Annotated in this window: 190 protein-coding genes and 1 pseudogene (2 of these 191 only partly in view); 94 read left to right on the top strand and 97 right to left on the bottom strand. The window is 70.8% G+C overall.

From position 1 onward, the window contains the following. Positions 1 to 686 carry the 3' portion of a M14 family metallopeptidase gene (locus KGD87_RS31725; protein ID WP_284664688.1) on the top strand. It extends 1,090 nt beyond the left edge of the window, so only the last 686 of its 1,776 coding nucleotides appear in the window; its start codon lies beyond the left edge, outside the window; it ends in the stop codon at positions 684 to 686. A gap of 116 nt (positions 687 to 802) precedes the next feature. Here KGD87_RS31725 and cglD read toward each other — a convergent pair whose 3' ends face one another. Then, the gene (gene cglD / locus KGD87_RS31720) at positions 803 to 4,192 is read right to left on the bottom strand and encodes an adventurous gliding motility lipoprotein CglD (protein ID WP_284664687.1); all 3,390 of its coding nucleotides are present in this window, start codon (positions 4,190 to 4,192) and stop codon (positions 803 to 805) included. 217 nt (positions 4,193 to 4,409) lie between these two features. Between cglD and KGD87_RS31715 the strand changes: the two genes are divergently transcribed. Both KGD87_RS31715 and KGD87_RS31710 read left to right on the top strand, forming a co-directional pair. Continuing rightward, positions 4,410 to 5,237 carry a TIGR02266 family protein gene (locus KGD87_RS31715; RefSeq protein ID WP_284664686.1) on the top strand — a complete coding sequence of 276 codons (828 nt, stop codon included), beginning with the start codon at positions 4,410 to 4,412 and terminating at the stop codon, positions 5,235 to 5,237. Between the two features lie 2 nt (positions 5,238 to 5,239). After that, entirely contained in the window at positions 5,240 to 6,166 is a 927-nt protein-coding gene (locus tag KGD87_RS31710) for a serine/threonine-protein kinase (RefSeq protein WP_284664685.1), read from the top strand. A 15-nt stretch (positions 6,167 to 6,181) separates the two neighbouring features. Here the strand turns inward: KGD87_RS31710 and KGD87_RS31705 are convergent, their stop codons facing one another. Beyond that, positions 6,182 to 9,988, bottom strand: coding sequence for an AAA family ATPase (locus KGD87_RS31705; protein ID WP_284664684.1), 3,807 nt, complete (start codon positions 9,986 to 9,988; stop codon positions 6,182 to 6,184). Beyond that, on the bottom strand, positions 9,985 to 11,229 hold the full coding sequence (locus tag KGD87_RS31700; RefSeq protein WP_284664683.1) for an exonuclease SbcCD subunit D C-terminal domain-containing protein: 1,245 nt from the start codon (positions 11,227 to 11,229) through the stop codon (positions 9,985 to 9,987). Before KGD87_RS31700 ends, KGD87_RS31705 begins: the two co-directional genes overlap by 4 nt. Before the next feature lie 223 nt (positions 11,230 to 11,452). Between KGD87_RS31700 and KGD87_RS31695 the strand changes: the two genes are divergently transcribed. Both KGD87_RS31695 and KGD87_RS31690 read left to right on the top strand, forming a co-directional pair. Further along, the gene (locus KGD87_RS31695; protein WP_284664682.1) at positions 11,453 to 11,704 is read left to right on the top strand and encodes a hypothetical protein; all 252 of its coding nucleotides are present in this window, start codon (positions 11,453 to 11,455) and stop codon (positions 11,702 to 11,704) included. Beyond that, positions 11,701 to 12,327 carry a hypothetical protein gene (locus KGD87_RS31690; RefSeq protein WP_284664681.1) on the top strand — a complete coding sequence of 209 codons (627 nt, stop codon included), beginning with the start codon at positions 11,701 to 11,703 and terminating at the stop codon, positions 12,325 to 12,327. Before KGD87_RS31695 ends, KGD87_RS31690 begins: the two co-directional genes overlap by 4 nt. Before the next feature lie 7 nt (positions 12,328 to 12,334). Here the strand turns inward: KGD87_RS31690 and KGD87_RS31685 are convergent, their stop codons facing one another. Both KGD87_RS31685 and KGD87_RS31680 read right to left on the bottom strand, forming a co-directional pair. Beyond that, positions 12,335 to 15,055, bottom strand: a complete 2,721-nt coding sequence (locus KGD87_RS31685; protein ID WP_284664680.1) for a PQQ-dependent sugar dehydrogenase — start codon at positions 15,053 to 15,055, stop codon at positions 12,335 to 12,337. A 124-nt stretch (positions 15,056 to 15,179) separates the two neighbouring features. Next, positions 15,180 to 15,905: a lysophospholipid acyltransferase family protein gene (locus KGD87_RS31680; RefSeq protein ID WP_284664679.1), complete on the bottom strand. Its 726-nt coding sequence runs from the start codon at positions 15,903 to 15,905 to the stop codon at positions 15,180 to 15,182. A 186-nt stretch (positions 15,906 to 16,091) separates the two neighbouring features. Between KGD87_RS31680 and KGD87_RS31675 the strand changes: the two genes are divergently transcribed. The 4 genes from KGD87_RS31675 to gnd all read left to right on the top strand — a co-directional run bounded on the left by KGD87_RS31675 (position 16,092) and on the right by gnd (position 20,792). Beyond that, on the top strand, positions 16,092 to 16,991 hold the full coding sequence (locus tag KGD87_RS31675; RefSeq protein WP_284664678.1) for an FkbM family methyltransferase: 900 nt from the start codon (positions 16,092 to 16,094) through the stop codon (positions 16,989 to 16,991). Between the two features lie 123 nt (positions 16,992 to 17,114). Beyond that, on the top strand, positions 17,115 to 18,659 hold the full coding sequence (gene zwf / locus KGD87_RS31670; protein ID WP_284664677.1) for a glucose-6-phosphate dehydrogenase: 1,545 nt from the start codon (positions 17,115 to 17,117) through the stop codon (positions 18,657 to 18,659). Then, positions 18,656 to 19,330 (top strand): 6-phosphogluconolactonase, encoded by a 675-nt coding sequence (gene pgl / locus KGD87_RS31665; RefSeq protein ID WP_284664676.1) that lies wholly within the window; start codon positions 18,656 to 18,658, stop codon positions 19,328 to 19,330. The genes zwf and pgl overlap by 4 nt, the downstream gene beginning before the upstream one ends. 37 nt (positions 19,331 to 19,367) lie before the next feature. Next, entirely contained in the window at positions 19,368 to 20,792 is a 1,425-nt protein-coding gene (gene gnd, locus KGD87_RS31660) for an NADP-dependent phosphogluconate dehydrogenase (protein ID WP_163783442.1), read from the top strand. Positions 20,793 to 20,822: 30 nt separating this feature from the next. Here the strand turns inward: gnd and KGD87_RS31655 are convergent, their stop codons facing one another. Then, positions 20,823 to 21,980 carry a hypothetical protein gene (locus tag KGD87_RS31655; protein ID WP_284664675.1) on the bottom strand — a complete coding sequence of 386 codons (1,158 nt, stop codon included), beginning with the start codon at positions 21,978 to 21,980 and terminating at the stop codon, positions 20,823 to 20,825. Next, the gene (locus KGD87_RS31650) at positions 21,980 to 22,825 is read right to left on the bottom strand and encodes an Imm49 family immunity protein (protein ID WP_284664674.1); all 846 of its coding nucleotides are present in this window, start codon (positions 22,823 to 22,825) and stop codon (positions 21,980 to 21,982) included. Before KGD87_RS31650 ends, KGD87_RS31655 begins: the two co-directional genes overlap by 1 nt. A 111-nt stretch (positions 22,826 to 22,936) precedes the next feature. Here KGD87_RS31650 and KGD87_RS31645 point away from each other — a divergent pair, with 111 nt between their 5' ends. The 4 genes from KGD87_RS31645 (at position 22,937) to KGD87_RS31630 (ending at position 26,505) form a co-directional block, all read left to right on the top strand. Then, positions 22,937 to 23,857 (top strand): AHH domain-containing protein, encoded by a 921-nt coding sequence (locus KGD87_RS31645; RefSeq protein ID WP_284664673.1) that lies wholly within the window; start codon positions 22,937 to 22,939, stop codon positions 23,855 to 23,857. 29 nt (positions 23,858 to 23,886) lie between these two features. Continuing rightward, positions 23,887 to 24,486: an imm11 family protein gene (locus KGD87_RS31640; RefSeq protein ID WP_284664672.1), complete on the top strand. Its 600-nt coding sequence runs from the start codon at positions 23,887 to 23,889 to the stop codon at positions 24,484 to 24,486. A 46-nt stretch (positions 24,487 to 24,532) separates the two neighbouring features. After that, on the top strand, positions 24,533 to 25,141 hold the full coding sequence (locus KGD87_RS31635; RefSeq protein ID WP_284664671.1) for an imm11 family protein: 609 nt from the start codon (positions 24,533 to 24,535) through the stop codon (positions 25,139 to 25,141). A 194-nt stretch (positions 25,142 to 25,335) separates the two neighbouring features. Continuing rightward, entirely contained in the window at positions 25,336 to 26,505 is a 1,170-nt protein-coding gene (locus KGD87_RS31630; RefSeq protein ID WP_284664670.1) for an acyl-CoA dehydrogenase family protein, read from the top strand. A 9-nt stretch (positions 26,506 to 26,514) separates the two neighbouring features. On the opposite strand, the gene KGD87_RS31625 is transcribed toward KGD87_RS31630, so the two are convergent. From KGD87_RS31625 to KGD87_RS31615, 3 genes are all read right to left on the bottom strand, one after another. Then, on the bottom strand, positions 26,515 to 27,915 hold the full coding sequence (locus tag KGD87_RS31625; protein ID WP_284664669.1) for a zf-HC2 domain-containing protein: 1,401 nt from the start codon (positions 27,913 to 27,915) through the stop codon (positions 26,515 to 26,517). Further along, positions 27,912 to 28,472, bottom strand: a complete 561-nt coding sequence (locus KGD87_RS31620; RefSeq protein WP_163786196.1) for an RNA polymerase sigma factor — start codon at positions 28,470 to 28,472, stop codon at positions 27,912 to 27,914. The genes KGD87_RS31625 and KGD87_RS31620 overlap by 4 nt, the downstream gene beginning before the upstream one ends. Positions 28,473 to 28,605: 133 nt before the next feature. Then, the gene (locus KGD87_RS31615; protein ID WP_284664668.1) at positions 28,606 to 28,770 is read right to left on the bottom strand and encodes a hypothetical protein; all 165 of its coding nucleotides are present in this window, start codon (positions 28,768 to 28,770) and stop codon (positions 28,606 to 28,608) included. A 161-nt stretch (positions 28,771 to 28,931) separates the two neighbouring features. Between KGD87_RS31615 and KGD87_RS31610 the strand changes: the two genes are divergently transcribed. Further along, positions 28,932 to 29,939 (top strand): cupin-like domain-containing protein, encoded by a 1,008-nt coding sequence (locus KGD87_RS31610; protein ID WP_284664667.1) that lies wholly within the window; start codon positions 28,932 to 28,934, stop codon positions 29,937 to 29,939. A gap of 10 nt (positions 29,940 to 29,949) precedes the next feature. Here the strand turns inward: KGD87_RS31610 and KGD87_RS31605 are convergent, their stop codons facing one another. Continuing rightward, the gene (locus KGD87_RS31605) at positions 29,950 to 32,694 is read right to left on the bottom strand and encodes a CHAT domain-containing protein (RefSeq protein WP_284664666.1); all 2,745 of its coding nucleotides are present in this window, start codon (positions 32,692 to 32,694) and stop codon (positions 29,950 to 29,952) included. Between the two features lie 452 nt (positions 32,695 to 33,146). Here KGD87_RS31605 and KGD87_RS31600 point away from each other — a divergent pair, with 452 nt between their 5' ends. Continuing rightward, positions 33,147 to 34,199: a heparin lyase I family protein gene (locus tag KGD87_RS31600; protein WP_284664665.1), complete on the top strand. Its 1,053-nt coding sequence runs from the start codon at positions 33,147 to 33,149 to the stop codon at positions 34,197 to 34,199. A gap of 62 nt (positions 34,200 to 34,261) precedes the next feature. Here the strand turns inward: KGD87_RS31600 and KGD87_RS31595 are convergent, their stop codons facing one another. Next, positions 34,262 to 34,810 carry a MarR family winged helix-turn-helix transcriptional regulator gene (locus tag KGD87_RS31595; RefSeq protein ID WP_284664664.1) on the bottom strand — a complete coding sequence of 183 codons (549 nt, stop codon included), beginning with the start codon at positions 34,808 to 34,810 and terminating at the stop codon, positions 34,262 to 34,264. A gap of 102 nt (positions 34,811 to 34,912) precedes the next feature. On the opposite strand from KGD87_RS31595, the gene KGD87_RS31590 reads away from it, so the two are divergent. The 6 genes from KGD87_RS31590 (at position 34,913) to KGD87_RS31565 (ending at position 42,550) form a co-directional block, all read left to right on the top strand. Further along, on the top strand, positions 34,913 to 35,146 hold the full coding sequence (locus tag KGD87_RS31590) for a hypothetical protein (protein ID WP_163783952.1): 234 nt from the start codon (positions 34,913 to 34,915) through the stop codon (positions 35,144 to 35,146). 37 nt (positions 35,147 to 35,183) lie between these two features. Beyond that, positions 35,184 to 35,720 (top strand): metal-dependent hydrolase, encoded by a 537-nt coding sequence (locus KGD87_RS31585; protein WP_284664663.1) that lies wholly within the window; start codon positions 35,184 to 35,186, stop codon positions 35,718 to 35,720. Positions 35,721 to 35,756: 36 nt separating this feature from the next. Further along, positions 35,757 to 37,856 carry a mucoidy inhibitor MuiA family protein gene (locus KGD87_RS31580; protein WP_284664662.1) on the top strand — a complete coding sequence of 700 codons (2,100 nt, stop codon included), beginning with the start codon at positions 35,757 to 35,759 and terminating at the stop codon, positions 37,854 to 37,856. Between the two features lie 18 nt (positions 37,857 to 37,874). Next, positions 37,875 to 39,428 carry a mucoidy inhibitor MuiA family protein gene (locus KGD87_RS31575; protein ID WP_284664661.1) on the top strand — a complete coding sequence of 518 codons (1,554 nt, stop codon included), beginning with the start codon at positions 37,875 to 37,877 and terminating at the stop codon, positions 39,426 to 39,428. Positions 39,429 to 39,722: 294 nt separating this feature from the next. Continuing rightward, the gene (locus KGD87_RS31570; protein ID WP_163783950.1) at positions 39,723 to 41,201 is read left to right on the top strand and encodes a sensor histidine kinase; all 1,479 of its coding nucleotides are present in this window, start codon (positions 39,723 to 39,725) and stop codon (positions 41,199 to 41,201) included. Beyond that, positions 41,183 to 42,550, top strand: coding sequence for a sigma-54-dependent transcriptional regulator (locus KGD87_RS31565; protein ID WP_284664660.1), 1,368 nt, complete (start codon positions 41,183 to 41,185; stop codon positions 42,548 to 42,550). Before KGD87_RS31570 ends, KGD87_RS31565 begins: the two co-directional genes overlap by 19 nt. A 4-nt stretch (positions 42,551 to 42,554) precedes the next feature. Here the strand turns inward: KGD87_RS31565 and KGD87_RS31560 are convergent, their stop codons facing one another. Continuing rightward, positions 42,555 to 43,355: a glutaminyl-peptide cyclotransferase gene (locus tag KGD87_RS31560; protein ID WP_284664659.1), complete on the bottom strand. Its 801-nt coding sequence runs from the start codon at positions 43,353 to 43,355 to the stop codon at positions 42,555 to 42,557. A 160-nt stretch (positions 43,356 to 43,515) separates the two neighbouring features. Continuing rightward, the gene (locus KGD87_RS31555; RefSeq protein ID WP_284664658.1) at positions 43,516 to 43,986 is read right to left on the bottom strand and encodes a response regulator; all 471 of its coding nucleotides are present in this window, start codon (positions 43,984 to 43,986) and stop codon (positions 43,516 to 43,518) included. 414 nt (positions 43,987 to 44,400) lie between these two features. On the opposite strand from KGD87_RS31555, the gene KGD87_RS31550 reads away from it, so the two are divergent. After that, positions 44,401 to 45,903 (top strand): Do family serine endopeptidase, encoded by a 1,503-nt coding sequence (locus tag KGD87_RS31550; protein ID WP_284664657.1) that lies wholly within the window; start codon positions 44,401 to 44,403, stop codon positions 45,901 to 45,903. Between the two features lie 93 nt (positions 45,904 to 45,996). Next, positions 45,997 to 50,010: a serine/threonine-protein kinase gene (locus KGD87_RS31545; protein ID WP_284664656.1), complete on the top strand. Its 4,014-nt coding sequence runs from the start codon at positions 45,997 to 45,999 to the stop codon at positions 50,008 to 50,010. Here the strand turns inward: KGD87_RS31545 and KGD87_RS31540 are convergent. Together KGD87_RS31540 and KGD87_RS31535 are read right to left on the bottom strand one after the other, a co-directional pair. Continuing rightward, positions 50,003 to 51,784, bottom strand: a complete 1,782-nt coding sequence (locus KGD87_RS31540) for an OPT family oligopeptide transporter (protein ID WP_350100515.1) — start codon at positions 51,782 to 51,784, stop codon at positions 50,003 to 50,005. The genes KGD87_RS31545 and KGD87_RS31540 overlap by 8 nt on opposite strands. Continuing rightward, complete coding sequence (locus KGD87_RS31535) at positions 51,781 to 54,087, bottom strand: serine histidine kinase EspA (protein WP_284664654.1); 2,307 nt, start codon at positions 54,085 to 54,087, stop codon at positions 51,781 to 51,783. The genes KGD87_RS31540 and KGD87_RS31535 overlap by 4 nt, the downstream gene beginning before the upstream one ends. Before the next feature lie 239 nt (positions 54,088 to 54,326). Between KGD87_RS31535 and KGD87_RS31530 the strand changes: the two genes are divergently transcribed. From KGD87_RS31530 to KGD87_RS31520, 3 genes are all read left to right on the top strand, one after another. Beyond that, a complete protein-coding gene (locus KGD87_RS31530; protein ID WP_284664653.1) occupies positions 54,327 to 55,736 on the top strand; it encodes a serine/threonine-protein kinase in 1,410 nt (469 codons plus the stop codon). A gap of 246 nt (positions 55,737 to 55,982) precedes the next feature. Next, a complete protein-coding gene (locus KGD87_RS31525; RefSeq protein ID WP_502887974.1) occupies positions 55,983 to 57,011 on the top strand; it encodes a hypothetical protein in 1,029 nt (342 codons plus the stop codon). 165 nt (positions 57,012 to 57,176) lie between these two features. Next, positions 57,177 to 58,178: a sensor histidine kinase gene (locus KGD87_RS31520; protein WP_284664651.1), complete on the top strand. Its 1,002-nt coding sequence runs from the start codon at positions 57,177 to 57,179 to the stop codon at positions 58,176 to 58,178. Here KGD87_RS31520 and KGD87_RS31515 read toward each other — a convergent pair. After that, positions 58,108 to 58,695, bottom strand: coding sequence for a cysteine dioxygenase (locus KGD87_RS31515; protein ID WP_284664650.1), 588 nt, complete (start codon positions 58,693 to 58,695; stop codon positions 58,108 to 58,110). The two genes, KGD87_RS31520 and KGD87_RS31515, sit on opposite strands and share 71 nt — an antisense overlap. A gap of 28 nt (positions 58,696 to 58,723) precedes the next feature. Here KGD87_RS31515 and KGD87_RS31510 point away from each other — a divergent pair, with 28 nt between their 5' ends. Next, positions 58,724 to 60,355, top strand: coding sequence for an FAD/NAD(P)-binding protein (locus KGD87_RS31510; protein ID WP_284664649.1), 1,632 nt, complete (start codon positions 58,724 to 58,726; stop codon positions 60,353 to 60,355). 9 nt (positions 60,356 to 60,364) lie between these two features. On the opposite strand, the gene KGD87_RS31505 is transcribed toward KGD87_RS31510, so the two are convergent. After that, the gene (locus tag KGD87_RS31505) at positions 60,365 to 61,150 is read right to left on the bottom strand and encodes a 2-keto-4-pentenoate hydratase (protein WP_284664648.1); all 786 of its coding nucleotides are present in this window, start codon (positions 61,148 to 61,150) and stop codon (positions 60,365 to 60,367) included. A gap of 201 nt (positions 61,151 to 61,351) precedes the next feature. Between KGD87_RS31505 and KGD87_RS31500 the strand changes: the two genes are divergently transcribed. Further along, positions 61,352 to 61,960 carry an outer membrane beta-barrel protein gene (locus KGD87_RS31500; RefSeq protein WP_284664647.1) on the top strand — a complete coding sequence of 203 codons (609 nt, stop codon included), beginning with the start codon at positions 61,352 to 61,354 and terminating at the stop codon, positions 61,958 to 61,960. A gap of 24 nt (positions 61,961 to 61,984) precedes the next feature. Here KGD87_RS31500 and KGD87_RS31495 read toward each other — a convergent pair whose 3' ends face one another. Then, positions 61,985 to 62,767: an SDR family NAD(P)-dependent oxidoreductase gene (locus KGD87_RS31495; RefSeq protein WP_284664646.1), complete on the bottom strand. Its 783-nt coding sequence runs from the start codon at positions 62,765 to 62,767 to the stop codon at positions 61,985 to 61,987. Positions 62,768 to 62,927: 160 nt separating this feature from the next. On the opposite strand from KGD87_RS31495, the gene KGD87_RS31490 reads away from it, so the two are divergent. The 8 genes from KGD87_RS31490 to KGD87_RS31455 all read left to right on the top strand — a co-directional run bounded on the left by KGD87_RS31490 (position 62,928) and on the right by KGD87_RS31455 (position 70,338). Continuing rightward, positions 62,928 to 63,185 (top strand): hypothetical protein, encoded by a 258-nt coding sequence (locus tag KGD87_RS31490; protein WP_284664645.1) that lies wholly within the window; start codon positions 62,928 to 62,930, stop codon positions 63,183 to 63,185. A gap of 331 nt (positions 63,186 to 63,516) precedes the next feature. Continuing rightward, complete coding sequence (locus KGD87_RS31485) at positions 63,517 to 64,959, top strand: aldehyde dehydrogenase (protein ID WP_284664644.1); 1,443 nt, start codon at positions 63,517 to 63,519, stop codon at positions 64,957 to 64,959. Positions 64,960 to 64,989: 30 nt separating this feature from the next. After that, positions 64,990 to 65,421 (top strand): RidA family protein, encoded by a 432-nt coding sequence (locus tag KGD87_RS31480; protein ID WP_284664643.1) that lies wholly within the window; start codon positions 64,990 to 64,992, stop codon positions 65,419 to 65,421. Then, the gene (gene nbaC, locus KGD87_RS31475; RefSeq protein WP_284664642.1) at positions 65,422 to 65,946 is read left to right on the top strand and encodes a 3-hydroxyanthranilate 3,4-dioxygenase; all 525 of its coding nucleotides are present in this window, start codon (positions 65,422 to 65,424) and stop codon (positions 65,944 to 65,946) included. It abuts the gene before it with no gap. Then, complete coding sequence (locus tag KGD87_RS31470; protein ID WP_284664641.1) at positions 65,943 to 66,959, top strand: amidohydrolase family protein; 1,017 nt, start codon at positions 65,943 to 65,945, stop codon at positions 66,957 to 66,959. The genes nbaC and KGD87_RS31470 overlap by 4 nt, the downstream gene beginning before the upstream one ends. After that, the gene (gene kynU, locus KGD87_RS31465) at positions 66,956 to 68,236 is read left to right on the top strand and encodes a kynureninase (protein ID WP_284664640.1); all 1,281 of its coding nucleotides are present in this window, start codon (positions 66,956 to 66,958) and stop codon (positions 68,234 to 68,236) included. Before KGD87_RS31470 ends, kynU begins: the two co-directional genes overlap by 4 nt. Beyond that, positions 68,229 to 69,623, top strand: coding sequence for an FAD-dependent oxidoreductase (locus KGD87_RS31460; protein WP_284664639.1), 1,395 nt, complete (start codon positions 68,229 to 68,231; stop codon positions 69,621 to 69,623). Before kynU ends, KGD87_RS31460 begins: the two co-directional genes overlap by 8 nt. Further along, complete coding sequence (locus tag KGD87_RS31455; protein WP_163777764.1) at positions 69,601 to 70,338, top strand: SDR family oxidoreductase; 738 nt, start codon at positions 69,601 to 69,603, stop codon at positions 70,336 to 70,338. The genes KGD87_RS31460 and KGD87_RS31455 overlap by 23 nt, the downstream gene beginning before the upstream one ends. A 53-nt stretch (positions 70,339 to 70,391) precedes the next feature. Here KGD87_RS31455 and KGD87_RS31450 read toward each other — a convergent pair whose 3' ends face one another. Then, complete coding sequence (locus tag KGD87_RS31450) at positions 70,392 to 71,285, bottom strand: hypothetical protein (RefSeq protein ID WP_284664638.1); 894 nt, start codon at positions 71,283 to 71,285, stop codon at positions 70,392 to 70,394. Positions 71,286 to 71,402: 117 nt separating this feature from the next. Beyond that, positions 71,403 to 72,209 carry an alpha/beta hydrolase family protein gene (locus tag KGD87_RS31445; protein WP_284664637.1) on the bottom strand — a complete coding sequence of 269 codons (807 nt, stop codon included), beginning with the start codon at positions 72,207 to 72,209 and terminating at the stop codon, positions 71,403 to 71,405. A 74-nt stretch (positions 72,210 to 72,283) separates the two neighbouring features. Here KGD87_RS31445 and KGD87_RS31440 point away from each other — a divergent pair, with 74 nt between their 5' ends. Continuing rightward, positions 72,284 to 72,799, top strand: coding sequence for a GFA family protein (locus KGD87_RS31440; RefSeq protein ID WP_284664636.1), 516 nt, complete (start codon positions 72,284 to 72,286; stop codon positions 72,797 to 72,799). Between the two features lie 236 nt (positions 72,800 to 73,035). Then, a complete protein-coding gene (locus KGD87_RS31435) occupies positions 73,036 to 74,475 on the top strand; it encodes a glutamine synthetase family protein (RefSeq protein WP_284664635.1) in 1,440 nt (479 codons plus the stop codon). 56 nt (positions 74,476 to 74,531) lie between these two features. On the opposite strand, the gene KGD87_RS31430 is transcribed toward KGD87_RS31435, so the two are convergent. Continuing rightward, the gene (locus tag KGD87_RS31430; RefSeq protein WP_350102624.1) at positions 74,532 to 75,809 is read right to left on the bottom strand and encodes an APC family permease; all 1,278 of its coding nucleotides are present in this window, start codon (positions 75,807 to 75,809) and stop codon (positions 74,532 to 74,534) included. A 397-nt stretch (positions 75,810 to 76,206) separates the two neighbouring features. Between KGD87_RS31430 and KGD87_RS31425 the strand changes: the two genes are divergently transcribed. The 5 genes from KGD87_RS31425 to KGD87_RS31405 all read left to right on the top strand — a co-directional run bounded on the left by KGD87_RS31425 (position 76,207) and on the right by KGD87_RS31405 (position 84,901). Further along, on the top strand, positions 76,207 to 76,719 hold the full coding sequence (locus KGD87_RS31425; RefSeq protein ID WP_284664633.1) for a hypothetical protein: 513 nt from the start codon (positions 76,207 to 76,209) through the stop codon (positions 76,717 to 76,719). Between the two features lie 5 nt (positions 76,720 to 76,724). Continuing rightward, complete coding sequence (locus KGD87_RS31420; protein ID WP_284664632.1) at positions 76,725 to 77,405, top strand: hypothetical protein; 681 nt, start codon at positions 76,725 to 76,727, stop codon at positions 77,403 to 77,405. A 182-nt stretch (positions 77,406 to 77,587) separates the two neighbouring features. Continuing rightward, positions 77,588 to 79,336 (top strand): sigma 54-interacting transcriptional regulator, encoded by a 1,749-nt coding sequence (locus KGD87_RS31415; RefSeq protein WP_284668717.1) that lies wholly within the window; start codon positions 77,588 to 77,590, stop codon positions 79,334 to 79,336. Beyond that, on the top strand, positions 79,333 to 83,268 hold the full coding sequence (locus KGD87_RS31410; RefSeq protein WP_284664631.1) for an nSTAND1 domain-containing NTPase: 3,936 nt from the start codon (positions 79,333 to 79,335) through the stop codon (positions 83,266 to 83,268). The genes KGD87_RS31415 and KGD87_RS31410 overlap by 4 nt, the downstream gene beginning before the upstream one ends. A gap of 193 nt (positions 83,269 to 83,461) precedes the next feature. Next, positions 83,462 to 84,901 (top strand): ADYC domain-containing protein, encoded by a 1,440-nt coding sequence (locus KGD87_RS31405; protein ID WP_284664630.1) that lies wholly within the window; start codon positions 83,462 to 83,464, stop codon positions 84,899 to 84,901. Between the two features lies 1 nt (position 84,902). On the opposite strand, the gene KGD87_RS31400 is transcribed toward KGD87_RS31405, so the two are convergent. The 11 genes from KGD87_RS31400 to KGD87_RS31350 are packed head-to-tail and all read right to left on the bottom strand — an operon-like array spanning position 84,903 to position 95,297. Then, positions 84,903 to 85,802 carry a MerR family transcriptional regulator gene (locus KGD87_RS31400; protein WP_284664629.1) on the bottom strand — a complete coding sequence of 300 codons (900 nt, stop codon included), beginning with the start codon at positions 85,800 to 85,802 and terminating at the stop codon, positions 84,903 to 84,905. Positions 85,803 to 85,817: 15 nt separating this feature from the next. Then, positions 85,818 to 86,684 carry a MerR family transcriptional regulator gene (locus KGD87_RS31395; RefSeq protein ID WP_284664628.1) on the bottom strand — a complete coding sequence of 289 codons (867 nt, stop codon included), beginning with the start codon at positions 86,682 to 86,684 and terminating at the stop codon, positions 85,818 to 85,820. After that, entirely contained in the window at positions 86,681 to 87,358 is a 678-nt protein-coding gene (locus tag KGD87_RS31390; RefSeq protein ID WP_284664627.1) for a lysophospholipid acyltransferase family protein, read from the bottom strand. The genes KGD87_RS31395 and KGD87_RS31390 overlap by 4 nt, the downstream gene beginning before the upstream one ends. Beyond that, positions 87,355 to 87,705 (bottom strand): lycopene cyclase domain-containing protein, encoded by a 351-nt coding sequence (locus KGD87_RS31385; RefSeq protein ID WP_284664626.1) that lies wholly within the window; start codon positions 87,703 to 87,705, stop codon positions 87,355 to 87,357. Before KGD87_RS31385 ends, KGD87_RS31390 begins: the two co-directional genes overlap by 4 nt. Then, positions 87,702 to 88,088 (bottom strand): lycopene cyclase domain-containing protein, encoded by a 387-nt coding sequence (locus KGD87_RS31380; protein ID WP_284664625.1) that lies wholly within the window; start codon positions 88,086 to 88,088, stop codon positions 87,702 to 87,704. Before KGD87_RS31380 ends, KGD87_RS31385 begins: the two co-directional genes overlap by 4 nt. After that, positions 88,085 to 89,209 carry a glycosyltransferase gene (locus KGD87_RS31375; RefSeq protein WP_284664624.1) on the bottom strand — a complete coding sequence of 375 codons (1,125 nt, stop codon included), beginning with the start codon at positions 89,207 to 89,209 and terminating at the stop codon, positions 88,085 to 88,087. Before KGD87_RS31375 ends, KGD87_RS31380 begins: the two co-directional genes overlap by 4 nt. Then, positions 89,206 to 90,132, bottom strand: coding sequence for a carotenoid 1,2-hydratase family protein (locus KGD87_RS31370; protein WP_284664623.1), 927 nt, complete (start codon positions 90,130 to 90,132; stop codon positions 89,206 to 89,208). The genes KGD87_RS31375 and KGD87_RS31370 overlap by 4 nt, the downstream gene beginning before the upstream one ends. Continuing rightward, positions 90,129 to 91,586, bottom strand: a complete 1,458-nt coding sequence (locus KGD87_RS31365) for a phytoene desaturase family protein (RefSeq protein WP_284664622.1) — start codon at positions 91,584 to 91,586, stop codon at positions 90,129 to 90,131. Before KGD87_RS31365 ends, KGD87_RS31370 begins: the two co-directional genes overlap by 4 nt. 60 nt (positions 91,587 to 91,646) lie before the next feature. Further along, positions 91,647 to 92,657, bottom strand: coding sequence for a phytoene/squalene synthase family protein (locus tag KGD87_RS31360; protein ID WP_284664621.1), 1,011 nt, complete (start codon positions 92,655 to 92,657; stop codon positions 91,647 to 91,649). Continuing rightward, on the bottom strand, positions 92,654 to 94,204 hold the full coding sequence (locus KGD87_RS31355) for a phytoene desaturase family protein (RefSeq protein ID WP_284664620.1): 1,551 nt from the start codon (positions 94,202 to 94,204) through the stop codon (positions 92,654 to 92,656). The genes KGD87_RS31360 and KGD87_RS31355 overlap by 4 nt, the downstream gene beginning before the upstream one ends. A gap of 7 nt (positions 94,205 to 94,211) precedes the next feature. After that, positions 94,212 to 95,297 (bottom strand): polyprenyl synthetase family protein, encoded by a 1,086-nt coding sequence (locus tag KGD87_RS31350; RefSeq protein ID WP_284664619.1) that lies wholly within the window; start codon positions 95,295 to 95,297, stop codon positions 94,212 to 94,214. Positions 95,298 to 95,411: 114 nt separating this feature from the next. Between KGD87_RS31350 and KGD87_RS31345 the strand changes: the two genes are divergently transcribed. The 4 genes from KGD87_RS31345 (at position 95,412) to KGD87_RS31330 (ending at position 98,704) form a co-directional block, all read left to right on the top strand. Further along, entirely contained in the window at positions 95,412 to 95,975 is a 564-nt protein-coding gene (locus KGD87_RS31345) for a peroxiredoxin family protein (RefSeq protein WP_284664618.1), read from the top strand. Continuing rightward, positions 95,972 to 96,877 (top strand): TIGR01777 family oxidoreductase, encoded by a 906-nt coding sequence (locus KGD87_RS31340; protein WP_284664617.1) that lies wholly within the window; start codon positions 95,972 to 95,974, stop codon positions 96,875 to 96,877. The genes KGD87_RS31345 and KGD87_RS31340 overlap by 4 nt, the downstream gene beginning before the upstream one ends. 9 nt (positions 96,878 to 96,886) lie before the next feature. Beyond that, positions 96,887 to 97,972, top strand: a complete 1,086-nt coding sequence (locus tag KGD87_RS31335) for an alpha/beta hydrolase-fold protein (protein WP_284664616.1) — start codon at positions 96,887 to 96,889, stop codon at positions 97,970 to 97,972. Positions 97,973 to 98,113: 141 nt separating this feature from the next. Continuing rightward, positions 98,114 to 98,704 (top strand): hypothetical protein, encoded by a 591-nt coding sequence (locus KGD87_RS31330; RefSeq protein ID WP_284664615.1) that lies wholly within the window; start codon positions 98,114 to 98,116, stop codon positions 98,702 to 98,704. Positions 98,705 to 98,911: 207 nt separating this feature from the next. Here the strand turns inward: KGD87_RS31330 and KGD87_RS31325 are convergent, their stop codons facing one another. Beyond that, positions 98,912 to 103,285: an RCC1 domain-containing protein gene (locus KGD87_RS31325; protein ID WP_284664614.1), complete on the bottom strand. Its 4,374-nt coding sequence runs from the start codon at positions 103,283 to 103,285 to the stop codon at positions 98,912 to 98,914. A gap of 311 nt (positions 103,286 to 103,596) precedes the next feature. On the opposite strand from KGD87_RS31325, the gene KGD87_RS31320 reads away from it, so the two are divergent. Together KGD87_RS31320 and KGD87_RS31315 are read left to right on the top strand one after the other, a co-directional pair. After that, positions 103,597 to 104,997, top strand: coding sequence for a metallophosphoesterase (locus KGD87_RS31320; protein ID WP_284664613.1), 1,401 nt, complete (start codon positions 103,597 to 103,599; stop codon positions 104,995 to 104,997). An 18-nt stretch (positions 104,998 to 105,015) separates the two neighbouring features. Next, positions 105,016 to 105,657: a TetR family transcriptional regulator gene (locus tag KGD87_RS31315; RefSeq protein ID WP_284664612.1), complete on the top strand. Its 642-nt coding sequence runs from the start codon at positions 105,016 to 105,018 to the stop codon at positions 105,655 to 105,657. A 143-nt stretch (positions 105,658 to 105,800) separates the two neighbouring features. Here KGD87_RS31315 and KGD87_RS31310 read toward each other — a convergent pair whose 3' ends face one another. Then, on the bottom strand, positions 105,801 to 106,121 hold the full coding sequence (locus KGD87_RS31310) for a hypothetical protein (protein WP_284664611.1): 321 nt from the start codon (positions 106,119 to 106,121) through the stop codon (positions 105,801 to 105,803). A 254-nt stretch (positions 106,122 to 106,375) separates the two neighbouring features. After that, a complete protein-coding gene (locus KGD87_RS31305) occupies positions 106,376 to 110,872 on the bottom strand; it encodes a lamin tail domain-containing protein (protein ID WP_284664610.1) in 4,497 nt (1,498 codons plus the stop codon). Between the two features lie 294 nt (positions 110,873 to 111,166). Between KGD87_RS31305 and KGD87_RS31300 the strand changes: the two genes are divergently transcribed. After that, complete coding sequence (locus tag KGD87_RS31300; RefSeq protein ID WP_284664609.1) at positions 111,167 to 112,018, top strand: ATP-grasp domain-containing protein; 852 nt, start codon at positions 111,167 to 111,169, stop codon at positions 112,016 to 112,018. A 7-nt stretch (positions 112,019 to 112,025) separates the two neighbouring features. On the opposite strand, the gene KGD87_RS31295 is transcribed toward KGD87_RS31300, so the two are convergent. Then, on the bottom strand, positions 112,026 to 113,450 hold the full coding sequence (locus KGD87_RS31295) for an alpha/beta hydrolase (RefSeq protein WP_284664608.1): 1,425 nt from the start codon (positions 113,448 to 113,450) through the stop codon (positions 112,026 to 112,028). Positions 113,451 to 113,634: 184 nt separating this feature from the next. Here KGD87_RS31295 and KGD87_RS31290 point away from each other — a divergent pair, with 184 nt between their 5' ends. Further along, the gene (locus tag KGD87_RS31290; protein WP_284664607.1) at positions 113,635 to 114,171 is read left to right on the top strand and encodes an FHA domain-containing protein; all 537 of its coding nucleotides are present in this window, start codon (positions 113,635 to 113,637) and stop codon (positions 114,169 to 114,171) included. Positions 114,172 to 114,214: 43 nt separating this feature from the next. Here KGD87_RS31290 and KGD87_RS31285 read toward each other — a convergent pair whose 3' ends face one another. The 3 genes from KGD87_RS31285 to KGD87_RS31275 form a co-directional block, all read right to left on the bottom strand. Beyond that, positions 114,215 to 115,714 (bottom strand): serine/threonine-protein kinase, encoded by a 1,500-nt coding sequence (locus tag KGD87_RS31285; protein WP_284664606.1) that lies wholly within the window; start codon positions 115,712 to 115,714, stop codon positions 114,215 to 114,217. Between the two features lie 126 nt (positions 115,715 to 115,840). After that, positions 115,841 to 116,620, bottom strand: coding sequence for a MopE-related protein (locus KGD87_RS31280; RefSeq protein WP_284664605.1), 780 nt, complete (start codon positions 116,618 to 116,620; stop codon positions 115,841 to 115,843). 5 nt (positions 116,621 to 116,625) lie between these two features. Beyond that, a complete protein-coding gene (locus KGD87_RS31275; RefSeq protein WP_284664604.1) occupies positions 116,626 to 117,834 on the bottom strand; it encodes a hypothetical protein in 1,209 nt (402 codons plus the stop codon). 195 nt (positions 117,835 to 118,029) lie between these two features. Here KGD87_RS31275 and KGD87_RS31270 point away from each other — a divergent pair, with 195 nt between their 5' ends. The 4 genes from KGD87_RS31270 to KGD87_RS31255 all read left to right on the top strand — a co-directional run bounded on the left by KGD87_RS31270 (position 118,030) and on the right by KGD87_RS31255 (position 121,899). After that, positions 118,030 to 118,470 (top strand): host attachment protein, encoded by a 441-nt coding sequence (locus KGD87_RS31270; RefSeq protein WP_284664603.1) that lies wholly within the window; start codon positions 118,030 to 118,032, stop codon positions 118,468 to 118,470. A gap of 102 nt (positions 118,471 to 118,572) precedes the next feature. Continuing rightward, a complete protein-coding gene (locus KGD87_RS31265) occupies positions 118,573 to 120,468 on the top strand; it encodes a methyl-accepting chemotaxis protein (RefSeq protein WP_284664602.1) in 1,896 nt (631 codons plus the stop codon). A gap of 10 nt (positions 120,469 to 120,478) precedes the next feature. Next, positions 120,479 to 121,078 carry an HAD family hydrolase gene (locus KGD87_RS31260; protein ID WP_284664601.1) on the top strand — a complete coding sequence of 200 codons (600 nt, stop codon included), beginning with the start codon at positions 120,479 to 120,481 and terminating at the stop codon, positions 121,076 to 121,078. Further along, complete coding sequence (locus tag KGD87_RS31255; RefSeq protein ID WP_284664600.1) at positions 121,075 to 121,899, top strand: glycosyltransferase family 2 protein; 825 nt, start codon at positions 121,075 to 121,077, stop codon at positions 121,897 to 121,899. The genes KGD87_RS31260 and KGD87_RS31255 overlap by 4 nt, the downstream gene beginning before the upstream one ends. 91 nt (positions 121,900 to 121,990) lie before the next feature. Here the strand turns inward: KGD87_RS31255 and KGD87_RS31250 are convergent, their stop codons facing one another. The 4 genes from KGD87_RS31250 to KGD87_RS31235 form a co-directional block, all read right to left on the bottom strand. Beyond that, positions 121,991 to 122,638, bottom strand: coding sequence for a glutathione S-transferase family protein (locus tag KGD87_RS31250; protein ID WP_284664599.1), 648 nt, complete (start codon positions 122,636 to 122,638; stop codon positions 121,991 to 121,993). Positions 122,639 to 122,689: 51 nt separating this feature from the next. Then, positions 122,690 to 123,289: an adenylate/guanylate cyclase domain-containing protein gene (locus KGD87_RS31245; RefSeq protein ID WP_284664598.1), complete on the bottom strand. Its 600-nt coding sequence runs from the start codon at positions 123,287 to 123,289 to the stop codon at positions 122,690 to 122,692. A 456-nt stretch (positions 123,290 to 123,745) separates the two neighbouring features. Beyond that, on the bottom strand, positions 123,746 to 125,404 hold the full coding sequence (locus KGD87_RS31240; protein WP_284664597.1) for a serine/threonine-protein kinase: 1,659 nt from the start codon (positions 125,402 to 125,404) through the stop codon (positions 123,746 to 123,748). A gap of 102 nt (positions 125,405 to 125,506) precedes the next feature. Beyond that, positions 125,507 to 127,585 carry a S46 family peptidase gene (locus KGD87_RS31235; protein WP_284664596.1) on the bottom strand — a complete coding sequence of 693 codons (2,079 nt, stop codon included), beginning with the start codon at positions 127,583 to 127,585 and terminating at the stop codon, positions 125,507 to 125,509. A gap of 134 nt (positions 127,586 to 127,719) precedes the next feature. Between KGD87_RS31235 and KGD87_RS31230 the strand changes: the two genes are divergently transcribed. Continuing rightward, on the top strand, positions 127,720 to 128,877 hold the full coding sequence (locus tag KGD87_RS31230; RefSeq protein WP_284664595.1) for an esterase/lipase family protein: 1,158 nt from the start codon (positions 127,720 to 127,722) through the stop codon (positions 128,875 to 128,877). On the opposite strand, the gene KGD87_RS31225 is transcribed toward KGD87_RS31230, so the two are convergent. Together KGD87_RS31225 and KGD87_RS31220 are read right to left on the bottom strand one after the other, a co-directional pair. Then, complete coding sequence (locus KGD87_RS31225) at positions 128,871 to 129,932, bottom strand: ferrichrome ABC transporter substrate-binding protein (protein ID WP_284664594.1); 1,062 nt, start codon at positions 129,930 to 129,932, stop codon at positions 128,871 to 128,873. The two genes, KGD87_RS31230 and KGD87_RS31225, sit on opposite strands and share 7 nt — an antisense overlap. A gap of 227 nt (positions 129,933 to 130,159) precedes the next feature. Further along, the gene (locus KGD87_RS31220) at positions 130,160 to 131,050 is read right to left on the bottom strand and encodes a haloalkane dehalogenase (RefSeq protein ID WP_284664593.1); all 891 of its coding nucleotides are present in this window, start codon (positions 131,048 to 131,050) and stop codon (positions 130,160 to 130,162) included. 160 nt (positions 131,051 to 131,210) lie between these two features. Between KGD87_RS31220 and KGD87_RS31215 the strand changes: the two genes are divergently transcribed. Then, positions 131,211 to 132,140 carry a LysR family transcriptional regulator gene (locus tag KGD87_RS31215; protein ID WP_284664592.1) on the top strand — a complete coding sequence of 310 codons (930 nt, stop codon included), beginning with the start codon at positions 131,211 to 131,213 and terminating at the stop codon, positions 132,138 to 132,140. A 42-nt stretch (positions 132,141 to 132,182) separates the two neighbouring features. Here the strand turns inward: KGD87_RS31215 and KGD87_RS31210 are convergent, their stop codons facing one another. After that, the gene (locus KGD87_RS31210) at positions 132,183 to 132,674 is read right to left on the bottom strand and encodes a DUF4442 domain-containing protein (RefSeq protein WP_176416755.1); all 492 of its coding nucleotides are present in this window, start codon (positions 132,672 to 132,674) and stop codon (positions 132,183 to 132,185) included. A 98-nt stretch (positions 132,675 to 132,772) separates the two neighbouring features. On the opposite strand from KGD87_RS31210, the gene dps reads away from it, so the two are divergent. The 7 genes from dps to KGD87_RS31175 all read left to right on the top strand — a co-directional run bounded on the left by dps (position 132,773) and on the right by KGD87_RS31175 (position 138,991). Continuing rightward, the gene (gene dps, locus KGD87_RS31205; protein WP_284664591.1) at positions 132,773 to 133,327 is read left to right on the top strand and encodes a DNA starvation/stationary phase protection protein Dps; all 555 of its coding nucleotides are present in this window, start codon (positions 132,773 to 132,775) and stop codon (positions 133,325 to 133,327) included. A 122-nt stretch (positions 133,328 to 133,449) separates the two neighbouring features. Continuing rightward, a complete protein-coding gene (locus KGD87_RS31200) occupies positions 133,450 to 134,292 on the top strand; it encodes an SDR family oxidoreductase (protein ID WP_284668716.1) in 843 nt (280 codons plus the stop codon). Next, the gene (locus KGD87_RS31195) at positions 134,289 to 134,915 is read left to right on the top strand and encodes a glutathione S-transferase family protein (protein ID WP_163784795.1); all 627 of its coding nucleotides are present in this window, start codon (positions 134,289 to 134,291) and stop codon (positions 134,913 to 134,915) included. The genes KGD87_RS31200 and KGD87_RS31195 overlap by 4 nt, the downstream gene beginning before the upstream one ends. 68 nt (positions 134,916 to 134,983) lie before the next feature. Next, positions 134,984 to 136,429: a protein adenylyltransferase SelO gene (locus tag KGD87_RS31190; RefSeq protein ID WP_284664590.1), complete on the top strand. Its 1,446-nt coding sequence runs from the start codon at positions 134,984 to 134,986 to the stop codon at positions 136,427 to 136,429. A gap of 88 nt (positions 136,430 to 136,517) precedes the next feature. Next, positions 136,518 to 137,048 carry an inorganic diphosphatase gene (locus KGD87_RS31185; RefSeq protein WP_284664589.1) on the top strand — a complete coding sequence of 177 codons (531 nt, stop codon included), beginning with the start codon at positions 136,518 to 136,520 and terminating at the stop codon, positions 137,046 to 137,048. Next, positions 137,049 to 137,945, top strand: coding sequence for a CHAD domain-containing protein (locus KGD87_RS31180; protein WP_284664588.1), 897 nt, complete (start codon positions 137,049 to 137,051; stop codon positions 137,943 to 137,945). A 101-nt stretch (positions 137,946 to 138,046) separates the two neighbouring features. Next, positions 138,047 to 138,991, top strand: coding sequence for a hypothetical protein (locus KGD87_RS31175; RefSeq protein WP_284664587.1), 945 nt, complete (start codon positions 138,047 to 138,049; stop codon positions 138,989 to 138,991). A gap of 61 nt (positions 138,992 to 139,052) precedes the next feature. On the opposite strand, the gene KGD87_RS31170 is transcribed toward KGD87_RS31175, so the two are convergent. From KGD87_RS31170 to KGD87_RS31160, 3 genes are all read right to left on the bottom strand, one after another. After that, the gene (locus KGD87_RS31170) at positions 139,053 to 139,655 is read right to left on the bottom strand and encodes a hypothetical protein (protein ID WP_284664586.1); all 603 of its coding nucleotides are present in this window, start codon (positions 139,653 to 139,655) and stop codon (positions 139,053 to 139,055) included. Between the two features lie 165 nt (positions 139,656 to 139,820). Further along, positions 139,821 to 140,513, bottom strand: coding sequence for a DUF2490 domain-containing protein (locus KGD87_RS31165; RefSeq protein ID WP_284664585.1), 693 nt, complete (start codon positions 140,511 to 140,513; stop codon positions 139,821 to 139,823). Between the two features lie 122 nt (positions 140,514 to 140,635). Next, complete coding sequence (locus KGD87_RS31160) at positions 140,636 to 141,331, bottom strand: hypothetical protein (RefSeq protein ID WP_284664584.1); 696 nt, start codon at positions 141,329 to 141,331, stop codon at positions 140,636 to 140,638. 277 nt (positions 141,332 to 141,608) lie between these two features. Between KGD87_RS31160 and KGD87_RS31155 the strand changes: the two genes are divergently transcribed. Next, positions 141,609 to 142,865 carry an Hsp70 family protein gene (locus tag KGD87_RS31155; protein WP_284664583.1) on the top strand — a complete coding sequence of 419 codons (1,257 nt, stop codon included), beginning with the start codon at positions 141,609 to 141,611 and terminating at the stop codon, positions 142,863 to 142,865. A 21-nt stretch (positions 142,866 to 142,886) separates the two neighbouring features. On the opposite strand, the gene KGD87_RS31150 is transcribed toward KGD87_RS31155, so the two are convergent. The 6 genes from KGD87_RS31150 to KGD87_RS31125 all read right to left on the bottom strand — a co-directional run bounded on the left by KGD87_RS31150 (position 142,887) and on the right by KGD87_RS31125 (position 150,070). Continuing rightward, the gene (locus tag KGD87_RS31150) at positions 142,887 to 143,756 is read right to left on the bottom strand and encodes a hypothetical protein (protein WP_284664582.1); all 870 of its coding nucleotides are present in this window, start codon (positions 143,754 to 143,756) and stop codon (positions 142,887 to 142,889) included. Between the two features lie 2 nt (positions 143,757 to 143,758). Further along, on the bottom strand, positions 143,759 to 146,371 hold the full coding sequence (locus KGD87_RS31145) for a TonB-dependent receptor domain-containing protein (protein WP_284664581.1): 2,613 nt from the start codon (positions 146,369 to 146,371) through the stop codon (positions 143,759 to 143,761). Between the two features lie 39 nt (positions 146,372 to 146,410). Further along, complete coding sequence (locus tag KGD87_RS31140; RefSeq protein ID WP_284664580.1) at positions 146,411 to 147,217, bottom strand: OmpA/MotB family protein; 807 nt, start codon at positions 147,215 to 147,217, stop codon at positions 146,411 to 146,413. Positions 147,218 to 147,348: 131 nt separating this feature from the next. After that, positions 147,349 to 147,906 (bottom strand): chalcone isomerase family protein, encoded by a 558-nt coding sequence (locus tag KGD87_RS31135; protein ID WP_284664579.1) that lies wholly within the window; start codon positions 147,904 to 147,906, stop codon positions 147,349 to 147,351. Between the two features lie 149 nt (positions 147,907 to 148,055). Beyond that, positions 148,056 to 149,060: a 3-oxoacyl-ACP synthase III family protein gene (locus tag KGD87_RS31130; RefSeq protein ID WP_284664578.1), complete on the bottom strand. Its 1,005-nt coding sequence runs from the start codon at positions 149,058 to 149,060 to the stop codon at positions 148,056 to 148,058. A 98-nt stretch (positions 149,061 to 149,158) separates the two neighbouring features. After that, entirely contained in the window at positions 149,159 to 150,070 is a 912-nt protein-coding gene (locus KGD87_RS31125) for a hypothetical protein (protein ID WP_284664577.1), read from the bottom strand. Between the two features lie 161 nt (positions 150,071 to 150,231). On the opposite strand from KGD87_RS31125, the gene KGD87_RS31120 reads away from it, so the two are divergent. Beyond that, positions 150,232 to 152,445, top strand: coding sequence for a molybdopterin oxidoreductase family protein (locus KGD87_RS31120; RefSeq protein ID WP_284664576.1), 2,214 nt, complete (start codon positions 150,232 to 150,234; stop codon positions 152,443 to 152,445). Here KGD87_RS31120 and KGD87_RS31115 read toward each other — a convergent pair. Next, complete coding sequence (locus KGD87_RS31115) at positions 152,381 to 153,430, bottom strand: lysylphosphatidylglycerol synthase domain-containing protein (RefSeq protein WP_284664575.1); 1,050 nt, start codon at positions 153,428 to 153,430, stop codon at positions 152,381 to 152,383. The genes KGD87_RS31120 and KGD87_RS31115 overlap by 65 nt on opposite strands. 384 nt (positions 153,431 to 153,814) lie before the next feature. Between KGD87_RS31115 and KGD87_RS37110 the strand changes: the two are divergent. Beyond that, a pseudogene (locus tag KGD87_RS37110) lies at positions 153,815 to 153,958 on the top strand (AHH domain-containing protein); the annotation flags it as partial. Positions 153,959 to 154,217: 259 nt separating this feature from the next. On the opposite strand, the gene KGD87_RS31110 reads toward KGD87_RS37110, so the two are convergent. Next, positions 154,218 to 154,973 (bottom strand): DUF5953 family protein, encoded by a 756-nt coding sequence (locus tag KGD87_RS31110; protein WP_284664574.1) that lies wholly within the window; start codon positions 154,971 to 154,973, stop codon positions 154,218 to 154,220. Then, positions 154,970 to 155,887, bottom strand: coding sequence for a DUF6310 domain-containing protein (locus KGD87_RS31105; RefSeq protein ID WP_284664573.1), 918 nt, complete (start codon positions 155,885 to 155,887; stop codon positions 154,970 to 154,972). Before KGD87_RS31105 ends, KGD87_RS31110 begins: the two co-directional genes overlap by 4 nt. Before the next feature lie 233 nt (positions 155,888 to 156,120). Between KGD87_RS31105 and KGD87_RS31100 the strand changes: the two genes are divergently transcribed. Beyond that, positions 156,121 to 157,107 (top strand): zinc-dependent alcohol dehydrogenase family protein, encoded by a 987-nt coding sequence (locus tag KGD87_RS31100; protein WP_284664572.1) that lies wholly within the window; start codon positions 156,121 to 156,123, stop codon positions 157,105 to 157,107. A gap of 22 nt (positions 157,108 to 157,129) precedes the next feature. Here the strand turns inward: KGD87_RS31100 and KGD87_RS31095 are convergent, their stop codons facing one another. Next, positions 157,130 to 159,421: a hypothetical protein gene (locus KGD87_RS31095; RefSeq protein WP_284664571.1), complete on the bottom strand. Its 2,292-nt coding sequence runs from the start codon at positions 159,419 to 159,421 to the stop codon at positions 157,130 to 157,132. A 399-nt stretch (positions 159,422 to 159,820) separates the two neighbouring features. Here KGD87_RS31095 and KGD87_RS31090 point away from each other — a divergent pair, with 399 nt between their 5' ends. The 6 genes from KGD87_RS31090 (at position 159,821) to KGD87_RS31065 (ending at position 166,624) form a co-directional block, all read left to right on the top strand. Continuing rightward, positions 159,821 to 160,225, top strand: a complete 405-nt coding sequence (locus KGD87_RS31090; protein WP_284664570.1) for a hypothetical protein — start codon at positions 159,821 to 159,823, stop codon at positions 160,223 to 160,225. Between the two features lie 425 nt (positions 160,226 to 160,650). Then, positions 160,651 to 161,955 (top strand): aminotransferase class I/II-fold pyridoxal phosphate-dependent enzyme, encoded by a 1,305-nt coding sequence (locus KGD87_RS31085; protein ID WP_284664569.1) that lies wholly within the window; start codon positions 160,651 to 160,653, stop codon positions 161,953 to 161,955. 40 nt (positions 161,956 to 161,995) lie between these two features. Continuing rightward, on the top strand, positions 161,996 to 163,276 hold the full coding sequence (locus tag KGD87_RS31080; RefSeq protein WP_284664568.1) for a sterol desaturase family protein: 1,281 nt from the start codon (positions 161,996 to 161,998) through the stop codon (positions 163,274 to 163,276). Positions 163,277 to 163,320: 44 nt separating this feature from the next. Next, positions 163,321 to 164,589, top strand: coding sequence for a GNAT family N-acetyltransferase (locus tag KGD87_RS31075; RefSeq protein WP_284664567.1), 1,269 nt, complete (start codon positions 163,321 to 163,323; stop codon positions 164,587 to 164,589). Continuing rightward, positions 164,586 to 165,779 carry a GNAT family N-acetyltransferase gene (locus KGD87_RS31070; protein WP_284664566.1) on the top strand — a complete coding sequence of 398 codons (1,194 nt, stop codon included), beginning with the start codon at positions 164,586 to 164,588 and terminating at the stop codon, positions 165,777 to 165,779. The genes KGD87_RS31075 and KGD87_RS31070 overlap by 4 nt, the downstream gene beginning before the upstream one ends. 2 nt (positions 165,780 to 165,781) lie before the next feature. Next, entirely contained in the window at positions 165,782 to 166,624 is an 843-nt protein-coding gene (locus KGD87_RS31065) for a formyl transferase (RefSeq protein WP_284664565.1), read from the top strand. A gap of 65 nt (positions 166,625 to 166,689) precedes the next feature. Here the strand turns inward: KGD87_RS31065 and KGD87_RS31060 are convergent, their stop codons facing one another. Next, on the bottom strand, positions 166,690 to 167,508 hold the full coding sequence (locus tag KGD87_RS31060) for a hypothetical protein (RefSeq protein ID WP_284664564.1): 819 nt from the start codon (positions 167,506 to 167,508) through the stop codon (positions 166,690 to 166,692). 424 nt (positions 167,509 to 167,932) lie between these two features. Here KGD87_RS31060 and KGD87_RS31055 point away from each other — a divergent pair, with 424 nt between their 5' ends. Then, positions 167,933 to 168,277: a PilZ domain-containing protein gene (locus KGD87_RS31055; protein WP_284664563.1), complete on the top strand. Its 345-nt coding sequence runs from the start codon at positions 167,933 to 167,935 to the stop codon at positions 168,275 to 168,277. Here KGD87_RS31055 and KGD87_RS31050 read toward each other — a convergent pair. After that, a complete protein-coding gene (locus KGD87_RS31050) occupies positions 168,272 to 168,934 on the bottom strand; it encodes a TetR/AcrR family transcriptional regulator (RefSeq protein WP_284664562.1) in 663 nt (220 codons plus the stop codon). The two genes, KGD87_RS31055 and KGD87_RS31050, sit on opposite strands and share 6 nt — an antisense overlap. Beyond that, positions 168,934 to 170,025 carry a saccharopine dehydrogenase family protein gene (locus KGD87_RS31045; protein WP_284664561.1) on the bottom strand — a complete coding sequence of 364 codons (1,092 nt, stop codon included), beginning with the start codon at positions 170,023 to 170,025 and terminating at the stop codon, positions 168,934 to 168,936. Before KGD87_RS31045 ends, KGD87_RS31050 begins: the two co-directional genes overlap by 1 nt. 160 nt (positions 170,026 to 170,185) lie before the next feature. Between KGD87_RS31045 and KGD87_RS31040 the strand changes: the two genes are divergently transcribed. The 5 genes from KGD87_RS31040 to ureG are packed head-to-tail and all read left to right on the top strand — an operon-like array spanning position 170,186 to position 174,982. Next, the gene (locus KGD87_RS31040) at positions 170,186 to 171,028 is read left to right on the top strand and encodes an urease accessory protein UreD (RefSeq protein ID WP_284664560.1); all 843 of its coding nucleotides are present in this window, start codon (positions 170,186 to 170,188) and stop codon (positions 171,026 to 171,028) included. Positions 171,029 to 171,074: 46 nt separating this feature from the next. Then, positions 171,075 to 171,839, top strand: a complete 765-nt coding sequence (ureA, locus tag KGD87_RS31035; RefSeq protein WP_284664559.1) for an urease subunit gamma — start codon at positions 171,075 to 171,077, stop codon at positions 171,837 to 171,839. Further along, on the top strand, positions 171,839 to 173,554 hold the full coding sequence (ureC, locus tag KGD87_RS31030; RefSeq protein WP_284664558.1) for an urease subunit alpha: 1,716 nt from the start codon (positions 171,839 to 171,841) through the stop codon (positions 173,552 to 173,554). Before ureA ends, ureC begins: the two co-directional genes overlap by 1 nt. Before the next feature lie 14 nt (positions 173,555 to 173,568). After that, entirely contained in the window at positions 173,569 to 174,231 is a 663-nt protein-coding gene (locus KGD87_RS31025) for an urease accessory protein UreF (RefSeq protein WP_284664557.1), read from the top strand. A 16-nt stretch (positions 174,232 to 174,247) separates the two neighbouring features. Next, positions 174,248 to 174,982, top strand: coding sequence for an urease accessory protein UreG (gene ureG, locus KGD87_RS31020; protein WP_284664556.1), 735 nt, complete (start codon positions 174,248 to 174,250; stop codon positions 174,980 to 174,982). Positions 174,983 to 175,081: 99 nt separating this feature from the next. Here ureG and KGD87_RS31015 read toward each other — a convergent pair whose 3' ends face one another. The 4 genes from KGD87_RS31015 to KGD87_RS31000 all read right to left on the bottom strand — a co-directional run bounded on the left by KGD87_RS31015 (position 175,082) and on the right by KGD87_RS31000 (position 178,570). Next, positions 175,082 to 175,837 carry a DUF5953 family protein gene (locus KGD87_RS31015; RefSeq protein ID WP_284664555.1) on the bottom strand — a complete coding sequence of 252 codons (756 nt, stop codon included), beginning with the start codon at positions 175,835 to 175,837 and terminating at the stop codon, positions 175,082 to 175,084. Further along, positions 175,834 to 176,391, bottom strand: a complete 558-nt coding sequence (locus KGD87_RS36995; RefSeq protein ID WP_350100473.1) for a DUF6310 domain-containing protein — start codon at positions 176,389 to 176,391, stop codon at positions 175,834 to 175,836. Before KGD87_RS36995 ends, KGD87_RS31015 begins: the two co-directional genes overlap by 4 nt. Positions 176,392 to 177,054: 663 nt before the next feature. Continuing rightward, positions 177,055 to 177,894 (bottom strand): hypothetical protein, encoded by an 840-nt coding sequence (locus tag KGD87_RS31005; protein ID WP_284664553.1) that lies wholly within the window; start codon positions 177,892 to 177,894, stop codon positions 177,055 to 177,057. 94 nt (positions 177,895 to 177,988) lie between these two features. Continuing rightward, positions 177,989 to 178,570 (bottom strand): nuclear transport factor 2 family protein, encoded by a 582-nt coding sequence (locus tag KGD87_RS31000; RefSeq protein WP_502887973.1) that lies wholly within the window; start codon positions 178,568 to 178,570, stop codon positions 177,989 to 177,991. 95 nt (positions 178,571 to 178,665) lie between these two features. Between KGD87_RS31000 and KGD87_RS30995 the strand changes: the two genes are divergently transcribed. After that, positions 178,666 to 179,439, top strand: coding sequence for an alpha/beta fold hydrolase (locus KGD87_RS30995; RefSeq protein WP_284664551.1), 774 nt, complete (start codon positions 178,666 to 178,668; stop codon positions 179,437 to 179,439). A gap of 58 nt (positions 179,440 to 179,497) precedes the next feature. Here the strand turns inward: KGD87_RS30995 and KGD87_RS30990 are convergent, their stop codons facing one another. The 13 genes from KGD87_RS30990 to KGD87_RS30930 form a co-directional block, all read right to left on the bottom strand. Further along, positions 179,498 to 180,241 carry a DUF4198 domain-containing protein gene (locus KGD87_RS30990; RefSeq protein ID WP_284664550.1) on the bottom strand — a complete coding sequence of 248 codons (744 nt, stop codon included), beginning with the start codon at positions 180,239 to 180,241 and terminating at the stop codon, positions 179,498 to 179,500. A gap of 12 nt (positions 180,242 to 180,253) precedes the next feature. Then, on the bottom strand, positions 180,254 to 180,580 hold the full coding sequence (locus KGD87_RS30985) for a DUF3325 domain-containing protein (protein WP_284664549.1): 327 nt from the start codon (positions 180,578 to 180,580) through the stop codon (positions 180,254 to 180,256). Beyond that, the gene (locus KGD87_RS30980) at positions 180,577 to 182,229 is read right to left on the bottom strand and encodes a PepSY-associated TM helix domain-containing protein (protein ID WP_284664548.1); all 1,653 of its coding nucleotides are present in this window, start codon (positions 182,227 to 182,229) and stop codon (positions 180,577 to 180,579) included. Before KGD87_RS30980 ends, KGD87_RS30985 begins: the two co-directional genes overlap by 4 nt. Then, a complete protein-coding gene (locus KGD87_RS30975; RefSeq protein ID WP_284664547.1) occupies positions 182,226 to 182,516 on the bottom strand; it encodes a hypothetical protein in 291 nt (96 codons plus the stop codon). The genes KGD87_RS30980 and KGD87_RS30975 overlap by 4 nt, the downstream gene beginning before the upstream one ends. Beyond that, on the bottom strand, positions 182,513 to 185,164 hold the full coding sequence (locus KGD87_RS30970; RefSeq protein WP_284664546.1) for a TonB-dependent siderophore receptor: 2,652 nt from the start codon (positions 185,162 to 185,164) through the stop codon (positions 182,513 to 182,515). The genes KGD87_RS30975 and KGD87_RS30970 overlap by 4 nt, the downstream gene beginning before the upstream one ends. Before the next feature lie 128 nt (positions 185,165 to 185,292). After that, positions 185,293 to 186,237 carry a FecR family protein gene (locus KGD87_RS30965; RefSeq protein ID WP_284664545.1) on the bottom strand — a complete coding sequence of 315 codons (945 nt, stop codon included), beginning with the start codon at positions 186,235 to 186,237 and terminating at the stop codon, positions 185,293 to 185,295. 16 nt (positions 186,238 to 186,253) lie between these two features. After that, positions 186,254 to 186,754, bottom strand: a complete 501-nt coding sequence (locus KGD87_RS30960; RefSeq protein WP_284664544.1) for an RNA polymerase sigma factor — start codon at positions 186,752 to 186,754, stop codon at positions 186,254 to 186,256. Positions 186,755 to 186,844: 90 nt separating this feature from the next. Further along, a complete protein-coding gene (locus KGD87_RS30955) occupies positions 186,845 to 189,028 on the bottom strand; it encodes a caspase family protein (protein WP_284664543.1) in 2,184 nt (727 codons plus the stop codon). Between the two features lie 89 nt (positions 189,029 to 189,117). After that, positions 189,118 to 190,041, bottom strand: coding sequence for a hypothetical protein (locus tag KGD87_RS30950; RefSeq protein WP_284664542.1), 924 nt, complete (start codon positions 190,039 to 190,041; stop codon positions 189,118 to 189,120). 1 nt (position 190,042) lies between these two features. Further along, entirely contained in the window at positions 190,043 to 192,808 is a 2,766-nt protein-coding gene (locus KGD87_RS30945) for a TonB family protein (RefSeq protein ID WP_502887972.1), read from the bottom strand. 142 nt (positions 192,809 to 192,950) lie between these two features. After that, the gene (locus KGD87_RS30940; protein ID WP_284664540.1) at positions 192,951 to 193,754 is read right to left on the bottom strand and encodes an energy transducer TonB; all 804 of its coding nucleotides are present in this window, start codon (positions 193,752 to 193,754) and stop codon (positions 192,951 to 192,953) included. 16 nt (positions 193,755 to 193,770) lie between these two features. After that, complete coding sequence (locus tag KGD87_RS30935; protein WP_284664539.1) at positions 193,771 to 194,205, bottom strand: ExbD/TolR family protein; 435 nt, start codon at positions 194,203 to 194,205, stop codon at positions 193,771 to 193,773. A 3-nt stretch (positions 194,206 to 194,208) separates the two neighbouring features. Beyond that, positions 194,209 to 194,889, bottom strand: coding sequence for a MotA/TolQ/ExbB proton channel family protein (locus KGD87_RS30930; protein WP_176418295.1), 681 nt, complete (start codon positions 194,887 to 194,889; stop codon positions 194,209 to 194,211). A 113-nt stretch (positions 194,890 to 195,002) separates the two neighbouring features. On the opposite strand from KGD87_RS30930, the gene KGD87_RS30925 reads away from it, so the two are divergent. Continuing rightward, positions 195,003 to 195,812, top strand: coding sequence for an SDR family oxidoreductase (locus KGD87_RS30925; RefSeq protein WP_284664538.1), 810 nt, complete (start codon positions 195,003 to 195,005; stop codon positions 195,810 to 195,812). A 10-nt stretch (positions 195,813 to 195,822) separates the two neighbouring features. Here the strand turns inward: KGD87_RS30925 and KGD87_RS30920 are convergent, their stop codons facing one another. The 4 genes from KGD87_RS30920 to KGD87_RS30905 form a co-directional block, all read right to left on the bottom strand. Continuing rightward, positions 195,823 to 198,207 carry a hypothetical protein gene (locus KGD87_RS30920; RefSeq protein WP_284664537.1) on the bottom strand — a complete coding sequence of 795 codons (2,385 nt, stop codon included), beginning with the start codon at positions 198,205 to 198,207 and terminating at the stop codon, positions 195,823 to 195,825. A gap of 43 nt (positions 198,208 to 198,250) precedes the next feature. Then, positions 198,251 to 199,288 carry an effector-associated domain EAD1-containing protein gene (locus KGD87_RS30915; RefSeq protein ID WP_284664536.1) on the bottom strand — a complete coding sequence of 346 codons (1,038 nt, stop codon included), beginning with the start codon at positions 199,286 to 199,288 and terminating at the stop codon, positions 198,251 to 198,253. Positions 199,289 to 199,495: 207 nt separating this feature from the next. Beyond that, positions 199,496 to 201,919, bottom strand: a complete 2,424-nt coding sequence (locus KGD87_RS30910) for an alpha-2-macroglobulin family protein (protein ID WP_502887971.1) — start codon at positions 201,917 to 201,919, stop codon at positions 199,496 to 199,498. Beyond that, complete coding sequence (locus KGD87_RS30905) at positions 201,916 to 204,999, bottom strand: MG2 domain-containing protein (protein WP_284664534.1); 3,084 nt, start codon at positions 204,997 to 204,999, stop codon at positions 201,916 to 201,918. Before KGD87_RS30905 ends, KGD87_RS30910 begins: the two co-directional genes overlap by 4 nt. A 99-nt stretch (positions 205,000 to 205,098) precedes the next feature. On the opposite strand from KGD87_RS30905, the gene KGD87_RS30900 reads away from it, so the two are divergent. Beyond that, the gene (locus tag KGD87_RS30900; protein WP_284664533.1) at positions 205,099 to 206,292 is read left to right on the top strand and encodes a hypothetical protein; all 1,194 of its coding nucleotides are present in this window, start codon (positions 205,099 to 205,101) and stop codon (positions 206,290 to 206,292) included. Positions 206,293 to 206,301: 9 nt separating this feature from the next. Here KGD87_RS30900 and KGD87_RS30895 read toward each other — a convergent pair whose 3' ends face one another. Both KGD87_RS30895 and KGD87_RS30890 read right to left on the bottom strand, forming a co-directional pair. Further along, the gene (locus KGD87_RS30895) at positions 206,302 to 206,595 is read right to left on the bottom strand and encodes a hypothetical protein (RefSeq protein ID WP_284664532.1); all 294 of its coding nucleotides are present in this window, start codon (positions 206,593 to 206,595) and stop codon (positions 206,302 to 206,304) included. Between the two features lie 54 nt (positions 206,596 to 206,649). Further along, entirely contained in the window at positions 206,650 to 206,880 is a 231-nt protein-coding gene (locus KGD87_RS30890) for a hypothetical protein (RefSeq protein WP_284664531.1), read from the bottom strand. A gap of 198 nt (positions 206,881 to 207,078) precedes the next feature. Here KGD87_RS30890 and KGD87_RS30885 point away from each other — a divergent pair, with 198 nt between their 5' ends. After that, positions 207,079 to 207,288 (top strand): hypothetical protein, encoded by a 210-nt coding sequence (locus tag KGD87_RS30885; RefSeq protein ID WP_284664530.1) that lies wholly within the window; start codon positions 207,079 to 207,081, stop codon positions 207,286 to 207,288. Positions 207,289 to 207,300: 12 nt separating this feature from the next. On the opposite strand, the gene KGD87_RS30880 is transcribed toward KGD87_RS30885, so the two are convergent. The 5 genes from KGD87_RS30880 to traC all read right to left on the bottom strand — a co-directional run bounded on the left by KGD87_RS30880 (position 207,301) and on the right by traC (position 213,637). Next, the gene (locus KGD87_RS30880; protein ID WP_284664529.1) at positions 207,301 to 207,849 is read right to left on the bottom strand and encodes a hypothetical protein; all 549 of its coding nucleotides are present in this window, start codon (positions 207,847 to 207,849) and stop codon (positions 207,301 to 207,303) included. A gap of 178 nt (positions 207,850 to 208,027) precedes the next feature. Beyond that, complete coding sequence (locus KGD87_RS30875) at positions 208,028 to 208,882, bottom strand: nucleotidyltransferase family protein (protein WP_502887970.1); 855 nt, start codon at positions 208,880 to 208,882, stop codon at positions 208,028 to 208,030. Positions 208,883 to 208,959: 77 nt separating this feature from the next. Continuing rightward, complete coding sequence (locus KGD87_RS30870) at positions 208,960 to 209,865, bottom strand: AEC family transporter (RefSeq protein ID WP_284664528.1); 906 nt, start codon at positions 209,863 to 209,865, stop codon at positions 208,960 to 208,962. A 115-nt stretch (positions 209,866 to 209,980) separates the two neighbouring features. Beyond that, the gene (locus tag KGD87_RS30865; protein ID WP_350100460.1) at positions 209,981 to 211,459 is read right to left on the bottom strand and encodes a pre-peptidase C-terminal domain-containing protein; all 1,479 of its coding nucleotides are present in this window, start codon (positions 211,457 to 211,459) and stop codon (positions 209,981 to 209,983) included. A 297-nt stretch (positions 211,460 to 211,756) separates the two neighbouring features. After that, entirely contained in the window at positions 211,757 to 213,637 is a 1,881-nt protein-coding gene (gene traC, locus KGD87_RS30860) for an outer membrane exchange accessory lipoprotein TraC (RefSeq protein ID WP_284664526.1), read from the bottom strand. A gap of 289 nt (positions 213,638 to 213,926) precedes the next feature. Here traC and KGD87_RS30855 point away from each other — a divergent pair, with 289 nt between their 5' ends. The 3 genes from KGD87_RS30855 to KGD87_RS30845 all read left to right on the top strand — a co-directional run bounded on the left by KGD87_RS30855 (position 213,927) and on the right by KGD87_RS30845 (position 216,308). Next, a complete protein-coding gene (locus KGD87_RS30855) occupies positions 213,927 to 214,796 on the top strand; it encodes a hypothetical protein (RefSeq protein WP_284664525.1) in 870 nt (289 codons plus the stop codon). A gap of 244 nt (positions 214,797 to 215,040) precedes the next feature. Continuing rightward, positions 215,041 to 215,277, top strand: a complete 237-nt coding sequence (locus tag KGD87_RS30850; RefSeq protein ID WP_163783695.1) for a hypothetical protein — start codon at positions 215,041 to 215,043, stop codon at positions 215,275 to 215,277. Between the two features lie 164 nt (positions 215,278 to 215,441). Then, positions 215,442 to 216,308, top strand: coding sequence for a DUF4202 domain-containing protein (locus KGD87_RS30845; protein WP_284664524.1), 867 nt, complete (start codon positions 215,442 to 215,444; stop codon positions 216,306 to 216,308). A gap of 28 nt (positions 216,309 to 216,336) precedes the next feature. Here KGD87_RS30845 and KGD87_RS30840 read toward each other — a convergent pair whose 3' ends face one another. The 4 genes from KGD87_RS30840 to KGD87_RS30825 form a co-directional block, all read right to left on the bottom strand. Next, on the bottom strand, positions 216,337 to 216,543 hold the full coding sequence (locus KGD87_RS30840) for a hypothetical protein (RefSeq protein ID WP_284664523.1): 207 nt from the start codon (positions 216,541 to 216,543) through the stop codon (positions 216,337 to 216,339). Between the two features lie 155 nt (positions 216,544 to 216,698). Beyond that, positions 216,699 to 217,841: a hybrid sensor histidine kinase/response regulator gene (locus tag KGD87_RS30835; RefSeq protein WP_284664522.1), complete on the bottom strand. Its 1,143-nt coding sequence runs from the start codon at positions 217,839 to 217,841 to the stop codon at positions 216,699 to 216,701. Next, complete coding sequence (locus KGD87_RS30830; RefSeq protein ID WP_284664521.1) at positions 217,838 to 218,296, bottom strand: response regulator; 459 nt, start codon at positions 218,294 to 218,296, stop codon at positions 217,838 to 217,840. Before KGD87_RS30830 ends, KGD87_RS30835 begins: the two co-directional genes overlap by 4 nt. Positions 218,297 to 218,299: 3 nt before the next feature. Further along, entirely contained in the window at positions 218,300 to 220,882 is a 2,583-nt protein-coding gene (locus KGD87_RS30825; RefSeq protein ID WP_284664520.1) for a PAS domain-containing protein, read from the bottom strand. A gap of 298 nt (positions 220,883 to 221,180) precedes the next feature. On the opposite strand from KGD87_RS30825, the gene KGD87_RS30820 reads away from it, so the two are divergent. From KGD87_RS30820 to KGD87_RS30800, 5 genes are read left to right on the top strand one after another with little or no spacing between them, the layout of a single operon-like run. Continuing rightward, entirely contained in the window at positions 221,181 to 222,014 is an 834-nt protein-coding gene (locus KGD87_RS30820; protein WP_284664519.1) for a TadE family protein, read from the top strand. A gap of 23 nt (positions 222,015 to 222,037) precedes the next feature. Beyond that, entirely contained in the window at positions 222,038 to 223,663 is a 1,626-nt protein-coding gene (locus KGD87_RS30815; protein WP_284664518.1) for a pilus assembly protein, read from the top strand. A 10-nt stretch (positions 223,664 to 223,673) separates the two neighbouring features. Continuing rightward, positions 223,674 to 224,810, top strand: a complete 1,137-nt coding sequence (locus KGD87_RS30810; protein ID WP_284664517.1) for a TadE/TadG family type IV pilus assembly protein — start codon at positions 223,674 to 223,676, stop codon at positions 224,808 to 224,810. Further along, the gene (locus KGD87_RS30805; RefSeq protein WP_284664516.1) at positions 224,801 to 225,688 is read left to right on the top strand and encodes a hypothetical protein; all 888 of its coding nucleotides are present in this window, start codon (positions 224,801 to 224,803) and stop codon (positions 225,686 to 225,688) included. Before KGD87_RS30810 ends, KGD87_RS30805 begins: the two co-directional genes overlap by 10 nt. Next, a complete protein-coding gene (locus tag KGD87_RS30800; RefSeq protein WP_284664515.1) occupies positions 225,685 to 225,885 on the top strand; it encodes a hypothetical protein in 201 nt (66 codons plus the stop codon). Before KGD87_RS30805 ends, KGD87_RS30800 begins: the two co-directional genes overlap by 4 nt. Positions 225,886 to 225,899: 14 nt before the next feature. On the opposite strand, the gene KGD87_RS30795 is transcribed toward KGD87_RS30800, so the two are convergent. Beyond that, positions 225,900 to 226,643, bottom strand: coding sequence for a hypothetical protein (locus tag KGD87_RS30795; RefSeq protein ID WP_284664514.1), 744 nt, complete (start codon positions 226,641 to 226,643; stop codon positions 225,900 to 225,902). Positions 226,644 to 226,705: 62 nt separating this feature from the next. On the opposite strand from KGD87_RS30795, the gene KGD87_RS30790 reads away from it, so the two are divergent. Then, positions 226,706 to 227,320: a hypothetical protein gene (locus KGD87_RS30790; protein ID WP_284664513.1), complete on the top strand. Its 615-nt coding sequence runs from the start codon at positions 226,706 to 226,708 to the stop codon at positions 227,318 to 227,320. Between the two features lie 3 nt (positions 227,321 to 227,323). On the opposite strand, the gene KGD87_RS30785 is transcribed toward KGD87_RS30790, so the two are convergent. Beyond that, a complete protein-coding gene (locus tag KGD87_RS30785; protein WP_284664512.1) occupies positions 227,324 to 227,929 on the bottom strand; it encodes a hypothetical protein in 606 nt (201 codons plus the stop codon). A 361-nt stretch (positions 227,930 to 228,290) separates the two neighbouring features. Between KGD87_RS30785 and KGD87_RS30780 the strand changes: the two genes are divergently transcribed. Further along, positions 228,291 to 228,593 carry the 5' portion of a hypothetical protein gene (locus KGD87_RS30780; protein WP_284668714.1) on the top strand. Its footprint extends 3 nt past the window's final position, so 303 of the gene's 306 nt are visible here — the first part of the coding sequence; the start codon lies at positions 228,291 to 228,293; its stop codon lies off the right edge, out of view.

Here is a 228,593-nt window from a genome sequence, read left to right as displayed (position 1 = left end):
ACGTGTCCGGACAGACGTGGATTCGCTACGACGACACGAAGCCCCAAATCTGGAAGGTGCCCTACTTCGAGGAGCTTCAGCCCGCCCTCACCGCCTCGCTGCCCGCGGGCGGCTACCTGGTGCCGCCCGCGCACGCCGCGTGGGTGGAGGCGAAGCTGGCCGCACACGGCCTGCGCTCGAAGCGCCTCTCCAGGCCCGTGGCCAGCGCGGCGGTGGAGTGCTTCCGCGCCTCCGAGACGAAGTGGAGCACCCAGTCCGTGGAGAACCGGCAGACGCTCAACGTGAAGGGGGCGTGGGAGCCTCGGACGCAGGCCCTGCCCGCGGGCACGCTGTACGTGCCGGTGGCGCAAGAGGGCGTGGAGCTGGTGGCGCACCTGCTGGAGCCCACGGGGCCGGACTCGCTGCTGTCCTGGGGCTTCTTCAACGCCCACTTCGAGCAGAAGGAGTACGTGGAGGACTACGTGCTGGAGCCCTTCGCGCGGGAGTTGCTCGCGAAGGACGCCGCGGTGAAGGCGGAGTGGGAAGCGAAGCTGAAGGACCCGGCCTTCGCCAAGGACGCACGCGCCCGCCTTCGCTTCTTCTATGAGCGCCACCCGGCCCGCGACGTCCAGCTCCGCGTCTACCCGGTGCTGCGCATCCAGGCCGCGCCCCAGGGGCTGGCGGTGGCGCAGCCCGCGAAGCCGTAGGCGGCCTGGCCGTGAAATGAAGACGCCCCGGAGCCAGCAGGCCCCGGGGCGTTTTTCTTTCAGCCCTGCAGACTCCGGCCTCCTGCTTCAACGAAGGCCGGGGCGCTCGCGCATCATCAGCCGATGATGCCTTCGCAGGCGCAGTAGCTCTGGTTGCAGGTCGCGTTCGGGCCGCAGCCGCCGCAGTCCGACTTGCAGGCACAGGCGCACGTGTTGGGGTCCGCCTGGTACCGGTCACCGCAGTTCAGCGCCCCGGTGTCACACACGCAGCCGCACACGTTCGAGTCGAACATGAAGCCCGGCGCGCAGGTGGCCGACTGGGCGCACGTGCACGAGCAGGTGTCCGTGTTGCACGTCTCGTAGGTGCCGCACGTGCCGCCGCAGTCCGGCGCGCAGGTGAAGGCGCACACCGCGGGGTCCGTGTTGCACACCTGGCCCGGGTCACCGCCGCCGCCGCAGTCCGACGGGCACTCGCACTGGTCCGTGGTGCGGTTGCACGTCAGCTTGCCTTCGCAGAAGTCCGGGTCGTTCGGGTCGTGGTACGGGTCCGCCGCGCACGGGGCGGGGATGCCGTTCGGGTTGGACGTGCGGTCCGTCCAGTAGCGGTAGGACAGCGCCGCCTGGGTGGTGCCCGGCGTCTGCGGGCGGCACCCGCCGAAGAAGGACACCGCGCGGCTGATGCCGTCCACGTCGAAGCCGTGGGTGCGGCTGCGCGGCAGGTCTCCCGGCGTGGGGCACTGCGACGTGTTCGCCACCCCTTCCATGGCCACCTTCAGCGAGGCGCCAATGGGCGGCTTCTGCGTCCGGTAGCCCACCGAGGCGATGACGCTGTCGATGATGGCGTTGATGGTGGTGGTGATGGCGTTCGAGTCCCGGATGCTGCCGTACACGCCGCCGGTGGCCTGGATGATGTCCAGGTGCCGCGGGTTCCGAGGGTCTTCCTGGTTCTGGCACCAGGTGCTGGTGTCGCCGGTGGCGTTCTCGTGCGGGCAGAGGATGCCGTGCACGTCGATGGGCTGGTTCAGCGGGTTGCGGTTCGTCCCCGGGTCATTGCCCGTGCCCAGGAAGTATTGGGCGTACGTGTCGACGGTGCCGGAGGACTGGTCCCGCGTGTCCGTCAGGATGACGACCACGACCTTGGCGCCCGCGCGGAAGCGCGTCTCCGACGAGCCACCGGACGAGGCCAGCAGGTTGATGACGGCGCGCGCGGCCTCCAGCGGACGCTCGGTGCCGTTACCGCTCTGCCCCACCCAGCACTGCGTGTTGGACGAGCAGGTGGTGGGCTGGGTCCCACTGGGGATGGTGACGGTGGTGCACTGGCCGCTGCTGCAGGTGCTGTTCTGCGTCAGCCACGCCCGGAACTGGTTGATGTTCTGCGTGAAGCCACGCAGCACCCCCGAATTCGAACCGCTGTCATAGGTATAGGTGGTGCTCACCATCGCCAGTCGATAATCCAGCGTCGCGTTGGCCAGCTTGGCCGCCACGGCCGAGGCCGCGTTCGCCAGCGACTGCTGCGACGAGGCCATGGAGCCGCTGTCATCCACCACGAAGAGGAAGTCCACCACCGCCTGCCGCACGGTGAACTTCTCGCACTGCACCGCGTCCGCGTCGCCGAACTGCGCCAGCGCCGAGCCGCCCGCCGTGTCCGCCGTCGTGAAGAGGCTGCCCGCCTCGTTGTAGCGGGACGTCGGGGTGATGGCCATCACCACCACCACGCTGTCGTCGGAGCGGTGCACGTACTGCGCCTGCATGGTGAACGGCCCCGTGATTCCAGCCGTGCCCGTCAGCTCCCCCGTGCTCCCCGGCACCAGTGAGCGGGTCAGGGTGTTGGTGAACGCCTTCAGGTCCGCGCCACCCGACATGGCGTAACGCGCCGACAGCGCGGCGTAGCCGTCCCAGGTGTTGAAGGTCTGCTGGAAGTCGCGCGTGGCGGAGTTGAACGACCCGGAGCGGATGCCCGCCTCGTCGTTCGTGGGGTTGGACGACGAGCCCACGCGGCCGCGCTTGTACGCAATCAGCGTCACCTGCCTGGTGGCGTCCCAGCCGATGATGCCCACCGCGTTGTTGCCATCGCGGAGGGTGCGCAGGTTGGCGTCCGTGAAGGTGGAGGGCAGCGCCAGCCGCAGGTCCGCGCCGTTCTCCTCCTTGAAGGTGACGGTGCGCAGGTTGGACGTGCGGCAGGCCTGACCCGCGGGCGTGTTGGCCGCGCCGTCGGCGGGGTCGTTCGGGTTCAGCTCGCCCTCGTCCACGCGGCCGTTCTGGTTGGCGTCCTCCGCGCCGTCCTGGATGCCGTCACCGTCGCTGTCGGGGTTCGTCGGGGACGTGGTGGTGGTCGGGTCCGCGTCGCCCACGTAGCCGCAGTCCTGACGCGGCGCCTGCGCCGTCGTCACCCCCAGCTCCAGGCCGTCCAGCAGGCCGTCACCGTCCGTGTCCGGGTTGGTCGGGTCCGTTTCGCCCGGGTCCACGCGGCCGTTGCCGTTGGTGTCCTCGCCGCGGAAGCCATTGCGGCCCGGGCCGTCCTGCAGACCGTCGCAGTCGGTGTCCGTCAGGCGGGGGTCCGTCTCACCGGAGTCCACGCGCCCGTTGCGGTTCTTGTCCTCGACGCCGTCGGGCAGGCCGTCGCCATCCGTGTCCGCGTTGTTCGGGTCCGTGCCCGTCGCAATCTCCACCGAGTCCGGGATGCCGTCGAAGTCGGCGTCCGGAATCGACGCGGCGCAGTCCGCCACGCGCGGGTCCGTCTCGCTGCCGTCCACGATGCCGTTGCGGTTGACGTCCTCGTCACCGTCGCTGCAGGTGTCACCGTCCGAATCCGGGTTGAGCGGGTTGGTGCCGGTGCGCGACTCCAGGCCGTCATCCAGGCCGTCGCCGTCCGTGTCGCGCTTGCGCGGGTCCGTCTCTCCGGGGCTCACCACGCCGTTGCGGTTGGCGTCCTCTTCGCCGTCCGCCAGGCTGTCACCATCCGAGTCGATGGCGTTCGGGTCCGTCTCACCCGGGTCCCTGCGGCCGTTGCGGTTGAGGTCCTCCAGGCCGTCCGGGATGCCGTCGCCGTCCGTGTCCGCCAGCACCGGCGAGGTGCGCGTGGCCGTGTCCTGGTCACCGGGGAAGTTGCAGTTGGAGTCGGGGCTCGTCGTGCGGCCCACCTCCACGCCGTCGCGGATGCCGTCGCCGTCCGTGTCGCGCAGGCCGGGGTTCGTCTTCTGGCCACCCGGGTAGACGGTGGCGAACTCCTCCGCGTCCGTCAGGCCGTCGCAGTCGGAGTCCTTCGTCGCGTTGTCCGGGTCATCGATGTCCGTGGGCACCTCGCCCGGGTCGGGGTCCGGATCCGGAATCACGCCCGCGTCTTCTTCAAGCGGGCCACCATCCGTACCGCCGTCCCCGTTGCCGCCGGGGCCCGCATCGGTGTTCGGTTGTGGATTGGGGTCAGGGTCGTTCCCACCGCCGCAGCCAGTCAGCAACGACGCTGCCAGCAACGCGCAGGTGAAGAACTTCATCAGGGGAGTGCGCATCGTCTTTGACTCCAATGGCTCCGACTCCAGGTGGGGGGTGAGTCGAAGCAGACTTCCATTGTAGAGAACTACGGCGGAGTTTCCGAGTACCTGTTCCCCCTGGGGCAACTCTGAGTCGGGGTCTGGATGCTCCCAGTCCAGTGACGTGGCTGGATTGCGCTCAGGCTGTCGGCAAACAGGGTTCGCGGGTGGGAAGGGCTCGGCTATCGTCGCGCCCGTGCCCGTCTTCGGTCTTGCGGCATTGTGGAATGGCTCGGCTCCCCCGGAGCGCGTGGCGGCCTGGGTGGAAGGGATTGGCGAGGTGCTCACCTCCGCGCAGTCACTCCAGCTGGTGGTGGCCCTGCGCCCGGAGGAAGCGGGTATTGAATTGAAGGTGGAGGCTCCAGGCTATCCACGCTCCGCCGTGGAGCGGCTCGCGGAGGACGCGAAGCGCAGCGGCGGCACGTTCGTGGAGCTGTGGCGTCTGCCCAAGGCGGAGCGAGATGCCTTTCGCGCGGCGACCTTCGAGGGCGGCACCACCTACCGGGGAGATGAACGCTCCGCCGCGGCGCGGGTGCTTCAACAGCACCTGACCACGCTGCCCGTCAGCAACGCGCGTCCCTCGGGGCCCTCGGTGGGTGGCGCCGCGGCCGCCGTGCCACAGGCGAGCCCGAAGCCCGTGGCGGCGCCTGCTCCCTCTCCCAGCAGCCAGCCTCACCAGGTGCTCGTCGTCCCGCCGTCTGGGCCTCAGCGTCGCGGTCGCCGCTTCGCGGTGAAGCTGGAAATGGAGTTCCGAACCGAGTTGGACTTCGTGCGTGAGCACGCCCTCAACATCTCCAACGGCGGCCTCTTCGTGCGCACCGCGCACCGGCCCCTGCCCGACAGCGTCGTCACCGTGGACGTGAAGCTGCCCAACGGCGAGCGCCTGCAGGGTGACGCGGTGGTGGTCCACGTGGTGGACGACCCGTACACGGGCGGCGTGGGCCTGGCGTTCCTCAACGACGACGCCACCTTCTCCCAGACGCTGGACGACTACCTGGCGAGCCTCGCGGGTGGCGTGGGCTGAACATGATGGAGAACGTGCGGGAAATCTGGCCTCGTGACCATGGCCGCTTCCAGCTGATGTCCCGGCTGGGACGCGGCGGCATGGCGGAGGTGTTTCTCGCGCGGATGCAGCAGGGCCCGCATGCCGGAGCGCAGGTGGCCCTCAAGCGCGTGCGTCCCGAGCGCGTGCGGGACGCGGAGGCCCACGAGCAGCTCCTGCATGAAGCCGAGCTCGCCCGCTGCCTGCGCCACCCGTACATCGTCGGCTTCGTGGAGTACGGCGAGCTGCCGGACGGGGGCTACCTGGCGCTGGAGCTGGTGGAGGGCCCGGACCTGGGCCGCGTGCTGGCGCGGTGCCGCCGCCGCCGCATCGAGCTGCCCATCGACATCTGCGTGCTCATCGTCCGGCAGGTGCTGGAGGCGCTGTCACACGCGCACCATGCCGTCAGCACCACGGGCCGCCCCCTGGGCGTGGTGCACTGCGACGTGTCCCCGCACAACGTGCTGCTGTCCCGCACGGGCGAGGTGAAGCTGGCGGACTTCGGCGTGGCGCGCTCCCGCGCGGGCGCGGTGCAGGACATCCGGCGGCTGGGCAAGCAGCACTACCGCTCCCCGGAGCTGCTCGCGGGCGACGTGTCCGTGGCGGTGGACCTGTGGGCGACGGCGGTGCTGCTCTACGAGCTGCTGGCGCTGGAGTCGCCCTTCCCTTCCGGCCCGGAGGAGCAGGTGGAGTCCTCCATCCGCGGGGGCCGGGTGACGCCCGTGCGCATGCGGGTGCCCGGCGTCCCCGACGCGCTGGCGCTGGTGCTGGACCGCGCGCTGGCGCCCGTCCCCGCGCAGCGCTTCAGCTCCGCGGAGCAGTTCGCCCGGGCCCTGGCGCCGCTGAGTGATGACCGCGTGGCCACGCCCCTGGCCGTGGCCGCGGTGGTGCGCGGGCTGATGGAGACCTGAGCCCGCCAGCGCCCGCTACGCCACCTCCTGCTGTCCCACGGAAGGAGGCACCATGCCCGGGTCGCCCTCCACCACCAGCCGGCTGCGCCCACCGCCCTGCTTCACCACGCGCACCTGCACGCCGATGCGCTCCGCCATGCCGCTGACGTGCGAGATGATGCCCACCTGCCGGCCCGTGGCCTGGAGCGCGTCCAGCGTGGCCAGGGCCACCTCCAGCGTCTCCGGGTCCAGCGTGCCGAAGCCCTCGTCGATGAAGAGCGTCTCCACCTGCGTCGTCTCCGACGACAGGGACGCCAGCCCCAGCGCGAGCGCCAGCGACACCAGGAAGCTCTCACCGCCGGACAGGCTGGCCACGCTGCGGACCTCGTCACCCATGTCCCCGTCCACGATTTGGAGGTCCAGGTCGTGGCCGGGCACGCGCATCAGCCGGTAGCGCCGCGCGAGCTCCCGCAGGTGCGCGTTGGCGTGCAGCAGCAAGGCGTCCAGCGTGAGGCTCTGCGCGAAGACCTTGAAGCGCTTGCCGTCGTGCGAGCCGATGAGGTCGCCCAGCACCTTCCACACCTCCGCCGCGCGGCGGTCCTCCTCCAGGGCCGCGGCCTCGGCGCCGTGCCGTGCCCGCGCCGTGTCGTCGGCCTCCAGGCGCGCGTGCAGCGTGGCCTCGGCATGACGACGGGCCTCGGCCTCCGCGCGCAGCCGCTCACATTCGGCGCCCGCGTCCTGCTCGGAGAGCGCCGGAGGACCGGAGTCCTCGTGCCGCGCGCGACGCTCGCTCCGCTCCGCCAGCACGGCGGCGGCCTGGGCGAGCGCCTCGCGCAGGGCCGACAGCGCGCGGGCCTCCGCCTCGCGCCAGGCCGCGTCGAAGGCCAGCAGCGCCCGCACGGCCTCCAGCGTCGTCCCTCGCGTGGCGAGCAGCGCTGTCAGCGCGGCGCCTTCCGACTCGCGCAAGGCCAGCGCCTCCGTCCTGACGCGCACGGCATCCTCGGCACGGGCGGTGGCGACCCGCGCCGCCTGATGCGCTGCTTCGGCGCGCTCACGGGCCTGCTCGAAGGCCGACTCCGTGGCCTCCAGCCGTGACTGCAGCTCGGCGCGGACCTCCGCCGTGGGACGGCCGTGCAGCAGCGCGGCGCGTGCGCGGGTCAGCTCGCCGCGCTCCTGCTCCTTGCGCACGGCGAAGGCTTGATGCTCCTCGGCGTGGCGGGTGCTCACCTCCACCAGGCCCTGCGCCCGGGCGCGATGACGCTGCTCCTCGGCCTCGCGCTCCTCCGCCTTCAGGCGGGCCTCCTCCTTCCCCTTCCACATCACCACCCGCTCTCCACACTTGCGGCGGAAGGTGGCCGGGTCCTCCTCCAGCTTCCGCTCCCAGCCCGCGTCCGCGGTGAAGACGGGTGACACCTCCTTGAGCACCTGCCGCAGCGTCTGCTCGGCGGCCTCGAGCCGGGCATGGACGTCCTTGAGCACCGACTCCGCGCGCGACAGGGCCTCCTCCGCCCGGCGCAGCGACTCCGCCGCCACCTCGCGCCGGGTGCGCTGCGTCTCCAGCGCCGCGCGGGCCTCGCGCGCCGTGCGGGCCAGTGACTCGGCGGCCTGCTCGTCGGCCTTCAGCGCCGCCAGCCGCTCCGTGAGCTCGGCGCGCGCCGCGTCGAGCCACGCCCCCGCCTCGGGCGAGCCCCCCAGGGTTGGCGGCGACGACGTGCCGGGTTCCGCGCCCTCGTCCCGAAGGGACTCCCGCCACGAGGCACACCCCTCCCGCCAGGCTTCACCATGCGCCTCCGCGCGAGCCTCCGCGGACTGCCTGCGCGCCTCCGCCTGTCCAGCGCGCGCCTCCGCCGCCGCGCGCCGCGCGCTCGCCGCCACCTCCGCCTGGGTGGCCGAGGTCCGCTCCGCCTCCAGCGTCTCCACACGCGAAGCCGCTTCCGCGACCAGCCCATCCAGTGCGGACTCCTCGCGCGCGTAGGGATGCTCCTCCGCGCCACACAGCGGGCAGGCCTCACCGTCCCGCAGCAATGCGCGGTGAGACGCATAGCCCTGCGTCGCCTGCGCCAGCGACAGCGAGCGCTGGGCCTCCTTGAGCGCGGCCTCCCCCTGCGTCCGCCGAGTCTCCGCCGCGCGCGCCGCCGCCGCCGCCGCCTCGACCTCCGCCTTCGCCGCCCCCACCTCCGTGCCCGCCTCGCGAGCCTCGGACTCGTCCGCGACGAGCCCCTCGTGAGCGGCCTTCAGGCCCCGCACGGCCTCCTGCCGCGCCAACAGGCGCTCGCGCTGCGCTCGCCGCCGCGCGCCCGTCTCCGTCCCCACGGCCGCCTCGGCATGGGTCGCCGCGGCCAGGGCCATCTCCTCCGCGCGGACCGCGGCCTCCCGCTCACCCCGCCGAAGCCCCACCGTCTCGCGCAGTCCCTCCACCTCACCGAGCAGCCGTCCGGACTCCTCACGGGCCCTGCGCTGCTCGCCCTGCGCGACCTCGTAACGCTCCAGCTCGCGCTGCCAGCGCGGCCACTCGCTCGTGAGCGCGACCCAGTGCGCCTTCTCCGTCAGCCAGTGCCTCGCGGCCTCGCCCGCCGCCTGGGCCGTGGCCTCGCGCGCGAGCACGGCGTCCAGCTCCGCCTTCGCCTCCACCAGCGCCGCCTGGGACGTCTCCGCTCGCGACCGCGCCTCGCGCGCCTCATGGGAGACACCTTCCAGCCGCGCATCCAGGCGCGCCGCCTCCTCCAGCGCGGGGCGCGCCGCCACCTCCCGCTCCTGCGCCGTGGCGCGCGCGGTCTCCGCCTCCAGTTGACCCACCCGCCGCGCCGAGGCCTCCGCCAGCGCCGCCTCCACCTCGGACGCCCGCGCCACCTGCGCCGCCTCCGCCTCCGCCCACCGGCGCTCCGCGGCCTCCACCGCCGCCACGGGCCCTCGGAAGGCCTCCGCCTGGCGGACCTCCTCCAGCCGGGCCGCGCGCGGCGCCGCCTCCTCCAAGGCCGCCCTGGCCGCCTGCGCCTTCACCTCCGCCGCGTGCTCCGCCTCTCGCAGCCCCGCCCGCGCGACATGCCACGCCGCCGCGGCTTGCGCGGCCTCGAGCAGCGCCTCCACCGACTGACGCGCCCGGGACTCCTCACCGAGCGCCGCCGCCGCCGCCGCGCGCTCCACCTCCGGCATCAGGGCAATCGCCGCCAGGCCCTGCGCCCGCTTCGCCAGCGACTCCTGCTCCGCCTTGTTCTTCTCATGCGCGGCCATGGACAACCGGCTGTACACCTCCGTGCCCGTCATCCGCTCCAGCAGCTCCGCGCGCTCGCTGGCATCCGCCTTGAGGAAGGCCGCGAACTCGCCCTGCGCGAGCAGCGCCGAGCGGCGGAACTGGTCGAACGACAACCCCAGCCGCTCCTGGATGGCGGCCAGCACCTCGCCCTTGGTGCGGCCCGTGAGCTGCCCGGTGGCCACGTCCATCAACTGCATCTCCTGGGGCCGGAAGCGCCCCTCGGCGCGGTTGCGCGCGCGCCACACGGACCAGCGCGCCCGGTAGCGCCGCCCGTCCTTGCCCAGGAAGTCCACCTCCGCGTAGCCCTCGCCCGCGCCCCGGCGCAGCATGCCGCGCACGTCATAGGCGGACAGCCGCGCGTCCTCGTCCTCGTCCGCGCGCCCCACCGGCGCGCCGCCGCGCCCCCCCAGCCGGGGCGTGCGGTCGAACAGCGCCAGGCACAAGGCATCCAGCAACGTGCTCTTGCCCGCGCCCGTGGCGCCGGTAATCGCGAACAGGCCCAGCCGGTCCAACGGCGGCTGGTCCAGCTCCAGCGCGAAGTCACCGGCGAAGCTCGTCAGGTTGGAGCCGCGAATCGCGAGCACCTTCACGGCGACTCCTCCTGCACGTCGGTCAGCAACGTATGGAAGGCCTCCAGCAGCACCGGCGCGGGGGGCTCCTCGAAGTCGCGGGCGTAGCGCGCGCGGAAGACGTCCTCGGGCGTGCGCTCCTTCAGGGAGAGGCCCGGCTGCACCTCCGCCAGCGCGCCTCCTGTCCCGGTATAGGCGGGCGTCAGCTTCACCAGCCGCGCCGCCTTCCCCTCCAGCACCTTCTCCACCTTCTGCCGCAACGCGGGCTCCGGCCGGGGCAACGACACGCACACCTCCAGGTAGGGCCGCCGCCACTCCAGCGCGTCCGCGTCGTGCGCCGGCAAGCCCTCCAGTTGCGTCAGCACCGCGTCCAAGGGCGCCGCGTCCCGCGAAGGCACGCGCACCATGTCCGTGGTCCGGGGCACTGGAAGGGCTTGCACCTGGCCCAGCGCGTCGCCTTCCAGCTCCACCAGCAGCACCTGATGCCGGTAGCCCGCCTCCGACAGCGACAGGGGCAACGGCGAGCCGCTGTAGCGCACCCCTTCGCGCCCACCCACCCGCTGGGCCTTGTGCAGATGCCCCAGCGCCGCGTAGGCCACGTCCTCCGGGAACAGGTCCCCGGGCAGCGCGTGCTGGTTGCCACCCAGAATCTTCCGCTCGCTCAACGCGGACAGCTCCGTGCCCGTCATGTAGCAGTGCCCCATGGCCACCAGCGCCTGCCCCGCCTGACGCCTGCGCCGCGCCGCGGCCAGCGCCTCCGCGTACACCGCGCGCACGCCCTCCACCAGCCGGTCTCCCATGTCCCCGGGCACGGGCGGCAGGTCCGCGGGCCGCAGGTACGGCACCGCCGCAACCCACGCACCCACCCGCCCCTTCGCGTCGTGCAGCGGCACCAGCAGCCGCTCCTGGGCCATGGCGCCTCGGGTTCGCGGCAGTCCGCCCACCACGTGCACGCCCAGCGCCGCGAACAGCGGGTCCGGCGCGTCCAGCCGCGCCGCCGAGTCGTGGTTGCCGCCAATCACCACCACGTCCAGCCGAGGCATCCGCCGCCGCGCCTTCGCGACGAACTGGTACCAGGCCGCCTGCGCCTCCGCGCTGGGGTTCGCCGTGTCGAAGATGTCCCCTGCCACCAGCAGCGCATCCACCTCCCGCGCCTCCAGGGTCTCCAGCAGCCAGTCCAGAAAGGCGGCGTGCTCCGCGTCCCGCGAGACGTCGTACAACGTGTGTCCCAGGTGCCAGTCCGACGTATGCAGCAGGCGCATCAGGCGTTCACCTTCCCTCTTTCCCGTGGCGCGCTGGCCGGCGGGCAGCCTCCAACAGAGGGGCTGCTCGCTCCAAGCGGCGGGCGCCTGCTCCCTTACTCCCTCCGTCTGACATGCGCGCAAGTTCCTGTAACTCCAGGCCGTTTGGGAGAGGACGCCCCGCCACGTCCCGTCCAGAGGCCCTCACGCGCGGAGGGGGTTGGCCGATACGCCTGGAGCGGGGATGCTCGCGGGAATGACCGGGCTACAAACAGGCATCTTCGCCAGCCTCATCGGGGTCGGCCTGGGGGCGGCGAGCATCGTCGGCGACGTCCGCTGGCAGCGGCAGCTCCTCGTCTGGCAGGATTTCGCGGCCTCGCGCGGCTGGTACTTCATGGCGACGCCCGGGTTCATGTACTCCGCGGGGACGCTGGAGCTGAAGGGCAGCCACGCCGGGCGGCCGAAGCGCGAAGGCCAGGAAGACGCCACCCCATGAGCCTCGGGTCCTGGTTCTCGTTCCTCCTGTATCTCCTCGTCGCGGCGGCGGTGGTGAGGGGTGGCATCGCCTTCTGGAAGACGCTCCAGCGCCGCGACCAGTCCTGGAGACAGTTCGCGGCCCATCGCGACTGGGGCTACACCCACTCCCTGGGGAGCTGGGAGATTGGAGGGCTCCACCTGGGACGGCAATTCCGCATCCGCTCGGAGTACCGCCGGAGCGGGGACAAGACGCGCCTCTGCACGGTGGTGACGCTGGAGCTCGGCCAGGTGCTGCCCCCGGACCTCCTCATCCGCCCCGAAGGCCTCGGCGACAAGCTCCTCAAGGCGGTTGGCAGGCGGGACGAGGAGGTCGGCGACGCGGAGGTGGACGCCATGCTCAACTTGAAGAACCTCTCCGACGAAGCCCGCGACATCCTGCGAGCCCCGCGCGTGCGACAACAATTCCAGAGGCTGCGCCGCCAGTTCCTGAGCTTCACCATCGAGGACGAGCAGCTCAAGGCAGAGCGGCTCGGCATGCCCGACAGCGAGGAAGCGCTGGAGGCCCTGGTGTCTCCAGCGCTTCTGCTGAGTGAGGCCCTGCACGAGGCATCCGAGCAGGGCCGGGCGCGCAAGCGCGGCTGAGCCGCGCTCAGGAGCGGCGCGACCGCCGCCGCTGGAGCGCGAGCCACGCGAGCGAACCCCAGGCCAACGGCGCCAGCGGCATCGCGTTGCAGTCACAGCCACCCGGCTCGTTGGGAGGCGGCGGCTGGGTGCCGCCGTCCGTGCCCGCGTCCGTCCCGGCATCGGTTCCGGCGTCCGTCCCCGCATCCGACGGCTGTGACTCACAGGGGACCTCCCCCACGCACACCGTGGCCTCGGCGGAGCCCTGCTGCCCCGTCGAGTCCACCACGACGAAGCGGACGCGGTGCCAGCCCGGCGTCAGGTCCGTGGTGTCCCAGCGATTGTGCTCGCCGCCGAAGTGGAAGTGGTTCTCGGACTGCACGTCGGTGTAGCGCAGCACGTCGTCCACGTAGAACTCCGCGTGTGTGCAGCCCACGTCATCCACGCAGTCTCCATAGAACTCCGCCGTGGCGCCGGACACGCGCTCACCGTCCTCGGGGCGTGTGAGGATGGCGGTGGGAGGCGAGTCCGGGCTCACGGTGATGGTGAAGGTCTGCGTCGCGTCCGGGGCCACGCCATTGCTCACGCGCACGGTGACATCCACCGTGCCCGTCTCGGTGGGCTCCCAGGTGATGACGCCCGTAGCGGCATCAATGCTCATGCCCGCCACCGTGCCCACCAGGGCATACGTGGGCGTGGGCCGTGCCGTCGCCCGCACCTCGTACCGGTACGGATTGCCCACCACGGCGGTGGTCACCGGCTCGGAGTGGATGACGGGCGCCAGCGGATCCGTGTCCTGCTCGCGGGCCTCCACCTCGCGCGCGTCCAGCCCGGGCGCGGCCACGGTGATGAGGGCCATGCCGTCCAGGTTGTCCGCGTCCGGCGCGGCGGCCAGGGTGACGTCCTTGGGAATGTTCCAGTCGACGGGACTGAAGGTCAGCGTCGCCCCGGACTGGACGGTGAGGTCCTCGTCCCCGCGGGTGCGCGTCACGTTCACCGTGACGTTGCGCGGCGGTTGCTGCGACAGCGACACGCCGAAGGTCGCCGTCCCGCCCTCGACAATCGTCACCTGCGACGCGGTCAACACCAGGCGCGGCGAGTTGTTGTCGATGGTGGTGGCCACCACCGCCACCTCCGGCAGCCCGTCCGCCATGACCATGAAGGTGGCGACATCCGGCGTCGCGTCCTCGTCCACCGCCGCGGTGAGCGTCACCACCTGGGGCACGCTCCAGTTGGCCGCGGTGAAGGTGAGCGCCGCGCCGCTGACGATGCTCAGGTCCTCGGAGCCGCCCAGCGCGCGGGACACCTGCACGGAGACCTCGGAGGCCGGCGCTTCGGCCAGGCGCACGGTGAAGGCGGCGCGTCCGCCCTCCTCGACGCGCGGCTGGAGCCCGGAGACCACCAGCTTCTGTCCCGGCGCCGCGGGCGTGATGCGCCGCAGGGTGCCGCCCGTCACGCCAATGGCATAGAGCGCGCCGTCGGGGCCCACCGACAGGTCCACCTGCGAGGAGAAGCCGGTGGCCCACGCATCCACCGTGGCCACCGAGTTGTCCGCTTCCAGCGTGACGCGCGTGAGCTGGCCGGAGTTGTAGTCACCGAAGAAGAAGTTGTCCCGGTACGCCGCGTCGAACAGGGTCGCGTCGTAGAAGGTGCCGCCGGTGATGGAGCCACCGAGCTGCTGCGTCGTGGCCGTGCCTCCACCGCTCGCGGCGTCCGGCAGCGACGGCTGCGCCACGGTGAAGGTCGTGGAACCGGTGACGCTGGCCACGTACATCAGGCCATTGAAGCTCGCGTCCCCCACGCCGCTGAGCGTGAGCCGCTCACCCTTGCGGAAGCCATGGTTTCCGGTGGTCGTGAAGGTGGCCACCCCGCCGCTGCGCACGGCGCCGCCCGCGGTGAGGCCGCGGGTATCGGTGCCGTTGGTGCGGTACTTGACGGCGGGGGTGATGAAGTCGTTGCCGCTGGGCTGGTCGTTCTCGTAGTCGTCGTAGCCGGCGTGGTCGCGCCGGTTGACGACGAAGACCTGCTCGTAGCCGGTGCCCACGCTGTTCACCCACAACCGGCCCGTGGTGGGCTGGAAGGTGAAGGTGAAGGGATTGCGCAAGCCGCGCGCCCAGATGTACTCGTTGTTGGGCCCCACGCCGTCGTTGAAGGGGTTGTCGTTGGCGGGCGTGCCATCCAGGTTCGCGCGGCTCACCTTGGCCGCCATCGACGTCAGGTCCGCGTCCACGCCCGTGCGGTTGCCCAGGTCACCAATGGCCCAGTACAGCTTCCCGTCCGGCCCGAAGCCAATGGCGCCGCCGTCATGGTTCTCGCCCCGCGTGGGCAGCCGGCTGACGACGACGGTGCGCGCCGTGCCCGTCCCATTCGCATCCGTGTAGCGGACAATCTGCTGCTCCGACGCGGAGATGGTGACGAAGAAGTAGACGTAGCGGTTGACCACGTAGTTCGGGTCGAACGCGATGCCGATGAGGCCACACTCGCTGTTGGTGTGGACGGAGGGCTCCGCCGCGAACACCCGCGTCACCAGCGTGCTGCTTGCTGGCAGTGTTTCGGGCTGGCCGTCCTTCAGCGACACCACCCGGATTTCGCCCGTCTTGCGGATGATGAACAGGCGGCCCGAGCCATCCGGCGCCCATGCCATCCCCGTGGCCTGCGTGAGGGTGTTGGAGGTGAAGGGCGTCTCCACGAAGCCGGCGGGCACCGCGCCCCAGGCGGGCGAAGACAGCCCCAACAATCCAAGCAACATCAAAATAGAGCGCATATCCGTTGAGGATAGCGCACTCGCGAGGCAGTCCTGCCCAGTGTTTCCAGCCCCCATGGCTTGACGCCAGTGCGGGCTTGAGCGTGGACAGGGGCGTGCGAGGAGACGCTCAGCCCGTCCTGGCCAACGTCTGCTCGAACAGCGCGCGCACCTGCGTGGCCAGCTCCTGCGAGTCCGGACCGAAGGACTCCGGCGGCAGCGCGGGGAGCACGCGCACGCGGATGGAGGCGGTGGGGCTCATCCAGGGGCCGTCTCCGTCCAGCAGCCCCGGCGTGCCCTCCACCACCACGGGCACCACTGGAACGTGCTCCTCCAGCGCGAGCTGGAAGGCGCCCCGCTTGAAGGGCAGCAGCTGTCCGCCCTTGGAGTACGTCCCCTCCGGGAAGATGAGCACCGGCATGCCACGACGGAGCCAGCGCCGGCACGGGTCCAGGAGCTGGTGCATGGCGGTGGACGAGCCCCGGACGATGGGCACGTAGGCCAGCAGCGTCATCATCCACCCCACCAGCGGCAGCGAGAACAGCGACGCCTTCGCCACGAACTTGTAGGGATGGAACAGGCCCATGACGGCGAGGATGTCCGCGGCGGACTGGTGGTTGACCACCATCACACAGGGCCCGGGCGGAATGCGCTCACGGCCTTCGACTCGCGTGCGCCAGCCCGGAGACGCGTGCAGCCACAGGCCGTAGCACCAACGGCAGACCAGCGCGTGCAAGAGCCGCCGGTCCCGGTCGAACGGGTACGTGACGATGAGCAGCAACGCGCCCAGGGTGAACAGCACCGGAGCGGTGAGCAGGAAGACGACCCAGAACCAGAGCGTGACGGCGTACTTCATGGCGAGGCCCCAGGCATACCACCTTCCGGCCCACTCCACGCCCCTCTCCTGACAGCCCCGCCTCCCCACGGCCGCTCCCCGCTCATCCAGTCAGCCAGCCTGGAGGGGCCCTGGGGACTGCCCTCCAGGGCAATCCGCCGTTCCTTGCCCATGGACCCGTCGCTGCCATAAAGACAGACCACCCCCATGCCTCCCATCGACCCCGCGCTCCGAGCCGCCCGACTGGCCCACACGTTCGTCCCCTTCAGTCAGCTGCGCACGGCGCGGTTGCTGCTGGGGCTGAACGGACAGCAGCCGCTCGAGGTCCAGCGCAGGCTGTTCGGCTACGACCTGACGTTGCAGGCCCACCGCAGCACGACGCACATGCTGCTGTACCTGCAGGGCGACGACTTCCTGTCGGACCTCCCGCTCATCGCGCCCCATCTGCGGCCGGGCATGGTGGCCTTCGACGTGGGGGCCAACATCGGCTACCTCTCCATGTACCTGCGCAGCCGCATCGGCCCGCTGGGACAGCTCTTCAGCTTCGAGCCCGACCCGGAGAACCACGCGGAGCTGGACACCAACTTCCGGAACAACCACCTGCGCAACTGCCAGCCCGTCCAGGCGGCGGTGGGTTCGCGGGAAGGCGTCATCACCTTCGCCACGGGCCTCAACGGACACGTTCCCGAAGAAGGCGCGGAGGGCATCACCGTCCCGGTCGTCACCGTGGACGGCTTCGTCCAGAAGCAAGGCCTGTCACGCGTGGACTTCGTGAAGGTCGACGTGGAGGGCTTCGAGCTGGACGTGCTGGCCGGCATGCGGGCCACGCTCGAACGTCCGGACAAGCCCATCCTCTACATCGAGGTCCACGGACGGGGTGAGTATGCGCGAGCCGACCCTCGCCGCGTCTGCGAGGTGCTGGAGAGTCACTACAAGAACATCCGCGCCTACGTGTCCCCCGACGACTTCAAGGCGAAGCAGGGCCGCTTGCGCCGCCTGTGGGGCCGGGTGTCGCCTTTCGGTGACATCGAGCAGGCGTGCCGGGTCGACCTGCGCGAAGTGAAGCAGCACGACACCCAGCGCTACCAACTGCTCTGCCTGCCTTGAAGGGCGCGGAGCAGGCACGCTCCGCAACGTCGGACCGGCGTCACTGCCCACACTCTCCCTTGCATGGTGGCCGCGCGGAAGGCGTAAGGTGCCCGCCGGACCCAACCCGGAGGGAGGCAGCGAATGGACGCGCATCAGGGCCTGCACATCGAGACCCATCCCCGAGAAGGAGACCCGCTGGTTCGCGCCCGGCGGCCCGACCCGTGCGCGCTGGTGTTGTTCGGCGCCACCGGAGACCTGGCCCAGCGCAAGCTGTTCCCGGCCCTGTTCGAGCTGGCGCGAGACCACCTGCTGCCGGAGAGCTTCGCCGTCGTCGCCTTCAGCCGCTCCGAAGGGGACAGCGAGGCCTTCCGCGAACAGGTGAAGGCGTCCCTGCGGAAGTTCGCCCGCACCCAGCCCCTGGATGAGGCCATCTGGAAGGACTTCGCCCCGCGCCTGGAGCTCATCTCCGGCGGCTATGACGACCCGAAGTCCTTCGTGCGCCTGCGCGAGGAGCTCGACCGGGTCGCCCAGAAGTTCGGCACCCAGGGCAACCAGTTCTATTACCTGGCCACGCCGGCCTCCACCTTCCCCAAAATCCTCAACGGCCTGTCGGAGTCGGGGCTGCTCAAGCGCCAGGAGCAGGCCGACCCGCGCCCGTGGCAGCGGCTCATCATCGAGAAGCCCTTCGGCCACGACTTGGAGAGCGCCCGCGCGCTCAACCACGAGCTGGCGGCGGTGCTGGACGAGCGGCAGATCTTCCGCATCGACCACTACCTGGGCAAGGAGACGGTGCAGAACATCCTCGTCTTCCGCTTCGCCAACGCCATCTTCGAGCCGCTGTGGAACCGGCAGCACATCGACCACGTGGAAATCACCGCGGCGGAGACGCTGGGCGTGGAGGGGCGCGGCGGCTTCTACGACGAGACGGGCGTCATCCGGGACATGGTGCAGAACCACCTGCTCCAGGTGCTCGCGCTGTGCGCCATGGAGCCGCCGGTGTCCTTCGGCGCCGAGGACATCCGCGACGAGAAGAACAAGGTCTTCCGCGCGCTGCGCCCGCTGGAGGGCCGCGAGGTGTCCCGCGCGGTGGTGGCCGGCCAGTACGAGGGCTACCTCCAGGAGAAGGGCGTGAAGGCCGGCTCGCGCACGCCGACCTACGTCGCCATGAAGATGAACATCGACAACTGGCGCTGGGCGGGCGTGCCCTTCTATCTGCGCGCGGGCAAGAAGCTGAAGCGGCGCCTGACGGAGGTGTCCATCCACTTCAAGTCGGTGCCCATCAGCCTCTTCTCCGGCGAAGGCGCCACCTGCCAGCGGCTGCAGCCCAACGTGCTCACGCTGCGCATCCAGCCCCAGGAGGGCATCGCGCTCTCCTTCGAATCCAAGGTGCCCGGCGAGGACGTCAACATCGCGGGCGTCACCATGGACTTCAACTACCAGGAGACCTTCCAGCGGCCGGTGCCCGAGGCCTACGAGCGCCTGCTGCTGGACTGCATGCGCGGCAACGCCACCCTCTACGCGCGGCAGGACAGCGTGGAGCAGGCGTGGACCTTCGTGACGCCCATCCTCCAGGCCCTGGAGTCCGGCGAGGGCGGACCGGCGCACGGCTACACGGGCGGCGGCGCGGGCCCGGACGCCGCGGCCGCGCTGCTGGCCCGGGATGGCCGCCGGTGGACGGGCCTGTGAGCCCCAGCGCGCGCACGCACGTCGTGCCCACCGAGTCCCTGCCCCGGGAGGCCGCGGTGTGGATGGCGCGCGCGCTCCAGGACACGCTCGCCACCCAGCGTCGCGTCAGCCTGGCCGTGTCGGGTGGCGGCACGCCGGGGCCAGCGTACCGGGCGCTGGCGGCGCAGGTGCTTCCCTGGGAGCGCGTGGACGTCTACTTCGTGGACGAGCGCTTCGTGCCGCCCGACCACGCGGACAGCAACTACCGGATGGTGGAGGACGCGCTGCTGCGTCCCTTGCGACTGTCGCCGTCGCAGGTGTTCCGGATGGAGGGGGAGCGCGAGGACCGTGACGCCGCCGCGAAGGACTACGCGGCGAAGCTGCCTGCTGCCTTGGACGTGGTGCTGCTGGGCATGGGAGAGGACGGGCACACGGCCAGCCTCTTCCCCGGCCACCCCGCGCTGGAGGAAACCGGGCAGCGCGTCCTGGCGGTGGTGGGCCCCAAGCCGCCGCCCTGGCGGATGACGTTGACGCTGCCGGTGTTGCGGTCCGCTCGGCACGTACTGACCCTGGTGTCGGGGGCGGGCAAGCGGGACACGGTGCGCCGGGCGCAGGCGGGGGACCTGAGCCTCCCCGCCGCCCGGGTGACGAATTCGGAGTGGATGTTGGACCCCGCCGCCGCCGGGCGGTGAGGGCTCCCTGTCGCGAACCTTCCAGGAGGAACCAACGATGAGTGAGGCAGCGGGCGCGCAGTTCGGCGTGGCGGGAATGGGCGTCATGGGGGCGAGCCTCGCCCTCAACATCGCGGACCACGGCTTCCGGGTGGCCGTATGGGACAGGCACGCGGAGCGCATCGACGAGATGCACCGCAAGCACGGTCACCCCGAGGTCTGGGGCACCGAGTCGCTGGAGGCCTTCATCCAGCGGCTGGAGCGCCCGCGCAAGGTGCTGCTGATGGTGACGGCGGGCGCGGCGGTGGACTCCATGCTGGAGCGCCTCTTGCCGCTGATGGCGGAAGGCGACGTCATCATGGACGCCGGCAACTCGTGGTTCCTGGACACGCGCCGCCGCGAGGAGCAGTGCAAGGCCCAGGGCATCCACTTCCTGGGTGTCGGCGTGTCCGGCGGCGAGGAGGGTGCGCGCAACGGCCCCTCCATCATGCCGGGCGGCGCCCCCGCGGCGTACGAGCTGGTGCGGCCGGTGTTCGAGGCCATCGCCGCGAAGACGGACCTGGGACCGTGCGTCACCTACGTGGGGCAGGACGGCGCCGGGCACTTCGTGAAGATGGTGCACAACGGCATCGAGTACGCGGACATGCAGTTGCTCGCGGAGACGTACGACGTGCTGCGCCGCGGGCTCGGGCTGGACGCGGACGCGCTGGCGGACCTGCTGTCCAAGTGGGACCACGGCATCGCCGGCTCGTTCCTGCTGGAGACCACCATCAAGGTGCTGCGCCAGAAGGACCCGGAGACGGGCAAGCCGCTGGTGGACCTGGTGTTGGACAAGGCGGGCCAGAAGGGCACGGGCAAGTGGACGGTGCAGGTGGCGTTGGACCTGGCCGTGCCGATTCCGTCCATCGCCGCGTCGCTGGACGCGCGCATCCTGTCCTCCATGAAGGACGAGCGCGTGGCCGCCGCGCCGAAGCTGAAGGGCCCGGCGGTGCAGCTCAGCAAGGAGGAGCAGGCGCAGCTCGCGGCGTGGACGCATGACGCGCTCTACGCGGCGCGCGTGGTGACGTATGCGCAGGGCATGCGGCTCATCCAGGCGGCGTCCCAGGAGTACCAGTGGAACATCCACCTGGCGGAGCTGGCGCGCATCTGGCGGGGGGGCTGCATCATCCGCGCGAAGCTGCTCACGCCGCTGCGTGAGGCCTTCCAGCAGCAGCCGGCGCTGCCCAACCTGGTGGTGTCCGACGCCTTCGCGCCGGTGCTGGAGCGCATGGCGCCCGCGTGGCGGCAGGTGGTGGGCGTGGCCACCCGCGTGGGCATCCCCGTGCCGGTGTTCAGCTCTTCGCTGGCGTACCTGGACAGCTACCGCACCGCGGAGCTGCCGCAGAACCTCACCCAGGCGCAGCGTGACGCCTTCGGCGCGCACACGTATCAGCGCAAGGACCGGCCGGAGGCGGGCTTCGTCCACACGGAGTGGGGCAAGTAGTCAGGGCCCGGCGCTTCCCGGGCGCGGGCGTCACGGCGCCCGGGACGGCTTCTGGACGGTGCGCTCCGTCAGCAGCGCGCCTGTGCCTCCCTCATCGGAGACCGAGCAGATGAGCGTCCGGTGCGAGGAGGCGTATCCCCGCACGTAGGAGCGCGTGGCGACGCAGAGCGAGGCCACGCCGCTCGCCGCGCCGACATCTCCGAAGGCGATGGCGGGGAGCACGAGCCGGCTCCCCGCGAAGTCGACCTGCTCGTGGAGGAGCTGCTGGGCATGGCCCCAGACGCGCGCCTTCCATTCCTCACCGTTGAGGTCCAGCAGGAGGTCTCCCCGGAACGGCTCCCGGACTCCGGCGGCCTCCAGCGTTCGCTGGACAGTCACGGCGAGCTTGCGTCCCCACTCGGGGGCCGACTGACTGCGGGAGCGGACGGGCGCATCCTCCTCCGAGGGCGCTTCGGGTGCGTCCTGAACCACGGCGGCCAGGATGCGAGACTCGGCCCGAGCCCCCCGCTGCTCCGCGTGCAGGGCTCGCTCCACCAGCACACAGGCCGCGGACTCGCTGGGGCACAGGCCCACGGGACGCTCGGACGTCTTGAGCCGCCCCTCGCGGATGAGGAGGTTGATGCTGGGGCGGTCCAACCAGGAGTCGGTGCCCAGGATGAGGACGCGCTCCATGCGGCTGCGCGTGAAGAGCGCTTCGGCCCGCTGCACCGCCGTCGCCACGCCATGGGGCCCGCCGGGGATGAAGCCGCCTGGAATCATCTGGAGCGGCAAATGCGTCAGGCGCGCGAGCAGGTCCGCGCAGTAGGCCTCCAGCAACGCGGGGACCTCGGGGTCCGGCCAGAAGAAGCGCTCGAACAGGAGCGGGGGCAGCACCCAGGCGACGCCCGTCGTCTGCCAGAAGCGAGCGTCCTCACGCCCCGGCAACTGGCTGTAGTCCACCAGGTCCTCCAGGGCCGTGACGGCCATGCGGACCCAGGTGCCTGACTGGATGAAGCCATTCGTGAAGCCTTCAATGGGCGCTCCCGAGACGGGCGCCTCGAGTTCGGCTTCGTCATAGGCAACCGCCTGGGCCAGGGGGTGGCGCCACGTCAGGCCCGCGCGCTGCGCGGCGCAGCTCGTGACGACGTCGAAACCCAGACTGGACACCATGCCCAGACCACTGATGACGATTCCCGTTGCTGGAGGCATCAGCGTTTCGACTTCTTGCTTGGCTTCTTGAAGGAGCTGAAGGGCTCGGGGACGCGCCAACTGTCCGGGTCGGGCGGCTTGCGCAGGTGGAACCTCCGCGCGACGCCGGGCGCCAGCGGATGGTCCGGCGCCACGGTGAGTCCGGCGCGCTGGGCCAGCTCGATGTAGGCCAGGATTTCGGTGGAGACGTGCGCGGTGGTGGCGGCCTCGTCGGGGTTCTGCGTCTCCTCGCGGCGCGCCTTGTCGTAGGCCTTGCGCTTCTGGTCGATGAGGGCTTCGAGCCCTTCGTCAAAGCGCTGCTGGTCCTTGTCGATGAGCCCCCAGCAGACGTCGAGATGCGGGTCGGGGTTCTCCTTGGTCAACCTGGCGAAGAGCTCCAGGTCGGGCAGCAGTTCCTCACGCGGGACGTTTCCAAAGAAGAACGCCATGGGCAGCCATACGGCGAAGAAGTCCTCTTCGTATTCGCGCGTGGTGTCGGGCTTGCGTGGGCACAGCGGGGCCATGGCCCGCGCGGCCTCATCGTCTCGGCAGGCGACGGCGTCGAAGAAGGGCTCGGCCTTCGAGGTGAGCTTCTCTCCGTCGGGCGCGGTCGCGAGGAAGTGCAGGAAGGCGCGAGCGCTCTTGGACAGGTATGCGTAGAACGGCTCCGGGTCGCTGGTGGCCAGGAGCGAGCCCGTCGCGATGCGCCGATGGAGCAGGCAGATGTACGCGTAGTTCTGCAGCGCGGGAGGCGCAGCGATGACGCGCGGAAGCAGCTCCTCGAGCGCGGTGCCTGAGTTCTTGATGGCGATGGGGAGGAAGTTCGGCTTCATGTCGTCAGCGCGGGTGAATGGCCAGATGCGCATTCTACGCCCGGGTCCGTCACGTGTCGCTGGCCTTGGCCGCAGGCCCTTGACCCTCCCGGATGCGTCCGGGACACTCGATGGCGCAGGCACCCTTCAGCTCGGGACCAGGCCATGTCGAAGAAGAAGGACACGGGGCATTTCGGGGACGCGGAACTCAACGACCTCCACCTCATCGTGAAGAGCACGACCGAGGGTGGCGCCTGCCTCACCGGGCACACGGGCGATTTCTCCGGCTTCAAGAACAAGGTTTCCTGCAATTACCGGTATCAAGCCTACGAGCAGGCGGACAGCCACGGGGAAATCAAGGAGCGGTTGCACCGCTACAACGAGCACCCACCCGAGCGGCGCCTCCAGACCTCTGCCTACCGGGCGAACAAGGGCGGCATGACGCCCGACCGCTACTGCGCCCATCTGGACATTCCGGAGCCGGGAGACTGGGACATCGGCGGTCCTCCGCGCGCCATCAAGCGCCGGACCTTCGCCAAGGGCAAGGTCCGCATTCCCGCCGGCTACAACTTCACGCAGGACACCTGGCCGTACTGGAACAACGCCCACCACCTGATTCCGAAGGGCACGTTGGACTCGGTCATCCAGAAGCAGGAGGCCAGGGTCAGCAACATGATCCAGAAGGCCCTGCTCAAGGCCAAGTACAACATCAACCACAAGAAGAACATGTTGCTGATTCCGCAGGACCGTGAGGTCGCTGCGCTGCTCAACCTGCCACGCCATATCCAACTGAAGGATGACGATACGAAGTCGCTTCCGGCGTCGTGCACGGACCACGCCATCTACAATCTCATTGTAGATAAAATGGAAAAAGGACTGACGGAAATCGTCGCAGAGTACAAAAAGATCTGCCATCAGGCGGCAACCGGAGAAGAGCATGGAATTCCAGATGCAGAACTCGACAAGACTCGACTTGAGAGTCTCTCGACGAAGCTTCTGAACCTGATCCTTTCATGGGGTCGCACCGGCGGAACTGGCCCTTCCCTGGATAAGAAAGCAAATCAGTCGCTCAGAAAGTCCATGTAAAACTCGTGCATCACAAGGGACACCGCCCAGTGCACTACTATCTCATTTTGCTCATGCCCCGCGAAAACCTGCAATACTGCTTCATCAACGAGTATCCTGAAGGGCTTGGAATCATCGACTACAAGATTGGTCATGGAGAACCACTTGGCGCGGACTATCCAATGGATGCTCGTGTCTACATGACTGAGCGTTACAAGGGAATGCAGGTTCCGGACCTCGTGGAAAACACCTGCGGCATGCTCATTGTCAGCAGGCGCGTCAAAGAGGTCTTCGAGCGCGTCAACCAAAGTCCCGTGGAGTACCTACCTGTCGCCATCTACAATCACAAGAAACGCGTTGCCTCCACGGACCACTTCATCGTCAATCCACTTGGAACCGTGGACTGCCTCAACCTAGAGGCATCGGAAATCGAATATCACAACGGCAAGGTCGTAAGTGTCGACAACCCTGTACTGGATCCTGCCAAGGTTGAAACCGCTCCTCACCTCTTCAGGATGCGCGAACACTCTTACTCATATCTATTCAGCGAAGTCATGTTTCAAGCACTGCGCACGCTCGACCCACGCCCGACCAACTTCATTCTCGATCAACTAGCTCAAGTACCCTCGGGCACCCCGCATTGCGCATGATGTCCACCCATCAAGAGGCTCCTTCAAAAACACGAGGCAAGCACGGATGAACTACCACCTCATCCACTTGATGCCTCGCGAAGATCAAAACTTCTGCTTCATCGACGACAAGCCTGAAGGTATTGGAATAAAATCATACAAGCTCGGGAAGGGTCTTCCTCTCGGCAGCGACTACCCACCGAACGCCCGCGTCTTCATGACCGACCGCTACAAAGGAATCCAGGTATCGGACCTCATCGAAAACGCATGCAACCTGCTTATCGTCAGCAAAAGAGTCAAAGAGGTCATTGAGCGCATCAACAAAGCGCCCACAGAGTATCTTCCCCTATCCATCTACAACCACAAGAAGCGTGCGGCCTCGACCGACTATTTCATCATCAATCCACTCGGCACGTTCGACTGTCTCAACCTGGAGACCTCGGACATCGTGTACCACAACGACAAGGTGGTCGACGTCCGCAACTTCGTGCTCGATCCACTGAAGCTTGAGAACGCGCCTCACCTGTTTCGGGTCCAAGAGGACTCCTACACTTACATCATCAGCGAACAACTTCGGCAGGAACTGCGCACATTGGACCCACGTCCAACCAACTTCTTCATTACAGAACTTGAGCAGGTCCCGTCTCACACCAAGCTCACCTCATCGACGGACTGACCTGCTTCACACAAGCGGCGGCGCGCCCAACCAACTTCCTGCTCGACCTACTCGACCAAGTACCGGCGAAGTCCGCAAATACCCAGCCAGAGTGATGCAATGGCTGCCCATGACTGAATCCCCCTGGCGCGCCGCATCTTTCACAAACACCGTACATCAGGCATCATTGAAGCTCTCTTTCCGGAGCCTCGACCATGACGCTGGATGCCGGAGCGAAGCTGCTGCATGCGGTACGTGAGTTGGCCCCTGCCCTCTCCGCTCGCAGCGGGGAGATTGAACAGGCACGACAGCTCCCCCTGGACCTCATCGCCACGCTGAAGGACCTCGGCGTCTACCGGATGCTGGTCCCGCGCAGCCACGGCGGCCTGGAGCTGGACCTCGTCACATGCCTCGACGTCCTCTCCGAGCTGGCCCGCGCGGACGCCTCCACCGCCTGGACGATGATGATTGCCTCGGAGAGCCCCCAGCTCTTCGCCCTCCTCCCCCGCGAGGAGTTCGACGCCGTCTACGCCCCGGGGCCCAATGCCACCGGGGGCGGCGCCTTCAATGCCCAGGGCAAGGCCGTGCAGGTGGACGGCGGCTACCGCGTCACCGGCCACTGGAACTTCGCCACCGGCTGCCGCACGAGCGAGTGGCTGTTCGGCAACTGCGTCGTGCTCGGCCCGGACGGCAAGCCCCGCCCGGGCCCCGCCGAGGGCCTGCCCGAGACGCGCGCCATGCTGCTGCCCGCCAGCGAGGTCCGCATCATCGAGCACTGGGACGTGCTCGGCCTGCGCGGCACCGGCAGCCACGACATCGCCATTGACGCCTTCGTCCCCCAGCAGCGCACCTTCGACATCTTCACCGGCCAGCCCTGCGTACCGGGCGCCAACTTCGTGGTGCCGGTGCTCCACTACGCCATGCACATCGGCGCGGTGGCGGTGGGCATCGCCCAGGGCGCGGTGGATGACCTGCTCGCCCTCGCCCGCTCGGGCAAGCGCAGGCTGTACGCGCGCACCTCGCTGGTGGACTCCCCCGTGTTCCGCAACCGCCTGGGCCGCGCCGAGACAGGCGCCCGCGCCGCGCACGACGCGCTCCGCCGCATGGCCGAGGTGTTCTGGGAGGCCTGCCAGCAATCCCCCGTGAGCGCCTTCGGACTCGCGCCCCAGGTGTCCTCCACCCTGACCTGGGCCGTGGAGACCGCCGCCGAGGTGGTGACGGCCTGCTACCACGCGGGCGGCGCGACGTCGGTGCGCGACGGCGCCTCGCTCCAGCGCCGCTTCCGCGACATCCACACCCTCACCCAGCACGCGGCCGTGGCGGAGGGCTGGTTCACCCAGGAAGGCAGCGCCCTCCTGGGCTTCCCCGTCCTCTTCGAGGCCTGAAGCGCGCGCTCAGTTGATTTCAGCGCACGGGAAGAGCGTGTTGTACGCGCCACACGTGCGCAGCGTGGCCAGCAGCAGGTGCTCGGCGTTGGCCGCGCGGCCGGACGCATCCTCGCTCCGGGCCCGCTCACGCTCGGCCAGCAGGTTGAGCCACGGGTCCCTGGAGCCATGGGCGTAGCGCTGCAGGGCCTTGAGCGACTCCGCGTCCCGGGCGGCCTCGCCCGTGTGGAGCAGCGCGCCGACGTACAGGTCCGTCTCCTGGGAGACGCGCAGCCGCTCCAGCAGACCGGGGACGGACTCGCCCTTCACCAGCCGCGCATAATCCTCCGCCAGCGGCGCACGCGCCTGGAAGTCATGCGCCGCCACAGCTCGGACGTAGTCCTGGAGCACCGTGCCTTCCCCCAGCCGGTCCAACGCCGCGGCGAGCGGCAGCAGCGAGGCCACCGCGCCCGCCGAGGTGGCCGAGCGCACCGCTTCATAGAGCGCCGCGCGCGTCACCGCGGGCTGCTGGTGCACCAGGTACGACGCGTCCGCCGTCTTCTCGGTGAGCTGCGTCCACGTCTCCCGCACCTGGCGCCGCCACCGGGCGGCCTCCGCGTCACGCAGCGCGCGCAGCTCGTCCGCGCGCTTCTCCGCGGCCACCTTCCAGCCCGCCTCCTGGCCCGGCAACGACGCGACGTCGCGGAACGACGCCTCCGCCTGCTTCAGCAGTCCCAGGCCCCGCAGCGCCAGCCCCCGGTTCCACAGCGCCTGCGCGTGCCGCGGCTCCTGGCGCAGCGCGCCGCCGAGCAGGTCCAGCGCCTCCTCCCACCGCTGCCCGCTGAGGGCCACCACCGCGCGGTCATTGTCCCGGTCCGCCGAGGCCGGCGCCCGCGACAGGAAGGACTCCGCCTGCTGCCAGTCCCCGCGCAGCGCATAGGCCGCGGCGATGCCCCGGAAGTCCCGCTGCTCCTCCAGCTCCGCCAGGGGACGCAGCGGCAGCGGGTTCGCGGCGTCGGACGTGCCGCGCATCGGCTCGTAGGGCAGGAAGCGGTCCGCCATCGGGTGGCTGAGCCGCGCCTCCAAGGTCCGCACGTCCGCGCCCGCCAGCCACACGTCGGCGGGGGCCTCCGGCTGCGTCTGGAGACGGAACACGCCCACCGCCGCCAGCCCCGCCGCCAGCGCCACCGGCACCACCGTGCGGGACACCCGCTGCATCCACGGCCGCAGCGGCGTCACCTTCGCGGGCGGCGGCTCGGCGACGCTGGCGCTGCCCAGGGCGCGACTGGCCAGCAGCTCCAACTGGAGCAAGTCCCTCAGCCCCGCCTCGCATTCAGGACAACGTCCCAGGTGCTGGCGGAAGACCTCCGCGTCGGGAGCGGACAGCTCTCCGTCCACGAAGAAATGTAGGTTGGTGCATGGAGAAATCATGAGCTCGTGGCCCCCTGCTCCCGGGCTACCACCACCTGGGGCAGCAGCAGTTCCTTCAAATCCCTACGGGCCAGGGTGAGCCAGCTGCCCACGGTGCCCACGGGAACATTGAAATGCTCGGCGATGGCGTTGTAGCGCTTGCCCTCCGCGTGAAGGCGGTAGGCGTCACGCAGGTGCGGCTTCAGCCGCTCGATGGCCTTCTGGAAGGCGTCGGTGCTCACCAGCTCCCAGTTCTCCTGGGTCTCGTCTGGTGACATCGCCAAATCCTGCACCAGCGCCAGGTGCGGCATCCCCCGGGACTCCGTCCGCTGGCGGCGGCAATAGTCCAGGAAGCGGTTCGTCATCGTCGTACACAGCCACGCAGCCGCCGCGGAGTCCGTCCGGTCCTTCAGATGCTCGAACTCCGGCATCGCCCGCTCGAAGGTCTCCTGGACGAGGTCCTCCGGCTCCAGGCTGGAGCGGGCACACAACCGGCGGGCCAGCCCTAGAAGGCTGGGCCGATGCTGACGGATGAACGCTTCAAAGCGCCTCCGCTCCCGGTTGAAGAGGTTGGACATTCAGCCCCACTCACATGCGCGCCTGCGCGTTCCCCAGTCAGAAACGCGCGGCGTTCCAATCCTTGAAAAGAAAAAGAAAGACCCGGGCAGAAAAATGCCCGGGAGGGTGAAAAACCCCGCCCGGGCCTGGCGCTTAGCGGGCCTGGCCGGGGCCCAGATGCTCCGGCCCTGCCAGGGGAGGAACCGCGGGCGACGGCAGCGGGAGCCGCTTGCGCGGGGCGACGCTGGCCGTGTCGCAGTTGACGTAGGTGTTCTTCACGTGGGCTTCGCCGGACTCGGAATCCAAGCTACCGGCCATAAGGGATTCGACGGGCGTCATGAGCGCTCGCACCTCGCGATGGGGATGGTTTGAAAGCTAGACATGGGTGATACGGCAACACGTACAGTCCTTATCACGACACGCGCCAACCCCGCGCATCTGACGGGGCGACTCGCGACATGGAATTCACGGAGTTCTGAATGAACAGGGACGACTCGCGCCTGGCATTGGAGTGGCACACCTGGCTGGCGGAGAACCTCGCCCTGGGCGTGAGCACGGAGGACGCGCAGCGGGTGCTGGTGGACGCGGGCGTGGAGGCGTCGCTGGCGCAGCGGGAGATTGCCGCGGCGCAGGCGCACCCCTACGTGGTGGCGGCGCGGCGGATTGGCCGGCGCTACGAGTGGCTGGAGGCGCTGGCGGACCTCTACGCGGAGCTGCACCGCCAGTCCGGCGCGGTGACGCTGGAGAAGCGCCGCGGGGTGAGCCCGGCGGAGTTCTTCACCCGCTACTACTTCGGTCACCGGCCGGTGGTGCTGCAGGGCTTCATGGAGGACTGGCCGGCGATGCGCCGCTGGTCGCTCGCGGACTTCCGGGAGCGCTTCGGGGACGTGGAGGTGGAAATCATGTCCGGGCGCGACACCAATCCGGACCATGCGTCGCAGCCCGACAAACACCGCCAGGTGGTGACGCTGCGCGACTACGTCCAGCGGGTGGAGACGGACGGAGAGACGAACGACTTCTACATGGTGCCGCGCAACGAGAATTGGAAGCGTGACGGGCTGGCCCGGCTGCGCGAGGACATCCGCGCGCCCGCCGGCATCATCGACCCGGAGTTGCGCCCGGACATGACGACGCTGCTGCTGGGCCCGCCGGGCACCGTCACCCCGCTCCACCACGACAACATGAACGTGCTGCTGGGCCAGGTGATGGGCCGCAAGCACGTGCGGCTGGTGCCGTCCTTCCAGCGTCACCTCGTCTACCCGCGCCATGGCACCTTCAGCGCCGTGGACGCGGCGAGCCCGGACGCGGCGCGCTTCCCGCTCTACGGCGAGGCCACCGTCCTGGAGGGGGTGGTGGAGCCGGGCGAGCTGCTCTTCCTGCCCGTGGGGTGGTGGCACTGGGTGCGCGCACTGGACGTGAGCGCCACTGTCACGTTCCATCATTTCCAGCTCCCGGGAGGCAACACGCACCTGAGGACTCCGCAGTAGACGGCCGCACTCAATAGGACTCCACGAGGATGACGTGCCGGGTCCACCCTGCACGGCTGTCCCGCTCCAGCCAGCGCTGACGCTCGTCCCGCAGGGCCACCGCCGGCGCGGCGCCTTCACGGATGCGGCGCCGGACGCCATCGAAGAAACGTCCGGCGGCATCCGGGATATCCACCGTGGAGGCCAGCACCGCGCGCGCGCCCGCGTCGATGAAGGCCGCGGGCAGGCTGAAGGGCTCGTGGCTGGTGGTGGTGCTCGCCGCGCGTCCGGCGCTGCACGCCGCCAGGAACACCATGGGCGCCCCCGTGAGCTTCTGCTGCCGCACCACGTCCGCGGTGAGCGCGTAGCGGCCGCTCGTCTCCGGGGACAGCACCACCAGCGACGCGTCCGAGAGCGCCGGGTCCATGATGCCGTGGGCGTGGATTTCGATTTCGGTGGCGTCCCGCATGTCCGCCAGCACGCGCGCGGGCGTGGCGTCCGAGCCGGACAGCACCTGCAGCGGCACCGCCTCCGCCTCCTGCGAGGGCAGCCACTGCGGCAGCCGCGGCAGTTGGAGCAGCGCGGGCGCATCCACGCTGGAGACGACGAGCCGCCGGGCCGAGGGCGTGGTGCGCGGCTGGGCCGTGCGGCCGAGCCGGAAGCTCCAGGGCACCTCCGGCGGCAACAGGTCCGTGCGACCGAAGACAGGCGGCCAGGCGAGCACGTCCACGCGCTCGCAGCCCCGCAACACCGCACGCAGCCGCTCCGGCACCAGCCGTGAGGTGTCCGCGCGGCTGAAAGGCCCCTGCCGGTCCGTCTCATAGTGGCCCAGCACCTGGCCTTGCGTGCCACGCGCCACCAGGACCGTGCGCTCGCCGTGCACCGCCGCCGCCAGGGCGCAGCGCCGAGGCACGGGCGTGCCGAGCTGCGCGGCCATCAGCTCCAGCGCCTGGGTGTACTCGCCCGCCTTGCCCGCGTCCGTGACGAGCGACGAATAGCTCAGCGCCCAGGCCTCGCGCGCCAGCGAATCTCCCCGAGGCAGCGCCTCCGCCTCGGTGAGGGTCTGCCGCAGCAGCGCCAGCCCCCGCGCCCTGTCGGAGTCCAGCAGGAAGCGGCCCTCCACGTAACGGGCATACACCGCGTCGCTGGGCATGGGGTTGCTGTGGTTGGCCCACGTGAGGGCCCGCCGCAGCAGCGCCTCGTCCCCGGGCTTCGGCCGGGTGCGCGCCAGCTCCGCCAGGTTGACGGCGAACAGCAGGCTCAGCGGCTCGTTCTCGCAGGCGGCGTTCGCGTCCACCTCGCGGCGCGCGTCGTCCATGCTGTTGTCCAGGTAGTACGTGTGGGCCAGGTTCTCCCGGGGCCAGACGCAGTTGCCGCGCCCGCGGGCGGACCACTCCTCGACATAGGCGCGCGAGCTGGCGAAGTCCCCGCGCGAGCGGGTGATGGCGGCCAGCGCCTCCAGGGCGGTGAACTCCATGTCCCACTCGCGGAGCTGGCGCGCCCAGGCCCAGGCGGTGCGGGCATGCTGCTCGCCTTCGGTGAGGCGCTGGAGGTCGGCGTAGAGGATGCCCAGCCGCAGCTCCAGGTCCACGCAGCGCGCGGACAGGCCGTCCTCGCGGCAGCGCTGGAGCGCGTTGAAGATGCGCTGCTCGGCCTTCCACCACTGGCCCTCGGCCGTCTCGCGGATGGCCTCCTCACGCTCGATGTAGAGGTTGAACCAGGGGTCGTTCTGGCGCTTCGCGCGCTCCACGACCTGGGTCAACATGCGGCGCGTGGCGCGCATGTGCTGGGCCGTGCCCAGGAAGAGGTCGTCCTCTCCCGAGGCCAGCACCCGCTCCAGCAGCTTGTCCGGCTGGCTCAGCTTGCCGCGCACCAGCGACGCGTACTCGCGCGACAGTGCGCCGCGGCGCGTGAAGTTCCGGCGGCTTACCCGCTGGACGTAGTCCGTCAGCGTGGAGCCGCCGTGGCCGCGGTCCAGCTCCTGCGCCAGGGGCAGCAGGGTCAGGACACGCTCCTTCGACGGCGCCGCGCGGACCACTTCATAGAAGGCCTGCCGGACGATGCCCGGGTCCTTGCGGGCCGCCTCCAGCGGCAGAGGTGCCTGAGGGTCATCCACCAGCGCCAGCGTGGCCTCGCGCGCTTCCTTCCACCGGCGCGCGCGCTCCATCGTGGCGTCGCGTTGCTCGCGGGCGTTGGCCTTCGCCTCGCGGCTCCAACCCGGCTCCCCCATCAGCGCCACCTGTTCGAAGGTGTCCGCCGCCTTCATCGTGAGCCCCATCTGCTGGAGCACCAGCGCGCGGTTCCACATGGCCTGCGCATGCCGCGGCTGCGCCTTCAGCACGCCGTCCAGCAACCGCAGGGCCTGCTCATGTGCGCCCCGAGCGAGGTACACCGCGGCCAAATCACTGTCGCGGTCCGGCGAGGCGGGCATGCGCTCCAGGAACGCGCCCGCCTGGTTCCACTCGCCCTGGAGGGCATACGCGGAGGCGATACCAGACAGGTCGCCCGCCTCCTCCAGCCGGGCGAGGTCGCGCAGGGGAATGGGCTCGGGAGGAACCGGGCAGCCGCCCGCCGACGTGCGTGGCCGGTAGCGGTCCGCTTCGGGGTGCGTGAGCCGGGCCTCGATGCGTGACGCGGAGCGCCGCTCCGCCCAGAACTGCGCTGATACGGGTGCCCCGCTCCCCTTGGAGGGCGTGCGGGCAAGCAGGACGGTCAACACCAAAACGGGCGTGGCCAGCGCCAGGACCAGGACTTTGTCGTACGCCGGCTTCAACATACTGCCCCCTCGGGCGCCAACCCCCAAGCAGCCGCCCAGCTACCGCGTTGTACACCATCCACCGTTCCCCACCGACTTCCGGCGGAGGCTGGGCAACCCGCAACAGACGCCTGGCGCATTACCCCCCGCGGCATTTCTCCCGCTTTTTCCAACCCACCTCCCCTACCGCCCGCCCACGCTTCGCTGGGTCGTCAGACCGTGAACCAGGCGGCCTGACCTGGAGACGGCTTGCGCCGAAAACCTTGAGTGCAGGTCCTCCACGCATCCCTCCGGAATCACTGCCTCCTGGGTGAAAAAAGCCAGCATGACGACAGGGGCCCGCCCGTCAGGCAGCCCTCCACATGAGGCGGCGGACCCACGCCCTCCTGAGGGTTTTACGAGAGGGCACGAGCGGGAAGTAGCACGTCCGCCTGAGTGTCCCACTGCGCCAACCTGGAACGAAAGGACCTCGCTTGACGCAGCTGCTTCGACTCGCCGCCCTGGTGTCTCTGATTCCCTCGTTCGCCTCCGCGGACGTGGTGTGGAAAGGCGACTTCGAGACGGGCAACACCTCGCAGTGGACGCGCAGTCAGAGCGTCTCCAACAGCCGTCTCCAAGTGGTGACGGACGTGGTTCGCGAGGGCCGCTATGCGCTGAAGGCCACGGTGCGCCAGGGCGATGACCCCATCAACGCCAGCGGCAACCGCAATGAGCTGCTCTACATCAGCCAGGAGAAGGCGGACTCCACCTGGTACTACAAGTGGAGCACCCTCTTTCCCGCCGACTACCCGCTCGATGACAGCTGGCAGGTCTTCGCGCAGTGGCACCAGGAGGGCTGCTGCGGCTCGCCGCCGCTGGAGTTCTACGTGCGCGGCGAAGAGATGCACATGCGCGTGGGGGGCGTGAACGGCAAGGTCCTGTGGACGGCCCCGCTCAAGCGCGGTGACTGGAGCGACTTCGTGTTGCAGGTGAAGTGGTCGCCCGACGCGAAGAAGGGCTTTGTCCAGCTCTGGCACAATAACGAGGTCGTCGTGCCGAAGACCTCCGTCGCGACGCAGTTCGGCAAGGAGATGAACTACCTGAAGCTGGGCCTGTACCGCGACGACGCCATCCGTCCCGAGGCCAGCGTGTACCACGACGGGTTCACCATGGCCTCGACGCTGGAGGAGGTCATGCCGCCGCCGCCGACACCGGAGCCAGCCCCCGAGCCCCCCGCGCCGGAGCCCGCGCCTACCCTCCCCGCGCCGGAGCAGCCGGGTGAAGACACGCCGTCCGAGGAGCTCCCCGACGCGCCCATCGTCCAGACGCCCGACACGCGGCCGCAGACCCGCTGGGGCATCACCACCCCCGAGGACCTCCTCTCCGGGGAGCGTCCGCCGGGCGCCGATGGGGCGCAGGGTTGCAATGCCTCCGGCGGCGGAACGGCGGGTGTGCCCATCACCGCCGCCGCGGGCCTGCTCTCCTTCGCCGCGCTGTTCGCCCGCCGCCGCAAGCCCGCCCAGGCTCGCGCCCACGCGAAGCGCTGAGCGGCCTCGTCATCGCGGGGCGTGTCGGTGATACGGCAGGCCCCGCGCGGCGAGGTCGTGAGTCAGGGCTCCTTGAGCAGGGGGAGCCCCGAGATGACCTTCGCCAGCAAGGTCCGCAGCGTGGCGCGCTCCTCTTCGCTCAAGGGCGCCATCAGCGCGGCAATCCGCCGGTAGTGGTCCGGTAACACGCCTTCGATGAGCTGCCGGGCCTTGGGCGTGAGGCGCACCGTGTACATGCGGCGATCCCCCGGATGGTCCTCGCGGGAGATGAGGGCGTCCTTCTCCAGCGTGTCCAGCAACCCCGTCATCGTAGCTCGGCTGACGCCGGAGCTCTCCGCCAGGTCCGCGGGCGTGAGCCCACTCACGCGCTCCACGTCGTCGTCCTCGGTGGTGAGCAGCCGGACCAGCACCATGAAGCGCCCCATCGACAGGCCGTGACGGCCCAGGTGCGCGTCGTAGGCCCCCGACAAGTCGTGCGAAGCCCGCAGCAAGGTGATGCACGTCTCGATGGCGCTGGCGTCGAGCTCGGGGAAGCGCAGCGCCAGGCGCCGGAGCCGCTCGTAGCGCGGCATCGCCGCGGACGTCGGGGAAGTGGGAGGTCGAGTAGGCACGGCACCGGCCTCGTAAGGCTCCTAATGGTTTTAGGCAATCAGAAAGGGAGCGACCGTGCACCGCGGGCTGGCGCCTGCTGGCCCGGGCGTTATGAACGGACCGTGCTGGATGTGAAGGACGCGGCCGTGCAGGCGGCCCTGCGCCGCGCGTGCGAGGAGGTCGGCTTACCGGACTCGCTGCGGGGCTGCGTGTATCCCCTGCTGCGTGACCCGGAGGGTGAATGGCCGGGCTGCTGCGGTGGCGGCTGCCACCCGTGTGCCTCCTCCCTGGTGGACGTGGCGATGCGCACGCTGGAGCTGCTCGGCACACCCCGGCGAGCACCCGTGGTCGGGTGAGGTGAAGTGAGGCCGGTCAGCGGCATAGGCTGCGGACATGAATCCGATTGTCCATGCCGAGCTGGCCTGGCTCGCGGCGCAGGGGCTGCGTGAGCGCAGAGACCGCATCCTCGTCACTTGCGCGGGGCTGGCGCCGGACCTGGATGGGCTCACGCTGCTCGCGGGCGAGGCGGCCTACATCCGCTATCACCACGTCATCTTCCATGGCTACGTGGGCGCCATCGTCACGGCGGTGGCCTGCGCTGCGCTGGCGCGTGAGCGGCTGCGGGTGGCGGCATTGTCCCTGTTCGCCTTCCACCTGCACCTGCTCTGCGACCTCGCGGGCAGCGGCCCAGGCTGGCCCATCTACTACTACTGGCCCACGAGCATGCGGGAGTGGTTCTGGGAGGGGCAGTGGAACCTCGCCTCCTGGCAGAACGCGGTCATCGGGCTGGCCACCACGCTGCTGTGTCTGGCGTGCGCGCTGCGCTTCCGTCGAACCTTCGTGGAGGTGTTCTCCGCCCGGTGGGACGCGGAGGTCACGCGCACACTCCGCCGCCGGTTCCTCCGTGAGGATTTCGTGCGGGAACCATGACGTGATTGTCCATGCGTCCGTCGCCAGCATGGACGCATGCTCATCCTCGGACTCGGGTTGATGGCCGTGGGCGTGCTGGGGGCGACGCTCGACGCCCCCGTCACGTCAGTCACGGTCTACAGCGACCAGGCGCAGGTGGTTCGCTCTGGCAGTCTCACGGTGTCTGGGATGCAGCGGGTGACGTTTCCCCGGCTGCCCAAGAACGTGGATACGGACTCCATTCGCGTCGAAGCCGTGGGGGCGGAGGTGTCCCACGTCGACGTGCGCGTCGTAAAGGGAGAGGCATTTTCCCATGACGAAGCCCTGAAGCTCATCACGAGGATGGAAGGCATCGACGTCGCGCTCGCGCGCATCGCCGCGGAACGAGACGTCTACCACGCACAGGTGGAAGCGCTCCGGCGCGTTCGCCCGTCTGTGCAGTCCGACAGCGAAGCCACTCGGGCCAAGACTCCGCCCACCGCCTGGAACGCCGCTGTGTCCTTCCTCGTGGACAACGTGGCCCAGATGGAAGCCCGGATGCGCGAGTTGGAGACGCAATCCGAGACGCTCAAGAAGGAACAGCAGCAACACCAGGAGCGCGCCGCGACGCTAGGCAAGACATATGGCGAACCCGGTGTCGCGGTGGCCGTCACGCTCACGGGAAAGGGCTCCACCCAGGTGGCATTGACGTACCTCACCACTGGCGCCCGCTGGTATCCCCACTATGAGCTACAGCTCGAGCCTGAGACGCAGCGGATGCAGATGGCGTTCTACGGCCGCGTCAGCCAGGAGACGGGCGAGGACTGGGAGGGCGCCCGCCTCGCCCTCAGCACGGCCCTACCCGCCAACGCCACCGAGCTGCCGAAGCTGAGCATCTGGAAGCTGGGCGCCCGCGAGCGATTCATCCCCATGCCCAGGCCCCACGAGGAGACCATCCACCCCGCGCCGACCGCTCCAGGCGTTCGGGCCCAGACCACGGCCCCGTCGGACCAGGCGCTGCGCGCGCAGTTGCTACGACTGGCTGGAAACCGGGCCCAGGTCCAACCCGAGCCGCAGCCTCCTCTCCCTCCCGGGCAACGCAAGGAAAGGGGTCGGGGCAACATCCAGGGAACCATCATCGACGCTCAGTCCCGAAAGGCGCTCGCTGACGTGGTCGTCACCGCGACCACCTCCTCTCATCCGAGGGAACACGTGGCAGTAGCAAACGCCAAGGGTGAGTACCACCTCCCCCGTCTCCCGGCGGACCTCTACACCTTGCGGTTTGAGCGTGAGGGGAGCAAGCCCTACTCCCGCAGCCAGATTCAACTCCGCCCGTCCCGCACCATCCGCGTCAATGTGGAACTGCTTCCCGACTCCTGGAAGGAGCAGCTCGAAATCGCTGGTCGCCCGCCCTTCATCGACGTCGGCTCCACGACCATGGGCGTCAACAGCGACCAGGAGTTCATCCAACGGCTCGATGAAATCAGACCACAGTTCGTGGGTCTGAACCCGCCGCCGGGCCGGCGCCCCTCAGCCTTCGCCTCGGAGTCTCCGGTCGCCCTCGCGGGAGGATACAGTCTCACCTTCACCTCGCAGCACCGGGAGACCCTTCTCAGTGGAAGAGGGGAACGCAGCCTCCCGCTTCGCTCGGAGTCATGGCCCGTGCAGGTGGAGCGCAAGGTGTTTCCCGCGCTCTCGCCGGACGCGTACCTCGTCGCCACACTGCAAGGCCCGTCCCAGAGTGTACTCCCCGGAGGCGATGCCTCGCTCTTCGTGGGCGCCGACCCGTCCGGCACCGCGACGCTGGCGACCCTCATCCCTGGTGAGTCCTTCTCCCTGCCACTGGGCATCGACCGCGCGGTACGCAGCGCCCGGAACGTGCGGCTCGTCGAGGCAGAGGAGGGCTTCCTCTCCAAGGAAGAGGTGAGCACTTATGATGTCACCATCGAGGTCCCCAATCCGTATCCATTCCCCCTTGCCGTGAGCGTAGTGGACCAACTCCCGCTCAACACCGATGGCAAGGTGGATGTCGAACTGGTGCGTGCTGCCCCCACCGCCCAGCCCGACAAGGAAACGGGGAAGCTCCAGTGGGACCTGCTGGTGCCACCGTCGGGCAAGTCCGCCGTCTCCTTTCAATACACCCTGCGCCGCCCCAAGGGCTGGCGTCTGCACCAGTGAGAGTCCGAGGCCCAAACCATGCCCGCCCTACCCCTGACGCTGTGGGCGCTCGTCGCGTCCGCCAAGGTGTCCACTGTCGTGGTGTACCCGGACCGTGCACAGGTCACGCGCGAAGAGACCGTGACGTGTACAGGTCCCACCCGTGCCAGATTCGTCGCCGTCCCGCTCGCCGCCGCGGCCGACAGCCTCCGGGCCCGTGCCGCAGGCGCCACCGTCGAAGGGCTCATCAGCGAGGAACACACGCGCGAGAATGCCCATCGCGAAGAACGAACGCGGCTGGAGACGCGCCGGGCCACACTGCTACGGGAGCAGGCCAGCCTGCGTGACGCGGCGGACCTTCGCGCGCTCGCGAAAGGCTACACGGAAGTCGCCGTGTACCGCGTCACCCATGCGGTGACAGACGCGAAGCCCGACACCCGCGCCTGGGCGACCGCCTTCGACTCGGCCATGGCCGTGCGGCGCCGCGCGATGGCCGAGGACCTGGACGTCATGGCCAGACGGCACGTGCTGGAGAAACAGCTCGCCGAGGTGGACACTGAACTGGAGAACCTCCGAACCGCCTCTGAACAACGGGAGCGCCACGTGGAGGTGCGCCTCTCCTGTCCCGAGGGCACCCGCGCTCGCGTGGCGCTGACGTACCTGGTGGGTGGCGTCAACTGGACGCCTTCCTACGAGGCTCGCGCGAACGAAAGTACCCGGACGCTGGAGTTGACGACGCTGGCCACGGTGCGCCAGGCCACCGGTGAGGATTGGTCGGAGGCAAAGCTGGTGCTCTCCACGGCGCAGCCACAACGGGACGCGACGCTTCCGGTCATCCAGCCCCTGACCGTGTTCGCGGAGGAACGGGCGAAGGAGCGCCGGGTGTTGCTGAGCCGCGACGAGCAGCCACAGCACGCCCATGCAGGGGGGCCCCACACCACCGCGAGTTCGAAGGGACTCGAAGCCGTACCGCAGGGCCTGTCCGTGCAACTGGTGGCGTCGACCCCCGTGAGCATCCCTGGCGATGACAGCGCCGTGCGCGTGCAGGTTGCGCAGACCCGCCTCAAGGCCGCTTTCACCTGGCGCGCCATCCCCAAGCTGCACCCCGTCGTCTTCCGCGTGGCCCGCTTGAACAACGCCGCCGCGTTCCCGCTGCTGCCCGGCGACGTGGACCTCTACCGGGGGACAGGCTTCATCGGGCGACAGTCACTGGAGCACGTGGCGCAAGGCGCCCCCTTCGAGCTGACCTTCGGCGTGGAGGAAGGCCTGCGCGTGGAGCGCCGCGTGGTGGAGGAACTCCAGCGCCCCACGGGCCTGTTCAAGGACACGCAGCGCTTCCGCTACGCCTACCAGTTCACGCTGAACAACCTCCGCGCGCAGCCCGAGGAAGTGGAGCTCTCCGACCACTTCCCCGTGTCCGAGCTGGAGGACGTGAAGGTGGCCCTGGAGCCCGAGACAACCGCCGGCTACACACTCCAGCCCAGCGACGGCATCGCGACCTGGAAGGTGCAGCTGGCCCCGGGCGAGAAACGCACCCTGGACTTCGCCTTCCACGTCGACGCCCCGTCCCGCTACGAAACGAAGGGGCTCTGACGGCCTGCCCCGGGGCATCCTGCCCCTCACCGGGGCAATCTGCCCCGCCCAAGGTGGGACACGGCACACGCGCCCCCGAGTGACACAGCGCAAGACATCCGTTGGCACAGCGGATGCTTCGCGTGAGCCCAAGGAAGCAAGGCCCGCCCGTCCCGACAGCTGGCGAGGGCCCGTGCGGCAAACGCCGCCTTCCTTGTTGCGGCACTCGCGGTACGTTGTGAGAACCCACCTCCGGTCCGTGCGCTCCCTCCCCCTCGAAACGCACGGACCGGAGCAGCCTCTTTCGAACCGCCCGTGAGACTCGCCCGCAAGTTCACCCTCGCCCTCGTCCTGCTCGCTATCGCCGTCATGGCGGGCTTGCAGTACGTCCAGGTCCGCCGCGAGCTCGAGCGCTCGGCCATGGACATGCAGCATGACCACCGGTTGCTCGGCCACACGCTCGCTGGCTCCATCGGCAAGGCGTGGCAGCTCGCCGGGGAGCGCGAGGCGCTCACGCTGCTCCAGCAGGCCAACCGCTTCCAGGAGCAGGTCCACCTGCGCTGGGTGTGGCTGGATGGCGGCCCCGGCACTCCGGCCCTCACCGGCTTCCCGCCGCGCCTGCTGACGTCCCTGCTCCAGGGCAAGGACGGCTCCATGGTGGACCCCGCCGTGGACCCGGGCCTGCTGCATTCGTACACGCCGGTGCTCATTGGCAACCGGCTGGGCGCCATCGAAATCACCGAGTCGCTGGGCGAACAGCAGAAATACGTCAACACCGTGGTCATGGGCACCTTCGCCGCCACCGCCGCCATGGCCCTTGGCTTCATCGTGGCCGCCATGGCCATGGGCCGCCGGCTGGTGGGCGAGCCGGTGGACCAGCTCGTGTCCCTGGCCCACCGCATTGGCCAGGGCGACCTCACCGCCCGCGTGCCGCTCCCGCAGCGCCGCGGCGACGAGCTCACCACGCTGGCCGGCGCCATGAACCGCATGGGCGAACAACTGGAGGAGACGCGCTCGCGCCTCGCCACGGAGACGGCCGCGCGCCTGTCCGCCGTGGACCACCTGCGTCACGCGGACCGGCTCACCACCGTGGGCAAGCTGGCCTCCGGCGTGGCGCATGAGCTGGGCACCCCGCTCAACGTCGTCATGGGCCGGGCGAAGATGATCTCCTCAGGCGAGGCGGAGGGCGAGGAGGTGGGCGAGTGCGCGCAAATCATCTCGCAGCAGGCCCAGCACATGACGGCCATCATCCGCCAGCTCCTCGACTTCGCGCGGCGGAGGAAGCCGCACCGCGCGCCGGAAGATGTGCAGGGCCTGGTCGAACGCACCCTGTCGCTGCTGCGCTCCATGGCGGCGCGAAGCAGCGTCACGCTGGAGACGGACATCCCCGCGGGGCTCACGGTGGAGGTGGACGCGGGCCAGGTGCAGCAGGTGCTCACGAACCTGGTGATGAACGGCGTGCAGGCCATGAAGCAGCCGGGCACGGTGCGCGTCAGCGCGGCCCACACCCGGAGCACCCCGCCCCCGGACGTGGGCGGGCCCGAGGCGGACTTCGTGCGCCTGGACGTGGAGGACCAGGGCCAGGGCATCCCCGAGGACGTGCTGTCCCACGTCTTCGAGCCCTTCTTCACCACCAAGGACGTGGGCGAGGGCACCGGGCTGGGCCTGTCTGTCTCCTATGGGCTCATGCTGGAGCATGGCGGCTGGATTGCCGTGCGCAGCGAGCCCGGACGCGGTAGCTGCTTCTCCATCTACCTGCCAAGGGGTGAGGACACATGCCAGGCCGCGTCCTAGTCGTCGAGGACGAGCGCGAGATGCGCGCGATGTTGGAGAAGGGGCTCACGCGCCGAGGCTTCACGCCCGTGGCGCTCCCGTCCGCGGACGAGGCCCTGGTGCGGCTGGCCGCCGAGGACTTCGACGTGGTGCTCACGGACCTGCGCATGCCCGGCATGGACGGCCTGGCGCTGTGCGAGCGCATCGCCCTCAACCGCCCGGACATCCCCGTGGTGGTGGTGACGGCCTTCGGCAGCCTGGAGACGGCGGTGGCCGCCATCCGCGCCGGCGCTTACGACTTCGTCACCAAGCCCATCGACGTGGACGCGCTGGTGCTGGTGCTGGAGCGCGCCGTGCAGCACCGCGCCCTGCGCGAAGAGGTGCGCAGGCTGCGCCAGGAGCTGGGCCGGCGCGAGGACAGCGGCACCGTGGTGGGTGAGAGCCCCCCCATGAAGCAGGCCTACGCGCTCATCGACCGCGTGGCGGACCTGGACTCCACGGTGCTGATTACCGGCGAGAGCGGCACCGGCAAGGAGGTGGCGGCCCGGGCCGTCCACACGCGCGGGCGCCGCAAGGAGGGGCCCTTCGTCGCCATCAACTGCGCGGCCATGCCGGAGGCCCTGCTGGAGAGCGAGCTGTTCGGCCACGCCAAGGGCGCCTTCACCGACGCCAAGGCCGCGCGCACCGGCCTGTTCGTCCAGGCCAACGGCGGCACCCTCTTCCTGGACGAGGTGGGCGAGCTGCCCCTCCCCCTCCAGCCCAAGCTGCTGCGCGCCCTGCAGGAGCGCACGGTGCGGCCGGTGGGCGGCGACACCGAGGTCCCCTTCGACGCGCGCATCGTCGCCGCCACCAACCGGGATTTGGAGCTGGCCGTGGAGGAGGACCGCTTCCGCGAGGACCTCTACTACCGGCTCAACGTCATCGGCGTGGAGCTGCCGCCGCTGCGCGCGCGCGGCAACGACGTGCTGGCCTTGTCCCAGCGCTTCATCGAGCAGTTCGCCTCGCGCACCGGGAAGCGCGTGCTGGGCCCGTCCCCCGCGGCGGCCCAGCGGCTGCTGGCCTACGGCTGGCCGGGCAACGTGCGCGAGCTGCAGAACTGCCTGGAGCGCGCCGTGGCGCTCACCTCCTTCGAGGAACTCACCGTGGACGACCTGCCCGAGCGCGTCCGCAACTACAGCCAGCCGCGGGTGGTGCCGGAGACGCAGGACGCGTCGGAGCTGGTGACGCTGGAGGAGCTGGAGCGGCGCTACATCCACCGCGTGCTGGAGGCGGTGGGCGGCAGCCGCACGCTGGCGGCGCGCATCCTCGGGGTGGACCGCAAGACGCTGTACCGCAAGCTGGAGCGCGACGACGGCACCCGCAAGGGCTGACGTCTCAGTCCACCTCGTCCAGGCGCACCTCGAAGATGCGGGGCCACAGCTTGCCCGTCATGAAGATGCGGCCCGAGCCCGGCTCCACGGCGATGCCATTGAGCACCGCCTCGGGGCTGGTCACCTGCCCCGCCACCGCGCGCGTCAGCGCCGACGCGTCGATGACGCCCACCACCGTCCCCGTGGCGGGGTCGATTTCCAGCACGTCCGAGCTGTGCCAGATGTTGGCGTAGATGACGCCGTTGGCGCACTCCAGCTCGTTGATGAGCTCCACGGGCTGGCCGCGCAGCTTCACCTGCACCGCGCCCACCAGGGCGAAGCCGTCGGGCTCGTGGAAGGTGAGCATGGTGCCGCCATCACTGCGCACCAGCTTCCCGTCCCAGTAGCAGAGGCCCCAGCCGTCCCCCGCGTAGCGCGTGGTCCGCTCGCGCCGCGGAGGCAGGCCGCTCCAGGTGAAGAGCAGGCCTTCGGTCCAGGTGAGCTGGTACAGGCGCTCGCCGTCGCTGGCCAGGCCCTCCGCGAAGATGTTCCCCAGCCGCTCCATCCACACCGGCTGCGCGCTCTCCAGCGACAACTGCCGCAGCGTCCCCTGGTGCCCCGTGCTCTCGAAGAGGTGCCCCTGGTGGAACACCAGTCCCTGGGTGAAGGCATTCGTCGCGTGCGGATACTCACGGATGATGTGCGCCACGCGCCGCACGGGCTCCTGCACGCCGCCTCCCGCATCCGGCACCGGCCGGTTCGTGGGGCTGCAATGGCACGCCGCGCCCAGCGCGAGCAATGACAGCAGCCAGGTTGGACTCCGCATGAGACGCCTCGAGTGAAGCGGCTCGTGCGACGCCGACCGCCCCGCGCGAGCCTGGACCCAGGTCCGTCAGGGTGCAAGCACCCGCACCACCGCGTCCATCGGATTCAACGGCGGGCCCGCGACACCGGGTGAACAGTCCGGGCACGCGCGCCGTGAAGGCTCAGCGCGGAGGCGGCACCAGCGTCTCCACCGCCTCACACAAGTCCTCCATGGCGAAGGGCTTGTTGAGCACACGCGCCGCGCCGAGCAGCTCCGCTTCCTGGTGGAGCTGCGCATCCCCGAAGGCGGTGATGAGGATGACGGGCGTCGTCCAGCCCTCGCGGCGCAGGCGGGCCAGCACCTCGATGCCCGAGAAGCCGGGCATGCGCACGTCGGTGACGATGAGGTCGGGCACCTGCGTCTGCTGCGCGAGCAGTCCGTCCACCAGGGCCTTGACGAGCCCCGGCCCGTCCGGAGCTTCCACGACGTCATACCCGCGCCGGGACAACGCCCGCCGCAGCAGGCAGCGCATCTCTGGCTGGTCCTCCCCCAGGAGGATGCGCGGAGCGCTGCGACGCGCCACCCACTCACGCGTCGACCGCGGCCACTCCCGAACCTCATCGCTGACCGCCGTGAATTCGTCTGGCCCCATCAATCGTTGCTCCTTGGGTGTGGTGGGCACGCCCGGCACCTGGGCCCCTTCCTCGCTTGGGGACGGGGCGGCGCCGGGCGCCCCACGCATGAGCATCCCCCGTGCCACGCCGGGGCCCCTGGGGCGGGGCACGTTGCCTCGGGGAGAAATGCCCCACGCCGGGGCAGTTTGCCCCAGAACGACGAGACACCCGGGGCATCCCAAGAGCGAGGCGCGTTGGCCCGCCAACTGCAATGCCTCTCAGCATCGGTTCGGGCGCGGGGCTCACACAAGAAACCCCATGGCGATGACCGCAGCTGACGTCGGGGGACAGTCAGCCGCAGGGCATCACCTTCCACCCCTCCAAGGTGGGACCCTTCTCGCGCAGGCCCCTCGCCTGAACCGGCATTTTCCCTCTTGATTGGAGAACGAACGATGGCCTGCTCGCTCCCGTCCCGCCGCTTCCTCAGTGCACTGGTCCTTCTTCCCGCCGCCACGCTCGGCGCCTGCGGCCAGGCCATTGGCTCCGCGTCCGCGGCGTCGCCCGCTCCCACCGCCCAGGTCGCCGCCGCTGCTCCGGCGCAGGCGGCGCCACCCATCCAGCGGGCGCTCTTCAATCCGGCCGTGGCCGGAAGCCAGGGCGGCATCACCTCGCTGGCGCCGCTGGTGGAGGCGGTGAAGGGCGCGGTGGTCAACGTGGAGGTGCGCGCGCGGCCCCGCAGGTCCGCCGCCATGCAGCGCCTGCCGCCCGGCATGGCGGAGCGCTTCGGCCTGCCGCCCGGCTTCGGCGGCGAGGGCAACGGCCCGGCGCGACAGGGCGCGGGCTCCGGCTTCATCATCGACGCCGCGGGCATCGTCCTCACCAACAACCACGTGGTGGAGGACGCCGACCAGGTGCGCGTGAAGCTGGATGACGGGCGGGCCTTCGACGCGGAGGTGATGGGGCGCGACCCTCTCACCGACGTGGCCCTGCTGAAGCTGAAGGAGGCGCCGGGCAACCTGCCGGCGGTGCCGCTGGGGGACTCGGACGCGCTGCGCGTGGGCGACGCCGTCATGGCCATTGGCAACCCCTTCGGCCTGGCGTCCAGCGTGAGCGCGGGCATCCTGTCCGCGCGGGCCCGCGACATCCAGGCGGGCCCCTATGACGACTTCCTCCAGACGGACGCCGCCATCAACCCCGGCAACTCCGGCGGGCCGCTCTTCAACATGAAGGGTGAGGTGGTGGGCATGAACACCGCCATCGTCGGCGGCGCGACGGGCATTGGCTTCGCGGTGCCCAGCAAGCTCATCCAGGCGCTGCTGCCGCAGCTCAAGGAGACGGGCGTGGTGCGCCGCGGCTGGCTGGGCCTGGCCGTGCAGGACCTCACGCCGGACCTGGCGCGGGCGCTGGGCCTGGAAGCGATGAAGGGCGCGGTGGTGGCGGGCGTCAACCGCGGCAGCCCGGGCGAGCGCGCCGGCCTGCGCGAGGAGGACGTCATCACCTCCGTCAATGGCAAGCCGGTGGAGTCCGCGGGCGGGCTGACGCGCGCCGTGGCCCTGCTCCAGCCCGACAGCCGCGTGAAGGTGGACCTGCTGCGCGGTGGCAAGACGCAGTCGCTGGACGTCACCCTGGGCACGCGGCCCGCGCTGAATGGCGAGCAAGAGGTGCTTCCGCGCAACGCGTCCGCCTCCGCGCCCAGGCGGCTGGGCGTGCAGCTGTCGGACACGCGGGACGGCGGCGCGCAGGTGGTGGCCGTGGAGCCGGGCAGCCCCGCCGAGCGCGGGGGGCTGGTGCCGGGCATGGTGCTGGTCCAGGTCGGCGACCAGAAAATCGCCAGCGCGTCGGACGCCGCCCAGGCGCTGACGTCCGCGAAGCCCGGCGACGCGCTGCTCCTGCGCGTGCGCATGCCGGGCTCGGACTCCACGCTGCTGCGCGCGGTGGAAGTCCCGGAACGCTGAACACGGTGGTGGGAAACCCTGGACCCCCGGGATGGTACGTAGACGACCCCGGGGGTTCTGAAACCGGCGGACACCTGACGTAGAGTCCCGTCCGTGCCGCGATGCCAGACATGCGGACGGCGCTGGGAAGGCTCCCATGCGCCGTGCCCGCCAGGACCACCTCCCCAGGGAGACACCCCCTCGCCGTCCCCCGTGCCCGCCGTTCCGGGCTACCAGGTGGACGGCGTCTTCGCACAAGGAGGCTTCGGCGTGCTGCTGGGCGCCCTGCGCGAAGCGGACGGTCAACGCGTGGCCATCAAGGTGGCCCGCGGGAGCAACTGGTTGGGCCGGGCCCAGCTCGCCCGTGAGTCGGAGGCCCTGCGCATCCTCGGGCCGCCCACGGTGCCCGCGCTCTACGAGACGGGCGCGCTGACGGGCGGCGCGCGCTTCCTGGCCATGGAGTACGTGCCGCTGCCCACCCTGGCGGACCGGATGGCCCACGCCTCGGGACCGCTGCCCGCCGAAGAGCTGGCCGCCCGCGCGCTGGCCGTGGTGGACACGGTGGCCCAGGTCCACGCCCACGGGCTGGCCCACTGCGACCTCAAGCCGGAGCACCTCTTCGTCGACGAAGCGACGGGCCGCGTGCGCGTCTTCGACTTCGGCCTGGTGCGGGGCGCCACCACGGAGAGCGCCCCGCTGCCCAGCGAGGCCTCCACGCCCAGCGACGCGTCTGGCTTCGCCGGCACCGCGGAGTACATGGCCCCCGAGCAGTGCACGGGCACCGCGGACATCTCCGCGCGCACGGACGTGTACGCGCTGGGCGTCCTCCTCTACGAGCTGCTCACCGGACGGCCGCCCTTCTTCGGCCCCACCCCGGACGTGCTCCAGGCCCACCTGTCGCTGCGCCCACCGCCCCCGTCCGACTTCGCGCCCGTGCCGCCCGCGGTGGAGGAGGTGGTGCTGCGCTGTCTGGCGAAGGAGCCCGCGCGCCGTCCGGAGAACGCGGCCGCGCTGGGCAGCGCGCTGCGCGAGGCCTTCGAGCACGCCCACCGCGCCACCGCGCCCACGACGCCTCGGCCCGCGGCGCCGGGCGAGCCGCGCCCCGCCCAGGTGCGCCGCTCCGTCGCCATCCTGTTCCTCACCTCGCGCGCCAACCCCGTGGCGCTCCAGAAGGCCCTGGCCTCCTATGGCGGCCACCTGGCCTTCTCCGACGCCCAGCGCATCGCCGCCGTCTTCGACCCGGACGCGGGAGAGAACCCGGTGCGCCGCGCCATGCGCGCCGCGGAAGGACTGGCGGAGCGGGGCCTGTCGCCCAACGGCCTCGTGGACGTGTCCGCCGTCACCGTGCAGCGCCGCCCCACCGGCGCGCCGCGCTACCTGGGCGCCATCCTGTCCCGCGAGGACCGCTATCCCAGCGGGCCCGAGGCCCAGGGCCTCCTGCTGTCGCCCGCCGCCGCCGAGGCCGTGCCCGAGGTGCCCTGCATGGAGGTGCCGGAGCTGCGGGGCCTCCTGCGCCCCGCGCCCCCGGGCGCCGCGCCCCGTCCGGACATCACCGTCCTCCAGTTGGGCAGCGAGGTGCTGGTGGGCCGCGAGGCGGAGCTGGCCGAACTGCTGGAGAGCGCGCGCTCCGCGGTGGGCGGCGCCACGCCCACCATCGTCACCGTCCTGAGCGAGCGGGGCCTGGGCAAGAGCCACCTGGCCGCCACGCTCGCCCGCCGCCTCCACCTGCTGCTGCCCCACGCGCGGGTGTACAGCTCGCGCTCCCGGGAGCCGGTGCAGGGCGACCCCGACGGCACCCTGCGCACGCTGCTGCGGTGCGCCCTCAACGCCTTCGAGCGCGACGACACGGACACCGAGCAGCAGACGCGCGCCGCCATCCGCCAGCGCCTGGGCCCCACGCTGGGCACCGAGCTGTGGCCCGGCGTGGCCGCCACGCTGGGCTGGTACACGCCCGGTGGCCCGGAGCTCCAGAGCTGGGCCGCCGCGCCCGGCGCGCTGCGCTCGCTGGCCATGCGCGCCGCCGGTGAGCTGCTGGCCGCCAATGCCCGCGAGCGCCCGCTGTGCCTTGTCCTGGACGACGCGCACTTCGCGGAGGAGACGGCGCTGGACGCGCTGGAGTACGCCTGCCTCGCCGAGGCCAGCGTCCCGCTGTGGGTCTGCGTGCTGGCGCGTCCCGGCTTCGAGAAGAGCCGCCCCACGTGGGGCATGCGCGCCGCGAAGCAGGCCACGCTGGCCCTGCCCGTATTGCCGGCCGACCCGGCGCAGACGCTGTGCCGCCTGCTGCTCAAGCCGGTGGAGAACGTGCCCGCGCAAGCGGTGGAGCGCATCGTCGAGCGCGCCCAGCACGTCCCGCTCTACCTGGTGGAGCTGGTGCGCGGCCTCAAGCGCCAGGGCCTCGTGCGCCAGCGCGCGCCGGGCGGGAGCTGGTACCTGGTCACCGACGGGCTGGAGAAGGTGCCCGAGCTGCGGCTGGTGGAGTGGCTGGCGGACCGCGAACTCGGCGCGCTGCCGCCGTCCCTGGCTGCTCACGCGCGCCTGTGCGCGATGCTGGGCACGGACTTCACCGCGGCCACGGCGGAGGGCGTGGTGCGCGAGCTGGAGCGCGAAGGGGCCGCGGGCGGCTTCCCCCTGGACGCGGGCCACGCCACCCGGCGGCTCCTGGACTCCGGCCTGCTGGTGTCCCACCGCCACGAAGGGCTGAGCTTCCGCAACGAGCTCTTGCGCGAGGCGGTGGCCGCCACCCTGCCCGCCGCCGAGCGCGAGCAGGTCCACCACGCCGCCTACCGCTACTTCCTCAGCGCGGCCGGCGCCGGTGAGCGCCAGCGCCTGCCCCGCCTGGCCCTGCACGCGGCCGCCGCCGGGCGCCGCGACGAGGCCGCCGCGCTCACCATCGACCTGGCCGAGTCCGCCCGGGGCCGCCACGCCTTCCTCGACGCCGAGGCCATGTACACGCGGGCGCTGGAGCTGCTGGAGCCCACCGACGAGCTGCGCTGCCTCACCGCGCTGCGCGGCCGGGGCCTGATGCGCATCCGCATTGGCCGGTATGACGACTCGCTGGCGGACTTCGCCGCGGCCCGCGAGCGCGCCCGCCGGCTGGGCCACACGCGCACGGAGGTGGAGCTGCTGCTGGACGAGGCCATGGCGCTGGACTGGGTGAACGACTACACGCGCAGCGAGGCCCGCGCGCTGGAGGCCCAGCACCTGGCGGCCACCGTGTCCTCGCCCTACGTGCAGGCGCGGCTGCTGCTGGCGCTGGGACGCGCCCAGTTCCGCAAGGGCGAGTGGCAGGAGGCGCGCATGCCGCTGGAGGCCGCCGCCGAGCGCGCCCGCCGCCTGGGCGACGCGGGCTACGAGACGCAGGTGGTGGCGCAGCTGCTGCTGGCCGTCATCCTCCCCAACCTGGGCGACATCGACGAGACGGAGCGCGTGCTCACCGAGGTCATCACCGCCTGCACCGAGCGCGGCGACCTCTTCCACCTGGGCAGCGCCATCAACAACCGGCGCAACTTGTGGGTGGCGCGCAAGGAGCTGACGCGGGCGCTGAAGGACCAGGAGCGCTTCATGCACCTGGGCCGCGAGCTGGGCATGGTGGGCTGGGAGTACTTCGCCGAGCACAACCTCGGTGAGCTGCACTACCAGGCTGGCGACGCCGACGCCGCGGCGCCCCACATCACCCGCGCCATGGCCCTGGAGCGGCGGCACCCGGAGGTGGCGTCGCGCCCGTGGGCCCTGCTGCTCCAGGCGCGGGCTCTGGCATGGATGGGCCGGCACACCCGCGCCCGCGAGGTGCTGGCCCAGGTGCGGCAGGTGATGGCGGAAGGCCCTCCGGGCGTGGAGCTGAGCCCGTCGGAGGAGGTCCTCTTCTCCATGGTGGAGCTGGCCACCCGCGACGCCGCCCCCGAGGCGTGGTGGTCCCTGCGCGAGCGCTCCGCGCAGGTGTCCGTGGAGCAGGAGCCGCTGGAGGTCCTGGAGATGATGGGGCTGGCGGCGCTGCGCCGGGGCGACCGGGAAGAAGCCGCGCGCGTGCTGAGCGAGGCCCTGGAGCGCGCGCGACACGTGCCCAACCTCATGGAGGGCCGCATCCGCCGCTCCCTGGAGAAGGTGCACGAGCCCTCGCCGGCTACGTGAGGCCGAAGGCCATCAGCGCGGCGATGAGCACGCCCGCCAGCGACTCGCCCGCGATGGCGCCCGCCGCCAGCGTGGACGTATTCCGGTCCGCGGCCCGAGGCCAGCGCCAACGCGCCGCCGCTAGCCCCAGCGCGCCCAGGCACAGCGTCACCGCGTAGTAGGCCGGCAGGATGAAGCCGATGCCCAGCGCCACCGGCAGCGGCAGCCACCGCGCCGCCCGGCCCCGAGACACCCAGGTGAGCAGCGCGCCCACGCCCACGGCCACGCAGGCCGCCAGCGCCGCGTGAGGCGGCAGCCCGTCCAGCCCCCGCACCGCCACCTCCGCCACCGCGCGGAACTGGTGGGCGAAGGGCGCGGGCAGCGCCTCCGAGCCCAGGCCATGTGTCCTGGACAGCAGCAGGTACACCGGCACGCCCACCACCGACCCGGCCAACACGCCCACCAACTGCGCGACGAGCTGGTGGCGCGCGGAGGCCCCCAGCAGGTGCCCCGCCTTGAGCGACCACATGCTGACGCCCGTCTGCGCCGCCGCGCCCGACACCACCGCGCCCGCGGCGACGTTGGGCGCCATGGCCCCAGGCAGCAGCGCGCCGAAGATGACCTGCGTCACCTGCCCCATCTGCGTCACCGGAGACACGTCCACCTGTCCGGCGCCGCGCGCGCACACCGCGCACAAAGGCAGCACCAGCACCAGCGCCAGCAGCATGTACGGCACGCCGAGGCCGAACAGCGCCGCGCCCACCACCACCGCCAGCACGCACGCCGCAAGGCCCGCGCCCAGCGCCCAGGACGGCACCGCCGCGCCCCGCCCCAGGCTGCCCACGTCCCGCGCCGCGCTCAGGAAGTCGCGCGCCTGCGCCAACAGCGCCGCCAGGGCCGAGCCCACCATCAGCCCCACGCCCGGCCACGTGAGCCAGGCGGAGAGCGTCTCGTAGCGCGTGTCCGCCAGCACGCCCGCGCCCGCGAGCGCCGGGGCCAGCACGCCCCACGCCACCGCCGCGCCCGCCAGCATGCTCAGGCCCAGGCGCGGCCCCGTCATCATCCCAATGGCCAACAGCATGGGGCTCCACCCCACGCCCCACGTCAGCGACGCGGCGGGGAGGCCCGCCAGCGTGCCGGGCAGCGCCGTCATCCCAGGCAGCCACTTGAGCGCATCCCTCGCGGCGGTGACCGCCACCGCCACCGCGCCCGCGCCCGCCAGCAGCCGCCCACGGCCCGCGCGGGCCACCGCGTCGCCCGTGGACGCGTGCATCGCGGTAATCAGCTCCGCGGTGGCGATGCCGGTGGGAAACGGCAGGGCCTCCTGGGCCACCAGCCGCCTGCGCAACAAGTGCGCGGCGAGCACGCCCAGCACGCCCAGCGCCACGCTCCACACCGCCACGCCCCAGCCCGGGATGGAGGTGCCCAGCAACGTCAGCGCGGGCAGCGCGCCCAGGAGGCCCGCCGCCGCCGGCATGGCGCCCACGGACGCCGCCGCCGTCTGCGTGAGGTTGTTCTCCAGCGGCGTATAGGGCACGCCCCGCCTGCGGGACACCGAGGCCAGCGCGCTGAACCCCAGCACCGCGGCGGTGACGGAGCCGCTCTCCCACCAGCCCGTCTTCAGCCCCATGTACACATTGGTGACGGCCAGCAGTCCGCCGATGAGCAGGCCCATGCCCAGCGCGCGCGCCGTCAACTCCAGCGCCGCGGGGCGCTCCGGCACCAGGGACAGGGAGGGCGCGGGCGCGACCTCCGCAGGGTCCGCTCCAGGGAGGCCACTCACCGGGTGGCTCATCGCCCCGCCTCGGCGGAGCGGCCCACGAGTTCGCGCAACTGCGTCAGGTCCAACGGCTTGGCAATCTTGGCGTTGGGCACGTCACGCAGGAACGACACCGTGCGCGGCGTGAAGGCGCCACCCGTCATGAACACCATGCGTCCAGCCTGCTCCGGGGCGCAGCGGCCCAGCTCGTGGTACAGGTCCATGCCCGTCATCCCGGGCATCATCACATCACAGAGGATGAGGTCGAAGCGGCCGCCATCGCTCACCAGCCGCAGCGCGGCCTGGGCGCTGTTCGCGGTGGCCACCTCGTGGTCCGCGGCCAGCGAGCGCTGGAGCGACAAAGTCACGTTGGGCTCGTCATCCACCACCAGGATGCGCGCGCGCGCGTTGGCCTGCATGGCGGCGGACAGGCGCGGCAGCACCTCCAGCTCGCGCGTGGCGGCGCACAGCACCACGCGGAACGTGCTGCCCCGGCCCTGCTCGCTCTCCGCCTGGATGGAGCCGCCCATGGATTCGATGATGCCGTGGCAGATGGACAGCCCCAGCCCCGTGCCCACGCCCACCGGCTTGGTGGTGAAGAACGGGTCGAAGATGCGGCCCAGGACCTCCTGGCCCATGCCCATGCCCGTGTCGCGGACCTCCACCACCACCCGGTCCTTCTCTCCGGCGCGGATGACCACGCGAATCTCGTGCTCCACGCCCGGCGTGCCCTCCTCCGGAATCGCCTGCGCCGCGTTGAGCAGCAGGTTGAGGAACACCTGGCACAGCCGAGACTCGCTGGCCTCCACCGGCGCCACCGGCTCGAACTCCGTCACCAGCCGCGCCCGGTGGCGGATGACGTTGTCCGCCATCTTGCACGCCAGCTCCACCGCCCGGCGCACGTCCACCGGCATCAGCCGCGCCTCCTGCTCACCCCGCGAGAAGACCTTCAAGTCACGAACGATGGTGGCGATGCGCTCGGCGCCCTCCGCCGTCTCACGCACCAGTTGCTGCAACGACGCCACGGGCGCCGCGGGCGCCTGGCTCTCCAGCCGCTCCAGCCCTTCGCGGATGAGGTGCAGGTTGACGAGCATGTAGGCCAGCGGGTTGTTGATTTCGTGCGCCACGCCCGCGCCCAGCGTGCCCACCGACGCCAGCCGGTCCGCCACCACGAGGTGCGCCTGGAGCTGCTTGCGCTCCGTGGTGTCGCGGTGGACCATGATGTTGGCGATGGCGCGCCCCTCGCTGTCGCGCAGCGGCACGACGACGGACTCGCACCAGCAGGTGGTGCCGTCGCGGCGCTTGAATTCCATCTCTCCGGACCAGCGCCCCTGCTTTTCCAAGGCGGTGAGAATCAGGCCGGTGAGCCGGTCGGGCTCGTCCGGGTGCAGCACGCTGAAGAGCGTCTGGCCCAGCGCATCCGACTTCTGCCGCCCGAACATGCGCTCGGCGCTGGAGTTCCAGTCGATGATGCCGCCGCCCAGGTCGGTAATCACCACGCCGTCGTAGATGCTCTCGAAGATGAGCGATTGGCGGTGCAGCTCCTGCTCGGCCAGCTTGCGCGCGGTGATGTCCATCACCGTGCCCGTCACCCGCGCTGGCGCGCCCGAGGCGTCACACAGCACGTCACCCTTGCAGGAAATCCACCGCCAGCCGCTCCCCTGCGGCTCGATGCGGTACTCCACGTCCACCTGCGTCTTCTTCTCCAGCGCGGCGCCCAGCACCTCGCTCACGCGCGGCAGGTCCGCCGGGTGCACCACCTCCGACAGCTCCATGGCGCGGCCGGACAGCTTCCCCACGGGGAGCCCCAGCAGCCGGTCCACCTGCTCGCTCCACGTCACCCGGCCGCTCTGCGCGTTCCAGTCCCAGATGCCCACGCGCGCGGCGGTCAGCGCCTGGCGGAGCTGCTCCTCGCGATGCTCCAGGACTTCGCGCTTGGAGAAGCGGAACACGGTGACGGTGCCGATCTGCAGCCGGTCCCCCTCCATCAGCTCGGCGGTGCTGACGGGCACCCCGTTGAGCAGCGTGCCGTTGGTGGAGTCCAGGTCGGTGACGTGGCAGGCACCGTCGCCCGCGCGGACGATGCGCGCGTGCTTGCGCGACACCCCGTGGTCGTCGATGCGCACGGTGACATCGGAGCCGCGGCCGATGATGTGCTCGCCCGGGTCCAGGCGATAGGCCTTGCCGATGGCCGCCGGCGTGGTGGTGCTGATGAGGATGAGACAGGCTCCCGTGGAGGACGGTGGCGCCAGGGCAAGCCCCGCGCACGTCGTGAGTTCGTCCAGCGTCGTCATGTCGCAGCCCCCCGGCGCCCGCCCGAAGCCCCGCTCACCCGCCATCCCCGTTCTCCCCGTACGAAGCGTCACGCCCCCTGAATCCCATCAGTGCCAGGGCCCCTCCGTCCAATCCCCCCCGACTCCAGGGCAGCAGACCTTCCGCCAGCGAACACCCCGCGCAACGCGCCCACGTCATCCCCGGTGGGTGGCCAACGCGCACACCGCGATGCCGCGGCGCGGCGGGAATTCAACCCGGCGCCAGCGCAGACTCCGTGGGGAAAGGTGTAAGGATGAGGCACCCCATGGCGGCGGACTCCGAGAGCACCTTTCGCATCCAGGCCCGCGCGGACCTGCATGCATCCGAGCGGGCCCAGAGCGACCCTTCCCGTACCCAGCAAGGCCCGGGCACGCTGGCCGGGGAGTACGTCCTCAAGGCGCTGCTCGCCTCGGGTGGGCACGGCAGCGTGTACGAGGCGGAGCACCGCATCCTGGGCCGGCGGGCCGCGGTGAAGGTCCTCCACCCGCACCTGGCGGACCAGGGGGAGATGCTCAAGCGCTTCGTGCGCGAGGCGCGCGTGGTGAACCAGATTCGCCACCCCAACATCGTGGATGTCTATGACTTCGGGCTGATGCCGGACGGCAGCCCCTACTACGTCATGGAGCTGCTCACCGGCCGCACGCTCAGCCAGGTGGTGCTGGAGCGCGGCCGGCTGTCGTCGACGCGCGCGCGCGCGTACCTGGAGCCCGTCTGCGGCGCGCTGGAGGCCGCGCACCGCGCGGGCGTCGTCCACCGCGACCTGAAGGCCAGCAACATCCTCGTCGTGGAGGAAGGCGAGCACCCCCGGGTGAAGCTGCTGGACTTCGGCATCGCCAAGCTGCTGCACGCCGAGCCTTCGCAGGAAGGGCTCACCATCGCCGGCCAGCGGCTGGGCACCGCGCACGCCATGGCGCCCGAACAGTTCCGCGGCGGCCCCATTGGCCCGCACACGGACATCTACGCGCTGGGCGTGCTGCTGCATCAGCTCGTCACCGGCCGCTATCCCTTCCAGTGCGAGGACCGGATGGAGCTGGAGCGGCTGCACCTGGAAGCGCCCGCGCCCCGGCCCAGCGCCATCGCCGCGGTGTCCCCGGCGGTGGACGCGGTGGTGCTGCGCTGCCTGGAGAAGGACGGCGGCCGCCGCTTCGGCAGCGTGACGGCCTTCCTCGCCGCGCTCAGCGAAGCGGCCGAGGAGCCCGTCCAGCCCACGCGCCGCACGCGGCTGGCGCTCGCCGTCCACGCCGAAGTCGTGCTCGCCGCCTCCGCCCAGGATGACGACGCCGTGTACGCGGTGCTCGCGGACGTGCTGGATGGGCTGGAGCAGGGACTGCGCGGCGGCGGCTTCCTGCTGGCGCTCCAGTCCGGCACCTCCCTGCTGGCCGTGCACCCGCTGGACCACGGCGCCCCCACCCCCAAGCGCACCGAGTACCTGCGCGAGGCGGAGCGCGCGCTGCGGGTGCTCCAGGACATGGCGCAGAAGCTGGCGGACCCGGTGAATGCCCGCGTCCACCTCTGCCTCCACCTGGGCCAGGCGGAGACGCGTGGCGACGCCTCGGAGTCCGAGGTCGTGGGAGGCCCCGTCACCGACGTGGGCACCTGGCGCCTGCGCACCCCGGATGGCTTCGCGCTCACCCCGGCCGCGTCGCTCGCGCTGGAGTTCGACGAAAGCGATTAGCTGGCGGAAAGCCCGTATCCGCTATCACCTTGCGAGCAAGCAGCAGCGCCGCCGTCGCCCATGACACACACCAGGTGTCTCCGGGCAGACCCCTACCCGAATTTTCCCACCGAGCCATATTTTCTCACGGTTTGAACACCGTCACACTGGCTTCATCCATCAGCGACAGTGTTTTAGTTCGTGGAAGCTGGAACTGATGGCATCCAGGGAGCTGGCATTGCCCGCTCCCTGAAACGGGGGAGAGCCATGCGCTTCATGCCAGCGTCTCTGTCTGGAATCCAAATCAATCCCTGCCTGAAACACCTGAGCCGGCAGCGCATCGCCGGGGGGGTGCTGAGCCTGGCGCTGGGATTCGGAGGCGGGGCATGTGGTCCAGCGGAGCCCGGGGGTGATACCCGGACGCTGTCCGCAGCCCGCACGGCGGCCGAATCGGGCAACGGATTGTCGACCAATGGCTTATCAACCAATGGCCTTTCGACCAACGGGCTGTCCACCAATGGCTTGTCAACCAACGGGCTGTCCACGGCGGGGTTCTCCAACTGGTTCAACCAGGACCCCACCCAGGCCGATGAAATCATGCGTTACATCATCCGGTGCGCGGCGAAGGAGAATCAGCAGCGCAAGTACACCCACCCGGTGACGGGGGTGAAGTACACCTGGGACGGAGGCCTGGGGCTGGCACACAACTGGGCCACGGGCGCACCGGCGACACCCCAGGAGGAAGAGATTGTCTCCGCCTGCCTGGCGGCCCACGCGAACAAGTTCGGGCTCTCCGTCGCCATCTCCGTGCTGGGCCGCAACGCGCGGGGCGGCGCCCTGTCGTACACGGAGCAGGAGCTGTCGACGTTCAGCGAGCGGGAGGCGTGCTTCTTCGGCAACCTCTTCGACGGCACCGGCGTCTTCGCCGCCACGGACCGCGGCTACCGCGAGGACGAGAGCAGCGTACGCGCCTGCGGCCTGGCCTCGAACCCCGCCCAGGCGGACTGCCTGCCCATCATCCACACGGGCACCTGCGAGTCGCTCTGCCAACGCGCCGCCACCGACGCCCTCCCCTTTGACTGGGACGCGGGCAAGAAGAACCCGCCGTCCAACGGCGAAACGCCCTACTACGAAACCTGCACATACAACGGACGCGCCTTCCAGCCGCTCACGACGCGCCTGCAGCCGCGCGACATCCACCGCTGCGGAGATGGCATCTGTCAGTTCACCGAGCGTTGCGGCAGCGGCGTCGCGGCGGGAAGCTGCGAGGCGGACTGCGGCATGTGCCCCGACTGATGCAGCGGGTGCTCGGTTGGAGCACACCGTCTCCGTCCTGCGGCGCACGCTGTCACCCCCCTTCCGTCCCTTGCCCCTGACCGCCATGACAGTGTTGACTACGCGGGTCTGTCGCGACTCGTGGCTCTTCCACGAACAGACACCACACCGCTGGAGCCGGACGCGATGACGCTGCGAGCGAGGGTGATGCTGATGTCCGCGGTGGCGCTGCGGCGCGGAACGCTGCGGCGCGCCTTCGACACGCTCCAGGCCCCTCCCCTGAATGGCGCGCGGATTCGCGCGCCGCGACCCTCCACACGGGAGGCGGCGCTGTTGGAGGAGACGGTCCGTGAACGGACCGCGGCGCTGGAGGCGGCCAACGTCAAGCTGTCGCGCAGCCTGGAGCAGCTGCGCGCCACCCAGGCGCAGCTGCTGTTCGCCGACCGGCTGATTGCGCTGGGCCGCATCGCCGCGGGCGTGGGGCACGAAATCAACAACCCGCTGGCCTTCATCCTCAGCAACCTGGAGTACATCCACCAGGAGCTGCAGCAGAAGGAGCACCTCTCCGAGCAGGACCGGCAGGAGGTGCTGGAGGCGCTGGCGGAAACGCGCGACGGCGCCGAGCGCATCCGCCTCATCGTCCGTGACTTGCAGACGCTGTCACGCGCGGAGGACGTGGGCACGGGCCCGTCGGACCTGGCCTCGGTGGTGCGCACGGCGGCGAAGATGGCCATGCACGAGCTGCGGCACCGCGCGCGGCTGGTGGTGGAGTGTGAAGGCCTGCCGCCGGTGCAGGGCAACGGCGCGAGGCTGGGGCAGGTGTTCCTCAACCTGCTGCTCAACGCGGCGCAGTCCATCATCCCCGGCGAGGTGGAGAAGAACGAGGTCCACGTCGTCGCCCTCGAGGCGAAGGCGGGCCGGGTGGCGGTGGAGGTGCGCGACACCGGCTGCGGCATCTCCCCCGAGCACCGCGAGCGCATCTTCGACCCGTTCTTCACCACCAAGCCCCTGGGCGTGGGCACGGGCCTGGGGCTGGCGGTGTGCCATGGCATCGTGACGTCGCTGGGCGGCACCCTGACGGTGGAGAGCGCCCCGGAGCGGGGCAGCATCTTCCGCGTCACGTTGCCCGTGGCCGGCGCCTTCGCCCAGGCGCCTCGCGCTCCGCAGCAGGCGGACGCGGTGGCTTGAGCGACTCCGGCGCCAGGCTCGCATCGTACGGCGTCATCCCCTGCATCGGCGGCGCGTAGAGGTGCAGGGACACCGCCCCGTGGCGGGACGCGTTGTCGATGCGGTGAATGGTGTCCGGAAACTCCACCAGGACGTCCCCCTCGCTCGCCCCCACGATGACGTCGGGCACCAGCCGGTCCCCCGCCCACGCGAAGCGCGTCTCCCGCAGCAGCCCCCGCACCAGCCAGGAGGCGCCCCCGGAGCCGCCATGGTCATGGACGCGGGACGCCTGCCCGGGGAGCCAGGAGACGAGCAGCAGCTCGCACGCGGGCGTCCGGGCAATCGTCTGCCGCGTGTAGCCCGAGGGCTCGAAGCGCACCAGCTTGTCCAGCAGTCCCCAATCCACCTTGCTGGAGCGCAGCCGCTCCACCAGCCACGCCAGGGAGGCGACGTCCTCTGTCTGTTCCGGCAATGGCCAGCCGAGCAGCGCCTGGGCCACGGCGCCGTGCTCGCGCTGGTCGATGATGGGCGCGCGCATGGTGTTCCCCCCTCGTGTGCGAGGGAGAGTGAGCACGAAACAGCGCCTTGCCCAGGTGGGGGGGCCGGACATCCAGGCCCGGGGCCTGGACACCCGGCCGCCACCAGAGGATGCCAGCGAGCATTCCACGACCTACGATTGGTGCGTGCGAGCACTGGGGTGTTGGGACGTGGCCATCGTGGGGGGAGGCGCCAGCGGCACGCTGCTGGCCGTGCACCTCCTGAGGAGCGCGCGGGGGCCGCTCCACGTGGCCTTGGTGGAGCGGAGCGCGCGGGCGGGCCTGGGGCTGGCGTATTCAACGACGAGCCCGTGTCACCTGCTGAACGTGCCAGCGGCGCGGATGGGGGCCTTCGCGGACGACCCGGAGCACTTCCTGCGCTGGGTGCGCCGTGAGCTGCCCGACACCGCGCCCGGCGCGTTCATCTCCCGCCAGCGCTATGGCCGCTACCTGGAGTCGGTGCTGCGCGAGGCACGCGCCCAGGCCGCGCCGGGCGTGCACCTGGAAGTGGTGACCGGCGACGTCGCCTCGGTCGAGGAGACGGACGACGGCACGGTGCGCGTCGCGCTGGCGAGCGAGGGCCAGGTGGAGGCCCGGACCGTGGTGCTGGCCCTGGGCAATGCGCTGCCGTCCAACCCGCGCGTGCCCGACGGAGGGCTGTACGCCAGCCGCCGGTATCACCGCTCCCCCTGGGCGCAAGATGCGCTCCGAGGCGTGTCCGCCGACGACGACGTGCTGCTCATCGGCACGGGGCTCACCATGGTGGACACCGTGCTGTCACTGGTGGAGCAGGGACACCAGGGCCACATCCACGCGCTGTCCCGGCACGGCCTGTTGCCCCATGTGCACCAGGAGACACTCCAGGCGGGCGCCACGGCCCATGCCTCGCCCGGCCTCAGGGAGGCGCTGCGGGCCCTGCGCCAGGAGGTGCGGCGCGAGCGCGGCGACGTGAGCGCGACGGGCACGCGCCCCACTCCCGTGCGCATCCGCGCCATCCTCCACCTCTTGCGCCGGGAGGTGCGGCGCGCGGCGGAGGCGGGCGCGGACTGGCGGACGGTGGTGGACGCGCTGCGGCCCGTGACGATACCGCTGTGGCAGCGGTTGCCGGTGGACGAGCGGCAGCGCTTCCTCCGGCACCTGCGCGCGTACTGGGACGTGCACCGGCACCGGATGGCGCCTGGCATCGGCGAGACGGTGGAGCGGCTGCGGCGCCAGGGCCGGCTGACGCTCCAGGCGGCGCGCATCCAGGGCTTCGCGCTGGAGGCGTCTGGCGTGGAGGTCCGCGTGCGGCGCCGGGGCCAGGGCGGCGAGGAGGCGCTGCGCGTCCAGCACGTCATCAACTGCACGGGGCCGGAGGGCGCCATGACGCGCGGACATCCGGTGCTGTGTGGGCTGGTGGAGACAGGGCGCGCGCGCTCGGACGCCCTGGGCATGGGGCTGGCCACGGACGCGGACGGCGCGCTGCTGGACGCGGGCGGACGCGCCTCCGGGCGCCTCTACACGCTGGGCCCGCCGCGCCGGGGCGAGCTGTGGGAGACGACGGCCGTCCCTGAGATTCGAGGACAGGCGCGGGAGCTGGCGGGGCACCTGCTCCAGCGCCTGACTTCCACGCGCGCGCCGGCTCCGGTGATGGAAGCGGCGGGCGCTCCGCTCGGCGGGTAGCGCCCGGCGCTACTCGGCGGACACCGCCACGATGCCCAGCCCTTCCACCGTGAGCTGCACCCGGTCCCCCGGGCGCAGCATGTGCGCGGCGGTGGCGGCGCCCGCGAGCACGGTGCTCCCCGCGGGCAACACCTGGCCGCGCTGGGCCAGCAGCGCACACAACTGGATGACGGAGATGACGGGGTCCCCCGAGATGGCATCCGAGCGGGCGGCCTGGACGGGCTCGCCATTCACCGACATCGTCATCTCCAACCGCGTGAGGTCCAGCGCACGCGGGGGATGCTCGGTGGTGCCCAGCACGAACAACGAGGAGGACGCGTTGTCCGCCACCACGTCCGGCAGGGAGAAGTACTTGAAGTCGCGGTAGCGCGAGTCGAGGATTTCCATCGCCGCGAACACGGACTCGCAGGCGTCCAGCACCTCGTCGCGCGTCACCGTGCCGCGCAGCTCGCGCGCGGTGCGGAAGGCAATCTCCGGCTCGATTTTGGGGTGGACGCCCCGCGACAGCTGAATCACGCCGCCGGCGGGCACCTGCATCCGGTCCGTGAGCACGCCGTACACGGGCGAGTCCAGGTTCATCTGCTTGCGCTTGGCCTCGGAGGTGAGGCCCATCTTCAAGCCCACCACGCGCTCGCCGTGGGACAGGCGCAGCCGGATTCCGGCCTCCTGGATGGCGTAGGCGTCCGGCACGCTCAGCGTGGGTTGCTCGCGGGTGAGCGGCGCCACCTCGCGGCGCTCCAGCCTGGCCGAATCCAAGATATGTGCCAGTGCCTCGTGGTCCACGGTCGCGGTCATCCCCGTCCCTCTCTTCGTCTTTCCGGCCACGCCAGGATGGCGCACCGCCCGGATGGTGGCGCGGAGCTTCCGGCACCCGAACGCGGACGCGCAAGCGTCGCGAACACGGCCCGGTGTGGAGCGGACGCTGACCTCCCGCGCGCCGTGCTACATAGCGCGGCAACCCCCGGCCGGGTGGGATTCACCCAAGGAGCTGTTCTCATGCGCTACCCCATCATCATCGCGGCCCTGCTCTTCACCGCCACCACCGCGAACGCCCAGGAATACGACGAGCACGTCCATGACGGCTTCTACCTGCGCCTGCAGGTGGGCGGCGGCCATCTGCGAGCCACGGCGGCCGATATCTCGCCCGAGGTCTCGGTGAAGGGCGCCAGCGGCAACATCAACGCCGAAATCGGCTTCGCGCTCTTCAACAACTTCATCCTCTACGGCAAGTTCTACGGCGCCGCCTCGCCCAACCCGAGCATCCAGGTGGGTGACCTCTCCGTCGACAACGCGAACGAGGACTGGAGCCAGAACCTTGGCGCGGTGGGCCTGGGCGTCACCTATTACTTCATGCCCATCAACGTCTACCTGTCCGGCGCCATCAGCTACACCCAGCTCTCCATCACCGAGGATGGCGAGAAGATCGCCGAGACGGACCTGGGTGGTGGCCTGCACCTGGGCATCGGCAAGGAGTGGTGGGTCAGCAAGAACTTGGGCCTGGGCATCGGCGCCGAGCTGGCGCTGGGCCGCATCCGGGACGACAGCAGCAGTGACAACTGGAACGTCACCAGCCTGGCGATTGTCCTGAGCGCGACGTACAACTGACGCGCGCTGCCGTGGACGCCAGCCTCAGCCCTGCTGGTTGAGGCTGGCCGCGAGCGCTCGCACCGCCACGCGCGGGCTGAAGCGCACGCCCAGCGCCCCCACCCAGTTGAGCAGCCCGTGGATGGAGAGCACCCGGCCGCGCAGCATCATCGCGTAGGCATGGGCGGCCACGTCCTGCGCCTTGGCCACGCCCGGCCGCTGGAACAGCCGCGTCTGGCCGTTGCCGGCGCGCTGGGTGAACTCCGTGTGCGTGGCGCCCGGGCAGTGGCACGTCACCGTCACGCCCGTGCCCTTCAGCTCGTGCGCCAGCGCCTCCGACAGGGACACCACGAAGGCCTTGGTCGCGAAGTACGTGGCCATGAAGGGCCCGGGCTGGAAGGCCGCGGTGGAGGCGACGTTGAGGATGCGCCCGCTGCCCCGCTCCCGCATGGGCCGCGCGAACAGGTGCGACAGCTTCAGGAGGGCGGTGCAGTTGACCTCCACCATCTCCGCCTCGCGCGCCAGGTCCTGCTCCAGGAAGGGGCCACACGAGCCGAAGCCCGCGTTGTTCACCAGGAACTCCACCGCCAGCCCCTTCGCGCGCACGGCCTCGAAGAGCTGCTCGGGAGACTCCGGCCGGCCCAGGTCCGCTGGGAAGACGTGTGCCTTCACCCCATGGGCCTGCTCCAGCTTCGCCGCCAGCGCCTCCAGCCGCGGCGCGCTGCGCGCGACCAGGATGACGTCGTGTCCGTCCTTCGCGAACAGGTGTGCGAACTGCTCTCCCAAACCCGCCGAGGCTCCGGTGATGAGCGCCACTTTCCGCGACATGGATGTCTCCTCCAGGTGCCGCCTTATAGCCGAGCGGCTCGAGCGTGGCTGCCCCGCGGACATCCCTCCGCCCCGGCAGGCGGGGCTGACGGGCGGCCTCGTGGCTTGCCGCGTCCTGGCGGGGTGGTGAGCTTCCCGCCCACCCAGGGGAGGGCGACACATGAGGCGAGGCATTCTCACGGGCTTCACCACCGGGCTGCTGACGGCCACCGCGGCCTCCGCATGCCCCACCTGCCGCCCCGACGTGGTGGCCGCCATTTTCGATGAGCACTTCTGGGTCCGGCTGTTGCTCACCGTCCAGCCCTTCCTCATCCTCCTGCTCATCGTGGGCGTGCTGTACTTCGCCACGCGGGAAGTGCCGCCCCCCGTGCCGGTGAAGCAGCGCGCACGGAGACAGGGGCGGGAACGCTCCCGATGAGTGGCCGGAATCGCGGCCCGCTCGTGCTCGCGGGGCTGCTGCTGGGCGTGGGCCGTGAGGAGAGGTTCTCCCGAAGCGGACTGCGCGTGCCACGCCCGGCGCACTGACAGCGGCTTCACCCCATGGCGCCTCTGGCGGTCCCCGCGCCTTCGCGCAGTGCGGCATTCCCAGGGGCTTCCAGGCGGGCGGCCTTGATTCCATGACAGTGGACGGCGGGCGCGCGTGGTGCTGGTGAGGCCCGGTGGGGCGGCGTACATTGCGCGCCCTTCCACAGGGCTGGCGGGGTTCACCGTCGCCGGGCCGTGGGCAGGCGCCACCGGAGGGCTCGGCCATGGAGAAGGTGCTCAACTACATCGGGGGTGAGCTGCTGCCCGCGCGTGGAGGCGGGTGGCTGGACAAGCCCGAGCCGGCCACCGCCAAGACGTACGCGCACGTCCCGGACTCCGACGCGTCCGACGTGCGCCACGCGGTGGAGGCCGCCGCGCGGGCCTTCCCCGCCTGGGCCGCCACCCCGGCCACCGAGCGCTCGCGCATGCTGCGCCGTCTCGCGGAGGGCATCCGGAGCCGCCTGGACGCCTTCGCCCGCGCGGAGTCCATCGACACGGGCAAGCCGCTGTCGGTCGCCGCCACGGTGGACATCCCGCGCAGCATCCTCAACTTCGAGTTCTTCGCGGATGCCGTAACGCAGTTCTCCAGCGAGGCGCACCAGACGGACGACGTGGCCCTCAACTACACCCTGCGCGCGCCGCTGGGCGTGGTGGGCTGCATCTCCCCGTGGAACCTGCCGCTGTACCTGCTGACGTGGAAGATTGCCCCGGCGCTCGCCATGGGGAACTGCGTGGTGGCCAAGCCGTCCGAGGTGACGCCGATGACGGCGTACCTGCTGGCCCAGGTCTGCCGCGACGTGGGCCTTCCGCCGGGCGTGCTCAACCTGGTGCACGGCCTGGGCCCCAAGGTGGGCGCCGCGATGAGCGAGCACCCGGACATCAGCGCCATCTCCTTCACCGGCAGCACCCGCACTGGCGCGGAGATTGCCCGCGTGGCCGCGCCCGCCTTCAAGAAGCTGTCGCTGGAGATGGGCGGGAAGAATCCCAACGTCATCTTCGCGGACTGCGACTTCGACGAGGCGCTGGCCACCACGCTGCGCTCGTCCTTCTCCAACCAGGGGCAAATCTGTCTCTGCGGCCCGCGCATCTTCGTGCAGCGGCCCCTCTACGAGCGCTTCAAGGAGGCGCTCGTCACCCGCACGCGCGCGCTCAAGGTGGGTGACCCGCTGGAGGCGGGCACGGACCAGGGCGCGCTGGTGTCGCAGCAACACTTCGACAAGGTGCTGGGCTACGTGAGCCTCGCGAAGCAGGAGGGCGGGCGCGTGCTCACCGGCGGGCAGCGCGCCAACGTGCCCGGACGCTGCCGCGATGGCTGGTTCGTGGAGCCCACCCTCATTGAAGGCCTGGACGCGGGCTGCCGCACCAACCAGGAAGAGATTTTCGGCCCGGTGGCCAGCATCATGCCCTTCGACTCGGAGGACGCGGTGCTGGCTTGGGCCAACTCCACGAAGTACGGCCTGGCGGCCAGCGTGTGGACCCAGGACGTGAAGCGCGCGCACCGCTTCGCCTCGCGGCTGCACAGCGGCATCGTCTGGGTGAATACGTGGATGCTGCGCGATTTGCGCACGCCCTTTGGCGGCGTGAAGGACTCGGGCGTGGGACGCGAGGGCGGCTGGGACGCGCTGCGCTTCTTCACCGAGCCGAAGAACGTCTGCATCAAGCTGTGAGCCCCCTAGCCCCCACGTGAGGAGCACGCCGTGAGCAGTGACAGCGCGCGAGTCGATTCGCAGAAGGCCCCCGAACCGGTGGGCCTGTACCCCCACGCCCGGCGCGTGGGCACCCTCCTGTTCCTGTCCGGCGTGGGCCCGCGCGAGCGCGGCACGAAGAAGATTCCCGGCGTGGAGCTGGACGCGGAGGGCAACATCGTCTCGTACGACATCGAGGCGCAGTGCCACTCCGTGTTCCGCAACGTCCGCTACATCCTGGAGGACGCGGGCTCGTCCTGGGACAAGCTGGTGGACGTGACGGTGTACCTCACCGACATGAAGAAGGACTTCCCCACGTACAACCGGCTGTGGGCGGAGTACTTCAAGGACAACCCGCCGTGCCGCACCACGCTCGAAATCAACCGGCTGCCCACGCCGATTGCCATCGAGCTCAAGTGCATCGCCACCATCGGAGGTGAATGAATGGGCCGTTTGACTCCCATCAACTTCAAGAAGTGGATTGACGAGCACCGCCACCTGCTCAAGCCCCCCGTGGGCAACCAGCAGGTGTGGGAGGACCGCGAGTTCATGGTCACCGTCGTCGGCGGGCCCAATGCGCGCACGGACTTCCACATCAACGAGGGCGAGGAGTTCTTCTACCAGCTCGAGGGCACGATGAACCTGCGGGTCATCGACGAGGGCCAGGTGCAGGACATCCCCATCCAGGAAGGGGAGATCTTCCTGCTGCCGCCCAACGTGCCGCACTCGCCGCAGCGCCCCGCGGGCACGGTGGGCCTGGTGCTGGAGCGCCGCCGCCAGCCAAAGGAGCTGGACGGCTTCATGTGGCTGTGCCCGCGGTGCGGCGAGAAGCTCTATGAGGAGTTCGTCCACGTCACCAACCTGGTGACGCAGCTGCCGCCCATCTTCGAGCACTTCTACGGCAACCCCGACAACTGCACCTGCAAGAAGTGCGGGACGAAGGTGGTCAAGGGAGGCCCCGCCCGTTGAAGGTCGACATCCACACGCACCTCCTCCCCGCCCACCTGCCGCGCTTCGCCGAGCGCTACGGCTACGGCGGCTTCATCACCCTGGACCACCACGCGCCCTGCCGCGCGCGCATGCTCCGCGATGACGGCAAGTTCTTCCGCGAAATCGAAAGCAACTGCTGGGACCCGGTGAAGCGCATGGAGGAGTGCGACGCGGCCGGCGTCCACGTCCAGGTGCTGTCCACCATCCCCGTGATGTTCGGCTACTGGACGAAGCCGGAGCACGGCGCGGACCTGGCGCGCTTCCTCAACGACCACCTCGCCTCCGTGGTGCACGCGCACCCCAAGCGCTTCGTGGGCCTGGGCACGGTGCCGCTCCAGTCCCCGGAGCTGGCGGTGCGCGAGCTGGAGCGCTGCGTGAAGGAGCTGGGGCTCGCGGGCGTGCAGATTGGCTCGCACGTCAACGACTGGAACCTGTCCGACCCGGCGCTGTTCCCCTTCTTCGAGGCCGCAAGCGCACTGGGCGCGTCCGTCTTCGTCCACCCGTGGGACATGATGGGCGAGGCGAAGATGCAGAAGTACTGGCTGCCGTGGCTGGTGGGCATGCCGGCCGAGGTGTCGCTGGCCATCTGCTCCCTCATCTTCGGCGGCGTGCTGGAGCGGCTGCCCAGGCTGCGCTTCGCCTTCGCGCACGGCGGCGGCGCGTTCCCCCACACGCTCGGCCGGATTCAGCACGGCTTCGAGGCGCGGCCGGACCTGGTGGCCGTGGACAACAAGGTGCCGCCCCGGGACTACCTGGGCCGCTTCTGGGTGGACTCGCTGGTCCACGACGCGGACGCGCTGCGCTACATCGTCCGGCTCTTCGGGCAGGACAAGGTGGCGCTCGGCAGTGACTACCCCTTCCCCCTGGGCGAGGACCGCCCGGGCACGCTCATCGAGTCCCTGACCGAGTTGGAGCCCGCCGCGCGTGAGCGGCTGCTCTGGCGCAACGCCTTCGACTGGCTGGGACGCGCCCCCGAGGACTTCGCACCATGACGACGCCGCACCCCTTCGAGGACTCCGAGGCCTTCGCGCGGAAGCTGGACGCCGAGGACACGCTGCGCGGCTATCGCGACGCGTTCCACTTCCCGCCCGGCCCGGACGGCGAGCCGGTGGTGTACCTGGCGGGCAACTCGCTGGGCCTCCAGCCACGCAACGCCGCGCGCTACATCCAGGAGGAGCTGGAGGACTGGGCGCGGCTGGGCGTGGAGGGCCACCACCAGGGCCGCCACCCGTGGCTGCACTACCACGAGCTCGTCACCGAGCAGGCGGCGCGGCTGGTGGGCGCGAAGCCTTTGGAAGTCGTGGTGATGAACACCCTGTCGGTGAACCTGCACCTGATGATGGTGTCGTTCTACCGGCCCACGAAGCAGCGCTTCAAAATCCTGGTGGAGGCCGGCGCCTTCCCGTCGGACCAGTACGCCGTCGCCTCGCAGGCGCGCTTCCACGGCTACGACGCGCGCGAGGCCGTGCTGGAGCTGAAGCCCCGCGCGGGTGAGGAGACGCTGCGCACCGAGGACATCCTCGCCACGCTGGAGGAGCACGGCCACGAGGTGGCGCTGGTGATGCTGGGCAGCGTGAACTACCTCACCGGGCAGGCGTTCGACCTGGCCGCGATTACGCAGGCCGCGCACGCCAAGGGCTGCTTCGTCGGCTTCGACCTGGCGCACGGCGCGGGCAACCTGAAGCTGTCGCTGCACGACGACGGGCCGGACTTCGCGGTGTGGTGCTCGTACAAGTACCTCAACGCCGGCCCGGGCGCGCTGGGCGGCGTGTTCGTCCACGAGCGGCACGCGAACACGAAGGACCTCCCCCGCTTCGAGGGCTGGTGGGGCCACGACAAGCAGACGCGCTTCCAGATGGGACCCACCTTCAGCGCGCTGCCGGGCGCGGAGGGGTGGCAGCTCTCCAACCCGCCCATCTTCCAGCTCGCGGCGCTGCGCGCGTCGCTGGAGCTGTTCGACCAGGCCGGCATGGCGGCGCTGCGCGCCAAGAGCGAGCGGCTCACCGGCTTCATGGAGTTCCTGCTGGACAAGCTGCCCGAGGGCTTCGTGCGCATCACCACGCCCCGGGACGTGAAGCAGCGTGGCGCCCAGCTCTCCCTGCGCTTCCGGGGCGAGCCCCAGGGCCTGCTGAAGCGGCTGGGCGACGCGGGCGTCATCTGCGACTTCCGCAAGCCGGACATCATCCGCGCCGCGCCCGCGCCGCTCTACAACTCCTTCACGGACGTGTACCGCTTCGTGAAGACGCTGGAGGGCCACGCCCGTGAGTGAGGCGCGCAAGGACACCGTCACCGTGGTGGGCGCGGGGCTGGTGGGCGCGCTGCTGTCCATCTACCTGGCGCGCCGGGGCCACGCCGTGGAGCTGCTGGAGCGGCGCCCGGACATGCGGCGCGAATTGGTCGACGCGGGCCGCTCCATCAACCTGGCCATCTCCACGCGCGGGCTCCATGCGTTGCGGCAGGTGGGCCTGGAGGACGAGGCGCTGAAGCACGCCATCCCCATGCGCGGGCGGATGATTCACCCGCCCCGGGGCGAATGCGTCTACCAGCCCTACGGCAAGGATGACTCGCAGCACATCAACTCGCTGTCGCGCGCGTGGCTCAACGCCTTCCTCATGACGGCGGCGGAGGCCACCGGCAAGGTGAACATCCGCTTCAAGCAGCGGGTGACCCAGGTGGACTTCGGCTCGGGCGCGCTCACGGTGCACGACGACGCGACCGGACAGGTGCGCCAGGAGCCCGGCCGCGTGGTGTTCGGCACGGACGGCTCCGCCTCCGCCATCCGGCAGGCGTTGGAGCAGCGGCCTGACTTCAAGGGGACGCAGGAGCAGCTCGGCCACGGGTACAAGGAGCTGACGATTCCGGCGGGCCCCGGCGGCGCGTTCCAGATGGAGAAGCACGCGCTCCACATCTGGCCGCGCGGCACGTTCATGTTGATTGCGCTGCCCAACGAGGACGGCAGCTTCACCTGCACGTTGTTCCTGCCCTGGCAGGGGCCGGTGAGCTTCGCGTCCCTGGACACGCCCGCGAAGCTGGAGGCGTTCTTCGACGCACGGTTCCCAGACGCGAAGGCGCTCATCCCGGACCTGGTGGAGGCGTTCTTCTCGCGCCCCACGGGCAGCATGGTGACGGTGAAGGGCGCGCCCTGGCACGCGGGCGGGCAGACGCTGCTGCTGGGCGACGCGGCGCACGCCATCGTCCCCTTCTTCGGCCAGGGGATGAACTGCGGCTTCGAGGACTGCGTCGTCCTGGACCAACTGCTGGGCCAGGGTGCCGGCTGGGAGCAGGTCTTCACGGACTTCGAGCGCCTGCGCAAGACGAACGCGGACGCCATCGCCGACATGGCGGTGGAGAACTTCGTCGAGATGCGCGACAGCGCCGGCGACCCGCGCTTCCAGTTGCGCAAGGCCGTGGAGAAGGTGCTGCTCAACGCCTTCCCGAACGCGTTCGTCAGCCGCTACTCCCTGGTGAGCTTCAGCCGCGTTCCGTACCGGCTGGCCTACCAGGTGGGCGCGCTGACGGACGGCATCGTCTCCGAGCTGAGCGAGGGGCTGACCCGGGCGGAAGACGTGGACCTGACGCGCGCGGCGGGGCTCATCCGGAGCCGGCTGGCGCCATTCATGAAGGAGCACGCGGATGGATTTCGGACTGAAGGGTAGGCGCGCGCTGGTGATGGGCGCGTCCGCGGGGCTGGGCTACGCCATCGCGGAGGCGCTGGTGAAGGAAGGGGCCACGGTGGCCATCTGCTCGCGCGGTGGCGAGAAGCTGGAGCGGGCCGCGAAGACGCTGGGCGCCGCGCTCGCGGTGCCGTGTGACTTGACGCAGCCCGGGGCGGCGAAGGCGCTGGTGGAGGCTGTCACCGCGAAGCTGGGCGGCGTGGACGTCCTCGTGGTGAACACGGGCGGGCCGCCGGCGGGCGGCTTCGAGTCGCTGACGGCGGAGCAGTGGCAGCTCGGCTTCCAGAGCCTGTGGATGGCCGCGGTGGATGGCATCCAGGCGGTGCTCCCGGGGATGAAGGAGCGCCAGTGGGGCCGCATCGTCCTGGTGACGTCGCTGGCCGCGCGCGAGGCGATGAACAACCTGACCATCTCCAACGGCCTGCGCGCGGGCCTGCTCGGGCTGGTGAAGACGGTGAGCAACGAGGTGGCGCAGCACGGCGTCACGCTGAACGCGGTGCTGCCGGGCTACCACGCCACCGAGCGCATGCAGCAGCTCGGGCTGACGGACGAGAAGGTGGCGCCGCAGATTCCCGCGCGGCGGCTGGGCCGCCCGGAGGAGCTGGCGGCGCTCACGGCGTTCCTCTCCTCCGAGCAGGCGTCGTACATCACCGGCCAGTCCATCGCGGTGGACGGCGGCGCGCAGCGAGGTTTCTGAGCGCGTCAGCCGGACGAGGACCTCGCCGGGCGCCACGCCGCGTCCGACGAGGTTCAGTCCGCCGGGGCCCGGGTGAAGAGCCGGCCGCCCAGCTTGCGCTGGCGCAGCTCCCGCTCCCACGCCGCCACGCGCGCCGCCTGTGCCTCGGCGGACTGGCGCTTGTCGGCCGCCTCCGCTTCGTCGAGCTGCTGGTCGAACGCCTTCGCGCCGGCCAGGCCTGACTCCGTGCCATCTGGATTCACGAAGACGTAGGTCCCGTCCTCGATTTGCCGCATGCGCCCCGCGGCGATTTCGGCTTCCACGTCGATGGGGCGGGCATCTCCAATCGCGGTCGCCAATGCCAACAGGTTCTCGTGCGGATTCAGCGGAGCCGGGGCCATGTCCACGCCATCACAACGGCTCGTGACACTCCGGTCCTCGCGGGTAATGGGGTCCATCAGGAGCGTCACCACATCACTGAGGTGATGGTTGAAATGGCGGATGGGGAGCGCCGCCCCCAGCAACCCCAACGGCAGGCCGACACACGCCACCGCCATGGTCGTCGCCACCACGCGGGCGCGCAGGTTCGCCATGACGTGGGTGCACACACAGAACACCAGGAAGAGGCCGCCCAGCACCGTGAGCTGCGGCATCATCCGGATGGGGTCGACGAAGCGCTCGAACTGAACCCACCCCACGAGGATGGGCACGGCCCACAGCGCGCCCGCGAGGGCGAACGAGCGAGCCCTCATCCTGGGCAATGCCGCCGGCGCGCCCCCCGGGTCGCGGCGCCGCGCGACGAACGCGTGCAACACCCCCGCGAGACAAACGAGGAACGCTCCGATGGCCACCAGACGCCCCGCGTCCCACAGCGGCTCGCCCGCCATCACATCATCGAGGAAGTGGGACACCCCCAGGGTCAGCAGCCCCCCTCCCGCGATGTAGAGCAATAGATAGACAACGCCCATGACGCGCCCCCTCAAAATGACCCTACCCTGTCGAATCTTGGCCTGTGAAGAACCAAGCGGACGACTTCAGGGGCTCGTCACGGACGCGCGAAGCCAGCGCCCGACGCAGCCAGAGCCTCACATCAAGGCCTGCACCGCGGCCACGACGTGGGGCCATTCCCGCGAGCGCGGGTCGATGACCTCGAAGTGCCCCGCGCCCGGCAAGGTGACGCAGCGGACGTCGTCTCCCAGCTCACGGCCGCGCGCGCAGAAGTCCTCGCTCATCGACACGGGCACGGTGTCGTCCTCCGTTCCATGGACGAGCACCTGCGGCACCCCGAGCGGCTGGAGCGCCGCGGGCGAGGCCGTGCGGTAGCGCTCCGGCACCGTGGACGGCGTGCCACCCAGGAACGTCTCCACGATGCCGTCCCCCAGCCGGTGCGCGAACGCGCGCGGCAGGTCCACCACGCCCGCCAGCGGCACCACGCCCCGCAGGGGCAACGGCGCCTCACCGTGAAGCGCATCACCGGGCCGCAGCCGGTGCCTGGCCCCCAGCCATGCCACCAGGTGCCCTCCCGCCGAATGGCCCAGCGCCACGACGCGAGAGAGATCCAGCGCATGCGCCCGCGCGAGCGTGCGCAGGAAGTCGGTGCCCCGCGCCACGTCCTCCAGCGTACCGGGCCAGCCGCCGCCTTCGTGCCCCACGCGCCGGTACTCCAGGCTCCACGTCGCGAAGCCGCGCCGGGTCAGGTCCGCGCACAGGTGGCCGGCGTGCTCCAGCCCGTACTTCGCGCGCCAGAAGCCTCCGTGAACCACGACCACCACCGGATGCGGGCCGGGGCCACTGGGGACACGCAGGTCGCCGAATTGGTGGGACTCCGTTCCATACGGGATGCGCGCGTCCGCGGCGGGCGCGGGCGTCTCCAGGACCCACATCGAGCTCATGGAGGCATCCTACCCGGTTGCGTGGGCCCACCCGTGGAGGCATAGCCAGGGAGCCCCCCACCCTGGAGTCGCCGATGTCGAAGCCGCCCAAGAAGGTCACCACCGTCCGGTGCGCGTGCGGAAGCGTGGAGGTCGAAGCGCGCGGCGAGCCCATCATGACCACCGCGTGTTACTGCGATGACTGCCAGGAAGGCGCCCGCCGCATCGAGGCGCTGCCGGATGCGCGCCCCGTGCTGTCGCCCGACGGAGGGACGGAGTACGTGCTCTACCGGAAGGACCGCGTCCGCTGCGAGAAGGGCGCCGAGCTGCTGCGCCCCCACAAGCTCCAGGAGAAGTCCGTCTCCCACCGCGTCGTCGCCACCTGCTGCAACACGGCCATGTTCCTGGGCTTCGACCGCGGCCCCCACTGGGTGTCGGTGTACCGCGCCCGGTTCCAGCCGCCCGCCCCGCCCGTGGAGGCGCGCGTCCAGACGAAGTTCAAGCCCGCGAGCGTCACCTTGCCCACCGACGTGCCGAGCTACCCAGGCTACCCGCTCGGGTTCATGGTGAAGCTCGTGGGCGCCCAGGTGGCCATGTGGCTCGGCCGTTGAAACGTGACGCATCGCAATAAAAATGCCCGCACCAGTGTCCACCGGCCATCAGTCCGGGGGCTTCCATGGTAGGCACGAGTGTCATCCGGCGAGCTTCGAAGGTTTCGGCGCAAAGATTTTACTCTCCAGTTCGCCGGATTTAGACTTGATTTCCTGTCCCCAAATGTAAATACCTGCGCCCACGGACTCATCTCGCCGCTCCGACAGCGAGGAATCCGGCTTGGGAGACACGAACAATGGACGCGAAAGGGCTACGGACGTTCTTGGAAATTCCCTACGACGAGTTGGAAGAGCGCAACCTCAAGGTCAAGGAGCAGCGCCTCAAGCACATCGCGCCGGAGAAGCTCCGTGAAGAGCGCATCGACTACCTGACCAAGGAACGCGCCATCAAGGCGGTCACCGTGTGCTTCACCGACCTCGAGGGTCGGCTGCACATGCTGGACTACGACAAGAAGTTCCTCATCAAGAGCGCCGACAACCTGACGTTCGATGGCTCCTCCATCCGGGGCTTCTCCGCGCAGCAGGAGAGCGACCTGCGGCTGAACATCGACTGGGGCGCCTTCTACTGGCTGCCCTCGGACATCTTCGGGCCGGGCAAGGTGCTGGTGTTCAGCGAGGTCCTGGAGCGTGACGGCACGCCGTACCACGCCGACCTGCGCGGCAAGCTGAAGCAGCTCACCGAGTCGATGTTCCAGAAGGACGGCACGGTGTTCCACGCGGCGCCCGAAATCGAGGGCTTCCTCTTCAAGGGCCGCGACGCCGAGCGCCACTACCACGAGACGGGCCGCTTCGACTTCATCACCATCGGCGGCTACTACCACTCGCTGCCCGGCGACGTGCTGCGCACGTTCATCGACAAGGTGGCCGAGGCCCAGCGCGCCATGGGCTTCCAGAACGAGAAGGACCACCCCGAGGTGGCGCCCAGCCAGTTCGAGATCAACTTCTCGTACAGCGAGGCCCTCATCGCGGCCGACCAGATTCAGCTCTACAAGCTGCTCAGCCGCCAGGTGGCCGCGCAGCTGGACTGCACCGCCAGCTTCCTCCCGAAGCCGGTGACGGGCGTCAACGGCAACGGCATGCACATGAACATGTCACTGTCCAAGGGCGGGAGGAACCTCTTCTACGACAAGGACGGTCAGGACGGCCTCAGCACCATGGGCTGGGAGTTCATCGACCGCATCCTCACCAACGCGAACGACATCTGCCTCACGCTCAACTCCAGCGTGAACGCGTACCGCCGCCTGGACCCGCACTACGAGGCGCCCAATCAAATCAAGGCCAGCGCCAACAACCGCGGCGCGATGGTGCGCATCCCCTTCGGCAACGAGCGCAGCGCGCGCGTCGAGTGCCGCTCGGTGGCGCCGGACGCCAACCCGTACCTGGTGCTCTACACCCTGCTGCGCACCGGCATGGAGGGCCCGCAGCCGCAGGAGGACGCGGAGACCAAGCGCAGCCGCACCCGCTTCCTGCCGGACAACATCTTCGACGCCATCCGCCTCTTCAAGGGCAGTCAGTTCGTGTCGTCCATCCTGGGTGAGAGCGTGCAGAGCAAGTTCGCCGAGCTCAAGACGTCCACGGCCGAGCGCAGCCCGAAGCAGCTGGGCAACCGCGTGAAGTACTCGGAGATCGTGTTCCACCACGAGGTCACCAACCAGTACCTCTGGAGCCAGTTCTAGGAACGGAAGAGGAGCCGCCGTCCTCCCGCGACATGGGGAGGCGGCGGCTTCGTGCGTTACAGCGGTTCGCTGCGCAGCGCCGCGGGCGGCTCGGAAGCCCGGGGCCGCGACAGCCGCAGCAGCACCAGTCCCGCGACGGTGGTGAGGACCATGGTGACGCCTTCACGCGGGCTGGCGCCGAAGGCCACCAACGTCAGCCCCAGCCCCAGCGTGGGCACCGCCAGCAGGGCGTGAAGCGGACGCAGCCCCCGCTCACGCCGCCAGGCCAGCGCGGCCAGCGCGGCCGAGGTGACGCCGTACTGCATCAGCACCGCGATGCTGGAGAGGGCGAACAGCTCCGACAGGTCGCCCAGGTTGACGAACAGCAGGACCAGCGCCCAGGTGACGACCAGCGCGCGCACCGGCACGCCGCCAGCGGACATCCCATCCAGCCCCAGCAGCGTGTGCTCGCCCGCCGCCAGCGCGGACAGGTAGCGCGGCGTCGTCACCATCATCCCCAGGCAGATGCCCAGCGCGGACACGCTGGTGCCCGCCTTCACCCACCCTTCCAGCCCAGGCCCGCCCCACACGCCCGCCGCCGCGGCCAGCGGCGTGGCCTGGGTGGCCAGCTCCGGCAGCGCGGCCACGCACGCCCACACCAGGCCCACGTACAGCAGCACCGCCACCAGCAGCGAGCCCACCGTGGCCAGCGGCACGGTGCGCGACGACGAGCGCACCTGCCCTGCAATCACCGGGACGATTTCGAAGCCCTGGTAGGCGAACATCACCGTCAACCCCGCGCGCAGCCAGGACACGTCCATGGCCGGGCTCGCGGCCACCGCCTGGGCGGCAGGTGGCCCCGACAGCGCCAGGAACGCCACCAGCAGCGCGGCCAGCGGCAGCAGCTTGAAGACGGTGAGCGCCGTCCAGGTCCCCGCCGACACGCGAATGCCGGACGCCACCACGCCCGCCAGCGCCGTGACGAGCACGGAGGCGAGCACACGCTGCCCCAGCGCCCCCTCCAGGCCCAGGGAGGGCGCCACCGCCTGGGAGAGCCCCGCCACCACCGCGGCCGTGCTCAGGAACGCGCTGACGTAGGCCACCCACCCCACCAGGAAGGACGCCCGCTCTCCAAAGGCCGCGCGCGCGAAGAGGACAGGCCCGCCGTCCGCGTCGAACCGCCGGCCCAGCACGGCGAAGGCCAGCGCCACAGGTATCAGCGCGAGCCCGGTGAGCGCGAAGGCGGCGATGGCGCTGGCCCCCGGCGCCAGCGCGGCGACCTCCGCCGGAGCGAAGAAGATGCCGACGCCGACGATGCCATTGACGCCAAGCGCGAGGAGCTGGAGCGGCCCCACCGGACGCGACGCGGACGCGGCAGCGGGGGCAGTTGAAGGAACCGACACGGAGGTACTTCACTACAGTTGAGCGCCGGGCACCAATGCACCGGGCGGGGGGGGCCTTCGTTATGGTTGCGGACGCCGAGCGTTCCGGCCCGATATCCAGGCCGCTTGCGCGCTCCAGCGCCTGGCCCCCACCACCACGCCATAGGAACGGCAAGTCCTGCCGGGCCTGGCAAGCCTTGCCGCACCGGAATGGCGCGGGCGCGGCAACATCTGCCTCACCTGCCATGGCTTCCCAGGCACGGACGGGGTGCAAAGGCTGGCATCCGGGTTGCTCTTCCCCTGTTCGCCACGCTCCGCCGGCCCGCATGACGCGGCGCCGCGACGAGGGTGTGAAGCCAGGAAGAGCTCCATGAAGAAGTCGCTTTCGTTCGTGTCGAAGTCCGTTGCCGCGCTCGCGATGCTCAGCGCCCTGCCCGCCCTCGCGGGGACCGCGACCTACTCGGGTTCACTCTGTACGTCTGTCTCTGGCTTCGCGAACCCGACCATCTTCCGCAGTGGTCGCCTCCTCAACTCGACCCCGAACACCATCGAGGTCATCTGCCCGATTCAGCGCAACGTCTCCATCCCCTCCTTCACTGAATCGCTGTCCGTCAGCGTCACCGCGGTGGACCCGCACCTGACGGAGAACGTCTGCTGCACCGCGACGGTGGCCGAGAAGGACGGCACCGCCCTCGCATCGTCCGCGGCGTGCTCCAACTGGGGTGCGAACACGACCGCCCACAACACCTTCTCCATCAGCCTGCCGTCGGTGTTCGCGAGCCTCAACGGCTACGTGAGCCTGCGCTGCGTGCTGCCGGGGCAGTACACCAGCGGCTCCAGCACGTACTCGTCCGTCCTCGCCAGCTTCGTCGTCACGGAGTAGCCACCATGCGACAGGTTCGTTGGGGAATCCTGGGTCTGGCCACGGCCGCGGTCGCCGCCGCCGGTGGGTGGAGCATGTGGGGGGCCACGCCCGAAGCCACACCGGCGCGCGAGGAAGCCGCCGAGGCCCGGCCCGGGTCCCCAGCGGACCTGACGTCGGAGGTGCGGGCGCTGCGCGCGGAGCTGGAGGCGCTGCGCCGGGGACAAGGGCACCTGATGCAACGCGTGGAGTCGGTGGGGCGCCCCACGCCGCTGCCCGGGCCCGGGGAGGAGGCGGCGCCCGAACCCCAGGCCGCGGCGCCCACCGCGCAAACCCTGGCCACGCTGGAGGTTGCTCGCGAGGAGCGGCGGCACGAGCTGGAAGCCGAGCTGCAGGCCGCCGCCCATACCGAGCCGCGGGACAGGGACTGGGCGGGACAGACGGAGACGCTCGTCACCCGTGCGTTCAGCGGCGCGGACTTCGCGGGCTCACGGCTGACGCGCGTGGACTGCCGCACCCGGATGTGTGTGCTGGAGGTGGAGCATGACGCGGCCGAGGCACGCGCGGAGTTGCTGTCATCGCTGATGCGGGTGAACGGCCTCCAGGGGCAGGCGGTGATGCGGCCCGCGGACGACGGCGGCCGGCTGGCCTCGCGCATCTACCTGTCACGCGCGGGTGAGGCGCTTCCCATGACGCTGCGACCATGAGCCGCCCAGACGTGTGGAGCCCGGGCCGGCGCACGTCTGGACGCGCCCCCGGTTGCCCGGTCCAGTGTGGGCGTGACAGCATTCTCCGCCCCGACATGGCCACTCCACAGCCCAGTGCTCGCGACACGCGCCCTCTTGGGAGCGCGCCGGAATCATCAGACGCCGGCGCCTCGTATCTCCTGGTGTTGGAGGGGGACTCGACGTCGCGGTTCTCCCTCCCCGCCGAAGGCGTGGTGCTGGTGGGCCGCGATGAGCAGGCGGACCTGTGCCTGCGTGATGACAGCGTGTCACGCCGCCATGCGCGGCTGGTGTTGACGGAGGAAGGCGCGCGGCTGGTGGACCTGGGCAGCCACAACGGCACCACCCTCAACGGCCGCCCCGTGGACACCGCGCAGCCCCTGCTGTCCGGTGACGTGGTGTCCTTTGGCGCGGTGGTCGCGGTGGTGCGCACGCGGGCTCGCGCCGCTCCCGCGCACGCCCCGCTCCAGGCGGAGCGGCTGATGGCGCGGCTGCGCGAGGAGGCGGAGCGCGCCTTGCGGTATGGCCGGCCGCTCACCGCGCTGGTGCTCGCGCTGCCGGAGCAGGGCTGCGGGGGACACGAAGCCGCGGAGGCCTTGTTGGCGGCGGAGGCGGGCCCGGCGGAAGCCGCGGGCTGGCTGGACGGCTCGCACCTGCTGTGGATGATGCCCGAGGTCTCTGGAGAGCCGGGCGAGGATGGCCTGGGGGAACGCGTCGGTGCGCTCCTGGCCGCGTGTCCCCAGGGGCGCCTGGGCATCGCGACCTGTCCTTCGGACGGCTGCGACGCGGAGTCCCTGGTGGCGGCGGCGCGTGCAGCGGCCCGGACCGCGGTGTCCGGAGCGTGGGCGCCCGCGGCCGAAGGCATCACCCGCCTGACGTTGGCGGACCGCACCGTGCTGGTCGCGGACCCCGCCATGGCGCAGCTCTACGCGCTGCTGCGCAGGCTGGCGGCCAGCGAGCTGCCCGTGCTGGTGTGCGGCGAGACAGGCGTGGGCAAGGAGAACGCCGCCTTCGCGGTGCACCACTGGTCTCCACGCTCGGACAAGCCCTTCATCGCCATCAACTGCGCGGCCCTGCCGGAGGGGCTGGTGGAGAGCGAGCTCTTCGGCCATGAGCGCGGCGCCTTCACGGGTGCCAACGCCACCCGCGTGGGCCTGCTGGAGAGCGCCCAGGGCGGCACCGTCTTCCTGGACGAGGTGGGCGAGCTCCCTCCCTCCGCTCAGGCCAAGCTGCTGCGCGCGTTGGAGGTCCGCCGCATCACCCGCCTGGGCGACGTGCGTGAGCGTCCCATCGACTTGCGCGTGGTGGCCGCCACGCACCGGGACCTGGAAGCGGAGGTGGCCGCGGGGCGGTTCCGGGAGGACTTGTACTTCCGGCTCGGCGCGGCGACGGTGCTGCTGCCACCGCTGAGGGAGCGCCCGCGCGAGGTGCCGCTCCTGGCGCGTGACTTCCTGGCCCGGGCGTGCCAGTCGCTGGGCCGTGAGGAGCTGGAGCTGTCCGCGGGCACGCTGTACGCCCTGTCCCGGCATGCGTGGCCCGGCAACGTGCGCGAGCTGCGCAACCTGATGGACTACGCGGCGGCCGCCGTGCCGGAGAACGTGGTGGAGCCGCACCACCTCCCCTCGCGCATCCGGCCTCTTGGCGTCGGCGCGCCCCCGCAGACCTTGGCGCAGGAGCTGGGGCCTCCTCCCTCGGTGGCGGAAAGGGTGGCGCCCCAGAAGACGCGTGTTCCCCTGGCCCAGGAGATTCGAGACCTGGAGCGCCGCCGCATGCAGGAGGCGCTCGATGAGGCCGAGGGCGTCCAGACTCGCGCGGCGGCGATGATTGGCATGCCCATCCGGACCTTCTCGTTCAAGCTGAAGCAGCTCGGGCTGCAACCCCGCGCCTCGCGCAAAGGGGCGCCCATCGGATGAAGTCCTCCTCCGGGCGATTGAATCCCCCCGCGGAGTTCGAGGAGTACCGACTGCTGCGCCCCCTGGGACACGGCGCCATGGGACAGGTGTTCCTGGCGCAGGACACGCTGCTGGACCGGCAGGTGGCCGTGAAGTTCATCGCCACGGCGCAGGGCCGGCTGCCGGACGCAGCGGCGCGCGCGCGCTTCTTCCAGGAGGCTCGCGCCATCGCCCGGCTCCAGCACCCCAACGTGGTGGCCATCCACCGCGTCGGCGAGGTGCGCGGTCAGCCCTACCTGGTTTCCGAGCTCATTCGAGGAGCGCCGCTGGACCGGTTGCAGCGGCCGGTGGATGCACCGCTGGCGCTCGCGCTGGGCCTTGGGCTCGCGCGAGGACTGGCCGCGGCGCACCGGCGCGGCATCCTCCACCGGGACATCAAGCCCGCAAACGCCATCCTCTCCGAGGACGGAGAGGTGAAGCTGCTCGACTTCGGACTCGCGGAGGCCGCGTCCGTGGAGGCCGCGTCCGCGGAGGTGGAGCTTCCCGCGTCGGTGACGGGCGCGGACGGTTCGGCTTCGTCAGGGCCAGGCCCCACCGACACCCGGCCATTGCCTGGACCACGGCCCGTGGACACCCGGCCGCTCTCCGTCATGCAGGGGCGTGATACCCGCCCACGTGCCGACGCCGTGGGGCGCGAGCCCGCTCCGCGCCTCGACACCGGGGCGAGCGACTTCCCGGCGCCAGACTCCGACGAGGCCCGCCAGGACTTCGTTCCAGGCACGCCGCTCTATCTCGCACCCGAGCTGTGGCGGGGTGAGCCCGCCAGCCGGGCCAGCGACGTCTATGCGCTGGGCGTCCTCGTCTACGAGCTGTGCGCGGGCCGCGCGCCCCACGAAGGCGTACCGTTGGAGCAGCTCGGCGCCGCGATACAGGAGTGTCCCCCCGCGCCCCTCGCCGAGCACGCACCGGGACTGTCGCCAGCCTTCGCCGCCATCGTGGACCGCTGCCTCGACGCGGACCCCGCCCGGCGCTACGAGTCCGGTGATGCCCTTCGAGAAGCACTCGAAGCGCTGAGCACGCCCACGCGCGCCAGTGCCCTCCCCGCCGGCAACCCCTACCTGGGGCTGCGAGCCTTCGATGCCGCGCACCGGAGCGTCTTCTTCGGCCGCGAGCCCGAGCTGCGAGAGGTCCTGGACAGGCTCCGCGGCGACACCTTCGTCCTGCTGGCGGGCGACTCCGGCGTGGGCAAATCCTCGCTGTGCCGGGCGGGCATCCTCCCTGCTGTCAGTCAGAGCGGCCTGGAGGAGGGCGACCCCGCGTGGGCAGTCCTCTCCGGGACACCCGGGCGCCGCCCACTGGAGACCTGGGTGGAGCTGCTGGCCCCCGTGGCCGGGGAGCGCGCGGAGGCCCTGCGCTCACGCCTCGCCACCGAGGAGCCTGGCGTCCTGGCCCGGGCCCTGCGTCGCCGTCCCACGAACGCCCCGCCCCTGCTCCTCTTCATCGACCAGCTCGAGGAGCTCGTCACCTTCTCGGAGCCCACGCAGGCGGCCCGGCTCGCCGAGGAGCTGGCCCTGGTGCTGCGCCGCGCGCCCCGCGTCCGCCTCCTCGCCACCGCGCGCAGCGACTGCCTCACGCGGCTGGTGGCCCTCCCAGGCCTGGGTGATGAAGTGCCGCGCGCGCTCCACCTGCTGCGCGCCCTCTCCGAACACGGACTTCGCGAAGCCGTGGAAGGCCCCGTCCGCGTGCTGGGCATGCGCTTCGAAAGCCCCGCCATGGTGGACGCACTGGTCGCCTCCGCGGCCCGCGCGGAGGGCGGCCTGCCGCTGCTCCAGTTCGCGCTGGAGGCGCTCTGGGAGGCACGGGACGCCCAGCGCCAGCGCATCCCCGCCGCCGCGCTGGAGGCCCTAGGCGGCGTGGAGGGCGCGCTGGCCCGTCACGCGGACGCGGTGGTCGGCCGCCTCCGGCCCGAGCAACGGCCCCGCGCCCGGGCGATGCTCCTGGAGTTGGTGACACCCGAGGGCACGCGCCTGCGCCGCACCCAGGAGGAGCTGCTGCGTGGCCCCGACGACGACGCCGGACGCGCGGTGCTGGACGGACTGGTGCGCGGCCGGCTGCTCACCGCGGGCGAGGCGGAGGACGGAGACGGCGTGTACACGCTGGCCCACGAGAGCCTCGTCACCGGCTGGGACACCCTGCGCGGGTGGTTGGGACAGGACGAGCAGCGCCGGGCCGTGCGCATGCGCCTGGAGCGCGCCGCCGCGGAGTGGGAGCGGCTGGGCCACCCGCCCGAGCTGCTCTACGGCGAGCGGCAGCTCACCGAGAGCCGCGCCGCGGGCCTCTCCCACGTCGAGAAGCCGCGGGAGCGCGACTTCCTCTCCCGCTCACGCCGGGCCGCGCGCCGTCGCCGGGTGACGCGCTGGCTGGCCGTGGCCCTGGTGCCCCTGGTGCTGGGAGGCGTGGTGGGCGTCACCCGCGTGCAGGCCCGGGCGCAACTGGACGCCCGCATCAACCGCCACCTGGACGAGGCCCAGGCGCAGCAGGCCGCGCTGGACAAGCGCCGCGCCGCGCTGGACCAACTGAGCGCCGAGGCCTTCACCCTGTTCGACACGCCGGGCCCCCAGAATCGTGAAGCGGCCGAAGCCGTGTGGACCCGCGCCCAGCAGACCCGGCAGGCGGTGGAGGAGACCGCGCTGCGCGCCATGTCGGAGCTGGAGGCCGCCTGGGGGCTGGCGCCCGGAGACCCCCGGGTGAGCCCGCTCATGGCCCGCTTGTTGGTCACACGCGTGGAGTTCGCCGAGCAGGAGCGACAACCCGAGCAGCGCGCGCAGTGGCTCGCGCGGCTCGGGGCCCACGACCCCCTGGGCGAGCTGCGCCGGGGACTGACGGCACCCGCACGGCTGACGCTCACCAGCGAGCCGGCGGGCGCTCGCGTGCGGCTGCTGGAGCCCACGCCAGAGGGAGCGCTCAACCCGGGACGCGACCTGGGACAGACGCCCCTGCATGAGGTGGCGCTGTCCGCGGGCTCCCACCTGCTGATGCTGGAAGCGCCGGGCCGGTTTCCGGTGCGCGTCCCCGTGCTGCTCGCGTCCGGCGAGCGGCTGACGCTGGAGGTGCCCCTTCCAGCCGCGGAGTCGGTCCCCAAGGGCTTCGTGCACATCCCCGCCGGACGCTTCCTCCAGGGCGCGTCCGAGAGCGAGTACCTGCGGCGCGCCTTCTTCTTCGCGCCGCCGCTGCATCGCGTGGAGACGGACGCGTACCTCATCGCGCGGCACGAGGTGACGTTCGCGCAGTACATCGCCTTCCTTGAGACGCTGCCCCCCGAGGAGCGCGCCGCGCGGATGCCGGGCTCGCGCCGCCGCCTCACCGTGGTGGACCTGGCCCACGAACCGGATGGCCGCTGGCGGCTCACCCTGCGCCCCGCGTCCGCCAGCTACAGCGTGCGGGACGGCGAACGGCTGCGCTACGGCAAGCGAGACCGCCGGCAGGAGCAGGACTGGCTGCGCTTCCCCGTGTCCGCCGTCTCCTTCGACGATGCCCTGGCCTACGTGGCGTGGCTGGACCGCACCGGCCAGGTGCCGGGCGCGCGCATGTGCACGGAGCGGGAGTGGGAGCGGGCCGCGCGAGGCGCCGACGGTCGCCGCTACCCTTCAGGCGACTGGCTGGCGCCGGACGACGCCAACCATGACGCCACCTATGGCCGGGAGCCCTGGGGCTTCGGCCCCGACGAGGTGGGCAGCCACCCGCGCTCGCGGAGCCCCTTCGGCGTGGACGACCTGGTGGGCAACGTGTGGGAGTGGACGCGCTCCGACGTGGACCCGGAGAAGCCGTCCGCCCAGGGCGGCAGCTGGTACCAGAGCGACCTGACGGCGCACACCGCCAACCGGGACCGCGTGGAGCGCACGCAGCGGGAGGCCCTCATCGGCTTTCGCGTCTGCGCCACGCCGCGCCCCTGAACGCGCGTCCCCTGCCGGCAATCCCTGCCAGCCCCCCTGGCAATCCTTGCCGTCCATTCCTGCTCGCAACGGATGCCAGCACATGGCTGCCTGCAAGTCCTGCCAGGGACACGGGGTGCCGGACCGCGTCCGGGCGGGATGGCATGGCGAATGCTCTGACACCAGCCACCCCACAACGACCGAGGTGCCTCACATGAAACCCCGCCTCCGCATGCTCCGCCCCTGCTTCGCGCTCTGCCTGCTCCTTGCCTGCGCGCCACCCCTGGACGAGACGAACGCGGCCCTGGCCCAGCAGTCCTTCGCGGCGGGTGCGGAGGACCCCGACTCCCACTCCCAGGGCACCCAGCTCCACGGCACCATCGTGCGTTCGGTGATGTACGACGGGGCGCTCGTGCGGCACGCCGGCACGTTCCGGGACGCCGACGTTCAGCTCGTGCGCGGCGAAATCGTGGCCGCCATGCCCCTGGCCGTGCGCGGCTTCACGCCGAGCCTGATGATTTGCGGCGGAGGCGCCGCCGCGAACGAGACGCGAAGCTGCGGCTTCGTCGTGGACGGGCAAGGCGTCTGTTCACCCAGAAGCGCCGTCACGCTCACGGGCGGTGACAGCAGCTCCCCTCGAAACCACTGTGCGGGTGCGCCCGTGGTTCGCGTCTGTTCGGGCGAGGCTCCGTGCGAGCACCAGGGGCCGGGCTACCTCGCCTCCGCCAACAGCAGCTTCTCCCTCAACAACTGTCCCACGGTCGAGTTCACCTGTCCCGCCAGCGGCGTCTACACCGCGCTCGCCGGGCCGCGCACGCCCAACACCGCCTGGCGGATGCAGCTGACGAGCCGGTCGAGCACCTACCCCACGACGCGCAAGCTCTTCCGCGGCGAGGAGCTGATTGGCGCGCGGCTCCGTCAGACTTCCACGGGCCCCATCCTGGAGGTCCAGGACGTCATCAATGGGAACGCGCTCCCGAACACCGAAGGCTCCGGCATGTGGGAGCCGAGCGGGCACACCTTCCTCTACCGGGTGCGCTACACGCCCAGCAGTGGCGCGTCGCCCGTGTCCCTGTGCGCCACGGGGGCGAACTGGGCCGTGCCGGTGAAGGGCGTCTTCAACCTGGAGGGAGCGCGGAGCGAGAGCCCTCGGACGTTCACGCTGGGCTGCGACGCGGGCGTCATCGCCAAGTGCTACCGCTGGGGCTACCAGCCGTGGCGGGACGGCGCGACATCCGGGCCCGTCACCGAGGCCCACTGGTCCTGCACCCGCATGGCGCGCGCCGACTACTGCGGCCAGGGGATGTCCTTCACCCAGGACGGCACCCGCATCCGCCCCTGGGACAGCCTGACGCCGGCCATCATCTCCGCGCCGTCGCCGGGCTCCAGCTCGGATGACCTGACCTTCGAGGCGGGCTGGAACACCGCGGGCCCCGCGTGCCTCAGCCACCTGCGCTGGCAGCACCTGACCGCGCCCTGCGTGCCGCTCAATCCCCCCATCTACGACACGAACGGCGACATCGTGAACGACTGCAGGGACCCGAACACGCCCTACGGCCCGGGCAAGTGCGCGGAGATTTGCGACAACGCAGAGGAGGCCGCCGAGTACTACGGCAGCAGCGTCTTCAACAACTCCGCCATCAACACGCCCTGACTCACGCGCCCGCGAGGCGCTCCCAGTCCTCCTCGCGCTGGAAGACGTGCACCGCCAACCGCTCGCACACGGCCCGGTGCGAGCGCGCGGCGGCGCCGCCCACCCAGACGGGAAGCCCCCTGGGCAGCGCCTGCATCAAACGCGTCAGGGTGTCCTCGAAGGCCTCGGCGCTCCGGCTGGCCACCGTGGACAGCCCCACGAAGTCGGGCCGCAGCGCCACCACCGCGCGGCCCAGGTCCTCCGCGGGGACGCGCGGCCCCAGCAGCGTCACCCGCACGCCCAGGTGCCGCAGCCGCAGTGCCGCGCCCAGCAGGCCCATCTCGTGCTCTTCTTCCGGAAAGCACGCCAGGACGCCATGCCGGTGCCCCCCTCGGGGCGCCGCGTGCAGCAGGCCCACCAACCGCGCCCGCACCATCTGCGACACCAGGTGCTCCTGCGCCACGGTCAGCGAGCCCGCCTCCCATTGCTCGCCCACTTCGCGCAGCAGCGGCGCCAGCACGTCGTCAAAGGCCTTGAGCGGGGGCAGCGCGGCCAGCACCTCGTCCAGCACGTCCGACACGCGCGGCTGGTCATACGCCTGGGCGGCGGCGAGCACGGACTCCCGCCACGTCTCCGCATGGGTCCGCGGCTCCGGGCTGGCGCCGCGCGCCGCCGCCTCCGCGTCGAGCCCCTCCATCAACTGGGGCAGCAGCTTCGCCGCCTCGCTGATGGCCACGCCTTCGTCGGTGAGCCGCTTGAGTTGCTTGAGCACCGCCACGTCCCGGTCCGTATAGGCGCGGTAGCCCGCGGGGGTGCGGCGCGGCGTGAGCACGCCGTAGCGGCGCTCCCAGGCCCGGATGAGCTCCACCCGGACGCCTGACAGCTCCGCGGCGATGTGGATTCGGTAGGTGCGCTCAGCCATGTCGCTGAGGCAAGACTACGGGCGATTCTGAGCGTTGCGCACCTGGTTCCAGATGGCCACCAGCTCTTCCGACGACTCCGCGTACTGCGCGCCGAGCGAGAAGATGGCCTTCAGGCGCTCGCGGGCGCCCAGCCCGCCGACGACCACGGGAAAGGGCGCGCAGGCCCGGAGCGCGCCTTCCAGGACGGACGCGAACTCCTCCGGCGCGCGGGCGCGCACGAAGGACAGCGCCACCACGTCCGGACGCACCTGCACGCAGGCCCCCTGGAGCGCCTCCGCTGGGGTGTCCGCGCCCAGCATCGTCACCCGCCACCCCTTGCGCTTGAGGTGGATGCCCAGCGCCAGCAGGCCGCCTTCATGGTGGTCCCCCGCCGGGCAGGCGAGCAGGGCGCGAGGCCCGACAGGCGAGGCGGCCAGGGCGTCATACACCTGCCGCAGGCGCTGGCGGATGAGGGCGGAGGCCAGGTGCTCCCGCGCGACGTCCAGCCGCACGCCCATCTCCCGCAGCAGGGGCAGCAGGAAGCGGTCGCAGTAGGCCTCCACGTCCATGACGGTCTGCGCGTCATCCAGCACGCGCGTCACCTCGTCCCCATCCAGGGCCCCCACGGAGGACCAGAAGCGCTCGAACAGACGCTCGGCTTCGAGCTGCTCACGCGGAGGCTCCGTCTTCACCTGGGCAATGGCCTCGCTCACCGACAGGCCCTCTTCCTGGATGAGCCGGGCCACGCGCCGGACGGCCTCCACCTCCTCGCGCGAATAGACGCGGTAGTTGTTGCCCTCGCTGCGCAGCGGACGCGGGAAGCCGTAGCGCCGCTCCCAGGCGCGCAGCGTCGCCTCGCGGATGCCCGTCATGCGCGCGATGGTGCGGATGCGCAACGTCATGACGCCAGCCCCCGGGCCGCGTCCCAGCGCTCCGCCACGCCTCGCGCGCCGGACACCCGGCGCGTGAAGTCCTCCAGGGACGTCACCGCCGCCAGCCGCCGCACCACCGTCTCCAACCCCTCCTGGAAGACGGCCATGTCGCCGGGCGGATGCGGGGCGCCCACCTCCAGCAACACGTCCGGACGCTCGTGTTCGAAGAAGCCGTAGCGCACCGCGATGGGCAGGCACTCCACCTTCGCCACCCGCGCCAGCAGCTCCACGCCCCGCTCCAGTCGCAGGGGGAGCACGCCGAAGGGGCGGTGCTCGCCCTCCGGGAAGACGAACACCACCCCGCAGGGCCTGCGCAGCAGCTCCTTCGCGTAGCGCAGCGACGCCACCGACGACGTCGCGTCCTTGCGCCGGATGCTGAAGGCGCCAATGCGCGTGAGGAAGCGGTAGCGGCGCAGGTTCTCCTCGTCCATGAGGCAGTAGCCGTCCCAACCCGCCGTCTGGCAGAGCTGGTTGAGCACGAAGCCGTCCCACCAGTTGGAGTGGTTCAGGTACACCAGCCGTCCCGGGCCTCCCGGCGGCAGCGCCCCGCGCACCCACAGTCCCCGGAACGCCGCGCGGAACTTCCATCCGATGTACCGGTCCCACGCCCAGCCCAGCGGGCCTCCTTTCGCCGCGTGAATCACGACGCCCGGGCCTCCCCCAGCAGCGACACCAACGCGGTGAACAGCGCCAGGCCCAGCGACACCAGCACGCTGGTCACCAGGAAGAAGAGCACCTCTTCCAGTGGCACCACCCCCAGGTACACGCCCAGGTGCTTGCCTTCACCGAAGTTCCAGATGCCGGTGGAGATGGCCAGGTGGTCCGCGATGGACAGGTACAGCCCCATGATGAAGGCCGGCGGCAGCACCGCCTTGAGCACCGCGCCGGAGCGCGCCTTGTAGTGGCGCACCAGCAGCACCAGCTGGAAGGCGATGAGCGGCAGCGTCCAGCCCAGCAGGTGGATGAGGTATGCCCACTTCGTCTCCATCATGGCGCCATCTCCCGGGCCGTCAGCGCGCCGTCGCGGCGCTCACCCGCCTCCGCCGCGGGCCGGGGCGCCTGGGCGTCCGGCGCCAGCGCACGCGCCAGCCGGGCCCGGGCCCACAGCCCCACCAACAGCGTCTGCAGGCCGAAGAAGAGGTACTCCTCCAGCGGCAGGTAGCCCAGCTTGATGCCCCAGATGCGCTCGGGGTCGAAGCCCCACAGGCCCCACTTCACCGCCAGGTTGTCCCAGGGCGACGTCGCCGCGTACACGACGATGAGCAGGAGCCCCATGGGCGCCAGGCTCCTGACCGTGAAGGTGCGGCGATAGCGCCACGCCAGGAAGAGAATGGGCACCACCACGAACAGCCCGAGGAATCGCGCGTACGTCATCCCGGCCCTCCACTCAGCTCCGGAGCCACCCGTACCATTCTGCCTCCAGGCCGCAACGCATAGGTCTGCCCTCGCCACGTCACCGTGCCCTGCCGCCACAACGAGCGCAGGAAGGCCGCCAGCAAGAGCGCTTCGCCCAGCAACCAGTCCGTCACCGCGCAGGCCCGCCCCGCGTCCGCCACCGGCGCGTGGAGTCCGGCCAGTCGCAACGCCAGCAAGGTCCGCACGGCCACCAGTCCCGCCACCGAGCCCGCCAGCACCGGCGAGCCCAGCGCCGCGGCCAGCACCGTCAGCGGCAGCGTCGGCGTGAAGAGCAGCGGCACCGTGGGGTACAGCGCGGGCCGGTGGCTGGCCAGCACCTGCATCCAGCGCGTGAAGCGCGACAGCGGCGCGGCCCAGGGCACCTCGGCGTCCAGGGGCACCACGGCCGGGGCGCGGCTCAGCACCACGTCCAGCCCCCGGGCGTGAAGACACTTGGCCAGCTCCAGGTCCTCGCCAATGTGGTCCGCCAGCCGCCGCAGCGACTCCACGGCCGCGGGCGACAAGCCCAGCGCCTTGCCACACACGGCCTTGGCGCCCGCGCTCATCGCGTCCAGGGCCCGGAAGCTGTGGTGCGTGTAACGCAGGAGGCCCGCCATGGCCCGGCTCGCGCCGTCTCGAGGGCCTACCGGCAGCGGCGCCGCGGTGCTCAGCGCGGCGCCCGCGGCCACCGGCACGGCCAGGCCTTCCACCAGCGCGCCTGTCACCGCCACGTCCGCGTCCACCGACAGCACCACCCGGCCGCCCACGGGCAACACGTCCAGCGCATACAGCAGGTGCCCTACCTTCCGGTTGGGCGTCAGCGGATCGCTGGGAAGCCACCGCACCTCCGGGGCAAGCCGGGGCCGGTAGGGCGACACCACCACCTGCTCCAACGGCCCCGCGTAGTCGATGGGCTGCGCCAGGTTCTCCAGCTCCCGAGGCGTGGGCGCGTCCACCGGGCGCAGCAACAGCACCGGCGGCAGCGCGCCGGACTGGGGCGCCGTCCCGGCCCGCGCACGCGACAGGCGCACACACGCCACCGCGCTGAAGCCCGTGGCCACGGCGCACCACACCAGGGACGCGAGGACGAGCGCGCTCATGCCGCCCGTCCCATCCGCGTGCGGAAGTGCGCCATCCAGCGAATGAAGGGGGAGTGGAAGCGACGGAAGTCCGCCACCTCGCCCAGGGAGTCCAGCGGCCCCTGGCGTGCCTCCAGCCGCGCGTAGAAGGGCGACGACTCCAGCAGCTTCGGCTGACCCACCACCACGTTGCCCGCGTGGAGCCGCGACGGCACGCGCAGCCCCCAACCGGTGATGTTGGTGGGCCGCGCCTCCACCAAGGCAGGCCCTCGCTCACAGCGCACGCCGCGCGCGCCGGCCACCACGCGTAGCGGCGCGACCCCTTCGGGCAGGTGGTAGTCCACCACCGTCTCGTCCTCGCGGTGCGTGCGGGACCAGTGCCACCCCGACAACCGCGCCCCCAGCAGCTCTCCACCGTGGTTGGTGTCGTGGTAGCCCAGGCCACTCGCCTGGATGCCCAGCGAGGACACCTCCAGCCGTGCCTGCGAACGAGGCGCCAGCGCCTGCCAGTAGTGCGGCAACCCGGGCATGAGCTGCACCACCTCCCCCACGGGTGTCATCGGCTCCAGCGTCAGGCGTGCGCGCACCGGCCGGCCCCACGGCGCCGTCCAGTCGTCCACGGCCATCCGCACCGTGCCGTCCCGCTCGTACGACAGCGTGGAGCGGCCAATGCGCAGCCGGCCCGGGGCCTCCAGCTCCGCGCGCGCGTACTCGCTGAGGACCCACAGCCGCCGCACCCCCTCGTGGTACAGCGCGAAGTTCACCGCGCTGTGCTCCAGCGGCCGTCCGCCCCGCCGCGCCGCCACCGAGTACCGGGGCGAGAACAGCGAGCCCAGCATGAAGATGCACACCGCGCTGTAGGGCCCCGCGGTGACGTCCGCGTAGAACCAGCGGTAGGTGCCCGCCGCGTCCGGCAGGGCGGGGAGCTTCGCCAGGCGCGTCATGCGTCCCTCCGGAGGTGCCGCGAGGCCAGCTCCGCGGCGAAGCGGCCGGACAACATCACCAGCGGCACCCCGCCGCCTGGATGCGTGCCGCCGCCCGCGAAGAACAGGCCCGGCGTGTCGCCGCGGATGCGCGGCCGGCGGAAGGGGCCGAACTTCCCGTGCGGCAGGAAGCCGTAGATGGATCCGCCCGGAGCCCCCTGCGCGGCCAGGTCCACCGGAGAGCGCTGGCCCATGACACGCACGCGCCCCTTGAGCGCCGGGTAGTGTCGGCACAGCCGCTCCAGCATCTGCGCCTTCACTCGCTCGGCGCCTGCCTCCCAGTCCCGGGTGGCCTGCTCCGCGCCGCGCGCGTCCACGGGCAGCGCGGGCGCGTTCACCATGACGAACAACCCGGTGCGCCCCGGCGGGACCATGCTCTCGTCGGTGGCGGACGGGTTGCAGAAATACACCGTCGGCTCGGACGCGAGCTGCCCGCCGAACAGCTCGTCGAACTCGCGCCGGTAGTCACCGCCGAAGAGCACCGTGTGGTGCGGCAGGGCGATGCGGCCCTCCACCTCCAGCAGCAGCACGAAGCCGGACAGCGCCAGCGGCTCCTCCGCGCGCGCGAGCCGCTCCAGCGGATCCGCGTTCACCACCACGCTGTCGAAGCGCTCCGAGCCCTCCTGTGGGCCCACCTGGTAGCCCTCGCGCGTGCGCTCGAAGTGAGCCCGCGTGTCCAGGTGGATGCGCACGCCCAGCCGGCGCACGGCCTGCCCGAGCGCCTCCACCAGCGCGCCAATGCCGCCGCGGACGTGATGCACGCCATAGGCATGCTCGATGTGCGGAATCAGCGCGAAGGCCGCGCTGGCCTCGTAGGGGGACGCGCCCGTGTACGTGGCGAAGCGGCCCACGTACTGCCGCAGGTGGTCCGTCTTGAAGTGCCGGGCCGCCAGCTCATGCAGCGTGCCCATCTTCATCCCCGCCATGACGGCCCCCACGCCGCGCTTCGCCACGCGCGTCATGAAGCCGGCCATGCCCTCGAAGGGAGCCTCCAGGTACGGCTCGCCCGCGGCCCGCCAGATGGCCGCGGCCTCCGTGTAGAAGCCGCGGATGCCGTCGCGCTCACCCGGACGGACTCCCGCCGCGCTCTGCGCCATCCGCTCCACGTCCTTGTAGGCCGTGAAGTCACACCCGTCCTCGAAGCGGTAGGCGCACTGCGGCTCCAGCTCCGTGAAGCGCGGCAGCAGGTCCTCGGCGCCCAGTTGCTGGAAGGTTCCACGCACCAGGTGCGGCAGCGTCAGCAGCGTGGGCCCGGTGTCCAGGGTGATGCCATTCACCGTGACGGCCTGGGCCTTGCCGCCCAGCGAGGCGCCGCGCTCGAACAGCGTCACCTCGTGCCCGTCCTTCGCCAGCAATCCGGCGGCCGTCAGGCCACCGATGCCGCCACCCACCACCGCGACGCGGGCGCGCTTCATGCTCCACCTCCCATGCGCCGCTGAAGCCCCGGGTTCATTCCATCGCCACGCATGACGCCCTCACCCTCCCGTCCCGGTGGGCAGCAGCGGCATGCGCACCTCGCCCTGGGGGACGGGCAGCACCGCGGCGGGCCGCACCATGGCCGCGGAGGCCAGCGCGAGCTTGCGGCGCGTCGTCACGTGGGCCCGGGCGCTGAACACGTCGTAGTCACGCGCTTCGATGTCTCGCAGGATGTCGCCGTAGATGGCGCCCATCAGCCGCACCATCCGCTGGCTGCCGAAGCCCGTCAGGTAGCGCACCCCCGCCGCCGCCCGCGCGTAGTACGCCCGCGAGCGCTCCACCTGGAAGCGCATGAAGGACCGCCAGCGCGCATCCACCTGTCCGCGCCGCAGGTTCTCCTCCGACAACCCGAAGGCGGCCAGCTCCTCGGCGGGCAGGTACACCCGGCCGCGCTCCAGGTCCTCGCGCACGTCGCGGAGGATGTTGGTGAGCTGCATGGCCCGGCCCAGGTCGGCCGCGGGCTCCACCGCCGCCGCGTCCGCGCACCCCAGCACCGGCGTCAGCATCAGCCCCACCACGCCCGCCACGCGGTAGCAGTAGAGGTCCAGCTCCGCCCAGGTGGTGTAGCGGTGCTTCGTCAGGTCCATCTCCATGCCGGAGATGAGGTCCTGGAAGGGCTGCTCCGGAATCCGGAAGTGGCGCACCGTGTGTTCGAGCGCGGCGAACTCCCGCGCGTCCCACGGCGTCGCGGCCTCGCGGCCCTTTACCCGGTCCGCCGGCGGCCCCAGCTCGCGCGAGGCCAGCTCCGGCATGGGCAGATACAGCTCCGCCACGCGCTGCCGCGCCCGCGCCAGCCGCACCGGCAACGCATCGGCCGCGCTCGCCGCGTCGTCCCCGTCCACCATGTCGTCCAGGCGCCGGCAGAAGGCGTAGAGCGCGAACGCCGCCTTTCGTCGCAGGCCGAAGAGCAGGTACGAGGCGAAGAAGAAGCTCTTGGCGTGGTGGCGCGTCACCTGCTTCGCCAGCACATAGCCGCGCGCCACCAGCGCCTTGTCGACAGGCGGGCTCACGCGGCCACCCCTTCCACCGGCGCGGCGGCCGTCCGAGGCGACAGCGTGACGCCCTGCGCCTGGGCCCACGTCATCAGCCGCTCCGTCACCAGCCGCGCGGAGATGAGCACCGTGGGCAGCCCTGTCCCCGGCTGCGTGGAGGCGCCGACGAAGAAGAGGTTCTTCACCCGCGCGTCCTGGTTGGCCGGACGGAACGGCCCAATCTGCGTGAAGTTCTGCGACAGGCCGAAGGCGCTGCCACGCGCCAGGTTGAAGGTGCCGGCCCAGTCATCCGGGGTGAAGACGCGCTCCACCTCGATGTCCGACTCCAGCGAGGGGAAGCCCAGCTCCGCCATGCGCGCGAAGAACTTCGCGCGGACCTTGGGCCCCTCCACCTTCCAGTCCAGGTCCGGGTGCTGGTGCGGCACGGGCACCAGCACGTAGAGCGCGTCCTTGCCCTCGGGCGCCAGGGACGCGTCGGTGCGGGTGGGCGCGTTGACGTAGAAGCTGGGGTCCTCCGGCACGCGGAAGCGCTCGAAGATGTCGTCGAAGGAGCCCTTGTAGTCCCGGCCGAACACCACGTTGTGGTGCAACAGCTCCGGGTAGCGCCGCTTCATGCCCAGGTAGAGCATGTAGCCGCTGGACGTGTAGCGCAGCTTCTCCTTGCGCTTGAGCGTCGTCGCCTTCGGGTCCAGCAACTTGTCGTACGCGTAGGGCAGGTCCGCGTTGCACAGCACCGCGTCCGCCTCCACCACCTCGCCGCCCTCCAACCGCACGCCTTGCGTCCGGCCGCCGTCGGTGAGGATGCGCTCCACGGGCGCGCCGTAGCGGAAGCGCACGCCCTCCTCGCGCGCCAGCCGCTCCAGGGCCTGGGGAATGGCATACAGGCCGCCCTTGGGGAACCAGATGCCCACGCCCAGCTCGGTGAAGGGCAGCAGGCCGTACACCGCGGGCGACGCGTAGGGCGACACGCCCAGGTACATCGTCTGGAAGGTCATCGCCGCGCGCAGGCGCTCGTCCTGGAAGAAGCGGCTGACGTCCCCGTACATGCGGCGGTGGGCGCGCACCTGGAAGATGCGCGCGAGCACGCGCGGCGAGAGATAGTCACGCAGGCCCTCGTAGTTGCGCCCCACCAGGTGGTCCAGGCTCGTGCGGTACTGGACGCGGCCCTGGGCCAGGAAGGCGAGGTAGCGCGCGTAGCTGCCGGGCTCCACGCGCTCCAGCTCGCGGCCCATGGCGCACAGCTCTGACGTGAAGGTGACATCCGAACCGTCCCGGAAATGGACCCGATAGTTCGGGTCGCACTTGAGCAACGTCAGGTAGTCCTCGATGCGGCGGCCCACCGCGCGGAAGGTCTCCTCGAACACCTCCGGCATCAGCACGATGGTGGGGCCCAGGTCCCACGTGAAGCCCTCCACCTGCAACCGGTTGCAGCGCCCGCCCGGCCCCTGCGTCTTCTCGAAGACCTGGACGTCGAAGCCCTGGTGCGCCAGCCGGGCGGCGGCGGCCAGCCCCCCCACGCCCGCGCCCACCACGACAATGCGCCTGCCCTGTGTCGATGCGCTCATGGCGTCCTCAGGCGGTGCGGTGGGCCAACCGGGCGATGAGCGCGTCGAGCAGCTCTCTCACCCCGTTGGGATTGGGCAGCGACTGCAACGAGCGGCGAGCGGCCCGGGAGGCACGCACCACCATGCGCTCACACGCGGCCCGGCCTCCACAGGACTCCACCAGCGCGCGGGCCCGCGCCAGCGCCGCCGCGTCCTTCCGCGCCACCGGCAGCGCCCACAGCGCCTCCAGCTCCGCGCGCTCGTCCGCGGTGGCGCGCGCGAAGGCGGCCAGCACGGGAAAGGTTCGCTTGCCTTGGAGGAAGTCGCCGTCAGCGGCCTTGCCCGCGACGTTCGAATCACCAAAAAGGCCCAGCAAATCGTCCCGAAGCTGGTAGGCAAGACCGACGTGACGGCCCACGCGCTCCAATCCTTCCACCATGCCGCTGCTGGCACCGCCGAGCATGGCCCCGCACACCAGCGGGGCGCAGAAGCCGTAGCGTGCCGTCTTCAGATACGCCACGCGCAGCGTCTGGAAGAGCGTCACCTCCGCCAGCGGCGCGCGCCCCAGGTCCAGGTCCAGGTACTGCCCGACCGCCGTGTGACGGCACACGCCCAGGTAGTACTGCACCACGCCCGCGACGCCCGGCAGCCCCGACCCCAGCATGGCCTCCAGCGCGCGCGCGAAGAGGTGGTCGCCCACCACCACGGCCAGGTCCTCCCCCGCGCGTCCGGGCGCCAACATCCGGTGCAGGGACGCGGCGCCCCGCCGCAGTTCCGCCTGGTCCGCCACGTCGTCATGGATGAGGAGGAAGGTATGCAGCAGCTCCAGGCCCGCGGCGAAGCGCCACAGCCCGGAGGGCACCACCGCGCTCCCACGCGCCAGGCAGTGTCCGGCCATCACCAGCGCCGGGCGGAGCCGCTTGGCGGGCCGCAAGGTATAGGCCCGGGCCTGCGACAGCGCCTGTGTCCAACGAACGTCCAGGCCGGCCTCGTCGGGGAGTTCGAACAGCTCCGCCAGCGAGGCCTCCACCTCCGCCTGGACCAGCTGCAGCCAGGCCTGCTCCAGAGGAAGCAGGCTCGTCGGCGGCTGCGCATTGGGAAGCGTGAGTGCCATGCTTCTTTCCTCCGAAGAACCTGATCCTTTGCTCCCTAGAGGTAGCGTTTGCGTCCAGAGCTTGTCAAGGGTATGTCTAAGGTTTGCGATAACCTTGTACACAGGGGTCCCCTCATGAAGGCGTGGATCGCAGGTGCGCTCTCCATCTCCCTGGCAGCGGGAAGCGCCCTGGGCGCGGCGCCTGCCACGGAGCCGGTGGACGCGACGTTACGCACCTCCGCGGGAAAGGAGGTCCGGCTTTCCAAGTGGCGCGGGAAACCGGTCATTCTGTTCTACGAGGACAAGGACTCGACCAAGCTCAACTCGGCCCTGAAGAAGGAGCTGTTCGCTCGGGGGCAGGAGCGCGGAATCCTGGATGCGGCCTGGGTGCTGGCGATCGCAAACCTTCAGAATTTCGACTTTTTTCCGGCCCGGCAGATTGCCCTCTCCTTCGTCCGGGACGAGGAGAAGAAGGTGGGCGTGCCAATCCTCGTGGATATGGATGGAACGCTGGGGAAGGCGCCGTGGAAGCTGCCGGTGAAGACGTCCAACATCGTGCTGCTGGACGCCGAGGGGGCCCTGGTCTACCGGCACTCCGGCCGGATGAAGCCGGATGAGCTGACGACCTTCTTCACCATCCTGAGCCGCCTGGTGGGCGTGGACCTGAATGACCCGGCGCCCTCGGAGCCCTCGCCGTGAAGGTGGCCGTCACCGGCGCGAGCGGCTTCCTGGGTCCAGGGCTTGTCCAAGGTTTGTTGGAGCGTGGACACCAGGTCCACGTCCTGGCCCGAAACGTTGAACACGCCCTGGCCCACCTGCCCGCCGGGGTGACGGGGGCGGCCTTCAACGCGGGCGCGCCCCTGCCGCCCGAGGCCCTGGCGGACGCGGAGGCCGTCGTGCACCTGGCGGGCGAGCCAGTGGCCCAGCGCTGGACGAAGGAAGGCAAGCACCGCATCCACGACAGCCGGGTGCTGGGCACGCGCGCGGTGGTGGCGGCGATGCGGGGCTCGGGCACGGTGCGGCGGTTCGTGTCGGCGTCCGCCATTGGCTACTACGGCGGCACGCGCGGGGCGGATCCGCTGACGGAGGAGAGCCCTCCGGGTGACGACTTCCTGGCCCGCGTGTGCGTGGACTGGGAGGCGGAGGCGATGCAGGCGCGCGAGTCCGGCATCTCCACGGCGGTGGTGCGCATGGGCGTGGTGCTGCACCCGGACGGCGGCGCGCTCCACAAGATGCTGCCCCCCTTCCGCGTGGGCGCGGGCGGCCCGGTGGGCAGCGGCGAACAGTTCGTGAGCTGGGTGCACCGCGACGACGCCAGGGACTTGCTCCTCTTCCTGCTGGCCCATCCCCAGGTGGAGGGTGTGGTGAACGCCACCGCGCCCACGCCGGTGACGAACGCCTTCTTCGCGCACATGCTGGGCCACGTGCTGGGCCGCCCGTCCGTGGTGCGAGTGCCGGCGTTCATGCTCAAGGCGGTCCTGGGAGAGATGGCGAAGGTGGTGCTGGAGGGCCAGCGCGTGCTGCCCCAGCGCGCGCATGAGGCCGGCTTCGTGTTCCGCTACCCGGAGTTGGAGGGCGCGCTGCGCGACCTGCTGGCATAGGGTGCGTGGATGGACGCGAAGACACTGGAGGCGCGGGCCCGCGCCGAGGGCACGCCCGTCATCGAAGCGGACACCGCCACCTTCGTGTGGCGTGGCCGGGGCCCCATCTGCCTCCAAGGTGACTTCCAGGACTGGCGCGGCAAGCCGCTGCCCCTCAAGCGCGTGGCGCCCGGGCTGTGGGCTCGCGCGCTGACGCTGCCCGCGGATGCCTACGTCGAATACGCGCTGGAGGACGCGCGCGGCCAGCGCGTGGAGGACCCGCTCAACCGCCACCCTTCCGACAACGGCTTTGGCGGCATCAACCATTCGTTCCACATGCCCCGGGCCCGCTCGTCCCTGCCCACCCGGCACCCGCGCGGCGCGCCCCGGGGCCGCGTCACGCGGCACCTGGTGGACACGGGGGACGTGGACCTGCCGGGCCAGCGCCGGGTGTACCTGTACGCGCCGCCCACGGACGCGCCAGCGCCGCTGCTGGTGGTTTACGACGGCGAGGACTACCTGCGCCGCGTGCGCCTGCCGGAGCTGGTGGACACCCTGGTGGCCGAAGGCCGCATGCGTCCGGTGGCCCTGGCGCTCGTGTGCAACGGCGGCGAGACGCGCAGCATGGAGTACGCCTGCAGCGAGTACACGGTGGGGCTGCTGAAGTGGAAGGTGCTGCCGCTGGCGCGCCAGAAGCTGTCGCTGGTGGACGAGCGGCGCAGCCCCGGCGCCCACGCGGTGCTGGGGGCCTCGCTGGGCGGGTTGATGGCGCTCTACACCGGCCTGCGCATGCCGGACGTCTTCGGCCGGGTGCTGTCGCAGTCCGGGGCCTTCGCGGTGGAGGGCCATGACTTCGTCGTCTTCGACCTGGCGCGGCACCCGCCCCGCCGCCCGCTGGACGTCTGGCTGGACTGCGGCCGCTTCGAGGGCCTGCTGGCGGGCAACCGCCGCATCACTCCCGTGCTCTCAGAAGCCGGGCATCAGGTGGAACTCCGGGAATACAGCGGCGGGCACAACTACCCGGCGTGGCGTGAGGACCTGGTGCACGGACTGGAGCGCCACTTTCCTCCCCCGCCCGCCAAGCGCCGGGAGTCATTGCGTTTTTCCGGGCGATGACGCGGGCCCGCCCGCCGTGCGGGGGGGTCGCGGCGGACGCACGTTAGGGGTGGGACGCAACTGGCGCCACACCGCGCCCGATAACCTACATGGGAATTCCCGGAGCTCTGTCCGCGCCGGGCCCCATCCCTGGAGCCCCCCATGTCTCGCATTGATGGTGGTAACCGTCCGTCCTCGCCCAAGGGCCCGGCGCATGAGCGCGCCAGCGCTCCGGAGCAGCGGCCGGCCTCCGGCACCGCCACCCAGGGGACGACGGGCGTCCAGGCGCACCGCACGGTGCAGACGTTCCAGGGCCGCAGTGACTTCGAGCCCGACCGGCGCCCCACCCAGCGCGGCGTGACGCCGCCCCCGGACGCCACCGCCATCGCGGGCGCCGACGCGGAGCTGGAGCTGCTCTCCGAGTTTCCCGACCAGGCGGACGCCCAGGGCGGGCTCGCCTCCGCCATGCTGCACGCGCACGCGAACGAGCCCGCCTCGCAGGCCCGCATCGTCGAGCGCTTGAAGGAGGACGGCCGCCTGGAGTCGCTCTTCGGCGAGGTGTTCCGCGAGGGCAACCCCTACGTCGAGCAGCCGCACCGCAGCGCCGTCGTGCGCGCGCTGGGGACCGCCATGGCGCGGGGCACGGTGACGTCCGACGACCTGCGCGCCTTCGCTCGCGGCGCCTACGCCCAGGAGTGGCGGCAGATTGGCTCCGAGCTGACGCCCTCCCGCCCTCTCACGGAGAAGCCGTAGCGCACGCGTCGGATGCACCCATGAAAGCTCCTCGTCGACGCACCCCTGGCGCAGTTCGCAGGAAGGCCATCCGCAGACGCGCCCGCCCGGCCCGGCGCGCGCATGGCACGTACCGGGCCCGGCTCAGGGCGCGCCCGGCCAGGAAGTACCGGGTGCGGCTGCGGACCGCCCGCCGCACCTTCTGACGGACGAGCGCTCACGCCTGGCTCAGGGCAGCGCGACCTGCCCGGGTGACGAGCGCTGTCCCGCGGTCCCCAGGCCCAGCGCGCCGTGGAGGCTGGAGCCCCAGCTCAGCACCGTGCCGTCGCGCTTCATGGCCAGGGAGAAGTCCGCCCCGCCCGACACCACGGTGACGTCCGTCAGCTCCCGCACGCGCAGGGGCTCCGTCCGGTTCGCGTTGTCCCCCAGCCCCAGCTGGCCGTGCGAGTTGCGCCCCCACGTCCACACCGTGCCCTTGGCCCCCACGGCGAACGCGTGGCGCGCCCCCGCGCCCACGGCGGACACCAAGGACAGGTTCGGCACCGGCCGGGGCACGACGCGAGAGCGCGCGCCGCCGTCGCCGTCGCCCAGCTGGCCGAACGCGTTGTCGCCCCACGTCCACACGGTGCCGTCGCCCCGCAGCGCCACCGTGTGCGCCGCGCCCGCGCGCACGTCCACCACGCCGTCCACGCCCTTCACCACCCAGCGCGAATCGCTTGTGGTGCCGGTGGCGTCTCCCAACTGGCCCGACGCGTTGTTGCCCCACGCGGACAGGGTGCCGTCCGAGTGCAGCGCCAGCGAGTAGTGGTCTCCGCCCGCCACGGCCACCACACCCCCCAGCCCCTCCACCCGGCCAGGCAGGGAGCGCGACTCCGCGGTGCCGTCGCCCAACTGGCCGAACGCGTTGTAGCCCCACGTCCACACCGAGCCGTCCGAGCGCACCGCCAACGCGTGGTAGCCCCCTGAGCCAATGGCCACCACGTCCCCCAGCCCGGCCACCTGCACCGGCCTCGTGCGCGAAGTGGACGTGCCGTCCCCGAGCTGACCGAAGCCATTGGCGCCCCACGTCCAGACGGTGCCATCACTGCGCAGCGCCAGCGAGTGCCAGGCGCCCGAGGACACGGCCACCACGCTCGACAGGCCATGCACCTCCAGGGGCGCGGCGCGGCGCTCGGTGGTGCCGTCGCCCAGCTGGCCGAACGCGTTGTCACCCCACGCCTGCACGGTGCCGTCCGACATCAGCGCCACCGCGTGCCGATACCAGGCGCGCACGGTGCGCACGGGCGGGCGGATTTTCGGCCCCTCGATTTTCACCGCCATCGGCGTCAGGCGCGGGCCCGTCTCCCCATCTCCGAGCTGGCCGAACTCATTGCTGCCCCAGGCGCGGGCGGTGCCGTCCAGCAGCACGGCCACGGAGTACTGCTCTCCCGCGGCCACCGCCTCCACGCCCCGCAGCTCCGGCACCTGCTGGGGCAATATCCACGTCGGCGAGGACGAACCATTCCCCAACTGCCCCAGCGTGTTGTCGCCCCACGTCCACACCGTGCCGTCGGCGCTCAGCGCCACCACGTGGTGGGCCCCCGCGGACATGGCGCGGATGCCCTGCACGACGGCCACCTGGCTGGGCACGCTCCGCGTATGGTTGGTGCCGTCGCCCAACTGGCCGGACGGGTTCGTGCCCCAGGCCCACGCGGTGCCGTCGTCACGCACCGCCACCGAGAAGGCGCGCCCGGCCGCCACGGACGCCACACGCTCCAGCCCCTTCACGCGCACCGGCGTCAGGCTCGGCTCGGTGCCCCCCTCTCCCAGCTGGCCCGAGCCATTCGCGCCCCAGGCCCATGGCGCGCCGTCCTCGCCCACCGCCAGGGCGTGCGTCTCGCCCAGGGCCACGGCCACCACGTTGGAGAGGTGCTTGAGCTGGGTCGGCAGCGCGCGGTCCATGACGGTGCCGTCCCCCAACTGGCCACTGGCGTTGCCGCCCCAGCTCCACACGGAGCCATCCGCGCGCAGCGCCACCGACGCGTCTCCACCCGCCGCCAGCGCCACCACGCCTTGAAGCCCCTCCACCAGCCCCGGCGTCACGCGCGGAGCGGTGGTGCCATCCCCCAGCTGCCCCCGGCTGTTCGCGCCCCAGGCCCAGACGGTGCCGTCACACGCGAGCGCCAGCGAGTGCTGCACACCGCTGGCGACGGAGCGGACACAGGGCACACCGCGCACGGGCACGGGCGCCGCGCGGTGGGTGGTGGTGCCGTCGCCCAGCTGTCCCGAGCCATTCTCGCCCCAGGCCAACACCGTGCCATCGACGCGCACCATCAACGTGTGCGCGCGGCCGACGGACAGCCGGTCCACGCGGCCAATGCCACGCACCTGCACCGGCAGGGCGCTCCAACCCGCGGCGCCCAGGCCCAGCTGGCCGAAGCGGTTGTAGCCCCACCCGCGCAACGTCCCATCCGCGTGCAGCGCGAGCACGTGCAGGTGACTGGGATGAAGCGCCTGGATGCCCGTCAGGCCAGGGATGAGGGCGGGCCGCACGCGCGAGGTGAGCGTCCCATCCCCGAGCTGGCCATAGCCGTTGGAGCCCCACGCCCGCACCGTACCGTCACCTTGCAGCGCCATGGAGTGGGAGCGGCCACCACTGACGGCGGTGATGCCCTGCAGCCCCGGCACCTGCATGGGGCGGAAGCGGTCCGCCCAGGAGCCGTCCCCGAGCTGCCCTTCACCATTGTCGCCCCAGGCCCACACCGTGCCGTCGCTCCGCACGGCCAGCGCATGCGCGGAGCCCGCCGCCACGCGGGTGATGTTCGTCAGTCCCTCCACGCGCACCGGCCGCAGCCGCTGCACGCCGCCGCCATCTCCCAACTGTCCCTCGAAGCCCTCGCCCCACGTCCACACCGTGCCGTCGGACTGCAAGGCCATGGAGAAGTACGAGCCGGCGGCCACCGCCACCACCGTGCCGAGCCCCGACACGCGCACCGGCGTCAACCGGTCCACCGTCGTGCCGTCCCCCAGCTGTCCCAGCGCGTTGTAGCCCCAGGCCCACACGCTGCCGTCGCTGCGCAGCGCCAGGACGTGACTGCCGCCCGCGGCCACCGACGTCACCGACGTCAGGCCCGACACCGCGACGGGCCGGGCGCGGTCGTGGGTGGTGCCATCTCCGAGTTGCCCGGCGGCGTTGCGCCCCCAGGCCCAGAGTGTCCCATTCATGCCCACTGCGAGCGAATGGTGGGCGGCCGAGGCGACGCCGCGGACACTGCCGAGCCCCTCCACGCGCACCGCGGCGTGGCGCTCGGCGGTGCTGCCATCACCGAGCTGTCCATAGGTGTTGCGGCCCCAGGCCCAGACGGAGCCATCCCCCAGCGTGGCCAGGGAGTGAAAGCTGCCCGTCGCCACCGACGTCACGTCCGCCAGGCGCATCACCGGCGCGGGCACCACGTGGCGCTCGGAGCCGCCGTGGCCCAACTGGCCCGAGGGGCCTCCGCCCCAGGCCCAGAGCGTGCCGTCCTTTCGCAGGGCCAGCGCGTGCTGCGCGCCGCCCACCACCGAGGCCACCGCGTTCAGCCCCGGCACCTGCCCCGGCGTGGCGCGGTCGGTGGTGTCTCCATCGCCCAGTTGGCCGGAGCCATTGGCCCCCCACGCGAACACGGCGCCCGCTTCGAGCAGCGCCAGCGAATCCGAGTCCATGGAGGCCACGGCCTTCACCCGCTCGAGCCCCGGCACCCGCATGGGCACGGCGCGGTCATTCCACGTGCCATCACCGAGCTGCCCGGAGGCATTGCTGCCCCACGCCCACACGCCGCCGTCCTTGCCCAGCGCCAGCGCGTGGTAGGTGCCCGCCGCCACCGCGGTGATGCCGCTGAGCTGGGAGACCTTCACGGGAGACAGGCGCTGGGTGAAGGTGCCATCGCCCAGTTGGCCGGCGCCGTTGGAGCCCCACGCGCGCACCGTGCCGTCCTCGAGCACGGCCAGGGTGAAGTCGAAGCCCGCGGCGAGCGCGACCACGCCCTTCAGCCCGGGAACCTGCTCGGGCGTGAGCCCTGGCTGCGTGTGCCCCCGGCCGAGCTGTCCGTGGAAGTTCGTCCCCCATGCCCACACCGTGCCGTCGTCACGCAGCGCCAGCGAGTGGAAGTCTCCGGCGGCCACCGCCACCACGTTGGCCAGGCCAGCCACCTGCAGCGGCGCCGCGCGGTCGGTGGTGGTGCCATCCCCGAGCTGCCCGGAGCTGTTGCCGCCCCACGTCCACACCGTGCCATCCGCGCCTAGCGCGAGCGAGTGGGCATCTCCGGACACCACCGACACGATGTCCCCCAGCGCCGCCAGCCGCGCCGGCGCCAGTCCCTGGAGGGACGTCTCCGCCCCGCCAAGCTGGCCGGAGCCATTGCCGCCCCAGGCCCACACGTCGCCCTCGGGCGACAGATACAGCGAGTGCTGGGCACCCGCGGCGATGCGCATCAGCGGGGCCGTGACGACCACCCGCTGGGCGCGCGTGGCGCTCGGAGTCTCCGGCGTGGCGAGCTCCCCCGAGGGCTCGCAGCCAACCATCAGCAAGGTGCTCAACAGGCACGGCAACAGGCGGCGCGTTCTCGCCATCATGTCAGGGGGCATGGGGGGGCTCCTCAAGGAGGTGGTGCATTCGCGTCAGCCAGGCGGTTCGCCGTTACACGCGCGGCGACCCTTCAGTGGCTTGCGGGCAGGCCGGTGTATGCGGCCAACACGCTGTTACTTGTATCGCGAGAACGGCGCAGGCGCTCTCCTGGCTGCCTGCCGCGAGCGCATGCGACGCGGGTTCGGGTCGCGTTTGCCCCAGCCACGAACGTCCCGTGCGGATTGATGCGATGTCCGTGTACGAGGCGTTCACATTTCTTCACGCGGCTTGCGTTGCAGCGCGTCGTGCGCAGGGCAGGATGGCGCGCGGGATGGATACCGCGCGCTTCATCTTCTTCGCCCTCGTCACCGGCCTCGCCACGGTCGCCGTCCACGTCTATTTGTACCGGCGCCTCTTCGCGGCCACGTCGGAGCACCGCGCGTGGCGGCGCGTGGGCATGGGCGTCATGACGGTGCTGGGCACACTGATGGTGCTGTCGTGGTCCGTGACGCGCTTCCTTCCCATGGACTCCACCTTCGCCGTGGCCACGGCGGTGTGGACGTGGATGGGCATGGCCATCTACCTGCTGCTCGCGCTCGGAGTATTGGGCGCGGCGCGCAAGGTGGCGGCGCGGATGCAGCGCTCACGCGGTGAGACAGCGCTGGGTGAGTCGCGGGTCACTGGCACCGCGGACTCGGTGTCCCAGGCGCACGCGGTGGGTGGCTCGGCGCAGGCTGGCGGCACGCTGGCGGCGACTGGCACGGAGTCTATCTCGGTGACTCAAGAGGCCATGGCGACCAGTGGACACGGCGCGGCGGCGACGCGCACCGAAGCCGCTCAGGTGGCCATGGCGGAGGGGCCCGTCGGCGCCACCTCCGCGTCCTCAGCCCCGGTGGATGTGGAGCGTCGACGCTTCCTTGCTCGGGCGACAGCCGGCGGAGCGGTGCTGGCCGCAGGCGGCGTGACGGGCTTCGGGATGTGGAGCGCCTTCCACCCACCGGTGGTGAACGAAGTGGCGGTGAAGCTGCCGGGGCTGCCCAAGGCGCTGGATGGCTTCAGCATCGTCCACTTGAGCGACATCCACGTGGGACCCGTCATCCGGCGCCGCTTCATGGACGAGCTGGTGCGCCGCTGCAACGCGCTACGCCCGGACCTGGTGTGCATCACCGGAGACCTGGTGGATGGCCACGTCGCGTCACTGGCCCCAGCGGTGTCGGCGCTGTCCGAGCTGAAGTCACGCCATGGCACCTACTTCGTCACGGGAAACCACGAGTACTACTGGAGCGACGCGGCCTGGGCGGAGGCGCTGGAGCGCATGGAGGTGCAGGTGCTGCGCAACCGCCACGTGCGCATTGGCGACACGGCCGCGTCATTCGACCTGGTGGGCGTGGACGACTGGTCGGCGGGCAAGATGGGCTTCTCGCAGGGCTATGACCTCGCGGCGGCGACGACGGGCCGGGATTCCGAGCGGGCCTCGGTGCTGCTCGCGCACCAGCCGTCGAACTGGAAAGTGGCGGCGCGGGAGGGAATGGGCTTGCAGCTCTCCGGGCACACCCACGGGGGTCAGTTCTTCCCCTTCACGCTGGCGGTCTCCGCCATCTGGGAGCACGACGCGGGCTTGTTTCACGAAGGAGACCGGCACCTGTATGTCAGCCGGGGAACAGGCTTCTGGGGTCCGCCGCTGCGCGTCGGAGCGCCGCCGGAGATTGTCCGGGTGACACTGTTGGCGTGATGCATAGATTCGCCGGGTATGGCCAGGGAACCTGCCCAGCGAGCGCTGAAACAAGAGCGTGCCGCGCGCACGCGCATGGACATCCTGGAAGCGGCCATCCACCTCTTCGCGAGGCGAGGGTTCCTCGCCACGACGATGGCGGACTTATCCCGCGCCATCCGGATGACGCCCGGAGCGCTGTACTGGCACTTCCCCACCAAGGAAGACCTGCTGCTGGCTGCGATTGAGGAGTTGCACCAGCGCTGTGTTCGCGAGTTCCGGCTGCTGGGGAACTACCAGGAACTCTCCGCGCAAGAGCAGTTCCAGGCCATCTCCGAGCGAGCGCATCTGCTCCTGCGCGAGCACCGCGAATACGGCATCTTCTTCGCGATGCTCGCAGCCGAAGCGGCTGATTCGAATGACCAGGTGGCGGGGGCCATCCGCGACAAGCTCGCGTTCTACGCGACGACGCTGGAGGACATCATCCGCCACGGACAGGAGACGGGAGAGTTCCGGCAGGATGTGGATGCACTCCACGCGGCGCACAGCCTGCTTGGCGGCTTCCTGGGAGTGCTCGTGCATCAGAACCTCTTCCGCGCCTCCATGGCCTTTGACCTGCCTGTGGCAGCGCTGAGTTTGCTGATGACGGCCGGAATCGCGCCCCCGTCCACCACTGGATAGACGCCACGTCCGCCCCCATCAGGAAACGCCCCCAGACGACATCCGCCCGGGACTCAATGCGCCACCGCCCCACCCAGCCCCGCCAGGGAAATCCGTCGCCCGCGGGAACCGGCCCCTGATGATGCGCTTGGAAGCCTCCTCGTTCACCCAAACAAGGCCTCTTCCAACACGGGCATGAAGACTTCGAGGTCCCACGCTCCTTGCGTCGGAAAGCCCTTGTTGGCCCGGTCCATCAACCACGTCTCCAAGTGGGCCAGCAACAAATTCGCAGTCTCCTCCCTGGTGATGAGCCCCATGCCCGCGCACACCCAAGCTTCCTTTTCTCCATACAAAATCGACTCGATGAACCTGGACAACTCTGCGTCCGACACGTCCGGCGTGCCGATGGCTTCCGCCACCTTTCGCGCACAGACGATGAAACCTTGAATATCGGGGTGTTCCCGTGCGCCATATCGCGTCCCCATGTCCCTCCCTCCTGGTTCAACGAGCCCAGAGCCGACATTTAAACACACACACGAGAGCGGCCGGTCAAACCAAGCCAGATCGATTGGGACACGCTCGGGCACAAGGCAGTTCTTCGCATCATCATTGGCATTACCTACAACCTCTGGCACCCCTGAAAATCAAACGGGCGGAACCCCATGTCGGGGTTCCGCCCGTTCTGGACCTCACGGGGACAGGGCTCGCGCTTCAGCCCCGCCCCCCAGTCGCCTGACGGCTACGGCGTCGCCGTGATGACGTTCACCGCGCCAGGGGTGACGGCCGTGGTGAAGGCGAAGTCCGCCATGTTCACGTCCGTGTCGGTCGAGTCCGCGTCCCGGCACAGCGACCCCTGAGCGGTGTTGCTGTCCGCCAGGGCCGCCGTGTCCGCGTCACCCTCACGCAGGTCGAACTTCGTGTCCGTCCCCGCGATGGAGGCGTTCACCACGTGCCCCTCGTAGGAGAGGGAGTCAATCAACGCATCCGTGGCCTCGTCGTACAGGGCCACCGCGTCCGGCGCACCGTTCTGGATGAAGTCGGTGGTCCCCCGCTGCAGCGTGTGCACGCCGACACGCCCCGCGAGCCCATCGACGACGGAGGCAGCGCCCACGACCAGGTACTCCCGAGGCCCCAGGACGCCGCCGTTGACCTCCGCCAGGGCAATCTTCTGGTAGCTCGTCATGTTGTTGCCGTTGACGAACACCAGGAACACGCTGCTCAGCGACGCGGGCGTAGAGGAGTTGTTGTAGATCTCCACGAACTCCTGCGAGTCCCCCGCGCCGGGCATGTCGTAGTCCACCTCGTTGATGACCAGCCCGCCTTCCGCGGCCAGGATGACGGACACCTGAGCGGTCCGGTCCACCCCGCCGAAGCTCGCCGTGAGCAGCGCCTGCGCGGGGCTCGAGACCTCGTCCGCCGTGAAGGTGAAGGTCGCCGTCGTCGCATCCCGAGCAACCCGGACCGAGGCCGGAATGGACCCGATGCCCGTCGCCGGTTCCAGCGTCAGCGCCACGTCCGTCTCGTCCGTCTGCGCCGGGCGGTCCAGCGTCACCGTGAAGGTGAACGTCCGGCCCGTCAGCACCGCCGCGGTGGACGGAGACAGCGCGCTGAGCGTGGGCGGAGGCGGAAGCACCGTGAGCTCCGTGGCCCGGGTGATGCCGTACAGCATGGCGTACACCGTGCCCGTGCCCTCACCCTGCGCGTCCGCCGTGAAGGTGAACGCCACCTCCGTGGCGCCCGCCGGAATCGTCACGGTGGCCGGCACCGTGCCGTAGTTCGGCACGCCCGCACCCGGCACCACCGCCAGCTCCACGACGGTGTCCTGCGCGGCCGAACGGTCCACCGTCAGGGTGAACGTCTGCGTCCCACCCGCCGGAATCGTCACCGCCGAGGACGGCGACAGGGTCGTCAGCCGCGGCGCATCCTGGTCCAGCGTCACGGTGGCGCTCCCGCTGCTCGCGCCGAGGGTCGCCGTCACCATGCCGGGCGCGGTGGCCGTGGCCGCCGGGTCCGCGATGAAGGAGAACATCGCCTCCGTGGCGTTCTCCGCCACGGTGAGCACGCCGTCCGCCGGAACGAAGGCGCCAAAGCCCGTCGCCGGCGCCATGCTCAGCGCCACGGTGGTGTTGGCGGGCGCCGGACGGTCCAACTGCACGGTGAAGACCACCTCGCCGCCGGGCACCATCGTCACGTCACCCGGGGTGACGCCCACCACCTCGGGCTGCTCGTCGGCACCCAGCACCCGAACGGTGGCCGTCTGCGAGGAGCCACCCAGCGTGGCCGTCAACGTCACGCTCTGCGCGGGCGCCACCGGCACCACCTGCACCGTCGCGGACGTCTGCCCCGCGGGGATGGTGATGCGGCCGCCCGGCACGCTCAGCGCGCCCTCATCGGAGGAGGTGATGGTGATGTCGAGCGCCTCCGGGTAGGCGGAGGACAACGTCACCGTCAGCGCCTGCGGGAAGGTGCTCACCGGCCCCGTACCACCCAGACGCACGTAGCCATCCGGACCGAAGCCCGTCAGCGACGGCGGCGGCAGCGGCATGTCCGCCTGGAAGCGCGGCACGAGCTTGGAGTCGTTGAAGTTGTACGTCAGCACGCCGCGCAGCGCGCCGAAGCGCGTGCCAATGGCCGGCACCGCGTAGGCATAGGCCTGGTCGTCAATCATCAGGCCCGGCTGACCGGCGTCACCCGCCTCGTTCACCAGGAACTGGCCGAACTCGTCCACCGCCGTGTTGACCGCCACGTCGCGGACCTCCACGAGCACGCCCTCCAGCGCGGCGGCGCGCGGGCCACCGGTGCGGATGTCCGCCGTCGTCACCACCACCGGCGCGGGCACCTCGTTGCCGGAGCTGCGCTTGACGTACTTGACCTCGGTCAGCTCGGGCAGACCGAAGTAGAGGAGGAGCACGCCCGTGGTGATGTCGATGCGGTCACCCACCGCGAGGTCACCCTTGGGCGAGTACACGTAGAGACCGGAGTGGTCCACGCTCGTGCCCGAGGGCAGCGGATGCGTCTGCACCCAGTAGCCCTGGGAGCTCGCGCCGCCCTTCACCACGGCGGTGACGACGACGTCGGAGATGGACACCGGCCTGCCCAAGAGCGGCAGGTTGCCGTCCACGCGCGTCTTCAGCTCGTGGATGGTGGCGGGGCAGCCCAGGTCGCCCGGGTTCGGGACGCTGGAGCATGCATCACACGCATCACCCTTGCCGTCGCCGTCCGCGTCCGCCTGGTCCGGGTTGGCCACGAACGGGCAGTTGTCCTGCCACGTCACGATGCCGTCGTGGTCATCGTCACCCACCGTGAACGACGTGCAGGCGTTGCCCTCCTCCAGCGGGCAGGGGTCGCACGCGTCGCCAATCCCATCACCGTCCGAGTCCGCCTGCTTGCCATTGTCCATGGGGCGGATGGGGTTGAAGATGCTGGGGCAGTTGTCGGCGGCGCCCACCAGGCCGTCGCCGTCCGGGTCCGCTGCGCGAACCTCGCCGGTGTAGCTGGTGGAGTTGTTCACGCTGGCCGGCCAGCGCGAGTCCAGCGAGGCGCGGCGGGGCGAGCACGTCGGCTCGTTCTCCGGCGTACCACACGCGAACAGCGGGTACTTGTGCGTGGCGCCCGACGTCAGCGCCGCCAGGTCCTTGCCAATCTCGGACTGGAGGCACACTTCCTTCGAGCTGCCGCACACGTCCAGCGTGTCGCAAGCGTCCGCGCCGCGGAGCCCGGCCATCAGCGCCTGGTCACCGTAGAGCGGCTTGCCACCGCGCATGGTGAGCACCACGTGCTCGGGGTTCGCGGTGATGACCGCGCGGTGCGGCGAGTTGACGAAGGTGCGCAGCTGGAAGATGGCCAGGTCGGCCACCTTGCCTTCGGCGATGCGGCCCGTCTTCTCGAACGTGTCCACCAGGTCCGACGCGTTCGACGTCACCATGCGCCAGAGGTCCTCGTCGCTGAAGGTCCGCGCGTAGTGCGCGCTGTTGAGGTAGTCCGCGCACTGCAGCTCGCGCAGCAGGTTCATGGAGCCGGAGCGCAGCCAGTCGGTGCCCAGCGCGATGGTGACCCCCTGGTTCTTGTAGGTCGTCACCATGGCCGTGTCGCCGTAGAGCGAGATGTTCGAGCGGGGCGACCAGATGAGTCCGGTGCCGTTCTCCGCCATGATGCGAATCTCCTTCGCCGTCAGGCCGATGCCGTGGATGACGGCGGTGCGCGGCTGCATCACGTTGTTCGGGCCCGTGGACAGGCAGAGGAACTCGTTGAGCGCCGCGGTGGAGATGCCCTCCGAGATGTGCGGCAGGTACGCGGCCGAGCGCGGCAGCGAGTCCGTCGTCGGCCTCGAGCCGTAGTCACAGCCCGAAGCAATCAGGTTGCCGCTGGTGTCACCCAGCGGGAAGGTGTCGGAGTCCACCACGCCCTCGCCCAGGCCTTCCTGGAGGGCGGTGTTGTTCACGTCCACGTTGCGCAGCAGGCCCGCCTGCCCGCCCGCGCCCGCCATGGAGGTGGCGCCCGCCATCATCTGGCGCAGCTCGCCCCAGCGGACGTTGTCCGCGGCGCTGGCCGCGGGGCTGGTGATGCGCGTGTGGCCGTTGCGGCCGGTGCGCCACTCGTGGCGGTGCTCGTAGCGCTCCTCGGTGCCGACGTACGGCTCCATCGGATAGGTGATGTGCTCGTGCGGGTTCACCAGGCCCGGGGAGATGACACCCCCAGGGCAGGACACCTGCGTGGCCTCGGCGGCGCCCGCCGCGGCGGAGCAGTCACAGGCGGCGCACTGGATGATGCCCTGCGCGTCCACCAGCACCTGGCCGCCCACCAGCGTCTCGCCCTCCTTCAGCACCACGCCCGTGAAGAGGCGCGCGGCGGAGCCGGCCTGCGTCACCGCGCAGGTGGCGCCGTCGGGAAGCGCGGGCGCGTTGGCCGCGGGGCACTGGGTCAGCGTCAGCGCGCAGTTCGCCTGACAGCCATCACCGTCCACCGTGTTGCCGTCGTCACAGACCTCTTCGCCTTCCAGCTTGCCGTTGCCACATACCGCGGTCGGCGCGGGCGTCGACGTACAGTCGGACTCACAGCCGTCACCATCCACCGTGTTGCCGTCGTCGCACTGCTCGCCCTGCTCCACGACGTTGTTGCCGCAGACGGCTTGCGCGCAGCTCGCGCCCTCGCAGCCAGGCTCGTCGTCGCCACATCCGGCGTGAAAGAGGAGGACCGCGCCTAGCGCGGCCAGTAATAAACGTGGGGACATTCGCATCTCGTAGGTCTCCCGGCGGAGCCGGCCGGAGGGAAGGTGACAGGTCCTTGGCACGCGAAGAGCGTACCCCTTGAAACATTTCAGCGACACCTGACCGCACAGGTCCAGTTCCCGAGCGTCCGCGCACGCGACTGTGCCGTGGAGTACGCCGCCCGCCTCACCTCAAGTACGGGGCGTTCAGTGCCTACCTGTCGGCCTGACCCGCACTCCGCTTTGACGCACCGCGAGAGCCCTGCGCGGAGGCGCCGCACGCGCTACAAGCCGCGGCACGTTTCAACATCGGGAGTCCGCGTCATGGACGTCGCCGTCCTCACCTTCGAAGGCTTGCCTCGGCTCGACGCGTTCGACGCGTCCCTGCTGCCCGCGCTCGCGGCCCTGGGCGTCGATGCCCGGCCCGTCCTCTGGGATGACCCGGCCATGGACTGGCGCACGGTCCGGCTGGCCCTGGTGCGCAACACGTGGGACAGCCACCTGCGCCGCGACGCCTTCGTCGCCTGGGCGGACAAGGTGGGCCGCCTCACGCAGCTCCACAATCCCGCCCCCGTGCTGCGCTGGAACACGCACAAGTACTACCTGCGCGAGTTGGAGGAGAAGGGCGTGTTGGTGACGCCCACCACCTGGGTGCGCAAGGGCGACACCCTGGAGGTGGGCGAGCTGGCCAGCAGGCACGGCTGGGACGCGGTGGTGCTCAAGCCCGCCGTGTCCGCGGGCGCGCTCAAGACGCACATCTTCCCGCGCGCGGAGGCCCACGCCGCCACCACCCGGCTGGCGGAATTGACTCGCGAGGGCGACGTCATGGTGCAGCCCTACCTCACCGCCTTCGAAACGGAGGGCGAGCGCAGCTACGTCTTCTTCGACGGTGTCCTCAGCCACGCGGTGCGCCGGCCGCCCACGCTGCTGGACGCGCCTCGCGGCTTCTCCGAGCCCACCGCCTTCACGCCCGAGGACGCGGCCGAGCTGCGGCTGGCGGAGTCCGTGCTGGAGGCGGTGGGCCGCCCCCTGCTCTACGCCCGCGTGGACGTGGCCACCGACAACGCGGGCCAGTCGCGGCTGCAGGAGCTGGAGGCCACCGAGCCGCGCCTGTTCCTGTCGCTCGACGTGGGGGCCGCGGACCGGCTGGCCCGCGCCATCGCCAAGAAGCTGTGAGGCCGGACTACAGGCCGCACACCGCCGGGTCCGCGTTGCGGAAGCTGCACAGCAGCTTCGGCAGGCGGCGCTTCCAGAAGAACCAGTCGTGCTCGGCGCCGGGCTCGTTCCAGTGGGCCACGCCGTAGCCGCGGCCACGCAGCGCCTCCACGAGTTGCAGGTTGGACTGGCAGTCATCCCCACCCTCCCCGCCGTCCCGCGTGCAGCCCGCCAAGGGCGAGCCGTGGTCCACGTAGAAGCGCACCGGCACCACCGGCTCCTGGCCCGCGCGGACGACCATCGCGTTGCCGTCGTCGCGGTCCACCTCGCCGTCGTGGGGCCAGAACAGCGTGCCGGACTGCGTGCCCACGAAGCCGAACTTCTCCGGCATCTGGAAGCCCGCGTACACGGAGATGAGGCCGCCCAGCGACGCACCGGAGATGCCCGTCTCTTGCGGCCCCGTCTTCACGCGCCAGGCCGCTTCCACGCGCGGCATCAGGTCATCGCGGAGGAAGGCGAGGTAGTCATCCCCGCGCGGCGTGGGCCAGCCGGGGGCTCGCGCGGGCGGGAAGGTGTACTGCGCCAGGCGCACGGACTGGTCCGGCAACGCCACGAAGACGAGCACCGCCGCGTCCGCTGGCCGCGCCGCGTAGTGCGCGTCCGCCGCCTCCGCGAAGGATTCGCGCGTCAGGCTCTCGTTGCCGTCGTGGAGGTACATCACCGGAAGGGCCGGGCACTCCGGCCCGTCATACGCCGCCGGCGTGTAGACGAAGACGTCGCGCGCGTCCCCCAGCGCCGTGGCGGGCACGCCGTACCACGCGGTGAGCCGGCCCTTCGTGGCGTCCTGGAGCCCCGGGTAGACGAGCGAGTTGAACTGCCCCACGTCGTACCGATTGAGGTTGTCCCACGCGACGTGGCGCGCGCCCGGGTCCGCGATGAAGTCACCGTCCTTCACCAGCTTGTACGGCTGCGGACCGGTGCGCGGCACCTCCACCTCCGCCACGTACAAGTCGGTGTCCCGCACCTGCACCAGGGGCGTGGCCGTGGCGGACCAGCCGTTGAAGTCGCCAGCGACGAAGGTGTCCCGGCCGGCCTCGCCCCGCACGAAGAAGGCCACGCGGGGACGGCCCGCCTCCGCGTCACTCACCAGGGGCCTGCCGCCCTGCTCCTCCACCTCCGCCACGAAGCGGTCGATGGCCTCCGTGCGCTGCGCGGAGGACGTGGCGCGGCTCATCTCCAGCTGCAGCCGGGTGAGCAGCGTCATGGGCGCGTTGCGCACCGTCGTGGTCCGCTGGCAGGCCCAGGGCTCCTGGGTGCCCGCGTCCGGGGGCGTGCCGGCGTCCGGGTACGTCTCCGAGGAGGGAGGCGGCGGCGCGGGGGGCGGTGGGGAGTCGTCTTCACAAGCCGCCAGCACGGCGGCGGCGCAGAACATGGCAGCGAGCAGGCGGCGCATCGAATCGTCCAGGTGGGGGGGAGGCCTTGTCCGGGGGACAGGAGGCGGGCGCGGGTGTACTACAGGGGTCGGCCCGTGCGCGAGTGGGGCATCCCACCCGGCATCTGGCCATTCGTTGACATCCCATGGCCCCCCACGCGCACGTTCTCGGGCCGCGACGGGGGAGGAAGGCTATTCAACCCGCATGGCTCGCGCTCTGCTGCTCTCGCTGCTCGTGAGGCAGCACATGGCTCTCAAGGAGAAGTTTCGCGCCAAGTACCCACACCCGTGGCTGGTGTGGGAGGCGGGCGCGTGGAATGTCCCGGAGGTGGTGGAGGGCAACGTGGCCGCCACGCGGCTGCCGCTGACGGACCTGCGGGACTGCCTGCCCGCGGGTGACGCACTGTGCTTCGAGCTGGTGGGCCACACGGACGGCAGTCCGCTGCGGCTGGGCCGGGCCTCGAACAACGCGCTGGTCGTCAATGACGCCACCGTGTCGCGCGAGCAGCTCCACCTGTCCCCCACCCTGGAAGGACGCTGGACGGTGACGCGCGTGGCCGCCTCCCGGCCGGTGACGCTGGGCGGCACGCCCCTGGAGCCGGAGCACCCCACCGTGCTCCAGCCCGGCGTACAGCTGACTGTGGGTGACGTGCGCCTCACCTTCCATGAGGCGGAGGACTTCAACGAGCGCATTGGCCGCATCGCCGCCCAGGTGCTCGCCCAGACGGCGGCACCCCGCTGAGCGGACACGGGCCCCGCCTCCCAGGGCGGGGCCACCGCGACACCTACTGCGTGACAGGGCGCGCGCGGCGCTTCTTGCCCGTCACGCGCTGCGTCCCGGCCGCGGGCTGCTGCCGGGGCGAAGGCAGCGCCTTCACCAGCGGCACCTCCAGCTCGGCGTGCTTGTCCAGCTCCACCATCCGCTCCAGCGGGGCATAGCCGGCCAGCTCCACGCGCAGGCGCAGCGGCGCGGACTCACCAGACACCTGCTTCACCAGCGGCGTCACGCCCAGCAGCTCGCCCGTGTCCAGACGCAGCACCTGCGCGCCCTCCGGGAAGGAGCGCACCGTGAGCGTGACGGGCGGAAGCAGCCGCGGCGCGGCGGCGGGCGCGGCCGGGGCTTCGGCGACGAGCCGGCTCATGACGCCGGCCACCGGAGCTTCGGCGGGGGCGGGCTCCGGCTGCATTCCGGACCAGGTGACCACCGCGGCCACCACCCCCAACGCCGCCGTGCCCACCGTCACCGCCGCCCGGCGGCGCCAGCGCCCCGTCACCGCCACCCGCACCTTGTGCGTGGGCCGCTCGGTGGCCTCCAGCGCCAGCTCCGCGGGCGTCAGCGCCTGGGCGGACGCGGGCAACAGGAGGAGCGCCGTCGTCACCTCCGCCAGGCTCTGCGGCCGGGCCTCGGGCTCCTTGGCCAGGCAGCGCATCACCAGCTCCGCCAGCTGCGGAGGCACGGGCTCTCCGGACGGCAGGTGCGAGGGCAGCGGCGGCGGCGGCTGGGTGATGATCTGCACCACCAGGTGGCCGAAGGCCGGCGCCTGGAAGGGCGGCTTGCCGGAGACGAGCTCGTAGAGGATGTTGCCCACCGCGTAGATGTCGGAGCGCGCGTCCACCGGCAGGCCAGCGGCCTGCTCCGGCGCCATGTACGCGGGCGTCCCGATGATGGTGCCGTCCAGCGTCCCGGTGGTGCTCCCCTCGGGGGTGAGCAGCTTCGCCACGCCGAAGTCCAACACCTTCACGAAGTCCGGCTGGCCCGCGCGGTGGATGACGAAGAGGTTGTCCGGCTTCACGTCCCGGTGCACCACGCCCACCTGGTGGGCCGCGCCGAGCGCCGCGCACACCTGCACCACGAAGCGCTGGATGCGCGCCAGCGTCAGCGGCTCCGCCTGCGCCAGCGAGCTCAGGCTCTGCCCGCGCAGCAGCTCCATCACGCAGTAGACGTGCCCGCCCGTCGCGCTCTCGTCGACGAAGTCGAAAATCTCCACGATGTGCTCGTGGTTGATTTGATTGACGGTGCGCGCCTCCTGGAAGAAGCGCCGCACGAAGCCGCCGTCCCGCGCGTGCTCCGGCCGCAGCACCTTCAGCGCCACCTGCCGCCCCAGCCGCGCGTGCCGCGCCTGGAACACCCGGCCCATGGACCCTTCGCCCAGGAGCTGCTCCAACTGGTAGTTCCCCAGCGTGGAGCCCTCCTGGAGCTCGTCACTGGCTCGGGGCCCCGCGTCACTCACGGTGGCCTCGGCACGGGACTGCACGGTCTGCATGAAGGCGTCATCGGAGCCCATGGTGAGAAGAAATTTCCATGTCCGGGGCAAACAGCAACCCTGGATCCGCACTCTGTCTTCCCAGGGACGCCACCCACCCTCGGTGAGTGCGGGATGGCGGACAGTGGTGGGTGAGAAGCATGGCCATCACTCGCAGAGCGCGTTGATTTGACACGTGCCCGCACTGCCATCGGCGCGCGTGCAATCCGTCGTTACCGGGCAGTCCGCGCGGTCCTGGCAGTCCACCAGGCCATCATCGTCATCATCATTGCCGTTGGTGCAGCTCAGCTCCGTCTTCGAGCCCTCCTGGCACACGCACTGCGGACCACACGACTGGCCGTCGCAGTCCGCGCGGTCCTGGCAGTCCATGAAGCCGTCCCCGTCATCGTCCTGGCCATTGGCGCAGTCCAGCTCCTGCCGGCGCACGCACTCGCCATTCACGCAGTCCTGGAGGAAGGAACAGTCGTTGTTGCAGGCGCCGCAGTGGCCCGGGTCCGTCTTCAGGTCGAAGTCCTCGTCCACCGCCCCGTCGCAGTCTTCATCCAGGCCGTTGCAGGTCTCGACGCCGGGCAGCACCTGCCCCACGCACGCGATGCTCCCTTCACGGGTGCAGATGGACTCACCCGCGTGACAGAGCCCCACGTCGAGCGTGCCCTCCGGCCCCGTGTAGCAGGCGGTCTCCAGGTTATCGACCAGGCCGTCGCAGTCGTCGTCCAGGCCGTTGCAGACTTCCGCGGGGTCCGGCAGGCAGCAGTACCGCGGTCCGTTGTCGGGCAGGGACGTGCAGACGTAGCCGTCACCGCCGCAGTCGGCGGTCTCCGCGCACGTGTAGGGCACGTCGTCCGGGAAGCTCACCGTGCAGCCCACCGCGCCCGCGACGAGCAACAGGCCACACCACACGCGCAGCCGGGATTCGAAGGTCTTCATAGGTTCTAGAAACTCCCGCCGACCATGAGGTGCAGCGACGTGGAGGCGCCGCCGCTGCTTCCAGGCGCCACGGACGTCGAGGCGGGCGCGACGCGCGCGGGCACCAGCACCAGCCACGCCACGCTGCCCGCCGTCACCGCGCCGCCGCCCGCCAGCAGCGCCGTGGCCAGGTTGGCCTGGGACTGCGCGTCCAGCCGCTCCTTGCGCGTGACGTCGAACACGCCATCTCCATCCGCGTCACCCCCGCGCTTCTCCACGTCCTTGGCGGCCAGGCCCATCACCACACCCGCGCCCACCGCGGCCAGCCCCACCAGCGCGGTGTAGAGCGCGGGCCGCTTGAAGAGGGACTTGCGAGGCGCCTTCCGGGAAGCCCCCACGCCGGCCACGGACTCATCGGGAGGCCCCTCCGGCGCCGGACCGGAGAGCTCCAGCATGACGTCCACCGTCTCGCGCGCGCCGGGCTTCAGGTCCAGGGTGCGCGTCCGGGTGCCGTACTCGTCCGCGGACACCTCCAACGCCACCGCGCCGGGCGCCTGGCGCACCTCCACGCTGCCCACGCCCACGATGCGCTCGCCCACCTTCACCACCGCCTGCGGCACGTTGACGTTCACCGTCAGCATCGCGCGCGGCCGTGCCAAGGCCGTCAGGCGCCTGGACACCATCGCGGCGGCTTCGTTCACGAAGTCCTCGTCGCGCGGGTTGCGCCCCGTCACGAAGTCCTCGTGCACCACGCGGCGATCCCTGTCGTAGGTCCACGTCCGCAGCGTCCAGCCCGCGTCCTCCAAAGACAGACGCGCGGTGGTCAGCAGGTCCGCGTCCAGCAGCTCCGCGGGCTCGGCGAAGCACGCGGCCTCCGCGCAGCGCACCGCCGCGTCGTAGCCCTCCGCCAGCCGCTCACGCGTCTCCACCAGGTCCGATGCCTGCGCCACGCTGACGGAGGACAGCGTCCCTCGCGCCAGGGCCTCCAACCAGCTCGACGCCTGCTGCGCGCCCGCGCGCTCCGTCGCGTACAGCCCCACCCAAGCGAAGCGAGGCAGCAGGTCCGCGTCTGGATTGCTGGGACGCAGGTCCAACCCCATGTCCATTCCCTGCTGCTCGGCGGGGGCGTCCGAGGTGAGGTCCAGGCCCAGTCCACCCTGTTCCTGGGCCCACGCGGGAGCGGCCAGCAGCGCGAGCGCCAGCAGGGCGGTGACGGGAGCAACGGGAATACGCATGGTCCCCCTTGTATCGCGACGCTCCGCGCAACGGAATGAGGCGACAGTGACGCCCCCAGTCCCCGCAAAACCCGTCAAGGGTCAGCGGCCTGGCTGCCTGCCCTGCGCGCGGCGGGCGCGCGGCTCGTCTGCGGAAGCTTGCCTTGGCCCGGAGGGGTCCGCATCTCCCCTCTATAGCGCAAGGAGACGCACGACATGGCGAATGGGACGCTCTGGATACTGGTGGGGAACGCGAGCCGGGCCCGCCTCTTCGCGACGGACGCGAAGGCGGAAGAGGACTGGCGGCTGGTGGAGGAGTTCCACCACGACGAGAGTCGGGCCCATCAAGGCGAGCTGCTCCAGCAGGCCGACAACCCCAACGCCGGCACGCTCCACCGTCCACCCGTGGAGAATGAGCCCGACGGGCGCAAGGAGCTGGAGCACGACCGCTTCGCCCGCGAGCTGTCCTCGTTCCTGGACCAGGGGCATGACCGGCACGACTTCGACAAGCTGGTTATCGCGGCCCCGCCGGGGTTCCTGGGGAGGATGCGCCGCGCGCTGAGCACGCGGGTCCGGCAGCGCGTCCTCCTGGACGTGGACTCGGACTACTCCAGCGTCCCGGCGAAGGACCTGCCCAGCCGGGTGCCTGTCATCTGAGCCGAGCAGGCAAGCGCGGGGGTGCCCTGGAGACGCGAGGCTCTGGTATAGGACGGGGGCCGACCTTCCTGGGAGGCCCCCGCACGCTGCCCGCCGCGCCACATGGCCCTTTCTCTTCCTGGAACCCAGTCCCTTCGGGGACGCCTCACGCTCTACGCGACGCTGCTGTCGGTCATCCCGCTGCTGACGCTGACCTGGCTCCAGGCCCGCAGCGCGCGGCAGGTGATGGAAGAGCAGATTCGCGCGTCGCTGCTGAGCGAGGCCGAAGGCGTGAAGGACCTGCTGGAGGCCACGCTGGCCGAACGGGAGGCCAGCGCCCGCGGCTGGTCCGAGGACGCCGCGGTCCGCGCCGCGCTGCGGGGTGACGTCGCGCCCTCCGACGCCATGCTCGGCGTGCTCCAGAGCCGCTACCTCACCCTCAACGGCATCGTCGTCTTCGACGACACCGGCCGCGCCATCTCCGCCAACACCCCGGCCCTGCGCGACGAGTACCTGAGCCGGCGGGACGAGGTTCGGCGCAGCCCCTGGTTCACGGAGGCCCAGCAGGGGCGCACCAGCAGCGAGGGCATCACCGAGGAGCACCCCATCTTCACCGGCCACGTGCTGTCGCTGGCCTTCCCGGTGCTGGACCCGGTCTCCAAGCACCGGATGGGCGTGCTGCTGGCCGCCTTCGACTGGACCCACGTGGACCAGCTGGTGCAGCCGGCGCTGGCCCGCGCCCACCAGCGCGCGCTGAAGAGCTTCGCGCTCACCCTCCAGCGGCCGGACGGCACGGTGCTGTACGACTCGCGCGGCGCGAACGTCCAGGGCCATGACAGGCTGCTGGCCGTCACGGCCGTCAACGGCACGGACGTGCGCGACGTGGCCGACGGCTGGCACTTCGTGGCGCGCGTGGACCCGGCGGAGGCCTACGCCCCGGTGGAGCGCGTGAGCCGGGTGGCGCTGCTGATGGCGGTGGGCTTCATCGTGCTGGCCGTCGTGGGCGCGTGGCTGCTGTCGCGCAGCATCTCCGGTCCGGTGCTGGCCCTGCGCGCGGCGGTGACGCGGCTGGTGAGCGAGGGCGACCTCACGCAGACGCTGGACGTGAAGGCCGGCAACGACGAGGTGGGCGAGCTGGCCGGCGCCTTCGGCCTGCTGGTGTTCCAGCTGCGGGAGACGGCGCAGAGCCTGCACACCGGCACGCGCGTGCTCAGCGAGACGGTGGCGGAGCTGCAGACGGCGTCGACGCAGCAGGAGCGCAACGTGGCCCGCCAGGCCGCGGCCCTTCAGCAGACGCAGGTGACGGCGCAGGAAATCAAGCAGACGTCGGTGCTGGCCTCGGAGAAGGCGGAGGACGTGCTCAAGCGCGCCTCCATGGCCGAAGAGGTGGGGCGCGCGGGCGAAGGGGCCATCCGGGACAGCCTGGGCGGCTTCTCCGAAATCCTGTCCCAGGCCGAGCAGATGACGGAGCGCATCGCCCAGCTCAACGAGCGCACGCAGCAGATTGGCGGCATCACCCAGACGGTGAAGGACCTGGCGGACCAGTCCAACATGCTGGCGCTCAACGCCGCCATCGAGGCCGTCCGCTCCGGCGAGCACGGCAAGGGCTTCAACGTGGTGGCGCGTGAGATTCGCAGCCTGGCGGACCAGTCCATCCAGGCCACGGACCGGGTGCGCGAAATCCTGGGTGATTTGAGCAGCGCCATCCTCTCCACCGCGAAGATGACGGAGCTGGGCCACACGAACATGGAAGCCGGACTGGAGCAGGTGCGCGGCACCGGCGAGCGGCTGAAGGAGCTGGCCGCCATCATCCAGGACAACGCCACCGCGGTGCGGCAGATTGCCGGCGCGGTGAGCCAGCAGAACGCGGGCATCGCCCAGATTTTCAGCGCGGTCACCGACCTGTCCTCCATGATGAACGACACCCAGGAGAGCCTGGCGGCCACCACCCGGGCGGCGAAGCTGCTCCAGGACGTGTCCGAGCAGATGCAGGACGTGGCTCGCGCCTATCGCATCTGAAGGAGCTTGCATGGCGCAGGTGACGGCAGTGCTGTTGGACCTGGGCAACGTCCTCGTCTTCCACGACAACACCCTGCTCTTCTCCCGGCTGGGCGCCCGCGCGGGCCTGGAGGCCGCGGAGGTGGCCCGGCGCCTGACGGGCGCGGGGTGGACGGACGCCAACCGGGGCGTGCTGGGCGCGGAGGGCATCCGCCAGGACGTGTGCCGCGCGCTGGACGTGGACCTGCCCATGGCGGAGTTCGCCCCGCTGTGGAGCAGCCACTTCACGCTGCATGACGCCGTGCTGCCGCGCGTGGAGTCGCTCCTGGGCCGGGTGCGCGTGGGGCTGGTGTCCAACACCAACGCGCTGCACGTCGCCTACCTGCGCCCGCTGCTGCCGGTGCTCCAGCGCTTCGACAGCGTGGTGATGAGCTGCGAGGTGGGCCACGTGAAGCCGGAGCCGGACATCTTCCGGCTCGCGCTGGCGGGCGTTGGCTGCGCCCCGGAGGAGGCCGTCTTCTTCGATGACTTGCCCGAGTTCGTCCAGGCCGCCGAGGCCGTGGGCCTGCAAGGGCGGCTCTTCACCACTGCTGACGCCTTTGACGCGCAGCTCAAGGCCCTGGGGCTATGAAGCTGGGCGGCTACGTCCTCCACCAGAACAACCGGGACACGCTGGAGCCGTGCCTGCGCGGGCTGCTGGCCCTCTGCGATGACGTGGTGGCGCTGGACTCCGGGGCCACGGATGGCTCGGCGGCGCTGGTGCGCTCGCTGGGCGCGCGCTCCGTGCCCCATGCGTGGCGCGGCTACGGCGCCGCGCGCGAGGCCGCGGTGAACGCCCTGGCGCCCTGTGACTACGTCTTCTTCCTCGACTCGGACGAACACCTGGGGCCCGAGGCGGTGGAGACGCTGCGCGCGTGGAAGGCCGCTTCGCCCACGGAGGCCGTGTACCGGCTGCCCCGCCGCGACTGGGCCGAGCTGGGGGCGCGCCGCTTCCGCTACCGCACGCAGTGGCGGGCGCGGCTGGTGCGCAAGGACAAGGCCGTGTGGCGACCGGAGCAGATTGTCCACGAGGCCCTGCCGAAGCTGGCGGGCGGGCGCGTCCACGCCTTCATCGAGCACCGCTTCGCCACGTCGGTGGAGTACCGCGCGGTGAAGGAGGACCGCTATGCCCTGCTGTGGGCCCTGCGCGCCCATGCCGAGCAGCGCGGCCTCAAGCCGGTGGGCGTGCAGCGCCTGGCGTCCTGGGCGCGCGACTGCCTGCTGAAGGGCGCGCTGTGGCGCGGCGGCGCGGCGGCCTCCCGCCTGGCGTGGGCGGTGGCGGGCTACCACGCCACGAAGTACGCGTACCTGCGCGAGCTGCGCCAGGGCCGCTACCCGGAGCTGACGCGGCTCTCCGCGGAAGGCCGCTACGACGCGCTGTTCGAGCGCGTGCGCGACGGCGCGCTGGGCTGACGGCCATGACCGCAGCATCATCGACGGACACGGACCGGCGCGCATCCGCGGCGCGGCCCCCGCGAGCCAGTCGCGCGTTGAGGGCGAAGGCTCAGTCGTACTTCGGGATGCCGGGCTCGGCCCGGCCTTCCTCTGTCCACTTCTGGAGCGCGGGCAGCGCGAGCACCGCGTCGCGGTAGTCCGCGCTCACCGCGTCCAGCTCCACCCCGTAGGTGACGAAGCGGGTGACGACGGGCGCGTAGAAGGCATCCGCGATGGAGAAGCGGCCGAAGAGGAAGGGCCCGCCCTGGCCGAAGCGGCGGCGACAGTCATTCCAGAGGGCCTGGATGCGGGCGATGTCCTCCGCGACGCCGGGCGCGCGGCCCTTGCCCGGGCTGCGCGCGCGCAGGTTCATGTTCATGTGCTGCCGGAGCGCGCCGAAGCTGGAGTGCATCTCCGCGGTGACGGCGCGGGCCACCGCGCGGGCCGCCGTGTCCTGGGGCCACAGTTGGGCCTGGGGAAAGGTCTCCGCGAGGTACTCACAGATGGCCAGCGAGTCCCAGAGGGTCAGGTCGCCGTGCTGGAGCACCGGCACGCGCTTGCTGGGGGAGTACCGGGCAATCCGGTCCTCCGTGTCCGGCACGGCCAGCGGAATCACCACCTCCTGGAAGGGCTGCCCCGTGTGGGCCAGCGCGAGGTAGGGCCGCAGGGACCAGGAGGAGTAGTTCTTCGAACCGACGACGAGCGTGAGCTGGGGCATGGGGCGGCCTCTATAACGCCGCTCGCCCAGGCCCGCCCGCGCTTGTGCGCGTCAGTTCGCCGCGCTCCGGCGACCCCAGAAGGAGCGCATGCGCGACAGCAGCGGCATCCGGCGGCGGTGCTCGGGCAGGTCGATGCGGTAGACGGCCACGGGCAACCGGATGTTCTTCATCTCGCCACGACCCAGGCGAACCGGCGGTGAAGCCAGACGGCCTTCCACCTGACGCGCCACCGTCTCGCTGACATAGAGCGTGCCGGGACGGGCCAGCGCCTCGATGCGCGCGGCCAGGTTGACGCCTTCGCCAAACACGTCGCCGTCGCGGTGGACCACCATGCCCAGGTGGACACCCACGCGCAAGACGACCCGGCGCTCCGCGGACACGTCTTCGTTGCGGGCTTCCAGGACGCGCTGCAATTCCAGACCGAAGTCCACCGCCGAGGGGCCGCCCTCGAACTCCAGGAGGAAGCCATCCTCCATCCGCTTCACCTCGCGCCCGCCATGGCGCGGCAACAACTCACGGACGAGCAGCGCATGCTCATCCCGCATGTCGTTCTGGAGCGATTCGTCACGCCATGAGAGCCCATCAGGGCCCTCAATGCCCGTGAAGAGAATCGCCGATAGTTTCCCGGGTTCTGGAGCCTCCACCACCATCTCGCGTCTCCCCTTCCCCCCCGGCACTGTCAGCAATGCTACATCACACAGGGCCGCCGGTCCCAGCCGAGCCCCCCTCCCGGCTGGGACCGGGCCCTGGACGGCCGTCCGCCCCGGGGGGACGTGGCCGTACACGGTGGGTCCACCGGCGATGACAGGCTCCCCCCGAGGGCCCCTTGCCCTCCCCGCGCCCGCCTGCGCTCGGTGTTGGACATGACGTGAACCGGCGTGTCAGCCCTCTTCAGGATACGTAAACCCTGACGCGCCGCACCAACGCCCTGCTGCGTCCTGTCCGGGCTGTCGGGCCTCGAACTCAGCAGGTTGGGTTCGGTCCGGGTCCAGACAGGGCACGGCCCCACGGTCCCGAGGGGCGGACCTTCGAGGGAGCGCTGGAGGGTTCCGCCCGAGCACGGCCTCGTGCTCGAGGCGCGCTCGGTCATCGCGCCGAGCGGGACGCTACTCCGCGCCCGCGGCGGGCGTGCCACGCGTTCCTGACGCCTCCACGCGTGGAGACGGCCGTGGCCACGCGGCGAAGGCCACGGCGGCTCCGAGCGCCACCATCATCGCCACCGTGAGCGGCGTCAGCTTCCGTTTCGGCTGGGCGGCGAGCGCGCCCTGCGAGGCCGACGAGGCCACGCCCGTCTTCGAGCGCAGCAGCACAGTCGACCCCACCGCGCCCGCGTCTGGCGAGGGCGGTCCATTCCGGGCAGCGCCAGACGCGGACGGGCCCCCGGCGACAGGCGACCGCGCGATGGGCGCGGGGACCACCTTGGGCGAGGCGACACCGGCCTGCGCGCCCCCTGCTGGCGGACGTGCGGGCCGAGCCGCGTCAGGCGCCTTCGTCCCGGCCACGGCCCCGTCCCGAGGCGTCGGTTTCCGGGCACCCGGGCCTGGAGCCCCCGCGGCGGGTGGCCTCGCCACGGGCGAGCGGGCGATGGGCGCGGGCACGACGTCCGCTGGCGCCACGACGGGGCGCGCCGGGGGCGCCTCCAGTTCCGGCAAGGGCATCGCCTCGGCGATGGTCGCGGCGTCGTGGGATGGGGCTACCTCGGGCGCCGGCGCGGCCAGGCTGACCGTCTCCGACTCCCGGAACGGCGGCTTCGCGTCGACGTCTCCGTCCTTCGTCCCGTGTCCCGAGCGCCTGCCGGGCACCGTCTCCGGCTTCGACTCCGGAGCCAGCGCCACCGCGAGCCGCGGCGTGCTCAGCGGCGTGAGCATCGGCACCTCGCCCATCGTCTGGAGCGCGCGCCCCGTCAGCGCGGAGATGAAGCCGCCCACGTCCGGGAAGCGGTCCTCCGGGCGCTTCTCCAGCGACTTCTCCACCGCCGCGATGACGTGGTCCGGCAGGTCCGGCACCAGCGCCTCCAGGGGCCCCGGAGGGTCATAGACGATGCGGTAGATGAGCTCCGCGAGGTTGCCGTTGTCCTGGAACGGGAGCCGGCGCGCCAGCATCTCGTAGACGAGGCACCCGAAGGCGAAGATGTCCGTGCGCGGGTCCACCTCGCCGTTCTTCCCGGTGGCCTGCTCGGGCGCCATGTACTGCGGCGTGCCCAGCAGGATGCCGCCCTGCGTGTGCACGCTCTGCGAGTCGATGACCTTGGAGATGCCGAAGTCGAGCAGCTTCACGTGCTCCATCATCACGCCGCCCACCTCGGTGGGCACGAGGAACACGTTGCCCGGCTTGAGGTCACGGTGGACGATGCCCGCGCGGTGCGCGGCCTGGAGCGCCGAGCCCATCTGCCGCGCGCAGGAGAACACCTCCTCCAGCGTCATCGGGCCCTTGCGAAGCCTGCGCGACAGCGGCTGGCCGCGCAGGCACTCCATCACCATGTAGGGCGAGCCATCCTCGAGGCTGTCGAAGTCGACCACCTCGACGATGTTGGGGTGCCCCAGCTTCGAGGCAATCTCCGCCTCGCGCCGGAAGCGCACGAGGGCCTCCGCCCCCATGCCCGCGTCGTGCCGCAGCACCTTGATGGCCACCTGCCGTCCACGCAGCCGCAGGTGGTTGGCCAGGAAGACGGTCCCCATGCCACCCCGGCCGAGGACGCCTGCAATCTCATAGGTCTCCCTCAGCACCGTGCCGAGGGGCATGTCATTGGGTTTGGAGGGAGCCATGAGTAACCGGTTTTCAGCTTTGAACCGGATTCTATCCTGCTCCCTCTGACATGCCTTGGCCACCGCGGCCAAGGCGTCTCAGGTCTTGAGAACCGCGACTACTTACTTCGCGGGCACGACCGCGGCGTCGCTGGCGGTGCGCAGCTCGTCCACCACGCGCTTCGCCCCATACACGTGCTCCAGCCCCGCCAGGATGCCCTCGCCGTGCACGGCGACCGCGCGGTTCGTCTGGGGGACGTAGGCATAGCGGCCCCCCAGCGAGTGCAGGTTCCCATCGAAGATGAGCCCCACCACGCGCCCGTCGCGGTCCACCAGGGGCGAGCCGGAGTTGCCGCCGATGATGTCGTTGGTGGTGGCCACGTCGAACGGCGTCTGGGGCGGCACCTTGCCGCGCGCCTTCAGCCAGGTGTCGGGGAGCTTGTACGGCGCCTTGCCGGTGTGCCGCTCATACGCGCCGCCAAAGGTGGTGAGCGCCGCCACGGGGCGGCCATTCTCATCCCAGCCCTTCACCTGCCCCGCGTTGAGGCGGAGGGTGAAGGTGGCGTCCGGATAACCGGAGGTGCCGTACACCGCGAGGTGCGCCCTGGCGATGCGCTCGCCGTTGCGCTTGAGCACCGCCTCCACGGTGTCCTCGTAGCGCTTGCGCGCCGCGCGGGCCTCCGCGTCCACCTTGCGCGCGAAGAGAATCATCGGGTCCTTGGAGGCCGCGACCGCCGCCTTGCCGCCCTTGAGCAGCGCGGCGCGCACCTTCACGTCCCGCAGCTTCGTGCCACGCACCAGGGCGCGCGCCAGGTCCTCGGGCGCCTCGCGTCCGAGCACCTGCTGGACGAAGGGGTCATCCGCGCCCAGCGTCTCGCGCACGCGGGTGAGGCCGAACGTCAGCAGCGCCTGGTCCAGCTCGAGCGTCACCGGCGCGTCGCGCAGCAGCTGCTGCTCCAGCGTGGGGAGCTGGGCCTGGGTGTACTCGCGCAGCCGCTCCGCGTTGGGTTTCTCCTTCTCTTCCGCCACGCGCACCAGGTGCCGGGCCATGCGGAAGAGCTCGGAGGGGTAGGCGTCCCCGGCCTCCTTCATGCGGTAGTCGGGCAGCATGCGGCGGTACACGTCCAGCGCCTGGGTGATTTCCTCCCACGCGCCGTCGGTGGCGGCCTTCACCTGCGCGTTGGCGTCCACCTGCTGGCGCAGCGCCGCCTCGTCCTGACGCTTGCCAGCCAGCAGCGCCGGGTCCGCCAGCGCCTGGTGCCGCCCGCGCAGCGCCTTGAGGCCGTTCTCCACGCCGCGCAGCAGGGAGCGCGTGGTGCGGTAGCGCTCCGCGGAACCCCCGGCGTACTCGCGCAGCATGCCGCGCAGCTCGGCGAGCTGGAGCAGCGTGTACGGCAGGTTGACGTCGCGCTGGAACTCCAGCTCGGCGACGGTCGCCTTGCGCTCGGTGCCACCGGGATGGCCAGAGACGAAGACGAGGTCCCCCTCCTTCGCGCCCTGCTTCGCCCACGGCAGGAAGTGCGGGCTCTTCGCGGGCGCGTTGTCCTGCCACACGCGCAGGAAGGCCGCGTCGAAGCCGAAGCGCGGGAAGTTGAAGTTGTCCGGGTCACCGCCGAAGGCGGCCATGGAGAACTCGGGCGCGAAGACGAGCCGCACGTCCTGGAAGCGGCGGTACTTGTACAGGTGATACCTGCCGCCGTTGAAGAGCGTCACCACGTCACAGCGCACGTCCCCGGACGTGGCGCAGGCGGCCTCCACCGCGGCCGTCTCCTTCTTCAGCGCGGTGTTGAAGGCCGCGCCGGTGAGGCCCTTCGTCGCCGCGTTCATCCGCGCGGTGACGTCCGTCATCTCCACCAACTGGTTGGCCTCCACCTTCGGGCAGCGCAGCTCCCGCGCGGCGCTCGAGGCGTAGAAGCCCTTGGCCAGCAGGTCCTTCTTCGGCGAGGACAGGTCCTCGATGCAGCCGCGGATGCAGTGGTGATTGGTCATCACCAGGCCCTCCGGCGACACGAAGCTGGCGGAGCAGCCGCCGGCCAGCCGCACCGAGCCGAGCCGGACGTGGTCCAGCCACGCCTGCGTGGGCGTGAAGCCATGGGCCTTGTTCACCGTGTCGGAGGGAAAGGCGTCGTAGGTCCACATCCCCTCATCCGCGGCGGCGGGGAGGGACAGGAGCAGGCCGAGTGCGAGCAGTCTGCGATCCACGTGCGGGCGTCCTTCTGTCGTGACTGTGAGTGGGTGTCGCCGGCTCTGGACTTGACGGCCGGCGCGCGTCAACCTCCGGGCGGAGGACGCATTCCCCACAGGTATCATGCGCCGCGTCAGATATGGTGGCGGCAATGTCCGGCAAGCATCGCGTCTACCTCGTCCCCGGTTTTTTCGGCTTCATCAACCTGGGCGAGCTCATCTACTTCGGCCACGCCCTGGACTACTTGAAGGCGGAGCTGGCCCGCAGGCAGGTGGAGTCGGAGGTCATCATCGTCCTCTCCCACCCCACGGCCTCCATCCGCACGCGCACCGCGGACCTGCTGAGGGCCGTGCAGGAGACAGCCGCTGGAGACGAAGGGCCCATCCACCTCATCGGCCACTCGACGGGCGGGCTGGACGCGCGGCTGTTCGTCAGCCCTGGCGCGCAGGTGGCGGAGGGCCTGGACCTGGAGCCCTTCGCCAGGCGCGTGCGCTCCGTGACGTCCGTGTCCACCCCGCACGCGGGCACGCCGCTGGCCACGTTCTTCATGGGCCTGTTCGGACAGCGCATCCTCAAGCTGCTGTCGCTCTTCACCGTGTACGTGCTGCGCTTCGGCCGGCTGCCGCTGCGCGTGGTGTTCCGCTTCGGACATCTGCTGGCGCGGGCGGATGACCAGCTCGGGTTCAAGCCCACCTTGCTGGACCAGCTCTATGACCAGCTCCTGGGGGACTTCTCCTCGGAGCGGCGTGACGCGGTGTCGAAGTTCCTGAGCGACGTGGGCAACGACACGTCGCTGATTCCGCAGCTCACGCCGGAAGGCATCGACCTGTTCAACGCCAGCACGCTGGAGCGGCCCGGCGTGCGGTATGGCTCGGTGGTGACGCAGGCGCGGCCGCCGTCGCTGCGCACGCGCATGGCGGCGGGGCTGGACCCGTATGCCCAGCTCACGCACACCATCTACGCGCTGACGTACGGACAGACGCAGCGGATGCCGCTCACCGCGCTGCCCCTGCACACGCCCGCGCAGACGGCGGCGCTGGTGCAGGCGTATGGCGCGATGCCCGGGCCCACGGCGTGTGACGGCATCGTCCCCACGCGCTCCCAGGTGCATGGCCGGGTGCTGGCCGCGGTGCGCGCGGACCACCTGGACGCGATTGGCCACTTCGACCAGCCCGCGCACCAGCCTCCGCACGTGGACTGGCTCATCTCCGGCTCCGGCTTCCGCAGGCCCCAGTTCGAGTCGACGTGGAAGGCCATCGTCGACTTCATGCTGGAAGGCGAGCAGCCCGGCGTCCGGCCGGGTCAGTAGACGCCAATCAGGTGAATCTGCACGCGCGGATTCCCAAGGTACTCCTCCAGCCGCCAGCGGCTGCGCATGCCGTCATCTCGGATGCCCAGGCCGCCGCCAGCCTCCGGCGCCTCGGCGCTGGCGAGCGCCTCCCGGAGCTGGGACACGGCCCAGGTGTCGAAGTTCGGATCGCCGGAGCCTTCGAGCACCTTGAGGTCGAGCAGCTCCCCGTCGCGCGCCTGCCAGACCTCGACGATGGCCTTGAGCGCGAGCACCGGCGCGGTGACGTCCGCCATGTACATGCTGGCCGCGCGGCCGGCCTCGACGGCCGCCTGCATGCGATTGCGCTGCTCCAGCCGGTGGTCCCGGGGCTCGGCGACGACGGGGCTGCCTGTCTTTCCAAAGCGCGCGATGGCATCCACCTGCTCGCGCTTCATCCGTGCGCCCAACACCTTCAGGTCCGGGGGTGGCGGGTTCACCAACTGCCTGGCGAAGCCTTCCCGCAGCGTCGCGAAGTAGGGATGCGTGGCGCCGCTCGACGCGCGCGCGCTCGCGGCGGCGTCCTGCGCCCAGCCGTCCACCCGCTCACGGGCCTCCTCGGCCTGCCGGGCCGCCAGCGCCTTCGGGTCAGGGGCTTCACCCGGGCGGAGTGTCCGTCCCGTCGACGGTGGGCCACCGCGCAGCAGACCACCGCCCAGCAGGCCCTCTGGCTCCAGGTTGGGACGCTGCTGTGGCGGAGGGACGTCTTGAGCCAGGACCTGGGGCGGAGCTTCGGAGCCCGCCGGGACGTCTTCGGGCGGAGGTGACTGGGCCGTGTCGGGGGGCTCCGTCGTGGCCCGGCGCGGGCGCTCCGCGTGGCGCGGCGGCTCCCTCTTCGGTGGCGGGCGCGGAGGCGCTTCGTCAGGAGGCGGCTGGCGGGGCTCAGGCACCGGCGGCGCGAGGGGAGGCGTCACGTCCTGGTAGACGACCTCCATCTCGACGGCACGGGGTGTCACCCGGCGCTGGCGGTCGCTGGGCGCACGGCTCGACAGCGCCACGAAGAGCGCTCCGTGCAGGAGCCCCGAAACCAGGAGCATGAGAATCAGCTGAGCGCGCCGCGACACGGCGGACAGCTTGCCTCGCCATGCCACCACAGTGAAGCAGCCCTGTGGACTGGCGCACGGGACTGACGCGTGCCTGCCAACTCCCCGCCCCCACCTTCCCTCCAGGCACGACTGACAACCCGACTTCGCCGGATGGTAGGCAAGGGTGGGGTGGCTCAACAGGCAGGCGCGGCTGAAACGCCCCCCTTCCGGCCTCGCGGCTACCGTCCGCTGGCCGGCTTTCGCCCCTCCTCCCGCGGAAGCGCCACGCGGCGAAGCCAATGGGCAATGGCCCGTCCGATGTCATCCGGGAGGTCCTCACTCGCGTGGTGGCCGGCGGCGCCGAGCGCCACGACCTTGAGGTTGACGAACCGGCCTTGAGCCCACTCGACGACGGACGGAGCGCCGAGCGGCGTCGGGCTGTCGAAGGTGAGCAGCAGCTTGGGGACCTCCGGCGACGCGCCCATCCAAGCGACATAGCGCTCCAGCACCGCCATCATGTCCGCCGGCTGATTCTCGATGGGAATTTCCCGCGGCCACGCCAACAACGGGCGCCGTGAAGACGCGTCTGGATAGGGCGCCGCGTACACCGCGGCCTCAGCCGCGGTCAGGCCCCGCTTGACGCCGACGCCCAGCGAGCGGGCCAGGAACTGGTTCTGCTCCAGCACCAGGGTCTCCCCCACGCCAGGCGTCCGCAGGTTCTTGAACAGCTCGGCGCCTTGCGGTGGGTAGTCGCTCCACTCGAGTGAGCGGAGGAAGGTCTCGTACACGACGAGGCCGCGTACCCTTCCGGGGTGACGAGCGGCCCAGTCCATGGCCAGCGAGCCGCCCCAGTCGTAGCCCACGAGCACGACGTCGCGCAGGTCGAGCGCGTCGAACCAGGCGTCGAGATACCGGGCGTGGTCGGCGAAGCGGTAGGCGAGGTCCGGCTTGCCCGAGTCGCCCATGCCAATCAGGTCGGGCGCCAGCACGTGGTAGCGGTCCGAGAGATGGGGGATGACGTCGCGCCAGACATAGGACGAGGTCGGGTTTCCATGGAGCAAGACGACCGAAGGGCCGCGACCAGCCTCCCGATAGGCCATGTGGGAATCGAGGACGTTGATGTCACGCATGGCTGTCTCCAGAGGCAAGGGAGGGGTCGCCACGCGCAAGCACGCGGTGAGTACGACCGAGAGGAGCGGGAACAGCAGCTTCATCCTTCGCATGGCCTCTTCATGGGGCGCTTCATCATTTTCGGATAGTGATTGTTCGTGATGGGTATCCTCACCACGCATGAGTATTTCCGCAATCGACCTCAACCTGCTGGTGGTGCTCGACGCCGTCCTCACCGAGCGCAGCGTCGCGCGTGCCGCTCGCCGCCTCCATGTCACGCCATCGGCCATCAGCAACGCCCTGGCCAGGCTGCGCGTCGCGCTCGGCGACCCGCTGTTCGCCCGCAGCGGCCGGGGCATCGTCCCCACGCCCCGCGCGGTGGCGCTGGCCCCCGCGCTGACCCGCGCCCTCCGGGACCTTGAGCACGCCGTTCACGGTGCGGCCTTCGACCCCGCCACGACCACGCGGGAGTTCTCGCTCGCCATCGCGGATTCCGGACAGATGGTGCGACTGCCTCGCATCGCCACGCTGCTGGCCGCTGAGATGCCTCGCGCCCGACTACGGGTGATGGGCATCGACACCTTCCTCACGGGAGGCGGCCTGGCCAGCACCGAGGTCGACGTCGCCATCGCGGTGGGCGAGAAGTCCCCCGGCCTGCATCTGGAGCCCCTCTACCGGGAGCGCACCGTGCTGGTGGCGCGCCGCAATCATCCCCAGGCTGGAGAGCGTGTCTCCAGGAGCGCGCTGGCCAGCCTGCGCCACGTCGAGGTGCAGGTGGCCCCCGGCAAGGGCTACCGCGCGCTGCCCGGCGCCTACGCCCGGCTCGGCATCGCTCGCGACGTCGCGCTGGTGGTGCCGAACTTCAGCGCCGCCGCCGCCGTGGTCGCGGAAACCAACCTGGTCGCCACCCTGCCCGCCTCACTGCTCTCCCGGCTCGGCCCTCGCCTCGGCCTCCGCGGCGTGCAGAGCCCGGTGCCCTCGCTCACCCTCACCATCAACCTGTGCTGGCACGAACGAACCCACGCCGACCCCGCGATGCGCTCCTTTCGCGACCTCATCCGGCGCGCCGGTGCCGCACCGAGGCCCCGGCGCACCTCGGCCGCGACCTGAGCACCGTCTGGCCCCGGCGCGAGGCGGCAACCCCACGCCGCCTCACGCCTTCTTCAGCACCGCCAGGAAGCGGGCGTCCGCGATGTGCGTGCCCTCGAAGTCCTCCAGCCGGACGGGAATCCACTCGCGGGCCTTGTCCCCCTTCTGCTGGAGCGTGGCGTCCAGGGTGTTGAACACCTCGGGAGGCGGCTCACAGATGGCGCGCACGCCGCCCTTGGCCTTCGCGTGGAAGGACACCTGCAGCTCATTCACGAGCGCCAGGTAGCGGCCCGGCGGGAAGCGGCGGAAGAGCCACACGCCCATCGTCAGCTCCATCACCGTCACCTGCACGCCCAGGTACACGCTGCCCACGTGGTTGCGCGTGCGCCGCTTCAGCGGCACGGACACCTTCGCCCGGGCATCCGAGGCGTCCTCCACCCGGACGCCCATCACCGAGGACAGCGGGATGATGTTCTTCACCGCCACCGTCAGCAGCGCGTTCGCCGCGCTGGGAGACACCTGACGCAGCCGTTCCACGAGGTCGAGAGCAAGCATGGTCCGCCCATCATACCGGCCAGGGGCCCGGCCGCCTGCCCCCCAGGCGCCACCCACGGACTGGCATTCCCAAAAGGAATCCCCACCTTGGACTGACCATGAACTTTCCAAGCCATGTCAATCTCCCCACCGACGCCCGTGAGGAGCTCATCGATTCGCTCAACACCCTGCTGGCCGACGCCATCGACCTGCATTGGCAAATCAAGCAAGCGCATTGGAACATCCGCGGCCGGCACTTCTACAGCCGCCACGAGCTGTTCGACGACCTGGCCAAGCACGTCCGCAAGCAAGCCGACGAGTTCGCCGAGCGCGCCGGCACGCTGGGCGGCTACGCCGAGGGCACCATCCGGCTGGCGGCCAAGAACAGCGAGCTGCCCGAATACGACCTGAAGGCCGTGGACGGTGACGACCACCTCAAGGCCCTGGTGGACCGCTTCGCCCGCTACGGGGCCAGCATCCGCAACGGCATCCACCGCGCCGACGAGCTGAACGACCCCGTCACCGCGGACCTCCTCACCCAGACGCTGGGCGAGGTCGAACTGGACCTGTGGTTCCTGGAGAGCCACCTGCACGGCGAGCCTCGCGCGGGGGTGCGCCGCGGCGGCGGTGACGTCCGCGCCCAGGACGCCTCCATCCCCCCGTCCAACGCCTGAACGAAGCGTTGACCACCGGAAGGCCCCCGCGCGCCTGCTCAAGAGCAAGCGCGCGGGCGGGCTCCAGCGTATAGAAGGCGTCCTCTCACGATGGAGGACGCCTTTTGACTTCACAGACGCGCATGGACGGGAAGGTGTGCCTCATCACCGGGGCCACGGGTGGCATTGGCCTGGAGGCCGCCAAGGCGCTCGCGCGCATGGGCGCCACGGTGGTGCTGGTGGGCCGGGACGCGGGCCGCACCGAGGCGGCCGTGGCCGCCGTGAAGGAGGCCGCCCCCAGCGCCCAGGTGGACTGGCTCCGCGCCGACCTCACCTCCCTGAAGTCCGTGCGGGAGCTGGCGCGGACCTTCCGCGAGCGCTATTCGCGGCTGGACGTGCTGCTGAACAACGCGGGGCTCATCCTGGACCAGCGCCAGGTGACGGAGGACGGACTGGAGGCCACCCTGGCCACCAACCACTTCGCGCCCTTCCTCCTGACGAACCTGCTGCTGGACGTGATGAAGGCCACCGGCCCGGCCCGCATCATCAACGTCTCGTCGGATGCCCACGCCGCGGGCAAGCTCGACTTCGAGGACCTGCAGAGCGAGCGGAGCTTCATCGGCTTCCGCGTGTACGGCACGTCGAAGCTGGCCAACATCCTGTTCACCCGCGCGCTGGCGAAGCGGCTGGAGGGCACGCAGGTGACGACCAACGCCTTGCACCCGGGCGTGGTGCGCACGGGCTTCGGTCACAACACCCAGGGGTTCTTCCGCCACATCGTCAAGCTGGGCGCGGCGTTCATGCTTTCGGCGGAGAAGGGAGCGCGGACGTCCATCTACCTGGCGTCCTCGCCCGAAGTGGAGGCAGTGTCCGGGCAGTACTTCTACAAATGCCGTCCGAAGAAGCCGTCCTCCGCCGCGCGGAACGACGCGCTCGCGGAGCGGCTCTGGCAGGTGAGCGCGCAGCTCACGGGAGTCACGGAATGATTGACCTGTATACGTTCGCTACGCCCAACGGGCAGAAGGTCTCCATCGCCCTGGAGGAGCTGGGCCTCCAGTACAAGACGCACGTGGTGGACATCACGAAGGGCGAGCAGTTCAAGCCCGAGTTCCTGGCCATCAACCCCAACAACAAGATTCCGGCCATCGTGGACCACGCCGCGCTGGACCACCGCCCGCTCACCGTCATCGAGTCCGGCGCCATCCTCATCTACCTGGCGGAGAAGACGGGCCAGCTCTTGCCCTCCCACCCGCGCGGCCGGGCGGAGGTCCTGGAGTGGCTGATGTTCCAGATGGGCGGCGTGGGCCCCATGTTCGGCCAGCTCAACCACTTCGCCCGCTTCGCCCCCAAGAAGGTCCCCTACGGCATCGAGCGCTACCACGCCGAGTCCCGGCGGCTCATCGGCGTGCTCGACGGAAAGCTGGGCGGGGGGGACTACGTCGCGGGCCGCTATTCCATCGCGGACATCGCCCTGTACCCCTGGGTGGCCGGCACCCGCGCGTACTTCCCCGAGCTGCTCCAGGGCTCCAGCAACGTCGTGCAGTGGCTCCACCGCGTGGGCAGCCGTCCCGCCGTGGAGCGCGGCATGAAGGTCCCCGAGCTCAAGTAGTCCCACGCAGCTTCCCTGGAAGCGCGGTGGCTGGATGGCCGCCGCGCTTCCGTGTGTTCTCCCCCGTCATGGCCACGCTCGAACAGCTCCGATTCGACAACACCTACGCCCGCCTGCCCGCTGGGTTTGGCGCGCGCGTCCACCCCAGTCCCTTCCCGGACGCGAAGCTGGTGAGCGTCAACCCCGCCGCCTTGGCGCTCCTGGACCTGACGCCCGAGGAAGCGCGGCGGCCGGAGTTCGTCGCGGCGCTGGGCGGCGAAAAACCCCTGCCGGGCATGGAGCCCTTCGCCATGGTGTACGCGGGGCACCAGTTCGGCGTGTACGTGCCCCGGCTGGGCGACGGCCGCGCCCTGCTGCTCGGAGAGGTCCGCAACGCCGCCGGTGAGAAGTGGGACCTGCACCTCAAGGGCGGCGGGCCCACGCCCTTCTCGCGCGGGGGCGACGGACGCGCGGTGCTGCGCTCCACCATCCGTGAGTACCTGTGCGGTGAGGCCATGCAGGGCCTGGGCATCCCCACCACGCGGGGCCTGGGCATCCTCGGCAGCCAGGCGCCGGTGTACCGCGAGGCGGTGGAGACGGGCGCGATGCTGGTGCGCATGGCGCCCTCGCACGTGCGCTTCGGCACCTTCGAGTTCTTCCACTACACCGAACAGCGTGAGCACGTGGCCTCGCTGGCCGACCACGTCATCGCCGAGCACTTCCCCCACCTGGCGGGCCAGGAGGGCCGCTACGCGCGCTTCTACACGGAGGTGGTGGAGCGCACGGCGCGGCTGATTGCGCAGTGGCAGGCGGTGGGCTTCGCGCACGGGGTGATGAACACGGACAACATGTCCATCCTGGGCCTCACGCTGGACTACGGGCCCTTCGGCTTCCTGGACGACTTCGAGCCGGGCTTCATCTGCAATCACTCCGACGACCGGGGACGCTACGCGTTCGACCAGCAGCCGCGCATCGGCATGTGGAACCTCGCGTGCCTGGGCGAAGCGCTGCTCACCCTCATCTCGGAGGACGAGGCCCGCGCGGCGCTGGCCACCTACCAGCCCGCCTTCAACGCGCACTTCATGGACCGGATGCGCGCGAAGCTGGGCCTGCGGGAGGCGCGCGACGAGGACCGCGAGCTGGTGAGCGACTTGTTCGCCCGCATGGCCGAGGCCCCCGTGGACTACACGCGCTTCTTCCGCGCGCTGGGCTCGGACGCCCGTCCCGTGCGTGACATGTTCCCCGCCCCCGAGGGCTTCGACGCCTGGGCCGGGCGCTACCGGGCGCGGCTGGCCGCCGAGGGCAGCGTGGACCCAGAGCGCCACGCGCGCATGGCCCGGGTGAACCCCAAGTACGTGCTGCGCAACTGGGTGGCGCAGGAGGCCATCTCCCGCGCGGAGGCTGGGGACTTCTCGCTCGTGGACCGGCTGCTCGGCGTGCTGTCGGACCCGTTCGCCGAGCACCCCGACGCGGAGTCCTACGCGGCGGCGCCCCCCGCCTGGGGCCGGCACCTCGAGGTGAGCTGCAGCTCCTGAGGCCGCGCCACGGGCGAAGGTTGAAGAGGCGAAGCTTCCGCCCGGACGCGCTTGCCGGAACCCACGGCAGGCCCAACCTTTGCTGTCCATGGTGACAGACCTCACCCGGTTGCCCCTGCGAGGGAAAGACGGCGCCTTTCACGTCGTCGTCGAGTCCCCCCGAGGCTCCACGCTGAAGCTCAAGTACGACACGGCGCTCAAGGCCTTCAGCCTCTCACGGCCGCTCCCCAGGGGCCTGAGCTATCCCTTCGACTGGGGCTTCATCCCCTCCACCCAGGGGCCGGATGGGGACCCGCTGGATGCCATGGTGCACTGGGACGACGCGAGCTTTCCCGGCGTGGTGCTGCCCTGCCGCGCGCTCGGCGTGCTCCAGGTGGAGCAGAACACGGGGGACGGCGGACGCGAGCGCAATGACCGCATCCTCGCGGTCCCCGTCACCCTGTCCCGCGCCGGACACCTGACGGACTCTCAGCAACTGCCACGGCGCGAGCGAGAGGAACTGGAGCACTTCTTCCTCGCCGCCGTGCGCTTCGAGGACAAGGACGCGCGCATCCTGGGCTGGGAGGGGCCGGAGGGTGTCGAGCGGATGCTCCGCCAACACGCACGCACGGAGGAATAGATGGCTCACCCCACGCCCATCCGAGGACTCGGGCCCGACAGCCGACTGGGAGACGCCGCGCGCCGCATCCTCGCGGGCCGGCTCGCGGACGTCCGCAAGCCAGAGGCCGGCTTCCAGGACGCCGTGGATGACGAGTCCGTCCATGACATGCGAGTGGCCACCCGGCGGCTCCGCGCCGCCCTCAAGGTGTTCCGCTCCCTGGGCGGCCTGAAGAAGCTGGAGCGCGACGTGAAGCGCATCCAGGACGCGCTGGGGGGCGTTCGCGACGTGCACGTCCAGTCCGCGTGGCTGGAGGGCGTGGCCCGGAAGGCGAGCAAGAAGCCCCAGGTGCGCGCCGGCATCCAGACGCTGCGCAAGAAGCGGCTGTCCGAGCTGGAGACGCACGAGACGCGCCTGCACGCGGAGCTGGAGCGCTGGGTGGACAAGACGGTGCCCCGGCTCTTGCGCAAGCTGGACGGGCTGGATGACGGGCACCGCTTCGCCGGCCGCCGCGTCCGGGACGCGCTGCGCCAGCGCCTCAAGCGCGTGCAGAAGCGAATCGACACGTACGTGGTCGCGGCCGACGCGGCGTCCGCCCACGAGCTGCGCAAGGAGCTGAAGCGGCTGCGCTACGAGCTGGAAATCTTCCAGCCGGCCTTCCGCCGCACCCTGGACGCGCTGCTGGAGGTGCTCGTCCCGCTCCAGGACGGCCTGGGCGAATTGCATGACGCCGACGTGCGGCTGGAGCTGTTCGAGCGGCTGGCCGCGGAGTCCGCGCCGCGCGAGCGCAAGTCCGCGCGGGCGCTGCTCCCCCTGGTCCGGGAGGAGCGGACGAAGCGCGCGGCGGAGATTGCCCGCGAGGTCCAGCGCTGGCGCACGGAGGAGATTCCCAAGCGCCTGCGCCGCATGTTGACCTGAGTTCACAGCGTGTGTGTCGGGTTTTCCCGACACATCGAAGCGCATTGCCATGCGTGGCTGCATTTGCTGTAACGCCCAAAGCTCTTTCCCCCGCCCCGCGCATGCTCCCGCCCCGCCCCTCCTCCACGACCTTCGCCCGCGCCCTGTTGCTGAGCCTCTTCGCCACGCCCCTGACCGCACGCGCCTGGGTGCCTCCGTCCGCCTCCTGCTCGGCGACCACGTCGGCCCCGGTACAGGACAGTGACTGCGACGGCATCCCGGACCATGTGGAGGACGCGAACCAGAACGGCCGCGTGGATGTTGGCGAGACGGACCCGAACAAGCGCGACACGGATGGTGACGGCGCCAGCGACCTGACCGAGTACCTGGCGGGCACGGACGCCAACCGCGACGCCTTCCTCTCCTTCCCCGAGCCCATGGTCTTCGACCTGGTGCGCGGCCTGGACTCGGAGCGGGGCGAACTGGAGTTCAACACGCTGCTGCGGCTGCGGCCCCGGAGCGAGGGCATGCTGCTCCAGTACGCCCCCGAGGTGGAGTACGCCTTCGGCGACGGCATGGCCGCGGAGCTCGAGCTGCCCATGGAGAATGAGCGGGTGGCGGCGCTGAAGGCAGCCCTCCAGTTCACCTTCCACGTCGACCCGCGCCACCGCTGGGCGCACGGCATCCAGGTGCTCGCCGAGCAGAAGCTGCAGGAGCGGGAGACCGAGCTGGCGATGCTGCACATCGGCAAGGTGCGGTTGGGTGAGCGCGTGAGCCTCATCTCCATCTCCGGCGTGCAGGGTGTCCATGCCCGCGAGAGCGGCAGCGTGCATGCCGCCGGGCTCGTCAACCTGAGCGCCTTCTATGCGGTGGCGCAGCAGGTGCTCGTGGGCGTGGAGACGAACCTGCGGCTGGACGACGCGCTCGAGTTCGACTGGATGGTGATGCCCCAGGCCCACGTGCAGCTCAACCACCACGCGCGGATGCAGGTGGGCATGGGCGCCGTCAAGGGTGGCCCCAGCGGCGTGGAGCCCATGCTGTCCACGCGCTTCATCATCGAGATGTAGCGCGGCGACCCGTCCGCCCTGCCACGCCCAGGCGAATACCCAGGCGTGGCGGACCTGTGTACTACGGCCAGGGGGTCGGGTCCGGGTTCGGATCCAGGCAGCGCGGGCCGACGCAGCAGTCGACGTAGCACGTCATGACGTCCTCGCCCGGACCGCAGATGCCGTCACCGCAGGCGAGGATGAGGCCGCAGTCCGCCCGGCAACTCCGGGGCGTCTCCAGGCCGTTGCAGACGCCGTCGCCACAGAGGGAACCACAGTCAAAGTCGCAGGTCGCGGTCGTCTCCGAGCCGTTGCAGATGCCGTCGCCGCACCAGGTGAGGGGCCCGCAATCCTGGGGGCAGGTGTTGGTGGTCTCGTTGCCGTTGCAGATGCCATCACCACAGTAGGTGAGGATGAGGCCGCAGTCCTCGGGGCAGGTGCGACTCGTCTCGCGCCCGTTGCACACCCCGTCCCCACACCACGTGAGCACGTTGCAGTCCCAGGGACAGTTGTCGCCGTTCTCCCCGTTGAGGGTGTCACAGAAACCGTCGCCACACAGGTAGCGCTGAACCTCCGCCTCGGACTGCCCCACCTCCACCAGCTCCGACTCCGACTCCACGGGGCCACAGGCGGCCAACAGCCCCAGCGACAACCCAGCCAGCATGACGACCAGACGAGACTTCACGTGAACCTCCTTGGGGGAACGAGGCCACGCATGTCAGCGCATTCTGAATAAACAGACAACACCCGGGTTCATGAAACGCGATGGCAACAACCACCGTGACACATGAGCCGGACACGGAGACCGCGTCCGTCCTGACCCGGTCCCCGCGTTTTGTAGCGCATTCCGTTACATGTAATCGAAGGGCATGGTGACGGAGAGCGCATGGATGAGCTGATCGGTCTGCTGGGAGGGCCTGCGCATGAAGACGTTGAGGTAGCCCACCTCGATGGAGGAGTGGTCTCCGAACCTCCAGCCCGCACCGACGAACGCGCGGTTCATGTCGAAGCCGGCGCTGGGGCCGTTCGTCACCGAGTTGAGGTGGTAGAAGACCTCATCCCAGACAATCAACGACAGCCGCCCACTGGCGGCCACCGGGTGCGAACCGCGCAGCATGACGCGGGCCCGGAGGGAGATGTCCGTCGTCTCGGACAGCAAGCGCTGCTCCAGGCGGGCGCGGAGCGTGCTCCGCACCTGCCCGAACTTCGGCGTGTAGAGGAACTGCTGGAAGACGCGGCTTTCGCCCTGCTGCAGGGACGAGTCGCCCTCCCACTTCCTCAGCGGAATCCAGCCATTCCCCAGCCACAGCGACATGCTCTGGGCCAGCCGGACGCCTCCCGCCGAGCGGAGGATGGCGCGGGCGTCGTCCTTGCCGAAGCGCGGCTGGGCTTCCAGGTAGTAGAGGAAGTGCTCGCCGATGCCGCCCTGCGCCGTCACCGAGTACCAGAGCTGGGCCTCCGCGCTGACGGGCCGGGCCTCCACGGTGCGAAGGGGAGTGACGAGCAACAGACTGATGAGGGGAATCCAGGTCGCCGTGCGCATGATGCGCATGCCCTAGAGCACGACGCGCGCACCGGCTCAACGGGTCAAAGCGCGAATGCAGTCTGACTGACGATGACGCGTCCGCCCTTCACCGTGGGGGAAGGACGGACGGCCCATGCCACCTACTGCGTGGGCTGCTGGGAACCCGGGGTGGACTGGCCACTCTCCGGAGCGGCCGGCGCCGTGGGCTGCACCTGCGAGGTCGCCTCGATGCGCACCGCCTGGGGCTCTCCGCTCTGCGCGTCGGTCCGGTACGAGGCCCGGACCTGGCTGCCCTCCTGGATGTCCCCAGCGCTGGCCTGGCGCCCGTCCACCGTGACCTGCGTCTGCGGCGACAGCTGGAGGCGAAGCTGAGGCTCGCCCTGTGAGCTGAGCAGCAGCTCGTCGTCGTTGGCGCTCAGCACCTCACCGACGATTTGCTGCTCGGTGCCCTCCTGCGCCTGGGGCGCGGGCGCCACGGCCACCGGCTGCTGCGACTGCTGACGCAGCTGCTCGGTCTGCTGGCGGGCCTGCTGGTTCTGCTGCGCCAGCGTCTCGCTCTGCTGACGCTGGGCCTGCTGCGCCTCCTGCTGGGCCTGCTGCGCCTCTTGCCGGGCCTGCTGCGCCAGCTGCTGAGCGCGCTGCTGGGCCTGCCGGGCCTCCTGCGAGGCCGTATGCGCCTGGGCCTGGGCCTCCTGATAGGCCTGCTGCTTCTCGTGGAGATCCTGTTGGGCGCTGGCGGCCTGCTCCTGCTGCTTGCTCGCCTGCTCCTGGGCCTGGCGGGCCGAGCCGAAGGCGCTCTCCGTGCGCTGCTGTGCCTGCGCCAGCTGTTCATTCACCGCGGACTGCCCGCTTGCCTGCCCTTGGGTCCCCCGGTCGCGTTCTTCACACGCCGTCCCCAGCGTCAATGCAGCGGCGCCCGCCATCAACCATCCCGCTCGAAATCTCATTGGATGCCTCCCGTCGTCATGCACGTCCTAGGAGAAAGATGGCGAGCGGCATCCTCGCGCCAACCCACATCCGCTCCAGGCGTCCGCCCTCCCGGCCGCCCTCCTCCACGTGTTGATGCACGAAGCGCTACCCATGGATGGGGTTTAACGGTAAGGGGCGCCCCCCATGCGTGCGTGCGGACTCGATTTCGGAACCAGCAACACCGCCGCGGCCCTGCCTGACGGCACGGTGCTGTCCCTGCAACCCCATACCGCGGAGGCCCGTCTCTTCCGCTCCGTCCTCTTCTTCCCGGACGATGAGCAGGACATCTACGCCGGCGCCGACGCCATCCAGCGCTACCTGGAGGACAACACCGGACGCTTCATCCAGTCCGTGAAGTCCTTCCTCCACTCCAGCTCCTTCCGCGCCACCCAGGTGAAGGGGCGCACCTACACCATCGAGGAGCTGGTGGCCGTGCTGCTGCGCCGCGTGCGGGACGCCGCCGCGAGCGCCATGGGCGGCGCGCCCGAGGCCGTCGTGCTCGGCCGGCCCGCCGTCTTCACGCCGGACCCGGAGGCGGATGCCCTGGCCCAGCAGCGCCTGCTGCGCGCCGCGGAGCTCGCGGGCTTCCAGCACGTCCAGTTCCTCATCGAGCCCATCGCCGCGGCGCTCGCCTATGAGGCCCAGCTCACCCGCGACGAGCTCGTGCTGGTGGCGGACTTCGGCGCCGGCACCACCGACCTCACCCTGATGCGCCTGGGCCCCAGCCGCCGCGACAACCCGGACCGCCGCCAGGACGTGGTGGGCTCCACGGGTGTGCGCATCGGGGGTGACCGCTTCGACGCGGAAATCATGCGCCACAAGCTGCTGCCCCGCTTCGGCGCGGGCTCCACCTACCAGGTGCGCGGCTTCAGCGACAAGCGGCTGCCCATTCCCCAGCACATCATGGCCAAGCTGCTCACCTGGCACGAGATGTCCTTCATCCGGGAGAAGTCCACCCAGGAGCTGCTGGAGACCATGCTCAACACGAGCGACCGCAAGGCCGAAATCCAGGCCCTGTACGACCTCGTCATGGACAACCTGGGCTACCGCCTGTTCCGCGCCATTGAAGCGGCCAAGGTGCGCCTGTCCCAGGAAGAGCAGGCCACGGTGGACTTCGAGGAGGCCCGCATCACCCTCCACGAGCCCATCACCCGCGAGGAGTTCGACACCTTCAGCAAGCCCCTGCTGGACGAGCTGGACGCGTGCACCACGGGCCTGCTGGAGAAGCACGCGGAGGCGAAGGACATCGACGCGGTGTTCCTCACCGGCGGCTCGTCGCAGATTCCCGCGGTGCGCCAGCTCTACGTGCGCCGCTTCGGCGAAGGGCGCGTGCGCACCGCGGATGCCTTCACCTCCGTGGCCGAAGGACTCGGGCGCGCGGCGGCGCACCTGTCCGTCTGAGCCGGACGTCCGGTGCGGGGCCTACGGGCCCACGTCCACGGTGCGGCTGAGCCACCCCACCCCGCCCCGCCCATCCCGCGCCACCACCCAGAAGGTGACGCGCTGGGGCGTGGCGGGGGTGTCGTAGGCGGACGTCGGGTCACCCGGCCGGCCCTCCACGGGCTCCTGGGAGCGGAACTCCTTCACCTCGCCGTCGCCCGTGGCGAACCAGCTGAAGAAGACCTGCTCGGGGCGCGGGCCTTCGTCCGTCTCCTCGACTTCGACGCTGCCTTCGGCCAGCACCGGTGTGAAGGTGACTTCGCGCGACACGGGCAGGGGGCCGGTGAGCGGCGCGCCGTCCCACAGGACGTCCGACACCACCGGATTCTGGTTGGGCGTGGGGGCGGCCCGCAGCGTCACCCGGCGCACGCCGCGCTCCGTGCCTTCCGGCGTGCCGCTGCCGTCCGTGGCCTCGTAGCCGATGAAGAGGGGAATGCCCCGGGCCAGCGCCTCGCGCAGCGCCGGGTCCTCCGGGTCCAGCGTTCCACCGCCGCCCGGATTGCCGGCGGCCAGCGCCTCCAGCAACACCGCCTGCACGTTCGCGTCCGAAAGCGACAGCTCGCCGGCCGGCAACGGCACGCTGTCGTCCCCCGGGCACCGCCCGTCATAGGGATTGCCGGTGAAGCGGCACAGCGCGTAGCGGACGGTGACGGGGCGCGCGTCCGGCGTCACCGCCAGCGCGCTGAACGTCATGGGCCCAGGCAGCGTGGAGGCGTCCGGGTCCACCACCAGCTCGGCGGGCTCCGCCTGGATGGCCAGCACGCGCACGCGCCGGATTTCACTCTGAAGCTCGAAGTCGGGGCCGCAGCCGGCCAGCAGCAGCGCCCCGAGCGCGGGGAGGATGGAACGCATGCTCAGAAGCTCCCTCGGGCGCCGATGATGGGAAGGATGGGCAGTCCTTCGAAGAAGGCGCTCTGGGTGTAGTTGTAGTTGTAGGCGATGCCTTCCACCGCCGGGTTGTTGTAGGCGTTCGTGAGGTCCAGGTAGACGTTGAGCGCCCACTTCTCGAAGACGAAGTTCTTGTCCACGCGGATGTCCAACTGGTTGAAGGACGGCAGCCGGCGCGAGTTCACCGCCGCGTAGAGCGGGATGAACACGTCCGACCCGTCGTCGCGCACCGAGCCCACCACCGGCGTCGTGGGGTTGCCCGAAGCGAAGCGCATGCGCGCGCCCAGCTCCCAGCCCGCCGGCAGCTTGTAGGACGCAATCGCTGTCAGCACGTGCGTCTGGTCATTGTCGAAGAGGCGCCAGCTTACGCCCGGCGCGTCCCGGCGCTCGCTGCGGCTGAGCGTGTAGGAGACCCAGCCGAAGAGCCGGTCCGTCAGCGCGCGGCGCACCAAGACCTCCAGGCCGTAGATGCGGCCCACGCCGCCGTTGCTCAGGCGCTCGGGCACCTGCTGGCCGCCGCGCACCACCGTGGCGTTGGAGCGGACGATGAGCCCGTCCAAGTCGTTGTAGAAGACCTCGCCGCCCACGAACCACTCCGGCCGCGCCTGCCACTCCGCGCCCACGCTGTACTGGAGCGACCGCTTCGCGCGCAGGTCCGGGTTGCCGAAGGCCACGCTCGGCTCGTCCTGCACGGGGGGCCCGTGGTAGACGCCCGCGCCGCCCTTGAGCGTCAGCGTGTCCGTCAGCCCGTAGCGGACCGCCAGCCGCGGGTTGAAGGTGCGGCGGGCCTGGGTCTGGTCGGTGAAGACGTAGCTCTCCGCGCGCAGGCCCGGCACCAGCAGCAGGCGCGGCGCGGGGCGCCAGCGCGCCTCCACCCAGGTGGAGGGGAAGTACTGGAGGAAGTCGCCGTCCGCCGTGAGCACGTCGTCGGTGACGGTGGGCGTGGGCGGCTCCCCCTCGCGGGAGAGGCCCTGGATGCGCGCGGTGACGCGGGCGAAGTTGCTCACCACGTCGATGCCGCCCGCCAGCGTGAGCGCCTCACCGAAGGCGTACTCCACCGTGGAGCGCAGGTTCAGGTCCGTGGAGGCGATGCGCAGGCCCCGGTCGCCGATGCCGAACTGGACCAGCGTGTTGCCCACCAGGCCGTGCGTGTCCAGGGTGAGCGCGTCCGCGCGGTACTGGTGCCGCAGGCGCAACTGGTTGAAGCCGGTGGTGACATTCAAGCCGCCGGTGACGGTGGGGTCGTCATCCGCCGGCCGGTCGAAGACGAGCCCCAGCCTGTCGCGCGAGGTGAGGCCCTGCAGCGTGAAGGTGTGGCGCGACCTCGGCTTCCACACCAGCTTGAGCTGCGCGTCGTAGTAGCGCGGCGCCACCTGGAGGCTGGGGCCGTTGTCGCCCTGCGGCACCAGGCCCAGCACCAGGTCGATGTACGAGCGCCGCCCCGCCACCGCGAAGCTCAGCGTGTCGGTGATGGGGCCCTCCACCACCGCGTTGGATTCGATGAGGCTGACGCCCACGGTGGCGTGGAGCCGGTCCGTGCGCGGCTCGCGGCTGCGCACGTTGATGACGCCGCCGGTGATGTCGCCGTAGTACGCGGAGAAGTTGCCGGGCAGGTAGTCCACCGCCTCCAGCAGCTCCGAGTTGTAGACGGAGGTGAGGCCGCCGAAGTGGAAGAGCAGGGGGATGCGCTGCCCGTCGAGGAAGACGCCGGACTCCTGCGGGCCCGTGCCGCGGATGACGAGCTGGCCCCCGTTGAAGGCGGGGCGCGCCACGCCGGGCAGGTTCTGCACCACCTTCAGCGTGTCACCCTGAGTGCCGGGGACGCGCTGCACCTCGGCCAGTTGGAGCGTGGTCTGCGTCACCTCCTTGCGCTCGCGCTCGCTGCGCACCACCGTCTCGAACGCGCCGAAGATGCGCTTTCGCACGTAGTACGTGGCGCGCGTCTCCTGGCCTTCCGTGAAGGTCTCCTCGGTGCGGAAGCGCTCGTAGCCGCTCTGCACCACCAGCACCTCGTGCGTGCCCAGGGGGATGCCGCGGAAGGAGAAGCGGCCTTCCTCGTCGGTGACGGTGGAGCGCTCCAGCGCGGGCAGCACCACCTCCGCGCCCAGGAGCGCGTCCCGCGTGCCGCGCTCCAGCGCCCGGCCGCTGAAGTTCACCGGAGCCTCGGGCTCCACGGCTGCGGCGTCCTCATCCGCAGGCGGCGGTGGACGGAAGACGAACTGGTAGGCGTATTCGATGCGCACCGGCGCGGGGACGCCGTCCACCTCTGCGGGCTCGAACTGGAACTGGCGGACCGCCGCCACCGCGGCCTCGTCGAAGCCGTGGCCGGCGGGCTGGGACACCTCGACGTGGGAGACGGCGCCCGTCTCCGAGATGTCGACCCACATCACCACCGTGCCCTCCAACTGCTGGGCAGCGGCTTGGGGTGGATAGGCGGCCTCCACCTGGCGCATCAGCGCGGGAGGCTTCGTCAACACACCCTGCGGCGCGCCGGCGTCGGCATCGGTGACGCCCGCGTCCTGCTGGGCGGAGGCGCCAGTGGCGGCGAGGAGACAGAGGACGGCGAGGAGGATTTTCATGAGGGGCGCGGGACTCCCGCGCCCCTCCTAGTGCGGCGCCTACTTCGGCGCGAGCACGATTTCGATGCGGCGGTTCAGACTGCGATTCTCCGCCGAGTCGTTGGCCGCGATGGGCTGGTACTGCCCGTAGCCCGCGGCGGAGAGGAACGTCGGGTCCACGCCAGCGTTCTGGAGTGAACGGACCACCGCCATGGCGCGCGCCAGGCTCAGCTCCCAGTTGGACGGGAACTGCCCGCCGCCGGTGGGGACGTCGTCCGTGTGGCCCTCCACGCGGATGATCTTCCCCTGCACCGTCTTGAGCGCGTCGGCGATCTTCTTCAGCGCCTCCTCGCCTTCCTTTCCGACCCGGGCGGAGCCGGAGGCGAAGAGAATCTTGTCCTTGAGCTGGACAGTCATCTTGCCCTTGAGCTCGGACAGCTGAATCTTGCCGTCGGAAATCTCCTGCTTGAGGCTCTGGGCCAGGTTCTCGTACTCGGAGCTGCGCTTCTCCAGCTCCTCCTTCGCCTGGGCCAGCTTCTTCGTGTTGCGCGCCAGCTCGTCGTTGAGGGCGGCCAGCTGCGCGTTCTTCTCCTCCAGCGCGCGGCGCTCCGCGGTGCCCGCGGTGAGGCGGGACTCAGCGGTGCCCAGGCGGGTGTTCAGCGCCTCCCGCTCCTGCTCCAGCTCGGCAACCTTCTCTTCCAGGGCCTTCACCTTGGCTTCGGCGGCCTCGCGAGCGCCCTTCTCGTCGTTGAGGCCCTTGGCGAAGTTCTCCGCCTCGAGCGCCTTGGCGTCGAACTTCCCCTGCGAAACACAGCCCGTGGTGGTGGAGAGCGCGACGAGAGCAGCCAGAGCCAACGGTTTCCGCATATGTACGTGTCCTCCTGACACCTGTGAATGAAGCGCCAGCCTATCGCTGGTGGTGCTCCGGGTCAGGAAGAACCTCGCACATATTTTGAGCTGAAACGACTGAACGGCTGACAAACAGCCAGGCGTGTCAGTCAGCGCGGAAAAATAGGATGAGAGTCGAGCCAGACGGAGAAGAGGGCGTCCGCGAAGTGCTTGCCGGGGATGAAGACGCCCCCGGAGGCGTCTCCACCGACTTCGAGTCCGACGCCCGGCGTGTAGGTGATGACGAGGTCCTCGCCCTTCTCCACGTCCTTCAGCGACGCGAGCATGATGCGCAGGTGGTTCGCCAGCGGCCCGCCGTGGCGCAGGGCGGGGCTGTGCTCCAACCCGTCCCGGAAGCTGCCCACGAGCTGATCCTTGGAGATGCTGCGCAGGAAGCGGAAGTGGAGCCGCTTCATGGAGTTGGAGTGGATGGCCTCGTGCGTGGAGCGTGGCCGGTCCTCCATGTAGAGGCTCCAGACGTAGACCTTGAAGAAGAGCTGCTTGTGCAGCTCCATGTGGGCGAGTTCGACGGTGCGCCCCTTGAGGTTCAGCGACACCGGCATGAGCACGCCGCCGACCTGCTTCTGCCCCGCCTGCGCGGCCCCCGCGACGAGCAGCATGCCCACCACGAGACACCGCAGCTTCCCACCCCACGCCTGAGTACGCATGCGCCCGACCCCCGACCCCACTGAATCCGACAGGACATACGCTGCACACGCTGCCCGGCACCGCCAACGCCCGGGAGGGCAGCGGTGTCAGGCAGTGGACGGCGACAGGTCCTGGTGGCTCAACGTCGGGCACTCCACCGCCAGGCGACTCACGGCGCCGGGGTGCGCTCCAGCAGGGCCCCGGCCCACGTCAGGCCGCTGCCTACGACGCTCAGCACCACCGCGTCTCCCACGGCGGGGTCGTCCCAGTGCTCGCTCAAGACGCCGGGCGCGCCCGCGGCGCCGGTGTTCCCCCGGGTGTGCACGTTGAAGAAGTGCCGCGCGTCCGGCACCTCACACCGCCGCTGCACTGCCTCCAGCATGCGCAGGTTGGCCTGGTGGCCGATGAAGGTGACGGCCTCCGCGCCCCGGTCCGGGTGGCGGTCCATGAAGCGCGCGCGCAGGGCCTGGAACGTCTCCCCCGCGCGGCGGATGGCGAACTTCTGCACCTCGCCGCCGTTCTGGGTGAAGTGCCCCAGGCGCGGCACGCGCACCTTGTCCGCGCCCGAGGGGTCTCCGGCCAGCAGCGTCTCCGTGAGGCGCCAGCGCCCCGGCACGCGCGGCGACAGGATGGCCGCGGACGCGCCGTCTCCCCACAGCACCGCGCTGGAGCGGTCCGTGTAGTCCACCACGCGCGTGGAGTTGTCCATGTTGACCACCAGCACGTAGTCCGGCAGGCGCTCCGGCCGCATGCCCGACAGGAAGTGCAGCTGCATGCAGAAGGACGAGCAAGCGCTCTGCAGGTCCACCGCCGGCGCGTGGATGTTCAGCAACTGCGCCACCCGGTTGGACTCCGCGGGGATGCACTCGTCTGGGCTGCATCCGCCCGCCACCACCAACCCGATGTCGGACGGCTTCAGCCCCGCGCGCTCCAGCGCCATCAGCGCCGCGCGGCGTCCCGTCTCCGCGTTGCTGAAGAGCGCCGCCTCCTGCGCCGCGCGCACGTCGCGGTTGCGCGTCTCCCGCAGGTAATCCAGCGGCAGCACCGTGTGCCGCGTGCGGATGCCCACGCGGTCCACAATCCACGCGTCGCTGGTCTCCAGCCCCAGCTCCTCGAAGAAGGCGTTGGTCAGAAGATTGGGAGGATGGAAGTGGCCGAGCGCGTGGAGATACATTCAGAACCCTCTAACCGCGCAGCCTCCCAAAACTCTGTCAGCCGTTTGTCACGCCCTCGCGCCTTCGCGCACAGCGGACGGCCTGCCAGGCCATCCACCTAACGCGCGGCGTCAGTCCTCCGGCCCGTGAGTCGCAGCCGCATCGCGCCCTCGCCGCGCGCCTCGAAGCCCTGCTCGACGGCGTCGTCGGTCAGCGCCACCTTCACCGGCCCGGACAAGGTGAGCTCCAGCAACTGGATGCCCTCCGCCAGGACGGACATCTGCCCTTGCAGGGGAATGGTCATCAGGAAGGGCGCGTTGCGTTCCTGGCGCGACACCGTCATCGCCACGTCGAAGATGCCCACGGCGCCGCGCGACTCCTGACGCACTTCGACCAGGCGCGCGCGCGTCTGGGTGACGCGGGTGTCATCGCCCTGCTCGTCCACGATTTGCTTCGCGAGCGCATCGGAGAAGCCGTCCAGCGTGGCGCCCACCGCCAGCGGCTGCTTCGGGAAGGCGGCCTCCAACCGGTCGGGCCTGCCGAGCTCCGGCAGGTGCTTCGTCACCTCGTCCGCCTCCTCCTTGGACACCGGCGTGCCCTTCGCATCCGTGATGACCACGCGCGCCTTCTTCCACTCCGCCAGGTACGTCTTCCGGCTGATGGGGCTCGCCTTGCGCTGGACCTCGCCCTGCTCCTCGGCCACCTCGCCCACGTCGCCGAACGCCAGCTTCACCTTGGAGACGATGTTCCCCTTCGCGGCCAGCACCGTCACCGTGTGGCGGCTGGACGAGGTCACCGACATCGCCACCGACATCGGCTTGTCCATGTCCGCGGCGCGCAGGTCGAGCGCCAGCCGCATGTCCACGGCGTTGTCCAATTCCTCCTGGTCCCCCACGCGGGCCTTCACCTGCTTGAACTGGATGGTCGGCGCCTTCACCTCGGCCGCGGGCGCACCCGGCGCCTGGGCATGGGCGGCGAGCGGCGCGAGCGAGAGCCCCAGGGAGACGACGAACGGATACACGCGGTGCATGTGCTGACCTCCTGGGGCGCCATCCTTTCACGGGCCCCTCGCACGTGTGCCGCTGAAATCGTGCAGTCCGCCAGGAAGCCCTTCGTCTGAACCCAGACGGATGGAAGCGCGATCCGCGCCGCCGGAGGGACGCCCCTCCGCCGCGCGCTACAGTTCCGCGAATGAGCGCGACTCCGCCCCCCCAGGTCCACTTCCGCACCTGCAACCTCTGCGAGGCCATGTGCGGCCTGCGCATCGAACTGGACGCTGGACGCATCACCTCCATCCGGGGCGACGCGGAGGACCCCTTCAGCCGGGGCCACGTCTGTCCCAAGGCGCTGGCGCTGGAGGACCTGCACCAGGACCCGGACCGGCTGCGAGCCCCCCTGCGGCGCACCGCCAGCGGCTGGGAGCCCGTCTCCTGGGACGACGCATTGAATGAGGCCGCGCGTCGCCTGCATGCCATCCAGCAGGCGCACGGCCGTGACGCGGTGGGCTCGTACCTGGGCAACCCCAACGTCCACAACCTGGGCAACATGCTGTTCGGCCCGGAGCTGCTGCGCACGCTGCGCTCACGCAACCGCTTCTCCGCGACGTCCGTGGACCAACTGCCGCACCAGTTCACCGCCTACCTCATGTTCGGCCACCAGTTGATGGTGCCGATTCCAGACATCGACCACACCCGCTACATGCTCGTGCTGGGCGCCAATCCCCTGGCGTCCAATGGCAGCCTGATGACGGCGCCCGACGTGCGCGCCCGGCTCCGCGCCATCCAGCAGCGCGGCGGCCGCATCGTGGTGATGGACCCGCGCCGCACGGAGACGGCGGCCATCGCCGACACGCACGTCTTCATCCGGCCGGGCACCGATGCGCTCGCGCTGCTCGCCCTGCTGCACGTCGCGGTGGTGGAGCACGCGCCACGCCTGGGGCCGCTGGAGTCCTTCACCGACGGCATGGAGACGCTGTGCGCGCTGGCCCGGGACTTTCCTCCGGAGAAGGTCGCGCCGCACACGGGCGTGCCCGCGCACACCCTGCGCCGCATCGCTCGGGACTTCCTCTCCGCCCGGGCCGCCGTGTGTTACGGCCGCATGGGCGTGTCCACCCAGGCCTTCGGCGCGCTCTGCCAATGGCTCATCACCGTGCTCAACGTGGTGAGCGGAAACCTGGACCGGCGCGGCGGCGCCATGTTCACCCTGCCCGCGTTCGACATCGTCGGAGGCCCCCAGGCCCTGGCCGTGGGCCGCGGCGGCTTCGGCCGCTGGAAGAGCCGCGTGCGCGGGCTCCCCGAGTTCGCGGGCGAGTTGCCCTCGGCCGCGATGGCGGAGGAGATGCTCACGCCGGGCCCGGGCCGCGTCCGCGCGCTGCTCACCGTCGCGGGCAACCCCGCGCTGTCCACGCCGGATGGCGCGCGGATGGAGCAGGCGCTCGCGGGCCTGGACTTCATGGTGAGCATTGACCCGTACCTCAACGAGACGACGCGCCACGCGCACCTCATCCTCCCGCCGGTATCACCGCTGGAGCGCAGCCACTACGACGTCGCGTTCCACGCGCTGGCGGTGCGCAACACCGCGAAGTACTCGCCCGCCCTCTTCGAGCCCGGGCCGGGCAGCCGACAGGACTGGCAGATTCTGCTCGCCCTCCAGCACCGGCTGCTGACGCTGCGCCGGGGCCGCCCCTCCGTGCGCGCCACGCTCAAGTACCAGGCTTTGTCCCGGCTGGGTCCGGAGCGGGTGCTGGACCTGGGCCTGCGGCTGGGGCCCTACGGGGCGCGCTTCCACCCGGCGAAGCAGGGCCTCAGCCTGGCGAAGCTGCGTCAGTCACCCCACGGCATCGACCTGGGGCCGCTCCAGTCCTGCCTGCCCCGGCGCCTCCAGACGAAGGACCGCCGCATCCACCTGGCGCCGGAGGTGCTGGTGGCGGACGTCCTGCGCCTGCGAGCAGCCTTCCCCCAGGACACCATTTTCGAGCCGGACAGCGACGAGCTGCTGCTCATCGGCCGGCGGCACCTGCGCGACAACAACTCCTGGATGCACAACGTTCCGGGCCTGCTGAAGGGCAAGCCGCGCTGCACGTTGATGATGCATCCGGAGGACGCGGCGCGGCGGGCGCTGGCCGACGGCATGGAGGCCACCGTCACCTCGCGCGTGGGGACGGTGACGGTGCCCATCCACGTGACGGACGAGGTGATGCCCGGCGTGGTGAGCCTGCCCCACGGCTACGGGCACGGGCGCCAGGGTACGCGGCTCGCCGTGGCCACCGCTCACGCGGGCGCCAGCCACAACGACCTCACGGACGCGCAGGCCGTGGACGCGCTCTGCGGCAACGCCGCCTTCAGCGGCACGCCGGTGCGGGTGCTGCGGGCAGCGGCGCCCGAATCCGCCACACCAGCGGGATGAGCGCCCCCACCAGCACGAACAGCAACTGCACCAGGTGCCCCAGCAGCGCCACCGACATGGCGCGCGCGGCCGTGGTGTCCAGCACGCCCGCCGCCAGCGCGAAGGCGCCGTCACTGACGCCCACCTGCCCCGGCACCAGCGAGCCCACCGCCAGCGCGCACAGGTAGAGTCCCTGGGCGAAGAACGCCTGCACCAGGGACGTGTCGATGCCCACCGCGTGGGTCAGCACGCCGTACTGCGCCACCTGGAACAGCCGGCTGCACAGGAACGCTCGCATGGGCGACCACGGCAGCAACGCGCCACACCGCGCCGAGGCCTGGAACTGCTCCGCGTGGAGCGCCCAGCGGCTGAAGCGGCACACCAGCCACGCGCCGGGCCGCTTCGCGCGCATGCACGCGCGCACGCCCACCGACAGCAGCACCAGCAACACGCCATGCGCCAGCATGAGCAGCGTGAAGAGGGACATGCCCGTCAGCAGGTAGGACGCCAGCGCGCAGGGGAATGAGATGAAGCCTCCCGCCGCCAGGGACGCCGCCTGGGAGGTCGCCGCCGCCGCGGTGGCGGCTCCCCCGCCCATGTAGGGACTCAGCAGGGCCGCCTTGGTCGCCTCCGCCGCGGCGCGGCCCGCGGGGGCCATGCTGGACACCGCGGTGCCGATGAGCTGCGCGCGGGCCAGGATACGCCAGGGCACGCTTCGGGCACCCGGGCCATAGGCACACCGCGTGGCCAGTCCATCCATGCACTGCCGACCCAGCTCCAACAGCACCACCCACGGCAGCCAGGGCGCCGCGCCGGACAACACGGCGGCCAGTTCGCGAGGCCCGGCCTTGTGGACCAGCAACGCCAGCGTGCCCACCCCCGCCAGCGCGAAGACGGGCCGAAGCCCCACCACCATCCACCGCTTCAGAACCCGCTGCGGCGCCGCAGCGCCCCCAGCGCCGGCTGGCGGGGCCAGGGCCAGCTCCCCCTGCGTGTTGCTCACCATCGACCTCCTCGCCGTCCCGTTGCCCGCAGCGGAAGGTGGGCAGCGTGGACGCGACTGGCGAGCCTCGTCTGTCCGCCTGTCCCCGCCCACCCAGGGACGCGTCGAGAGGTGGACAGGCGCGCGCCCGTGGCAGACGTTGCGGTGGGGGATACAGCACGCCTCCAAGTCGGCGGTAGGCCGCGCCATCGTCAATCGCCTGCCCACGTGAGTCCTGCGCTTGACTGAGCCCCAGGGACGAGCCGCTCCTCGTCCAGTCAGGCGCTTCTGGTATTCCTGGCTCTGGTCGCAGGGGCCCGAGCTCGAAACCGGAGGACGAGGATGAGAGCGCATGCGGTCATCTGGCAGGCGCTTGCCGTCATGGGCTGCGCGACCACTCGGCTCGGCCGCCTGGACAGCGCAACGGCGCGCTGCCGTTCGGAGGAGGAGTGCCGCACGATTCTGACGAAGGCGCTTTAACAACTGGCCAAGGAAGCGGTGACGCAGGGGACGGACATCGACAAGCTCCTGACCAAACGCAAGCAGCGATAGAACCCCACCATGCCGACCCGATTCTTCGACCTTGCTGAGAACGTTCAAGCCGGGAACTGGTACCTGGGGGATCCCGAGGAAGACCGAGGCCAGGAAGTGGACGACCCCTGGCTCTTCAGGGCGGGGCAGCGCATCCAGGTCACAGGCCCGCTACGAATTCCCTACGTGACCTTCTGAATGGGCACGCTACCATCGCGAACGCTCGCACAGGGGTCACTTTCCCGTGGTCGGCGGCGCGCCCCGAGCTCCTGAATCCGGGTCAAGGCGCTGAGCGTCCGCCAATCTGCGGGAAGCGCTCGTAGATCCGCTTGAGCGTGTCCAGGTGCGCGGGGTTGTTGTAGTCGAGCGGTGCGTCCGTGAGCTGCACGACCCAGCCGCCCGACGCTGTGCGACGCGCCCGTGAGAGTAATTCGGCGTCGCGAGCAGGCTCCGGGAACCCGATGGCTCGTGCGGCAGCGGCAGACCAGTAGTTCAGCCACCCGAGGTAGTGCGGAATATCTGGTGAATGGATGTGCCGTGGCAGCTTGAGCATGGGAAGTCCACGGGGTGAACGCTCAGGTCCATGAGCCGAGCGGCGCATCTGCGCTGAGACTTCTGAACCATAACCCTCCGGTGACGCATGCCCCCAGTGTGCCTGCGCACCCTCCGCCACGGCCTCCAGCACCTCCGCTGCTGCTGAGAGCCCTGCTGCGTCCAGTGGCAGCTTGGCATGCACTTCAAACAGAGGCTGACCACCCGGGCCAAGGATTGCCGATTTTTGGAGACCCGAAATCATCACCGGGTAGCGCTCGTCCGCGTTGCACAGGAAGGGAAGTCTCTCATCCTGGGTTGCATTTGCGAGCCATTCGTCACGCCGTGGCACCGCGGCGAGCCGCCGTCCCTCGGTCACGGTCCACTCCAGATGCAAACCGGGGAGCGCCCGCTCCATCCCTTGGACAACCGCGAGCGCGCGGCCGTCATTGTCCGCGAACGGAGACCCCTGCGTGATAAGAATGAGGCGCTTTCGAGCGCTCATCGTGGGCACCCTGTGACGACGATTTCGAGCTCGGGATCACTATCAAGCAGTGCCTGCCTATGCACTTCAGTGCTCACACCTACGACAAATCCATACCCGCAGTCACTCGCCACGCCACCCTCTCGATGCAATCGAATGAGTTCCTTCTCGACCTCCCGGTCCCGAATAAAGTCGCTATATGCATCAAAACGATGGGTCTTGATCTCCCACAGAACACGCGCGCCGACTTGCAGCGCATCGAAGCGGACGCCGCCAACCAGCACGTCCATCCCAGGATAACGGTTGGGAGGGAACCTGTCGGCGCACTCGTTATGCGGGACATCTTTGGACGCGCGCGGCACCGGAACAGGCTCGCAACTGGCGCGGCGCGGCCGGTCCACGGGTCCAGGTGGCACCGGGGGGTGCCAGTCCTGTCCCGCTGGCGCTGGCTCCAGTTCAGGCTTCCGCTTCGCTTCACCTTCCCGGCTGGCCACCTTCGCTCCTCGCGAGGCCCCTGCCTCCTCGGGGGAGCCGTGTCGAAGCTCATACGCATCCAACGCCTCCTTGATGGCGACTGCCACCACCACCACGCCAAGGACAATGACTGCCCCCACCGCAATCTCAGGCGCCGCCAGCACACACAGCCCGACTCCCACGGCGGCGGCGCCCGCTGAGGCGACCGCGCAGCTCCCCGTGGTGTCGCGGAACTTGAGCCGCTCATGCTCCAGGGCCGGGTAGCACCGCTCCACCAGCACCGGCCAAGGGCGCGACGCCTCACGGACGACGCATCGCCCACCGTCCCTCCACGGCAGCGCCGCCGCGCGCTGGAGGTTGGCCACTCTTTGCCCCCGGCCACCGTGTGCGCCCCGAGGCGGTGCCGACGTGGCACAGGCCGCGAGGAAGGTCAGGAGTGCGACGCACGCAAGGGAACGCATGGACACGGCCTCTTCTTCAAGTCACCAGGCAGCGGGGCACATATGGATGATAGCAGGCGTGGCGAAGCGGAACCGGCGCCGCGGCGTCCGACGACATCGCGTCCAGCGGTGGACAGGCAGCCGCCGTCCCACCCACGCGGCGGTGGAGCACGTCGTCCGTCTGGACACTCGGCGCGCCCGCCGAAGGCCGCTAGGGTGCGGCCCGCACTCCCACACGGAACATGGAGCGTCCCATGAAAGCAGTACGGTTCTCGGCCTTCGGGCAGCCCCTGGAGGTCGTGGAGGTCGTGGAGCAGCCGGACGTGGCGCTGAAGCCGGGCGAGGCCCGGATTGAAGTGCTGGCCACGCCCATCAATCCCTCCGACCTCCTCACGCTCAGCGGCCAGTACGGACAGCTCCCGAAGCTGCCCGCGGTGCCCGGCAACGAAGGCGTCGGCCGCGTCGTCGAGGTCCAGGACTCCAGCGCCGTGAAGGTGGGTGACGTCGTCTTCCTCCCGGTGGGCGCGGGCACCTGGTGCAGCCACCTGGTCGCCCCCGCGGACTCGCTCCTGCGGGTGCCACCGGGGACCGACTTGCGGCAGGCCGCCATGCTGTTCATCAATCCCCCCACCGCGGACGTGCTGCTGCGGGACTTCGTCGCGCTTCAGCCCGGCGAGTGGGTGATTCAGAACGCCGCCAACTCGGCGGTGGGCCGCTCCATCATCACCCTGGCGAAGCAGGCGGGCTTCAAGACGCTGAACGTGGTGCGGCGCGAAGAGCTGGCGCCGGAGCTCACCGCGCTGGGCGCGGACGCCGTGCTGCTGGACTCGGATGAGCTGCCGGAGCGCGTGCGCGAGGTGACGGGCGGCGCCAAGGTCCGGCTGGCCATCGACGCCGTCGGCGGTGAGTCCACCCGGCGCCTGGGTGACACGCTCGCGCGCGGCGGCGTGGTGGTGAACTACGGCGTGATGAGCGGCAAGGGCCCGCGGTTGTCGGCCGCCGCCACCATCTTCAAGGACGTCACCCTGCGCGGCTTCTGGCTGGTGACGTGGATGAAGAAGACGCCGCGCGAGGAGCAGGGCGCCCTGTTCGCCCGGCTCGCGAAGCAGGTGGCCGAGGGCGCGCTCCACGTTCCGGTGGAGGGCACCTTCCCCCTGGAGTCCATCCAGGAGGCCCTGACGCGCGCCATGGAAGGGGGGCGCGCCGGCAAGGTGCTCCTCACGCCCAACGGCCCGCTCTGAGGCGCTGAGCGCCGCCGCGCCGTCAGGCCCAGGGCCCCTGGAACAACGCCCCGAAGCGCAGCGCCAGCTCCGGGCGCCGCACCAGCAGCGCACCCCAGGCGGTGGCCTCCGACGTCCAGGTGGCCACCGACAGGCCGTGCGCCTCGAACACCGCCATCGCGTCGTTGTTCGCGCTCATGACCTTCAACAGCCGCGTGTAGTCCAGCAGCGTGCGCAGCCGGGCTTCCGGGAAGCACACCTCCAGGTCGAGCGGCTGCACCGGCCCGCGCGGATTCAGCAACACCAGCGGCGCGACCTCCACGGCATGCGCGGGGGGTGACACCTCCACCTGACGCGCCAGCAACTCCCGCTGGCGCGTCAGGTCCCGCTGGCGGGACGCCTCCACCATGCGCCAGAGCTCCGCCTCGCGCGCCTGGTCCTCCCGCTCCCGCTTCCGCTCGAGGTGCTCTCGAATCAGCCGGACATCGACCTCGATGTCCTCCAGGAAGTCGCGGGAGTCGCTCCGCTCGCTCGACGTGGGTGAGGCGGAGACGACGCGCTCCCGGAAGCCGGGGAACCAGGACAGGAAGCGCTCCGCGTCCGGTTCGAGCGCGTCGACGCCCTGCCTCACGGCCCCCGACAGCACCGCCGCCGCGTACGACACCGCGAGCGAGGTGGCACGCGGCCACGCCTCCACCCGGACCTCCGCCGCCTTCCACACCGGTTCGAGGCGGCGCGCCAGGTCCTCCGGAGGCGCCTGACGGACCAGCGCCTCCACGCGCTCCGGCAGCCGCTCCGGGGCGTCCACCGGCCACCAGGTCTGGAAGCACACCACCGCATCAGGCTCCGCCGCCTGCTGCAGCTCCCAGAGCGCCGCCCGCCACGGCGTGAAGGTGGCGAGCAGGTCCGCGCGCTCGTCCGGGTGCTGCTGGAAACGCCGCCACACGGCGTCGATGAACACGGCCTCCTGACTGCCGCCCCTCCACGCGCGCACCGCCTTCGCCAGCGGCGCCAGCAGGCGCTCACGGCCCTCCCCTGTCCAGAGCGCCATCAACAGACGCGCCCCCTGGCCGGGAGCGAGCGCGTCGCCCCTCCGCCACCGCGAGGGCAGCGACAGCACCGCCTCCAGCAACGGCTCCATGCACGGCGCCTCTCGACTCCACGCGTGCAGCCGGAGCGCGTCCTCCTCGTCGACGAGCATGAGGAAGCGGGAGAAGGCCGCGTCCTGGAAGTGGCTGACGCGACGCGACGGTGGCTCACGCGCCAGGGACTCGGACACGGCGGAGACGAAGGCGCGCGTCTCCTCCACGCTGTCAGCATCCGGCGCGGCGGCGGCCCACTCGAGGAAACGAAGGGCATCCTCCGCGGAGAGTCGCGCCAGCCGCGCGAGCGCCCAGTCCGCCCACAACGCACGTTCCTCCGGCGGCAGCTCCGCGAAAGGCCGTCCCCGGGCCCAGCCATGCAGCGCCTCCGCCAGTCCGCCCTCCACCCGGTCCGACACGGCGAACAACGCGCTCAGCGCCCCCGGAGGCGCCTGCGCGGGCAGCCGCCGCAACACGTCGAGCGCGAAGTCCGCATCCCCCCGCGACGCCATCCGCTCCAGCAACCGCACGGAGCCGCGCGCCGCCAACGCCCGACGCGCCTCCGCGGCCCGCGCCTGGTCCTCGGACTCCACGGCGTCGAAGAGGCCGTCCTCGTCCTCCAAGCAGAGCGCGCATTCGAAGCGCACATCCACGTCCGGATGGCGCAGGCCCTCGCGCAGCGCGAGCAGCAGGTCCACCTCCGGCGCCTGCCCGGTGGCCCGCACCCACGCCACGGCGGCCCGCGCGCCCTGCGCTGGAAACCGGGCGAAGGCGGCGCGCGCGAGCCGCGCGATGCGCGCGGTGTCCACCTGGGACCTGCGCGCGCGTGGCCACACCCGCCACCGGGTGAGCGCCAGCGCCGCCTCGAAGCCGAAGCGGCCGTCATCCTCCAGACACGGCAGCACCGCTTCGAGCGCCGCAGGCGAAGGCGCCCCTTCGTGGACTTCCACCAACGCGGAGAGCCACCGTGGCTCCGGCGCCGGGACGGCTGTGTGCAACCCCTCCTCCGGCTCGCCGGCGGACGCCTCCTCGGGGACGTGCCAGGGAAGCCGCTGGGCCCACCGGTCCTCGACCTCCTCCTCGAAGCCCTGGAGCAACAACGCCTGTTCACAGCGCCGCACGCCGACGAGCAGCCGCCGCACACGGGCCCACATCCTCGCGTAGCGCGCCTCCAGGTGCTCCGCCATCGAGGTGGGCAGGAGCACCACCCGGTCCGCCAGCGCATATCGGTCCACCCCCGCGTGCACGAGCATCCGCGCGGCGCCGTACCGCTCCGGAGGAACCGGGCCACAGTCACACCGGGGGCACAGAAGGCCCGGTGCGTGCATTCGCGTGCAGGCCGGACAGCGAACCTGAGCCCCTCGGCGGGCACCATTCTCCAGCGGGGGATGCATGTGTCTTCTCTACACCGACTGGGGCCCCTCCGCCCCACCCCGCTACCGCCGCAGGGATACGGCAACGCCATGGCGCGGCTGTAGCGCAAAATGTTTCAATTCCTCTCAACTTCTCTCGTTGCTGTTGCTGTCCGGCGGGCGCTCCACCTGTGGGCCGGTGGATTCAGCTGGGCAGGAATTGACACGAGCCGAGCCAGGGCTGAGAACCTGTCTCCTTGCCCAAGCCGAATGTAGCCCTCACTCAAGGAGAAACACCTCATGAAGCAGACCTTTGCTATCCTGGCGGCGCTCGCCGTGTCGACCCTGGTGGCCTGTGGTGGCGTTGAAGCCGTGGAGCCGGGGGAGGCGCTGGGCGAGGAGTCGAGCGCCCTCGTCTCCTGTTCGACGTCCTGCTCCGACGGCACCGTGCTGTCGTGTACGGGCACCACCTGCTCCGCCTCGGACCAGGACTTCGTCCAGTGCAATGGCAACTACCAGTACTGCCCGCCCCCCGTGCCGCCCGACTGCACGGACCCGCGCCAGATGTGCGTGAACATCAACGGCACCCGCTGCGCCACCCCCGGCGTCTCGCGCGACTGCTGCATCCCGGGCGTGCCCACCGGCGGCTGCTTCTGCCGCTCCAACGGGACGTGGATCTGCACCATCCCCGCTGAAGACCCGTAAGCCGTCCGCCGGAGCGGGCGCGCCCGCCGCGCCCGCTCCTGCTTCCTTCGCGCCAGCCGCCCCCGGCACACACCCCGGGTTGAGCACACCGAAGGAAGTTGAAGGACGGCTCAGGTAGCGAATATGGTATTTACGTAAAAATCCGGTTATCCGTTGACACAATATCCATTGCTCGATATCTGTGATTCGCCACGAATGGGGGACCGTATCGAGCATTCTCAGGGATGCTCAGCGGCGTGGCTGCCCAGAACCCACACATCGTCACAACTGCGCTGGAGACCTCTCCACGAACAGCGGCCCCCTCCTTCCAGGCCGCCGGTCAGGATTCGTACGCTCGTATCCGCGGCTTGAGCGGCGCGGTGGGTGGGACGCGTCTGTCCGGTGGACGGAAGCGCCCGCCAGACGCGCACCAGGAAGCCACCGTCATGGACCCAATCCGCAATGCCTTTCCCGAGAAGAACCGTGACCTCGCCGTGGGCTCCGCCCGGCTCCAGGAAGTCCAGAAGGCGGTCCATTACTACGTGGACAACCATCACTGTGACGTCATCGGGCGGGTGTTTCACGGGATGCCAGGCCGGGAGGCTCGCGTCAGCTTCAGCCCGACGCGCCGGGACGCACGCCTGGACGCGGAGGGGCCTCGGGACGTCCTCCACTTCGGCTCCTACAACTACTCCGGATTGAATGGGCACCCGCGCGTGGTGGCCGCGGCGGAGGCGGCGCTGCGCCGCTACGGGACGACGGTCAGCGGCGTGCGGCTGCTCAACGGGACGTGCGAGCTGCACCTGGAGCTGGAGCGCGCGCTGGCGGAGTTCCTGGGCTTCGAGGACTGCGTCACCTACAGCAGCGGCTACGCGGCGAACCTGTCGGTGCTGTCCGCGCTGTGTAGCGAGGGCGACGTGGTGTTGTCGGACATGCTCAACCACCAGTCCATCATCGACGGGCTGAAGCTGTCGGGCGCGGACGTCCGCACCTACCGGCACAAGAGCCTGCGCAGCATCGAGGCCACGCTGAAGAAGCTGCCGCGCGAGCAGCGCAAGTTCATCATCACCGACGGCGTCTTCAGCATGGACGGCGACGTGGCGGACCTGCCGGGCATCGCGGCGCTGGCGGAGCGCTACAACGCCTTCGTCCTCGTGGATGACGCGCACGCCACCGCCGCCATGGGCCCCAACGGCCGCGGCACCCCGGCCTTCTTCGGGCTCCAGTCGCAGGTGGACGTGCTCACCGGCAGCCTCAGCAAGGGCCTGCCGGGCATCGGCGGCTTCGCGGCCGGGTCCAAGGCCACCATCGACCTGCTGCGCTTCGGCTCCAACGGCTACATCTTCTCCGCCTCGCTGCCGCCGCCCATCGCCGCGGGCCTGCTGGAGGGCATCCGCATCCTCCAGGAGCAGCCCGAGCTGCAGGAGCGGCTGCACCACAACGAGAACTACCTGCGCGCCGGCATCCGCGCCATGGGCCTGGACTGCATGAACAGTGAGTCCCCCATCATCCCCATCCTGATGCCCGCCTACGAGAAGACGTTCGAGCTGACGCGGCTGCTCCACCTGGAGGGCATCTACGTCAACCCGGTGGGCTACCCCGCCGTGAGCAAGAACCGCACGCGCCTGCGCATCAACGTCAGCGCCAACCTCATCCAGGCGGACCTGGACCGCTTCCTGGACGCGCTGGAGCGCTGCAGCCGCAAACTCAACCTCCTGGACGCGCCGCCGCTCCAGCAGACCGGCACCTGAGCCGGCGCCCTTCGCCACCCACGCCACTGGGAGACTTGCCATGGACCTCAAGGAACAGCTCCTCTACGGCCTGCCCGTGTTCCTCGCCCCCATCCTCATCGAGCTGGTGGTAGGTCGCTTGCGGCGCAAGCCGGCCTACCGGCTCAACGACATGCTCACCAACGTGACGATGAGTCTGCTCACCGTCCTGGGCAGCGTGGTCATCGCGGGCGCCACCTTCGTCTTCTACGGCTACGTCTACAAGCACCACGCCCTCTTCAGCCTGGCGAAGGACTCCGCGTGGACGTGGGTGGTGGCCTTCTTCGCCTACGACTTCTTCTATTACTGGGCGCACCGGATGCACCACACCATGGCGTGGATGTGGGGCGTCCACGTCGCCCACCACTCCGGCGAGGACATGAACTTCGGCCTCGCGGTGCGGCAGAGCGCGCTGGGTGAGTTGACGACGTGGCCCTTCTTCGTGCCCATGGCGGTGCTGGGCATCGCGCCGGAGGTGTTCCTGGGCATCACCGGCATCCAGCTCATCTTCCAGTACGCCATCCACAACACCTACGTGCCGCCGCTGGGCTGGCTGGAGTACGTGCTCGTCACGCCCTCCCAGCACCGCGTCCACCACAGCCGCAACACGCCGTACATCGACAAGAACTACGGCAACATCCTCGTCGTCTGGGACTTGCTGTTCCGCACCTACCAGCCGGAGCTGAAGGACCAGCCGCCCGTCTACGGCCTGCGCAGCAGCCTGCGCTCGTGGAACCCCCTCACCGCGCACTTCCACTACTTCGTGGAGCTGTTCCAGAAGTCCGCCGCCTGCGCGCGGCCGAGCGACAAGGTGCTGTGCTTCATCAAGGGGCCGGACTGGAACCCGCCGTCGCTGCGCCAGGAGCGCTTCACCGGCCACCCGGATGACGGCCCCTCCGCCACCTTCAAGAAGTACGACCCGCGCCTGCCCCTGCCCGTCACCGCCTACTGCGTGACGCAGTTCTTCAGCCTGGCGGCCAGCATCCTCTTGCTGGCGTGGTACCTGGACACGCTCGGCCCCCTGGCCCGCGCCGTGACGCTGGGGCTGGTCCTCTTCGGCGCCTGGAGCCTGGGCGCGCTGATGGACGCGCGCGCCTTCGCGTGGCGGCAAGAGCTCGCGCGGCTGGCCGGTATCGCCCTGCTGGCTCCCACCCTGGCGCTGATGGAGGGCGTGCCGCTGGTCAGCGTGCTCCCCCTCCTGCTCCACCCCGTCCTCAGCGCCGCGTGGCTGCTGCGCTTCCGCGCCGCGTTCCACGAAGGCGCTGACACCTCCACGCGAGGCTCCGGCGCCCTGGCCGCCTGAGCGCCTCGCCCCCTGCTCCGACGTCCCCAACCCACCCGAAAGACATGACCGCGTCCGCACCCGTCACCGGAGGCGCTCCCGCCTTCCACACCTTCCCGCGCCCCCTCGACGTGCGCTGGGTCGGCTCCATCAACGACCTTGGCCGGGAGGACTGGCACACCTGCTTTCCTCCCACCGACGTGATGCAGTCCTTCGAGCTGCACCAGGCCACCGAGGCCGCCAGCATCGAGGACGTGCAGTTCCACTACCTGGTCCTCCAGAGCGAGGGCGCGGTGGTGGCCATCGTCCCCTGCTTCCGCTTCCGGATGTCGCTGACCGTCATCGCCCCGGAGAACGTCAACAAGGTGGTGTCCCAGGTCCGCCGCGCGTTCCCGGACTTCCTCTTCCTGAACGCGTTCGTCATCGGCACGCCCATCGCCATCTGCAAGGACCTGCTGGGCGTGCGCGCGGACCTGCCGAAGGCGCGGCGTGACGACGTGCTGCGCGCCATCTCCCGCGAGGTGATTGCCCGCGCCCGGCACCTGAAGCTGGGCCTGGTCTTCATGAAGGAGTTCACCTCCCAGAAGCTGCCCGAGGTGAAGGACGTGCTGTCCCCACGCTTCAACTTCGTGGAGAGCGCGGCCACCACCTACCTGTACCTGGGCGAGCCGGGGAAGAGCACCTTCAAGGACCGGCTGCGCAAGAAGTACCGCTCCCTGATGAACAACCGCATGGCCCGCGTCCAGGAGGCGGGCATGCGCTGGGAGACCGTCTCCGACTTCTCACGGTACGCCGCGCAGATGCACCCGCTGTACCTGCAGGTCCTCAACCGCTCGAAGATTCGCTTCGAGACGCTCAGCGTGGACTTCTTCGCCCAGCTCCCCCAGCGCCTGGGTGACCGCGTCTTCGCGCTCCTGTGCTTCAAGGGCGAGCAGTTGGTGTCCTTCGAGCTGTTCCTCAAGGACGCGGAGTGGGTCCACCCCATCTACCTGGGCCTGGACTACAGCCTCCGCGACGAGGGCGCGCTGTACTTCAACAGCATCTACAAAATCGTGGAGGTGCTGGAGTCCCAGGGCAAGGCGGTGGTGCAGCTGGGACAGACGAGCTACGCGGTGAAGGCCAGCATCGGCGCGGTGGTGGACCGGCTGTACCTGGCCGTGCACCACACGAACCCGGTGCTGGACGCGCTGCTGAAGCGCTTCGGCGCGGAGCTCTTCCCTCCCACGCCCCTGCCCCGCTCGCAGCGCGTGTTCCGGGACATGAAGGAGAACGACGACGGCCTGGCCCGCCATGGCATCCACTTCGAGCGGCTGGACGAGGAGGGCGACGAATGACGGCGAAGGCGGGCATCACCACGAAGGTCGTCCCTCGCATCCAGGACGTGCCCCAGGCGCTGTGGGACGACAAGGTGGCGCGGGGACACCCCTTCAAGAGCGCCGCGTTCCTCTCCTGCCTGGAGGACTCGTTCCCGGAGCGGAAGTTCGGCTACCTCATCGTGTCGCAGGGCGCGGAGGTCGTCGGACTGGCGGTCATCACCGAGGAGCGGCTGGACTTGAGCCTGCTGCTGCCAGAGCAGGTGGGCACGCTGGCCAAGGGCGTGCGCAAGGTGCTGCCCGGCTTCCTGTCGCTGGGCCTGGGCATGGTGGGCACCTTCGAAACAGCGGAGCGCCACTGGTGGTACGACGCGCAGCGCGTGTCCGAGCATGACTTCGCGCGGGCGCTGCTCGCCGCTTGCGACGAGGTGTGTGGCAACGCCGCGCTGCTGCTGGTGCGCGACTTCATGGAGGCCCTGCCCGAGGACGTGCGCCTGGAGTCGTGGTTCCTCCAGCGAGGCTTCAAGCAGGTGGCCAACCACCCCATGGCCACGGTGACGCTGGACGGGCTGAGCAGCGAGGCCCACTTCCAGCGGCTGAAGAAGAAGTCGCGGCAGAACCTGCGCAAGAAGCTGAAGGACGCGGAGGCGCTGGGCTTCCAGGTGGAGCGGGTGCGGGACTTCCGCCCCCTCCTGGACGAGTGCTACCCGCTCTACCTCCAGGTCCACGAGGGCGCCTCGGAGTTCAAGCGCAACCCGTTCCCCCGGGCCTTCTTCGAGACCATCGCGGAGCGGATGCCCACCACCAGCAGCTTCCTCACGCTGAGGGATTCGGGGGGGCACCTGATTGCCTTCATCCTCACGGGCACCGGGGGCGGCATCAACAACCCCTTCTGCATCGGCATGGACTACGCCCGGACGGAAGGCACGCCGGCCTACTACTTGATGATGTGGAAGGAAATCGAGCACGCGGCGCGCACGGGGTGCCGCGTGGTGGACCTGGGCCTCACCAGCTACTTCGTGAAGCAGACGGTGGGCGCGGAGCTGGAGGGCATGACGATGGCCGCCCGCATCCAGTCCGCGTGGCTGCGTCCCCTGCTCAACCCCCTGCTGCCCGCGCTGCTGAGCGAGAAGCAGCCGCAGGAGCGACGGAAGTTCCGCGTCTCCACGTTCGACGACGACTCGCAGCCCCCCACTGACCAGGCCGCCTGACCATGCTCCGCTTCGCCTACGGCTGCATTCCCTCCGTCATGTCCCTGTACTTCGCCAACACCCTGGTGCGGCGAGCAGGGCTTGTGCCCGCGTGCATCCTCCTGTCCGCGGGGGGCCTGCGCTTCCAGAAGAAGCGCTACACCCCGGCCCAGGTGCTCCCTGTCTTCCTGAAGCAGTTCGGCCCGCGCTTCACCGGCTACAACGTGCTCGCCGGGCTGAGCGGCTCGCTGCCCTTCAGCATCCCCGCCTCGGGGCTGATGAGCTTCCAGGCGCTCTCCCAGACGTATGGCATTCCGCTGGTCATCAGTGATGACTTCTCCGGAGCGGCCACGGTGAGCGAGCTTCAGCGGCACGGGGTGGAGCTGTTCCTCACCAGCATGTGCGACCAGATCATCCGGGAGCCGCTGCTCAGCCTGCCGCGCCATGGCTGTCTGAACATCCACCCGTCGCTGCTGCCGGAGTTCCGCGGCGTGGACTCCGTCTTCCAGGCCATGCTGAACGGCGTGTCTGAGATTGGAACGACGCTCCACCGCACCACCGCGCGCATCGACGCGGGCGACGTGCTGGCCCAGAGCGCGTTCACCCGCACGGCCGCCGATTCCCACCTGGCGCTGACGGCGAAGGCGACCGCGGCGGGCATCACCCTGCTCAAGCGGCACCTGGAGGCGCTGGAGCGCGGTGAGATGCCAGACGCGCGACCCATCGACGTGAGCCGGGCGCGCCACCCCTACCGCTCCTGGCCGGAGCGGGAGGAGCTGCGCCGCTTCCATGCCCAGGGGAACACCTTCTGGCGGGCGGCGGACTTCCGCCGCATCCTCGCCTTCGAGGACGTGCTGGCGGCGTAGCGCGGCGGTGACGACACGCCGGACGGGAGCGGCTCCCGCCCGGCGTGGAGGCTTCAGACGGCGGACTACTTGCCGCGGCTGATGGACTCGCTCTGGATGCTCAGGGAGCTCGCGGCGGCCGTCAGGTCGATGGCCGAGAAGCTGGTGTACGGGTAGTGGCCGTCGCCCAGCTCCTCGACGAACTCGACGTGGTCGCCGCTGACACTGCGGCCGTCGAAGTTGAACGTGAAGGCGCCCGGCGTCGCGCTGCGGAAGGCCCACACGCAGGCGCCCGAGGCGATGGGGTCATGCGCGCCGAAGGACGTGTGGTTGCGGAAGCCCGTGTGGATGGGCGTGAAGCGGATGTGGATGTCGTACCAGGACGCGTCCATCGGGAACCAGAGGCCGCGGTTGATATGCCGGCCCTGGAGCTGGCCGCCGTTGTACACGTACACGCTGTAGGTCGAGCCGCCCGGCGTGCCGGTGAACTGCGGCTGGAACGTCACCCGGCCCGGCGCATCGCCGATGCCGACCTGGATGGTGCTGACCACCTGCTCGCCGTCACGCGCCGCCAGGGCAAAGCCCTGGCCAGCCTTGGCCAGGTCCTGGAAGACGGCCTTCTGCTCCCACTGCGTCGCGGCGGCGAAGTTGCTGGAGACGCCGTCGCTCGCGGCGTTCGCCAGGCCAGTGACGTTGAGGCCCGTCTCCGTGCGCGCGAGCTTCGCGCCGCCCGTCGCGCAGTGGGTGACTCCGGCGAAGCTCCCAACACACTGCTGCTTCACCGGCGCTTCCTGGTTCGAAAGCGCGTCAGCCTCGGCGGGCTGCGACTCCTCGCCCTGGCAACCCGCGGCCGTCAGACTCAGGAGTGCCGCCGCCATCAGGCGGCCCGTCAGCTTGATGCTCATGGATGAAAAACCTCTCGTTGGGGGGATGGACGACTGCCGGGTCGGCAGAAGACCCGGGGGCCGCGTTTGCACCTGGCGCGCCAGCGCGTCGCGGACGGCGCTGGCGCTCGGTGCGGGCTCAGCGGCCACCCCGCCCACGAACTCGTGACGTAGCGCGCGGCGTCACGGAAACCCGGCGCCTGTGGCGGGCCCTGCTACACCCCAGGCAGCCCAGGAGCGCCTGACCCGCGGGCGTCATGAAGCCCGCGGCACGGGTCCAACGAGACACCCGTTGGGTGTGTGCGCCGCGGGCTGGCTGGGTTCCGGGATTTCGTACCCACCCGTCATATCCCCTATGCTTCGTCACAGTCGCCCGGGGGCCCGGCCGGACTTCCCCCCCGGAGAAGGCTGGAACATGAACAGCGCAAGCGTGAATGAATCCCCCATGGATCGTCGTCGCTTTCCTCGGCTCGAGGCGCCGCTCTATGCCCGGCCCGCGCGACTGAGGCGCGTGGACAAGCAGCAGGTGCTGGACGCCAGCCTGGGCGGCATCCGCATCTACTCCGACGAGCTGTACACCCAGGACTCCGAGCTGGAGCTGGACCTGTTCCTGCGCGACGGCTCCTCGGTGGAGTGCAAGGCGCGGGTGGCCTGGACGCGCAAGCTCGCCAAGGACGCGGTGGCGCGCTTTGAAGTCGGACTGGCCTTCACGGACGTACCGCCGCTGGCCATGGACAAGCTCAAGTCGGTGCTCGTCGCGGATGACGAGGGTGGCCCGGCCGACTCATAGCCGCGATGCGGTGGGGACGCCCGCCAGGGCTTCCTCCAGCACGGCGCGCAGCTCCTGCTCCAACCCCGGCACCGAGGCCCTCCGGAGCGCGCCGCCCCCTCCGAAGAGGGACAGCCCCTCCAGGAAGGCGACCACCAGCGCCGCGCGCCGCTCCAGGCGAGACGGGCCGAGGCCGGGAGCCAGTTCACGCAGCAGCGCCACGACGCCCGCCCGGAAGCCCGCGTAGAAGACGGCGAGCGCGTCCGCGACCATCTCATCCCGCGCGGCGAGCGCCCACAACTCCGCGAAGAGCTGACAATGCCGCGGTGACGCCTGGTCCTCCAGCAGGGCCTCCACCGCGCGCCGGAACCTCTCCACCGGCGCGCTGCCGCCTTCCTCCACCCGCGCATGCACCCGCAGGCTGGCCGCTTCCAGGTAGCGCGCGAGCAGCGCCCGCACCACGTCCTGCTTCGCGGGGAAGTAGTACTGGAGGTTGCCCACGCTGAGCCCCGCCCGCTGCGCCACCCGGCGCAGCGTGAGCCCCGAGTGGCCCTCATCCACCAGGGTGTCGGTGGCCGCATCCAGGATGGACGCCACGCGTTCGGTCCCCTTGGCGTGGACGGCGGTCCCCTCGCGAGGCTTCGACGACGGCAGCTTCCCCCGCGTGGCGCGTGGCATCAGGCCGCCTCCTGGCGCCGTGGCTCCTGGAGACGCACCTGGACGCCGCACGCGCGCAGGGACTCCAGGGCCTGCTCCATCCGCGCGTCGTGCTCCGGGAACCACACGCCCGCGGCGGGAGGCGGCGCGCCATCCAACCCCAGGAGCCGCTCCGTCCCCAGCGCCGCGCCCACCGCCGTGAGGTGGGCCTGGCCCTTCGGGTCCACCACCTCGATGCGCAGCGCGCCGCGAGGGCCCTCCACGTCCGCCACCCACGCCGCCTCACCGCCCGTGCCGCTGCCGGTCATCAGCGCGCGCCGCACGGACGTCAGGCGGGGATGCTGGAGCAGCCGGAGCAGCCCCACCTGCTGGAGCGCCGCGAGCATCCAGGTGACGGCGCCCGAGTCGAACCCCAGCCGCGTCGACACCGTGCGCGCGCCCAGCACCAGCGGCAGCGTGGCCTGCTCGGGCGTGTCGAGCCGGAAGACCCGCGTGGGCCGCCCATCCGGGAACATCACCCGCCGTCCGTCCGTCAGCGGCATCACCTGCCGCTCCTTCCCTCCCTCCGTGACGTCGAAGGCCGTCCCCAGCCGGTCCATGTACTCCAGCGAGTCCGGGCCCGCCTGGTCCGCCAGGGCGAAGCGGATGCCCACGTCGACGCGCTCGACGCCGCCCACCCGCTCCGCCGCGCCCGCGACGAGCCTGGGCACCAGCCCCGCCATCCACGCGGAGCTGAGCAGGACGGGTGCCCGAGGAGGCGTCCCCGACAGCCGCAGCACCGCCGACTTCACGCGCGACGTCCAGCGGGTGATGTCGAGCACCGCCACGCCCTCCCGGACCGCCGCGCGCAGCACCGCATCGTCCGGGTCATTGACCAGCGACACCACGGCCCTGGGCCGTCCGGACAGGGACGCCAGCGGATCGGACGCCGTCACGTCCAGCACCGCCGCCTCCGCGTTCCCCAGGCGCCGGGCCAACGCCTCCGCGGGCTCGCGGCGACGGCCCGCGATGACCAGCGGAAGGTCCGGATGCCGCTCCCGCAGCAACCGCGCGAGCCACGTCCCCACCACGCCGTAGCCCCCCACCAGAACGACACTGTCCTCAGCCACCATTGCGCGCTCCACCCGCCTGGCGTGGGCCATCCACGCCGCTCGAAACATTTATTAGGTCATTCGACCTATATTTTCACGACAATCGCCCTGGCCGCGTGGCCGGGGGTGGGCCGCGCCCCCGGCGTTGTGCTCCGGCCGCGTCTGCCGCAGGCTCGTCCCCATGAGGGCGTCCGAGCAGATGGCGGTGGCTGAACCCCCGAGGGCCGGGCGCGCGCGGCTCGCCTTCGAGCGCGTCGGTCCTCGCACCGTCGTCCGCACCGCGCTGGCGCACAGCCCGCTGCGGCTGCTCACGCCCCGGAACCACGGCCACGCGGCCTGGGCCTACACCAGCTCCTTCGGAGGCGGCCTGGTGGACGGCGACCAGGTCTCCCTGGAGGTGGACGTGGCCCCGGGCGCCACGGCGCTCCTGGCCAGCCAGGGCGCCAACCGCGTCTACCGCTCACCCCGAGGCTGCCGGAGCGACCTGGCCGCCCGCGTGGAGGAGGGCGCGCTGCTGGCCTTCGTCCCGGACCCCACCGCGTGCTTCGCCGGCGCCCGGTATGCCCAGACGCTGGACGTGCGGCTCGCGCCCGGCGCCTCGCTGGTGCTCATGGACGTCCTCACCTCCGGCCGCGGCGCCAGTGGTGAACGATGGGCCTTCGCCCACTACGACTCCACCCTGCGCGTCACCGTGGGTGGCCGTGCGCTCGTGGACGAGCGCTGGCTGTTGGAACCACGGCATGGCGCGCTGCCCGAGCGCCTGGGCCGCTTCAACGCGCTGGCCACCGTGCTGCTGGTGGGCCCCAGGCTCGCGGAGGCCCGGGGGCCACTCTCCGCCCAGCTCGCCGCGCTGCCGGTGACCTCGCGCGCGGAGCTCGTGCCCGCCGTCAGCCCCCTGGGCGAGGACGGCCTGCTCCTCCGGGCCGCGGCCGTCTCCGTGGAGGCGCTGTTGCACACCACACACGCGTGGCTGTCCTTCCTCCCCGCGCTGTTGGGCGATGACCCCTGGGCCCGCCGCGCCTGACGGGGCCCGCTTGGAAGCCGTTGACGCGGCGCGCTAAGCTGGTGGGGTGCACCTGTCCCCTCGCGATGTCGACAAGCTGCTGCTGCATCAGGCCGGCTTCCTCGCCCAGAAGCGCCTCGCGCGCGGGGTGCGGCTGAACTACCCGGAGGCGGTGGCGCTCATCGCCACGCAGCTCCTGGAGTTCATCCGCGACGGCCGGGGCGTGGCCGAGCTGATGGACCTGGGGCGTCAGCTCCTGGGACGCGCGCAGGTGATGGACGGCGTGCCGGAGATGCTGGCGGAGGTGCAGGTGGAGGGCACCTTCCCGGACGGCTCCAAGCTGGTGACGGTGCACCACCCCGTGGTGGCCGAGCACGGCGACCTGGCGCTCGCGCTGTACGGCAGCTTCCTCCCGGTGCCCCCGCTGGAGCGCTTCGGCGCGGCCACGCAGGCGGAAGGGCGCCCCGGCGAGGTGCGCGTGCGGCCGGGCGACGTCGTCCTCAACGAGGGACGCGACACCGTCACCGTGAGCGTCACCCACCGGGGCGACCGGCCCATCCAGGTGGGCAGCCACTACCCCTTCTTCGAAACGAACCGCGCGCTGGTGTTCGACCGGGCCCGGGCCTACGGCCGCCGGCTGAACATCCCCGCGGGCACCGCGGTGCGCTTCGAGCCGGGTGAGCGCAAGACGGTGGAGCTGGTCTCCATCGCCGGCGGCGCGGTGGTGCGCGGCGGCAACGCGCTGGGCAGCGGCAAGGTGACACCGGAGGGCCGCGAGCGCGCATTGGAAGCGGTGCGCGCGCAGGGCTTCGGCCACGAGGAGGAGCGCTGATGAGCCGGAAGATGGACCGCCGCCACTACGCGGACATGTTCGGCCCCACCACGGGAGACCGGGTGCGGCTGGGGGACACGGCGCTCTGGGCGGAGGTGGAGCGCGACGCCACCGTGTACGGCGACGAGTGCAAGTTCGGCGGCGGAAAGGTGCTGCGCGAGGGCATGGGCCAGCAGGCCGGCGTGGGGGACGCGGACGCGCTCGACTGCGTCATCACCAACGCGCTCATCCTCGACTGGACGGGCATCTACAAGGCGGACATCGGCATCAAGGGCGGCCGCATCGCGGGCATCGGCAAGGCGGGCAACCCGGACGTCATGGCGGGCGTGACACCGGGCATGGTGGTGGGCGTCACCACGGAGGCCATCTCCGGTGAGGGCCTCATCGTCACCGCGGGCGCGCTGGACACGCACATCCACTTCATCTGTCCCCAGCAGGCGGACGAGGCGCTGGCCAGCGGCGTCACCACCTGGGTGGGCGGCGGCACCGGGCCCGCCACGGGCACCAAGGCCACCACCTGCACGCCCGGCGCGTGGAACCTCCAGCGGATGCTGGAGGCCACGGACACGATTCCGCTCAACATCGGCCTCACCGGCAAGGGCAACACGTCCCTGCCGCAGGGACTGCTGGAGCAGGTTCGCGCGGGCGCCATCGGCCTGAAGCTGCACGAGGACTGGGGCACCACGCCTGCCGCCATCGACACCTGCCTCACCCTGGCCGAGGGCGAGGACATCCAGGTCACCATCCACACGGACACGCTGAATGAGTCCGGCTACGTGGATGACTCGCTTGCCGCGTTCAAGGGCCGCACCATCCACACGTACCACTCCGAGGGCGCGGGCGGCGGGCACGCTCCGGACATCATCCGCGTGTGCGGCGAGCCCAACGTGCTGCCCAGCTCGACGAACCCCACGCGCCCGTACACGGTGAACACGCTGGATGAGCACCTGGACATGCTCATGGTGTGTCACCACCTGGACCGGGAGATTCCCGAGGACGTGGCCTTCGCGGAGAGCCGCATCCGGGGGGAGACCATCGCCGCGGAGGACATCCTCCATGATTTGGGCGCCATCAGCATCATGGCCTCCGACAGCCAGGCCATGGGCCGCGTGGGCGAGGTCATCTGCCGGACGTGGCAGACGGCGCACAAGATGCGCGAGCAGCGCGGCAGGCTCTCCGACGAGCGCGGCGACAACGACAACCTCCGCATCCGCCGCTACGTGGCGAAGTACACCATCAACCCCGCCATCGCCCACGGACTGTCCCACGAGGTGGGCTCGGTGGAGGTGGGCAAGCTGGCGGACCTGGTGCTGTGGAACCCGGCCTTCTTCGGCATCCGGCCGGAGCTGGTGGTGAAGGGCGGCTTCATCGCCTGGGCGCAGATGGGGGACGCCAACGCCTCCATCCCCACGCCGCAGCCCTACATGATGCGGCCGATGTTCGGCGCTCGAGGCCGCGCGACAGGCGCCACCAGTGTGGCCTTCATCTCCGGACGCGCCTTCGCCGAGGGCACGGTGAAGGAGCTGGGGCTCACCAAGCGGCTGGTCGCGGTGAGCGGCTGCCGCGCCCTGGGCAAGAAGGACATGAAGCTCAACGACGCGCTGCCCACCCTCACCGTGGACCCGGAGACCTATGAGGTCCGCGCGGACGGCGAGCTGCTTCGCTGTGAGCCCGCCAGCCGCCTGCCCCTGGCCCAGCTCTATTCATTGTTCTGAGAGGGACGCGAGGCATGGGCTCGACGTGGCGGGTGTTGCAGCTTTCGGACTCCGGCTTTCCCACCGGCGGCTTCGCGCACTCCGGCGGACTGGAGGCCGCGGTGCAACTGGGCGAGGTGCGCGGCCCCGCGGAGCTGCGGCGCTTCGTGCGGGACCTGCTGTGGCAGACGGGCCAGGGCGCGCTGCCGCTCTTGAGCGCCGCGCACCGGGAGCCCACGTCGCTGCCCGCGTTGGACGCACGCGCGGAGGCGTTTCTCTCCAGTCACATGGCCAACCGCGCCAGCCGCACGCAGGGCCGGGCCTTCCTGGACACCTGTGCGCGCATCTTTCCCCGGCCGGTGACGCCGGTCCGCGAGGCGGCCCGCGCCGCCGGGCTGTGCTTCCACCATGCGCCCGTGTTCGGCGCGGTGCTGCACGCGCTGGACGTGTCGCTGGAGGACGCGCAGCAGCTCTTCCTGTCCCTCACCTTGAGGGGCGCGCTGTCCGCGGCGGTGCGGCTGGGCATCGCGGGCACGCATGAGTCCCACCAACTCCAGCACCAGGCCACGCCCCTGCTGGACGAAGTGCTGGCGCAGTGCGCGGGGCTGGGGGTGGAGGCGCTGGCGCAGCCATCTCCCCTGCTCGACTTGTTCGGCGCCACGCACGACCGGCTCTATTCCAGGCTGTTCCAGTCCTGAGGGAGGTGAAGCGCACATGCACGACGACCACCGCGGCCACGGACACGATGACGACCATGACCACGAGCACGAGGAGTGGGACCACCCGGGCCACTACCACGAGCGCGAGGAGCCTCAGCGGCGCGACTACAAGGCACGCGCCTTCACCATTGGCATTGGCGGGCCGGTGGGCAGCGGGAAGACGGCGCTGGTGCTGGCGCTGTGCCGCAAGCTGCGCGAACGCCATCGCCTGGGCGTCGTCACCAACGACATCTTCACCCAGGAGGACGCGGAGTTCCTCGTCCGTCACCAGGCGCTGTCCCCGGACCGTATCAAGGCGGTGGAGACGGGCGGCTGCCCCCACGCGGCCATCCGCGAGGACATCAGCCACAACCTGCTGGCGCTGGAACAACTGATGGAGGCGCTGTCGCCGGAGCTGCTCATCGTCGAGAGCGGCGGCGACAACCTGGCGGCGCAGTACAGCCGCGAGCTGGCGGACTACACCGTCTACGTCATCGACGTGGCCGGTGGGGACAAGGTGCCGCGCAAGGGCGGCCCCGGCATCACCCAGTCCGACCTGCTGGTCATCAACAAGACGGACCTGGCGCCGTATGTCGGCGCGGACCTGGGGGTGATGGACCGTGACGCGCGGAAGATGCGCGGCGACGGGCCCTTCGTCTTCACCCAGGTCACCCAGGACGTGGGCGTGGACGCGGTGGCCGAGCACATCCTCGGCGCGTGGCGGCAGCGCACCGGGGCGCGGGGGGCCTGACGTCACGCGGCCGCTCGCGGTGGTGGCGCGGCCGTCGGATTCCGATGATGGCCCGGGTGCGCTGCCCGTCGCACGCGCTGGGCGCCCCGATTCGAGGAGTCAAGGCGCCGAGCGCCCCCCAATTGCCGGGAAGCGCTCGTAGGCCCGTTTCAGCGCGTCCAGGTGGGCGGGGTTGTCGAGGTCGAGCGGCGCGTCGGTGAGCTGCACAACCCACCCGCCCGTCGCCGTGCGCCGCGCCCGTGAAAGCAGGTCCGTGTCGCGGGTCGGGTCCGGGAATCCGATGGCCTTCGCGGCAGCGGCAGACCAGTAGTTCAGCCACCCAAGGTAGTAGGGAATCTCAGGCGAGCGGATGTGATGGAAGAGCTTCAGGGCAGGCAGCCCCCGGCGTGGGGACGGCGGCCCTTGCAGCGTGGGTGCTGTCTGATACGCGATATCCACCGCAGCGGCGTCCGGCGTCGCACGTCCCCAGAAGGCGCGCGCCCCTTCCGCCACGGCTTCAAGCACAGCCGCCGCTGCCGTGATAACAGGCTCGTCCAGTGGCATTTTCGCGTGGACTTCAAACTGTGGCTGACCGCCTGGGCTGAAGAGTCCCGAATTTTCACTTCCAAAAACTGTCATGGGATGATTCGCGTCTCCGTTGCACACAATAGGGAATTCCCCGTCCTCAATGCTTTCTACGAGCCATGCGTCGCGCTGTGGCAATGGGATGGGACGCCCTCCTGCGGAGAGCCGCCATTCCAGACGCAAGCCGGGGAGCGTCTTCTCCATTCCATGGATGACGTCGACCGTGCGACCGTCTTTGCCCACGAGCGCAGGCGCATAGGTGATAAGGTCGAGAGTTCTTCGCTGAGTCATCGTTTGCATCCCGTGACGACGATATTGAGGAACGGCGCCTCTCGTAGCAGAGCGTCTTTGTGCGCTTGGGTGCTCACCCCGATGACGAAGTCATATCCACATGCAACGGCGATGGCGTGCTCCTTCCTGACTTGCTTGAGTTCTTTCTTGATCTCAATTTCCTGGACGAATGCATTGTACCTATCAAACCGATGGGTCTTGATCTCCCACAGCACGCGCACGCCGACTTGCAGCGCATCGAACCGTACTCCGTTCACGAGCACGTCCATGCCAGGGAAGCGGTTCGGCGGAAACGTGTCGGCACAATCGTTATGCGGGGCATCCTTGCCCGCGTGCGGCACCGGAACGGGACTGCACTCCGGGCGGCGCTCTCGCTCCAATGGCTGCTCGGTAGGTACCGGAGGAAGCAAGTCCTGCCCTGATGGCTCGGGGTTGGGCTTGCGGTGCGTCAAACGCTCCTGCTCATTGGATGGCCGCGTTTGATTCTCGGGCTTGGCTCGCTCACGAGATGCCCTACGGTATGCATCCAACTCCTCTTTGATGGCGACTGCCATCGCCACCACACCAACAACAATCACAGCTCCAACGACTATCTCGGGTGCTATCAGGATGCAGACGCCCAACCCAATAGCAGCGGCCCTCGCGGAGGCGATAGAGCATCTTCCCGTGACATCGCGGAACTCAATGCGGCCATGGTCGAGCGCGTGATAGCACCGCTCCACAAGCACGGCCCATTCGTTGGATGCCTCCCGCACCACGCATCGCCCCCCGTCCGCCCACGGCAGCGTCGCCGCTCTCTGGAGGTTGGCGACCCTCGCGTTCCGGACTGCTGGGCCTTTCGGGCTCGGCGCCGACGCAGCACAGGCTGAGAGAAAGAGCAGAAGTGCGGCGCAGGCGCGGAGGCGCATGGTCATGTCCAGACGAATGGGGTTCTGCCCGCCACGCGCGACAGCGAGAGTGCTCGAAGCGCGCCCGAGTCTCGCAGCGCGCCCCCTGGGGAGCCAGAACCGAGCGCATCCGGTGCGAGCTGCCGTGGCTCGTTTTCCCACCCACCAGGGCGCCCTTGCATCCAGTTCGAGGCAAGTTTGGACAGACGGAAGTGACCGGTGCGTAGCGCAATGAAACCCTTCAGGTGCGGCCTGAAGTTGCCCTCGGGCACGTCCGTCGGCAACGGTGCGCAACTCCTGGTTCGCCTGCGTCGCGGGCCGGCCTCCGCCTCAGGGCCCGGGCAGGTCCACCGCGCTGCCGTAGTCCACATCCCAGTCCGCGTGGCCCAGGATGTAGAGCTCGCCGCCCAGCCGCGGGTCCAACCCCAGGGGTCCGAGGTCCTCCACGTCGGGCGCGTCCTGGAGCTGGCTCAAGGGCCCCACGCCGAAGTGGCGGCCCAGGCTCCAGTCGGTGTCGTGCGCCATCGCAATCTTGCTGATGGGCGACGGGTACTCGCCTCCCGGCAGGATGTGGGGGCCGTTGCCCGCGGTGCCACCGAAGGGGTCGAACTCCATCCACCAGCTCGCGGGAATCTGCCCGCCCGTGCGGGCGCTGGCGGCCTCCGCCCAGGCCTGATGCGACGGCGAGCCGTAGTAGCCCTTGGCCTCCGACCACGCTTTGAACGAGTCGAAGCCCGCGGCCTGCATGTCCGCCCCGTAGGCTTTCATGTCGTCCGCGTGCTTCTCCGCCGTGGCGCGCGCCAGCTCCGCGTCGAGCTGCTCGGGTGGAATCCCCAGGTCCAGCGGCGTCACGCTGATTTCGATGTGGTGGCGCAGCGAGACGCCAAACGGCCCCTGGGTGACGCCCGTCTCCACCCGGATGGTCTTCTTGTCGGAGGCGTCGCGACCCGCCTTCGCCGCCACGGACCCGGCGGAGGCCGCGCCGTCCAGGGACACCGGCGCCCGAGCCATGGCCTTCGACAGGTCGAGCCCGTCCAGCGCCTGGTAGGGATTCCGAAGCGCGCTGGCCTGCTGTCGCGCAGCGTCAACGGCAGGACGGCGGGCCGTGTCGTTCTCGGCGCGAGCAGGGAACCTGGGGGCGGACGGGACGAGCCTGGAGACCTTGGACATGGGTCTCAGGATTATCGCCCGGGGCCTCCGGAAGTTGACTACCTCATGCTCCGCGCGCCACGCCCGACACGTATCCCTTCGGGTGGTGAGGAGGCTAGTTCGCCGGCGCGGGCAGCTTCTCCTTGATGGGCGGCGTCTGAGGCGCGGGCACCCTGGCGGGCGGCGCCTTCCAAGTGGACGACTTCCCGGGCGTCTTCTGGCCCCGGGCCAGGTGCCGCTCGATGCGCCGCTTCACCTCCGGCAGCACGTCGTTGGGCACGGGGATGGCGAGGTTGTACTGCGCAATCTTCCAGGTGCCGCCGTCCTTCACCAGCACGCCGCTGCCGCGGCTGGGTCCCAGGTTGGGCGTGTCCAGCGTCTCATCGAACCAGGCCACCGCGCCGTCCTTCGAGAAGGCGATGTGCCGCGACGTCGCCTTGAAGTTCCAGGCCTTGCCCTTGGCGAAGTACGGCCTGGCCCACGCGCGGAACGCGTCACGGGTCCAACGCTCGGTGGCGTCGGTGCCCAGGTACACCGCGTCCTCGGTGAAGTGGCCGAAGTAGCGCGCCTCGTCCGCGGCGGCGGCGGCCTGGTGCCAGTCATCCAGCACGGCGGTGATGGCGGCCTTCGGGTCGGCGGGGGCCGTGTTCGCGGGAGTGGAGGCGAGCACGAAGAACAGCAAGGCAACGGTAGGCACGCGGAAGACCTCGTCAGGCAGGGCGTTCAAGGTATGAAGCGGCACGGCCCGCCCCGCGTCAAGGCGAACGGGGTGGAGAGAAAGGCACGAATCGCATGGTCCTCGAGAGCTTCCTGGTGGGTGAGGGCGATGTGCCCACGGTGATGCTGCACGGCTTCCTGGGCACGGGGCGCAACCTGCGCTCGCTGGCGGCGGCGTGGAGCGCGGCGGACCCGAGCCGGCGCATCCTCCTGCCGGACCTCACCGGGCACGGGACGTCCCCTGCCCTGCCGGCGAACTCGGACCTCTACAGCATGGCCCGGGACGTGGTGGACACCGCGCGTGCGCAGGGGTTCCAAGGCCCGTTCGACTGGGTGGGGCATTCCCTGGGAGGACGGGTGACGCTCGCCGCGAGCCTGAATGTGCCGGAGGCCGTCAGGAGCGTGTCGCTGCTCGACATCGCCCCGGGGCCTGTCCCGGGGGACCTGTCGGAGAGTGGCAAGGTGCTGGGCATCCTGCTCCAGGCCCCGGCCCAGGCGGAGAACCGCCGGGCGATGCGCGCGGAGCTCACCGGCCGCGGCTTGTCGGAGCCGCTGGCGGACTGGCTGCTGATGAACCTGGTGACGGAGGAGCACGGCGTGCGCTGGCGCTTCGACCGGCAGGGACTGGCGGACCTGCACTCGCGCGTGAATGACACCGACCTGTGGGCGGCGGTGGAGCGCCAGGGCGGGCCACCCACGCGGGGCCTCCGGGGTGGCAGCTCGAAGTACGTGAGCGACGCGGACGTAGTGCGCCTGGTGGCCGCGGGCTGCCCGGTGGAGACGCTGCCGGAGGCCGGGCACTTCGTCCACGTGGAAGCGCCGCAGGCGGTGTTGGCGTGGCTGCGCTGAGCTGCGGCTGAACCTGGAGGATGCGCCTGGGGACTGCTGCCCCAGGCGCGCACGCTCGCTATTCGACGCGAAGCGTGAGGTTCGCGGAGCCGGCGTAGAAGACGTAGCCGTCCTTGGCCTCCTCGACGCCGTGCTTCACCCGGATGACCCACAGGCCCGGACGGTCCAGCGTCACCTCCGCGAGCCCGTCGTCACCGCTGCGCGTCTTCACGGCGAAGCCCTTGCCGGGCGCGCCCTTCCGGTCGAACGTCGCCTGCACCAGCGCCGCCACCGGCTTCCCGTCGAAGAGCGCCTTCACCTGAAGCTTCGTCCCCGTCTTCAACGTGGCGGGGTTCGCCTGCGGAATCAGCTCCAACCGGCTCCCCACCGGCTGGGCCCAGAACTTCGACTCCGGCGTCAGGTTCACGAAGGACTTCGAGTACGCAGCGGACCGGGTCATCCGGCCCTCCTCGGCGGCGCCCTCCTCCTTCTTGGGCCCCTTCGGCCGCTCCACGCGCGTCCGCACCAGGCTCGCGGACAGCGCGAACGCTCCCTTCGGCACGACGACGGTCGCATCGAGCTGCTTCTCCGCGGGCGTCACCTTCAGCGGCTCGCGCTTGTCCCCGTGGACCCACTCCAGCGTCACGTTCTCCGCGGGCGGCATCCGGTCCGGCGAGATGAACGTCTCCGTCATGAAGAGCGCGGCCTTCATCGTCTGCCCAACGGGCATCTTCGCCGCGCTGGGGATGACCATGAACTCATGCGCCCGCGCCGCCGTGAGCGGCAACAACAGGACCAGGGCACCCAGCAGATTGCGCATCATCACATCACTCCTTCAGAGCAGGGCGGAGACCGGGACGAGCACCGCCACGACGGCGGAGACGACTGGAATCGCCGTGGGGCGATAGGTGAACAGCAGCACCACCGAGACAGCGGCGGCGGTGAGGAGCCCCGTCCACCACGTCAGTCCGATGGAGGCGCCATAGGCCATGACACAGGGGATGAGCGACAGCGCCAACAAGCCCCAGGCGAGCGCCCGGGAGACCTGCCGCACGCGCGGGCTTGGCCGCGTCTTGCGCAGCTGTTCGTGGTGCCGATTCATCCCCGTGGCGAAGGCCACGAAGGACAGGAACGCCAAGGCAAGCGTCGTCAGCGCCATCATGACTCCACCGCCACCGCCGCCGCGGGCGGCGCAGAAGGACTGGGACGTGACGCCACCGGCGCGACGGGCTGCCGACGGCGCCACACCTTCCGGGCCGCATGCAGCATCGCGAGCCCCGTGACGAACGCCACGATGTCGAAGCCCGCGATCAGCCACTTGCCAGCCGGAATCGTCACGCCCAGGTGACTGTCCGTCGTCAGCGCGTTCAGCACGGGAATGGCCACGAAGAGCAGCCCCGCCGCCCCGAGCTGCTCCAGCCACGCGCGCCGCAACGGCCGCGCGAGCGGCTGCAGGAAGGTCAGCGCCCACACCGCGAAGAAGACCTGAATCTCCCGGTCACCTCGCGACGCGAGGTCCACGGGCAGCAAGCGGTTGGCCCAGAAGTACGCGGCGACCGCCACGGACAGTCCGGCGACAGCGCCCACGTTGAGGTGGTCCACCAGCCGGTGACCCAACGTCCCCGGGGCGCCCTTGCGCTTCTCCGCGCGCTTCACGCTCCAGAGGACCAGGCCCGTGGCGATCATCAGCGTTCCACACACGCCCGCCAGGAAGAACACCCAGCGCAGCCCCACCGAGGCGAAGCGCGCGCGGTGCAAGCTCCCGAGCGACGCCTGGAGTCCGCCGACGAAGGACCCAGCACGCGGCGCGGGCGGCGACAGGCGCTCGCCGGTCTTCGCGACGAACGCCAGCTTCACGCCCCCGAGCCCACCACTGCCACTTTCGAGAATCAGGCTGTCATTGCGCGTGGGCAGCAACTCCACGATGGAGCCAGGCTTGCCCGGCTCGCTCACCGTGATGCGGCTGACGGGCTGTCCCCACTCACGCTCCGCCTCCGCCATGAGCTTGGGAATGGGGACACTGGTGCCGCCGCCCAGCTTCGCGAGCTCGGCCTTCAGGGCCTCGGCTTCCTTCTGCTCCGCGGCCCGGCTGGCCGCCATCGCCGCGCGCGGGTTGTCTCCGAAGATGACCTGGCTCGACCAGGGCAGGAGGTTCGCGGCGACCAGCAGGAGGCCCGAGTACGTAATCATCACGTGGAACGGCAGCGCGAGCACCGCCGTCACGTTGTGCGCGTCCAGCCAGCTCCGCTGGCCCTTCGACGGACGGAACGTGAAGAAGTCCATGAAGAAGCGGCGGTGCGTGATGATGCCGCTGATGATGGCGATGAACATCACGAGCGTCGCGATGCCCACGAGGGTTCGCGCCCAGGCGCGCGGCATCGCATGCAGCTCGAAGTGGAAGCGGTAGAGGAAGTTCCCACCCTCCGTGGCGCGGGGCTTCAGCACCTCGCCGGTGGACGCGTCCAGGATGAGCCCGTCGCCGCGACCGCCACCTCGCCCCGCGTCGCGCTCGGCGCCGCCGCGACTGGCCGCCTTCCGCCACGAAACGCGGAGCGTCTCGTTGCGGTCCGCCGGCAGGTTCACCGTCCAACTGCTCGCGTCCGGTGCGACCTCCGCGAGCTTCGCGAGCCCCAGCTCCGCCGCGCGCGGCGACGGCACCGAGCCGTGCAACTCCGGCTGCATCCAGAGCGTCACCTCCTGGCGGAAGTAGGCAATGGTCCCCGTGAGGAACACCGCGAACAGCAACCACCCGAGCACCAGCCCCGCCCAGGTGTGCAGCCACGACATGGACTGACGGAAGTTCGCCTTCACGCCGCACCTCCCCGCAGCACGCCGAACAGAATCAGGAACGGCAGCGTCGCCACGCCCAGGCCCAGCCACGCGCCGCGGGCGCGCTTCGTCGAGAACGCCCAGACGATTCCGCCCGCGTACAGCAGGAAGCCCACCATGACGCCCAGTTGAACCGCGTCGCGTTTGTCCATCGGCACCGCCAGCGACAGCGACGCCGAGGAGAACGCCGCCAGCGCATACCCACCGAAGATGGCCGCGACCACCCGCGAGGCGATGCTCCACCGCCCCGCCGTGACAGGCGCGCTCACAGCATGAACTCCGCCGTGAGGAAGGCGCGCCGCTCGTTGCCATAGACGATGGTGCCGCTCGTCGCGTACCGCCGCCGGTCGTAATACGTCTGGTTGAGCAGGTTGTTGACGTTCAGCGACAGCTTGAGCGTGCTCGTCGACAGCGGCATCGAATAGAACGCGCCCACGTTCACCAGCGCATAGGCCGGGTTCACATCCGTCAGTCCCTCTGCGTCGTAGCCATTCGTCACGCTGCTGTACGCCCGCACGCCGCCGCCCAGGCCCAGCCGGCTGCCGTTGCTCCACTCGTGGATGCGGAAGCGCGTCCACAGCGACAGGCTGTGCCGCGGGATGTACGGCAACTGCCTGCCCAGGTTCGGCAAGTCATTGGACTCCACCACCTCCGCCTGCAGGTAGCTGTAGCCAATGGAGCCCGACCACCACGACGTCAGGTTTCCGGACAGCTCAACCTCCCCGCCGTCCGAGCGCTGGAGCCCGTCCAGCGTCGAGTAGCAGAAGCCCTCGTCATCCGGGTCGGTGAGGTTCGGGTCGCACGTGTCGACGTTCGCCGCGCGCGCCACGTTCTTCTTGTCGATGCGGAACAGCGAGACCTGGAGCAGGCCCTCCCCACCGAAGAAGTCCCGCTTGAAGCCCACCTCGTACTGCACGCCCCGCTCGGGGTCGAGCAGCGCCTGGCCGTCCTCGTCGACCAGCGTGAGGCTCGCCTGCGGATTGAAGCTCTGGCCGTAGCTCGCATAGACAGTCGAGCTGGCGCCAAGGTCCTGCATCACCGCGAGCCGCGGCGTCCAGGCGCTCGCGACGCTGCGCGTGTCCGCGCCGCGCTCCCCCGTGGCCCAGTTGTAGGAGCCCCGACCCAGGTTGTCGAAGCGGGACCAGCCCACCGCCGCCATCAGGCGCGTCGACCCGTTGGGCAGCGTGGCCACGTCCTGCAGGTAGAGGTTGTAGTCAGCGCGGCGAGCGAAGGGCACCATGAACCGCCCCTGCTCCCGCAGCGAGGCCGAGCCCCATTCGCTGTAGTCCGGGTCGAACAGGTTGACGTCGGGCGGCGCGAGCGAGCGCGGCTCCAGCGGCGCGGGGCACGTCGCCGTGTTCGCCGTGCCCTGGCCATAGAGACAGGCGAGGTCTGGAGGCATCGCCGCGGAGCGGGTGCGCGTCAGGCCCGCGCCGCCGCCCAGGAGCCAGTCATGCCGCACGCCCCAGGTGTCCAGCCGGCCGGAGAGGTCCATGCCCGCCGAGACGTTGTTGTACTCGTTGTCCGGCGACAGGGAGATGTAGCGCGGCACGTTGCCTTCCGGGTCCGCGGCGGACGGAATACCATTGCGGCCACCGCCCACCACGCGCGTGTTCTGGTACCACTGGTCGGAGCGCTGGAAGTTCGTGTACGCGGCCACCTTCACGCGCTCGCTCGGGCGCCAGTCCGCGCTCAGCACGACGGTGTGCGAGTCGCGGTTGGCGCGGTCGTTCGTGCTGCCGAAGAAGAAGTCGCGCGGCACCGGGAAGTACTCGCCCGTGACGGCATCCAGCCGGTTGTTCTCCTGCTCCGGCACGGACGAGAAGCGGTAGTACTCATAGGTGAGGTTCGTGGTGAACTCGCTCGACGGCTTCCACGTCACCGCGCCCATTCCGCTGATGGGGTTGGAGAAGATGTTGTCCTGGTCGTCCTGGTAGCGTGAGTAGTTGCCCACCGCGCGGTAGAGGAGCGTGCCGTCCTTCGTCAGCGGCCCCGTCAAGTCCAACGTGCCGCCGTAGCTGACGGCGCTGTCGGTGCGCGCCAGGAGCTGGTAGCGCGCCTTCTCCTGCGGCCGCTTGTAGACGTAGTTGATGATGCCGCCGGGCTGCGACGCGCCGTAGTAGAGGCCGGCCGGACCGCGGAGCAGCTCCACCCGCTCCAGGTTGTCCGCGTTGCGGTTCTGCGAGCCCAGGCTGTAGCTGCGCTGGCCGTTGACGAGCACCTGCCCGGAGCCCGCCAGGTCCATGCCGCGCACGTTGATGGAGCGGGAGATGCCCTGCCCGATGTCCGCGTTGGAGCTGACCGTCGACACGCCCGCGAAGCCTTCCAGCGTCTCGAAGATGTTCACATCACCGCGCTCGCGGATGATTTCCTCGGTGACCTGGTTGATGGTGAACGGCGTCTGACGGACCGGCAGCTCCGTCTTCGTCGCGACCGACGAGGGCGGCGGCGCATAGCTGTCCTCGTCGCGGAGCGCGTCGTCCGTCACGGTGATGCCGCTGAGCTGGTAGACCTCCGTATCGTCCGCCGCCGAGGTGGGCGCCGACGCGGGCGCCTGCTGCGCCGGAGCGCCCGCGATGAGGGTGGCCGTGTCCGCCGTCAGCCGGAAGCCGAAGCCCGTGCCCGCCAGCAGCCGCGTCAGCCCTTCACGCACCGTCAGCGCGCCTGACACGCCCGGCGTCGTCCGGCCCGACATGGGCGCGGGGTCGAAGACGAGCTTCAGCCCGCTCGCCTCGGCGAACGCCAGCAACCCCGTGTTCAAATCCCCCGGCGAAATCGAGAAGGCCACCGTCCGGACGCGCTCCGCCTGCGCGGGAGCCTCCGTCTGCCGCGCGAGCGCGGGGGTGGCGAAGCTGATGAAGGAAATCAGGGACAGCGCCACGAAACGCGGCGGCACTCGAAGAACGGACTGCGACAAGCGAGACCTCTCGATGAACTCAAGTGAGAAGGAAACTCATTCTCAAAATCAAGAGGTAAGACGACCGAGCCCACCCATCCGGTAATCGGCGCGCGAAGAAAGTGACAATTCCCTCTGAAACAAAAAGCTCAGAGCAGGAAGGTGCCGGCCAGGGGCACCTGGACGACGCGCAGGCCGTAGCGGTCAGCAATCATCCGGATGGCCTCGTCGGGCTGGCGCGTATCGAAGGCGCCGCTCACCAGCCGGCCGGCCTGGCTCCTGCGCAGCAGCCGCACGGGACGGGCGTGGTAGCGGGTCAGCACCGCGCAGGCATCCGCCAGCTGGACCCGGTCCAGGACGAACCGCTCCTGACGCCACTGCGTCGCGAGCGCCGCCACCGTCGAGCGGACGTCCACCTGGCCATCATCGGTGTAGCGCAGGGCCTGTCCGGGAGACAGCGTTCGCGAGCCGGAGGACGCGGCGGCGCCTCGCGTGCGCACCTCCACCGTGTGCTCCACCGCGACGACGTCCACCGAGCGCGCCAGTTGGTGGACGACGAAGCTCGTCCCCACCGCGCGGGTGACGCCGTTGCGGCACTCGACGACGAAGGGCCGCGACTCACCGGGTGACACCGGCGCGGGCTGGAAGAAGGCCTGTCCCCGCAGCAGCACCACCCGCCGCTCGTGTTCGTCGAAGGCGAGCTGCACCGCGCTGGACGCGTCGAGTTCGATGCGAGTGCCGTCCGCGAGCGCCTTCACCAGCCGCTCGTTGCGCCCCGTGCGCAAGTCCGCCCGCAGGCTCACCGCGAGCTCCGGCAGCAGCACCGCGCCCAGGAGCGCCAGGAGTCCCGCGGCCATGGCGCCCAGCGCCGCGCGGCGCGAGCGGGACAGGGGCGCGCGCAGGGGCCTGACGCGGACCTTGGACGGCGGCACGGCGCCCAGCAACGTCCACAGGTGCTGGGCTCGCTCGAAGGCCTCGGCGTGGCGCGGATCTTCCGCGCACCACGCCGCCAACGCGGAGGGGTCCGCGAAGTCCTGCTGGCGGCTGCGGATGACCCACTCCGCCGCCTCCTCGGTGATGTCCCTGGCGCCCATGGAGACGTCCCCCGCTTCAGGGGGGGTCCTCCAGTGCTCGTAGCGCATGGCTGAGCGCGCGCGCCAGATGCTTCTGCACGGAGCTTTCGGAGATGTCGAGCCGCGCGGCCACCTGCCGGTAGGTGAGGCTCTCCACCCGGTCCAGCCGGAATATCTCCTGCGTCAGCGGCGGCAGGCTCGCGAGCGCGGCGTACACCCGCTCCAGCTGCGCCCGGCTCTCCAGGACGCGGTCCGCGGCCGGGTGTCCGTCCGGCGTGGCGCCCGCCCCTTCCATGCCTCCGAACACCTGGGCCCTCCGCGCCGACTGCCGCTCGTGGTCAATCGCCAGGTTGGTGGCCACCCGGTACAGGTAGGCGCGAGCGTTCTCCTCTTCGCTGTTGCGCGGCCGCTCCACCACGCGGACGAAGACGTCCTGGAGCAGGTCCGCGGCCAGCTGCCGGTCACCCAGACGCCGCTTCAGGAAGGCCTGGAGCTCCCTGCGATAGGCGAAGAATGACGATTTGACGAACTCGGCCAAGGCAACAGCGCTCGCGGCTCAGCGGGGTTCCGGCGTCATAGCAATTTTGATACTGCATCGCAATATCAAAGCCCTTCACCCCACGGCGTGTCAGATGCGCACGCCCAGCAACAGGCCGGGCCACATGCGGACGCCGCCGGGGCCGCGCCCCAGCTTCCACTGCGGCAGCCAGCTCACGTCGCGGTCCTCGTCCTGGGAGGATGGGTCATACGCGTTGAGCGACACACCGCCGAAGAGCGCGAAGCGCCGCTTGAGCTCCCACCCCAGCGTGGCGCGCATCCGGAACAGCGTGTTCTTGGGCCCCGAGCCATAGAAGTTCGGCTGCCAGCTTCCGTACGACAGGTCCACGTCCAGCGAGTAGCGGTCCGCGGCATCCAGCGGGACGTGCACGCCCAGGCCCAGGTTGAGGAAGGTCCGCAGCGAGTCCTCGCCAATCCCCACGCCCGTGGTGACCAGCACATAGACCGTCCGGCTCCCATACTTGATGCCCACCGACAGGGGCATGACGTCGTCGGCGGAGAGCTCCAGCACGAAGCGCCCCTTGCGGACGATGCTCAAGAGGCCAATGGGCACCGACACGTCGTCGGCGATGTTGATGAAGCCCAGCTGCACGCCGCGCACCTCGGCCGCCACGTTGATGAGGCCCACCTGCGCGCCCGCGACGTCCCCGGAGATGTTGATGAGGCCCACCTGCGCGCCCGTGAGCCGCTCCGCCAGGTTGATGCCCACGGCCGCCTGCACACCGCGGAGGCGCGCCGCCGCGCGGTTCGCCGTGGTGCTCACCTGGAAGCCCGTGAAGTCCCGCTCGGCCAGGTTGAAGACGGCGGACACCTGCCCGCCCGTCCCGCCGCCAAAGGCGAGGTTGCCGCCGAACGCCGTCTGGAGACCGAAAATCTCCCCGCCCGCCACATTCGCCACGCCCGACACCTGGAACCCCTCCACCGTCCCGTCCACCCACCCCACGCCGGCGGCCACGCCCAATCCCTGGAGCTGCAGCGAGCGCACGCCCAGCACGCCCAACGCCAGGTGGTTGCGCCCGCCGCCACCCCACAGCGCGGTGGTGGCCAGCGGCGGCACCAGTGACAGGTTGAAGGGCACCGAGGGCATGTCGCCGAGGACCACCGGCTCGCCAATGGACAGGGCCTCGGCCCGCATGTCCGTCCCGCCTCGAGCCGCCGTGCGGGTGAGTGTCATGGGCACGAAGTGCTCCGCGCGCAGCTCCGAGCCCCCCTTCGGCGACACCGTCAGCTCCGCCTCGAGCCGCTGCGCCGGCCGCTCCAGCACGAAGTGGTAGCGCCCCGCCTCCAACCCCAACGCCAGGCGCCGGCCCGCGGGCTTCTGCAGTTCCGCGACCAGCTGGTTGCCCCAGTCACGCACGAAGAGGCGGCCCTGCACGTCCGCCGCCACCGTGAGCCGCACGCGCGAGGTGCGCAGGTCCGTCAGCACCAGGTCGCCGCTGCCCGCAAGCTGGATGTCATAGGCCGCGTGCTGCGGCCCACCCTGCGAGCGCTCCGTGCGCGCCAGCGTCTCGTGGAAGGCGAACTGGTAGGCCTCGTGCAAGGTAACGCGGCCATCGCCGCTGGCGTCCGCCGCGCCGCGCAAGCCCGTCACCAGGAAGTGCGTGAAGAAGGACGCGCCGATGGTGTCCGACTCCTGCGCCACTTCGTCCGCGGAGCTGGAGGCGAGGTACGCGTGGCCCCGCACCTGCGACGCCGCGTCCATGAGGAAGCCCGGCCGGTGCACCCCACCCTTGAAGCGCGTCAGCGCGCCGGAGCCGCACGAGTCCAGAATCGCGATGCGCACGTCCACGGGCACCGCGCCCAGCTCCTGCTTCAGCGCCGCGTAGGTCAGCCGCTCACCGCGCGGCAGCAGTCCCTCCGCGTCCGAGTGGCCCGAGTAGTAGAGCACCAGCTCGCTGCGAACGCCGTCCGCGGTCGCGGCCTCCACCAGCACCCGCATCCGCTCCAGCGCCGCCAGCAGGCCCTTGCGGTCCGCCTCCAGCAGCAGCACGCGGTCCGCTACCGCCACGCCGCCCAGTTCCTCCAGCACGCGGGACATGGCCAGCGCATCCGAGCCCGCGTAGCGCAGCCGCTCGCGCCCCTCGCCGCCCTCGCTGGAGCCTACGAGCAGCGCGAAGCGGCGCAGCGTCACCGGGGGCGCTTCCGCCGGGGGCGGCGTGGCCGCGGCGGACAAGGTGGCCCACACGCCCAGGCAGACGGCGGCCAGCAGACCGCACCGGCGGCCCCATCCCCCAGCAGTGGTGCGTCTCATCATCCGCGTTCCACCCCACGCGTCAGGCCCGGCCCGGCCTCAAGCGAGTCCCCTCGGCATATCTCGACTGGCGGCCGGCGCGCGAGCCCGGCTCACGGACTCCAGAGCGCCCGCCGCACCAACCAGGAGCTGCCGCCCCGGCCGTCCCGCACCACCGCCCAGAACGTCACCTCTTGCGCCTGCGCGCCCTCCTCAGGCTCCCACTCCGTGCGGTGCCGGCCTTCCTGCCCGCCGAAGGACGAGCCGCCCGTCTCCTGCGGCGCGAACTCGCCCAGCGTCGCGTGCCACGAAATCTCCCAGCTCTCCCGCAGCGTCACGGCCTCCAGCCGCAGCCCGGGCACCACGTACGTCTCCTGCAAGGCCGCCACGTCCTCGGCCGTCACCACGAAGGGCCCGGCGCCCCGCAGCTCCAGCGGCGCCTCCGCGGGCCACGCCACGTCATCCACGCGCAGCCCGGGAATCACCGGCTGTTCGTTCACCCGCATGCCCTCCACCGCCGGGCACCAGAAGACCATCAGCTTCTGCGCGTACACCACCTCGTCGCCCGCCTGCGCGCGCAGCACCAGCGGCATGCGCAGGCCCCCCAGCCCTCGGTACGGGTCCAGCTCCTGCACGCGCTGGAGCAGCGGGATGTCCTCCGCCAGCGTGGACGCTCCCGGACGGACGCTGAGCGCCAGCTCGCCCGCCACGGTGGTACCCTCGGAGAGCAGCACGCGGTTGGACGCGTTCGCGCACGTCCGGTCCTCCCTGTCCGCGCACGCCCACAGCGTGTACTGGATGGGCCGCCCTTCCCCCGCCGGGTCCACCAGCAGGGTCCGGTACGTCACGTCCGAGGAGAGCTCATCCAGCGTCTCCTGCGTGATTTCACAGGCGGACGCCATCAGCTCCGGAGGCTCCGTGGCGATACCGAGCACGCGGAAGTCAAACACGCGCGACGGCTGGTCCTCCACGTCGACACACGCGGCGGCGCCCAACAGCAGCAGCGACAGTCCGCAGGACTCGAGCAGGGCCTTCATCTCAGAAGCTTCCTTTCACACCCACCACGGGGAGGATGGGGATGCCCGGCACCTCGTACTCGCGACGGAACCGGTAATCATTGAAGACGAACTCGACGTTCTGCGCGTTGTAGAGGTTCTGCACGTCCAGGTAGGCCGTGAGCGTCCAGCTCTGGAACCGCCAGCTCTTGTCCACGCGCACGTCCAGTTGGTGGAAGCCGCCCGTGCGGTCGGAGAAGTACGGGCCGAACGTCGCGTTGAAGCGGTTGCGGTCCGAGTCGTAGACATCATAGCCGCTCGCCAGCGGCGTCATGGGCCGGCCGCTGGTGTAGCGGAAGCGGCCACCCAGCTCCCAGCCGTTGCCCAGCACGTAGCTGGCCACCAGCGTGAGGATGTGCGTCTGGTCCCACGGGCTGAGGCCGTACGTGGAGTCGTCCGGCACGGCGCCACCGCCACCGAAGAAGCCTCCGCCCTGAGGCCGAGGGCCCGCGCGGCCGTCCTCGGCGCGGCTGAAGGTGTACGACAGCCAGCCGGACCACTTGTCCGTCGCGGAGGCGCGGTCCTTCTTCAGCATCACCTCCAAGCCGTAGGCGCGGCCGATGCCGTCGTTGGAGTACGGCAGCGTGAAGACGCCGCCGCCCTCGTTGGTGACAATCTGGCCGGGGGACACCACGTTGTTGAAGCGGCGGTTGAAGAAGCCGGTGACGTCCACGTTGAACACGTCGTTGAAGCGGTGCTCCACGCCGAGGCTGCTCTGGAACGCGCGCTGGTAGGCGAGGTCCGGGTTGCCGTAGGGCAAGGTGATGAAGCGGAACGTCTCCGGCGGCTGGCTGTAGAGGCCCAGCGAGCCCTTGAGGTTGGTGCGCGACGTCGCCGCGTAGCGAACCCACAGCCGGGGGTCCAACGCCAGGTTCCGCGTGTTGCCCACCGACTGGAGGTTGCCACGCACGCCCGGCGTGAAGGTGAACTGCCCCACCTGCAAGTCGGCTTCGAGGAAGAGCGCGCCGTCGAAGGCGCTCAGGGCAATCTGCTCCTCCAACTGCTGGCCCACCGGCTCGGCCCCGGGGAAGGGCACGTACTCCACGCCGCCCGGCGCGGGGAAGGACACGTCGTAGCTCTCGTGCTCGAAGACGATGTCCAGACCGGTGCGGAGCGTGAGCGCGGAGGACAGCTCGATGCCGAGCACCTCGCGGGCGCCCAGCGTGTAGGTCCTGCCATCCTGCCGCGCGAGGCCGAAGTCGACGCTGCTGCGGTCCATGCCGACGAAGGGCGTGAAGACGGACCACATCGCGCCCTTGCGGTAGGTCCAGTCGCCCTTCACCCGGTGGAAGTTCGTGCGCGTGTCCAGCTCCAGGTCCCGCTCCGTCGAGGGACCGGTGGACACCACGCGGAGCTGGTCATCACTGCCGAAGGCCATGATGTAGCCGGAGCTGCGCGCGCCCCCTGGCGTCACGGCCGTGTCGTCATTGGCCGTGCCCCGCTTGGCGCCGAAGTCCACGCGGAGCTGGTAGTCCCAGTAGCGCGGCACCACGGAGAGCGTGCCCCCCTCCGACTCCGGCAGGACGGCGGGCAGAATCGTGTCGATGTAGGAGCGGCGCGCGGCGGCGGCCACGCTGATGCCGTCCGTAATCGGGCTCTCCAGGAAGAAGCCCGCGTCCAGCAGGTCCACCTTCACCGAGCCGTGCAGCGTGTCCGAGGCGCCCTTGCGCGTGCCCACCTCGACGATGCCGCCCACCGCGCGGCCGTACTGGCTGCCGTAGCCGCCCGGGTAGAAGTCGAGCTGGTCGATGAACTCGGCGTTGACCACCGAGGGCCCGCCGAGCAGGTGGAACAGGAGGGGGATTTCGACCCCGTCCATCATCGTTGACGTCTGGCCCGGGTTGGAGCCACGGACCAGCAGCTCGCCGGAGATGAAGGGCGCGCGCGCCACGCCCGGCAGCGACTGGATGACGCGGATGGGGTCGCCGAAGGAGCCTGGCGTCTTCTGCGCCTCCTCGCGGGTGATGGTGCGGCGCACCACCTCCTTCTTCGGTCGCGCCGAGCGCACCACCGTCTCCAGGCCGCTCCCCGAGGGCGCGAGGTAGAAGTTCACCTCCGTCGTCTCGTTCGGCTTCAACTCCTCCTTCGTCTGGTAGAGCTGGAAGCCCGTGGCCACCACGCGCACCTCGCAGGTGCCCGCGGGCACCTCGAGCGTGAAGCGGCCGTCGTCGTCGGACATCGCCTCGGGCGCGTCCGGGTCGTCACCGCAGCGCACGGTGGCGTTGGGCACGCGCGAGCGGCTGCCGCGGGAGATGAGCTGGCCGGTGAGCGTGGCCTTGGGCTGCTCGGCCTCCGCGGCCTCGGCGCCCGCCTCCGGCTCCGGCGCGGTGAGGGTGAAGTGGTAGACGTACTCCACCTGCACCGGCGCGGGCACGCCGTCCACCTCGGCGGGCGAGAAGCGGAACTGGCGCACCGCCTCCATGGCGGCCTCGTCGAAGCCGTTGCCCACCGGCTCGGTGGGCAGCACCTCGGCGACGGAGCCGTCATCCGCGATGGTGATGATGAGCCGCACCGACGCGGTGAGCCCCTGCGCGAGCGCCTCGGGCGGGTACTGCGCTTCCACCTGCTGCACCAGCTCGGGCGGCCTGGTGATGGTGGGCTGGGCCTGCGCCGGGGGTGGCGTGGCCGCGTCCGCGGGAGGCGCGCCGGCCTGGGGTGCCTGCGCGAGCACGGGCGCCGCCAGCAGGAGCGAGGTCGCGACGAGCGCGCCTCGGGCTTTCAGGAGGGAGGACATGGCGTGTCCAAGCATACGGGTGAGGAGGTTCCCGCTCCCGATGAAAGAGAGACGGAGCGAAGGCGCGGTGGAATCCCGGCGACGCCTGTGGGGAGGGGTACCCCTGACATGCCGGGCACGCCCGCGCTCCGCCTCTCTCCCAGCGGGAGTGGCGACATCAATCGAGCAGGAAGGTGTACGAGTATTTCATCTCCGTGGAGACGGGCTCGCCGCCTTTGATTGCGGGCTTGAAGCGGAAGCGGCGGATGGCGTCCCGCGCCGCCTCGTTGAGGCCATGGCCGGGGCCCTTGAGAATCTTCACCGCCGTCACCTTGCCCTCGTGGCTGATGGTGATGGAGAGCGTCACGGTGCCCTCCACGCCCGCGCGGCGCGCCTCCTCCGGGTAGGGAATCTTCACCTCGGAGGCCACCGTGGGCTCGGAGTCCACCTGGTAGATGGGCGCGTACTTCGGCGCGCTGTACCCCTTCACGTCCTTGGGGTCCTTCGCGGTGGGGCCCGTCCTGCCGTAGGCGGTGTTGCCCACGGGCGCGGCGAACGAGCCCGCGCTGGTGGTGGAGGACATCGTCATGCCCACCACGAGCGGCGGCGGCTTGGCCTGCGGCTGGGGCGGCGGCGTGTCGTTGGGCGGCGGCGGCGCGTCCACGGGCGGCGGCGGCAGCGGCTTGGGGGCCTCGGCCACCTTCACCGGCGGCGGCTTCACCACCTTGGGCTTGGGGGGTGGCGGCTTGGGCGGCTCCTCCGGATTCGGTTCTTCCGGAGGAGGCGGGGGCGGCTTCACCACCTCCACCATCACCATCTCCACGGGGCGTTTGGCGGCGGGGAGGGTGCGCGCGGCGCCTTCTCCCAGTGCCCAGAAGCCGCCGACGTGAAGCCCCAGCGACACGAGCAGGAAGACGCCCACCACGGCCAGCGAGCGGTCGCGTCGGGGCGTCGGAGCGTTGTCGAGGACCGCCTGACTCATGAAGTGACGCCTTGCCTCAGGGTGCCGCGGGCGCGGCCGAGGGGGCCACGTCCTTCTCGATGTTGAGCGCGAACTTCGCGATGCCCTGGCCCTTCACCACGTCGATGAGGCGCATGACGCGGCCGTAGGGTATCGACTGGTCGGCGCTGATGATGGCGCGCGTGTCCTTGTCCTTGGCCACCGCTTCCTGGACGCGCTTCTCCAGCTCCTTCTCGGTCAGCTCGGTGCCGTCGAAGAAGAACTTGCCCTCCTTGTCCAGCACCACGTTGACCAGGCCCTGCACCGTCTCACCGCCGTTGGCGGCGCGGGGCAGGTCCACCTCCACCGTCTCCCGTACGATGAAGTTGGCCGTCACCATGAAGATGATGAGCAGCACCAGCACCACGTCCACCAGCGGAGTGACGTTGATGCCGGTGATTTCGTCGTCGTTGTCCTGCGCACCGCCCGCCATGGCCTAACGAGCCTCCGCGCGGAGACTGCCCACCAGCGCGTGGCCCAGGGCGTTGGCGCGGCTGGTGAGTGTCTTGAGCTGACGGCTGAAGACGTTGAAGGCCACCACCGCCGGAATCGCCACCGCCAGCCCCACGGCCGTGGCGACGAGCGCTTCGGAGATGCCCGCCATGACGGTCTGCTGCATGGCCCCGCCGCCGCCCTGGGCGTTCATCTTCCCCAAGTCATTGAAGGCCTTGATGATGCCCAGCACCGTGCCGAACAGCCCGATGAAGGGCGCGTTGTTGCCCAGCGTGCCCAGGTACGACAGGAAGCGCTCGTAGCGCGGGCGCTCCCGCGACAGCGTGGAGGCAATCACCTGCTCCACCGTGTCCGCGCCCTGGTCGGCGCACGCCAGCCCTTCGCGCAGGATGGCGGCCTCCATGCCCTGGCGCCCCTGGATGGCGGCCTTCACCGCGTCCAGCTCACCGCGCGAAAGCCGCACCGCCAGGGCCTCCGAGTCCGGCAGCCGGTGACGGGCGAAGTACACCGTGCGCTCCAGCATGATGGCGATGGAGAGCACTGACAGGCACACCAGCACCCACAGCACCCACTCCGCGGAGGTGAGCGTCACCCCCAGCAGCTTGCTGCTGAGCCAGCCCAGCTGCTCCGGGTGCGCCTGGGCGAGTACGGCGATGGACGGCATGGTGTCTTTCCTGTCGCGAAAACACGTTGGCGCGACCGGAACACCGGACCCGAATTAAAGTGTCACCCGGTGGTCGGATTTTTTCCGGGCCCCTCTGACGGCGAGGGGCCAGAATGCGCGCCATGCGAGGAAAAACGGTGGTCGTCACGGGCGCCTCGGCGGGCATTGGCGAGGCGCTGGCGGTGGTGCTGGCCGGACGCGGCGCCAACCTGGTGCTGGCGGCGCGCAACGAGGAAGCGCTCCAGCGGGTGAAGGCCCGGTGCGAGGCGGCCGGCGGGCGCGCGGTGGTGGTGCCCACCGATGTCGGTGACGCGGAGGCCTGCCGCCACCTGGTGGAGCGCGCGGTGGAGGCGTTTGGCGGCATCGACGTGCTCGTCAACAACGCGGGCGTGACGATGGACGCGCGCGTGGACGAGGTGAAGGACCTGTCCCTCTTCGACCGGCTCATGCGCATCAACTACCTGGGCGCGGTGTACTGCACCCACCACGCCCTGCCCCACCTCAAGGCCCGGCGCGGGCTGGTGGTGGCGGTGTCGTCCCTCACGGGCAAGACGGGCGTGCCCAACCGCAGCGGCTACGCGGCCAGCAAGCACGCCATGCACGGCTTCTTCGACTCGCTGCGCATCGAGCTGCGCGGCACCGGCGTGGACGTGACGGTGGTGTGCCCCGGCTTCGTCGCCACCAACATCCGCGACAGCGCGCTGGGCGCGGACGGCCAGCCCGTGCGGAAGAGCAAGCACGACGAGAGCACGGGCAACATGGACGTGGACACCTGCGTGGCCATCATCCTGCGCGCCATGGAGCGGCGCGAGCGCGAGGTGGTCATGACGACCAAGGCCCGCGTCGCCCAGTTCCTCAAGCTGGTGGCCCCGGGCGTGGTGGACCGCATCGCCGCGAAGGCCATCCAGGACCGGCAGCGGTAATCCGCGCGGCTCAGGCGGCCGGCGGAGGCGTGGCCGGCCGCTCCACGCGCGTCAGCAGCCCGGTGATTCCCTCGAAGGTGGCGTTGCCCACCTGGTGCAGGCCGAAGCCCCAGAGGAAGGCCGTCATGCCCGCGCCGAAGCCGCCCCACGTGGGCGAGAAGACATTGAGCAACTGAAGCCCCAGCCCCACCGCCACCGTGGTGAGCAGCGCCAGCACGCCCAGCTCCACCAGCCACATATGACGGGGCGATGGCAGCGGCATGCCCTCGAAGTCGCCCAGCGCGGGCGCCCCCGCGGGCGCCTCCGGCAGCGCGGGGATGCTGCCGCCGCTGGGCGCGGTGGGCGGCGGCACGGAGGGCGCCCCCGCTCCCACATCCCCCAGCGCGGACTCCAGGAGGATGCTCCTCGCCGTCCGCTGGGACTGGCTGGCGGAGACGAACCGGACGCGCGCCTCGCCGTACTTCACCGCGGCCTCGTGCGACGACGCGGTCACCAGGAGGCCCTGGGCCTCGCCCAGGAGCGCCTCCACCTCCTCGAGCGCCTGCGTCTGTGCGTCGGACTCGCTGACCTGCCGCGCCTCGTCCACCGCGCCGCGCATCTCCTCGATGAGCTGGCGCACGTAGGCGGCGTGCGCGCCCTGGTACATGCGGACGGCATCATCGACGTTGGTGTTGGCCCGCTCCCGGGCCCTCTCCAGCAGGGACTTCACGCGCTGGGTCAGGGCGGCCCACTCCTCCTCCGTGAAGCCGCGCGGCGGCGTGCGGGCCGCCAGGGCCTCGGACAGCTCCTCGCACAGGATGTCGAAGTAGGAGCGGCGCGCGGACTCGAGCTGCCGCCGGGCCGCGTCCAGCGCGCCCTGGGCCAGCTGCTTCCGGACGGACTCCAGCGGGGACATCAGCTCGAACTTGAGCCGGAAGCCCAGCGAGTCTCCACTGTGCTGGTCCACCAGCGTCTGCGCCTGCCGGTCGATGTCCTGCAGCCGCGCCTCCAGCCCGGCGCGCGCCAGCCCGTCCACGTCCAGCTCCCGCACCTTGGCGGCGAGGCTGTCCAGGCGGTCGGTGGCGCTGTCCTCCGCGCGCAGCGCGCCCTCCACCTCCGCCAGCAAGTGACTCGCCTGCTCCGGGCGCAGCTCCGCCGGGAGCACGTCCAGCTTGCGTGAGGTGTCACACCACGCGCCATACAGGCGCAGGCGAGGCTCCAGCGCGGTCAGCGCCTCGTCGCCCACGCGGATGCCTCGCACCGGCCGGCGAATCTCCGACGCGAGCCCGTTCACCTGTCCCAGCATCACCTGCCCCACCTCGCGCGCCCGGGCCCCCTGCCCGCTCACCAGCGCCTGGAGCCGGCGGTGCAGCTCCATGACCCGCTGCAAGCGCAGCGTCCGGGGCCGGATGCGCTGCGAGTACAGGCGCACGCCGAACGACGACACGGCCCCCGCCGCGATGAGCAACGCGCCCCACAGCCAGGGCGAGCTCACCCACAGCGTGAAGGGCTGCTCCACCGGCAGGCCCGAGCGCACGGACAGGCGCACGGTGCCGGTGTACTCGCCCGGCCCTTCCAGGCCCCGCAGGCTCAAGAGCAGCGCGCCGCTCCCATGCGCGCTCACGGGAAGGCCGCCTTCCAGGGACGTGATGTCCAGGTTGCCGCCATCCGGCTTCCCGCCTTCCAACGCGAAGCGCACGCCCTGGAAGCGCGGCTGGATGAGGGCCGAGTCCATGTCCGGCGCCTTGCGCTGAAGCTGCAGCAACTGGGGCAACGACACGACACCGCCCACGCCCGCCGTCTCCTTGAACGGCAGCCGCACGGTGGCGTCGATGGAGCCCCAGCCCCAGCCCGCGGACGTCACCGCCGGCGACGTGGCGATGAACTGCACCGCGGGCACCGCCTGCACGCGCGTGACGATGAGCGCGGTGGTCTCCCGCCCTTGCGCATGCACCAGCACCACGTGGCCCGTGTAGTCCCCCGTGACGGGCAGGCGCCCGGTCAGCTCGACGTGGATGGGGCGCCGCGTGGAGATGGGCGCCGTGGCGCTCCCAGCCTCCGCTTCCTTCACCACGGCCTGCAACGCCACCTGCACGCCGTCCTGGGACTGGAGCGGATCCACCAGCACCGTCACGCCCCCGGGCAGCTCGCGGTCCCCACCTCTCGCCACGCCGCCAGCCACCGCCACGTCGCCGGCCACCTCCGGCGCGCCCAGCAGGTCCACGCGCAGCACATGCCGGAAGTCCTCCGACGCCGTCCGCAGCTTCACCTCGTTGCTGGCGGAGGCACCCGCCACGCGCAGCGAGGGCTCGGCGCTGGCCCTCCAGGGAAGGACGAGCAACAGGAGCAGGGCCGGAAGACGCACGAGCCCCCACGCGGAGTGGGTGACGGCGGGACGGGTGCCAGCGAAACGCATTCACTGACTGTATCAGGCGCCCCCCATGCCTCCACTTCGCGCCCTACCCCCAGCCCAGTTGACTCAACATGCTCCCGGACAGGCTGCCGCGGATGGTGTCGATGGGGATGCCCTCGTTGTGTCCCACCGACGCGGACGGGACGCGGGGCCCGCCGCTGTGGTGCAGCGCGGCCAGCCGCAGGTCCTGGGTGAAGCAGGGGGCCCCCGAGGAGCCCGGGCCCGTACACGCGCGGTACGCCACGCGCGTGCGGCCCGGGTTGACGCCCAGGAACTCATCGAGCGCGACGCTCATCGGCTGGCCCGCCGGGTGCTGGACGATGAGCACCAGGCTGCCGGGCGTGAAGGACGCCCGCGAGTCGGGCAGCGCCAGCCAGCCTCGGGGCTCCCCGTCGACCAGGTCCTCGCCGGGCACGCCCGCCACCTCCAGGAAGGCGTAGTCCAGCTCGCCCGGCGTGGCATCGCGCGGACGCGGGTGCATCAGGTCCGCGGGGCTGTAGGGACTGCGCGCCAGACAGCGCGTCACGCGGTACACCGTCCCCGGATGGAGCAGCGTCCCGTCCTGGAGGACCTTGCGGCCGAAGCGCACCCGCAGCGACTCCAGCAGCCTGTTCTCGATGACGTGGAAGTTGGTGAGCACGACGTTGGGGGACACCAGGAAGCCCGTGCCCAGCGCCGCGCCCACCTCCGGCTCCACGCGGCACACCTGTCGCTCGATGGAGGTCAGGCGCTTGCGCCAGTGCTCGCGCTCGGTGCCCGCCCGGCCGCTGCCGAAGATGCGCTCCAGTCCGACGCGGGGGATGCTGCGCTGGACGGACGCGAGGTACACCTGCACGAAGCGTTGGAGACGGGGGTGCCGGGGCAGGGCCTGGTAGGCGCCGCGAATCAACTCGCGCAGCCAACCCTCCGCCTCCGCCATGTGGATGAGCGTGAAGACGCGCTCGCGCAGCCCGCCGGAGATGCCCAAGGCCTCCAAATCCCTGCGGCAGGTGGCGGCCACGACCCGGCGGAGGTGCTCCACCGATGCAAACGCGCTGGTCAGCGCCCGCTGTAGCTCGTCCCTCTCCGCGCCGTCGAGCTCCATGCTTGCCACCCACGACGAAACAACCCTGGGAGTGGTTGCGACTCCGTGTTGCTGCTGGGAAACCTGTGCATCCCCTGCGTGGGTGCCCAGTTGGGAGCGCGGACTACATTTCCTGGAGGCTCGTGAAGTCACCACGAGTCGACACATAACGCGCCCCCCGGCACCAGGGCAGTGGCCCGGGGGGCATGAAGTGAAAGCGAATTCCCTTCAGCGGATGGCCCACGTAGCGGGAGGTACGTAGGACACCAGGTCAGGCCGCGACAGGGCCATCAGCGACGACGCGCCTCCCTGGAGCGTGCCCGCTAGCGTCGGGATGACGCGGAAGCGCGCCTGGAAGGGCTCGCCCGGCCCTCGGGGATGAAGCCGCAGCGTCACCGCGCCATCCTCGCGCGCCCAGGACGCCACCTTCCCTTCTTGCACGAGCGCCTCCAGGCTGGCGGTGTCCACGTGCACGCCCGCGGGCAGCCCGTGGCGAATCACCAGCGGCAGGCCCGACGGCGTGGACGCCTGGAGCGTCACCTCCGACGGCTGCCCCACCTTCGCGTCCGAGGGCACCTGCACGGACAGCTCCAGGCCTGCCTGGGCCTGCTGCGTCCACGGCACCGCGGCGCTCAACGCCAGCGCGAAGCCCAGCCCGGGCACCGCGGGCTCCGCGCGCACCGTCCAGGTATGCGCGCCGCCAGAGCCCGGAGCCGCCGCCTCCAGCGACATCACCTCACGCAGGGCCTGGGCGTCGAAGGTGCCCTCGGTGATGACCTGGCCGTCCCGCTCCAGCACCACCCGCACCTGGGCGGGCAACGGCTCGCGGAAGAGGGACACCACGGCCTGCAACGCCAGGCGGTTGGCGCGCCCGCTGCCCCAGCCATTCACGGGCTCGTAGCTGGCGAGCAACGCGGCGCCCAGGTCCGCCACGGGGGCCTTCGCGTCGCCCTCCAGGGCCAGCACGGCCAGCGCGGTGGCCTCCGCCTCCGTCGGCGTGCCGCCGGCGGCGTCCACCACGCCCTCCTCCACGGGCAGGAACGCGGCGCCCTCGTCGCGCCGCTGCACGGCGTCCCGCACCTGCTCGCGCAGTGAGTCGCGCAGCGAGCCCGTCACCGCGCCGCTCGCGAGCAGCGCCGCCGCCGTGTAGCCGTCCTTGACGTGCGCCCGGTTGCGCTCCAGGGCGCCCGAGGCCCGCGCGGTGAAGAAGGCCGCGCGGCGCTTGCCCTCCGGCGTCACCGCCGCCGCCGTCACCGCGCGCGTGCAGTCCGCGGTGGCCACCAGCAGCCGCTGGAGCGTCCAGCCGGAGCCGCCCTGACAGGTGCCATCCGGAAGCTGCGCCGCCGCCACCTGCGCGGCCAGCCGCGCTCCCAGGCGGGCCAGCACCGGGTTATCCGGATGCGCCAGCGCGCCCTCCGCCAGCAGCGCCGCCGTGGCCACGTCCGGCGCGCGGCTCCACCGCAGCGCGCGCTGCGTCGCCCGCATCAACCCCGTCCGCACCGACTCCACGTCCACCTCTCCGGGCTCCGGAGGCACGGGCGCCTTCAGCCGCTGCCCGGGCGTGCTCAGCGCCTTCAACGCCTCCGCGGACCGCGTCTCGCCCAGCGCGGTCAGGAGCTGCGGCGCGCGGCCCGCCAGCAGCAGTGCATAGGCCACGCCGGCCGCGTCCTCGCGCGCGCTCGCGTTCAGCAGCTCCAAGCGCAGCACGCCCAGCCCGCCGGGGAACACCCGCACCCGGACGCGCTCGCTCCCTGGCTGTGCGTCCACCGCCCCGGTGAGCGACAGCGAACGCGGCGCCGCCAGCGTGCCACCGCGCGTCTCCAGCACCGGTCGCCCCGTGGACCACACGGGGAAGTCCCGCACCACCGCGTCGGTGGCGCCCAGCGCCGCGCGCACCGCCACCTGTCCCGGCGTGGCCACCCGCACCGTGACGTACTCCACCACGCTGCCGCGCGCCGGGACGCGAACGGTGCGGCTGCCGCCCTCCACCAGCGCGCCCGGCACCTCCACCTTCAAGGACGCCTCCACCGCCGTGTCCGTGGTGTTCATCACCTGCACCGGCATCCGCACGGCGTCGCCCGCGCGCAGGAAGGCCGGCAGCACCGGGTCCACGTACGTGGGCAGCGTGCCCGTGAAGGACGTCACCGTGCCGGACTGCGCGCCCGAGCGCGAGTGCGCCAGCGCCAGCACCCGCCACTGCGTGAGGCGGTCCGGCACGCGCACCGGCACCGTCGCCGCGCCAGACGCATCCGTCACCACCAGGGGCTCGAAGAGGAACGTCTCCGGGAACCAGGCGCGGCTGGGCGTGGCGTCCGCCTCCGCGCCGCCCCCGCCCTTCGACGAGGCCTCGGTGGCCAGCCCGGAGAGGGCGCCGCGGGTCTTGTTCGCGAACGAGGGCATCGCCTCCAGCGCCATCGGCGCCCCCGCCGTGACCGAAGCGTCGGCCATCACCTCCTGCTCGCCGTCGTACGCGAGGTTCTGTCCAAAGGCGCGGAGACTCTTTGTCGCCTGAGGCGCGGGCTCACCCGCCAGCGCTTGCGCCGAAGCGCCGAACAGGCGCCGCACGTTGTCACCGAAGAGCGCCACGAACATCACCAACCCCACCAGGGTCGCCAGGGAGCAGCCCACCCCGGCGAAGAACGAGCGATTCATGGCGCCTCCCGGGCAACCCATGCGTTCCAGTTCTCCACGTCTTCGGGCAGCCGCGTGCCGCTGGACACCACCGCCCGAGGGTCGGTGAGGGCCAGCAGGTCCACGGGCAGCCGCGACAGCTTCAGTCGGCGGCCAAAGGCATCCGTCACCTTGTCGCCTCGCTTCTCACACGCCGCCAGCGCGCCCTCCCACAGCCGGGCCATGCCCGCCGGGTCCAGCGTCTGCCCCTCGGGGGCCTTCTCCTCCCAGGCACGCACCTGCGCGTGCAGCTCCCCCAGCACGGTGTAGAAGGGGTCGGTCAGCTCCGACTCCGGCTCGAAGGCCGTCACGGCGTTCACCGTCACGCGGGGCTCCGTGTGCTCGCGCCGAGGCACGTCGCTCACCCGCAGCACCGCCGCCGACGCCGCGTTGGCCCCGCGGATGCGGCCCATGGCCAGCGCCTGGCCGTCCAGGACACCAAAGGCCGGCGAGGACACCGTGGGCACGGGCCGCAGTTGTCCCAGCGCGTCCGGCCCTGGCAGCGGCGCCAGCTGCGCCAGCGTCTCATCCACGCCGAAGAGCCCCACCGCCGCCGGCCCGTCCTGGCCATCCACCCGCGTGCGCAGCTGGAGCCGGGCCAGCTCGCCGGGAGCGTAGCGCTGCTTGTCCGGCGTCACCTCCACGGAGAGCTGCGCGCGCGGCGCCACGTACACCCGGCCCTGCGCGCCTTCCCAGGCCGTCATCGCCCAGCCCTCGAAGTCCTTGGGCAGCTTGAAGCGGACCGAGCGCGTCGCCTTGTCCACCTTCTCTTCCAGCCGTTGGTTGCCCGCCTGGAGCACCAGGGTGTCGGGCAGCGGGCCCGCGAACCGGGGACCGCGCAGCAGCTCGATGCGGACCTCCTCGCCGCCGCGCCCCAGCACGGGCGTGGCGCGCAGGCGCGTGGGTGGCACCTCCGCCGGACGCAGCACGAGCTTCGTCTCGCCCACGGCCTCCCCCCCCTGGGTGCCGCTCACCTTCAGCTCGTAGCCCAGGAAGGTGGTGGCCTGGGCGGCGGACTGGCGCCCCTCCTCATCCGACGGATGAGCGGTGAGGTGCGCCACGCCCAGGGCAGCCTCCGTCCGCGCCGCTTCGGACAGCCGGACGCGCGCGAAGCGCTCCTGGATGCAGGGCAGGGCTGACGCGGCCAGCGCGCCCGACTGCTTCGGCAGCGTCACCCAGGTCAGCGACTCCAGGCCCCGCTTCCCCAGCCGCCAGCTCAAGGCCGCGGGCAGCGGGGCTTCCATGCTCAGGTCCCGAGGCAGGCACGCGCGCGCATCGCGGGCCGCGTCCGCCAGCGCGGCCACCAGCGATTCAGGCGCGCCATGGGCCGAATCCACCACCACTTCCAACTCCGGCAGGCCCGGGTCCCTGACGCTCAGGTCCACCTGGAGGACCCGCTCGCGCCCGGCGGGCAGCGTGCGCGAGCGCAGCACGGAGGCCACGCAGGCGGGAAGCGGCCACGTCCCCGTCACCACGTCCAGCACCGCGCCTGAAGCACTCACGCGCAGACCAAGCTCGACGTCCAGCGCACCCTGCTCGCTCGACACGAAGCGCGCGCAGGGCTCGAGCGCGGGCAGCGCCTTCTCCAGCGCGAGCAGGTCCTCGAGCGAGACCTCCATCCCCGGCGCCAGCAGGCTGCGCGTCTGGCCCAGCCGCACCGTGGGCTCGGGCGGCGGCGGACGCACGGGCATGGGCGGCACCACGACGTTGATGGGCGGCCCGGGGTCCAGTTGGAAGACGGCCACGCCGTCCTCGTCCGTCACCGCGCGCACGCCTTCGTCCCGCGGGTCCCAGGCGCGCTTCACCGTCAGCTCCGTGCCCGGCAGCACCTGCCCCGCGGCCGTCGTCGCGCGCACGTAGACGCGGTTGTTGAAGCCCGGCGCCAGGCCGCCCTCCACCTCCGTCACCGCCGACACCTGCAGCGCGTCCTCGGCCAGCAGCAGCGACACGCCGCCTTCGATGCGGTCTCCCGCCGCGTCCCGCGCAACCAGACGCGCCACGAGCCGCGCCTGCCCGCGCAGGTCCATGGGCACGCGCGGCAGCGACAGGCGGAAGCGCCCCGCGGCGTCGGTGCGCGCGCGGTCCGGCAGGCCCCCCGTTCGCCACTCCGTCGGCGCGGGCCAGTCACCGTGGACCTCCCACGTCAGGCTCACCTCGACGCCGGCCACCGGCGCGCCCGAGGCATACGTCACCTGCCCATCCACCACTGGCACCTCGTCCGCGCGCCAGAAGGGCCGGGCGCTGCGCGCCTCCACGCGGAAGCGCGGCAGGGTGAAGGGCTTCACCTCGAAGGACGCCGAGGCCTGCGCCCCGCCGCTCACCCAGCTCACCGTCCACGTGCCTTGCGGCGCGCCGCGGTCCAGCGGGAAGCGCCCGGCCACCACGCCCCAGGGCCCGGCCGGCGCGCGCTCCTCCAGCACCACCTCGCCGGTGGAATCCCGCACCACCCACGTCCCCGGCCGACCATCCAGCGGCGCCAGGTCCTTGGCCCTCAGCGCCACCGCGCGGAAGAGGACCTCGTGGCCCGGCTCGTACAGGGGCCGGTCCGTCAGCGCGTGCGCCAGGGCATTGGCGTACAGCGGCAGCGGCGCGTCCACGGTGTCCGTGCCCAGCGGCGAGGTGACGCGGACCCGGAGCTGGTAGTCACCGTCCGGCACCTCCGGCACCACCACGCGGGCCGACAGTCCCCGGTCGTCCTGGGTGCGCGTCCAGTCCGTCTCCTTGGCCAGGGGAAGGGGCGTCTCCTTCCCCGCCGCGTCCACCAGGAACACGGCGGCCGTGGCCTTCGTCACCGGGGCCTTCATCATCTGGCCGGACTCCGGATGCGGCGCCAGCGCGTGCGTCACGACGAACACCTGCCCCGTGTCGCCGCGCGCCAGGCCGGTGCCATGGACCTCCACCACCTGGCGGAACTGTCCGTCGGGGCAGCTCGGCACCTTCACTCCTCGCAGGACCCAGGCGGAAAGGCAGACGTCCCAGGAGGCAAAGGCCACCGCGCCCCCCACGAGCAACGCAGCCAGTCCTCCTCCCAGCAGCCGGCGGCGCCGGAAGCGGATTGTCATCGGTTCTCCCCTTCCCTCCACTCTATGCCGGAAGACGAGGCCCTGAAGAGCCCCCCGTTCTTCGCGTGGCGCGCTTCGGTGCGCTAGGGTCACCGCCCCTTGCCAGCGCCCAAGCCCCCATCCCGCCCGCCCCAGGACGTGCTGCCCGCGCGCCTGGAGTCGCTCCTGGAAGCCCTGACCGACCGGCACCTCGCGGACCGGCTGGAGCGCGTGCACCGCGCGGCGGCGGTGGCCATCGACCGGCTGGGACACTTGAGCATCGCGAAGTACGAGCCCACGTCGGTGGAAGCGGACGGCGGCGCGGACCTGTCGCTGTGGGAGACGATGGCGCCCGCCATTGGCGACACGGTGGTGGGCGTCAACCAGCTCGTCAGCGCCGTCCACCACGAGTTCCCGCCCCCCACGCGCCCCGTCGGGATTGGCGACGGTGGCTGGGCCCCGCCGCCGGCCAGCTCGGATGAGCGGCTGGCGCAGGAGGTGGAGGCGGTGCTGCACGCCGTCGCGGACCGGCTGGCGCGGCGCGTGGCGGAGCTGGGACAGCAGATGCGCCGCCCGGAGGTGGTGAGCGACCGCTGGACGCTGATGGCCGAGCTGCAGGCCTTCCGCGCCGACTTCCGCGTGCGCATCGGCGACCTCGTGTACCTCACCGCCGCGGCCTTCGCCGACGTGCGCCGCGAAGAGGTGGTGCCCGGCTACGCCCACCAGGTGGGCGCGCGGGCGGCGCTGCGCGCGGCGGCGGCGGACCTGCGCCGCTCCCTGCAAGTCCGGTTGGAGCGCGCGGCGAAGGCGGAAGCCCGCGCGCGCCCCGCGCTGGCGCGGCAGGTGGCGGAGAGCCTGGCCGCCTTCGTGTCCCTGCCCGCGTCGGTGGCGCTGCGCACGCCGCAGAAGCACCAGGTGCTGGAGCTGCGCGCGCGCCTGCTGGACACGGCCACCCAGGCGGAGCTGGCGCCGGACGCGCTGCCGGGGCTGGTGGAGCCCTACCTCACCGCGCTGGATGAGCAGATGGAGGAGGTCACGCGCACCTGGCTCATCGTCCATGACCGCGCGGTGTGGGCCACCTGCGGCATGAAGCTGGAGCAGGCGGACATGCACCTGTCGCTGGGCTCGCGAGGCGCGGAGCGCGTGCTGGCGGAGGCCGTGGAGGCGGCGGGCGCGCTCCAGGGCCGCTCGCCGCCGTTCGACGCCTTCCTGCGCAAGGCGCGACAGGAGGCGGGCGACGGACTGGAGGAGGCAGGGGCGCGGGAGCTGCTCACCCGGTTCCGGGAGCGGCTGGCGGCCCTGCCCTTCAGCTGAAGCGCGAGGCTACGGCTTGGCGCCTTCGGGCTTCGCGCCCTCGGGCAGCGCCGGGGCGGCGGGCTTCGGCGGGAGGATGCGCAGCTCGTCATAGCGCGCCGCCAGCGTCTCCGGCGTCATCTCTTCCTGCCACTGCTTGGGGTTGGTGTTCCAGCCGTAGTCGGCCGGCACCTTGCCGCCGCCCTGGCTGGCGTAGCCAATCATGTCCGGGAACTGCTTGGACCAGCGGCCCGCGGGGTCCGGCTCCTTGGTGATGAGCTGGCGGTTGGGACGGTGAAGGAAGGGCTTGGGTGCGTCACTCATGGCCCGTAGCCTCTCCGAAAGCCGCCCGCGAGGGTAGAGGGAAGACGCGGAGCCTCAGGCCGCCCGGCGGGTCCGCCTGCGGCGACCGGCGCTCACCGGCGGCAGCACGCGGGGGCCCATTTCGAACACCGCGGCGAAGAAGCGGGCCTGGGCCTCGCTGCCATACCGGTACCGGCGCACGGCCCCGGCCCACGTCTCCACCTCCACGCCCCAGCCTCGCCTGTCTTGGAGGAGCTCCACCCGCAGCACCCCACCCATGCCGTCACCCTCACCCTGTGCATCCATGCCCCGGGCCCTTGAAATCCCCGTGCCAGGGCAATCACGCGACATCACCGGGTTGCGGTGTCGGCCACTCACCAAAGCGCGGCGAGCCCGTAAGGAATGCAGGAGGGCTCGGCTGCCTGCCTGCCCGACTGAGCATGCCCGACCGGGGTACACCGCAGGTCGCCTTGTGCCGCGCGATTCCTGCGTTAACTCAGAAGCATGACTCAATTCGAGAGCAACACCGGCGAGCGGTTCGCCGAATTCGTCCTCCCCGACGGCTGCGTGCTCTGCGGTGGAGAGGTGACTGTGCGTGCCTCTCAGGCGGGTGCGCACAGCTATTGCCCGCAGTGCCACTGGCTGTCCAAGCCCAGCATGCGCGTGCGCGACAACGGCGTGGAGCTGTCCTTCGCCACCACCGCGCTCGCCTGAGCACGCGCCGCCTCACGGCGGCAACATCGTCTCCGACAGCAACAGCGCCAGCAGAGCCGCCTTCTCTCCCTGTCCGAGGCGCAGCACCTCCTCGGGCAGGGACAGGGAGACGGGGCCCGGCTGGAGCGTCGTCCCAGGCTGGCAGGTGCGCCAGCCCGAATACCCTTCTCCCGTCACGGACATCGTATAGTTGCATCCGCCCATGGCGCCAGCGATGGCGAAGGGCGCGATGACGAGGCTCGACGGCTGGCTGGCGAAGTTCCCCTCCAGGCGCAGGCCCGGCTCCGGCGTCCGTTCGAGCACGCGGAGGTCGACGGTGCCGTCCCCCACGCGGCCGAGCAGGCCTCCGCTGGCCCAGCCGACATCCACGTCACGGCCACGCACCTGACCCACCAGCGCCGCGCCGCGCTGTCGCAGCTCGACGCCGGGCCCCCGCACGACGCCGCCCTCCTCCAGGGACAGCTCCACCGACTGCGAGCCCGCTTCGAGCCGCAGCGGTCCTCCCTGCCCGGTGACGGAGACCTGTGCCCGCGCGGAGGGCGCGAGCGTCAGGCACAACACGCCCAGGATTCCGATGACACCTCGGGGTCTGGCTTCGCTCCGCGACACATGACACCTGCTTTCGGCGGGTCCTCTGCCCGAAGGTGAGGCTCCGCTGAAGCCATGGCAGGGCCGGTGGACCTGGCGCGCTCACGCCGGGACTGGCGAAGTCCCAGGAGGCGAGCGCGGGGTCCGTGGCTCAGTGGCCGCCGTACGTACCGCTCGCGGCGGGCACCACTTCGGGCTCGCGCTCGAGCCTGCGCTCGGCTTCATCCCAGGCGCGGCCGTCCTCATAGCCCCACTCGTCGACGTCCACCTGGTAGCTGACCTGCGACAGCAGCCGGCCCCGGCACAGCTTCGAGTCCCAGTTGCCCTCCGCCAGCGAGCTGTTGGCGCGGGAGAGCAGCTCGCGCATCACCCACTCCGGGACGATGTCGCGGTCCGCGGGGTACGCGAAGCGGAAGAACATCAGGTGCGAGAGCAGCACCTCCCAGTACCGGTCGAAGCGCGCCAGCAGCCGCGGCCAGTCGAACGTGCGCCCCGTCTTCAGGAGCAGGTGCGTGAGCTCGTGTCCGTCGAAGCGCTCGCGCTCCAGGACGAAGGCCTTGCTCCAGTAGATTTCCTCCGCCGGAGGCACCTTGCACGCGCAGTTCAGCAGCCGGGCACAGACGGCGTGCTCGAACCAGCCGTCATCGACGATGGTGATGCCGTTGCCGGACGCGAAGATGAGGTCGACGAGGAAGTCGTCCCAGAAGGCCTTGTGCAGCCAGCCGTGGACGTCGCGCTGCGTGCTCCAGCCGTTGCGCGCGAGCACTTCCAAGGCGCGGTCCGCGTCGTCCTTGCGGATGAACAGGTCCAGGTCCTTCGTGTCGCGATAGATGCCCGTGTAGTGGGCGAACGCGTAGGCGCCACCGACCAGGAACGGGATTCGCGCGTCGGACAGCAATTGGATGGCATAGGCCCGTGCGCCCAGCTCGGCGACCGGCCGCCGGACCTCCATCCGCCGTGGGTCTCCCCCGGGCTCGCCCGAGGCCTTCGGTGGTTGCTCAGCCATGCGCCAAAAATAGGAGCGCGATGCCGGGACGACAGCGGTCCGGCCGCGTGGCCGGTCGCAGGGCAGCCAGGCGTGCGTCAGCGCGCCAGCATCCACATCAGCGGCGCCGTGGCGAAGGACAGCGGAACGCCCACCCCCACCATCAACACCGCCAGCTCCGGGTCCAGGTCATGCTCGGCCGCGAGGATGGCCGCGCTCACCATGGGCCCCATGGCCGCCTGCAGCAGCGTGGCCTGCACCACCATGGGCGCAAGCCCTGGCAAGGCCAGCAGGCCCGCCGCCGTCAGCGTCGGCACCAGGAGCAGCTTGTACGACAGCCCCAGGGCCACCGCGGGCAGCCGGGGCTTGATGCCCGACAGGCGCAGCTGCAGGCCAATGGCGAACAGGGCCAGCGGCGTCAGCAGCGAGCCCAGCCGCTCCAGCACCCCGTCCAGCCAGACGGGGTAGGCCCAGGGCCGCGTCGCCAACGCCACCACCAGCGCCAGGAACGGGGGGAAGGTGGCCACCTTGCGCGCGAGCTGCCGCGCGGACAGCGGCGTGTCCGCGCCCGCCCGGGCCGCCGCCACCGTGGCCAGCGAGGACAGCACCAGGAAGGAGCCGAGTTGATCCACCACCACCGCCACCGGCAGCCCCTCGGCGCCCAGCAGCGCCTCCGCCATGGGCAGCCCCACGAAGGCGGTGTTGCCCAGCCCCGCCGTCAGCACCAGCGCCATGATGGACGGCTTCGGCAGCCCCAGCCGGGGCCCGAGCACCCGGAAGAAGGGGCCCGCGCCCAGGTAGTAGAGCCACGGCACCGACGCGGCCACCAGCAACTCCGGCACGAACTCCAGCCGGTGCATGGCGCGCAGCACCAGCGCCGGCAGCGCCACGTACAGCACGAAGGCGTTGAACGCCCCGGCGGAGCCCTCCGGAAACCTCCCGCTGCGCCGGGCCAGGACGCCCAGCACCAGACACGCCCCCAGCAGCCCGATGACGTTCCCCATGACGGCCGCAGCGTCTCAGCCCACCGCGTCGAACTCCAGCGGCGTGCGCCAAAAGCAACGGGCGGCCTTCCTCAAGGGAAGACCGCCCGTCGTTCACTTCACGCCGAAGCCGGGACTACGGCTTGGTGTAGGTGATGGCCAGGTTGTAGGTGGCGGCCGTGTAGCCACGCACCATGATGTACGCGGTGGACTGGCCCGCGGGCACGGCGATGTCGCACGTCTCGTTGGCGCCGCTGAGGTACGGGCGGCAGTTGTACGCGCTGGTGGTGGGCTGCGCGCCGAAGCGGACGTAGAGGTCCGGGTCACCCGTGCCCGTCATCACGACCTTGAAGTTGGTGCCAGCCTTCACGCTGAAGGAGCCGACCTGCGCGTTGGCGTTGCTCGCCACGCTGCCGGTCCGCGTCTCGTTGGTGGGCGTGCCGTTACCGCTGGAGGGCGTGAGGTAGTTGATGGTCAGGTTGAAGGTCGCGGACGTGTAGCCACGCACCATGATGTACGCGGTGGTGACACCCGCCGGAATCTCGACGGTGCAGCCCTCGCTGGCGCCGCTGAGGTACGGACGGCAGGTGTACGAGGTGGTGGTGGGCGCCGCGCCCGTGCGGACGTAGAGGTCCGGGTCACCCGTGCCCGTCATCGTCACGGTGAAGGTGGAGCCGGGGACGACGTTGAAGGGGCCGTAGTTGACGTTCGCGTTCGCGGCGACAGAGCCCGTGCGCGTCTCCGTCACCGGGTCGCCTTCCGGCGGCGGCGGGGGAGGCGGGGGCGGCTCACCGTTCGGCGTGCCGTAGAGCGCCTGGATACCCTGGACGTCCTTGGTGGTCAGCACCAGGTCGCCGTTCTGGGTGCCGTTGCACTGCGGGTAGTGCATGACGGAGGCGCCGTCATAGGTGGTCAGCGCGCGCCAGTTGCTGTCCTCGAAGCACGTCCCGGCCTCGGGGCGGGTGTGCTCGTGACGGAAGCCGAGCACGTGGCCCAGCTCGTGGCGGGTGATGCCCTCCAGCGTCCAGACACCCAGCGGCTGGAAGGAGCTGGGGTCGAAGAGGACGTTGCGGCTGGAGCGCGGGTCACCCGGGAAGAACGCGCGGGCCAGGTACTGGCCGCCCGCGTTGATGGGGCGCACGTCGAACAGCACGTTGTTGTTGCTGGCGGTGCAGTTGGAGTCCTGCGCGGAGACGTGAACGAACTTCACGTGGCCCGCGGCCTCCCACGCCCCCGTCGCGCTGGCCATCGCCTGGACCATGCGGTTGTAGTTGCTGCCGAAGGTCGTGCTCACGCAGTAGGTGAGGTTCAGCTTCTGCGTGTCGCTCCACTTCGCGTCCGCCCCGCCCACGCGGTGGACGATGAGCTGCCCGTTCTTGACGTTGTTGTCATAGAACTCGCGCAGGTGCTTCTCGGTGGCGAACGTCGTGTCACCGTCGGCGATGAAGATGCCCGTCTCCGGCTCCTGGTACACCTGGGCGAGGAACTCCTCCCACGACATCCCCTGGCCGAGCGACTCCTCGGGGGTGGGGGTGAGAGCATCGCTGCCGCCGCAACCAGCGAGCAGCGCCAGGCCCGTGAGGGCGCCGACGAACTTGGACTGTGACATGGACATCCTTGTTGTGATGAATGGTTCGCAGCCGACCAAGCAGCCGCCATGCCAGCAGCCAAGTCACCGCCGTCATTCAGGTTTTCTGATGGCTCCCTGTTCAACGCGGTGTGCTGGGACTCCAGGGTCTCTCGGCTTTTCGTAAACAATTTTTACGTTTCACCTTGAAATGGCAGTACTTCTAAGGGGTTATCCGTAGAAGCCAAGTTGACTGACATTCAGACAGACTGTCCTGAAACAGGACATCCTTCACCGAGCGTCCGGATTCGTTCGTCCTGAAAATAGACAACGGCAGCGGAAGCCCTACAACCCCACCAGGCTCTCCGGGCGATTCAGGCCGCGCGCGCGGCCCAGCGGCTGGAGGATGTCCTGCGGCGGCGCGTCCGCGGTGAGCAGGAGCGCGCGCACGGCGGTCTCCACCACGTCCTCGGCGCCGGGGCGGACCATGCCGCGGCGGGCGTCCTGCACGCGCTTGCCGCGGTAGGCGTCAAAGCGCTCCTTCACGCGGCGGGCGACGTCCGACACCGCCTTGTCGCCCACCTCCACGCGCAGCTCCAGCTCGTTGCGCAGCTGCACCGGGTCCGCGAGCACGCCGTACCTGTCGTAGCCCTTGTGCGCCGTGTCCTCGTGCATCACCGCGTAGTCCTGCGTGTTGGGCGCGGGCACCTGCTGCTCCTTGAGCAAATCCCGCATCACCGCGGTGACAGAGGCCGTCACGGTGAGCCGGTGGAGCTGCACGTCGAACACGAAGTCCGAATACATGGGCTCCTCCACGGTGATGGGCTCGCGGAAGGTGGCGTCGCGGTGACGCTGCACAGCCGTGCGCTGGCCCTCTGCCTTTTCCAGCGCGGCCTCCAGCGCCTTCTCCTTCTCCAGGGACGCGGCGGCCTTGGCCACCAGCAACACCTCCTCGGCGACGCACGCCTTGGTGTCGCAGCGAGAGGGGTTGCACTCGCTGGGGAGCTCGCCCGGCTTGCTCGCCTCGCGCGCGGCGTCGCCGCACTCCTGCAGGGCCTCGCGGCACTGGCGGCGCTCCCGTTCGCGGCAGCGCTCGGCGGCCACGCGCACCATGGACAGCTCCGCCTGCAAGCGAAGGTACTCCCGCAGCGCGGCGGCCTGCTTGCGCTCCACGTCCTCCAGGGTGCGCTCGGCCTTCAGGAGCTGGGTCTCGAAGCCGCCGCGGCGCGGGTTGGGCACGGAGCGGTTGCCGGCGAGGTAGCGCTGCGTGCGCTGCGACTCCTCCACCACCTGCAGCGGCAGCACGCGCTCCAGCGACAAATCCAGAGACACGCCTTCGCGGCCCGCCGGGGCCTCCGTCACCACGCGCAGGGGCAGCTGCGTGGGCAGCATCGCCGCCAGCCGGCCGGCCGCCAGCCGCTGCGCCACGTCCGGCGCTCCGGCCCGGTCCTCCACCGGCGAGGCCACCACCAGGAAGGCCACCTCGTCGCGCAGCTTCTGGCGCACGGCCTCGGCCCGCTCCCGCGCCGCGGTGGCGCCCACGCGCTCCTGGTCCGCGCGGACGTAGGCCACCAGCGCGTTGCCCAGCTTGCCGGCCTTCTCCAGGCCCTCCCCCGTACCGAACCACCGCCGCGCCCAGGCCACCTGCACGCCGTCCACGCCCCGCCTGGCGGCCGCGTGGTCCGGCGCCACTGACAGCACCGCGTCGAACTCCGTGCGCGCGTCCTGCAACCGCTCCGCCTTCAACGCCACGTTGCCCGCCGCCACGCGCGCATCCAACGTGGCGCCAAGCAGCTCCCGCGCCGGGGCGTTGTCCGCGTTGAGCTCCAGCGCGCGCACCAGGCGCTTCATCGCGCCATCCAGGTCCCCGGAGGCATGCACGGCGCGCGCTTCCTCCAGCACCACCTCGCTCCAGGCCTGGCGCACCTTGCCCAGCTTCACCTTGACCTCGGAGGCCTCCGGGTCCGCCGCCAGCGCGCGCAGATAGGCCGCCTCCGCCTCCGCCCACTTCTGCTCCTGGCTGGCGACGTCTCCCTCCTTCACCGCCCGGGAGAAGGCGGAGCAGCCTGACAGGGCGAGCACCAGGGCCAGGGCCAGGGCCCCCAGCCAGGGGTGGGAGGTAGAAGGAGACGGGCGGGGGGCTCGGGCAGACGCGTTCACGTCCGCATCTTCGAGGAAAGCCTCATTCGGGAGAAGACTCCGGACGGCCTCCTGGTCGCTCCCCATCCCACACAGGCACCCCTCCCCCGGAGGTCTGCCATTGCCAGCCAGGCCCGCGCTCCCGTGAAGAACCCTCACTCCCTGTTTCGGCGACAATGTATGTCACCTTTTCAACGGCTTTGAATTCTTGCGCTGCGGGCTCCTCTGCCTCAAAATGAGTCGCAAACGCCCCACCGCCGGTCAATTCCGCTAAGTTTTACAGCACAGTTGCGATGATTCGCCCTGGCTGTATATTTCCGCCTCATTCATCGCCCTTCCGCTGCATTCCCAACTGGAGCACGCTGGACCCTCCCCCATGGAATCTGTCGCCCGCACCCAGACTTCAGCGCCCCGTCAGGTCGTACGGACCGTGCTTCACGAGGCCCTGGAGAGCAAGCTGGGTGGGGAGGTCGTGGTCCGGTCCACCTCCGTGTCCGGGCGCATCTTCGTGGTGGCGCGGAAGGTGGCCTGGGCGGTCCTCAACGGGCCGGGGGCGCTCAACTTCTCCTCGGTGCTCATCCGGGAGCGGGTGGTCAGCCGCGAGGACGTCGAGCAGGTGGTGGCGGAGTGCCGGCAGAGCGGGGGCAACTTCTGCGAGACGCTGGTGACGTGGGGCCTGGTTCCCCGGGACACCATGCGGGACTTGCTGCGCCGCCACATGTCGGAGCAGTTGGAGGCCTTGCTGTCGCTGACGGACGCCCAGGCCATGTTCGTGCCGCAGCCGCGCACCTATTCCAGCCAGTTGACGTATGGCCTGGATGAGCTGATTCCCCCTGTCGCGAAGCCTCCCACTCATCCCCTGAAAGAAGAAAGCGAAGTCATGGCGAACGTGAAGCAGACCCTGGAAGAGACGCTGAAGATTGAAGGGGCCTTCGCGGCCTGTCTGGCGGACTCGAAGAGCGGCATGTGCCTGGGCAGCGTGGGCGGCAACCCGGCCTTCAACATCGAGACGGCGGCGGCGGCCAACACCGAGGTCGTGCGCTCCAAGATGAAGGCCATGAGCATGCTGGGCATCAAGGACCGCATCGAGGACATCCTCATCACGCTCGGCGAGCAGTACCACCTCATCCGCCCGCTGGCGGGCAAGGAGGGCCTGTTCCTGTACGTGGCCCTGCACCGCAACAGCGCCAACCTGGCGATGGCCCGCTACAAGCTGTCCGAGGTCGAGAAGACGCTTCAGGTGTGAGCCGTCCCCCGGGTGGATGAGCGCCCGCCCGCCCCTCGGGCGGCGCGCCCCACCCCCGCCCCGGACGCGCCCGGATGGATGCGCGCCAGGGCCCCTCATCATTAAAGAGTGCGGTCCCTTCCTGTTGGCACCCATGAGGCCCGTGCGACGCACGGCGCGGGTGGCCTCGGACGCGCCGGGAATGACGCGGCGCAACGGCAGGTAGAGGAATGACACGTCCCATGAGGGGGGCAAGAGAGGCACCATGTCCTGTCCACAGCCACGACCCACCGAGTTCCGCCTTCCGCTGCGGGCCGAGTCCTTCTCCATCGACGAGCACCGCAACGTGCACTGCCGCTTCTACGGCGGCTGCATCGACGTCGCGGTGAAGAAGGACTGGGATGGCTTCACCTGCGCCAAGTGCCCGCTGTTCCACGAGGACCAGGCCCCTGGCGCCAGCGCGTACGCCTTCAACCAGCCCGCGGACCTGGGCCGGCCCTAGCGGCCTTCAGGTAGACAGGCCCCGGCGGTGCGCGTTTCCATGGGACGAGGGAGCGTCCCACCGCCGGAGCCTCCGTTGACCAGCCCACGCGAAGCCGGGACTCCCGGAGGGAGTAGGCATGCGGGGCGCCTGACGCCAGCTTGGGGCCCAACCTGGAGGCCCCCATGCTGCGCCAGCTCCTGCTCGCCGACTTCCGCTCCGAGGGCCCCGCCGCCGGACATGGCTGGCCGCTGGTGCAGCACACGTTCCCCACCGTGCAGGTGGCGCCCCTGGCCGCCGGGCGCGGAGGCAACGTGCTCCACCTGGACGCATCCGAATGGAACGCGCCGGCCTTCGACCCCATCGCCTGGGACGCGCGCGTCTTCGAGGCGGCGGAGCGCAGCGAATGGCTGTCCTTGCGTCTGGACGGCGCGAGGTGTGAGGCGCTCGTCGTGGCCGCGCTGGAAATCCTCACCCGCTATCAATGTCTGGTGCGGCGCCGCAACGCGGCTTCGGCCACGCCGCTCTTCAACCGGCTGCTGGCGCGGCACCGCTCCCTGCATGACTTGAAGCAGCCGCAGGCGCGCGCGGAGTTCCACCGCGCGGTGGATGCCTGGCAATGGACGCTCCGGCTGCGGCCGGACGTGGACCTCCCGCCGCAGGCCGCGGCCTTCTTCCATGAACAGGGAGGGGAGCAACCGACGGCACAGGTTCGCGCGGACCGCGCGGTGCAGGTCTTGGAGGAGGTCGGCGCGGATGACGCCACCTGCCGGCGCGTGCGGGAGTTGCTGACGCGCGACGCGCGCCCCGCCAACGCACGGGACGTGTCGCTGCTGGACACCGCGGATGCGCTGTCGTTCTTCTGCCGGGAGTCCTCCGCCTGGTTCCGGGAGGCCGCGCCCGAGCACCGCCGTCGGCAGGTGGCCAGGATGCTCGCGCGGCTGCGGCCCGAACACCTGCGCTGGCTGGGACACATGCGCCTGGCACCGGCCGTGCGCGGCCAGCTCGAGCTCCTGCTCGCCGCCCACTTTCCGGTGGACGGCACGGCCTGAGCGGGACGGCGCGCGCGGGCCGCCACCGCTATGCGTGCGCGGGCCGGTCCGGCAGCCCACCCAGGGCGTTGTCGTTCATGGTGACGTCGCCCGTGATGCCGGCGGCCCGCTGCCGCTCGGTAATCTCACGCAGGTTGCGCTCCTGCTTGTTGCCCATGGCTCCGCCCAGAATCACGGCCATGATGAGGACGGCGAAGATGACGACTCCCAGGATGGTGGCGCCAAGGATTACCATGAGCTGACCCTCGCTTGCTGGGGCGGCGCGCCACGGAGGCGAGCACGGCCACGTTGGCTTCACCCTGAAAAGATGTGTCGTCCCGCCGCTCACGGCGCTGCTTCCCCGGCCGTCCCCGCCATGGATGCCCGCCCGTCCAGCAGGCAGGCAGGCGGCTAGCGCGACAGCATGTCTGGCTTCTCGAAGCGCGGCAGACACAGCCAGAAGCGCGTGCCCTCTTCCGGCGTGGACGTCACCTGCAACAAGCCGCCGTGGGCCCGCACGATTTCATGGGTGATGTAGAGCCCCAGCCCCAGCCCGTTGCGCTGCGCGCTGCGCATGTCCTGCGCGCGCACGAAGGGGTCGAAGATGTGAGGCAGCCGCTCCTGGGGGATGGGCAGCCCCCAGTTGTGCACCTCCATCCGGACGCCGCCCTCCTCGTCGCGCACGGACACGCTGACGGACGTGTCCTCGGGCGAATACTGCACGGCGTTGCCCACCAGGTTGGAGGCCGCCTGGGCGATGCGGTCCGCGTCCCATTCACCCCAGCCCTTGCCGGACAGGGTCAGCTCGAAGCGCCGCATGGGGTGCGCCACCTCCAGCTCCTCCACCACCTGCCGCAACACGTCGTGCAGGTTCACCCGCGCGCGCGTCAGCGGATAGCCGCCGCCCAGCCGGGTGCGCGTGAAGTCCAGCAAGTCGTTGATCATCCGCGCCATCCGGTCCGCGGAGATGGAGATGCGGTTGACGGCCTTGCGCTGCGGCTCCGCCAGCACGCCGTAGCGCAGCAGCAGGGCCGCGTTGCCGGAGATGGCCTGCAGCGGGTTGCGCAGGTCATGTCCCAAAACGCCCAGGAACTGCTCGCGGAACACCGCCGTCTGCCGCGCCGCCTCCTCGCGCTTGAGCCCCTCCTCCACGCGCTTGCGCTCGATGGCGTAGCGCAGCGCCCGCACCAGCAGCGCCCCCGTCACCTGCCCCTTCACCAGGTAGTCCTGCGCGCCCTCGTGCACGGCCTGCACCGCCAGCTGCTCGTCGTCCGTGCCGGTGAGCACCACCAGCGGCACCGACGGCGCGGCGTTGAGCAGGCGGGGGATGTTGGCCAGCCCCTGCCCGTCCGGCAGCGACAAATCGAGCAGCACCGCGTCCACGCTGGCGCTGCCCAGCACGTGCACCGCGTCCGCCAGCCGCTCCACGTGGAGGACGTCGAAGCGCGCGGTGGCAATCTCCCTCAGCTCCTCCTGGAGCAGCCGCGCGTCGCCCGCATTGTCCTCCACCAGCAGCAGGCGCAGGGGGCGCCCGTCCACGCTCCGGTCGCTCATGAAGCCTCGGGCTTGGGGGGCAGCCGGACGACGGACAACCAGAAATCGTCGATGGAGCGCACCACGAAGATGAACTGCTCCAGGTCCACCGGCTTGGCGATGTAGCAGTTCGCGTGCAAATCGTAGGTGCGCAGGATGTCCTCTTCCGCCTTCGACGTGGTGAGCACCACCACCGGGATGCGGCGCAGGGCCGGGTCGACCTTGATTTCGGCCAGCACCTCGCGTCCGTCCTTCCGCGGCAGGTTGAGGTCCAGCAGGATGAGGTCGGGCCGGGCGGCGTTCGCATACGCGCCCTGGCGCCGCAGGAAGGCCAGCGCCTCCACGCCGTCGCGTGCCACCGACAGGCGGTTGCTCACCTTGCCTTCCTTGAAGGCTTCAATGGTCAACCGCACGTCGCCGGGGTTGTCTTCCACCAGGAGGATTTCAATCGGGCTGCCAGTCGCGTCGTGAAGCATGTCTCAAGACTCCGGATGGGACGGTGCGGCGGGCAGCGTGAACCAGAAGGCCGTGCCTTCGCCTGGCTGGGACTCCACGCCGATGCGGCCCCCATGGCGCTCGACGATTTTCTTGCAGATGGCCAGGCCAATCCCCGTGCCCGGGTACTCCTCCTTGCCGTGGAGCCGCTGGAAGATGACGAAGATGCGCTCAAAGTACTCGGGGGAGATGCCAATGCCCCAGTCGCGCACGGTGAAGCGGACCGCTTCTCCCCGCGGCTCGGCGCTCACCCGCACCCGGGGCGGCGCGGCGCCGTGGAACTTGAGCGCGTTGCCCACCAGGTTCTGGAACAGCTGGGTGAGCTGCGTCTCGTCCGCGAGCACCGCCGGCAACGGGCCGAGCTCCACCGAGGCCTGGGTCTCCTGGATGGCCGCCCGCAGGTTCGCGGTCGCCCGCTCCAGCGCCCGTCCCGCGTCGCAAGGACGCTTGTCCCAGCCTCGCGTGCCCACCCGTGAATAGGTCAGCAGGTCCTGGATGAGCCGCTGCATGCGGTTCACACCGTCCACCGCGTAGTGGATGAACGCGTCCGCGTCCGCGTCCAGCCGGCCCTTGTAGCGCCGGCCCAGCAGTTGGGTGTAGCTGGCCACCATGCGCAGCGGCTCCTGCAAGTCGTGCGAGGCCACGTAGGCGAACTGCTGGAGCTCCTCGTTGGAGCGGGCCAGCTCCTGGGCGCGCTGCTGCAACCCCTCCTCGGCGCGGCGGCGCTCCACGCCCTGGGCGATGGCGTCCGACACCGCCGCCAGCGCGACCGCCGCGTCCTCGCCCAGCGGCTCCCTGCCATAGACGCCGAGCACGCCCACCAGTTGCCCACGCACCATCAGCGGCGTGCCCGAGAACGCGCGCACGCCCGTCTCCTTCAACCAGGCGCGGTCCAGGACACGCGGGTCGTCTGACAGGTCGTCCACGCGGAGCTGGGTGCGAAGGCGGGCCACCTCGCTCACCATGCTGGGGCCGTCCACCCGGACCCGCACCCACTTGTCGCGCGGCGGCGCGGTGGGGCCCGCGTTGCCCGCCAGCTCCAGGGTGTGGGTGTCGCGCGAGTACAGCCACAGCCGCGCCGTCTGCGCCCCCAGGTGCGCCGCCAGGGCGTCGGCGCAGTCCTGGAGAATCTCCTCCAGGGCGTCCTCGCGCGCCAGGGCGAGGCTCACCTCCGCGCGCAGCGCCTCCAGCCGACGGGCGGCCGCCTCGCGCTCCAGCCTGCGGGCGGCGTCCTCCACCTGGCGCTGGGCGGAGATGTCCGTGGTGGTGCCCACCCATTCGCGCACGCCGCCGTCGGGATTGAGCACCGGCACCGCGCGCACGCGCACGGGGGTGTAGCGCCCGTCCGGGCGGGCCAGGCGGTACTCCGCGTCATAGGGGCGGCGCTGCTCCACCGTGGCGAACCAGCTCCGCGCCGCCGTGTCCCGGTCCTCGGGATGCACGGCCGAAAGCCACTCGTGTCCCCGCCACTGCGCGTACGTCCGGCCGGTGAAGGCGCGCCAGGAAGGGCTGTCCTCCTCGATGTCGCCGTCGGGGCGCGTCACCCAGACAGCCTGGGTGGAGGCGGTGACCAGCGAGCGGAAGCGCAGCTCCATCCGCCGCGCGTCCTTGATGAGCCGGGCGTTGTCCAGCGCCACCGCCGCGCGCTCGGCCAGCTGCGTGGCCAGCAGGAGGTCCGCCTGGGCGAAGCGCCGGCCTGACTCCGCGTGCACCAGCGACAGCGCGCCAATGGTGCGCCCACGCGCCGTCAGCGGCACCACCATGGCGGAGCGCAGCCCCAGCTCCCGCGCGATGCGCAGGTGCTCCGCGTCACGGGTCCCGGCCACCAGCAGCGCATCCGGGACCTCCGGCAGCACCACCGGCGTCCCCGTGCGGATGACGGACAACACGCCAGAGGGGTCTTCATGGCGCGGCGGGTAGCGCACGCGCAGCTCCTCCGCGTAGCGCACCTTCTCCGGGTCCACGTGCGCCATGCCCACCTGGCGCGTGGAGCCATCCTCATAGGCGATTTCAATGGCGCACCAGTCCGCCAGCGACGGCACCACCAGCCGCGTCAGCGCCGAGAGCGTCGCCTCGTAATCCAGCGAGGACGACGACAGCAGCGCGCCCGCCTCGGCCAGCACGCGCAGGGACTCCGCGGCGCGCTTCTGCTCTTCGATGTCCGTGCAGGTGCCGAACCATTTGACGATGCGCCCGCTGTCGTCGCGCACCGGGTGCCCCCGTCCCAGGTGCCAGCGCCACACGCCGTCATGGCGGCGGCAGCGGTACTCCACCTCGTAGGGTTCACCGGTGCGCAGGGAGTCCGCCCAGCGCCGGCCCGCCTCCTCCAGGTCATCGGGGTGGAAGGCCAGCCGCCAGCCCTCCCCCAGGGCCTGCTCGGGGGTGAGGCCCGTGTAGGTATACCACCGGGCGTTGTAGTACTCGTGGTGGCCGTCCGCGCGGGCGACCCAGATGAGCTGGGGGATGCTCTCGGAGAGCAGCTGCAAGGCGTCCACGCCAGGAAGCGCCGGGGCCGGGCGCTGGGACTCCGGGGCCGCATCCGGAGGGCTACAGAGGGGGTGCGTCATGGAAGGCACTCGACCTTAACAGCCCGCAAGGGCCACACCCTCCTGGCGGGAGACGGCTTTTCAACAGCCGACAGTCCCTCTGCCGAGTGGGTCCCTCGCCGGGCGGCCAGGGAGGCGGGCGCCGTGGAGTTCCTGTCAAGGCCCTCCGGCCGCGATACCTGTCACCCCGCGGATAAAAAGACAGGCGCAACGCTTGCCACAACAGACATTTCCAGTAGCCTTTCATACGAAGACATCAGACGCGGGTGGGGGGATGGGGAGAGGCTCACCGTAAGGCTTCAGAAGGAGCATGGCCCCCATGTCCATCCGCCGTCGCCATCAAGCAGGGCAAGCCGCGGTCGAAACGGCGCTCGTCGTCCCGATGATGGTCTTCATCGTCCTGGGCACCATTCAACTGGGCATGGTGCACCACGCCCGGCTGATGACGGAGTACGGCGCCTACCGGGCCGCCCGGGCGGGGATTGTCAACCATGGCGACTGCAACATCATGCGGAAGGCGGCCCTGACGGCGCTGCTGCCAACGCTGGGGCCCCTGAGCCAGAGCGTGAAGGGCCGCGTGGACACGCTCGACTTCGCCCAGTCCGTCCACACCGCGTACACGCGGCGGCTGTTCACGGGCTACCTGGACAACACGTTCATCCCGGTCTTCGAACGCTACCAGAGCGGCGCGCTGCCGCTGTTCCGGCTGGAGGTGGTCAACCCCAGACTCAGCGACCTCGACGGCCTGTTCGCCACCTATGGCTCGCACATGAACGCGAACGAATTGGACTACGACGACGTCCGGGACACGCGCATCGTCGAGGCCAACCTCCTCTCCCTCCGGCTGACGTACTTCTACGAGATGCGCATCCCTTTCGCGAACTGGCAATTGCACAGCTTCTACATGGGTCGCGAATACCTGGGCGAGCTGCGCGGCCTGCAGTTCGAAAGCCAGCGCGCGGGCGGCCAGGCCGCCACCGGGTACCTGGAGCGCCGGGGCGCCGCGCGCAGCGCCACCCACCAGCGCCTGAGCACGCTCGCCGGGGAAGGCACCTACGTCATGCCCCTGACGGCCACCTGGTCCATGCGCATGCAGTCCAACTACTTCGACAACAGCAACTACGGGCCGCGTGGCTGCGCGGTCGACAGCTGAGCCCCCGCTCGGACTGGAGCCCCATGTTCCGCCTCCTCCGCAGGATGCGCCGTGACGAACGCGGCCAGGCCATGGTCATTGGCGCCGTCGCCATGCTGGTGCTGGCGGTCAGTGTGATGGCGTCGGTGAGCATCGGCCATGGCGTCTATGAAAAGATAAAGCTTCAGGACGCCGCCGACGCGCAGGCCTACTCCATCGCGGTGAAGGAGGCGCGGGCCTACAACTTCCTGGCCTATACCAACCGCGCCATGGTGGTGCACTACTCGGCCATGCTCACGGTGATGTCCTACGTGAGCCACGCCGTGTACCTGGACCAGACCCTCCGCAGCGCGGCCAGCGTGCTCAAGTACATCCCCGTCATCGGCGCGGTGTTCGCGGCGGTGGAGGCGGCGCTCAAGTTCTGGAAGGCCGCCGTGGAGGTGGTGTCACGGGTGCTCATCCCCATCCTCACGGGGTTGAACATCGCGCTGTGGCTGGCCCAGGAGGCCATGCTCTACAGCACGCTCCTGGACCTGGTGACCTCCGACGGGAACACCGTCATCCAGGGCACCGACCCCAAGGCCCAGGTAGGCGTGGCGATGACCCACGGGTCCAGCGGCGGGAACCCCGGCCTGTCGGTGCTGCGGGCCGTCACCAGCACCAACTATTCGAACCTGAAGAACTTCCTCCACCCCATTGATGATGGGCCGCGCAGCAGCGGCAGCGTGGACCTCAGCGACCCGACCGGCACGGGCACACGCGCCAGGCTCTTGCGCGACAACCGGCTCTCCGACCCGGACATGGCCAAGTACCGCCTGCTCATGGGCAACCTGGCCAACGCCGTGCGGCGGCGCTGGACAGCCGAGGGCGAAGGCCCGGTCCTCATCGGGCGCCGGTGGAACCTGGGGCTGTGCGTGGGCGTCTTCCAGGTGCGCATCGCGAAGACGGCGGACAGTCAAATCAAGAGCTTTCGGGAGACCTTCGAGAACAACCGCAAGGACCAGCTCTACGCGGCCGACGACATCCAGATTCGCGTCCGGCCCGCCTGCTTCTTCGGCCGCTGGCGGACCGTCTTCCAGCTGCGCTTCCGCGCCGCGGCGGACGCCCAGGGCGGCTTCCACCAGGAGTTCGGCCGCCGCAAGACGGATGACCACCACGACTGGACGGGCATCACCCCGTTCGTCACCTCGGACCCCAGCTTCATCCGGCCGTGGCAGTACCACTTCGGCTACCCCTGCAACGTCACCGTCCTGTCCAAGGACATGGGCGCCGTGAGCGGCGCCAGCACGCCCTTCCAGATGAAGAACCTGTCGGAGAACGCGTTCATGAAGAACGCGTCGGGCCGCATCGACGCCGGAGGCGAAGTCGTGGGCGACGGCTTCCTGGACATGACGTGGAAGTACGTCGGCGGCTCCCGGATGGCGAACGGCGCCTTCGACGTTGACGCCGCCCACTTCCGCGAGACGACCGGCGGGATGATGGCCATCGCGGTGGGCCGCGCCGTCTACCACCGCCCCGGCGTGTGGAAGGAGGAGCCCAACTTCTTCAACCCGCTGTGGACCGCGCGGCTGGCCCCCGTGAAGACCCACTGGGAGGACTCCGCCATGCGCCTGATGATTCGGGAGTGGGACCTCAGCGCGGGCTGGTTCAGGAACGCCTTCAACTACTGACGGAGCCGCCGTGAAGCCACACACCGCCTCTCGCCTCACGCGTGGAAGGGCCCGGGCCCGCCGCGGCGCCGCCACCGTCGAGTTCGCCCTGCTGGCCCCCCTGCTGGTCGTCCTGGTGCTCTGGTCCAACTACTTCTGGGACCTGCAGCGCGTGCGCCTCAAGGGCGCGGAGCTGGCCCGGTACGTCGCCTTCGAGCGCACCGTGAAGCCCGACGTGGACGCCATCGCCGCGGAGGCCCAGGAGCGCTACAAGGATTTGGACGGCGCCACGAAGACGGGCGCGCTGGACCCCACCTTCGAGGGCCGTGTCACCGTGGCCGTGCGGGCCCGGAACGCGGATGCGCCGCTGACGTCGTCTTCCCTGTCGGGCCGCTCGTCGGGCGGGCTGATGGCGGCCGCCAACACGGCCATGAGCGCGCTGGGCGGGACGGTGGACGCCGTCGCCAGGCAGATGGGCCTGGACTCGCGCCAGGGAGCCGTCCAGGCGGAAGTCGAGCTCACCATCCGCAACGGCTTCATCCCGGAGACCTTCGCCCTGTACACGACGGGCTTCGGGGACGGCCGCCTCGACATGCGGATGACGGAGCGCTTCTACCTCTTCCATGACACGTGGCGCGCCTGGGCCCCCGGCGACATGCCCGGGGACGCCAGCTATCCGCGCGTCGAACAGCGCACCCATGACCGCGTGCGGCGCATTGCCTACGCGGGCGTCGCCGCCAACTCCGGCGGCGTCCTGGACTCCATTGGCAGCGTGCTCCAGGTGCTGGGCCTGGACTTCCCCTTCAGCAATGACTACCTGCGCGCGTCGGTCCGGATTCTCGGTGTGACGCAGCAGCCCACACCCCGGCTTCAACTTCCGACACAGATGCGCACCGTCCCCGGAGACGCGCTGCAAGCCGCCTACTGGCAAGACGACACCCGCTGGTGCTTCAACAGTTGTGAGCCCAACGCCGTGAAGCAGAAGCGCGGCTTCTCCCAGAACGGCGGCTACGGGGACAACTGGCCCATGCGCGCCTACAACTGCCGGGGGCCGTACTTCCAGGGCGCCAGCAAGTCCGAGCTCCCCGAGTCCGTCTACTCCGACGCGTACATCTTCAGCGTGAAGCGGGAGCAGTACCACCACTACGAAGGGAACGCGTGTCAGTGAGCGCCACGCCACCGCCCGCGAGGCGAGCGCTGACGGACCGGACGGGCGCGCTGCCGCGGCTGCTGGGGCTGGCCGCGCTGCTGCTGCTGGTGCTCACGGCCGCCACGCTGCGGGAGCCACCGCCCGAGCCGGCCCCCGTCCCCCCTCCGACGCCCGCGCGCCCACCGGAGCCGCCGCCCGCGCGTCCGCCGCCACCGGCGCGCCAGCTCCTCGACGGCCTCTTCCCGGCCTTCCCCCGCACCACGCTCATCCCCATGGGCCGGATGGAGGCCAACGGCAACCCCATGGAGATGGCCTTCTTCGAAACCCAGAGTCCTCCGAGCGAGGTGCTGGAGTTCTATGCCCGGGAGTTCCGCCGCCGGGGCCGCCGCGTCACCCACCAGCCGGATGGCACGGGCGGCGGCGTGGTGAACTACTACGACGAGCTCCGGGGCGCGCTCGTCTCCGTCACGGCCATCGGGATGGGCGGTATGCCGCCGCGCACCATGGTCTTCCCCTCGCTCGTCGACACGCCCCAGGGCCTCCACCTCCACGGGAGCGCACCGGACACGCTGCCTCGGCCCCCGGGCGCCATGACGGTGCTGCGCGTCGATGACCGGAGCGCGCGCGGCCCCGCCGCGAACAGCATGACGCTCACGGAGGTCGCGCACGGCACCCCCTCCATGCTGGCGGCCTTCTACCGCGAGGCCTTCACCGGGCGCGGCTATTCACCGGCCCCGGCGCGCACGGGCGCCAACGGCGTGGAGCTGCTGGCCTTCGAGCGGCAGGGCGAGCGGCTCTCGCTGTCGCTGTCCCCCGTCGCCAAGGACGGCCCGCCCGAATCCCTTGTCACCGTGGTCCAGGAGTGGACCACGCCTTCCACGGAGTCCCTCCCATGATTGGCTGGATGACCCGGACCCTGGCGTGGGTGCGGCGCCCGCGCACGCGAGGTCAGGCCCTGATGGAGTTCTCACTGCTGCTGATGGCCCTGCTCATCATCGGCGGTGGCATCGCCACCTTCGCGCCGGACATGTTCGCGGCCTTCACCATCTACGTGCGCGGCTTCTACCTCGTGCTCGGGTACCCGCTGGGGTGAGCGCGCCGGCCGCCTCACTGCTCCGGGAGCCGGGGAATGGCGATGGGCACGGCGCTCAGCTCGGGCTGCGCGCCGGAGCCCGCCTTGCGCGCCACCCAGGACGCGGTGTCGTCGCGGATGGACGCGACGCCCGTCACCAGGACCTTCGCCGACAGGACGACGGACACGCTCCGCTGCGTCTCCTGGCGGTAGATGCGCTGCCGGGCCTTGCCAGCGAAGGCGCCCTCGCGGAGGTCCGTGGGCTTCTCCTCCGTCAACGTGCCCCGCAGCTCGGGCTGGTCCATGTAGAGGTCCACGGGAAGGGAGATGGGTGGATGGGGCGGCACGGAGATGGCCAGCCGCTCCACGACGGGCCGCGCGCCGCCCACCACCCAGGCCGCCATCAACGTCCGCGGCGTCGTCTGGTAGTCCAGCTCGACCTGGTAGAGCGGCAGGCCATCCTCGCGCAGCGTCTGGCCCACCACCGCCACTCGCACGGGGAAGCGCCCCCGCGCGGTGCGGTACTCGTACTCCACCCAGGTGCCCACCACGGGCTGGAAGCGGGCATGGAGCAGGGGCGGCGGCACCAGCGCCCGGGCCTCCTCGACGCGGGACGGGGCCACGGTGATGGCCGCGGCCGGCGCCGAGCTCGCCGGTGGGCGCTCGGCCCCCTTCCCCTTCGTGGACGTGGCGGGCGCTGGACGCGCCTCGCCGGAGGCCGCCCCGGAAGCACCCGCGAGCATGGCTGCGGCAGACACTGCGGTCAGGAGGCGTCGCATGGCCCCATGCTAGTGCAAATCATTGGCATTTCCAGACAGGCGCCTGACCATTCGGAGCGGACATGACACGAGGGACGTGGCACCTGGGGGTACTGCTGTTCTGTCTTCTGACCGCGTCGGCCTCCGCCCAGGACGGGATGCTGGGCCTGCCGCTCGTGCTGCGTGAGGGAGGCTGGGCCCGCTACGTGGGCCAGTCGTCGGCGGGGCCCTCCTTCTTCGTGTTCAAGGTGGGCCCTTCGGACACGCACGAGGGCCAGCGCGCGCGGTGGCTCGTCCTGGAAGTCGACGTGCCCGCCACGGGGCGGGTGGCGCTCGAGTTCCTCGTGAAGGGCGCCGTCTTCACCGCCGACCAGGTGCTGCTGACGCGGGTGCGGATGCCAGGCCAGGCGCCCCAGGACGCCGCGGAGGTCTTCTCCGGAGCCGCGCGCCCCGCTGCTTGGAAGCCGCGCGTCCTCCGGAAGGCCACGGCGCGGGTCGCCGGCCGCGAGCTCCCCGTGACGGAGTACTCCTTCCCCGCGGGGCTCACCGCCACGTGGTCCTCCGCCGTCCCTGGCGTGGGGCTGGTGGAGGTGACCGGACCGGAGCCCTTCCAGCTCATCGCCTTCGGCGTGGGCGGGGACCCCTGGAAGGGCGTCGTCTCAGGCGCGACGTGGCCGGCGCCTCCCGCGACGAAGTGAGCCTCAGCGCCCCGGAGCCCGGTGCGCGAGCCCCGCCTGGAGCAACCGCCCTCGCGCCCGCTCGGCCTCTGCCGTGGGGAGACGGACCTCCAGCCGCAGGGTGCCGCCCCGCCCCGCCTGGAGCCAGGTGCGAGGCAGCTCCCCGTCCTGCTTGCGCAAGCAGAACCACTCCAGCTCTGAGAAGCGCGTCTTTCGTCCCAGGTGGTCCACGAAGCCCTCGCGGCCAACGAATAGCGCGGGCACCCACTGGAAGCCCAGCGCCCCCAGCCAGGCCGTCAATCCCAGACAGAAGGCGCCCAGCGCGGGCCGGGGCTCGGCGGACGTCAGGAGATGAAGCCCCAGCAGGCCCAGCACGCCCACCGCGACGAGCACCTGGAGATAGGTTCCCACCTCCGCGCGGGCACGCAGCACCGTGAGCGGGCGGGCCAACCCCAGTGACACCAGGGCATGGCCCGACAGGAGCGCAAGCCCGCCTGCGGCGACGGCGACGGCCAGGTCCACCTGTCCCCTCCGACCGCCCAGTTCCTGGGCCTCCTGGAGGAGCCATGGCACGCAGCAGCCAAAGCCTGTCACCGCGATGAAATGGAAGACAAAGGAGGACGTTGGCATCGGCGTCCGCCCACTGTACGCGGAGCGGCTGGCAATGGGCAGGCGGGCAGGCGGGCCCTCTTCGTCTCTTCCGCACTGCCACCCTCCGGCCAGGGAGCGAGCAACTCCCACATGGCGGGTTCAGGGAGGGGACACCACCTTCCGCGAGCGGCTGTCGCCTGAGAGGGATAGGCCGCGTGAGGAGCGTGACACCCCCATGTGGAGCCCATCTCCCCGTCGACTCCGTCCCGCGCCGTGGCGAGTGCGCGGTGGGACGCGCGCACCCGCCCGTCCCCTGGCGACCTCGCCGACGACGTCCCGGTCCTTGGACCCACACGCACCGCCGCGCCCCTACCGGGGACGGCCGCAGGGCGTGTCCTCCATGCCTTGTGGCTGGGCGCTCGCGGTGCAGGGCGGCGCCAGCATCCAGGTGCTGGGCCCTTCGTGTCTGGAGCGGCTGCGCCGACGGAAGCGGGGGCACCACCGCTGGTGGCACCGCTCCCAGGAGCCGCTGATGGAGTCCATGGAGACGGCCCTGACCATGGCGCTGCTCAGCGTGTCCGTCATGCCTTGGGTGGGTGACGACAGTCCGCCGGAGCGGGCCGCCCGGCCCGACGCGGTGCGCGACATCCGGGACGAGGCTCCGGACGACGACCTCGACTTTGAGGCAGCCTTCGCGTCCTAC

Origin of the sequence: Myxococcus sp. SDU36, from assembly GCF_030168875.1 — a bacterium.
GTDB classification, from domain to species: domain Bacteria; phylum Myxococcota; class Myxococcia; order Myxococcales; family Myxococcaceae; genus Myxococcus; species Myxococcus vastator.
Note: the sequence above shows the minus strand (reverse complement) of the source record. Positions and strands in the feature narration are given on the sequence as shown.

Bases quoted from the DNA above. Each gene is read 5' to 3' on its own strand.
- nbaC (WP_284664642.1), top strand. From the start codon at position 65,422: ATGGGCCGTTTGACTCCCATCAACTTCAAGAAGTGGATTGACGAGCAC.
- KGD87_RS31260 (WP_284664601.1), top strand. From the start codon at position 120,479: ATGGCGCAGGTGACGGCAGTGCTGTTGGACCTGGGCAACGTCCTCGTC.
- KGD87_RS31700 (WP_284664683.1), bottom strand. From the start codon at position 11,229: ATGCGCCTGCTGCATACGTCGGACTGGCACCTGGGACACACGTTGTAC.
- KGD87_RS31655 (WP_284664675.1), bottom strand. From the start codon at position 21,980: ATGCCTCCAGCAACGGGAATCGTCATCAGTGGTCTGGGCATGGTGTCC.
- KGD87_RS30855 (WP_284664525.1), top strand. From the start codon at position 213,927: ATGGAATCTGTCGCCCGCACCCAGACTTCAGCGCCCCGTCAGGTCGTA.
- KGD87_RS31435 (WP_284664635.1), top strand. From the start codon at position 73,036: ATGGACGCGAAAGGGCTACGGACGTTCTTGGAAATTCCCTACGACGAG.
- KGD87_RS31420 (WP_284664632.1), top strand. From the start codon at position 76,725: ATGCGACAGGTTCGTTGGGGAATCCTGGGTCTGGCCACGGCCGCGGTC.
- KGD87_RS31140 (WP_284664580.1), bottom strand. From the start codon at position 147,217: ATGCGGAAACCGTTGGCTCTGGCTGCTCTCGTCGCGCTCTCCACCACC.
- KGD87_RS31190 (WP_284664590.1), top strand. From the start codon at position 134,984: ATGGCCACGCTCGAACAGCTCCGATTCGACAACACCTACGCCCGCCTG.
- KGD87_RS31630 (WP_284664670.1), top strand. From the start codon at position 25,336: ATGACGCTGGATGCCGGAGCGAAGCTGCTGCATGCGGTACGTGAGTTG.
- KGD87_RS30990 (WP_284664550.1), bottom strand. From the start codon at position 180,241: ATGATGCGCAATCTGCTGGGTGCCCTGGTCCTGTTGTTGCCGCTCACG.
- KGD87_RS31165 (WP_284664585.1), bottom strand. From the start codon at position 140,513: ATGCGCACGGCGACCTGGATTCCCCTCATCAGTCTGTTGCTCGTCACT.
- KGD87_RS31540 (WP_350100515.1), bottom strand. From the start codon at position 51,784: ATGAGCCACCCGGTGAGTGGCCTCCCTGGAGCGGACCCTGCGGAGGTC.
- KGD87_RS30870 (WP_284664528.1), bottom strand. From the start codon at position 209,865: ATGGGGAACGTCATCGGGCTGCTGGGGGCGTGTCTGGTGCTGGGCGTC.
- KGD87_RS31710 (WP_284664685.1), top strand. From the start codon at position 5,240: ATGATGGAGAACGTGCGGGAAATCTGGCCTCGTGACCATGGCCGCTTC.
- KGD87_RS31380 (WP_284664625.1), bottom strand. From the start codon at position 88,088: ATGACGTACGCGCGATTCCTCGGGCTGTTCGTGGTGGTGCCCATTCTC.
- KGD87_RS31405 (WP_284664630.1), top strand. From the start codon at position 83,462: ATGAAACCCCGCCTCCGCATGCTCCGCCCCTGCTTCGCGCTCTGCCTG.
- KGD87_RS30915 (WP_284664536.1), bottom strand. From the start codon at position 199,288: ATGGAGCTCGACGGCGCGGAGAGGGACGAGCTACAGCGGGCGCTGACC.
- KGD87_RS31040 (WP_284664560.1), top strand. From the start codon at position 170,186: ATGAGGGCGTCCGAGCAGATGGCGGTGGCTGAACCCCCGAGGGCCGGG.
- KGD87_RS30865 (WP_350100460.1), bottom strand. From the start codon at position 211,459: ATGTCCATGTCACAGTCCAAGTTCGTCGGCGCCCTCACGGGCCTGGCG.
- KGD87_RS30930 (WP_176418295.1), bottom strand. From the start codon at position 194,889: ATGCCGTCCATCGCCGTACTCGCCCAGGCGCACCCGGAGCAGCTGGGC.
- KGD87_RS30835 (WP_284664522.1), bottom strand. From the start codon at position 217,841: ATGAGCGACCGGAGCGTGGACGGGCGCCCCCTGCGCCTGCTGCTGGTG.
- KGD87_RS31105 (WP_284664573.1), bottom strand. From the start codon at position 155,887: ATGCGTTCCCTTGCGTGCGTCGCACTCCTGACCTTCCTCGCGGCCTGT.
- KGD87_RS30955 (WP_284664543.1), bottom strand. From the start codon at position 189,028: ATGATGAGACGCACCACTGCTGGGGGATGGGGCCGCCGGTGCGGTCTG.
- KGD87_RS31625 (WP_284664669.1), bottom strand. From the start codon at position 27,915: ATGATTTCTCCATGCACCAACCTACATTTCTTCGTGGACGGAGAGCTG.
- KGD87_RS31575 (WP_284664661.1), top strand. From the start codon at position 37,875: ATGCCCGCCCTACCCCTGACGCTGTGGGCGCTCGTCGCGTCCGCCAAG.
- KGD87_RS31175 (WP_284664587.1), top strand. From the start codon at position 138,047: ATGCTCCCGCCCCGCCCCTCCTCCACGACCTTCGCCCGCGCCCTGTTG.
- KGD87_RS31520 (WP_284664651.1), top strand. From the start codon at position 57,177: ATGACGCTGCGAGCGAGGGTGATGCTGATGTCCGCGGTGGCGCTGCGG.
- KGD87_RS31095 (WP_284664571.1), bottom strand. From the start codon at position 159,421: ATGCTCGTGCACGCGGGGGTGGACCGATATGCGCTGGCGGACCGGGTG.
- KGD87_RS31015 (WP_284664555.1), bottom strand. From the start codon at position 175,837: ATGACTCAGCGAAGAACTCTCGACCTTATCACCTATGCGCCTGCGCTC.
- KGD87_RS31610 (WP_284664667.1), top strand. From the start codon at position 28,932: ATGAACAGGGACGACTCGCGCCTGGCATTGGAGTGGCACACCTGGCTG.
- KGD87_RS31085 (WP_284664569.1), top strand. From the start codon at position 160,651: ATGGACCCAATCCGCAATGCCTTTCCCGAGAAGAACCGTGACCTCGCC.
- KGD87_RS31355 (WP_284664620.1), bottom strand. From the start codon at position 94,204: ATGAGCGCATCGACACAGGGCAGGCGCATTGTCGTGGTGGGCGCGGGC.
- KGD87_RS31515 (WP_284664650.1), bottom strand. From the start codon at position 58,695: ATGCGCGCGCCCATCATCGACCAGCGCGAGCACGGCGCCGTGGCCCAG.
- KGD87_RS31275 (WP_284664604.1), bottom strand. From the start codon at position 117,834: ATGCGTATTCCCGTTGCTCCCGTCACCGCCCTGCTGGCGCTCGCGCTG.
- KGD87_RS31550 (WP_284664657.1), top strand. From the start codon at position 44,401: ATGGCCTGCTCGCTCCCGTCCCGCCGCTTCCTCAGTGCACTGGTCCTT.
- KGD87_RS30790 (WP_284664513.1), top strand. From the start codon at position 226,706: ATGACACGAGGGACGTGGCACCTGGGGGTACTGCTGTTCTGTCTTCTG.
- KGD87_RS30825 (WP_284664520.1), bottom strand. From the start codon at position 220,882: ATGACGCACCCCCTCTGTAGCCCTCCGGATGCGGCCCCGGAGTCCCAG.
- KGD87_RS31450 (WP_284664638.1), bottom strand. From the start codon at position 71,285: ATGGGCGTTGTCTATCTATTGCTCTACATCGCGGGAGGGGGGCTGCTG.
- KGD87_RS31585 (WP_284664663.1), top strand. From the start codon at position 35,184: ATGAATCCGATTGTCCATGCCGAGCTGGCCTGGCTCGCGGCGCAGGGG.
- KGD87_RS31330 (WP_284664615.1), top strand. From the start codon at position 98,114: ATGTCTCGCATTGATGGTGGTAACCGTCCGTCCTCGCCCAAGGGCCCG.
- KGD87_RS31195 (WP_163784795.1), top strand. From the start codon at position 134,289: ATGATTGACCTGTATACGTTCGCTACGCCCAACGGGCAGAAGGTCTCC.
- KGD87_RS31125 (WP_284664577.1), bottom strand. From the start codon at position 150,070: ATGCACCGCGTGTATCCGTTCGTCGTCTCCCTGGGGCTCTCGCTCGCG.
- KGD87_RS31320 (WP_284664613.1), top strand. From the start codon at position 103,597: ATGGATACCGCGCGCTTCATCTTCTTCGCCCTCGTCACCGGCCTCGCC.
- traC (WP_284664526.1), bottom strand. From the start codon at position 213,637: ATGGGGAGCGACCAGGAGGCCGTCCGGAGTCTTCTCCCGAATGAGGCT.
- KGD87_RS31335 (WP_284664616.1), top strand. From the start codon at position 96,887: ATGGACGCGAAGACACTGGAGGCGCGGGCCCGCGCCGAGGGCACGCCC.
- KGD87_RS31100 (WP_284664572.1), top strand. From the start codon at position 156,121: ATGAAAGCAGTACGGTTCTCGGCCTTCGGGCAGCCCCTGGAGGTCGTG.
- KGD87_RS30995 (WP_284664551.1), top strand. From the start codon at position 178,666: ATGGTCCTCGAGAGCTTCCTGGTGGGTGAGGGCGATGTGCCCACGGTG.
- KGD87_RS30890 (WP_284664531.1), bottom strand. From the start codon at position 206,880: ATGGATGCACAGGGTGAGGGTGACGGCATGGGTGGGGTGCTGCGGGTG.
- KGD87_RS31145 (WP_284664581.1), bottom strand. From the start codon at position 146,371: ATGAAAATCCTCCTCGCCGTCCTCTGTCTCCTCGCCGCCACTGGCGCC.
- KGD87_RS30945 (WP_502887972.1), bottom strand. From the start codon at position 192,808: ATGCTTGGACACGCCATGTCCTCCCTCCTGAAAGCCCGAGGCGCGCTC.
- KGD87_RS31490 (WP_284664645.1), top strand. From the start codon at position 62,928: ATGAGGCGAGGCATTCTCACGGGCTTCACCACCGGGCTGCTGACGGCC.
- KGD87_RS31580 (WP_284664662.1), top strand. From the start codon at position 35,757: ATGCTCATCCTCGGACTCGGGTTGATGGCCGTGGGCGTGCTGGGGGCG.
- KGD87_RS31675 (WP_284664678.1), top strand. From the start codon at position 16,092: ATGCCTCCCATCGACCCCGCGCTCCGAGCCGCCCGACTGGCCCACACG.
- KGD87_RS31505 (WP_284664648.1), bottom strand. From the start codon at position 61,150: ATGACCGCGACCGTGGACCACGAGGCACTGGCACATATCTTGGATTCG.
- KGD87_RS31025 (WP_284664557.1), top strand. From the start codon at position 173,569: ATGGGCTCGACGTGGCGGGTGTTGCAGCTTTCGGACTCCGGCTTTCCC.
- KGD87_RS31645 (WP_284664673.1), top strand. From the start codon at position 22,937: ATGTCGAAGAAGAAGGACACGGGGCATTTCGGGGACGCGGAACTCAAC.
- KGD87_RS31300 (WP_284664609.1), top strand. From the start codon at position 111,167: ATGGACGTCGCCGTCCTCACCTTCGAAGGCTTGCCTCGGCTCGACGCG.
- KGD87_RS31280 (WP_284664605.1), bottom strand. From the start codon at position 116,620: ATGAAGACCTTCGAATCCCGGCTGCGCGTGTGGTGTGGCCTGTTGCTC.
- KGD87_RS31060 (WP_284664564.1), bottom strand. From the start codon at position 167,508: ATGAGCATCAAGCTGACGGGCCGCCTGATGGCGGCGGCACTCCTGAGT.
- KGD87_RS31240 (WP_284664597.1), bottom strand. From the start codon at position 125,404: ATGGCTCCCTCCAAACCCAATGACATGCCCCTCGGCACGGTGCTGAGG.
- KGD87_RS30935 (WP_284664539.1), bottom strand. From the start codon at position 194,205: ATGGCGGGCGGTGCGCAGGACAACGACGACGAAATCACCGGCATCAAC.
- KGD87_RS31455 (WP_163777764.1), top strand. From the start codon at position 69,601: ATGGATTTCGGACTGAAGGGTAGGCGCGCGCTGGTGATGGGCGCGTCC.
- KGD87_RS31650 (WP_284664674.1), bottom strand. From the start codon at position 22,825: ATGCGCATCTGGCCATTCACCCGCGCTGACGACATGAAGCCGAACTTC.
- KGD87_RS31200 (WP_284668716.1), top strand. From the start codon at position 133,450: ATGGACGGGAAGGTGTGCCTCATCACCGGGGCCACGGGTGGCATTGGC.
- KGD87_RS31065 (WP_284664565.1), top strand. From the start codon at position 165,782: ATGCTCCGCTTCGCCTACGGCTGCATTCCCTCCGTCATGTCCCTGTAC.
- KGD87_RS31135 (WP_284664579.1), bottom strand. From the start codon at position 147,906: ATGCGTACTCAGGCGTGGGGTGGGAAGCTGCGGTGTCTCGTGGTGGGC.
- KGD87_RS31690 (WP_284664681.1), top strand. From the start codon at position 11,701: ATGAGCCTCGGGTCCTGGTTCTCGTTCCTCCTGTATCTCCTCGTCGCG.
- KGD87_RS31250 (WP_284664599.1), bottom strand. From the start codon at position 122,638: ATGCCCCAGCTCACGCTCGTCGTCGGTTCGAAGAACTACTCCTCCTGG.
- KGD87_RS31265 (WP_284664602.1), top strand. From the start codon at position 118,573: ATGGCCCTTTCTCTTCCTGGAACCCAGTCCCTTCGGGGACGCCTCACG.
- KGD87_RS31385 (WP_284664626.1), bottom strand. From the start codon at position 87,705: ATGATGGAGACGAAGTGGGCATACCTCATCCACCTGCTGGGCTGGACG.
- KGD87_RS31400 (WP_284664629.1), bottom strand. From the start codon at position 85,802: ATGGCTGAGCGCACCTACCGAATCCACATCGCCGCGGAGCTGTCAGGC.
- KGD87_RS31310 (WP_284664611.1), bottom strand. From the start codon at position 106,121: ATGGGGACGCGATATGGCGCACGGGAACACCCCGATATTCAAGGTTTC.
- KGD87_RS31375 (WP_284664624.1), bottom strand. From the start codon at position 89,209: ATGAGCGCGCTCGTCCTCGCGTCCCTGGTGTGGTGCGCCGTGGCCACG.
- KGD87_RS30920 (WP_284664537.1), bottom strand. From the start codon at position 198,207: ATGCGTTTCGCTGGCACCCGTCCCGCCGTCACCCACTCCGCGTGGGGG.
- KGD87_RS31230 (WP_284664595.1), top strand. From the start codon at position 127,720: ATGTCCGGCAAGCATCGCGTCTACCTCGTCCCCGGTTTTTTCGGCTTC.
- KGD87_RS31495 (WP_284664646.1), bottom strand. From the start codon at position 62,767: ATGTCGCGGAAAGTGGCGCTCATCACCGGAGCCTCGGCGGGTTTGGGA.
- KGD87_RS36995 (WP_350100473.1), bottom strand. From the start codon at position 176,391: ATGGCAGTCGCCATCAAAGAGGAGTTGGATGCATACCGTAGGGCATCT.
- KGD87_RS30950 (WP_284664542.1), bottom strand. From the start codon at position 190,041: ATGAAGGCCCTGCTCGAGTCCTGCGGACTGTCGCTGCTGCTGTTGGGC.
- KGD87_RS31220 (WP_284664593.1), bottom strand. From the start codon at position 131,050: ATGCGTGACATCAACGTCCTCGATTCCCACATGGCCTATCGGGAGGCT.
- KGD87_RS30785 (WP_284664512.1), bottom strand. From the start codon at position 227,929: ATGCCAACGTCCTCCTTTGTCTTCCATTTCATCGCGGTGACAGGCTTT.
- KGD87_RS31445 (WP_284664637.1), bottom strand. From the start codon at position 72,209: ATGAGCTCGATGTGGGTCCTGGAGACGCCCGCGCCCGCCGCGGACGCG.
- KGD87_RS31325 (WP_284664614.1), bottom strand. From the start codon at position 103,285: ATGCCCCCTGACATGATGGCGAGAACGCGCCGCCTGTTGCCGTGCCTG.
- KGD87_RS31215 (WP_284664592.1), top strand. From the start codon at position 131,211: ATGAGTATTTCCGCAATCGACCTCAACCTGCTGGTGGTGCTCGACGCC.
- kynU (WP_284664640.1), top strand. From the start codon at position 66,956: ATGACGACGCCGCACCCCTTCGAGGACTCCGAGGCCTTCGCGCGGAAG.
- KGD87_RS31525 (WP_502887974.1), top strand. From the start codon at position 55,983: ATGCGCTTCATGCCAGCGTCTCTGTCTGGAATCCAAATCAATCCCTGC.
- KGD87_RS31565 (WP_284664660.1), top strand. From the start codon at position 41,183: ATGCCAGGCCGCGTCCTAGTCGTCGAGGACGAGCGCGAGATGCGCGCG.
- KGD87_RS31090 (WP_284664570.1), top strand. From the start codon at position 159,821: ATGAAGCAGACCTTTGCTATCCTGGCGGCGCTCGCCGTGTCGACCCTG.
- KGD87_RS31180 (WP_284664588.1), top strand. From the start codon at position 137,049: ATGGCTCACCCCACGCCCATCCGAGGACTCGGGCCCGACAGCCGACTG.
- dps (WP_284664591.1), top strand. From the start codon at position 132,773: ATGAACTTTCCAAGCCATGTCAATCTCCCCACCGACGCCCGTGAGGAG.
- KGD87_RS31210 (WP_176416755.1), bottom strand. From the start codon at position 132,674: ATGCTTGCTCTCGACCTCGTGGAACGGCTGCGTCAGGTGTCTCCCAGC.
- KGD87_RS30875 (WP_502887970.1), bottom strand. From the start codon at position 208,882: ATGGCTGAGCAACCACCGAAGGCCTCGGGCGAGCCCGGGGGAGACCCA.
- KGD87_RS31290 (WP_284664607.1), top strand. From the start codon at position 113,635: ATGGCTCGCGCTCTGCTGCTCTCGCTGCTCGTGAGGCAGCACATGGCT.
- KGD87_RS31485 (WP_284664644.1), top strand. From the start codon at position 63,517: ATGGAGAAGGTGCTCAACTACATCGGGGGTGAGCTGCTGCCCGCGCGT.
- ureC (WP_284664558.1), top strand. From the start codon at position 171,839: ATGAGCCGGAAGATGGACCGCCGCCACTACGCGGACATGTTCGGCCCC.
- KGD87_RS31315 (WP_284664612.1), top strand. From the start codon at position 105,016: ATGGCCAGGGAACCTGCCCAGCGAGCGCTGAAACAAGAGCGTGCCGCG.
- KGD87_RS30895 (WP_284664532.1), bottom strand. From the start codon at position 206,595: ATGAGTGACGCACCCAAGCCCTTCCTTCACCGTCCCAACCGCCAGCTC.
- KGD87_RS31345 (WP_284664618.1), top strand. From the start codon at position 95,412: ATGAAGGCGTGGATCGCAGGTGCGCTCTCCATCTCCCTGGCAGCGGGA.
- KGD87_RS31270 (WP_284664603.1), top strand. From the start codon at position 118,030: ATGGCGAATGGGACGCTCTGGATACTGGTGGGGAACGCGAGCCGGGCC.
- KGD87_RS31050 (WP_284664562.1), bottom strand. From the start codon at position 168,934: ATGCCACGCGCCACGCGGGGGAAGCTGCCGTCGTCGAAGCCTCGCGAG.
- KGD87_RS30800 (WP_284664515.1), top strand. From the start codon at position 225,685: ATGATTGGCTGGATGACCCGGACCCTGGCGTGGGTGCGGCGCCCGCGC.
- KGD87_RS31350 (WP_284664619.1), bottom strand. From the start codon at position 95,297: ATGGCACTCACGCTTCCCAATGCGCAGCCGCCGACGAGCCTGCTTCCT.
- KGD87_RS31685 (WP_284664680.1), bottom strand. From the start codon at position 15,055: ATGTTGCTTGGATTGTTGGGGCTGTCTTCGCCCGCCTGGGGCGCGGTG.
- KGD87_RS31285 (WP_284664606.1), bottom strand. From the start codon at position 115,714: ATGGGCTCCGATGACGCCTTCATGCAGACCGTGCAGTCCCGTGCCGAG.
- KGD87_RS30840 (WP_284664523.1), bottom strand. From the start codon at position 216,543: ATGGTAATCCTTGGCGCCACCATCCTGGGAGTCGTCATCTTCGCCGTC.
- KGD87_RS31075 (WP_284664567.1), top strand. From the start codon at position 163,321: ATGACCGCGTCCGCACCCGTCACCGGAGGCGCTCCCGCCTTCCACACC.
- KGD87_RS31115 (WP_284664575.1), bottom strand. From the start codon at position 153,430: ATGGTGAGCAACACGCAGGGGGAGCTGGCCCTGGCCCCGCCAGCCGGC.
- KGD87_RS31695 (WP_284664682.1), top strand. From the start codon at position 11,453: ATGCTCGCGGGAATGACCGGGCTACAAACAGGCATCTTCGCCAGCCTC.
- KGD87_RS31225 (WP_284664594.1), bottom strand. From the start codon at position 129,932: ATGCTCCTGGTTTCGGGGCTCCTGCACGGAGCGCTCTTCGTGGCGCTG.
- KGD87_RS30985 (WP_284664549.1), bottom strand. From the start codon at position 180,580: ATGATGGCGCTGACGACGCTTGCCTTGGCGTTCCTGTCCTTCGTGGCC.
- KGD87_RS31055 (WP_284664563.1), top strand. From the start codon at position 167,933: ATGGATCGTCGTCGCTTTCCTCGGCTCGAGGCGCCGCTCTATGCCCGG.
- KGD87_RS30820 (WP_284664519.1), top strand. From the start codon at position 221,181: ATGTCCATCCGCCGTCGCCATCAAGCAGGGCAAGCCGCGGTCGAAACG.
- KGD87_RS31365 (WP_284664622.1), bottom strand. From the start codon at position 91,586: ATGAAGCGCGCCCGCGTCGCGGTGGTGGGTGGCGGCATCGGTGGCCTG.
- KGD87_RS30905 (WP_284664534.1), bottom strand. From the start codon at position 204,999: ATGACAATCCGCTTCCGGCGCCGCCGGCTGCTGGGAGGAGGACTGGCT.
- KGD87_RS30845 (WP_284664524.1), top strand. From the start codon at position 215,442: ATGCTGCGCCAGCTCCTGCTCGCCGACTTCCGCTCCGAGGGCCCCGCC.
- cglD (WP_284664687.1), bottom strand. From the start codon at position 4,192: ATGCGCACTCCCCTGATGAAGTTCTTCACCTGCGCGTTGCTGGCAGCG.
- gnd (WP_163783442.1), top strand. From the start codon at position 19,368: ATGAGTGAGGCAGCGGGCGCGCAGTTCGGCGTGGCGGGAATGGGCGTC.
- KGD87_RS31500 (WP_284664647.1), top strand. From the start codon at position 61,352: ATGCGCTACCCCATCATCATCGCGGCCCTGCTCTTCACCGCCACCACC.
- KGD87_RS31110 (WP_284664574.1), bottom strand. From the start codon at position 154,973: ATGAGCGCTCGAAAGCGCCTCATTCTTATCACGCAGGGGTCTCCGTTC.
- KGD87_RS31295 (WP_284664608.1), bottom strand. From the start codon at position 113,450: ATGCGCCGCCTGCTCGCTGCCATGTTCTGCGCCGCCGCCGTGCTGGCG.
- KGD87_RS31605 (WP_284664666.1), bottom strand. From the start codon at position 32,694: ATGTTGAAGCCGGCGTACGACAAAGTCCTGGTCCTGGCGCTGGCCACG.
- KGD87_RS30925 (WP_284664538.1), top strand. From the start codon at position 195,003: ATGCGCGCCATGCGAGGAAAAACGGTGGTCGTCACGGGCGCCTCGGCG.
- KGD87_RS31535 (WP_284664654.1), bottom strand. From the start codon at position 54,087: ATGGCGGGTGAGCGGGGCTTCGGGCGGGCGCCGGGGGGCTGCGACATG.
- zwf (WP_284664677.1), top strand. From the start codon at position 17,115: ATGGACGCGCATCAGGGCCTGCACATCGAGACCCATCCCCGAGAAGGA.
- KGD87_RS31425 (WP_284664633.1), top strand. From the start codon at position 76,207: ATGAAGAAGTCGCTTTCGTTCGTGTCGAAGTCCGTTGCCGCGCTCGCG.
- KGD87_RS31305 (WP_284664610.1), bottom strand. From the start codon at position 110,872: ATGCGAATGTCCCCACGTTTATTACTGGCCGCGCTAGGCGCGGTCCTC.
- KGD87_RS31395 (WP_284664628.1), bottom strand. From the start codon at position 86,684: ATGACGTTGCGCATCCGCACCATCGCGCGCATGACGGGCATCCGCGAG.
- KGD87_RS31530 (WP_284664653.1), top strand. From the start codon at position 54,327: ATGGCGGCGGACTCCGAGAGCACCTTTCGCATCCAGGCCCGCGCGGAC.
- KGD87_RS31005 (WP_284664553.1), bottom strand. From the start codon at position 177,894: ATGTCCAAGGTCTCCAGGCTCGTCCCGTCCGCCCCCAGGTTCCCTGCT.
- KGD87_RS31155 (WP_284664583.1), top strand. From the start codon at position 141,609: ATGCGTGCGTGCGGACTCGATTTCGGAACCAGCAACACCGCCGCGGCC.
- KGD87_RS31560 (WP_284664659.1), bottom strand. From the start codon at position 43,355: ATGCGGAGTCCAACCTGGCTGCTGTCATTGCTCGCGCTGGGCGCGGCG.
- KGD87_RS30795 (WP_284664514.1), bottom strand. From the start codon at position 226,643: ATGCGACGCCTCCTGACCGCAGTGTCTGCCGCAGCCATGCTCGCGGGT.
- KGD87_RS31410 (WP_284664631.1), top strand. From the start codon at position 79,333: ATGAAGTCCTCCTCCGGGCGATTGAATCCCCCCGCGGAGTTCGAGGAG.
- KGD87_RS31255 (WP_284664600.1), top strand. From the start codon at position 121,075: ATGAAGCTGGGCGGCTACGTCCTCCACCAGAACAACCGGGACACGCTG.
- KGD87_RS30910 (WP_502887971.1), bottom strand. From the start codon at position 201,919: ATGAATCGCTCGTTCTTCGCCGGGGTGGGCTGCTCCCTGGCGACCCTG.
- KGD87_RS30940 (WP_284664540.1), bottom strand. From the start codon at position 193,754: ATGAGTCAGGCGGTCCTCGACAACGCTCCGACGCCCCGACGCGACCGC.
- KGD87_RS31045 (WP_284664561.1), bottom strand. From the start codon at position 170,025: ATGGTGGCTGAGGACAGTGTCGTTCTGGTGGGGGGCTACGGCGTGGTG.
- ureG (WP_284664556.1), top strand. From the start codon at position 174,248: ATGCACGACGACCACCGCGGCCACGGACACGATGACGACCATGACCAC.
- KGD87_RS31130 (WP_284664578.1), bottom strand. From the start codon at position 149,060: ATGTATCTCCACGCGCTCGGCCACTTCCATCCTCCCAATCTTCTGACC.
- KGD87_RS30965 (WP_284664545.1), bottom strand. From the start codon at position 186,237: ATGGGCGCCAGGGACATCACCGAGGAGGCGGCGGAGTGGGTCATCCGC.
- KGD87_RS31555 (WP_284664658.1), bottom strand. From the start codon at position 43,986: ATGGGGCCAGACGAATTCACGGCGGTCAGCGATGAGGTTCGGGAGTGG.
- KGD87_RS31150 (WP_284664582.1), bottom strand. From the start codon at position 143,756: ATGCGTTCCATCCTCCCCGCGCTCGGGGCGCTGCTGCTGGCCGGCTGC.
- KGD87_RS31440 (WP_284664636.1), top strand. From the start codon at position 72,284: ATGTCGAAGCCGCCCAAGAAGGTCACCACCGTCCGGTGCGCGTGCGGA.
- KGD87_RS31635 (WP_284664671.1), top strand. From the start codon at position 24,533: ATGAACTACCACCTCATCCACTTGATGCCTCGCGAAGATCAAAACTTC.
- KGD87_RS30885 (WP_284664530.1), top strand. From the start codon at position 207,079: ATGACTCAATTCGAGAGCAACACCGGCGAGCGGTTCGCCGAATTCGTC.
- KGD87_RS30850 (WP_163783695.1), top strand. From the start codon at position 215,041: ATGTCCTGTCCACAGCCACGACCCACCGAGTTCCGCCTTCCGCTGCGG.
- KGD87_RS31120 (WP_284664576.1), top strand. From the start codon at position 150,232: ATGAGCGCGACTCCGCCCCCCCAGGTCCACTTCCGCACCTGCAACCTC.
- KGD87_RS31620 (WP_163786196.1), bottom strand. From the start codon at position 28,472: ATGTCCAACCTCTTCAACCGGGAGCGGAGGCGCTTTGAAGCGTTCATC.
- KGD87_RS31370 (WP_284664623.1), bottom strand. From the start codon at position 90,132: ATGACGCGCCTGGCGAAGCTCCCCGCCCTGCCGGACGCGGCGGGCACC.
- KGD87_RS31185 (WP_284664589.1), top strand. From the start codon at position 136,518: ATGGTGACAGACCTCACCCGGTTGCCCCTGCGAGGGAAAGACGGCGCC.
- KGD87_RS31080 (WP_284664568.1), top strand. From the start codon at position 161,996: ATGGACCTCAAGGAACAGCTCCTCTACGGCCTGCCCGTGTTCCTCGCC.
- KGD87_RS31245 (WP_284664598.1), bottom strand. From the start codon at position 123,289: ATGGTGGTGGAGGCTCCAGAACCCGGGAAACTATCGGCGATTCTCTTC.
- KGD87_RS30815 (WP_284664518.1), top strand. From the start codon at position 222,038: ATGTTCCGCCTCCTCCGCAGGATGCGCCGTGACGAACGCGGCCAGGCC.
- KGD87_RS31070 (WP_284664566.1), top strand. From the start codon at position 164,586: ATGACGGCGAAGGCGGGCATCACCACGAAGGTCGTCCCTCGCATCCAG.
- KGD87_RS30830 (WP_284664521.1), bottom strand. From the start codon at position 218,296: ATGCTTCACGACGCGACTGGCAGCCCGATTGAAATCCTCCTGGTGGAA.
- KGD87_RS31615 (WP_284664668.1), bottom strand. From the start codon at position 28,770: ATGGCCGGTAGCTTGGATTCCGAGTCCGGCGAAGCCCACGTGAAGAAC.
- KGD87_RS31680 (WP_284664679.1), bottom strand. From the start codon at position 15,905: ATGAAGTACGCCGTCACGCTCTGGTTCTGGGTCGTCTTCCTGCTCACC.